At 63.9% G+C, this 225,150-nt stretch carries 194 protein-coding genes, 1 other RNA gene, 32 pseudogenes and 1 riboswitch (2 of these 228 running past the window's edge); of the genes and pseudogenes, 137 read left to right on the forward strand and 90 right to left on the reverse strand.

Translation table 11 applies throughout. The features are described 5' to 3' along the window. From ACHMW6_RS03465 to ACHMW6_RS03515, 11 genes and pseudogenes are all read right to left on the reverse strand, one after another. A protein-coding gene (locus ACHMW6_RS03465) for a type III pantothenate kinase (RefSeq protein ID WP_395405578.1) crosses the window boundary here: on the reverse strand, nt 1–163 show its beginning. The gene continues 650 nt to the left of window position 1, outside the view; only the first 163 of its 813 coding nucleotides appear in the window; its start codon is at nt 161–163; its stop codon lies off the left edge, out of view. After that, nucleotides 160–969 carry a biotin--[acetyl-CoA-carboxylase] ligase gene (locus tag ACHMW6_RS03470; RefSeq protein WP_395405580.1) on the reverse strand — a complete coding sequence of 270 codons (810 nt, stop codon included), beginning with the start codon at nt 967–969 and terminating at the stop codon, nt 160–162. The genes ACHMW6_RS03465 and ACHMW6_RS03470 overlap by 4 nt, the downstream gene beginning before the upstream one ends. Continuing rightward, nucleotides 966–1,734 (reverse strand): annotated as a pseudogene (locus ACHMW6_RS03475) (SDR family oxidoreductase). The gene ACHMW6_RS03470 and the pseudogene ACHMW6_RS03475 overlap by 4 nt, the downstream one beginning before the upstream one ends. Nucleotides 1,735–1,741: 7 nt before the next feature. After that, the gene (locus ACHMW6_RS03480; protein WP_395405582.1) at nt 1,742–2,413 is read right to left on the reverse strand and encodes a thiol:disulfide interchange protein DsbA/DsbL; all 672 of its coding nucleotides are present in this window, start codon (nt 2,411–2,413) and stop codon (nt 1,742–1,744) included. Between the two features lie 14 nt (nt 2,414–2,427). Continuing rightward, complete coding sequence (locus tag ACHMW6_RS03485; RefSeq protein ID WP_395405584.1) at nt 2,428–2,568, reverse strand: SPOR domain-containing protein; 141 nt, start codon at nt 2,566–2,568, stop codon at nt 2,428–2,430. Beyond that, nucleotides 2,549–2,905, reverse strand: coding sequence for an SPOR domain-containing protein (locus ACHMW6_RS03490; protein WP_395405586.1), 357 nt, complete (start codon nt 2,903–2,905; stop codon nt 2,549–2,551). The genes ACHMW6_RS03485 and ACHMW6_RS03490 overlap by 20 nt, the downstream gene beginning before the upstream one ends. Nucleotides 2,906–3,127: 222 nt before the next feature. Next, nucleotides 3,128–4,838, reverse strand: a pseudogene (gene argS, locus ACHMW6_RS03495) (arginine--tRNA ligase). 82 nt (nt 4,839–4,920) lie between these two features. Then, nucleotides 4,921–6,267, reverse strand: a complete 1,347-nt coding sequence (locus ACHMW6_RS03500; RefSeq protein ID WP_395405589.1) for a hypothetical protein — start codon at nt 6,265–6,267, stop codon at nt 4,921–4,923. Continuing rightward, nucleotides 6,186–6,482, reverse strand: a complete 297-nt coding sequence (locus tag ACHMW6_RS03505; RefSeq protein ID WP_395405591.1) for a hypothetical protein — start codon at nt 6,480–6,482, stop codon at nt 6,186–6,188. The genes ACHMW6_RS03500 and ACHMW6_RS03505 overlap by 82 nt, the downstream gene beginning before the upstream one ends. Beyond that, a complete protein-coding gene (locus tag ACHMW6_RS03510; protein WP_395405593.1) occupies nt 6,479–7,735 on the reverse strand; it encodes a hypothetical protein in 1,257 nt (418 codons plus the stop codon). The genes ACHMW6_RS03505 and ACHMW6_RS03510 overlap by 4 nt, the downstream gene beginning before the upstream one ends. Further along, the gene (locus ACHMW6_RS03515) at nt 7,714–7,968 is read right to left on the reverse strand and encodes a hypothetical protein (protein ID WP_395405595.1); all 255 of its coding nucleotides are present in this window, start codon (nt 7,966–7,968) and stop codon (nt 7,714–7,716) included. The genes ACHMW6_RS03510 and ACHMW6_RS03515 overlap by 22 nt, the downstream gene beginning before the upstream one ends. A 471-nt stretch (nt 7,969–8,439) precedes the next feature. Here ACHMW6_RS03515 and rsmB point away from each other — a divergent pair. The 10 genes and pseudogenes from rsmB to ACHMW6_RS03565 all read left to right on the forward strand — a co-directional run bounded on the left by rsmB (nt 8,440) and on the right by ACHMW6_RS03565 (nt 18,668). Continuing rightward, a pseudogene (rsmB, locus tag ACHMW6_RS03520) lies at nt 8,440–9,672 on the forward strand (16S rRNA (cytosine(967)-C(5))-methyltransferase RsmB). A 22-nt stretch (nt 9,673–9,694) separates the two neighbouring features. After that, the gene (locus ACHMW6_RS03525; protein WP_395405597.1) at nt 9,695–10,270 is read left to right on the forward strand and encodes a DUF4390 domain-containing protein; all 576 of its coding nucleotides are present in this window, start codon (nt 9,695–9,697) and stop codon (nt 10,268–10,270) included. After that, nucleotides 10,271–12,560 (forward strand): annotated as a pseudogene (locus tag ACHMW6_RS03530) (sensor histidine kinase). Nucleotides 12,561–12,660: 100 nt separating this feature from the next. Further along, entirely contained in the window at nt 12,661–13,383 is a 723-nt protein-coding gene (locus tag ACHMW6_RS03535; protein ID WP_395405599.1) for a response regulator, read from the forward strand. Further along, nucleotides 13,380–13,748 carry a GTPase gene (locus tag ACHMW6_RS03540; RefSeq protein WP_395405601.1) on the forward strand — a complete coding sequence of 123 codons (369 nt, stop codon included), beginning with the start codon at nt 13,380–13,382 and terminating at the stop codon, nt 13,746–13,748. Before ACHMW6_RS03535 ends, ACHMW6_RS03540 begins: the two co-directional genes overlap by 4 nt. Nucleotides 13,749–13,828: 80 nt before the next feature. Beyond that, on the forward strand, nt 13,829–14,086 hold the full coding sequence (locus tag ACHMW6_RS03545) for a DUF3567 domain-containing protein (RefSeq protein ID WP_395408519.1): 258 nt from the start codon (nt 13,829–13,831) through the stop codon (nt 14,084–14,086). Between the two features lie 140 nt (nt 14,087–14,226). Continuing rightward, nucleotides 14,227–15,021 carry a class II glutamine amidotransferase gene (locus ACHMW6_RS03550; RefSeq protein WP_395405603.1) on the forward strand — a complete coding sequence of 265 codons (795 nt, stop codon included), beginning with the start codon at nt 14,227–14,229 and terminating at the stop codon, nt 15,019–15,021. Between the two features lie 45 nt (nt 15,022–15,066). After that, entirely contained in the window at nt 15,067–16,347 is a 1,281-nt protein-coding gene (locus ACHMW6_RS03555; RefSeq protein WP_395405606.1) for an EAL and HDOD domain-containing protein, read from the forward strand. 114 nt (nt 16,348–16,461) lie between these two features. Then, nucleotides 16,462–17,352 (forward strand): ABC transporter ATP-binding protein, encoded by an 891-nt coding sequence (locus tag ACHMW6_RS03560; RefSeq protein WP_395405608.1) that lies wholly within the window; start codon nt 16,462–16,464, stop codon nt 17,350–17,352. An 8-nt stretch (nt 17,353–17,360) separates the two neighbouring features. Continuing rightward, complete coding sequence (locus ACHMW6_RS03565) at nt 17,361–18,668, forward strand: ABC transporter permease (RefSeq protein WP_395405611.1); 1,308 nt, start codon at nt 17,361–17,363, stop codon at nt 18,666–18,668. A 106-nt stretch (nt 18,669–18,774) separates the two neighbouring features. On the opposite strand, the pseudogene metH reads toward ACHMW6_RS03565, so the two are convergent. The 3 genes and pseudogenes from metH to def all read right to left on the reverse strand — a co-directional run bounded on the left by metH (nt 18,775) and on the right by def (nt 24,229). Then, nucleotides 18,775–22,474, reverse strand: a pseudogene (metH, locus tag ACHMW6_RS03570) (methionine synthase). A gap of 244 nt (nt 22,475–22,718) precedes the next feature. Beyond that, nucleotides 22,719–23,675, reverse strand: a complete 957-nt coding sequence (fmt, locus tag ACHMW6_RS03575) for a methionyl-tRNA formyltransferase (protein ID WP_395405613.1) — start codon at nt 23,673–23,675, stop codon at nt 22,719–22,721. Between the two features lie 20 nt (nt 23,676–23,695). Then, on the reverse strand, nt 23,696–24,229 hold the full coding sequence (def, locus tag ACHMW6_RS03580) for a peptide deformylase (RefSeq protein ID WP_395405615.1): 534 nt from the start codon (nt 24,227–24,229) through the stop codon (nt 23,696–23,698). 172 nt (nt 24,230–24,401) lie between these two features. Here def and ACHMW6_RS03585 point away from each other — a divergent pair, with 172 nt between their 5' ends. The 8 genes and pseudogenes from ACHMW6_RS03585 (at nt 24,402) to ACHMW6_RS03620 (ending at nt 32,256) form a co-directional block, all read left to right on the forward strand. Then, complete coding sequence (locus tag ACHMW6_RS03585) at nt 24,402–25,499, forward strand: LysM peptidoglycan-binding domain-containing protein (RefSeq protein ID WP_395405617.1); 1,098 nt, start codon at nt 24,402–24,404, stop codon at nt 25,497–25,499. Between the two features lie 5 nt (nt 25,500–25,504). Beyond that, nucleotides 25,505–26,854, forward strand: a complete 1,350-nt coding sequence (gene dprA, locus ACHMW6_RS03590; RefSeq protein WP_395405619.1) for a DNA-processing protein DprA — start codon at nt 25,505–25,507, stop codon at nt 26,852–26,854. A gap of 56 nt (nt 26,855–26,910) precedes the next feature. Then, nucleotides 26,911–27,376 (forward strand): annotated as a pseudogene (locus ACHMW6_RS03595) (DUF494 family protein). Between the two features lie 160 nt (nt 27,377–27,536). Then, a pseudogene (locus ACHMW6_RS03600) lies at nt 27,537–29,534 on the forward strand (DNA topoisomerase III). After that, nucleotides 29,503–30,198: a topoisomerase C-terminal repeat-containing protein gene (locus tag ACHMW6_RS03605; RefSeq protein ID WP_395405621.1), complete on the forward strand. Its 696-nt coding sequence runs from the start codon at nt 29,503–29,505 to the stop codon at nt 30,196–30,198. Before ACHMW6_RS03600 ends, ACHMW6_RS03605 begins: the two are co-directional and overlap by 32 nt. A gap of 199 nt (nt 30,199–30,397) precedes the next feature. Further along, nucleotides 30,398–30,838, forward strand: a complete 441-nt coding sequence (locus ACHMW6_RS03610) for a hypothetical protein (protein WP_395405623.1) — start codon at nt 30,398–30,400, stop codon at nt 30,836–30,838. A 175-nt stretch (nt 30,839–31,013) separates the two neighbouring features. Beyond that, entirely contained in the window at nt 31,014–31,664 is a 651-nt protein-coding gene (locus ACHMW6_RS03615) for a hypothetical protein (RefSeq protein WP_395405625.1), read from the forward strand. Then, the gene (locus ACHMW6_RS03620) at nt 31,552–32,256 is read left to right on the forward strand and encodes an alpha/beta hydrolase domain-containing protein (RefSeq protein WP_395408520.1); all 705 of its coding nucleotides are present in this window, start codon (nt 31,552–31,554) and stop codon (nt 32,254–32,256) included. Before ACHMW6_RS03615 ends, ACHMW6_RS03620 begins: the two co-directional genes overlap by 113 nt. Before the next feature lie 118 nt (nt 32,257–32,374). Here the strand turns inward: ACHMW6_RS03620 and ACHMW6_RS03625 are convergent, their stop codons facing one another. After that, on the reverse strand, nt 32,375–32,779 hold the full coding sequence (locus ACHMW6_RS03625) for a DUF2061 domain-containing protein (RefSeq protein WP_395405627.1): 405 nt from the start codon (nt 32,777–32,779) through the stop codon (nt 32,375–32,377). A gap of 126 nt (nt 32,780–32,905) precedes the next feature. Here ACHMW6_RS03625 and ACHMW6_RS03630 point away from each other — a divergent pair, with 126 nt between their 5' ends. Both ACHMW6_RS03630 and ACHMW6_RS03635 read left to right on the forward strand, forming a co-directional pair. Then, nucleotides 32,906–33,403: a succinylglutamate desuccinylase/aspartoacylase family protein gene (locus ACHMW6_RS03630; protein ID WP_395405629.1), complete on the forward strand. Its 498-nt coding sequence runs from the start codon at nt 32,906–32,908 to the stop codon at nt 33,401–33,403. Further along, nucleotides 33,315–34,022, forward strand: a complete 708-nt coding sequence (locus ACHMW6_RS03635; protein ID WP_395405631.1) for a succinylglutamate desuccinylase/aspartoacylase family protein — start codon at nt 33,315–33,317, stop codon at nt 34,020–34,022. The genes ACHMW6_RS03630 and ACHMW6_RS03635 overlap by 89 nt, the downstream gene beginning before the upstream one ends. 236 nt (nt 34,023–34,258) lie before the next feature. Here ACHMW6_RS03635 and ACHMW6_RS03640 read toward each other — a convergent pair whose 3' ends face one another. Continuing rightward, the gene (locus ACHMW6_RS03640; protein WP_395405633.1) at nt 34,259–34,798 is read right to left on the reverse strand and encodes a hypothetical protein; all 540 of its coding nucleotides are present in this window, start codon (nt 34,796–34,798) and stop codon (nt 34,259–34,261) included. Beyond that, nucleotides 34,795–35,484: a hypothetical protein gene (locus tag ACHMW6_RS03645; RefSeq protein ID WP_395405635.1), complete on the reverse strand. Its 690-nt coding sequence runs from the start codon at nt 35,482–35,484 to the stop codon at nt 34,795–34,797. The genes ACHMW6_RS03640 and ACHMW6_RS03645 overlap by 4 nt, the downstream gene beginning before the upstream one ends. A 124-nt stretch (nt 35,485–35,608) precedes the next feature. On the opposite strand from ACHMW6_RS03645, the gene ACHMW6_RS03650 reads away from it, so the two are divergent. Next, the gene (locus ACHMW6_RS03650; RefSeq protein WP_395405637.1) at nt 35,609–37,207 is read left to right on the forward strand and encodes a methyl-accepting chemotaxis protein; all 1,599 of its coding nucleotides are present in this window, start codon (nt 35,609–35,611) and stop codon (nt 37,205–37,207) included. Here ACHMW6_RS03650 and ACHMW6_RS03655 read toward each other — a convergent pair. The 3 genes and pseudogenes from ACHMW6_RS03655 to ACHMW6_RS03665 all read right to left on the reverse strand — a co-directional run bounded on the left by ACHMW6_RS03655 (nt 37,204) and on the right by ACHMW6_RS03665 (nt 42,181). Continuing rightward, nucleotides 37,204–37,627: pseudogene (locus ACHMW6_RS03655) on the reverse strand (DUF3597 domain-containing protein). The gene ACHMW6_RS03650 and the pseudogene ACHMW6_RS03655 sit on opposite strands and share 4 nt — an antisense overlap. A 425-nt stretch (nt 37,628–38,052) precedes the next feature. After that, nucleotides 38,053–41,208, reverse strand: a complete 3,156-nt coding sequence (locus ACHMW6_RS03660; RefSeq protein WP_395405639.1) for an ABC transporter permease — start codon at nt 41,206–41,208, stop codon at nt 38,053–38,055. A gap of 80 nt (nt 41,209–41,288) precedes the next feature. Beyond that, nucleotides 41,289–42,181: pseudogene (locus ACHMW6_RS03665) on the reverse strand (ABC transporter ATP-binding protein). Nucleotides 42,182–42,454: 273 nt separating this feature from the next. Here ACHMW6_RS03665 and ACHMW6_RS03670 point away from each other — a divergent pair. Both ACHMW6_RS03670 and coq7 read left to right on the forward strand, forming a co-directional pair. Beyond that, the gene (locus ACHMW6_RS03670; protein WP_395405641.1) at nt 42,455–42,907 is read left to right on the forward strand and encodes a hypothetical protein; all 453 of its coding nucleotides are present in this window, start codon (nt 42,455–42,457) and stop codon (nt 42,905–42,907) included. 32 nt (nt 42,908–42,939) lie between these two features. Beyond that, nucleotides 42,940–43,578, forward strand: a complete 639-nt coding sequence (gene coq7, locus ACHMW6_RS03675) for a 2-polyprenyl-3-methyl-6-methoxy-1,4-benzoquinone monooxygenase (RefSeq protein ID WP_395405643.1) — start codon at nt 42,940–42,942, stop codon at nt 43,576–43,578. Nucleotides 43,579–43,683: 105 nt separating this feature from the next. Here the strand turns inward: coq7 and ACHMW6_RS03680 are convergent, their stop codons facing one another. From ACHMW6_RS03680 to ACHMW6_RS03695, 4 genes are read right to left on the reverse strand one after another with little or no spacing between them, the layout of a single operon-like run. Further along, the gene (locus tag ACHMW6_RS03680; RefSeq protein ID WP_395405645.1) at nt 43,684–44,106 is read right to left on the reverse strand and encodes an OsmC family protein; all 423 of its coding nucleotides are present in this window, start codon (nt 44,104–44,106) and stop codon (nt 43,684–43,686) included. A gap of 29 nt (nt 44,107–44,135) precedes the next feature. After that, nucleotides 44,136–45,320, reverse strand: coding sequence for an ABC transporter permease (locus ACHMW6_RS03685; protein ID WP_395405647.1), 1,185 nt, complete (start codon nt 45,318–45,320; stop codon nt 44,136–44,138). Next, nucleotides 45,317–46,051, reverse strand: a complete 735-nt coding sequence (locus tag ACHMW6_RS03690) for an ATP-binding cassette domain-containing protein (protein WP_395405649.1) — start codon at nt 46,049–46,051, stop codon at nt 45,317–45,319. Before ACHMW6_RS03690 ends, ACHMW6_RS03685 begins: the two co-directional genes overlap by 4 nt. Continuing rightward, nucleotides 46,048–47,499 carry an alpha/beta fold hydrolase gene (locus tag ACHMW6_RS03695; protein ID WP_395405651.1) on the reverse strand — a complete coding sequence of 484 codons (1,452 nt, stop codon included), beginning with the start codon at nt 47,497–47,499 and terminating at the stop codon, nt 46,048–46,050. The genes ACHMW6_RS03690 and ACHMW6_RS03695 overlap by 4 nt, the downstream gene beginning before the upstream one ends. Nucleotides 47,500–47,732: 233 nt before the next feature. On the opposite strand from ACHMW6_RS03695, the pseudogene rplM reads away from it, so the two are divergent. From rplM to erpA, 4 genes and pseudogenes are all read left to right on the forward strand, one after another. Continuing rightward, nucleotides 47,733–48,160 (forward strand): annotated as a pseudogene (gene rplM, locus ACHMW6_RS03700) (50S ribosomal protein L13). Nucleotides 48,161–48,169: 9 nt separating this feature from the next. Continuing rightward, a complete protein-coding gene (rpsI, locus tag ACHMW6_RS03705) occupies nt 48,170–48,562 on the forward strand; it encodes a 30S ribosomal protein S9 (RefSeq protein WP_107140763.1) in 393 nt (130 codons plus the stop codon). 226 nt (nt 48,563–48,788) lie between these two features. After that, a pseudogene (argC, locus tag ACHMW6_RS03710) lies at nt 48,789–49,821 on the forward strand (N-acetyl-gamma-glutamyl-phosphate reductase). Between the two features lie 90 nt (nt 49,822–49,911). Beyond that, nucleotides 49,912–50,273, forward strand: a pseudogene (erpA, locus tag ACHMW6_RS03715) (iron-sulfur cluster insertion protein ErpA). Between the two features lie 31 nt (nt 50,274–50,304). Here erpA and ACHMW6_RS03720 read toward each other — a convergent pair. After that, nucleotides 50,305–51,395: pseudogene (locus ACHMW6_RS03720) on the reverse strand (anhydro-N-acetylmuramic acid kinase). A gap of 220 nt (nt 51,396–51,615) precedes the next feature. Then, the gene (locus ACHMW6_RS03725) at nt 51,616–52,992 is read right to left on the reverse strand and encodes a peptidoglycan DD-metalloendopeptidase family protein (RefSeq protein WP_395405654.1); all 1,377 of its coding nucleotides are present in this window, start codon (nt 52,990–52,992) and stop codon (nt 51,616–51,618) included. Between the two features lie 156 nt (nt 52,993–53,148). Here ACHMW6_RS03725 and tyrS point away from each other — a divergent pair, with 156 nt between their 5' ends. The 22 genes and pseudogenes from tyrS to ACHMW6_RS03835 all read left to right on the forward strand — a co-directional run bounded on the left by tyrS (nt 53,149) and on the right by ACHMW6_RS03835 (nt 69,490). Further along, nucleotides 53,149–54,405, forward strand: coding sequence for a tyrosine--tRNA ligase (tyrS, locus tag ACHMW6_RS03730; RefSeq protein WP_395405656.1), 1,257 nt, complete (start codon nt 53,149–53,151; stop codon nt 54,403–54,405). Then, a complete protein-coding gene (gene dtd, locus ACHMW6_RS03735; RefSeq protein ID WP_395405658.1) occupies nt 54,402–54,851 on the forward strand; it encodes a D-aminoacyl-tRNA deacylase in 450 nt (149 codons plus the stop codon). The genes tyrS and dtd overlap by 4 nt, the downstream gene beginning before the upstream one ends. Nucleotides 54,852–54,954: 103 nt before the next feature. Further along, nucleotides 54,955–55,578 (forward strand): YbhB/YbcL family Raf kinase inhibitor-like protein, encoded by a 624-nt coding sequence (locus ACHMW6_RS03740; protein ID WP_395405660.1) that lies wholly within the window; start codon nt 54,955–54,957, stop codon nt 55,576–55,578. Then, the gene (locus ACHMW6_RS03745; RefSeq protein WP_395405662.1) at nt 55,579–56,220 is read left to right on the forward strand and encodes a histidine phosphatase family protein; all 642 of its coding nucleotides are present in this window, start codon (nt 55,579–55,581) and stop codon (nt 56,218–56,220) included. A gap of 175 nt (nt 56,221–56,395) precedes the next feature. Beyond that, a complete protein-coding gene (gene dusB, locus ACHMW6_RS03750) occupies nt 56,396–57,412 on the forward strand; it encodes a tRNA dihydrouridine synthase DusB (RefSeq protein WP_395405664.1) in 1,017 nt (338 codons plus the stop codon). A gap of 43 nt (nt 57,413–57,455) precedes the next feature. Then, entirely contained in the window at nt 57,456–57,689 is a 234-nt protein-coding gene (locus ACHMW6_RS03755; protein WP_395405666.1) for a helix-turn-helix domain-containing protein, read from the forward strand. A 97-nt stretch (nt 57,690–57,786) separates the two neighbouring features. Next, nucleotides 57,787–59,361 (forward strand): bifunctional phosphoribosylaminoimidazolecarboxamide formyltransferase/IMP cyclohydrolase, encoded by a 1,575-nt coding sequence (gene purH, locus ACHMW6_RS03760; protein WP_395405668.1) that lies wholly within the window; start codon nt 57,787–57,789, stop codon nt 59,359–59,361. Between the two features lie 102 nt (nt 59,362–59,463). Further along, a complete protein-coding gene (gene ruvC / locus ACHMW6_RS03765) occupies nt 59,464–60,000 on the forward strand; it encodes a crossover junction endodeoxyribonuclease RuvC (RefSeq protein WP_395405670.1) in 537 nt (178 codons plus the stop codon). An 18-nt stretch (nt 60,001–60,018) separates the two neighbouring features. After that, a pseudogene (ruvA, locus tag ACHMW6_RS03770) lies at nt 60,019–60,601 on the forward strand (Holliday junction branch migration protein RuvA). A 527-nt stretch (nt 60,602–61,128) separates the two neighbouring features. Further along, complete coding sequence (locus ACHMW6_RS03775; RefSeq protein ID WP_395405672.1) at nt 61,129–61,566, forward strand: DUF1801 domain-containing protein; 438 nt, start codon at nt 61,129–61,131, stop codon at nt 61,564–61,566. A gap of 150 nt (nt 61,567–61,716) precedes the next feature. Further along, a complete protein-coding gene (locus tag ACHMW6_RS03780; protein WP_395405674.1) occupies nt 61,717–62,262 on the forward strand; it encodes a dihydrofolate reductase family protein in 546 nt (181 codons plus the stop codon). A gap of 190 nt (nt 62,263–62,452) precedes the next feature. Then, nucleotides 62,453–62,869, forward strand: a complete 417-nt coding sequence (gene arr, locus ACHMW6_RS03785) for an NAD(+)--rifampin ADP-ribosyltransferase (protein WP_395405676.1) — start codon at nt 62,453–62,455, stop codon at nt 62,867–62,869. A 15-nt stretch (nt 62,870–62,884) separates the two neighbouring features. After that, on the forward strand, nt 62,885–63,418 hold the full coding sequence (locus ACHMW6_RS03790) for a DUF4256 domain-containing protein (RefSeq protein ID WP_395405678.1): 534 nt from the start codon (nt 62,885–62,887) through the stop codon (nt 63,416–63,418). Nucleotides 63,419–63,549: 131 nt separating this feature from the next. Then, nucleotides 63,550–63,909, forward strand: coding sequence for a hypothetical protein (locus tag ACHMW6_RS03795; protein WP_395405680.1), 360 nt, complete (start codon nt 63,550–63,552; stop codon nt 63,907–63,909). Further along, nucleotides 63,906–64,322, forward strand: coding sequence for an MAPEG family protein (locus ACHMW6_RS03800; RefSeq protein ID WP_395405682.1), 417 nt, complete (start codon nt 63,906–63,908; stop codon nt 64,320–64,322). The genes ACHMW6_RS03795 and ACHMW6_RS03800 overlap by 4 nt, the downstream gene beginning before the upstream one ends. Continuing rightward, a complete protein-coding gene (locus tag ACHMW6_RS03805) occupies nt 64,319–64,774 on the forward strand; it encodes a hypothetical protein (protein ID WP_395405684.1) in 456 nt (151 codons plus the stop codon). The genes ACHMW6_RS03800 and ACHMW6_RS03805 overlap by 4 nt, the downstream gene beginning before the upstream one ends. 112 nt (nt 64,775–64,886) lie before the next feature. Further along, nucleotides 64,887–65,315, forward strand: a complete 429-nt coding sequence (locus ACHMW6_RS03810) for a PAS domain S-box protein (protein WP_395405686.1) — start codon at nt 64,887–64,889, stop codon at nt 65,313–65,315. Between the two features lie 45 nt (nt 65,316–65,360). Then, complete coding sequence (locus tag ACHMW6_RS03815) at nt 65,361–65,744, forward strand: VOC family protein (protein WP_395405688.1); 384 nt, start codon at nt 65,361–65,363, stop codon at nt 65,742–65,744. Between the two features lie 57 nt (nt 65,745–65,801). Further along, a complete protein-coding gene (gene ruvB / locus ACHMW6_RS03820) occupies nt 65,802–66,857 on the forward strand; it encodes a Holliday junction branch migration DNA helicase RuvB (protein WP_395405690.1) in 1,056 nt (351 codons plus the stop codon). A gap of 10 nt (nt 66,858–66,867) precedes the next feature. Further along, nucleotides 66,868–67,812 carry a LysR family transcriptional regulator gene (locus ACHMW6_RS03825; protein ID WP_395405692.1) on the forward strand — a complete coding sequence of 315 codons (945 nt, stop codon included), beginning with the start codon at nt 66,868–66,870 and terminating at the stop codon, nt 67,810–67,812. Nucleotides 67,813–67,907: 95 nt separating this feature from the next. Next, the gene (locus tag ACHMW6_RS03830) at nt 67,908–68,669 is read left to right on the forward strand and encodes an SDR family oxidoreductase (RefSeq protein WP_395405694.1); all 762 of its coding nucleotides are present in this window, start codon (nt 67,908–67,910) and stop codon (nt 68,667–68,669) included. A 44-nt stretch (nt 68,670–68,713) separates the two neighbouring features. Further along, nucleotides 68,714–69,490, forward strand: a complete 777-nt coding sequence (locus ACHMW6_RS03835) for a glutaminyl-peptide cyclotransferase (RefSeq protein ID WP_395405696.1) — start codon at nt 68,714–68,716, stop codon at nt 69,488–69,490. A gap of 89 nt (nt 69,491–69,579) precedes the next feature. Here ACHMW6_RS03835 and ACHMW6_RS03840 read toward each other — a convergent pair whose 3' ends face one another. Then, nucleotides 69,580–70,023 (reverse strand): DUF2147 domain-containing protein, encoded by a 444-nt coding sequence (locus ACHMW6_RS03840; protein ID WP_395405698.1) that lies wholly within the window; start codon nt 70,021–70,023, stop codon nt 69,580–69,582. Nucleotides 70,024–70,310: 287 nt separating this feature from the next. Between ACHMW6_RS03840 and pqqA the strand changes: the two genes are divergently transcribed. From pqqA to pqqE, 5 genes are all read left to right on the forward strand, one after another. After that, nucleotides 70,311–70,385 (forward strand): pyrroloquinoline quinone precursor peptide PqqA, encoded by a 75-nt coding sequence (gene pqqA / locus ACHMW6_RS03845; protein ID WP_395408521.1) that lies wholly within the window; start codon nt 70,311–70,313, stop codon nt 70,383–70,385. Nucleotides 70,386–70,423: 38 nt separating this feature from the next. After that, entirely contained in the window at nt 70,424–71,347 is a 924-nt protein-coding gene (gene pqqB, locus ACHMW6_RS03850) for a pyrroloquinoline quinone biosynthesis protein PqqB (RefSeq protein WP_395408522.1), read from the forward strand. A gap of 2 nt (nt 71,348–71,349) precedes the next feature. Then, on the forward strand, nt 71,350–72,060 hold the full coding sequence (pqqC, locus tag ACHMW6_RS03855) for a pyrroloquinoline-quinone synthase PqqC (RefSeq protein ID WP_395408523.1): 711 nt from the start codon (nt 71,350–71,352) through the stop codon (nt 72,058–72,060). A 148-nt stretch (nt 72,061–72,208) separates the two neighbouring features. Then, the gene (gene pqqD, locus ACHMW6_RS03860) at nt 72,209–72,469 is read left to right on the forward strand and encodes a pyrroloquinoline quinone biosynthesis peptide chaperone PqqD (RefSeq protein WP_395405700.1); all 261 of its coding nucleotides are present in this window, start codon (nt 72,209–72,211) and stop codon (nt 72,467–72,469) included. Between the two features lie 28 nt (nt 72,470–72,497). Continuing rightward, complete coding sequence (pqqE, locus tag ACHMW6_RS03865; RefSeq protein WP_395405702.1) at nt 72,498–73,634, forward strand: pyrroloquinoline quinone biosynthesis protein PqqE; 1,137 nt, start codon at nt 72,498–72,500, stop codon at nt 73,632–73,634. Here the strand turns inward: pqqE and ACHMW6_RS03870 are convergent. The 5 genes from ACHMW6_RS03870 to ACHMW6_RS03890 all read right to left on the reverse strand — a co-directional run bounded on the left by ACHMW6_RS03870 (nt 73,606) and on the right by ACHMW6_RS03890 (nt 81,182). Beyond that, on the reverse strand, nt 73,606–74,562 hold the full coding sequence (locus tag ACHMW6_RS03870) for a cation diffusion facilitator family transporter (protein WP_395405704.1): 957 nt from the start codon (nt 74,560–74,562) through the stop codon (nt 73,606–73,608). The genes pqqE and ACHMW6_RS03870 overlap by 29 nt on opposite strands. Nucleotides 74,563–74,622: 60 nt before the next feature. Further along, nucleotides 74,623–77,427: a valine--tRNA ligase gene (locus ACHMW6_RS03875; RefSeq protein ID WP_395405706.1), complete on the reverse strand. Its 2,805-nt coding sequence runs from the start codon at nt 77,425–77,427 to the stop codon at nt 74,623–74,625. Nucleotides 77,428–77,569: 142 nt separating this feature from the next. Beyond that, nucleotides 77,570–78,772: a DUF4382 domain-containing protein gene (locus tag ACHMW6_RS03880; protein ID WP_395405708.1), complete on the reverse strand. Its 1,203-nt coding sequence runs from the start codon at nt 78,770–78,772 to the stop codon at nt 77,570–77,572. Nucleotides 78,773–78,928: 156 nt separating this feature from the next. After that, nucleotides 78,929–80,464, reverse strand: a complete 1,536-nt coding sequence (locus ACHMW6_RS03885; protein ID WP_395405710.1) for a S8 family serine peptidase — start codon at nt 80,462–80,464, stop codon at nt 78,929–78,931. Nucleotides 80,465–80,564: 100 nt separating this feature from the next. Next, the gene (locus ACHMW6_RS03890) at nt 80,565–81,182 is read right to left on the reverse strand and encodes a hypothetical protein (protein WP_395405712.1); all 618 of its coding nucleotides are present in this window, start codon (nt 81,180–81,182) and stop codon (nt 80,565–80,567) included. Between the two features lie 84 nt (nt 81,183–81,266). After that, a riboswitch (TPP riboswitch) is annotated at nt 81,267–81,369 on the forward strand. A 70-nt stretch (nt 81,370–81,439) separates the two neighbouring features. Here ACHMW6_RS03890 and thiC point away from each other — a divergent pair. From thiC to ACHMW6_RS03930, 8 genes are all read left to right on the forward strand, one after another. Next, entirely contained in the window at nt 81,440–83,302 is a 1,863-nt protein-coding gene (gene thiC, locus ACHMW6_RS03895) for a phosphomethylpyrimidine synthase ThiC (protein WP_395405714.1), read from the forward strand. Beyond that, complete coding sequence (gene thiS / locus ACHMW6_RS03900) at nt 83,299–83,502, forward strand: sulfur carrier protein ThiS (RefSeq protein WP_395405716.1); 204 nt, start codon at nt 83,299–83,301, stop codon at nt 83,500–83,502. The genes thiC and thiS overlap by 4 nt, the downstream gene beginning before the upstream one ends. A gap of 96 nt (nt 83,503–83,598) precedes the next feature. Beyond that, nucleotides 83,599–84,378: a thiazole synthase gene (locus ACHMW6_RS03905; protein ID WP_395405718.1), complete on the forward strand. Its 780-nt coding sequence runs from the start codon at nt 83,599–83,601 to the stop codon at nt 84,376–84,378. Then, the gene (locus ACHMW6_RS03910; RefSeq protein WP_395405720.1) at nt 84,375–85,229 is read left to right on the forward strand and encodes a hydroxymethylpyrimidine/phosphomethylpyrimidine kinase; all 855 of its coding nucleotides are present in this window, start codon (nt 84,375–84,377) and stop codon (nt 85,227–85,229) included. Before ACHMW6_RS03905 ends, ACHMW6_RS03910 begins: the two co-directional genes overlap by 4 nt. Nucleotides 85,230–85,242: 13 nt before the next feature. Continuing rightward, complete coding sequence (gene thiE, locus ACHMW6_RS03915) at nt 85,243–85,866, forward strand: thiamine phosphate synthase (protein ID WP_395405722.1); 624 nt, start codon at nt 85,243–85,245, stop codon at nt 85,864–85,866. A gap of 34 nt (nt 85,867–85,900) precedes the next feature. Then, complete coding sequence (locus ACHMW6_RS03920) at nt 85,901–86,527, forward strand: ANTAR domain-containing response regulator (protein ID WP_395405724.1); 627 nt, start codon at nt 85,901–85,903, stop codon at nt 86,525–86,527. Between the two features lie 169 nt (nt 86,528–86,696). Beyond that, a complete protein-coding gene (locus tag ACHMW6_RS03925) occupies nt 86,697–87,095 on the forward strand; it encodes a response regulator (protein ID WP_395405726.1) in 399 nt (132 codons plus the stop codon). A gap of 56 nt (nt 87,096–87,151) precedes the next feature. Further along, the gene (locus ACHMW6_RS03930; protein ID WP_395405728.1) at nt 87,152–88,258 is read left to right on the forward strand and encodes an S-(hydroxymethyl)glutathione dehydrogenase/class III alcohol dehydrogenase; all 1,107 of its coding nucleotides are present in this window, start codon (nt 87,152–87,154) and stop codon (nt 88,256–88,258) included. Nucleotides 88,259–88,699: 441 nt separating this feature from the next. On the opposite strand, the gene ACHMW6_RS03935 is transcribed toward ACHMW6_RS03930, so the two are convergent. Beyond that, nucleotides 88,700–88,885: a hypothetical protein gene (locus tag ACHMW6_RS03935; RefSeq protein WP_395405730.1), complete on the reverse strand. Its 186-nt coding sequence runs from the start codon at nt 88,883–88,885 to the stop codon at nt 88,700–88,702. Between ACHMW6_RS03935 and ACHMW6_RS03940 the strand changes: the two genes are divergently transcribed. From ACHMW6_RS03940 to ACHMW6_RS03950, 3 genes are read left to right on the forward strand one after another with little or no spacing between them, the layout of a single operon-like run. After that, nucleotides 88,867–90,114 (forward strand): M56 family metallopeptidase, encoded by a 1,248-nt coding sequence (locus ACHMW6_RS03940; RefSeq protein ID WP_395405732.1) that lies wholly within the window; start codon nt 88,867–88,869, stop codon nt 90,112–90,114. The genes ACHMW6_RS03935 and ACHMW6_RS03940 overlap by 19 nt on opposite strands. Further along, a complete protein-coding gene (locus tag ACHMW6_RS03945) occupies nt 90,029–90,820 on the forward strand; it encodes a hypothetical protein (protein WP_395405734.1) in 792 nt (263 codons plus the stop codon). Before ACHMW6_RS03940 ends, ACHMW6_RS03945 begins: the two co-directional genes overlap by 86 nt. A gap of 49 nt (nt 90,821–90,869) precedes the next feature. Beyond that, nucleotides 90,870–91,361 (forward strand): GNAT family N-acetyltransferase, encoded by a 492-nt coding sequence (locus tag ACHMW6_RS03950; RefSeq protein WP_395405736.1) that lies wholly within the window; start codon nt 90,870–90,872, stop codon nt 91,359–91,361. On the opposite strand, the gene ACHMW6_RS03955 is transcribed toward ACHMW6_RS03950, so the two are convergent. Both ACHMW6_RS03955 and ACHMW6_RS03960 read right to left on the reverse strand, forming a co-directional pair. Continuing rightward, nucleotides 91,328–94,777, reverse strand: a complete 3,450-nt coding sequence (locus ACHMW6_RS03955; RefSeq protein ID WP_395405738.1) for an EAL domain-containing protein — start codon at nt 94,775–94,777, stop codon at nt 91,328–91,330. The two genes, ACHMW6_RS03950 and ACHMW6_RS03955, sit on opposite strands and share 34 nt — an antisense overlap. 153 nt (nt 94,778–94,930) lie before the next feature. After that, the gene (locus tag ACHMW6_RS03960; RefSeq protein ID WP_395405740.1) at nt 94,931–95,530 is read right to left on the reverse strand and encodes a hypothetical protein; all 600 of its coding nucleotides are present in this window, start codon (nt 95,528–95,530) and stop codon (nt 94,931–94,933) included. Nucleotides 95,531–95,844: 314 nt separating this feature from the next. On the opposite strand from ACHMW6_RS03960, the gene ACHMW6_RS03965 reads away from it, so the two are divergent. Beyond that, complete coding sequence (locus ACHMW6_RS03965; RefSeq protein WP_395405742.1) at nt 95,845–96,297, forward strand: hypothetical protein; 453 nt, start codon at nt 95,845–95,847, stop codon at nt 96,295–96,297. Here ACHMW6_RS03965 and ACHMW6_RS03970 read toward each other — a convergent pair. Genes ACHMW6_RS03970 through ACHMW6_RS03990 form a run of 5 tightly spaced genes read right to left on the reverse strand, consistent with a single transcriptional unit; the run spans nt 96,217 to nt 101,327 of the window. Next, entirely contained in the window at nt 96,217–96,816 is a 600-nt protein-coding gene (locus ACHMW6_RS03970; protein WP_395405744.1) for a hypothetical protein, read from the reverse strand. The two genes, ACHMW6_RS03965 and ACHMW6_RS03970, sit on opposite strands and share 81 nt — an antisense overlap. 2 nt (nt 96,817–96,818) lie before the next feature. Next, nucleotides 96,819–99,122 (reverse strand): UvrD-helicase domain-containing protein, encoded by a 2,304-nt coding sequence (locus tag ACHMW6_RS03975; protein WP_395405746.1) that lies wholly within the window; start codon nt 99,120–99,122, stop codon nt 96,819–96,821. A gap of 7 nt (nt 99,123–99,129) precedes the next feature. Then, nucleotides 99,130–99,891, reverse strand: coding sequence for a BPSS1780 family membrane protein (locus ACHMW6_RS03980; RefSeq protein ID WP_395405748.1), 762 nt, complete (start codon nt 99,889–99,891; stop codon nt 99,130–99,132). Further along, complete coding sequence (locus ACHMW6_RS03985; RefSeq protein WP_395405750.1) at nt 99,888–100,847, reverse strand: homoserine kinase; 960 nt, start codon at nt 100,845–100,847, stop codon at nt 99,888–99,890. The genes ACHMW6_RS03980 and ACHMW6_RS03985 overlap by 4 nt, the downstream gene beginning before the upstream one ends. 57 nt (nt 100,848–100,904) lie before the next feature. Further along, nucleotides 100,905–101,327, reverse strand: a complete 423-nt coding sequence (locus ACHMW6_RS03990; protein ID WP_395405752.1) for a hypothetical protein — start codon at nt 101,325–101,327, stop codon at nt 100,905–100,907. Between the two features lie 119 nt (nt 101,328–101,446). On the opposite strand from ACHMW6_RS03990, the pseudogene polA reads away from it, so the two are divergent. The 8 genes and pseudogenes from polA (at nt 101,447) to ACHMW6_RS04030 (ending at nt 110,466) form a co-directional block, all read left to right on the forward strand. Continuing rightward, nucleotides 101,447–104,216, forward strand: a pseudogene (gene polA, locus ACHMW6_RS03995) (DNA polymerase I). A 234-nt stretch (nt 104,217–104,450) separates the two neighbouring features. Beyond that, on the forward strand, nt 104,451–105,296 hold the full coding sequence (locus tag ACHMW6_RS04000; protein WP_395405754.1) for a dienelactone hydrolase family protein: 846 nt from the start codon (nt 104,451–104,453) through the stop codon (nt 105,294–105,296). A 104-nt stretch (nt 105,297–105,400) separates the two neighbouring features. Then, the gene (locus ACHMW6_RS04005) at nt 105,401–106,153 is read left to right on the forward strand and encodes a ZIP family metal transporter (RefSeq protein WP_395408524.1); all 753 of its coding nucleotides are present in this window, start codon (nt 105,401–105,403) and stop codon (nt 106,151–106,153) included. Nucleotides 106,154–106,207: 54 nt separating this feature from the next. Further along, nucleotides 106,208–106,819 (forward strand): type VI secretion system-associated FHA domain protein TagH, encoded by a 612-nt coding sequence (gene tagH / locus ACHMW6_RS04010; protein ID WP_395405756.1) that lies wholly within the window; start codon nt 106,208–106,210, stop codon nt 106,817–106,819. Next, nucleotides 106,812–107,609, forward strand: coding sequence for a PP2C family protein-serine/threonine phosphatase (locus ACHMW6_RS04015; protein ID WP_395405758.1), 798 nt, complete (start codon nt 106,812–106,814; stop codon nt 107,607–107,609). The genes tagH and ACHMW6_RS04015 overlap by 8 nt, the downstream gene beginning before the upstream one ends. Further along, nucleotides 107,606–109,135, forward strand: a complete 1,530-nt coding sequence (locus ACHMW6_RS04020; RefSeq protein ID WP_395405760.1) for a serine/threonine protein kinase — start codon at nt 107,606–107,608, stop codon at nt 109,133–109,135. Before ACHMW6_RS04015 ends, ACHMW6_RS04020 begins: the two co-directional genes overlap by 4 nt. 9 nt (nt 109,136–109,144) lie before the next feature. Continuing rightward, nucleotides 109,145–109,627, forward strand: coding sequence for a TssQ family T6SS-associated lipoprotein (locus ACHMW6_RS04025; protein ID WP_395405762.1), 483 nt, complete (start codon nt 109,145–109,147; stop codon nt 109,625–109,627). 242 nt (nt 109,628–109,869) lie between these two features. Then, on the forward strand, nt 109,870–110,466 hold the full coding sequence (locus ACHMW6_RS04030; RefSeq protein WP_395405764.1) for a hypothetical protein: 597 nt from the start codon (nt 109,870–109,872) through the stop codon (nt 110,464–110,466). Here ACHMW6_RS04030 and ACHMW6_RS04035 read toward each other — a convergent pair. From ACHMW6_RS04035 to ACHMW6_RS04050, 4 genes and pseudogenes are all read right to left on the reverse strand, one after another. After that, nucleotides 110,463–111,155: a lysostaphin resistance A-like protein gene (locus ACHMW6_RS04035; protein ID WP_395405766.1), complete on the reverse strand. Its 693-nt coding sequence runs from the start codon at nt 111,153–111,155 to the stop codon at nt 110,463–110,465. The genes ACHMW6_RS04030 and ACHMW6_RS04035 overlap by 4 nt on opposite strands. 502 nt (nt 111,156–111,657) lie before the next feature. Continuing rightward, a pseudogene (locus ACHMW6_RS04040) lies at nt 111,658–112,510 on the reverse strand (sulfurtransferase). 8 nt (nt 112,511–112,518) lie between these two features. After that, nucleotides 112,519–113,427, reverse strand: coding sequence for a DMT family transporter (locus ACHMW6_RS04045; RefSeq protein ID WP_395405768.1), 909 nt, complete (start codon nt 113,425–113,427; stop codon nt 112,519–112,521). Continuing rightward, nucleotides 113,427–114,527 (reverse strand): aromatic ring-hydroxylating dioxygenase subunit alpha, encoded by a 1,101-nt coding sequence (locus ACHMW6_RS04050; protein ID WP_395405770.1) that lies wholly within the window; start codon nt 114,525–114,527, stop codon nt 113,427–113,429. The genes ACHMW6_RS04045 and ACHMW6_RS04050 overlap by 1 nt, the downstream gene beginning before the upstream one ends. A 372-nt stretch (nt 114,528–114,899) precedes the next feature. Between ACHMW6_RS04050 and ACHMW6_RS04055 the strand changes: the two genes are divergently transcribed. The 3 genes from ACHMW6_RS04055 to dxs are packed head-to-tail and all read left to right on the forward strand — an operon-like array spanning nt 114,900 to nt 117,895. Then, the gene (locus tag ACHMW6_RS04055; RefSeq protein ID WP_395405772.1) at nt 114,900–115,139 is read left to right on the forward strand and encodes an exodeoxyribonuclease VII small subunit; all 240 of its coding nucleotides are present in this window, start codon (nt 114,900–114,902) and stop codon (nt 115,137–115,139) included. Next, nucleotides 115,136–116,026: a polyprenyl synthetase family protein gene (locus tag ACHMW6_RS04060; RefSeq protein ID WP_395405774.1), complete on the forward strand. Its 891-nt coding sequence runs from the start codon at nt 115,136–115,138 to the stop codon at nt 116,024–116,026. The genes ACHMW6_RS04055 and ACHMW6_RS04060 overlap by 4 nt, the downstream gene beginning before the upstream one ends. Further along, entirely contained in the window at nt 116,027–117,895 is a 1,869-nt protein-coding gene (gene dxs, locus ACHMW6_RS04065) for a 1-deoxy-D-xylulose-5-phosphate synthase (RefSeq protein ID WP_395405776.1), read from the forward strand. 184 nt (nt 117,896–118,079) lie between these two features. On the opposite strand, the gene ACHMW6_RS04070 is transcribed toward dxs, so the two are convergent. Next, complete coding sequence (locus ACHMW6_RS04070) at nt 118,080–118,826, reverse strand: hypothetical protein (RefSeq protein WP_395405778.1); 747 nt, start codon at nt 118,824–118,826, stop codon at nt 118,080–118,082. Nucleotides 118,827–118,914: 88 nt separating this feature from the next. Here ACHMW6_RS04070 and ACHMW6_RS04075 point away from each other — a divergent pair, with 88 nt between their 5' ends. Further along, nucleotides 118,915–119,670 carry a M48 family metalloprotease gene (locus ACHMW6_RS04075; protein ID WP_395405780.1) on the forward strand — a complete coding sequence of 252 codons (756 nt, stop codon included), beginning with the start codon at nt 118,915–118,917 and terminating at the stop codon, nt 119,668–119,670. Here the strand turns inward: ACHMW6_RS04075 and ACHMW6_RS04080 are convergent. Further along, the gene (locus tag ACHMW6_RS04080; protein WP_395405782.1) at nt 119,667–120,878 is read right to left on the reverse strand and encodes an SGNH/GDSL hydrolase family protein; all 1,212 of its coding nucleotides are present in this window, start codon (nt 120,876–120,878) and stop codon (nt 119,667–119,669) included. The two genes, ACHMW6_RS04075 and ACHMW6_RS04080, sit on opposite strands and share 4 nt — an antisense overlap. Nucleotides 120,879–120,968: 90 nt before the next feature. Between ACHMW6_RS04080 and ACHMW6_RS04085 the strand changes: the two genes are divergently transcribed. Then, nucleotides 120,969–121,880: a LysR substrate-binding domain-containing protein gene (locus ACHMW6_RS04085; RefSeq protein WP_395405784.1), complete on the forward strand. Its 912-nt coding sequence runs from the start codon at nt 120,969–120,971 to the stop codon at nt 121,878–121,880. Here ACHMW6_RS04085 and ACHMW6_RS04090 read toward each other — a convergent pair. Continuing rightward, the gene (locus tag ACHMW6_RS04090) at nt 121,877–122,431 is read right to left on the reverse strand and encodes a cob(I)yrinic acid a,c-diamide adenosyltransferase (protein WP_395405786.1); all 555 of its coding nucleotides are present in this window, start codon (nt 122,429–122,431) and stop codon (nt 121,877–121,879) included. The two genes, ACHMW6_RS04085 and ACHMW6_RS04090, sit on opposite strands and share 4 nt — an antisense overlap. A 130-nt stretch (nt 122,432–122,561) precedes the next feature. Between ACHMW6_RS04090 and ACHMW6_RS04095 the strand changes: the two are divergent. From ACHMW6_RS04095 to glcF, 3 pseudogenes are all read left to right on the forward strand, one after another. After that, nucleotides 122,562–124,054 (forward strand): annotated as a pseudogene (locus ACHMW6_RS04095) (FAD-linked oxidase C-terminal domain-containing protein). A gap of 10 nt (nt 124,055–124,064) precedes the next feature. After that, nucleotides 124,065–125,150: pseudogene (gene glcE, locus ACHMW6_RS04100) on the forward strand (glycolate oxidase subunit GlcE). A gap of 4 nt (nt 125,151–125,154) precedes the next feature. Beyond that, a pseudogene (glcF, locus tag ACHMW6_RS04105) lies at nt 125,155–126,421 on the forward strand (glycolate oxidase subunit GlcF). On the opposite strand, the gene ACHMW6_RS04110 reads toward glcF, so the two are convergent. The 6 genes and pseudogenes from ACHMW6_RS04110 to ACHMW6_RS04135 all read right to left on the reverse strand — a co-directional run bounded on the left by ACHMW6_RS04110 (nt 126,411) and on the right by ACHMW6_RS04135 (nt 136,010). After that, nucleotides 126,411–128,795 (reverse strand): putative bifunctional diguanylate cyclase/phosphodiesterase, encoded by a 2,385-nt coding sequence (locus ACHMW6_RS04110; protein WP_395405788.1) that lies wholly within the window; start codon nt 128,793–128,795, stop codon nt 126,411–126,413. The pseudogene glcF and the gene ACHMW6_RS04110 overlap by 11 nt on opposite strands. A gap of 76 nt (nt 128,796–128,871) precedes the next feature. Continuing rightward, on the reverse strand, nt 128,872–129,867 hold the full coding sequence (locus tag ACHMW6_RS04115) for an HD-GYP domain-containing protein (RefSeq protein ID WP_395405790.1): 996 nt from the start codon (nt 129,865–129,867) through the stop codon (nt 128,872–128,874). Next, entirely contained in the window at nt 129,864–133,280 is a 3,417-nt protein-coding gene (locus ACHMW6_RS04120; RefSeq protein WP_395405792.1) for an MHYT domain-containing protein, read from the reverse strand. Before ACHMW6_RS04120 ends, ACHMW6_RS04115 begins: the two co-directional genes overlap by 4 nt. 60 nt (nt 133,281–133,340) lie before the next feature. Continuing rightward, on the reverse strand, nt 133,341–133,826 hold the full coding sequence (locus ACHMW6_RS04125) for a glutathione peroxidase (RefSeq protein WP_395405794.1): 486 nt from the start codon (nt 133,824–133,826) through the stop codon (nt 133,341–133,343). Next, nucleotides 133,826–134,961: pseudogene (locus ACHMW6_RS04130) on the reverse strand (PilT/PilU family type 4a pilus ATPase). The gene ACHMW6_RS04125 and the pseudogene ACHMW6_RS04130 overlap by 1 nt, the downstream one beginning before the upstream one ends. Nucleotides 134,962–134,966: 5 nt before the next feature. After that, nucleotides 134,967–136,010, reverse strand: a complete 1,044-nt coding sequence (locus ACHMW6_RS04135) for a type IV pilus twitching motility protein PilT (RefSeq protein ID WP_395405796.1) — start codon at nt 136,008–136,010, stop codon at nt 134,967–134,969. Nucleotides 136,011–136,046: 36 nt separating this feature from the next. Between ACHMW6_RS04135 and ACHMW6_RS04140 the strand changes: the two are divergent. After that, nucleotides 136,047–136,755 (forward strand): annotated as a pseudogene (locus ACHMW6_RS04140) (YggS family pyridoxal phosphate-dependent enzyme). Nucleotides 136,756–136,761: 6 nt separating this feature from the next. After that, nucleotides 136,762–137,598 carry a pyrroline-5-carboxylate reductase gene (proC, locus tag ACHMW6_RS04145; protein ID WP_395405798.1) on the forward strand — a complete coding sequence of 279 codons (837 nt, stop codon included), beginning with the start codon at nt 136,762–136,764 and terminating at the stop codon, nt 137,596–137,598. Here proC and ACHMW6_RS04150 read toward each other — a convergent pair. Genes ACHMW6_RS04150 through ACHMW6_RS04160 form a run of 3 tightly spaced genes read right to left on the reverse strand, consistent with a single transcriptional unit; the run spans nt 137,595 to nt 139,857 of the window. Next, nucleotides 137,595–137,978 (reverse strand): YqjD family protein, encoded by a 384-nt coding sequence (locus ACHMW6_RS04150; protein ID WP_395405800.1) that lies wholly within the window; start codon nt 137,976–137,978, stop codon nt 137,595–137,597. The genes proC and ACHMW6_RS04150 overlap by 4 nt on opposite strands. Nucleotides 137,979–138,008: 30 nt before the next feature. Beyond that, nucleotides 138,009–138,884 (reverse strand): 4-hydroxybenzoate octaprenyltransferase, encoded by an 876-nt coding sequence (gene ubiA / locus ACHMW6_RS04155; protein ID WP_395405802.1) that lies wholly within the window; start codon nt 138,882–138,884, stop codon nt 138,009–138,011. A gap of 34 nt (nt 138,885–138,918) precedes the next feature. Then, complete coding sequence (locus tag ACHMW6_RS04160) at nt 138,919–139,857, reverse strand: hydrogen peroxide-inducible genes activator (RefSeq protein ID WP_395405804.1); 939 nt, start codon at nt 139,855–139,857, stop codon at nt 138,919–138,921. Nucleotides 139,858–139,955: 98 nt separating this feature from the next. Between ACHMW6_RS04160 and ACHMW6_RS04165 the strand changes: the two genes are divergently transcribed. From ACHMW6_RS04165 to ACHMW6_RS04180, 4 genes are all read left to right on the forward strand, one after another. Next, nucleotides 139,956–141,137 (forward strand): PilT/PilU family type 4a pilus ATPase, encoded by a 1,182-nt coding sequence (locus tag ACHMW6_RS04165; RefSeq protein ID WP_395405806.1) that lies wholly within the window; start codon nt 139,956–139,958, stop codon nt 141,135–141,137. A 3-nt stretch (nt 141,138–141,140) separates the two neighbouring features. After that, nucleotides 141,141–141,620 carry an adenylyltransferase/cytidyltransferase family protein gene (locus ACHMW6_RS04170; RefSeq protein ID WP_395405808.1) on the forward strand — a complete coding sequence of 160 codons (480 nt, stop codon included), beginning with the start codon at nt 141,141–141,143 and terminating at the stop codon, nt 141,618–141,620. Between the two features lie 12 nt (nt 141,621–141,632). Continuing rightward, nucleotides 141,633–141,914: a hypothetical protein gene (locus tag ACHMW6_RS04175; RefSeq protein ID WP_395405810.1), complete on the forward strand. Its 282-nt coding sequence runs from the start codon at nt 141,633–141,635 to the stop codon at nt 141,912–141,914. A 217-nt stretch (nt 141,915–142,131) separates the two neighbouring features. Beyond that, nucleotides 142,132–142,317 carry a hypothetical protein gene (locus tag ACHMW6_RS04180; protein ID WP_395405812.1) on the forward strand — a complete coding sequence of 62 codons (186 nt, stop codon included), beginning with the start codon at nt 142,132–142,134 and terminating at the stop codon, nt 142,315–142,317. A gap of 123 nt (nt 142,318–142,440) precedes the next feature. Here the strand turns inward: ACHMW6_RS04180 and ACHMW6_RS04185 are convergent, their stop codons facing one another. The 3 genes from ACHMW6_RS04185 to ACHMW6_RS04195 form a co-directional block, all read right to left on the reverse strand. Beyond that, entirely contained in the window at nt 142,441–143,313 is an 873-nt protein-coding gene (locus tag ACHMW6_RS04185; protein ID WP_395405814.1) for an REP-associated tyrosine transposase, read from the reverse strand. A gap of 104 nt (nt 143,314–143,417) precedes the next feature. Continuing rightward, complete coding sequence (gene trmL, locus ACHMW6_RS04190; RefSeq protein ID WP_395405816.1) at nt 143,418–143,888, reverse strand: tRNA (uridine(34)/cytosine(34)/5-carboxymethylaminomethyluridine(34)-2'-O)-methyltransferase TrmL; 471 nt, start codon at nt 143,886–143,888, stop codon at nt 143,418–143,420. Between the two features lies 1 nt (nt 143,889). Further along, nucleotides 143,890–144,648: a phosphoribosyltransferase family protein gene (locus tag ACHMW6_RS04195; RefSeq protein ID WP_395405818.1), complete on the reverse strand. Its 759-nt coding sequence runs from the start codon at nt 144,646–144,648 to the stop codon at nt 143,890–143,892. A gap of 26 nt (nt 144,649–144,674) precedes the next feature. Between ACHMW6_RS04195 and ACHMW6_RS04200 the strand changes: the two are divergent. The 7 genes and pseudogenes from ACHMW6_RS04200 to ACHMW6_RS04230 all read left to right on the forward strand — a co-directional run bounded on the left by ACHMW6_RS04200 (nt 144,675) and on the right by ACHMW6_RS04230 (nt 150,618). Further along, a pseudogene (locus ACHMW6_RS04200) lies at nt 144,675–145,597 on the forward strand (methyltransferase domain-containing protein). Nucleotides 145,598–145,937: 340 nt separating this feature from the next. Continuing rightward, nucleotides 145,938–147,163 (forward strand): annotated as a pseudogene (coxB, locus tag ACHMW6_RS04205) (cytochrome c oxidase subunit II). A gap of 13 nt (nt 147,164–147,176) precedes the next feature. Continuing rightward, nucleotides 147,177–148,781 carry a cytochrome c oxidase subunit I gene (gene ctaD, locus ACHMW6_RS04210; protein WP_395405820.1) on the forward strand — a complete coding sequence of 535 codons (1,605 nt, stop codon included), beginning with the start codon at nt 147,177–147,179 and terminating at the stop codon, nt 148,779–148,781. Between the two features lie 58 nt (nt 148,782–148,839). Next, nucleotides 148,840–148,956, forward strand: a complete 117-nt coding sequence (locus ACHMW6_RS04215) for a cytochrome oxidase small assembly protein (protein WP_395405822.1) — start codon at nt 148,840–148,842, stop codon at nt 148,954–148,956. A gap of 1 nt (nt 148,957) precedes the next feature. Next, nucleotides 148,958–149,521: a cytochrome c oxidase assembly protein gene (locus ACHMW6_RS04220; RefSeq protein ID WP_395405824.1), complete on the forward strand. Its 564-nt coding sequence runs from the start codon at nt 148,958–148,960 to the stop codon at nt 149,519–149,521. A gap of 9 nt (nt 149,522–149,530) precedes the next feature. Beyond that, entirely contained in the window at nt 149,531–149,716 is a 186-nt protein-coding gene (locus tag ACHMW6_RS04225) for a DUF2970 domain-containing protein (RefSeq protein ID WP_395405826.1), read from the forward strand. 38 nt (nt 149,717–149,754) lie between these two features. Next, nucleotides 149,755–150,618: pseudogene (locus ACHMW6_RS04230) on the forward strand (cytochrome c oxidase subunit 3). 181 nt (nt 150,619–150,799) lie between these two features. Here ACHMW6_RS04230 and ACHMW6_RS04235 read toward each other — a convergent pair. Beyond that, a complete protein-coding gene (locus ACHMW6_RS04235; protein ID WP_395405828.1) occupies nt 150,800–151,009 on the reverse strand; it encodes a twin transmembrane helix small protein in 210 nt (69 codons plus the stop codon). 41 nt (nt 151,010–151,050) lie between these two features. On the opposite strand from ACHMW6_RS04235, the gene ACHMW6_RS04240 reads away from it, so the two are divergent. The 5 genes and pseudogenes from ACHMW6_RS04240 (at nt 151,051) to ACHMW6_RS04260 (ending at nt 154,977) form a co-directional block, all read left to right on the forward strand. Next, a complete protein-coding gene (locus ACHMW6_RS04240; protein WP_395408809.1) occupies nt 151,051–151,263 on the forward strand; it encodes a hypothetical protein in 213 nt (70 codons plus the stop codon). Next, nucleotides 151,163–151,790 (forward strand): annotated as a pseudogene (locus ACHMW6_RS04245) (SURF1 family protein). Before ACHMW6_RS04240 ends, ACHMW6_RS04245 begins: the two are co-directional and overlap by 101 nt. Nucleotides 151,791–152,403: 613 nt before the next feature. Next, nucleotides 152,404–153,501, forward strand: a complete 1,098-nt coding sequence (locus ACHMW6_RS04250) for a heme A synthase (RefSeq protein WP_395408525.1) — start codon at nt 152,404–152,406, stop codon at nt 153,499–153,501. Next, nucleotides 153,502–154,395: a heme o synthase gene (gene cyoE, locus ACHMW6_RS04255; RefSeq protein WP_395405830.1), complete on the forward strand. Its 894-nt coding sequence runs from the start codon at nt 153,502–153,504 to the stop codon at nt 154,393–154,395. It abuts the gene before it with no gap. A gap of 6 nt (nt 154,396–154,401) precedes the next feature. Continuing rightward, the gene (locus ACHMW6_RS04260) at nt 154,402–154,977 is read left to right on the forward strand and encodes an SCO family protein (RefSeq protein ID WP_395405832.1); all 576 of its coding nucleotides are present in this window, start codon (nt 154,402–154,404) and stop codon (nt 154,975–154,977) included. Here the strand turns inward: ACHMW6_RS04260 and ACHMW6_RS04265 are convergent. Then, the gene (locus tag ACHMW6_RS04265; protein WP_395405834.1) at nt 154,946–155,842 is read right to left on the reverse strand and encodes a DMT family transporter; all 897 of its coding nucleotides are present in this window, start codon (nt 155,840–155,842) and stop codon (nt 154,946–154,948) included. The genes ACHMW6_RS04260 and ACHMW6_RS04265 overlap by 32 nt on opposite strands. Nucleotides 155,843–155,879: 37 nt before the next feature. Then, a complete protein-coding gene (locus tag ACHMW6_RS04270; RefSeq protein WP_395405836.1) occupies nt 155,880–156,668 on the reverse strand; it encodes an SDR family NAD(P)-dependent oxidoreductase in 789 nt (262 codons plus the stop codon). A 103-nt stretch (nt 156,669–156,771) separates the two neighbouring features. Between ACHMW6_RS04270 and ACHMW6_RS04275 the strand changes: the two genes are divergently transcribed. Further along, complete coding sequence (locus ACHMW6_RS04275) at nt 156,772–157,821, forward strand: AI-2E family transporter (protein WP_395405838.1); 1,050 nt, start codon at nt 156,772–156,774, stop codon at nt 157,819–157,821. A gap of 1 nt (nt 157,822) precedes the next feature. Here the strand turns inward: ACHMW6_RS04275 and ACHMW6_RS04280 are convergent, their stop codons facing one another. From ACHMW6_RS04280 to ACHMW6_RS04305, 6 genes are all read right to left on the reverse strand, one after another. Then, on the reverse strand, nt 157,823–159,160 hold the full coding sequence (locus ACHMW6_RS04280) for a hemolysin family protein (RefSeq protein WP_395405840.1): 1,338 nt from the start codon (nt 159,158–159,160) through the stop codon (nt 157,823–157,825). A 116-nt stretch (nt 159,161–159,276) separates the two neighbouring features. Then, nucleotides 159,277–160,737, reverse strand: a complete 1,461-nt coding sequence (locus ACHMW6_RS04285) for an efflux transporter outer membrane subunit (protein ID WP_395405842.1) — start codon at nt 160,735–160,737, stop codon at nt 159,277–159,279. A gap of 14 nt (nt 160,738–160,751) precedes the next feature. Beyond that, entirely contained in the window at nt 160,752–161,882 is a 1,131-nt protein-coding gene (locus tag ACHMW6_RS04290) for an ABC transporter permease (protein ID WP_395405844.1), read from the reverse strand. A 7-nt stretch (nt 161,883–161,889) separates the two neighbouring features. Continuing rightward, on the reverse strand, nt 161,890–163,047 hold the full coding sequence (locus ACHMW6_RS04295; RefSeq protein ID WP_395405846.1) for an ABC transporter permease: 1,158 nt from the start codon (nt 163,045–163,047) through the stop codon (nt 161,890–161,892). After that, complete coding sequence (locus ACHMW6_RS04300) at nt 163,044–164,798, reverse strand: ATP-binding cassette domain-containing protein (RefSeq protein WP_395405848.1); 1,755 nt, start codon at nt 164,796–164,798, stop codon at nt 163,044–163,046. Before ACHMW6_RS04300 ends, ACHMW6_RS04295 begins: the two co-directional genes overlap by 4 nt. 4 nt (nt 164,799–164,802) lie before the next feature. Then, nucleotides 164,803–165,789: an HlyD family efflux transporter periplasmic adaptor subunit gene (locus tag ACHMW6_RS04305; RefSeq protein WP_395405850.1), complete on the reverse strand. Its 987-nt coding sequence runs from the start codon at nt 165,787–165,789 to the stop codon at nt 164,803–164,805. Between the two features lie 115 nt (nt 165,790–165,904). Here ACHMW6_RS04305 and ACHMW6_RS04310 point away from each other — a divergent pair, with 115 nt between their 5' ends. After that, nucleotides 165,905–166,597 carry a CerR family C-terminal domain-containing protein gene (locus ACHMW6_RS04310; RefSeq protein ID WP_395405852.1) on the forward strand — a complete coding sequence of 231 codons (693 nt, stop codon included), beginning with the start codon at nt 165,905–165,907 and terminating at the stop codon, nt 166,595–166,597. Here the strand turns inward: ACHMW6_RS04310 and nhaR are convergent. Then, entirely contained in the window at nt 166,594–167,490 is an 897-nt protein-coding gene (gene nhaR / locus ACHMW6_RS04315; RefSeq protein ID WP_395405854.1) for a transcriptional activator NhaR, read from the reverse strand. The two genes, ACHMW6_RS04310 and nhaR, sit on opposite strands and share 4 nt — an antisense overlap. Nucleotides 167,491–167,591: 101 nt before the next feature. Here nhaR and ACHMW6_RS04320 point away from each other — a divergent pair, with 101 nt between their 5' ends. The 4 genes from ACHMW6_RS04320 (at nt 167,592) to ACHMW6_RS04335 (ending at nt 170,579) form a co-directional block, all read left to right on the forward strand. Continuing rightward, nucleotides 167,592–168,638, forward strand: a complete 1,047-nt coding sequence (locus tag ACHMW6_RS04320) for a DUF475 domain-containing protein (RefSeq protein WP_395405856.1) — start codon at nt 167,592–167,594, stop codon at nt 168,636–168,638. Between the two features lie 75 nt (nt 168,639–168,713). After that, nucleotides 168,714–169,289, forward strand: a complete 576-nt coding sequence (locus tag ACHMW6_RS04325; protein ID WP_395405858.1) for a TerD family protein — start codon at nt 168,714–168,716, stop codon at nt 169,287–169,289. 4 nt (nt 169,290–169,293) lie between these two features. Then, nucleotides 169,294–169,995 (forward strand): TIGR00266 family protein, encoded by a 702-nt coding sequence (locus ACHMW6_RS04330; RefSeq protein ID WP_395405860.1) that lies wholly within the window; start codon nt 169,294–169,296, stop codon nt 169,993–169,995. A gap of 2 nt (nt 169,996–169,997) precedes the next feature. Continuing rightward, nucleotides 169,998–170,579 carry a TerD family protein gene (locus tag ACHMW6_RS04335; RefSeq protein WP_395405862.1) on the forward strand — a complete coding sequence of 194 codons (582 nt, stop codon included), beginning with the start codon at nt 169,998–170,000 and terminating at the stop codon, nt 170,577–170,579. A 220-nt stretch (nt 170,580–170,799) separates the two neighbouring features. Here the strand turns inward: ACHMW6_RS04335 and ACHMW6_RS04340 are convergent, their stop codons facing one another. From ACHMW6_RS04340 to ACHMW6_RS04355, 4 genes are read right to left on the reverse strand one after another with little or no spacing between them, the layout of a single operon-like run. After that, the gene (locus tag ACHMW6_RS04340) at nt 170,800–173,109 is read right to left on the reverse strand and encodes a lysostaphin resistance A-like protein (protein ID WP_395405864.1); all 2,310 of its coding nucleotides are present in this window, start codon (nt 173,107–173,109) and stop codon (nt 170,800–170,802) included. After that, a complete protein-coding gene (locus ACHMW6_RS04345) occupies nt 173,109–173,837 on the reverse strand; it encodes an ABC transporter ATP-binding protein (protein ID WP_395405866.1) in 729 nt (242 codons plus the stop codon). The genes ACHMW6_RS04340 and ACHMW6_RS04345 overlap by 1 nt, the downstream gene beginning before the upstream one ends. Next, nucleotides 173,834–174,508 (reverse strand): signal peptidase I, encoded by a 675-nt coding sequence (gene lepB / locus ACHMW6_RS04350; protein ID WP_395405868.1) that lies wholly within the window; start codon nt 174,506–174,508, stop codon nt 173,834–173,836. The genes ACHMW6_RS04345 and lepB overlap by 4 nt, the downstream gene beginning before the upstream one ends. Before the next feature lie 46 nt (nt 174,509–174,554). Then, nucleotides 174,555–175,247, reverse strand: a complete 693-nt coding sequence (locus ACHMW6_RS04355; RefSeq protein WP_395405870.1) for an ArsR/SmtB family transcription factor — start codon at nt 175,245–175,247, stop codon at nt 174,555–174,557. A 73-nt stretch (nt 175,248–175,320) separates the two neighbouring features. On the opposite strand from ACHMW6_RS04355, the gene ACHMW6_RS04360 reads away from it, so the two are divergent. Together ACHMW6_RS04360 and ACHMW6_RS04365 are read left to right on the forward strand one after the other, a co-directional pair. Continuing rightward, nucleotides 175,321–176,400 (forward strand): cytochrome P450, encoded by a 1,080-nt coding sequence (locus ACHMW6_RS04360; protein WP_395405872.1) that lies wholly within the window; start codon nt 175,321–175,323, stop codon nt 176,398–176,400. Further along, on the forward strand, nt 176,397–176,774 hold the full coding sequence (locus tag ACHMW6_RS04365; protein WP_395405874.1) for an antibiotic biosynthesis monooxygenase family protein: 378 nt from the start codon (nt 176,397–176,399) through the stop codon (nt 176,772–176,774). The genes ACHMW6_RS04360 and ACHMW6_RS04365 overlap by 4 nt, the downstream gene beginning before the upstream one ends. 34 nt (nt 176,775–176,808) lie before the next feature. Here the strand turns inward: ACHMW6_RS04365 and ACHMW6_RS04370 are convergent, their stop codons facing one another. The 9 genes from ACHMW6_RS04370 to ACHMW6_RS04410 form a co-directional block, all read right to left on the reverse strand. Beyond that, nucleotides 176,809–178,929: a TonB-dependent siderophore receptor gene (locus tag ACHMW6_RS04370; protein WP_395405876.1), complete on the reverse strand. Its 2,121-nt coding sequence runs from the start codon at nt 178,927–178,929 to the stop codon at nt 176,809–176,811. Nucleotides 178,930–179,197: 268 nt separating this feature from the next. Continuing rightward, nucleotides 179,198–180,964 carry a gamma-glutamyltransferase gene (gene ggt, locus ACHMW6_RS04375; RefSeq protein ID WP_395405878.1) on the reverse strand — a complete coding sequence of 589 codons (1,767 nt, stop codon included), beginning with the start codon at nt 180,962–180,964 and terminating at the stop codon, nt 179,198–179,200. A gap of 6 nt (nt 180,965–180,970) precedes the next feature. Further along, nucleotides 180,971–181,411 (reverse strand): hypothetical protein, encoded by a 441-nt coding sequence (locus ACHMW6_RS04380; RefSeq protein WP_395405880.1) that lies wholly within the window; start codon nt 181,409–181,411, stop codon nt 180,971–180,973. Nucleotides 181,412–181,527: 116 nt separating this feature from the next. After that, nucleotides 181,528–182,061, reverse strand: coding sequence for a PEP-CTERM sorting domain-containing protein (locus ACHMW6_RS04385; RefSeq protein WP_395405882.1), 534 nt, complete (start codon nt 182,059–182,061; stop codon nt 181,528–181,530). Nucleotides 182,062–182,274: 213 nt separating this feature from the next. Further along, complete coding sequence (rpoH, locus tag ACHMW6_RS04390) at nt 182,275–183,129, reverse strand: RNA polymerase sigma factor RpoH (RefSeq protein WP_395408526.1); 855 nt, start codon at nt 183,127–183,129, stop codon at nt 182,275–182,277. A 306-nt stretch (nt 183,130–183,435) separates the two neighbouring features. Beyond that, on the reverse strand, nt 183,436–184,350 hold the full coding sequence (ftsX, locus tag ACHMW6_RS04395; RefSeq protein ID WP_395405884.1) for a permease-like cell division protein FtsX: 915 nt from the start codon (nt 184,348–184,350) through the stop codon (nt 183,436–183,438). Then, complete coding sequence (locus ACHMW6_RS04400; RefSeq protein WP_395408527.1) at nt 184,347–185,006, reverse strand: cell division ATP-binding protein FtsE; 660 nt, start codon at nt 185,004–185,006, stop codon at nt 184,347–184,349. The genes ftsX and ACHMW6_RS04400 overlap by 4 nt, the downstream gene beginning before the upstream one ends. Nucleotides 185,007–185,013: 7 nt before the next feature. Then, nucleotides 185,014–186,069, reverse strand: a complete 1,056-nt coding sequence (ftsY, locus tag ACHMW6_RS04405) for a signal recognition particle-docking protein FtsY (protein ID WP_395405886.1) — start codon at nt 186,067–186,069, stop codon at nt 185,014–185,016. 58 nt (nt 186,070–186,127) lie between these two features. Next, nucleotides 186,128–187,123, reverse strand: coding sequence for a MerR family transcriptional regulator (locus tag ACHMW6_RS04410; protein ID WP_395405888.1), 996 nt, complete (start codon nt 187,121–187,123; stop codon nt 186,128–186,130). Between the two features lie 390 nt (nt 187,124–187,513). Between ACHMW6_RS04410 and ACHMW6_RS04415 the strand changes: the two genes are divergently transcribed. The 4 genes from ACHMW6_RS04415 (at nt 187,514) to ACHMW6_RS04430 (ending at nt 189,215) form a co-directional block, all read left to right on the forward strand. After that, the gene (locus ACHMW6_RS04415) at nt 187,514–187,780 is read left to right on the forward strand and encodes a porin (protein WP_395405890.1); all 267 of its coding nucleotides are present in this window, start codon (nt 187,514–187,516) and stop codon (nt 187,778–187,780) included. 151 nt (nt 187,781–187,931) lie between these two features. Then, nucleotides 187,932–188,369, forward strand: coding sequence for a porin (locus ACHMW6_RS04420; RefSeq protein ID WP_395408528.1), 438 nt, complete (start codon nt 187,932–187,934; stop codon nt 188,367–188,369). Further along, a complete protein-coding gene (locus ACHMW6_RS04425; protein ID WP_395405892.1) occupies nt 188,366–188,584 on the forward strand; it encodes a porin in 219 nt (72 codons plus the stop codon). The genes ACHMW6_RS04420 and ACHMW6_RS04425 overlap by 4 nt, the downstream gene beginning before the upstream one ends. A gap of 106 nt (nt 188,585–188,690) precedes the next feature. Then, complete coding sequence (locus ACHMW6_RS04430; protein WP_395405894.1) at nt 188,691–189,215, forward strand: hypothetical protein; 525 nt, start codon at nt 188,691–188,693, stop codon at nt 189,213–189,215. Nucleotides 189,216–189,281: 66 nt separating this feature from the next. Here ACHMW6_RS04430 and ACHMW6_RS04435 read toward each other — a convergent pair. Continuing rightward, nucleotides 189,282–190,990 (reverse strand): annotated as a pseudogene (locus tag ACHMW6_RS04435) (thiamine pyrophosphate-binding protein). 95 nt (nt 190,991–191,085) lie between these two features. Here ACHMW6_RS04435 and rnpB point away from each other — a divergent pair. The 18 genes and pseudogenes from rnpB to ACHMW6_RS04525 all read left to right on the forward strand — a co-directional run bounded on the left by rnpB (nt 191,086) and on the right by ACHMW6_RS04525 (nt 211,140). Beyond that, nucleotides 191,086–191,399, forward strand: an RNA gene (gene rnpB, locus ACHMW6_RS04440) — RNase P RNA component class A. Nucleotides 191,400–191,406: 7 nt separating this feature from the next. Continuing rightward, nucleotides 191,407–192,896: pseudogene (gene glpK, locus ACHMW6_RS04445) on the forward strand (glycerol kinase GlpK). Between the two features lie 596 nt (nt 192,897–193,492). Next, nucleotides 193,493–193,921, forward strand: a complete 429-nt coding sequence (gene mraZ, locus ACHMW6_RS04450; protein ID WP_395405896.1) for a division/cell wall cluster transcriptional repressor MraZ — start codon at nt 193,493–193,495, stop codon at nt 193,919–193,921. 12 nt (nt 193,922–193,933) lie between these two features. Next, a complete protein-coding gene (gene rsmH / locus ACHMW6_RS04455) occupies nt 193,934–194,899 on the forward strand; it encodes a 16S rRNA (cytosine(1402)-N(4))-methyltransferase RsmH (RefSeq protein WP_395405898.1) in 966 nt (321 codons plus the stop codon). Next, the gene (gene ftsL / locus ACHMW6_RS04460) at nt 194,896–195,168 is read left to right on the forward strand and encodes a cell division protein FtsL (RefSeq protein ID WP_395405900.1); all 273 of its coding nucleotides are present in this window, start codon (nt 194,896–194,898) and stop codon (nt 195,166–195,168) included. The genes rsmH and ftsL overlap by 4 nt, the downstream gene beginning before the upstream one ends. Beyond that, nucleotides 195,165–196,950: pseudogene (locus tag ACHMW6_RS04465) on the forward strand (peptidoglycan D,D-transpeptidase FtsI family protein). The gene ftsL and the pseudogene ACHMW6_RS04465 overlap by 4 nt, the downstream one beginning before the upstream one ends. Then, nucleotides 196,950–198,491 carry a UDP-N-acetylmuramoyl-L-alanyl-D-glutamate--2,6-diaminopimelate ligase gene (locus ACHMW6_RS04470; protein ID WP_395405902.1) on the forward strand — a complete coding sequence of 514 codons (1,542 nt, stop codon included), beginning with the start codon at nt 196,950–196,952 and terminating at the stop codon, nt 198,489–198,491. Before ACHMW6_RS04465 ends, ACHMW6_RS04470 begins: the two are co-directional and overlap by 1 nt. Continuing rightward, nucleotides 198,491–199,873, forward strand: coding sequence for a UDP-N-acetylmuramoyl-tripeptide--D-alanyl-D-alanine ligase (murF, locus tag ACHMW6_RS04475; RefSeq protein ID WP_395405905.1), 1,383 nt, complete (start codon nt 198,491–198,493; stop codon nt 199,871–199,873). The genes ACHMW6_RS04470 and murF overlap by 1 nt, the downstream gene beginning before the upstream one ends. Before the next feature lie 2 nt (nt 199,874–199,875). Further along, nucleotides 199,876–201,045, forward strand: a complete 1,170-nt coding sequence (gene mraY / locus ACHMW6_RS04480) for a phospho-N-acetylmuramoyl-pentapeptide-transferase (protein ID WP_395405907.1) — start codon at nt 199,876–199,878, stop codon at nt 201,043–201,045. Then, nucleotides 201,045–202,547 carry a UDP-N-acetylmuramoyl-L-alanine--D-glutamate ligase gene (gene murD, locus ACHMW6_RS04485; protein ID WP_395405909.1) on the forward strand — a complete coding sequence of 501 codons (1,503 nt, stop codon included), beginning with the start codon at nt 201,045–201,047 and terminating at the stop codon, nt 202,545–202,547. Before mraY ends, murD begins: the two co-directional genes overlap by 1 nt. Then, nucleotides 202,547–203,758, forward strand: a complete 1,212-nt coding sequence (gene ftsW / locus ACHMW6_RS04490; protein WP_395405911.1) for a putative lipid II flippase FtsW — start codon at nt 202,547–202,549, stop codon at nt 203,756–203,758. Before murD ends, ftsW begins: the two co-directional genes overlap by 1 nt. Next, nucleotides 203,755–204,823 (forward strand): annotated as a pseudogene (gene murG, locus ACHMW6_RS04495) (undecaprenyldiphospho-muramoylpentapeptide beta-N-acetylglucosaminyltransferase). Before ftsW ends, murG begins: the two are co-directional and overlap by 4 nt. Continuing rightward, the gene (gene murC, locus ACHMW6_RS04500; RefSeq protein WP_395405913.1) at nt 204,820–206,211 is read left to right on the forward strand and encodes a UDP-N-acetylmuramate--L-alanine ligase; all 1,392 of its coding nucleotides are present in this window, start codon (nt 204,820–204,822) and stop codon (nt 206,209–206,211) included. Before murG ends, murC begins: the two are co-directional and overlap by 4 nt. A 91-nt stretch (nt 206,212–206,302) precedes the next feature. Next, nucleotides 206,303–207,176, forward strand: a pseudogene (locus tag ACHMW6_RS04505) (D-alanine--D-alanine ligase). Between the two features lie 10 nt (nt 207,177–207,186). Beyond that, nucleotides 207,187–207,951: a cell division protein FtsQ/DivIB gene (locus tag ACHMW6_RS04510; protein ID WP_395405915.1), complete on the forward strand. Its 765-nt coding sequence runs from the start codon at nt 207,187–207,189 to the stop codon at nt 207,949–207,951. 16 nt (nt 207,952–207,967) lie between these two features. After that, nucleotides 207,968–209,200: a cell division protein FtsA gene (gene ftsA / locus ACHMW6_RS04515; protein WP_154375265.1), complete on the forward strand. Its 1,233-nt coding sequence runs from the start codon at nt 207,968–207,970 to the stop codon at nt 209,198–209,200. A gap of 98 nt (nt 209,201–209,298) precedes the next feature. After that, complete coding sequence (ftsZ, locus tag ACHMW6_RS04520; protein WP_395405918.1) at nt 209,299–210,516, forward strand: cell division protein FtsZ; 1,218 nt, start codon at nt 209,299–209,301, stop codon at nt 210,514–210,516. A 120-nt stretch (nt 210,517–210,636) separates the two neighbouring features. After that, the gene (locus ACHMW6_RS04525; RefSeq protein WP_395405920.1) at nt 210,637–211,140 is read left to right on the forward strand and encodes a peroxiredoxin; all 504 of its coding nucleotides are present in this window, start codon (nt 210,637–210,639) and stop codon (nt 211,138–211,140) included. Nucleotides 211,141–211,172: 32 nt separating this feature from the next. On the opposite strand, the gene ACHMW6_RS04530 is transcribed toward ACHMW6_RS04525, so the two are convergent. Both ACHMW6_RS04530 and ACHMW6_RS04535 read right to left on the reverse strand, forming a co-directional pair. Further along, on the reverse strand, nt 211,173–211,535 hold the full coding sequence (locus tag ACHMW6_RS04530; RefSeq protein WP_395405922.1) for a DUF2628 domain-containing protein: 363 nt from the start codon (nt 211,533–211,535) through the stop codon (nt 211,173–211,175). Between the two features lie 67 nt (nt 211,536–211,602). Next, entirely contained in the window at nt 211,603–212,082 is a 480-nt protein-coding gene (locus ACHMW6_RS04535) for an SET domain-containing protein (RefSeq protein ID WP_395405924.1), read from the reverse strand. 182 nt (nt 212,083–212,264) lie between these two features. Between ACHMW6_RS04535 and ACHMW6_RS04540 the strand changes: the two genes are divergently transcribed. Both ACHMW6_RS04540 and lpxC read left to right on the forward strand, forming a co-directional pair. Continuing rightward, a complete protein-coding gene (locus ACHMW6_RS04540) occupies nt 212,265–213,107 on the forward strand; it encodes a DMT family transporter (RefSeq protein ID WP_395408529.1) in 843 nt (280 codons plus the stop codon). 125 nt (nt 213,108–213,232) lie between these two features. Continuing rightward, a complete protein-coding gene (gene lpxC / locus ACHMW6_RS04545) occupies nt 213,233–214,171 on the forward strand; it encodes a UDP-3-O-acyl-N-acetylglucosamine deacetylase (protein ID WP_395405926.1) in 939 nt (312 codons plus the stop codon). A 12-nt stretch (nt 214,172–214,183) separates the two neighbouring features. On the opposite strand, the gene ACHMW6_RS04550 is transcribed toward lpxC, so the two are convergent. Next, nucleotides 214,184–214,654, reverse strand: a complete 471-nt coding sequence (locus ACHMW6_RS04550) for a hypothetical protein (RefSeq protein WP_395405928.1) — start codon at nt 214,652–214,654, stop codon at nt 214,184–214,186. 143 nt (nt 214,655–214,797) lie between these two features. On the opposite strand from ACHMW6_RS04550, the pseudogene secA reads away from it, so the two are divergent. Beyond that, nucleotides 214,798–217,558 (forward strand): annotated as a pseudogene (gene secA, locus ACHMW6_RS04555) (preprotein translocase subunit SecA). 95 nt (nt 217,559–217,653) lie between these two features. On the opposite strand, the gene ACHMW6_RS04560 reads toward secA, so the two are convergent. Further along, nucleotides 217,654–219,642: an ATP-binding protein gene (locus ACHMW6_RS04560; RefSeq protein WP_395405930.1), complete on the reverse strand. Its 1,989-nt coding sequence runs from the start codon at nt 219,640–219,642 to the stop codon at nt 217,654–217,656. A gap of 41 nt (nt 219,643–219,683) precedes the next feature. On the opposite strand from ACHMW6_RS04560, the gene ACHMW6_RS04565 reads away from it, so the two are divergent. Further along, nucleotides 219,684–220,409: a substrate-binding periplasmic protein gene (locus tag ACHMW6_RS04565; protein ID WP_395405932.1), complete on the forward strand. Its 726-nt coding sequence runs from the start codon at nt 219,684–219,686 to the stop codon at nt 220,407–220,409. A 108-nt stretch (nt 220,410–220,517) separates the two neighbouring features. Here the strand turns inward: ACHMW6_RS04565 and ACHMW6_RS04570 are convergent, their stop codons facing one another. Continuing rightward, entirely contained in the window at nt 220,518–220,925 is a 408-nt protein-coding gene (locus ACHMW6_RS04570; RefSeq protein WP_395405934.1) for a hypothetical protein, read from the reverse strand. Nucleotides 220,926–220,935: 10 nt separating this feature from the next. After that, entirely contained in the window at nt 220,936–222,141 is a 1,206-nt protein-coding gene (locus tag ACHMW6_RS04575) for a hypothetical protein (RefSeq protein ID WP_395405936.1), read from the reverse strand. A 315-nt stretch (nt 222,142–222,456) separates the two neighbouring features. Between ACHMW6_RS04575 and argJ the strand changes: the two genes are divergently transcribed. The 3 genes and pseudogenes from argJ (at nt 222,457) to ACHMW6_RS04590 (ending at nt 224,963) form a co-directional block, all read left to right on the forward strand. Next, nucleotides 222,457–223,695, forward strand: a complete 1,239-nt coding sequence (gene argJ, locus ACHMW6_RS04580; RefSeq protein WP_395405938.1) for a bifunctional glutamate N-acetyltransferase/amino-acid acetyltransferase ArgJ — start codon at nt 222,457–222,459, stop codon at nt 223,693–223,695. Further along, nucleotides 223,695–224,567, forward strand: coding sequence for an ATP-binding protein (locus tag ACHMW6_RS04585; protein WP_395405940.1), 873 nt, complete (start codon nt 223,695–223,697; stop codon nt 224,565–224,567). The genes argJ and ACHMW6_RS04585 overlap by 1 nt, the downstream gene beginning before the upstream one ends. Continuing rightward, nucleotides 224,567–224,963: pseudogene (locus ACHMW6_RS04590) on the forward strand (NUDIX domain-containing protein). The gene ACHMW6_RS04585 and the pseudogene ACHMW6_RS04590 overlap by 1 nt, the downstream one beginning before the upstream one ends. A gap of 72 nt (nt 224,964–225,035) precedes the next feature. Here the strand turns inward: ACHMW6_RS04590 and yacG are convergent. Next, nucleotides 225,036–225,150, reverse strand: the 3' portion of a protein-coding gene (gene yacG, locus ACHMW6_RS04595; protein WP_395405942.1) for a DNA gyrase inhibitor YacG. Its footprint extends 68 nt past the window's final position; 115 of the gene's 183 nt are visible here — the last part of the coding sequence; its start codon lies beyond the right edge, outside the window; its stop codon occupies nt 225,036–225,038.

Below are 225,150 nucleotides of genomic sequence, written 5' to 3' on the forward strand. Positions count from 1 at the left end.
CAGCGAGGCGCGCCGCGGGCGCGTCCTGCGCGTCGGCGCGCAGGTCGGCGTGCATGGCGGCGCCGAAGGCGAGCCAGGCGCCGAGCGGCGTGGTTGCGGCGGCGTCGTCGATGAACGCCCATTTGATGCGGGTATTGCCCGCGTCGATCAGCAGGGCGCTCATGATGCAAGCCTCAGCGACAGGTCGCCGGACAGCACCGCCACGCGGCCGGCGGGCGTATCGAGCAGCAGGCGCCCGTGCTCGTCGACGCCGGCGGCCAGGCCCTGCTGAAGGATATTGCCGTGGTCGAGGATATTCACCTGCTCGCCGCGCCAGGCCTGCAGTGCATTCCAGCGCTCGGCGAAAGCGGCGAAGCCGACATCATCGAATTCGGCCAGCACGGCGGCCAGGCGGCTGAGCAGCTGTCCCATCAGGGCGTTGCGGTCCATGCGCGCCAGCCACGGTGCGGACGAAATATCGCTGCGGCCGATGGCGGCCTCCAGCTCGTCCGGCATCAGCAGGTTCATGCCGCAGCCGATCACCGCCCACACTGTGCCGTCGGGCGCGGACTGGGTTTCGACCAGGATGCCAGCCAGCTTGGCGCCATCCTTCAGCACATCGTTCGGCCACTTCAGCTGGACGGGCACGCCCAGCTGGCCCAGCGTCTCGGCGACTGCAACGCCGATGGCCAGCGGCAGGCCGACCATGCGCTGCAGGGGCGAGCGGAACGGCCATGCCAGTGAGAACGTCAGTGAAGCGCCGGCTGCGGACAGCCAGGGGCGCCCGGCGCGGCCGCGGCCCGCCGTCTGTTCTTCCGCGATGCGCAGCACCGGGCCACGCAAGGGGGCCGCGGCCGTGCCGCCAGGCACGCGCGCCAGCAGGTCGGCGTTGGTCGAGCCGGTGCTGGCGACAACTTCAAGGGAAACGTGGCTGGCGCTGGTCGCCAGATGCTGGCCGATGGCGTCAGCGGAGAGTGGAGTAGCGTTCATATCTTGCGCGCCTTATGCGGCGCCCTGGCAAAAGCCCGGTCGTACAAAAAATTGGGCAGCATGCGCAGCAGCTTCGCCACTACGCCCATCTGCCATGGAATCACGCGGTAACTGACGCCGCGCTCGATCGCGCGCGCGGCGGCGGCCGCAAACACGTCCGGCGCCATCAGGAAGGGCATGGCGTAGGCATTGCGCTGCGTCATCGGCGTATCGATATAGCCCGGCGCGATCGTCACCACGCGGATATTGGAACTGCGCAGCTCAACACGCAGCGATTCGCAGTAAGTGCGCACGGCCGCCTTGGACGCGCTGTAGCCGCCTCCGCCCCGGCAGCCCGCGCACACCCGCCACGCTGGCGATGCCGACCAGCCTTGCCGGCGTGCCCTGCGCGCGCATGGCTTCGATGAAGGGCGAGAAGGTCGCCACCGTCGCCGTGACATTGGTGGCGATGATGGATTCGAACACCGGCAAGTCCTCCGGGAACTCGGTGATCGTGCCGTGCGAGATGCCGGCGTTGGCGATCACAATATCGGCGCCGCCCGCATAGTCGAGGAACTCTTGCGCGGCATGGCGCACGGCCGCGTGGTCGGTCACGTCGGCCGGGTAGGCACGGTGCACGTGGGGAGAGGGAGGGGTGGCGATCAGCGCATCGAGCGCTTCGCCGCGGCGCGCCAGCAGGCCGAGCGTGGCGCCCTGCCGTGCATAGTGCCCGGCCAGTGCGGCGCCGATGCCGCTCGATGCGCCGGTGATGAAGACGCGCTTCAAGGCAGGATTACTTCTTCTCCGCCCTGGCCTTGGACACCAGGTAGTCCATAACCTGCAGCGCATTGACCTGCTGCTGGCCTTCGGTCAGGGGTACGACGGAATCCTTGTTTGCCACGTAGGGCGAAGTCAGGTACTTGCCGTCGATGGCGATCATCGGCCAGGAATCGATCTGGTAGGCTTCCATCATCGCATCGGTGCGGCGCACCTTGCCGGCGATGCCGAAACCACGGTAGGTATCGGTGAACTTGTTCCTGTCGATGCCATTTTTTTCGGCCCACTCGAACACCATCTCGTCGCGGCTCAGGCGATTGTGCTCAACATGCATCGCGCTGAACACCTTGTTGTGATACTGCTCCACCAGGCCCAGGGCTTCCAGCGTGAAGAACAGCTTCTGCTGCGGCAGCACTTCGGGGCCGCGCGAAACGTGCACGCGCTTGAAGACGATATTGTCGCCCTGCTTCTTCACCCACTCGGCCAGCTTCGGCTCCAGTGCGTAGCAGTGAGGGCAGTAGTACGCGAAGAACTCGATGACCTCGACCTTCTTGCCGGTGTCCGTCGGCTGCGGATTCTTCAGCACGATGTATTCGCCGCCCGGCTTGGGATCGGCCGGGGAAGCGGCCGCGCCCAGCGCAGCAAAGGACAGGGTGGCCAGGGCCAGGATTTTCTTCAGGACTTGCATCGTGCTTCAGCTCCTTATTTCTGTTGGCGGACCACGGCAACGTCAATGCCGTTTTCGGAGAGTTTGCCGCGCACCTTGTTCATCGCTTCGACCTGGGTGAAAGGGCCCATGCGCACGCGGTGCAGCACCACATTGTCATTGGTACGGTCGGACACAGTCGCCTCGAAAGCCCAGCAAGGCCAGCTTGGCGCGCGTGGCCTCCGCGTCGTTCACTTCGCGGAAGGCGCCAGCCTGCAGATAATAGACGTATTTGTCTTCGGCCGTTGCGGCAGGCGCCGGAGCAGCGGCCTGGGCCGGCGGCGCGGCGCTGTTGACCGGCGGCGGCATGGCCGGCTTGGCGTCGGCGGCCGGCGCCGGCTTCGGCGCAGGCCTGGCCTCGCCCTGGGACTGGATATTGTCCACCACGCGCTGCAGTTCATCGGCCGGCGGCGCCTTGGTCTCGCGTTCGAACTCGCTGTCGGCCTTGCGCGCGGACTCCTTGCTGCCGTACATCGGCTTGTTCGGATCCGGAGATCTGGCCCTCCGCCTGGTCCGTCTTGCCCGCCTTGGGCGAGCGGTCGGTAAACGGCGTCTGGCCCTTGGTGATCGTCAGGGCCACCACCACAGCGATGACCAGGCCAATGACAAGGCCGATAACAAAACCTACCAGCGTGTTGCCTTGCTGGCGCAACGAAGGGGGAGTGCGAAAAGTCATCGTGCGGTTGGTCCTTGCGATTACATCTGGTTTGGTGCGGAAACGCCGATCAGGGCCAGGCCGTTGCGCAGCACCTGGCGGGTGGCGACCATCAGGGCCACGCGGGCCAGCTTGGTCGACTCGTCTTCCACCAGCACCTTTTCGGCGAAGTAGAAGGAGTGCAGGGCGGCAGCGAGGTCGCGCAGGTAGAAGGCTACCTGGTGCGGGCCAAGTTCGGACTGGGCGCGGACCAGCATTTCAGGATACTGGGCCAGGGTGGACAGCAGGGTGGCTTCGCTTGGCGCGGTCAGCGGGGACAGGTCCACGTCCGACAGCGTCTTCTCGTCGCCGCCCCAGTTTTCCAGCATGCGGCAGATACGCGCGTGGGCGTACTGCACGTAGTAGACCGGGTTTTCGTCCGAGTTCTTCAGGGCGACGTCAACGTCGAACACGAATTCGGTATCGGCTTTACGGGAGATCAGGAAGAAGCGCACGGCATCGCGGCCCTTGGTGATGTCGCCGCCGCCGGACCATTCGATCAGGTCGCGCACGGTCACATAGGAACCGGCGCGCTTGGAGATCTTCACCTCGGCGCCATCCTTCATCACGGTAACCATCTTGTGCAGCACGTAGTCCGGGAAGCCCTGCGGGATGCCCAGGTTCACGGCCTGCAGGCCGGCGCGCACGCGGGCGATGGTGCCGTGGTGGTCGGAACCCTGCACATTGATGGCCTGGGTGAAGCCGCGCTGGAACTTGACGACGTGGTAGGCGACGTCCGGCACGAAGTAGGTGTAGCCGCCTTCGGACTTGCGCATCACGCGGTCCTTGTCGTCGCCGAAGTCGGTGGTGCGCAGCCACAGGGCGCCGCCGTCTTCGTAGGTGTGGCCGCTGGCCACCAGTTGCTCGACGGCTTTTTCTACCTTGCCGTCCGTGTACAGCGAGGATTCGAGGTAGTAGTTATCGAACTTCACGCCGAAGGCTTGCAGGTCGATGTCCTGTTCGTTGCGCAGGTAGGTCACGGCGAAGGCGCGGATGTTTTCCAGGTCTTCCACGTCGCCGCTGCCGGTGACCGGCTGGCCGTCGGAGGCGGAAACGGTCTTCTTCGCCAGGAAGTCGTTGGCGATGTCGGCGATGTAGTCGCCGTTGTAGGCCGACTCCGGCCAGGCCTGGTCGCCCGGCTTCATGCCCTTGGCGCGCGCCTGTACGGACAGCGCCAGGTTCTGGATCTGCACGCCGGCGTCGTTGTAATAGAACTCACGGGTGACTTTCGCGCCCTGCGCTTCGAACAGCGCGGACAGCGCATCGCCCAGGGCCGCCTGGCGGCCATGGCCCGACGTGCAGCGGACCGGTCGGGTTGGCGGACACGAATTCGATGATGGCGTTCTTGCCGGCCAGCGCATCGCTGGTGCCGTAGGCGGCGCCCTGCGCCAGCACGGTCTTCACGACAGACTGCTTGGAAGCTTCGGTCACGCGCAGGTTGATGAAGCCGGGACCGGCGATTTCGGCGGCGGCCACCAGCTGCTTGCCGGCCGGGTTGTCCAGCAGGGCGGTGACGATCTTCTGCGCCAGCTCGCGCGGGTTCATTTTCAGCTGCTTGGCCAGCTGCATGGCGATATTGCAGGCGACGTCGCCATGGGCGGCGTCGCGCGGACGCTCCAGCACCACATTGGCCGTGACGTCGGAACCTTCCAGAATTGGCACCAGGGCGGTCTGGAACAGGGAAATGATCTCTTGCTTTTGTTGGGCGAGCATGTCGTGAAAGCGGCTCAGGCCGCGTGATGTAAACGTCTGAAAAGACAGACATTATACTTGTTTGCAAGAAGCGGTAAATCCATCAGGAATCCGCTGAATTGCAGGGGCCGGGCGTCTGGCGCGGCGGGCGCAGGGCGTAAACGGCGCAGCCTTCGGCGCGCGGCGCCGGTCGCAGGGTTTCCAGTGCCCAGCCTTGCTCAATTAACAAGTCGCCGATTGCGGCCCAGACGCGCAAATCGTCCTGCTGGATGATGGCGTGCGTGCTGCCCGAACAATAGGCAATGCTGGAAATGGCCTGGCCGCGCAACTTCCCATTGCTCGGGTAGGTGAGCCGGCGGTGCACGCCGACGCTGGACGGGGTTTTCAGGCCGACCAGGTCGACCAGTTGCAGCTGCGTTGCCAGCGAAACGTAGCCGGCGTCGTGCACCAGCACGCGGCTCGTGGCGGGCAGGTTGGCGCCGGCCCAGCGCGCGGCGGCGTCGAATTCCTCGCGGGCGAAGGTCTTGCCGTGCCAGTAGGTGGCCAGCACCGGAGGCAGGGACAGCAGCAATAAGAGGGCCGAGCCGCGCAGCATGAAGCGGGCGGCCGCGTAACGGCTGGAGGCGGCCATCAGCAGGAACAGGGACAGCGGCCATAGCACGTGCAGGTAGCGCAGCGCGTTCTGGCTCAGCGCAATTGGCAGTTTCATGAAATAGGCGGCCAGGAAGCCGAGCAGGAACAGCTGCAGGCAGATCACCAGGCTGTCGCGCCGCGGCAGCAGGAAGCCGAGCCAGACGGGTAGGGAGATGAGGCTGGCGCAAGTGAGCAGCAGGCGCAGGCGATCGGCCGGTGGCAGGTTGGCTTCGGCAAAATAATAGGCCTTGGCGGAGACCGTAGCCGGCAGCAGCTGACCCATCGAGGCCAGGTTCCACAACAGGCAGGGGGCGGCCGCCAGCAGGGCCAGGGCCCCATCGCGCAGCAGCCAGAGTGCGATACCGCGTGCGCCATCCACGCGTCCACCCAGCCAGCCGTGACGGGCCAGCAGCAGGGCCGAGAGCAGCGCCAGTTCGGGACGCAGGAAGGGCATCAGGCCGCACAGCAACGGCAGCCGCCAAGGCTCAGGCGGACGCTGTGCCAGCAGCAGCGACCAGGTGATGGCGGCCATGGCCAGACTTGTTTCCAGCCCATTTAGCAGATGGAAGGGCGTTGCACAGGCGAGGATTCCCAGGCCGGTGGCAAGCACCGCAAGCCGCACGCTGCCGCCCAGCGCGAATGCCAGCCGCGCAAGGCCGAATCCGTAAAGCGCGGCTCCCAGCAGGCAGACCAGCAGGGAAGCCAGTGGCGGTGGCAGCAGCCACGCGGTGCCGGTCACAAGGGCCAGGTGCAGCGGACTCGTGGCGCCGTGCAGGGCGCTGGCGCCGGCAAAGTTGCGGTCGGCGCCGGACAGCAATACGTCAGCATTGTGCAGCGTGATGTAGGCATCGTCGATGGGGAAGGCCAGGCCGCCGGGAGAGCCAGCAGCAGGCCTGCCAGCACCGGCGCCAACGCAGCGATCCAGCAGGCGCGTCGTTGCATCTCGTGGCTGACGGCGCCGAACAGCGCACCGGGACGCGGCGCCGTGCAGGCCGCATCGCCGCAGGCAGCGGGGCTGGTCTCGCTGCTCATGGCTGGCAAGCCCCGGAAAATCCGGCGGACGGCGGCCGCATCGCGTAAACGAGGTAGCCGCTGCCCGAGGGGGCCGGCCGCAGCAGGGTCAGCTGCCAGCCCTGCGACTCCAGTTCGGGTGCGATTGGCGACCAGGAACGCTGCGGGTTCTGCAGGAGTACGGCGTGGGTGGCGCCTGCGCAGCCGGCGATCAGGGACAAGGCTTTGCGCCGGTCGCCGCCACTGGCCCGCGTGTACAGCCGGTGATAGCTGACGCTGGACGGCGTTTTCAGGCCGACCAGGTCCGTCATATTGCGATGTCCGGCGTAGGCGAGATAGCCGGCATCGTGGATCAGCAGGCGGGCATCGTCAGGCAACTCCTGGTCCAGCCAGTGGGACAGGGCCGCCAGCTCACGGATGGACGCCGTTTTCTGCTGCACATAGGCGACGGCCACGAAAGGCGCTGTGCACAGCGCGAACGCGGCCACGGCCAGCAGCAGGTATCGGCCGAATCTGCCACGCGCCGCCGCTGTCATCAGCATGAAGGTGGACAGGGGCAGCAGAAGCATGGGATAACGGTTCCCGTTCATGTCCAGCGCCGCCGGCAGGATCCAGGCATAGCAGACAAGGAAGGCCAGGGCAAAGACGCTGGCGCAGGCGGCCAGCGAATCGCGCGGCAATAAGAGAAAGCCCAGGAGGCAGGTGAACAGCAGGCTGCCGGACAGGGCATTGCCGGCCATCTGGAGTTTTGCCGCCAGCGGCGCCTGAATCTGGGCATAGAAATAAGCCTTGGCCATGATGGTGGACGGCAGCAGGTGGCCGGTATTCCACCAGGTCCACAGCAGGAAGGGCAGGCCGGCGAGGACCATGGGTGCCAGCCACACGCGCAGCGGCGGCAGGCGGCGCAGCCAGGCTTCGCGCGCCATTAATAGCAGCGACAGCAAGCCCAGTTCCGGTCGCAGAAAGGGCAACAGGCCGCACAGCGCGGGCAGGGCCCAGGGGCGCGGTGGCCGGATGGCGAACACCAGGGCCCACGCTACGCCGGCCATGGCCAGCCCTGTTTCCAGGCCGTTCAGCAAATTGAACGGGGCGAAGCCGCTCAGCGCTCCGACAAGCGCACCCGCCACCGACAGCCACGGGCGCAGGCCAAGTACCAGGCCCAGGCGCAGCAGGCCAAGCACATACATCACCGCGCCGGCGCACAGCAGGGCCAGAACAGCATTCGGCAGGGGGATCAGGTATCCCAGCAAAGTCACCAGCGCCAGGTGCAGCACGCTGGTGGCGCCGGCCAGCGCCGGGGTGCCGGAAAACTGGCATCGGCGCCGCCGGCTTGAAGCACAGCGGCGTTGTGCATGGTGATATAGCTGTCGTCGAGAGGGAAGCCTGAACCGCCCTGCAAGCCAAGCAGCAAGACCAGTGCGCCGGACAGCAGTCCCGCTGCGCCATACCAGAGGGGGGGCGGCCAGGCCGGATAGGCGTCCTGCGACAAGCCTTGTGCGGTTTGCATGGCGCTGTTCCTTGCTGGGAGTGGTGGGGCCAGCTTAGCGGCTACTGGTCAACTTGGCAATGTCGGACGGAGGGCGGTAAAGGGTACAATCTTTCTTTTCACCGCAATTCGCGCCCCATGAGGCGCAAAAAACCTTATGAACAAGCCGCGCGCCACCCTGACCCTGAAGCCCAAAGCCAAAACTGCGGGGGCTCCAGCCCGCGGCAAGGGGGGAGCGGCCGCCCGACGGGTCCCGCACGGGGCCCGGCGCCGGAGCGCGAGCGCGCGCCTGCAGCAGCGTCGCCGGCACGTTCGCCAGCCCGCGCCCCCGCACCGTCGCCGTCCTCGGCCGCGCCCCAGCGCGCGAAGCCGGTCGTGCGCGAAAGCCACCACCGCGACCTGAAACCGCGCCTGCAAACGGACTTCAAGGCTGACCTGAAGTCCGACTCGCTGGCTTTCGCCCTGCTGGGCGCCGCCACGGCCACCGTCCAGGTGAAGGAGGGCATGGCCCTGCCGCAGGCGCTGGCTGGTGTTTGCCAACGCCAACGCCAGCCCGCAGGCCCGTGGCGCCATCCAGGACATCGCCTACCGCGCGATGCGCCAGCTTGGCCGCAGCGAGGCGCTGGTGGCCCTGATGGCGCCGAAAGCGCCGGATCCGCTGGTGCTGGCGCTGCTGTCCGCCGCGCTGCCGCTGATGAGCGCGACGGAAGCCGGCCCGGCCCCGTACGAAGCCTTCACCGTGGTCGACCAGGCCGTAACCGCCGCCGCCGCGCATCCGGACACCGCCCGCGCCAAGGGCATGGTCAACGCCCTGCTGCGCCGCTTCCTGCGCGAGCGCGAGCAGCTGCTGGAAGAAGTGCTGCGCGACCCGCAGGCGCAATGGAATTACCCGCAATGGTGGATCGACAACACCATCACCGCCTATCCGGCCAAGTGGCAGCAGATCCTGGCCGCCGGCAATGAAGCGCCGCCGCTGACCCTGCGCGTGAACACCCGCCGCAACAGCGTGGAAGACTATCTGGCGCGCCTGGAACAAGAAGGCATCGCGGCCGAAAGATCGGTCCCCAGGCCGTGCGCCTGGCCAGGCCGATGGGCGTGCACCTGATTCCCGGTTTCGAGGAAGGGCTGGTTTCGGTGCAGGATGCCGGCGCCCAGCTGGCGGCCCCGCTGCTGGACGTCCAGCCCGGGATGCGCGTGCTGGACGCCTGCGCCGCGCCGGGCGGCAAGACCTGCCACATCCTGGAGCTGGCCGATGTCAATTTGACAGCGCTGGACGCCGATGCGAAGCGCCTGCAGCGCGTCCAGGAAAACCTCGACCGCCTGCACCTGGACGCCGCCCTGCAGCCGGCCGAAGCCCAGGCGGAAGACTGGTGGGACGGCAAACCCTTCGACCGCATCCTGGCCGACGTGCCTTGCACCGCCTCCGGCATCGTGCGCCGCCACCCGGATATCCGCTGGCTGCGCCGCAAGGGCGACGCCAGACAACTTGCAACACTTTCGTCGCAAATTCTCGACAATCTTTGGCGAATGCTTGCCCCCAATGGTAAATTGCTGTTCGTGACATGTTCGTTGTGGCCGCAGGAGTCCGAGGCGCAGGCGGCCGCTTTCGCGGCGCGTCATCGCGCCACGAGACTCGAAGCGCCCGGCCAATTGCTGCCCGAAGGGGGCGCCGAGCAGGATCACGACGGTTTGTTTTACGCCTTGTTCCAAAAGAGCGATGCGTAACCCTTTGAAGAGCACCTCGCAAGTGATCCAACGATTTTTTCGACTCCTCTGCTGGCAGTTGCTGATCTCGCTTGCCTGCGCATTGCCGCAGGCCGCGCATGCCGCCGAAGGCACGGTGGAGATCACGCGCGCCTATATCGAGGCGGCCGAAGAGGGCTATCGCCTGTCGGCGGGGTATTCCTTCGAACTGAATCATGGCCTGGAAGACGCGCTGCAAAGCGGCGTGCAGCTGTATTTCACCACCGAGATCGAATTCACGCGGCCGCGCTGGTACTGGTTCGATGAAAAAGCCATCGCCGCCAAGCGCACCTACCGCATCCACTACGACGTGCTGCTGCGCCAGTACCGCGTGACCATCATCGGCAGCGTGCAGCAGACTTTCTCGAATCTCGAAGACGCGCTGTTCTTCATCCGCCGGCCCACGCGCTGGGTGGTGGCGCCGCGCGGCGCCCTGAAGGTGGGCGAAGTCTATAACGTGACCCTGCGCATGGGCATGGATCGCGACTACCTGCCCAAGCCCATGCAGGTGAACGCCTTCAATAACAGTGACTGGCGCCTCGCGTCCAACAAGAAGACCTTCCAGTACAGGGCCGAGTAAGTGACTTCTGCACTACGGTACCTGTTTGTCGTTGCCGGCGCGGTCTGCAGCATCCTGCTGTTCCTGCTCGCTTCCGCTTCCGATAATTCCGGCTTCTTCGACCGCTATTTCTCCTGGCTGCTCGGCCTGAATGCCGCGGTGGCGGTGTCGCTGCTGCTGCTGGTCGGCGTGTCGCTGTTCCGCCTTTATTCGCGCTACAAGGCCGGCAAGTTCGGCGCCAAGCTGATGACGCGGCTGGTGCTGCTGTTTGCCGCCATCGGCGTGCTGCCCGGCCTCGTGATCTTCCTCGTTTCGGTGCAGTTCGTGTCGCACTCCATCGATTCCTGGTTCAATGTGCGCATCGAGGAAGCGCTGGACGCGGGCCTGGACCTGGGCCGCACCGCGCTCGATGAATCGCTGGCCGAACTGGATGGACAGGTGCGTCTTGCCGTGCGCCAGCTGGCCGAGGAGCCTTTCTATGCGGCGCCCGCCACCCTGTCGCGCTTCGTGCGGCGCCATCCGGGCACGCAAAGCGCCATCATCGTCGATGCGGACGGCGGCCTGATCGTGTCCGCCATGGGCGAGCGCCGCGTGCACCTGAGCGCCGATCTGCCCACCTCGATCATGCTGGCCAAGGCCAAGGACGAACCTTCGTACGCCGCGCCGGAAGGCGGCGGCGAGCCGCGCGACGACCGCGTGGGCGCACCGCCGCCCGCGCCGCCGGACCCGAACAATGTGCTGCGCCTGCGCGTGCTGATGGCCATCCCCGATCCGGTGCAGCCGAACGGCACCCATCTCGCGCCGCGCTACCTGCAGGTGATCCAGGCCGTGCCGCAAAGGCTGGCCAATAACGGCGATCTGCTGCGCACCGCCTACTCGGAATACAAGGAACGCTTCGTGGCCCGCGTGGGCTTGCGCAAGATGTACCTCGTCACGCTGACACTGACCCTGCTGCTGGCGGTCTTCGGCGCCATCGCCGCCGCCTTCCTGATCGCGAACGACCTGGCGCAGCCGCTGCTGCTACTGGCCGAGGGCACGCGCGCCGTGGCCGAGGGCGACCTCTCGCCAAGGCCGATCGTGGCCAGTTCGGATGAACTGGGCACGCTGACGCAAAGCTTCAACACGATGACCCGCCAGCTCTCCGAAGCGCGCAGCGCCGTGGAGCGCAACCGCATCGCGCTGCAGAATGCGAAGGCGCACCTGGAATCGGTGCTGGCCAACATGTCCGCCGGCGTGATGGTGCTCGATTCCGGAATTCCGCATCGTCACCTGCAATGATTCGGTGGAGCGCATCCTGCAGCAGGCCGGCGTGACGCTGATCGGCCAGCCGCTGGCCCAGGTGGAAGGCATGCAGGAATTCGCCACTGCCGTCATCAACGCCTTCTCGGCGCAGAGCGCGCAGTCGGCCGCCGGCCGCAATGTGCAACGTCTGCACTGGCAGCGCCAGATCGAGCTGCCGCGCCCGACCGGCAGCGCCGACGAAAATGAACTGATCCTGCTGGCGCGCGGCTCGCGCCTGCCGCTGGAAACGGCCAGCGGCTACATCGTGGTGTTCGACGACATCACCGACGTGATCTCGGCCCAGCGTTCGATCGCCTGGGGCGAAGTGGCGCGCCGCCTCGCGCACGAAATCAAGAACCCGCTGACGCCTATCCAGCTGTCGGCGGAACGCCTGCAAATGAAGCTTGAACCCAAGCTGGCGCCAGGCGATGTGGAGCTGCTGAACCGCAGCGCCACCACCATCGTCAACCAGGTCGCGGCCATGAAGCGCATGGTCGACGATTTCCGCGATTACGCCCGCACCCCGCCCGCCGTGCTGCAGCCGCTCGACCTGAATGCCCTGGTCGATGAAATCCTGCACCTGTACGTCGGCGCCGAGGAAGGCGAAGACATCATCCACGCCCAGCTGGCGCCCTTCCTGCCCATGATCATGGGCGACGAGACTCAGCTGCGCCAGGTCATCCACAATTTGCTGCAAAATGCACAGGACGCCCTGTCCGAGCACCCGCCCGCCGGCCGCGCGCCGCGCATCGACGTGGTCACGGAAGCGATCCATTACCAGAGCGCCGATGGCGGCACGCGCATCGCGGTGCGCCTTGGCATCACGGACAATGGCCCCGGTTTCGCGCCCAAGATCCTGGCGCGCGCCTTCGAGCCCTACGTGACCTCCAAGGCGCGCGGTACCGGTCTGGGCCTGGCGATGGTGAAGAAAATTATCGACGAACATGGGGGCCGGATCGATATCCAGAACCATGCGGAAGGTAGTGGTGCATCGGTACTGATTTTGCTGTTAAAGTTGGCGCCGGTGTAGTTGGCATAATATTGTTGGACTAATAAAATCATTGTCGCGCCGACAGGTATAGAATGCCTGCGTGACGACGACGAAAATGAATGGGAAGGGGCAGGGATAGATGGCAAACATTCTCGTAGTTGATGATGAAATGGGCATCCGGGAGTTACTCTCGGAAATCTTGGGCGACGAGGGACATGCGGTCACGCTGGCGGAAAACGCGCAGCAGGCCCGCCAGGCCCGCGCCGCCGGCGCGCCCGACCTGGTCCTGCTCGACATCTGGATGCCGGACACGGACGGCGTGACGCTGCTGAAGGAATGGCAGCGCGACGGCTTGTTGACCATGCCGGTGATCATGATGTCCGGTCACGCCACCATCGATACCGCGGTGGAGGCAACCCGCATCGGCGCATTGAATTTCTTGGAAAAGCCGATTGCGATGCAAAAGCTGCTGAAGGCAGTGCAGGCCGGCCTGTCGCGTGCGCAGGAGCAGGTGCGGGCGCCGGTGCTGGCGCCGCGTCCCGCGGTGTCGGCGCCGGTGGACGATCACGCGCCTACGCCGGGCAGCTTCGGCGCGCCGCCGGTGCCGCCGGCAGCCGCGCACGGTGTGGCGGTGGCGCGGCCGAACGGTGAGAACCATATGTTCAACCTGTCGTTCGACCTGCCGTTACGCGAGGCGCGCGATGCGTTCGAACGCATGTACTTCGAGCACCACCTGGGCCGGGAAGGCGGCAGCATGACGCGCGTTGCCGAGAAAACGGGCCTGGAGCGCACCCACCTGTACCGCAAGCTGAAGCAACTGGGTGTGGAACCGGGCAAGCTGTCGAAAAAAGGCCAGGTTTGACCCATACCACCCTGGTCACGGGGACCAGGGCCGCCGATCGCGAAGCCGCGATCGCGGCTGCGCTTGTCCCCGGCCAGTCCACCGCCGTCATCCTTGAAGGCTTGGCCGACGGAAATTCCCCTCTGGTGTATGATGAAAGTGACGGCGCCGCCTGGCGCCCGGACGTGCACCGCATCGCCCCGGGCTGTCTATGTTGCGCCGGTAATCTCGTTTTGCGTGTTACATTGAATCGTCTCTTGCGCCGTCCCCCGGCGCAGCTCTTTATCAGCCTGGCGGACGCCACCCATGTCGACCGCCTGCGCGCCATGCTGACAGCGGCACCCTACGACGCGCTCCTGCGCCTGGGTCCCGACCTGGCTGCTTGAAAACAGCCAGTACAGCCCCATCTCGAGATGGAACGCGGAACTCCATCCCTATAGTTCCGCCCCGGAGTGAAGGAACCATGATGAATCTCATCTACAACAGCGAGCAGTACAGCGTCGTCGAATTCGGCCCGGACCGCGACCTGGAGGCACTGCGGTTCGGGGGCTATGAAATCGTCGACAAGGGCGGCAAGCGCGAAATCTTCATTGCGGGCGTGCTCGCGCAAAATTTCCGGCGCGATGTCAACAAGCTGATTGCCAATGAACCGACGATGGAGGAAATTGACGAATTTTTGGGCAGTTATGATGTGCTCATGAGTCAACCAGTGTTGTTGCATTAAAAGCCGCGTGGGTGGATCAGCGGCGGGGCTGGGCGCCCCCATATGATCCGCCCTACGCACCTCGATGAATCGATCGGGCCCGAAGGGCTGTAGGGCGGATCATTGATCCGCCGAACGTGTGCACATGGTAAAGTTCGACTATGTGCCAACTCCTCGGAATGAACTGCAATGTCCCGACCGACATTGTGTTCAGCTTTACCGGCTTCGCCCTGCGCGGCGGCCAGACCGATACCCACCACGATGGCTGGGGTATCGCCTTTTTCGAAGGCGCCGGCGTGCGCCATTTCGTTGATCACCAGGCGGCGATCAACTCCCCGATCGCCGAACTCATCAAGCGTTACCCGATCAAGTCGAAGAACGTGATCGCGCATATCCGCAAGGCGACGCAAGGCGTGGTCATGCTGGAGAATTGCCATCCCTTCGTGCGCGAACTGTGGGGCCGCTACTGGGTATTCGCCCACAACGGCGACCTGAAGGAATTCCATCCCGTGCTGGACGGCGCCTTCCGCCCCGTCGGCACCACGGACAGCGAGCAAGCCTTCTGCCTGATCATGCAGGAGTTGCGCGCCCGTTTCGGCGACACGCGTCCGCCGCTGTCGCTGCTGCGCGCCTGCCTGGAAAAAGTGGTGCGCGAGATTGCGGGCCATGGCACGTTCAATATGATGCTGTCCGACGGCACCAGCCTGTTCGCCCACTGTTCCACCCATCTGCACTACATCGTGCGCCAATATCCCTTCGACACGGCGCGCCTGTCCGACGAAGATGTGAGCGTGGACTTTTCCCAGGTCACCACGCCCAACGACCGCGTGGCGGTCATCGTCACTCAGCCGTTGACTACCAATGAACAATGGACGGCCTTCCAGCCGGGCGAGATGAAATGCTTTGTGGACGGCCTGCCTCAAAAGCGGGATTTCGAGCAATATCAGGAGACATAGGCAAGGATTGATGTCAAAATAGCAGGACATTTCAGGAATTTTCCCATGATCGACCTTTCCAGCGACGATGCCGCCAAGAGCTTGCGGGTACGCGAGTTCTACCTGGGACGGCAGCCGATTTTGGACCGCAATCAGGCCCTTTTCGGTTACGAGTTGTTATTTCGCAACGCTCCCGTTGGGCCGGCGGTCATCGAAACTCCCGGTTTGAATGCTACTGCCGCCGTGCTGGCCCATGCCGCCCAGCTGGGCGTGGAGCGCACCGTGGGCGACGCCATCGGCTTCGTCAACGTCGATGCGGACGCCATCATGAGCGATATCTTCGGCTTCCTGCCGCGCGAGAAAATCGTGCTGGAAGTGGTGGAAACGATGGAGCCGACGCCCGAGGTGCTGGCCCGCATGTCCGAGCTGGTGAGCCAGGGCTTCCGTTTCTCGCTGGACGATGTGAAGGCCGATACACCGCACGTGGAATCCATGCTGCAGATGGTCGAATACGTGAAGCTGAGCATGCGCGACATGCCGGTCGACCGCCTGATGCGCCTGGCGCCCCGCTTCAAGCAGGAAGGCAAGAAGCTGGTGGCGGAGAAGGTCGAGAACCGCGACGAATTCAAGACGTGCCTGGACCTGGGCTTCGACTACTTCCAGGGCTATTACTTCGCCAAGCCGGTGATCATGAGCGGCAAGAAGCTGTCGCCGTCCCAGCTGGCGGTGATGGAACTGATGTCCCTCGTCACCTCCGATGCGGACAATATCGATATCGAACGCGCCATCAAGAAGGATGTGTCGCTGGCGCTGAACCTGCTGCGCCTGGTGAACACGCCGGCCGTGGGCGCCCGCCAGCGCATCGATTCGCTGAGCCAGGCCGTGACCATCCTCGGCCGCCGCCAGCTGCAGCGCTGGCTGCAGATCATGCTGTACGCCGAACCGTCCAAGCGCGGCCACTCGATGACGCCGCTGCTCATGCTGGCCACCACGCGCGGCCGCCTGCTGGAACTGCTGGCGCACAAGCTGCGCCCCAGCCAGCACCATGTGGCCGATATCGCTTTCACGGTCGGCATCATGTCCCTGATGGATACGCTGTTCGGCATTCCGATGGCGGAAATCCTGACCCAGATTCCGGTGGTGGATGAAGTGTCCGAAGCGCTGATGTGGCGCGGCGGCTTCTTTGGCGATTTGCTGAAGCTGGCCGAGTGCATCGAGCGCATCGAAGACATGGAGCACTACATCGTACCGACGCTGCGCGACCTGGCCATGTCCACCGACGAACTGGTTGAACTGGAGATGGCGGCATTCGAGTGGAGTGACAACGTCGTCCGCTACGCGCTGTAAAACCGATTTTTCCAACGCGGCGCCGCCCATAAGGTGGCGCCGTTTTATTTCGAGAAGGGGTTTGCTTTGCTGAGTGTCAGTAATCTATGCAAGACCTACGGCGACAGGCGCGCCGTGGATGGAGTCTCCTTCAATGTGCAGCGCGGCCAGACCGTCGGCCTGCTCGGACCGAATGGCGCGGGCAAGTCCACCACCGTGGGCATGATCTGCGGCTTGATCAGCGCCGACAGCGGCGCCGTCACGCTGGACGGCGAGCCGGTAGGGCAGGGCTATAACGAGGCCAAGCGCAAGATCGGCCTGGTGCCGCAGGACTTGGCGCTGTACGACGATCTCTCCGCCATCGAAAACCTGAAGCTGTTCGGCGCGCTGTATGGCCTGAAGGGCGAGGCGCTGAAGCAGCGCTGCGCCGCCGTGCTGGAGCTGGTGCGCCTCGCCGACCGCGCGAACGACAAGCCGTCCACCTTCTCGGGCGGCATGAAGCGCCGCCTGAATATCGCTGCCGCGCTGCTGCACGATCCACAGTTGCTGATCCTGGACGAACCGACTGTCGGTGTCGATCCGCAAAGCCGCAATGCCATCTTCGATACGCTGGAAGCGCTGAAGGCGCAGGGCCGCTCGCTGATCTACACCAGCCATTACATGGAAGAAGTCGAGCGCCTGGCCGACCATATCGTCATCATCGACCACGGCAAGGTGCTGGCGGACGAGAGCCCGTCCGCGCTGTACCAGCGCCTGCCGGCGCAGGCCGCGTTGCGCGCCGAGCTGGCCGATGCGACTGCCGCCGCGCCTGGCGGCTTGACCGACGCGGTGTCCCGCCTGCCCGGCGTCACCAGCGCGACGCTGCAAGGCGCGGTGCTCGATGTGGGCCTGGCCGATACTTCGCATGCAGCCTCGGTATTGTGCTGGCTGGCGGAGCAGGGCCACAAGCTGGCCCACTTCGCCACCGCCCGCACCAATCTCGAAGACATCTTCCTGTCCCTCACGGGACGCAGCCTGCGCGACTGAGGACCCATATGACCGCTTTATTAGCACTGGTCCGCAAGGACCTGATCGTGTACGTGAACGACAAGCGCGCGCTGATGCTCAACCTGTTGATGCCCATCGTGCTGGCGGCCTTCTTCGGCTCCCTGTTCGGCGGCAGTGGCGAAAGCAAGACCGGCAAGATCGATATCGCCGTCGTGCAGCAGGACCAATCCGCCGTGGGCAAGAAGATCGCCGACGGCCTGAAGGCGGACGCCAACCTGCGCGTGCATGAACTGAGCCTGGCCGAGGCGCAGGCGCAGGTCCGCAACGGCAAGCTGCCGGTGGCCGTGGTGATCCCGGAAGGCTTTGGCGACAAGGCCGGCAGCGCGCTGTTCAGCGCTTCCGGCAAGCCGGAGCTGCCCATCTTCTACGATCCGTCGCAATCGACCGTGCTGGGCATGGTGAAGGGCCTGCTCACGCAGCAGGTGATGCAGAACGTGAGCGCCGAGATGTTCAACGGCGCCGGCGGCCGCAAGTTCACCGACGAGAGCCTGCAGACGCTGGAAAAGGAAGTGGCCAATGATCCGGGCAAGTCGGATCTGCGCGACTTCCTCGGCAGCCTGAAGAAGTTCCAGGCGGCGGAGGATGCGAAGAGCGCAGCCTCCGGTGGCGGCGCGAAAGCTGGTGGCGGCATCGCGGGGGGCGGCGGACTGTCCATGCCGTTTGAGACGAAGGATGAAGCGCTCAGCTCCGGTCCGAAGTACAACGGCTATGCCCACTCCTTCGCAGGCATGGGCGTGCAGTTCATCCTGTTCATGGGCATCGACATGGGCATCGGCATCCTGCTGGCGCGCCGCATAGGCATCTGGAACCGCCTGCTGGCGGCGCCGGTGACGATCACCCAGGTGCTGCTGTCGCGCGCCGTCTCGGCGGCGCTGATCGCGCTGGGCCTGCTGGTGGCAATCTTCGGCTGCGCCATCATCATCTTCCACGTGCAGATTGCCAATCCCGTCGGCTTCCTGATGGTGGCGGTGAGCTTTGCACTGATGACGGCGAGCTTCGGCTTGCTGATCGCGGCGTTTGGCCGCACGCCTGAAGCGGCGCGCGGGATGGCGGTGTTTGCGACGCTGATCCTGGTGATGCTGGGCGGGGCGTGGGTGCCGTCCTTCGTGTTCCCGGAGTGGATGCAGAAGCTGACGGTTGTCGTGCCGACGCGCTGGGCGGTGGATGGACTGGATGCGATGACCTGGCGTGGTCTCGGCATGGATGCGGCGCTGGCGAGCAGCGGCGTGCAGCTCGGGTTTGCGGCGGCGTTTGTGCTGCTGGCGATCTGGCGCTTCCGCGCGCAGGCGCGCTAAAACCCAGGACGAAGGCTAGTGTCTGCCACGACGTGGCAGACACTTGGCACGCGGCGCTGGCCTAGTGTCAGGCACATCGTGCCTGACACCAGGGTTTGCCGTGGGTTTAAAGGTTCGGCGCCAGCCAGCGCTCCAGCTGTTCGCGCGGCACTTCGCGGCGAGCGGCCATATCGTTCAGCTGGTCCTCGTTGATCTTGCCCACCGTGAAGTACTTCGAGTCCGGATGCGCAAAGTAGAAGCCCGAAACCGCCGCTCCCGGGAACATCGCAAACGACTCCGTCAGCTCCATGCCCACTTCCTCGGCATTCAGCACACGGAACACATCCGCCTTCACGGTATGTTCCGGGCAGGCCGGATAACCCGGCGCCGGACGAATGCCGCGATACTCTTCCTTGATCAGCGCTTCATTGGAAAGCGCCTCGTCCGCAGCATAGCCCCACAGGTCCTTGCGTACGCGCTCGTGCATGTACTCGGCAAAGGCTTCCGCCAGGCGGTCGGCCAGCGCCTTCAGCATGATGGACGAGTAATCGTCGTGCGCGTCCTCGAAGCGCTTCTCATACTTCTCGATGCCCAGGCCCGCGGTCACCGCGAACATGCCGATGTAATCCTGCTTGCCCGAGGCCTTGGGTGCGATGAAGTCCGCCAGGCACTGGTTCGGACGCTGCACGCCATCGATCACCGGCTTCAGGCCCTGCTGGCGCAGCCCGTAGTAGGTGAAGGCCACTTCCGAGCGCGTATCGTCGGTATAGACTTCGATATCGTCATCGTTGACGGTGTTAGCCGGCAGCAGGGCGATCACGCCGCTTGCGGTCAGCCAGCGGCCATCGATGATCTTCTTTAGCAGTTGCTGGCCTTCCTCGAATACCTTGCTGGCAGCCTCGCCGACGACGGAGTCGGTCAGGATGGCAGGGTAGGGGCCGGCCAGGTCCCAGGTCTGGAAGAAGGGGCCCCAGTCGATGTACTGCGCGATGGTCGCCAGGTCGACATTGCGGAACACGCGGCGGCCGACGAACTTCGGCTTCACCGGATCGAATTCCAGCTTCATCCTGTTGGCGCGCGCCGCTTCCAGCGAAACGGTCGGCAGTGCCTTCTTGTTGGCGTGCTGCTCGCGGATGCGGGCGTAATCGTGGTCCAGTTCCTCGATGAACTTGCTGCGCTGTTCGTCGGTCAGCAGCGATTGCGCGACCGACACGGAGCGCGATGCGTCCGGCACGTACACCACCGGGCCTTCATAGTTGTGGGCGATCTTCACGGCGGTGTGCGCGCGGCTGGTGGTCGCACCGCCGATCAGCAGCGGGATCTTCATCATGCGGAAGTGCTCGTCGCGCTGCATTTCCTTCGCCACGTGAGCCATTTCCTCCAGCGATGGCGTGATCAGGCCGGAGAGGCCGATGATGTCCGCATTCTCCACCTTGGCGCGCGCCAGGATTTCGGAGGCCGGCACCATCACACCCATGTTCACCACTTCGAAGTTATTGCACTGCAGGACCACGGACACGATGTTCTTGCCGATGTCGTGCACGTCGCCTTTCACGGTCGCGATCACGATCTTGCCCTTCGGCTTGGCGACGATGCCGGTGCGCGCTTCCTCGGCCTTCTTCTCTTCCTCGATGAACGGGATCAAGTGGGCCACAGCCTGCTTCATCACGCGCGCCGATTTCACCACCTGCGGCAGGAACATCTTGCCCTGGCCGAACAGGTCGCCGACGATATTCATGCCGTCCATCAGCGGGCCTTCGATCACATTGATCGGACGGCCGCCGGAGGCAAAGACCTGCTGGCGCATTTCTTCCGTGTCTTCAGTGATGAACTGGGTGATGCCGTGCACCAGCGCATGCGCCAGGCGCTTCTCGACCGGCGCATCGCGCCATTCGAGATTGGCCGCTTCCTGCTTTGCGCCGCCCTTCAGGGAGGCGGCGAATTCGATCATGCGCTCGGTGGCGTCTTCGCGGCGGTTCAGCACCACGTCTTCCACGCGCTCGCGCAGTTCGGCCGGCAAGTCGTCGTACACGCCGACCATGCCGGCGTTGACGATGCCCATCGTCATGCCGGCCTTGATGGCGTGGTAGAGGAAGACGGTGTGGATCGCCTCACGCGCCGGGTCGTTGCCGCGGAAGGAGAAGGACACGTTGGAAACGCCGCCCGAAATCTTCGCGTGCGGCAGGTTGTCCTTGATCCAGCGCGTGGCGTTGATGAAGTCCACCGCGTAGTTGTTGTGTTCTTCGATGCCGGTGGCGATGGCGAAGATGTTCGGGTCGAAGATGATGTCTTCCGGCGGGAAGCCCACGACTTCGGTCAGCACCTTGTAGGCCCGGGCGCAGATCTCGGTCTTGCGCTCGAAGGTGTCGGCCTGGCCCTTTTCATCGAAGGCCATCACGATCACGGCGGCGCCGTAGCGGGCGGCACAGTTTCGCCTGGCGCACGAATTCCTCCTCGCCTTCCTTCAGCGAGATCGAGTTCACGATGGATTTGCCCTGCACGCACTTCAGGCCCGCTTCGATCACCGACCACTTGGAGGAGTCGATCATGATCGGCACGCGCGAGATATCCGGTTCGGAGGCGATCAGGTTCAGGAAACGGGTCATCGCGGCCAGCGAATCCAGCATCGCCTCGTCCATATTGATGTCGATGACCTGGGCGCCGTTTTCCACCTGCTGGCGCGCGACGGAAAGCGCTTCGTCGTACTGCTCGTTCAGGATCATGCGCGCGAAGGCTTTCGAGCCTGTCACGTTGGTGCGCTCGCCGACGTTGACGAACAGCGAGTCGTCATCGATGGTGAAGGGCTCGAGGCCGGACAGGCGCTGTGCCACCGGCACGTGAGGAATGTCGCGCGGCTTGGCTTCCGCCAGCAGCTTGCCGATGGCGGCGATGTGGTCGGGCGTAGTGCCGCAGCAGCCGCCGGCCACGTTGATGAAGCCCGCGTCGGCGAATTCGCGCAGCAGGCGCGAAGTATCTTCCGGCAGTTCATCGAAGCCGGTGTCGCTCATCGGATTGGGCAGGCCGGCGTTCGGGTAAATGCAGACGAAGGTATCGGCAATCTGCGACAGTTCTTCGGCATAAGGACGCATCAGGGCCGCGCCCAGCGCACAGTTCAGGCCAATGGTCAGCGGTTTCGCGTGGCGCACCGAGTTCCAGAAGGCCGGCACGGTCTGGCCGGACAGGATGCGGCCGGAAGCGTCGGTCACGGTGCCGGAGATCATCAGCGGCAGGCGTTCCTGTTCCGGATGCTCGTCGAAATACTGGTCGATCGCAAACAGCGCGGCCTTGCAGTTCAGGGTGTCGAAGATGGTTTCCACCAGCAGCACATCGGCGCCGCCGTCGACCAGGCCACGCGTTTGCTCGTAGTAGGAGGCCACCAGCTGGTCGAAGGTGATGTTGCGGGCGGCGGGGTCGTTCACGTCCGGCGAGATGGACGCGGTCTTCGGCGTCGGACCCAGCGCGCCACAGACGAAGCGCGGCTTGTCCGGCGTGCTGTACTTCGCCGTGGCGGCCTTCGCCAGCCTGGCCGCTGCCACGTTCATTTCATAGGCCAAGTGGCCCATGTAGTAATCGTCCTGCGCGATGAAAGTCGCGCCAAAGGTATTCGTCTCGATCAGGTCCGCGCCGGCCGCCAGGTAGCGCTCGTGGATTTCCTGGATCACGTGCGGCTGGGTCAGCGTCAGCAGCTCGTTATTGCCCTTCACGAACAGCTCGCGCGCGCCGCTGTCGGCGGGCGGTGCGAAGTCCGCGAAGCGTTCGCCCCGGTAAGCCGTCTCGTCCAGCTTGTACTGCTGGATGATCGTTCCCATCGCGCCATCAAGGAACATGATGCGCCGCGCAAGAATTTCACGCAGCTGTGCTTCGGTTTTGGAGGCGGGACGGGTCGGCTTAGTCATTTGATACCTTATCAGATCGGAACTATGGCGGGTCTGAAATTATACGGCAAAGCTGACTTTTAAACCCAATGCAAGAGCTGGTGGCAGGCACGATGCGCCAGCCACCTGTTCGGAGTCCGCGGCAATAAACAGGTGGCTGGCGCATCGTGCCAGCCACCAGGGTCTGCTTTGGGTTTTAGCGGAAGCGCTGCCCGTCCAGCGGGAAGCCTTTGATGAACTCGGAGGCAGGCAAGCGCTTGCCGCCCGGCTTCTGCAGTTCGGTCAGGCGCAGGGAGCCGGTGCCGCAGGCGACGACGATGCCGTGCTGCGCGTCGGACGCCAGCACCTGGCCTGGCTCGGCATTGCTGCCGCCGTCCAGCACTTCGGCGCCCCACAGCTTGACGGTGGTGCCATTGACGTCCGCGTGGGCGCCGGGGAAGGGATTGAAGGCGCGGATCTTGCGGCTGATTTCGCGTGCCGAGCAGGTGAAATCCAGCACTGCTTCTTCCTTCGCAATCTTGGCCGCGTAAGTGACACCGTGCTCAGGCTGCGGCACGGCTTCGATGATGCCCTGTTCCATTTTGTGCAGCACTTTCACGCACATCTGTGCGCCCATGGCCGCCAGGCGGTCGTGCAGGATGGCCGTGGTGTCATTCGGACCGATCGGGGTGCGCTCGATCAGCAGCATGGGGCCGGTGTCCAGGCCTTCTTCCATCTGCATGATGGTCACGCCGGTTTCGGCATCGCCCGCTTCGATTGCGCGATGGATGGGCGCGGCGCCGCGCCAGCGCGGCAGCACGGAACCGTGGATATTGATGCAAGGCTTGATATCGAGCGTGCTGCGCGGCAGGATCAGTCCATAAGCCGCCACCACCATCACGTCGTAGTCGGTGGCCAGCAGGCGCTCGTGCGCTTCCTTCGCTTCGGCGGCGCGCTGCGGATCCTTGGCATCCATGCGCAGCGACAGCGGCTGGGCTACCGGCAGGCCATGCTTGATAGCATATTGCTTGACGGCGGAAGGCTGCAGTTGCAGGCCTCGTCCCGCGGGACGGTCCGGCTGGGTCAGCACCAGGGGAATTTCGAAACCTGCCTCATGCAGGGCCTGCAGTGCAACGGCTGCAAATTCAGGCGTACCCGCGAAGATGACTTTCATATTGTGCCCCCAGAAGGAAATTAACGGCGGCCGCCGGCGCGCTGCGCACCGCGTGCTTCGCGCTCTTCCTTCTGCAGTTTGGTCTTGATACGGTTACGTTTCAAGGGCGACAGGTATTCAACGAAAACTTTACCCATCAGGTGGTCCATCTCATGCTGGACGCACACGGCCAGCAGACCGTCGGCGTCGACTTCGAAAGGCTCGCCTTTCACGTTGTAAGCGCGGACCTTGACGCGCGCAGGGCGCTCCACGCCATCATAAATGCCGGGCACGGACAGGCAGCCTTCGTCATAGACCTGCTTCTCTTCGCTGGACCAGAGGATCTCGGGATTGATGAAAACGGTCAGTCCCGATTTATCTTCCGATACGTCGATCACGATCACGCGCTCATGCACATCCACCTGGGTCGCTGCCAGGCCGATACCCGGCGCTTCGTACATGGTTTCAGCCATATCCTGCGCCAGTTTGGCGATGCGCTCGTCAAACACGGCGACGGGTTTGGCCACCTTGTGCAGGCGGGGATCAGGGTAGCGAAGGATGTTCAGTTTCGACATTAGACTTGACGACTCGATAATAAAGGGCTGAAAGAACGGGGCAAAAAGCAACACGCACAACGGTCTGCGCAATGTAGTTTCTCTTGCTAGTTCAGGGTAATAAGGGCAGAATTTGATGCACTTCGGCAAGCCTTCCCAGGCTGTCCGTCATGCCGACTTAACGGACATATTCATGAAAAATTTTAGCACAGACCGCGTTCGCCTGTTGACGGCAGCCCTGATTTACGGTGTGACGGCCATTACGGCCCAGGCGAAAACCATTCAATGCGAATTCAAAGCAAACGCTCCAGACAGCCATACCGTCGTTAAAGGCGACACGCTGTGGGACATTTCCGGCACCTTCCTCGAAAAGCCCTGGTGCTGGCCGCAGGTGTGGGGCATGAACAAGGAAGAGATCGCCAATCCGCACTGGATTTATCCGGGCCAGGTGATCTGGTTCGACCGCGCCGCAGGGCGCCTGCGCCTCGGCAACAAGATCGACGCCAATGGCGGCGCCGGCGATTACAAGCTGTCGCCGCAACTGCGCATGCAGGGGCTGGGCAAGGATGCCGTGCAGTCGATTCCGTCCGGCGCCATCGAGCCTTTCCTCAGCCAGCCCCTGATCATCGAAGAAGATGAATTGAAGAACGCGCCGCGCATTATCGCAACGCGCGAGAACCGTGTCTTCCTTGGCAAGGATGACAAGGCTTATGTGCGTGGCGAGCTGAAAGGCGGTACGTCCTTCCAGGTCTTCCGTCCAGGCAAACCGCTGACGGATCCGATCACGAAGAAAGTCGTGGGCCAGGAAGCCTTCTATCTCGGCACCCTCAAGCTGTCGCAGGAAGCCGACAAGGGTTCCGATGTGCACACCTTCACCGTCGCCAGCGCGAAGGAAGAAATGGGCAAGGGTGACTTGCTGATGGCAACGCCGCCGATGCCGATGCAGAATTACGTGCCGCATCCACCCGAAGTCGATGTGAATGCACACGTGCTGGCCATCTACGGCGGCGTAACCCACGCCGGCCAGAACCAGGTAGTGAGCATTAATCGCGGAAAGCTTGACGGACTCGATATCGGATCTGTGCTGCAGCTGTACCATCGTGGCAAGGAGGTCTCCGATCCGGGCGGCGATAAAGGCTGGTTCGGCATGCGGGACCCCAAGGTCAAGCTGCCGGATGAACAAGTGGGCAGCTTGTTTATCTTCCGCGTGTTCAAGCACATTTCGTATGGCTTGATCATGCAGGTGACGGAACCTGTTGAGGTGGGCGACGTCGCCAAATCGCCGGAGTAAATCCCATGGCCGTGCAGGACACGGTTTCTTCTCCCTCCAGCCGTCAGGACTTCTCCAGCCTGGCGGACTGGCTGCGCCTGGCACGCACGCCGGGCATCACGCGCCTTACCGCGAATCTTCTTCTCGCCGAATACGGCAGCCCTGAGGCGGTGCTTGCTGCCGCGCGGCAGGTGCTCGAATCCTCTCTCCCTTGCGCGTCTCCTGCTGCCGACGCCGGCTCGCCAGCCTTACCCCGCGCGCCCAGCGAGTCCGTTGCCGCCAGCCCAGCCCCTGAGCGCTTCAGCGCAGCTGCGGACGCGGCTGCTGACGACGCTGCGGGCCGCGCGAGCGATCCCGGCGCCGCGCAGCATGCGGAGCGCGCTGACGGCGCGCCACGGCGCAAGCGGATCATTGTGCGTGAAGGCGACAAGGTGCAGATGAACCTCGCGGCAGCGAAGCTGTTGTGCGTGCCGCTGGCGGCCGACATTAATCGCGAGCTGGAAGCCGCGCAAGAGTGGCAGCACGGCGAGGGCAACGCAATCGTCACGCAAGCGGATCGGGGATACCCGCCGCTGCTGCGCCACATCCCCGACCCGCCACTGGTGCTCTACGTAAAGGGCAACATACAACTGCTGCAAAATGACGCGCTGGCGATCGTGGGCAGTCGCAATGCCACGCACCAGGGCAGGGCGCATGCCGAAGACATCGCGCGGGCGGTCAGCAGCGAAGGCATCACCGTCGTATCCGGCCTCGCGCTGGGCATCGACGCTGCCGCACACACAGGAGGGCTGCAGGCGCAAGGCAGCACCATCGCCGTTGTCGGTACGGGCATCGACCGCATCTACCCCGCGCGCAACGCCGAACTCGCGCGCCAGATCGCGCGCGAAGGATGCCTGATCAGCGAATTCGCACTAGGCGCTCCCGCCAGGCCACACAATTTCCCGATCAGAAATCGCATCATTGCCGGCATCGCGCGCGCCACGCTGGTAGTGGAAGCGACGGCGCGTTCCGGCTCGCGCATCACGGCCCACCAGGCCATGCACTTCGGACGTGAAGTGCTTGTCATGCCGGGCTCCGTGCAAAGTCCGTTCAGCCAGGGCAGCCATGCCTTGATACGCGAAGGCGCGCGCCTTGCGGGCAGCGCGCAACACGTGCTGGAGGACCTTGGCCTGCGCGCACCGGAGACCATTTCCTTCATGTTGACAGGAACAGCAAGCGAGTTGCTGGAGCAACTAAGTTTCGATCCCACCAGTGCCGATGAATTAGCAACAAGGTTGCATCTTGACCCAGCTCAAACACAGGCGAGTTTGTTGGCATTAGAGCTAGCCGGTGTGGTGGAAAGGCTGCCTGGCGGTGCATTCCAGCGTGCGAAATGATGAGCATTGCCGTGCAGGGCTTGTGCCGTTCCGAATTCAAATGCTAGAGTAGCGCCATGTTTGACATCCTAGTTTATCTGTACGAGACCTACTACCGCCCTGATGCCTGCCCTGAACCAGCAGCATTGGCAAAGAAGCTCTCCGCCGTCGGATTCGACGACGTGGAGATTTCCGAGGCGCTGGTCTCGGCTGAACGACCTGACCGAAATGGCAGGCGTGGAGCACTCGCTGACGTCCGCCTCGCGCGGCACGCGCTTCTACGTGCGGCAGGAGCAGGATTTCCTCGGCTCGCAGGCGATCGGCTTTATCCAGTTCCTGGAGAGCGCCGGCGTGCTTTCGCCCCTGCAGCGCGAGATCGTCATCGAGCGCGCGCTGGCGCTGGAAGAGGCCCCCGTTTCGCTGGGCAAGCTGAAAATCATCGTGCTGATGTTGTTGTGGAGCCAAGGCAAGGAACCGGACGCGCTGATGTTCGACGACCTTTTCGGCGCCGAAGAGGACCAGGCCCCGCGCCTGTTGCATTGATTGCATCTCCTGGCTGCGATTGACCTCTCGCACGCCGTTTCCGTAATATATTTGAAGCATTGTGCCGCCGACATCGTGTCCGGCGGAATGCGTTCACTTGCGAATGTTGTATCATGCGCCCTGCCGCATACAACCCAAAGCATTTTCGAGAACCATAAATATGAGTAAAACCCTCATCATCGCCGAGAAACCCTCCGTCGCGAACGATATCGCGAAGGCGCTTGGCGGCTTCAGCAAGCACGATGAGTATTTCGAGTCCGACGAGTACGTGCTGTCCTCGGCGGTCGGTCACCTGCTGGAAATCGCCGTGCCGGAAGAGCACGACGTCAAGCGCGGGAAGTGGACGTTCACCCATCTGCCGGTGATTCCCCCTTACTTCGCACTGAATCCGATCGCCAAGACCGAATCGCGCCTCAAAGTGCTGAATAAACTGATCAAGCGTAAGGACGTCACCAGCTTGATCAATGCATGTGACGCGGGCCGCGAAGGTGAACTGATCTTCCGCCTGATCGCGCAGAATGCGAAAGCCAAGCAGCCGATCAAGCGCCTGTGGCTGCAGTCGATGACTCCAAATGCCATCCGCGACGGCTTCGCCCACCTGCGTACCGACGACGAAATGCTCCCGCTGGCCGATGCCGCCCGTTGCCGATCCGAAGCCGACTGGCTGATCGGCATCAACGGCACGCGCGCCATGACCGCCTTCAATTCGAAAGAAGGCGGCTTCTACCTGACCACCGTGGGCCGCGTGCAGACACCGACCCTGTCCATCGTGGTCGAGCGTGAAGAGAAGATCAAGAAGTTCGTGTCGCGCGACTACTGGGAGGTGCGCGCCGAATTCGTGTGCGCCGCCGGCGTGTACGAAGGCCGCTGGCTGGACACGAGCTTCAAGAAAGACGAAACCGATCCCGAGAGGCGCGCCGAGCGCCTGTGGAGCAAGGCTGCCGCCGATTCGATCGCGCTGGCCTGCAAGGGCAAGCCGGGCAATGTGACCGAGGGAATCCGAAGCCGACGACGTCCATGTCGCCGGGCCTGTTCGACCTGACCTCGCTGCAGCGTGAAGCCAACTCGCGTTTTCGGCTTCTCCGCCAAGAACACCCTGGGCCTGGCGCAGGCGCTGTACGAGAAGCACAAGGTGCTGACTTATCCTCGTACCGATTCGCGTCATCTGCCGGAAGACTACCTGCCGACCGTGAAGTCCACGCTGGAAGTCATCAAGGAAAGCCACAACTACAACCAGTTCGCCAAGCAGATCCTGGACAAGGGCTGGGTCAAGCCGAACAAGCGCATCTTCGACAACACGAAGATCAGCGACCACTTCGCGATCATCCCGACCGGCATCCAGCCAAAGAACCTGTCCGAACCGGAGCAGAAACTGTATGACCTGGTCACGCGCCGCTTCATGGCCGTGTTCTTCCCGGCCGCGGAATTCCAGGTGACCACGCGCTTCACCGAAGTGGCAGGCCACCAGTTCAAGACCGAAGGCAAGGTGATGACCAATCCGGGCTGGTTGGCCATCTATGGCAAGGATGCCGCGAGCGACGAAGACAAGGAAAGCGGCAACCTGGTGCCGGTGGCGAAGGGCGAGAAGGTCCACACCGAAAAGGTTACGCCGAACGGCCTGGTCACCAAGCCGCCTGCACGCTATACGGAAGCGACGCTGCTGTCCGCGATGGAAACCGCCGGCAAGCTGGTGGACTCGGACGAACTGCGCGATGCGATGGCCGGCAAGGGCCTGGGCACGCCGGCAACGCGTGCCGCCATCATCGAGGGCCTGCTGACCGAGAAATACCTGCTGCGCGAAGGCCGCGAACTGATGCCGACGGCGAAAGCCTTCCAGCTCATGACGTTGCTGCGCGGCCTGGGCGTGAACGAACTGACCGCGCCGGAACTGACCGGCGAGTGGGAATACAAGCTGTCGCAGATGGAGCGCGGCCGCATTTCGCGTGAAGAGTTCAGTGCGCGAGATTGCGCAGATGACCCAGATTATCGTCAAGCGCGCCAAGGAATAAACGACGAACGACACGATCCCTGGCGACTACGCCACGATGAAGCAGCCGTGCCCGAACTGCGGCGGCGTGGTAAAGGAAAGCTCTCGCCGCTTCGCCTGCACCAAGTGCGAGTTCTCGATGTCCAAGAACGCCGGCGGCCGCCAGTTTGAAATCGAGGAAGTGGAAGAGCTGCTGCGCGAGCGCACCATCGGCCCGCTGCAAGGCTTCCGCTCCAAGATGGGCCGCCCGTTTGCGGCCATCCTGCGCATCGTGCGTGATGAAGAGATCAAGAACTTCAAGCTGGAGTTTGATTTCGGCCAGAACGACGAGGACGGCGAAGAGGGCGAAGGCGTCGACTTCACCGGCCAGACTCCGCTCGGCCCGTGCCCGAAGTGCAATGCGGGCGTGTACGAAATGGGCCTGGCTTATGTTTGCGAGAACCAGGTTGCCAAGCCAAAGACTTGCGACTTCCGCAGCGGCCGCATCATCCTGCAACAGGAGATCCTGCCGGAGCAGATGGCCAAGCTGCTCGACGACGGCAAGACCGACCTGCTGCCGGGCTTCATCTCGCAGCGTACGCGCCGTCCGTTCAAGGCCTTCCTCGTGAGGGGCAAGGACGGCAAGATCAGCTTCGAGTTCGAAGAGCGCAAGGCCAAGCCGGCCGCCAAGGGCAAGGCTGCTGCGAAGGAGGACGAAGGCGCAGCCGCGCCGGCGGCCGACGAAGCGGCGGCACCGGCGGCGAAGAAGCCTGCTGCGAAAAAGGCTGCGACGAAGACCGCTGCGAAGAAAGCTCCAGCCAAGAAAGCCGCTGCCAAGAAGACGGCGGCTGCTTGAAACCCAAGGCCAAAATCAGGTGGCTGCCACATCGTGGCAGCCACCAGGTCTTGGGTTGGGTTCTAACGGGTGCGGCGGCGCTTTTGGGGCGCGCTGCCCGCCCGCGCGGCAGTCGAGCGCATTGAAATTATCGAGCGCGTGCCGTTCGCGCCGGGCGTCACGTTCGGCGAGTCCGGCGCCTACGGAAAAGATCCGGGGCGTGGCGCATTACGCGCTCGACCCGAAAGCCGCAGCCAATGCGCGCATCGCCGACCTGGCGCGCGCGCCACGCGATAAACGCGGCCGCGTCACCTTCTCCAGCGAATTCCTGATGCTGCGTCCCGTCAGCGCGCCGCCCGGTACGCTGCTGTACGACGTCAACAACCGCGGCGGCATCGCCATCATGGGCCAGGTCAACGGCAAGAGCCCCGCCAACAACGATCCCACCACCGCCGCCGATGCGGGCGACGGCTTCCTGATGCGCCACGGCTTTACGCTGCTGTTCTCTGCCTGGACCTGGGACGTGGCGCCGCAGGCGCCGGGCATCGTCCCGCTGGTGTTCAAGCCGCCGGTGGCCAAGGCTTGCGCGGTTTCGTGGCCAATGAATTTACCGTCAACGCTGCCGCGCCGGTGGCGACTTACGCGGGCATGCGCGGGCTGACCTACGAGCCCGCAATACCGAACGATCCGAAGGCCGAACTGACTCAACGCGCACGGCCCGATGCCGCGCGTCAGCCGGTGCCGCGTTCGCGCTGGCGTTTCGTGGCGCCGAACTGCCGGGCGGTCCGGGCCGCATCGAACTCGATGGCGGCTTCCAGCCGGACACGATCTATGAAGTGCGCTATGCGGTGAAGGACCCGCGCGTCACGGGTGCAGGCCTGGCGGGCATCCGCGACCTGCTGTCCTATTTCCGCGATCATCCTTTCGAAGGCGCACCGGCACCCAGGAATACGCTGATCTTCGGCATCAGCCAGTCCGGCCGCCTGATCGGCCGCATGATGCACGATGGCCTGAACGTGGACGAGCAGGGCAGGCTGGTGTTCGATGGCGCTTTCATGCAAGTGCCGGGCGCCGGCGGTTCGGCAGGCTTCAACAGCCGCTTCGTGCAGCCTACTCGCCACCCGTCGTTGATGGAAGAACACGATTATCCGGCGGACGCTTTCCCTTTTACCAGTGCGCCCTCGCGCGATCCGGTCAGCGGCGCTACCGCGTCAACGATGGACCGCGCGCGAGACAAGGCTAGCAAGCTGCCGAAGCTCATTATCGCCAACACGTCCACGGAATACTGGAATCGCGGCGCTTCGCTGGTGCACACCTCTCCTGACGGCGCAAGCGATGTGGCGCCTGCGCCAGAACGTGCGCGTGTATGGTTTCATGGGCGCCCAGCATTACGTGGGCCGCTCGCGCACGAAGGCACCGTTCACGGCCTGCGTGTCGACCAGCGATCATTACGTGCCGATGCGCGCGCTGATTATCGCGCTGGATAACTGGACATCACGCGGCGCCGAGCCGCCATCCAGCGCTTATCCGCGCCTGGCGGACGGCTCACTGACCACGGTCGATCAATACCGCGCCGCTTTCCCTGCCGGTATTGGTCTCCACCGCCGCAGCAGAACCTGCGCGAGCCGCGCCTCGTCGGCGACGGCGTTCCGCCGCGCGCATGGGCCGGATTACGAAACGCGCGTGCCCGCTCCGGATGCGGACGGCAATGACCGCGGCGGCGTGCGCCTGGTTGAACTGCAGGCGCCACTCGGTACGTACACGGGCTGGAACCTGCGCGCGCCGGAGACGGGCTTTGCGTGGGCCACTTCGCGCTTCGACGGCAGCTTCGTGCCATTCGCCCGCACCGAGGCCGAGCGCCTCGCCGGCAACGACCCGCGCCCCAGCCTGGAGTCGCGCTATCCCACACGCGATGATTTTGTGGCCGCCGTGCGCGCGGCAGCGGAACGCCAGATGGCGGCGGGACTGCTGCTGCCTGAAGACCTGGAGCGCACGATGCAGCGAAACGTCGGCCTCTACGACCGCATCCAGCAGCGCGATCCTTCCGACGCCGGCTGCGCTTACCTTTTCGCTCCGTAAAGCGTCAGCGGTACGCCACGGCGGATCAATGATCCGCCCTACGCCTCTCGATAACGCGATATGCCGGAAGCGTGTAGGGCGGATCATTGATCCGCCGTGCGTGCGGGCCGGCGGCGCATCAAGCGGCCAGCGCCGGCGCCTCAACCCGCGCCTTCAACCGATCCCACCACCCATCATGAATCGGCAGCACCACCACATTGATGATGGGCTCCAGCACCGCCGCCACGCCGCCGAAGGCCAGCGAACCGGTGGCGAAATACATCACGCCAAACGCCACCGCCATGTGCATCAGCGTCTGGCTGAACTTCTCGGCCGTCAGCGACGCCAGCCGCGCATGGGCGTAGCGCTTGTGCATGCCGTGCCAGAAGCGTTCGTGCACGGGTAGCAGCACCACGTTGATAATCGGTTCCAGCATCGCTGCCAGGCCGCCGAAGGCGGGGGAGCCGGTCAGGGAATACATCAGCGAGAAGGCAATCCCCATGTGGGTAGCAACCTGGCTGACCGTTTTCGCTGCTTTGACCATTTCCTGCTCCTTTTGTGGCGTTGTTGAGGCAAATGGTAATGGTTCTCATTTGATTGGTAAAATTGATTGTTTCAACTGTTCTGATAGCATTTGCCAATAGAGCGCGGTCCCGCCATAATCGGCCGTATGCAAACTGACAAGCATCCGATCTCCGCTGCCCACGGCAGCCTCCATGTGGAACTCACCAGTTACCGCTTTGGCAAACCGGGCGGGAAGAAAGCCTATATCCAGGCGGCGCTTCATGCGGACGAGGTGCCGGCCATGCTGTGCGCCACGAAGCTGCGGTCGCGGCTGGAGGCGCTGGATGCCGAGGGCAAGGTGACGGGGGAGGTGATCCTCGTTCCTGCCGCCAATCCGATCGGACTGGCCCAGGTGATCAATGAGCGTCCCTTCGGGCGCTTCGACCTCAGCACGGGCATCAATTTCAATCGCGGTTATCCGCATTATTTCGAGCGGCTGAAGACGGCGCTGGAAGGCCAGCTGGGGCCGGACGCTGCGTCGAATGTGCGTGCGATACGGCGCCTGCTGCGCGAGTATGTGGCGGAATGGCGAGCCGCACTCGGATACGGTCACGCTGAAGAAAGCCCTGTTCCAGTTGGCGATCGATGCGGACGTGGTGCTTGACCTGCATTGCGAGAACGAGGGTGCGCTGCATCTGTATGCGGGCACGCCGCTGTGCAATGCGGTGCAGCCGCTGGCGGATCTGATGCAGGCGTCTGCCTTGCTGTACACACTGGGCGCCGGCGGCGAGCCTTTCGATGAGGCTTGCAGCCGCTTGTGGTGGGACCTGGGCTGCGCACTTCGGCGGACGCTATCCGATTCCGCCCGCTTGCATCGCTGTGACGGTGGAGCTGCGCGGGAAGTGTCGGTCAGCCATGAGATGGCGGAGCGGGATGCGGACGCTATCCTGCGCTATCTGGCGGTGCAGGATATCCTCGATCTGGGCGCCGTGGCGCTGCCGCCTCCGGCGTGCGCGGCTACACCGCTGGAGGGGACGCAGCGGGTGGATGCGCCGCATTCGGGCTTGCTCGTTTATTGTCGCCAGGTGGGCGAGCGCGTGGCTGCCGGGGATTTGGTGGCGGAGCTGGTGGATCCGGTTAGCGGGGAGCTTACTCCGCTCAGGGCTGGCGTGGACGGGGTGCTGTTTACGCGTCTGGCGCACCGGTACGTGATTCGCGGGATGAATGTGGCGAAGATTGCCGGGGCGAAGGCGTTTCGGACGGGGAGTTTGTTAAGCCTCTGAAGCGTAGGGCGGGTCATTCGACCCGCCGTGCATGCGTTTCGACGGCGCATCGACGGCGGATCAATGATCCGCCCTACGCGGCAATGGCGGCCCATACACCACGGTGTGGACGCGGCGGATCATGCGTCGTGGCGCGATCGTGGCGGATCATACGCCGCGGTGCGGACGTGGCGGATCATGCGTTGTGGCGCGATCGTGGCGGACCGGACGCCGCGGCGCGGGCGTGGGGCAGCGGGCTACGGCGTGGGGACGATGACGTTTTCGCGGGCGGGGATGGTGGAGGCGACGATGCGCCAGGCGCCGGCGGTGGTGCGGTGGGAGATGGTGATTTCGGCGGGCTTGGTCGGGTGTCCCGTGGCCATGGCGTGCCATTCCTCGCACTGGATCACATAGGTGATCTTGCCGGTGTCGCGGTCCACGCTGCGGCGGCTTTGCATCGGGCCGGTGGGTACGCGGTACCAGTCTTCTTCATAGCTCTCATCGACGCCGGTTTCGTGCAGCGCGTCGTGGCTGTCCATGCGCAGCCAGCCGGCGTCCGGTTCGGGGCTGACGAAGGGATAGGCGATTTCGGGCTGCCATTCGCAGCGCTGGCCTTCGACCACGGTGGTGCCGGCGAAGCCCGTCATCTGGCTGCGCTGCGCAGGGATGCGCAGGTCGATGTGGTAGCGCGCGGCCTGGAACCACCAGACCGGCGTGATCAGGTCGCTTTCACCATTCTTGCGCCAGATGCCCTTGCGGCGCCAGAGACCTTCCAGCTGGGACGGAACACCCTTCATTTCAGATCCTCCGTGTAATAGTAAATCGTGCCGCCGACAGCACCGGACGGTGCACCCAGAGCCTGTGCCAGCGCGGTGGCGGGAGTTTCCTCAAGTGAGCGCTTGCTAACACTGACCGGCGCTGAAGGCGCGCCAGGCGCGGCACGGTAGGCCAGGATATGGTCGAAGTCCGGACGCGCATCGATTTCCTTGACCAGGAAGCGCTGGGCTCCGCTGCCCAGCTGCAGGTAGCGCGCGCTGGCCTGGTTGCGCGGCGTGGCATCCAGTTGGCGGAACAGCAGCACCTTGTCGACCACCACGGTGGCGCCCGTGTATTGTGCCGTGCCGCCCTGTTCGAAGTGGCCGAGCACCAGGTCGGCCTTGAACTGCTTCAGCGGCTGAGCGGCCGCGGGCGCCAGGCGGTTCAGCTCGAATTTTTCCGGAGCGATGGTCCACAGCGTTGTCTTTCCGTCCAGACGCTGGCGCAATGCGGCGTCAATTTGCGGATCGGCGATGTGAACCTGCAACAGCACCTGGTAGTCATGCGGAGCGTGGAACATTGGCAAATGGGACGCATAAATGCCGTCCTTGCCACCGAAGAGGGCCATTCCATGTTCGCCCCAGGTAAGGGGCGCTGCACCGGCCAGGCCGGCCAGGGTAAGGCCGGCTGCCGCGAGAAAAGCGCGGCGATTGATGAGTGTAGTCATCCTTGCATCTTATTACCCGGGAGCTGTGCTGTACAGGTTTTTGCTCAAAGATTCAGCAGTAGAAGGTTTTATGTGATAAACTTATTGTTCCTCACGGCAACAATGCCAAATCTTTCCCCTAATCATGAAAAACTTGAATATAGGCACTCGCCTGGCCGCAGGCTTTGCTCTCGTTTTGTCTTTAACGATTCTGATGACCATTCTTGGCATCACCCAGCTGCAGACTGTTGCGGATTCCACCCGCGAAATGATGCAACTGCCGCTCGCCAAAGAGCGCATGATCAGCGACTGGTATCGCCTGATTCACACCAGCGTGCGCCGCACGTCCGCCGTCTCGAAGAGCAGCGATACCTCGTTGGGCGCCTACTTTGCGGAAGAAACCGCCAACTCGACGAAAGAAGTCTCGGCCCTGCAGAAAAAGGTCGAAGAGCTGATGGAGAGCGACGACGAAAAGAAGCTGTTCGCCGAGCTGGGCGAAGCGCGCAAGCGCTATGTGGCGGCGCGCGACAAGATCATCGCGCTGAAGAAGGAAGAAAAATTTGAGGAGGCCGAGCAGGTGCTGCAGGGCGCGTTCAAGGCAGGCGCAGCGGACTACCTGGGCGGCTTGAGCAAGCTGCTGGAATTCCAGCGCAAGATCATCGACACCCAGGCGCAGGAAATCGAGGCAGTGTATGAGCGCAACCGCAGCTTCCAGATCGGCTTCGGCCTGCTGGTCGTGGTGCTGGGCGCCCTGTGTGCATGGCGCCTGACGCGCGGCATCACCGTGCCGCTGCAGCGCGCTGTGGCGGTGGCCGATGCCGTGGCCGACAACGACTTGCGCAGCGAGATCATGGTGGATTCACGCGATGAAACAGGCCACCTGCTGGCCGCGCTGAAGAAGATGAATGCCGGCCTGGCGGGCGTGGTGCATGAGGTGCGCCATAGCGCGGCCAGCATTGCCAGTGCTTCCGGCGAGATCGCGGCGGGCAACCTGGACCTGTCCTCGCGCACCGAGCAGCAGGCGGCGGCACTGGAAGAGACGGCATCGTCGATGGACGAGCTGACATCGACCGTGAAGCAGAATGCGGAGCACGCGCAGCAGGCCAACCGGCTGGCGCTGGCCGCCTCCGATGTGGCGGCGCGCGGTGGCGATGTGGTGGGGCAGGTGGTTGATACGATGGGCAATATCGATGCTTCTGCACGACGCATCGTGGACATCATCGCCGTCATCGACGGCATCGCTTTCCAGACCAATATCCTGGCGCTGAACGCCGCCGTGGAAGCGGCGCGCGCCGGTGAGCAGGGCCGCGGTTTTGCCGTGGTCGCGACCGAGGTGCGCAGCCTGGCGCAGCGCAGCGCGGCGGCGGCCAAGGAGATCAAGGACCTGATCAACGATTCCGTGTTCCAGGTAGAGACGGGCAGCAAGCTGGTGGAGCAGGCCGGCTTCACGATGAGCGAAGTGGTGGACAGCATCCAGCGCGTGACCGCCATCATGGGCGAAATCAGCACCGCCAGCGCAGAGCAGAGCTCGGGCATCGAACAGGTGAACCGCGCCATCTCCGAAATGGATGGCGTGACGCAACAGAACGCTGCCCTCGTCGAAGAGGCGAGCGCCGCTGCCGTTTCGCTGCAGCAGCAGGCGGACGCACTGACCACGGCGGTCAGCGTGTTCAAGCTGGGCAACGGCCCGGCGCCAGGCGCCGCAACGGCGCCGCGCCGTACCGCGCTGCGCCTGGCCGCTTAATGGCGTAGTTCTTCCGGCACGGTGCCGCCGTGTTCGGCCAGTTTGAACATCACCTGCTTGTGCAGCCAGATGTTCATCTTGGCCGAATCATTGGTATCGCCGGTGTAATGCAGCTCGCTGGCGAGCTCCTTGCGCGCGGCAAGGCTGCTGTCCAGGTCGAGCAATTTCAACAGGTCAACAATCGACTCGCGCCAGTTCAACTGCTGGCCGGCGTGTTTCGCCTTCTCATTGAGAATGGCCTCGACGTCGACTGGTTCCTGCGTCTTCAGCGCAGGCGCGATAGGCGCTGCGGGAGCAGGGGGCGGCGGGAGCTGCTGGTGCAGCGCCGGCTGGAGCGGGCGCACCGGTGGTCGGCTGTTCGGCAACCGCCGGGTGCGATGACGGGAAAATCTTGTGGAAAATATTGCTCAGGATGCCCATGTGCGGCCTCGCTTTCTTGAACTGTCCTGCAGTTTAGCGCTTGCCCAGCGAGGCATCTGTTAGCGAGCGCACCCTACTGCGCGGCCATTTCCACTGTCACCATATTGTCATCCGGCTTGCGGTCGATCAGTTTGTTGTCCGGATCGATGCCCGCCTTGCCGGGGCGGGCGGACACGATCAGCTTGAACACATTCTCGCGCCGGTCGATCAGCCTGCGTTCGCGGACCAGGGCATTGCCATCCTTGTCGTCCACACCGATGTCGATCAGGTCGTGCACCGGCACTTCCTTTTCCGCCCCCAGTTCATCGGCGCGCATCTTGGCGGAATGCACGGTCAGCGTGACTTCGTACTTCCCGTCAGCCTGCTTGCGCGCCACGGCAGACAAGGCGCGGTTGTCGTGCAGCGTGATGGTCTCGAACAGATCCTCAATCAGGTAAGCCTGCTGCGGCGGCACCAGTTTGCGCAGCCCATCCACCAGCACCGACACGCTCGGATACGGCGCGGCGTGGAAGGCATATTGCTGCAGCAGGGAAGCCAGCAAGGTATTGATGCGGTCTTCGCCGACGATGTCCGCCAGCTGGTACATGGCCAGGCTGCCCTTGTGGTAGTGGATGTAGCCCTGGTTTTTCGTTGTCGGCCAGTGGCAGTTCCTTCTTGTTCTCCAGCGCGCGGCCCCACAGGTAGCTGTTCAGGTCATAGCGCAGGAAGCGGCGCATGCGGGCCGCGCCGAAATTCTTCTTCATCACCATCAGCGCCGAATACTCGGCCAGGGTTTCGCTCAGCACCGTGGCGCCGCGGGTATTGCCGCCGATGAGCTGGTGCGCCCACCACTGGTGGGCCACTTCGTGGGCGGTGACATAGAAGGGGTAGTCGATGTCCTTCGGGTTCTTGTCGTCCACCTTCGCGATAAAGCCCATGCTCTCCGAATACGGGATGGTGTTCGGGAAGGATTGCGCGAACTTTTCGTAGCGCGGGAATTCCACGATGCGCACGATCTTGTGCTGGTAAGGGCTGAAGTTGCGGGTGTAGTACTCCAGCGATTCCTTGACGCCCTTGACCATGCGGTCCAGGTTGTATTCGTGGCCCGGCTGGTAGTAGATCTCGATGCCGACGTCCTGCCACCAGTCATGCTTGACGGCGTAGCGCGCGGACTGGAAGGCGTAGAAGTTCAGGATGGGGCGGTCCATCTTGTAGTGGAAGTAGTGGCGGCCTTTGGCGCGCCAGTCCCTTACCAGCTTGCCCGGCGCGATCGCGGTCTGGTCCGGCGCGGTGCTGACGACGGCGTCGAAATTGACCCAGTCGGCATCGCTGCTGGCATAGTTGTCGGCCAGGCCTTTCGGATCGTCGCGCGGCAGCGAACGTTCCTGCGCCGGCAGGCCGTGCTTCTTGCGGTCGCGCGGATCGGTCAGCTCGGCGTGGCGCTGGTAGCCGATGTGGGGCAGCATGGTGCTCTGGAAGAAGGTGCCGTTGCCGAGGACGGGCGTGTCCTTGCCCAGGCCGAGAATGCCGTGCGGCGCGTAAGCGACATTGAATTCCATGGCGAGGCGCTCGCCCGGCGCCAGCGGCTTGTCGAGGCGGTAGCTGTAGAAACCCAGCTCCTTGTCGTTCAGCACGCGGTGCGCGGTGCGGCTGAAGCGCAGCGGGGCGAAGTCCGCTTCCGCGTTCTGCTGCACGTAAACCGTGGAGATGGGCGCGGCAGTCTTGTTCTCCAGCGTGTAATAGCCCTTGACGGCCAGCGCACGCTTCTCGGGCACGATGTCCACTTGCAGGTTCACATCCGTGATGCGGGGCTGGGGCACATCCAGCACCTGCTTGTACTTGCGCTCATAGGCGGCGCGGTCGGCATCCCGATGGAAGGCGGTCTTGAAGTCGTTGGCGCAGTGCAGGTTGTAGTAGAGGACGCCGCCCGTGCCGAGGAAGATCAGCAGGCCGATACCAAAGCTGGCCAGTACCGGCACCGTCAGTGCATGGCGTGCCAGCTGTACGCGCTGCTTCCATTCCGTGTTCGAACCGCGCGACCAGAAGATCACGCACAGCACGACCATCATTAGCGCAGCGCCGGCCCAGTACAGCTCATACCAACGCTCGCGCATCAGGAAATGGCCATAGCCGTTCATGTCCGAGTAGCGCAGGCCCGGCGTCACGCCGTACAGAACCATTGGATGGTCGAGGCCAAGCGTGGCGAAGGTGATGGTCGCGACGTAGTAGACGATCATCGCGAAATAGGCCACATACTTCTGGTTGATCATGACCTGCGCCGCAATGGACAGCACTGCGATCAGCATATAGCCCGGCAGCGCGACCAGGAACAGGCCCTGGAACCACAGGCCGGGCTGCAGGTTGAAATAGCCCTTGGACAGCTGGATCAGCATACCGCAGACCATGACGATCAGCAGCAGCACGGCTTGCACGCCGAACAGGCCAAACAGCTTGCCCAGCAGGGGCAGCCAGTTCGGCACGGGCATCGCGTCCAGCATCTGGGCCATGCGGTGCTCGCGCTCGCGCCACACCATTTCGCCGGCGTAGAAGGTGGTCACCACCAGCATGAAGAGGGAGAAGGTTTCCGACACCAGCTCGATGATCTGGTACGTCACCGGATAAGTGGCGGTGCCGTACATCGGGTCCGGATGGACCGCGCTGGCAAACATGGTCAGTACGCCAGCCAGCACGATGACGAAGAAATACACGTTCTTCACCGTCTCGCGCAAATTCAGCCAGGCGGAGCGCAACAGCAGCAGGCCCAGGCTGCGGCGGTCGAAGTCGGGCTTCTGCCGCGTGTCGACAGCGGTGGCGCTCAGGTGCAGCGGCATTTCGCCTTCGCCGCGCTTGCTGCCGTTATCGGTGGTGCTGACGAAGTGGAAACGCCAGTAGCCGAGCAATAGCGCTACCAGCGCTGCACCGGACCAGATCAGGCGGTTCAGCAGGTAGACGCCCTCCAGCATCACCAGGCGCGCGTTGCGTTCGGCGATCGGCCAATATTCGGTGAGGCGGATCACGGCCGTGGTGCCGAAGGGATCGATCAGCGCGGCCAGCGTCTTGTAATCGAGGTCGCGCGCCAGGCCGGGCGCCACGATATAGCCGACCAGCATGACCACGCTGGACACATACACTGGCAGCATGCGGCGCGTGAGCGCGGCCAACACGAAGAAGATGGCGCCGAAGATGAACAGGTTGGGCAGCAGGGCGGCGAAGTAGGGGATCAGGTAAGCCTGCAGATTGAAGGGCCCGAGGCGTTCCGGATCGATGCCCGGCACGTGCGTGCCAAGCCAGGCGCCCAGCGGGATGCTGGCGAAGACCACGGCCAGCACGGCGAGGGCGCCGAAGAAGCGGCCGAACATGTATTGGTACTTGCGGATCGGCGCGCTGAAGAAGAAGTGATGGGTTTCGTATTCGAAGTCCTGCTGCACCGAGCGGCCCATCATGGCCGCGATCACGATCACGCCGAGGCAGCCGAGGAAGGAAGCCGTGAACATGATGGAGCGCGGCGCGTTGATGAAGACGCGGCCGCCGAAGGTAACGATGGCTTCCTTGAATACGCCGCCCGCGGCAGCCATCCACAGCACGGCCAGCAGGGTGAACATGCTGAAGTAAAACCCAGGTCGAGAGCAGCTTCAGGCGCTGTCTCGCTTCGAACAAGGCGATGTGGAACATTGGGCGGCCCTTAGTCGCAGTTATGGGCGACGTCGTGGCGGCCGAGGATGGTCGCGAAGTACAAGTCTTCCAGGTCGCCCAGCGCTTCCTCGAAGCCATCGCCCGGATCGTTGTCGTTGTAGACGTGGATCAGGGTGCGGCCGGACATCAGGCGGGTCGAGATCACGGCATGGCGCTGCTGGAAGTCCGGCAGGTCGCGCTTGTCGATGAAGCGCGCCCAGATCTTGCAGCTCACATCGTCGATCAGCTGCTGGGTGGGGCCGGTGACCAGCAGCTTGCCCTTGTTGATGATGGCCATGTTCGAGCACAGGTCGGCCACGTCGCTGACGATGTGGGTGGACAGCAGCACCGTGCGGTCTTCGCCGATATCGGACAGCAGGTTGTGGAAGCGCACGCGCTCCTGCGGATCGAGGCCGGCGGTCGGCTCGTCCACGATGATCAGCCTGGGATCGCCCAGCAGGGCCTGCGCGATGCCGAAGCGCTGGCGCATGCCGCCGGAAAAGGTGCCCAGGCGCTGGTGGCGCACATCGAACAGATTGGTCTGCTGCAGCAGGCCGTCCACCACTTCGCGGCGGCGCGCGCGGTGGGACAGGCCTTTCAATACGGCGAAGTGATCCAGCATTTCGTAGGCGGTCACTTTGGGTAGACGCCAAAGTCCTGCGGCAGGTAGCCGAGCAGGCGTCGGATTTCATCCTTTTCATCCAGCACATCGAGCTCGCCGAAGAACACGGAGCCGGAATCGCATTCCTGCAGGGTTGCCAGGGTCCGCATCAGCGTCGATTTGCCTGCGCCGTTCGGGCCCAGCAGGCCGAACATGCCTGCCGGGATGGTGAGCGAGACATTGTCCAGCGCGACTACCCCATTGGCATAGGTTTTAGACAAATTGCGGATGCGTAATTCCATTCTTACTCCTGATTCATTGCTGGTGCAGCGCAGCATGGCGCGCTGCTCGGCGTACCATCTGTGCTTTTTTCACATGATGGCATTGTATTGAATCTACGACATACCGGTTGCCCCATTGCGACAGCCCGCAATTTCGGGCGAACCAGATTGCGCTTTCAGGGGAACGGATCGTGGCATCGAGTGGATGGTTTATCACTAAAGTTTCAAGAGTAGCAAGTCCGATACCCAGACGCAAGGCACAAAAGTATCTGGCTTGAGATATATTCCTTGGCTATGGCTAATCCCCCTCTGAAACTCGATGCTGCGCTGCAGGAAAAAATCCTGACAGTCACCCGTTGCGGGCTAACTGTGGACGAGTCCACGGGCTTTTTCCGCACTGCACTGGGACTGTGCTACCTGGCCAGCCTGATGACCAAGGAAACGCTGGATTTCCAGGCGCTGGACAAGGAATTCAACCGTTTCATCTACCATTCCATCGGCCCGGGCCACAGCATTACATCCATCCTGCAGTTCATGAGCGGCAGCAAGGTCGTCAAGGTGCTCGATTCACCGCGTTTCGTGCGCGCGATGGCGTCCTACTGCACCGATATACCGGTCGAATCGATTCCGTTCCTGCTTGGGCTGAACCTGGGCGTGGCGAAGGACCTCTCGAAAATCGACGTGCGCGGCCCGGTGGCGGACTGGATAGAGAAGCAGCGCCTCCTCCGGGAGGAAGGCGGCCTATAATGTGGTTTTCCGTACAAGCTGGACAAACTATCATGAACCGTCATCACACTCCACTCGACCAATTCATCTGCAGCGCGGACAAGGCATTGCGCGTGCTGGCTGGCGTGGCTTCTGCCTCGCGCCCCACGCCGGCGGCGCATGCGGCCGATGCGGAGATGACGGAGAAGGAACACAAGCACAGCGCGGGCCTGATGCGCGTGAACCATGTGGGCGAGGTGATGGCGCAGGCGCTGTACAACTCGCAGGCGCGCTTTGCCAAGAGCGAGAACATGCGCCAGGCGTTCCAGCACGCCAGCCGCGAGGAAGAGGACCACCTGGCGTGGACGGCGCAGCGCTTGTCCGAGCTGGGCTCGCAGCCCAGTGTGCTGAACCCGCTGTTCTATGCGGGGGCTTATGCTTTGGGGACCGCGGCGGCGCTGGTGGGGGATAAGCAGTCGCTGGGGTTTGTGGTTGAGACCGAGGCACAGGTGGAGGCGCATCTGGCCAGCCACCTGGACCGGCTGCCGCCACAGGATGCAAAGTCGCGCGCGATCGTGGAGCAGATGCGCGTGGATGAGATTGCGCATGGGAAGGCGGCGCAGGATATGGGCGCCACCTCGACGCCATTGCCGATCAAGCTGGCGATGAAGGGGATGAGCAAGCTGATGACGTCGACGGCGTATTACATCTAAAACCGGAAAAGCTGGTGGCTGCCACGATGTGGCAGCCACCTTGGTCAGCGGCGCGTGATAGGTGGCTGCCACGAAGTGGCTGCCACCAGGGTTCGCCGTGGGTTTTCAAGCCTCAACAATTTCGAACGAGTGGGTGATCTCGGCAGTCTTGCCCAGCATAACGCTCGCCGAGCAATACTTATCGTGCGACAGCGCAATCGCGCGTTCCACGGTTGCCTGCTTCAGGTTCTTGCCCGTCACCACGAAGTGGAAGTTAATCTTGGTGAACACTTTCGGATCGGTATCCGCGCGCTCCGCCTGCAGGGTCACATCGCAGCCGCGCACGTCTTCACGGCCGCGCTTCAGGATCAGCACCACGTCATAAGCGGTACAACCGCCGGTGCCCAGCAGCACCATTTCCATCGGACGCGGCGCCAGGTTGTGGCCGCCGCCCTCGGGTGCGCCGTCCATCGACACCATGTGGCCGGAACCGGTCTGGGCGCGGAAACTCATGCCCGACGGGCCATTCCAGCTGACTTTCACTTCCATTACTGTTCTCCGTTAATTGCGTTCGTGCATTATACGGTCATCATGTAGCGTTCGCTCTTCATGCGCCGCTCCGTGTACCAGACGCAGAGCATGGCCAGCAGCAGGCTGCTGAAGAAAGTTTGCGCGAAAGGCAACAGGCCGATGCTCTGCCCCTTGGCCAACTCGCGCAGCAGGGTCTGGTTGGACAGCACGGGCACCATATACATCCATCCCGCCGTGCTGATATTCATCATCGGCACCACGATCACCGGCACGATCGGCACGATCATCGTAATGCTGACCAGGGTCTGCGCTTCCTTGAAGGTGCGGGCATTGATGGCCAGGGCGATTTCCAGCGCCGCCGCGAACATGGACAGCGTGGCCGAGGCCAGGCAGACCAGCATCAGGTCGCTCCACGCCAGGCGCCAGGACAAGCCGATTTCCTCCAGCGGCAGCCACTTGAGGATGCCGTGCGCAATCGCCAGCTCCACCGTGATGCCGACAATCGAGAGGAGCGCCGCCGCCATCCACTTGCCGACGATCAGATCCGACGGCCGCGCGGGCTGGGCCAACAGCACTTCCAGCGAGCGCCGTTCGCGCTCGCCGGCCGTGCTGTCGACAGCAGTGGACATGCAGAACATAAAGGCCGGAATGAAGAAGATGCCCAGCATGGTGCTGATGGTATTGGCCGAGCGCGAGGCGCTGGTGCCGGTGTCGTACTTCTGCACCAGCACCGGGTTCAGGTTGGCCGGCGACACGCCATGCGCCAGCAGGCGCGCACCGGCGATCTGGCGGCCATAATCGCGCAGCACGAAGTCCACCTCGTCCAGCTTGCGTACGCTGTCGGATGCGGAATCGAACCACAGCTCCACGCGCGCCGGCCGCATGGCGTGATAGCTGGCCCTGAACTCCGGCGACAGGCGCAGCACGGCGGTCACCGTCTGCTTGCGCAGCAGGGCATTGATCGCCGGTTCGTCCATCGCTTCCAGTTCGGTGATATTGATATTGCGCTGCTTGAGCTGGTTCATCAGCGTGGGCGCCTGCTTGCCGCCGATGACAGCGATTTCCACGCCCTCGCGCTCGGGCCGCGTGGCGCGCTCGATCTGCTTCTGCAGCACGAAGCCGACCAGCAGCGGATACATCAGCACGAAGATCACGAGCAGGCCCAGGGCGCGGCGGTCGCGCAGGGTTTCGCGGATTTCCTTGCGCAACACGATCAGGAATTTTGTCCTCATAGTTCGATCCCTTCCTCGGTGCCGACCAGCTTGACGAAGGCGTCTTCCAGACTGTCCAGGCCAGCCAGCTCGCACAGCTGCTGCGGCGTGCCCTGGGTGACGGTGCTGCCGCGCGCGATGACGATCACATCGTCGCAGGAGTGGATCACTTCCTGCATCACGTGGGTGGCCATGATCACGCAGCAGCCATCCGCCTTCAGCATGGCGAGGGCGCGGCGCAGGGCGCGGGTGCTCATCACATCGAGGCCGCGGCTGGGTTCATCGAGCAGCAGGTGGCGCGGGCGGTGCAGCAGCGTGCGCGCGAGCGCGACCTTGATGCGCTGGCCCTGCGAGAAGCCCTTGGCGCGGCGGTCGATGATGTCGTGCAGGGACAGCAGCTCCGTCACTTCCTCGGTGCGGCGGATAATCTCGGCGGGCGGCATATCGTTCAGCTCACCGAAGTAAGCGAGGTATTCGCGGGTGGACAGGCGGTCGTAGAGGCCGAACTGGTCGGTCAGCAGGCCAACATTGCGGCGCACGGCCATCGGATCGACGGCCGGGTCCACGCCATCGATGGCGATCGTGCCGTGATCGCGCTGGAGCAGGCCGACCAGCGTGCGCAGCAAGGTGGTCTTGCCGGCGCCATTGGGGCCGAGGAGGGCGGTGATCTTGCCGTCTTCGGCGCGGAAGCTGGCGCCGGACAAGGCCTGCACCTTGCCGAATTGCTTGCGGAGGTCGCGGACTTCGATCATGGTTGTGGCCCCGCGCTGTTCAGTTGGAAGGTTGGCGCAGGGATCTCCTTCAGGCATTCGCCGGCCACTTTGCTCCCCGGCTGGTCGAGGAACTCGCGCAGCAGGCGCGGCGCGCAGCCCAGCGGCGTGACGATGTGGCCTGCGTTGTCGATGATGAGGTGCTGGGCATGCGTCATATACTTCGCGGCCGCTTCGGCGCGGCGCGGCGGCGTGACCGGATCCAGCGCGCCGGACAGCATCAGCACAGGCGCTTCGATCTTCGCCGGCGTGGACCAGGGCACGGCCGGCACCTGCATGCTTTCGCACAGCGTGCCGATGCGGTCGATCTGCGGCTTGCCGAGGAAGGAATCGCGCGTATCCTCGACCAGCAGGGCGGGCGTGAGGCGCGGGAAGTCTTCGGCGCAGACCACCGCCAGATGCAGCGGCGTAGCCGGGCCGCCGTCGGTGGCGAAGTCGCGCGCTATATTGCTGCGGGCGATGAAGGGCTGCCAGCGGTTCTGGTAGGCGCTGTGGATCAGGAAAGGCAGGCGGCGGCTGTCCTGCTGCGAATACAGGATGTTATGCACGGTGCCGAGGAAGCGGTTGCTGGTCATGCGCACCTGGCGCAGTTCGGCGGTGCGCGGATCGGGCAGTTCCAGCGTCTGCGCGCCCTTGTTCAGCTTGGCGACGATGGCGTTGAATTCCTGTCGCAGGGCGGGGAAGGTCGCCGCGCAGGGCTGGTCCTCGGCGCACTGCTGGAACAGCTTGTCCAGCGCGGCCTGGGCGTCGCGGCCGCCGGCGGGCACGATCTGGTCCGGCGCCGCCACGCCGTCCAGCACCATGGCGCGCACGCGTTGCGGGAACAGGCGGGCGTAGGCCTGGCCCAGGCGGGTGCCGTAGGAGCCGCCCCAGATATTCACCTGGTGGTAGCCGAGGCTTTGCCGCACGCGGTCGATGTCGCGCGCCGCCGCTTCCGTGGTGTAGCGCGCGTAGGGCTTGTTCAGCTTTGTGATGCAGGCGCGCGCTTCGGCCACCTGTTCTTCCTCGCTGGCTGTTTCCTCGTTCTTGTCGTCCGCCTCGCAATCAAGCTTGCCCGAGAGGCCGGTGCCGCGCTGGTCGATCAGCACCACGTCGCGCGTGGCGCGCACCTTGCGGAAGGCGGCGTTCAGCAGCGGGACCAGGTCGCTGCCTGCTTCGCCCGGTCCGCCGGCCAGAACGAACAGGGGATCCCGGCGCGCCGATTCGCGCAGGGCGGGAGCGACGGTGACGTGCAGGCTGAGGGTGGCGCCGGGCTTGTCGTAATCCAGCGGCACATCGAGCCGCACGCAGCGCAGGGCTTCCTCGATGCCGGGCAGGTGGCAATCCTTGCCGGGCAGGGGCGCGGCGGCGGCATTGGCCAGCGCGGGCAGCAGGGACAGGACCAGGGCTGCAGCAGTGGCGGCGGTCCGGCGGGGCGGTAAGTGGAGCATGTTCGGCCCTCGAATGGTTGGGCTTCCATGGTAGCCCCTGCAATATCTTCTTGGCAACGAATCATGCATTGACGGACGCCACAGTGCGGCTTGACCGGTTTGCGCCAGCCGGGCTATAATCGTCAGCTTTCCGTTCGCTCAGGAAAAGTACAGCAAGAAGGCTGCGTCCGCTGCTACACCGGGGCGGAACCACCATATGAGCGTTTTTAAAATCTTTCACAGAAAGTCAAAACATGAAAACTTTTTCCGCTAAGGGCCATGAAGTCCAGCGCGATTGGTTCGTGATTGACGCGACGGACAAAGTCCTCGGCCGTGTTGCCAGCGAAGTGGCACGCCGACTGCGCGGCAAGCATAAGCCAGAATTCACCCCTCACGTTGACACCGGCGACTTCATCGTTGTCGTGAACGCAGGCAAACTGCGCGTGACCGGCACCAAGGCAACCGGAAGACCTACTACCGTCACTCCGGCTACCCGGGCGGCATCTACGAGACCAACTTCCTGAAGATGCAACAGCGCTTCCCGGGCCGCGCCCTGGAAAAGGCTGTCAAAGGCATGCTGCCGAAGGGTCCTCTGGGCTACGCCATGATCAAGAAGCTGAAAGTGTACGCTGAGGGTTCCCACCCGCACGCTGCCCAGCAACCTAAAGCACTCGAATTCTAAGGAACTGACATGATCGGTAACTACAACTACGGCACCGGCCGTCGCAAGAGTGCAGTTGCTCGTGTGTTCATCAAGGTTGGCACTGGCCAAATCATCGTGAACGGCAAGCCTGCTTCGGAATACTTCTCCCGCGAAACCGGCCTGATGGTGATCCGTCAGCCGCTGGAACTGACCGGCAACGTCGAGCGTTTCGACATCAAGGTAAACGTGCATGGCGGCGGTGAGTCCGGCCAGGCAGGTGCAGTGCGCCACGGCATCACCCGCGCCCTGATCGACTACGATGCAGGCCTGAAGGGCGATCTGGCCCGCGCCGGCTTCGTCACCCGCGACGCTCGTGAAGTTGAGCGTAAAAAAGTGGGTCTGCGCAAAGCACGCCGCGCAAAGCAGTTCTCGAAGCGTTAATTCGTTTCCTACAGCGTTTATCGCTGTGCAAAAAGGCCGCTGGTTCGCTCCAGCGGCTTTTTTTCATCTGGCGCGCTATTTTGGCAGTGCTGATAAATGGGCGTCCCGTGGGCAGGTTGACGCTGGAATGAACGTTGGCGCGTAGGGCGGATCATTGATCCGCCGTGCCTGCGGGCCCGCGGCCTCGACAATTTTTCAACAAACGAACAAAGGTGAAGGAAAAAACATGATCAAAGTTGGCATCGTCGGCGGCACCGGATACACCGGGGTGGAATTGCTGCGACTGTTGGCCGTTCATCCGCAAGTGCAGCTGACGGCGATTACGTCGCGCAAGGAAGATGGCGTGCCAGTTGCCGATATGTATCCTTCCCTGCGCGGCCGCGTGAACCTGGCGTTTTCGGCGCCGGACAAGGCCGACCTGACCCAGTGCGACGTGGTGTTCTTCGCCACCCCGCACGGTGTAGCCATGGCGCAAGCGCCCGAGCTGCTGGCCAAAGGCGTCAAGGTCATCGACCTGGCGGCGGACTTCCGCATCAAGGACCCGCGCCGTGTTCGAAAAGACCTACAAGATCGATCACACCGCGCCTGAGCTGCTGGAACAGGCCGTGTACGGCCTGCCGGAGCTGAACCGCGAAGACATCAAGGCTGCCAAGCTGATCGCCAACCCGGGCTGCTACCCGACCACCATGCAGCTGGGCTTCGTACCGCTGCTGAAGGCCGGCCTGATCGACGCCGGCCACCTGATCGCCGACTGCAAATCCGGCGTGTCCGGTGCAGGCCGCAAGGCCGAGATCGGCATCCTGTTCTCGGAATCGTCCGACAACTTTAAAGCCTACGGCGTGGGCGGCCACCGCCACACCCCGGAAACCACGGCCCAGCTGCAGCGCTTTACCAGCGACAAGGTCAACCTGATCTTCACGCCGCACCTGGTGCCGATGATCCGCGGCATGCACTCGACCCTGTACGGCCGCCTGACCAGGGAAGTTTCCAACGAAGAACTGCAAAAGCTGTTCGAAGACGCCTACAAGGACCAGCCTTTCGTGGACGTGATGCCGTTCGGCTCGCATCCTGAAACCCGCTCGACCCGCGGCGCGAACATCCTGCGCCTGGCGCTGCACCGCCATGGCGATACTGTCATCGTGCTGGTGGTGCAGGACAACCTGGTCAAGGGCGCGTCCGGCCAGGCGGTGCAATGCATGAACCTGATGTTCGGCCTGCCGGAAGGCATGGGCCTTGAGAACATCGCCCTGATGCCATAACTGACCCAGGTAGCGTGGCTGGACCGGCCCCAAGCGGCCAGCCACGGCATGGTCTATAATGGTTCAACTGAATTTAGCTAGGAGTAACACATGACTGCAGTAGCCGAAGCGCAAGACGTGATCCCGGCGCCGATCGTATTCACCGACGCGGCCGCTGAAAAGGTAGCGCAACTGATCGAAGAAGAGGGCAACCCGGACCTGAACTGCGCGTATTCGTGCAGGGTGGCGGCTGCTCCGGCTTCCAGTACGGTTTCACCTTCGACGAAATCGTCAACGAAGATGACACCACGATGATGAAGAACGGCGTCCAACTGCTGATCGACTCGATGAGCTACCAGTACCTGGTGGGCGCCGAGATCGACTACAAGGACGACCTCGAAGGCGCCCAGTTCGTGATCAAGAACCCGCAAGCCACCTCGACCTGCGGCTGCGGTTCCTCCTTCAGCGTGTAACGCACCTCGCCGGCGCCGCCTGGCGCCCGGCTCAGCGTGGGTAGAGCGCGCCGAGAATGCGCTCGCCCCGCGCGCCCGTCACGGCCGGCAGATTGCCCGGCTGACGTTCCCCAAACCTGAATGCCAGCCACGCAAAGGCCAGCGCCTCCACGCGATTGGGCGGCACGCCCAGCGCATCCGTAGTCTTCACCGACACGTTCGCTCCCAGCTCCGCCTGCAGTTCGCGGATCAGCGTTGCGTTATACGCTCCGCCTCCGCAAAGGAAGACGGCTTCCGTCTGGTATTCCTTGATGGCGTTGGCCAGGCTGATTGCCGTGAGACGGGTCAGCGTGAACATCACATCCTCGGGCGCCGCGTTGGTGAACGGAGCCAGGCGGGCATCGAGCCAGTCCGCATGGAACAGGTCGCGGCCAGTAGACTTCGGCGCCGGCAGGGAGAAGTAGGGCTCCGCCAGAAGCGCCGCCAGCAGGCCCGGCACTTCCTTGCCGGAAGCGGCCCAGGCGCCATCCTCATCGTATTCCTTGCCCAAGTGGCGTCCGATCCACGCATCCATCAGCACATTGCCCGGGCCGGATCGAATCCGGCCACGTGGCCGTCCGCATGCAGCACCGAGATATTGCCGATGCCGCCGATATTGGCGAGCACGCGCGTGCGGCCCGGTTCACCGAACATCGCGTGGTGGAAGGCGGGTACCAGCGGCGCGCCCTGGCCGCCGGCGGCGATGTCGCGGCTGCGGAAGTCGGCAATCACGTCGATGCCGCACAGCTCGGCGAGCAGGGCAGGGTTATTGGTCTGGCGGGTGAAGCCGAGTTCAGGACGGTGGCGGATGGTCTGGCCATGCACGCCGACTGCGCGCACATCGGCGGCTTTCATGCCGGCCTTTACCAGCAGGCCGGCGACGCACTCGGCATAGATCGCGGCCAGCTGGTTCGCGGCCAAAGCTTCGCGCTCGAGTTCGTTGGGGGAGGCGGCTTGCAGGGCCATCAGCTCGGCCCGCAGCGCGGGAGGAAAGGCGACGTAGGCGGCGGACATGGTGCGCGCGGCGCCTGCCCAGAAATCGACCAGCACGCCGTCGACACCGTCCAGGCTAGTGCCGGACATCAATCCGATATATAAACTCATGCAGTTCTCCCCGACAATTTGCACGTATTGTGCACTATGTGGGGGGCGCTGCAAATGGAAGAACCCACGGCGTGAACCAAGTGTCTGCCACGATGTGGCAGACACTAGATTTGGGCCTTGGGTTCTTGCGTGTGTGGGTGGCGCTTCAGTTGAAAGAACCCACGGCGTGAACCAAGTGTCTGCCACGATGTGGCAGACACTAGTTTTGAGCCTTGGGTTTTTACTTGGCCGCGAGCGTGCTGGTGGAGCCAGCCGGGCGCAGCAGCGCGAAGCGGTGGATCATGTCGCCGGCCACAGTCTTGAAGCGGGACATTTCAGCAGCGGTCAGCGGGGCCTGGGCTTCGACGTTCAGCTTGCCCGGGTCCTTCGCTTCGCCGCCCACGCGGAATTCGTAGTGCAGGTGAGCGCCGGTCGACCAACCGGTGGTGCCCACATAGCCGATCACATCGCCCTGCGACACTTTCTGGCCCTTCTTCATGCCGGAAGCGAAGCGGCTCATGTGCGCGTAAGCGGTGGTGTAATTATTCCAGTGCTTCAGCACGACCACATTGCCGTAGCCGCCTTGCTGGCCGGCGAAATCGACGGTGCCGTCGCCCGCAGCGCGGATCGGCGTGCCGGTTGCAGCGGCAAAGTCGATGCCCTTGTGCTGTTTCCAGTTGCCCGAGATCGGGTGCACGCGCATCGAGAAGCCGGAAGAAATACGCGAGAACTCCAGCGGCGACTTCAGGAAAGCCTTCTTCAGTGCCTTGCCGTCGAAGCTGTAATAGCCGCCCTGTTTGGTCGATGGATCTTCGAACCACACGGACTGGTAGGTCACGCCCTTGTTGGTGAACTCGCCAGCCAGGATGCGGCCTGCGCGCACGAACTCGCCGTCCTGCCAGAAGGTTTCGTAGACGACGTTGAATTTGTCGCCGCGCTTCAGGTCGGAGCGGAAGTCGATATTGGTCGAGAACATTTCCACGATCTGCGCGACCACGGAATCCGGCAGGCGGCTGCCGTCTGCGCTCGAGTCCGTTGCAGCGAACAGCGTGGTGGTGATGTCGCGGGCATGGATTTCGACACGGCGTTCCAGTTGTGCGGGAACTTCTTCAGCCGTGAAGGCGTCTCCCTTGCGGGTGACGGAGATATTCTTGACAGGGTTATCCTTGCCATCGACCACGGTGGCGCGCAGCCACAGCAGGTTGCCGTCTTCATCGGTCTGGGCCTGCACGCGTTTGCCGGTGCGCAGCTGCATCACGCCTTTCGCGACCTTGTCCTTCTTGATGAAGGTTTCGGCGGCGTCATCTTCCACACCGAGGCGCGTCATCAGGGTGGCGAGGGTGTCGCCGGCGCGGATCTTCTCTTCGTGGATGTAGGTCTGGGAGCTTTCTTGCTGCTGCAGGGCCGCGATCTGGGTAGACAGGTCGGGCAGCTGGATATCCTGGGCAATGGTCTTGACGGGCAAGTCACTCGCGTCGGGCGCAAGTGGGGCAACACCGGCGGCACCGAAGGCGCAAACTGCCAGGAACAGGGCAGAGGCGCTGACGATCCGCGCCTTGCGCGTCGAACCTAGCAGATTGTACAAGCCGGAGCTCGTGAACTTGTTTATAGGGTTCATGCAATCAGTTAAAATTTGCCGCTTGAACTTTTAGAATCTTGTTATTTCGATCTAAGTTATTGATTTGTCTCGTTTTCGTCTGGCGGTATGGATGGGATCGCGCATTATAACCTAGTCCGAAGCCGTGCCAACAATTTGAGAGAATTTCGTTTAAACATGGATACCAACACCGCTTCGCCACAAAAGGCGACCGCAACCATCCTGCCGTTGTCGGACAACGTACAGGAAGCCCTCGCCATCACCAAGCGCGGCGTCGATGAACTGATCATCGAAAGCGAGTTTGCCCAAAAGCTGGCGCGCTCCGAACAAAGCGGCGTGCCGCTGCGCATCAAGCTGGGCCTGGATCCAACCGCGCCCGACCTGCACCTCGGCCACACCGTGGTGCTGAATAAAATGCGCCAGCTGCAGAACCTGGGCCACCAGGTGATCTTCCTGATCGGCGACTTCACGTCGATGATTGGCGATCCTTCCGGCCGCAACGTCACGCGTCCTCCGCTGACGCGCGAGCAGATCGAGCTGAACGCGCAGACTTACTTCAAGCAGGCATCGCTGGTGCTCGACGCTTCGAAGACCGAGATCCGCTACAACTCCGAATGGTGCGATCCGCTGGGTGCGCGCGGCATGATCCAGCTCGCGTCGCGCTACACCGTGGCGCGCATGATGGAGCGCGACGACTTCGCCAAGCGCTTCAAGAACGGCACGCCGATCTCCGTGCATGAATTCCTCTACCCGCTGATGCAGGGCTATGACTCCGTCGCCCTGAAGGCCGACCTGGAGCTGGGCGGCACCGACCAGAAGTTCAACCTGCTGGTGGGCCGCGAGTTGCAGAAGGACTACGGGCAGGAGCAGCAGTCGGTGCTGACCATGCCGCTGCTGGAAGGCCTGGACGGCGTGGATAAGATGTCCAAGTCGAAGAACAATTACATCGGCATTACGGAACCGGCAAACACCATGTTCGCCAAAGTGATGTCCATTTCCGATGTGATGATGTGGCGCTACTACGAACTGCTGTCGTGGAAGTCGATCGACGAAGTGACTGGCCTGAAGAAGGCGATCGAAGGCGGCGCCAATCCGCGCGACGCGAAAGTGGCGCTGGCGCAGGAAATCGTGGAGCGCTTCCACTCGCGCCAGGCGGCCGAGGATGCGCTGGCAGACTTCGTCAACCGTTCGAAGGGCGGTATTCCGGAAGATGTGCCGGAAGTTGCCGTGTCCGGTGCGCCTCTTGGTATCGGCCAGCTGCTGAAACAGACCAATCTGTGCGCCTCCACTTCGGAAGCGCTGCGCATGATCGACCAGGGCGGCGTGCGCATCGATGGCGCCGTGGTCAGCGACAAGGCGCTCAAGGTCGAGGCCGGCACCTTCGTGCTGCAAGTCGGCAAGCGCAAGTTCGCGAAAGTGACCCTGTCCGCATGATCGGCCTGCTGCAACGCGTATCGTCCGCCAAGGTTGTCGTAGATGGCGCTACCATTGGCGCCATCGACAGCGGATTGATGGTGCTGGTGTGCGCCGAGAAAGGCGATACGGAACGCGAGGCGGACCAGTTACTTGCAAAGCTTTTGTCGTATCGCGTGTTTTCTGATGACGCTGGTAAGATGAACAGGTCCGTCACCGATGTGGCGGGCGGCCTGTTGCTGGTGCCGCAGTTCACGCTGGCGGCGGATACGAACTCGGGCACTCGCCCTTCGTTCTCGCCCGCTGCTGCACCGGCCGACGGGCAGCGCCTGTTCGAATACTTCGTGCGCCAGGCGCGCGCGAAGCATGCAGTGGTGGAAACCGGCATGTTTGGGGCGGATATGAAAGTGTCGCTGACCAATGATGGACCGGTTACTTTCTGGTTGCAGGTGGGGCCTAAACCGTAAGAGCTAGTGTCTGCCACGATGTGGCAGACACTTGGTTCGGGGCCGCGGCCTAAAAACAGGTGTCTGCCACATCGTGGCTGACACCAGACTTTCGGGTTCATATATGAAGCTCTGGAGCGATACTTTCAAAGACGGCGCGGCCATCCCCGGCGCGAACGCCTTCGCAGTCAAGGACCCGGCCACGCACGTGCGCCTGTCCTCCAACCGCAATCCCCACCTGGCGTGGAGCGAAGTGCCGGCCGGCACCGAATCGCTGGTGCTGGTGTGCATCGATGGCGATGTGCCGACCATCGGCGATGATGTGAACCAGGAAGGCAAGACCCTGCCGGAATCCATGCCGCGCGCGGACTTCTTCCACTGGTCGCTGATCGACATCCCGCTCAAGCGCACGTCCATCGCGGAAGGGGAGTTCTCGTCCGCCGTGACGCCGCGCGGCAAGCCGGGGCCGTCGGTTGAGGGCAGCAGGGAAGCGCTGCGCCATGGCGTGAACGATTACACGGGCTGGTTCGCCGGCGACAAGGAAATGTCCGGCGACTATTACGGCTATGATGGCCCGTGCCCGCCATGGAACGACGAGCGCGTGCACCACTATATATTCAGGCTGTACGCGCTGGATATCGCGCGCCTGCCGCTGGAAGGCCGCTTCACGGGCCCGGATGTCTGCAAGGCCATCCACGGCCACATTCTCGACGAAGCCCAGATCATCGGCACTTATACCCTGCGCTAAATGAAGACCAGTATCATCCTGATCCGTCACGGAGAGACGGAATGGAACGCCGTGCGCCGTCTGCAGGGCCATATCGACATTCCCCTCAGCGAGGTCGGCCGACGCCAGGCGCTCGCGCTGGGACGCGCCCTGGCCGGCGAGCAGATCGACGCCATCATATCCAGCGACCTGGGGCGCGCACGCCAGACGGCGGAAGCGGTCGTGGCCCACCATGGCCTGCCGCTGCAGATGGACCCGGCCTTGCGCGAGCGCGCCTATGGCGTGTTCGAAGGCTTGCTGTATACGGAAATCGCCGAGCGCTACCCGATCGAATTTGCCGAGTGGCAGGCGCGCGACGTCGATTCCATCATGCCGCATGGCAATCGCTTGGCTGAAAGTTTCCGACAGTTCTATGAGCGCTGTACCGGCGCCATCGCCGGCTGGGCTGCCCAGTGGCCAGGGAAAACGATTGCCCTTGTCGCCCACGGCGGCGTGCTGGAGTGTGCTTACCGCGCCGCCAACCAGATGGCGCTGGACAGCCCGCGCGACTTCCAGGTGAAGAACGCAAGCATCAACCGTTTCACAATGGAAGCAACAAAACTCGCCCTGGAGCAATGGGGTGATGTAGCACATTTACAAACCGCCACCATCGACGATTTGTAGGACGGATCGCTCTGTTGCGTCTGCGCACGTCCGTACACTATTTTTCCTCACGAAAACACTGTTTCATAACGTCCAAGCTGCACACTTGCCGTTTAAATAAAAAATAGTGCTTATATTTTGTGCAGAGCTTCGGTTAGAATAATCGGTTTCTTCGCTCAGTTCTTGGAAGTCGCTAGTGAAAATCGGCCCGCATTTACTCCGAAATAACGTTTTCGTTGCCCCCATGGCAGGCGTGACGGATCGCCCGTTCCGCCAGCTGTGCAAGGAGCTGGGCGCGGGATATGCGGTTTCCGAAATGGCCGCGTCCAATCCGCGGCTGTGGGCCAGCGAGAAGAGTTCGCGCCGCATCGACCATGCGGGCGAGATGGAGCCGAAAGCCGTGCAGATCGCCGGCGCCGATCCGGGCGAGCTGGCCGAATGCGCCAAATTCAACGTCGACAAGGGCGCCCAGATCATCGACATCAATATGGGCTGCCCGGTCAAGAAGGTCTGCAACAACTGGTGCGGCTCCGCACTGCTGCAGTTCGAGGACCTGGTCGAACGCATCCTGAACACCGTGGTCCCGGCGGTGGATGTGCCGGTGACCCTGAAGTTCCGCACCGGCTGGAACCGCGAAAACAAGAATGCCCTGAACATCGCCCGCATCGCCGAACAGGCCGGCATCCAGATGCTGACCCTGCACGGCCGTACCCGCGCCGACGGCTACACGGGCGATGCCGAATATGAAACGATCGCCGCTGTGAAAGCCGCCGTGAAGATCCCGGTGGTGGCCAACGGCGATATCACCACCCCGGACAAGGCCCGCTATGTGCTGGACAAGACCGGGGCAGATGCCGTGATGATCGGCCGCGCCGCCCAGGGCCGCCCCTGGATCTTCCGCGAAATCGACCATTTCCTGCGCACCGGCGAATACCTGCCGGCGCCGCTGGTGGCCGAAGTGCGCAAGCTGATGCACGAACACCTGTGCGCCCATTACGCCTTCTATGGCGAATACCTGGGCGTGCGTACCGCGCGCAAGCATATCGGCTGGTATGTGCGCGACCTCCCAGGCGGGGAGGCATTCCGTCAGGAAATGAACCGCCTCGAATCGACCGAAGAACAACTCCGCGCGGTCGACAGCTTCTTTGAATCCCAATGGAAGTATGGTGAGCGGTTACAATACCGCCTCGCCGAAGAACAGCTGGCTGCCTGACCGGCGCCCGCTATGGCAAAAAATTTAGCAGAATGACAACAACATGAGCAAAGAAAGTATCCAGGAAGTCGTCCAGAAAAGCCTAGAAGACTACTTCAATGACCTGGGTGAGCAGCAGGCATCGAATATCTATGACATGGTCGTGATGACGGTCGAACGTCCCATCCTCGAAGTGGTGATGACGCGCGCCGATGGCAACCAGTCGCATGCCGCCCAGATGCTCGGCATCAACCGCAATACCTTGCGCAAGAAGTTACAGGAACACGGCCTGCTGTAAGGCTCGCTCTACCGTCCGGCTCCCAATGTGGCTGTGACCGGCCTGTGGGGCCGTGGGTTTGTTCAACCAGAATATTCACCAACCTCCCTCCACAGCCATGATCAAACAAGCTCTCATCTCCGTTTCCGACAAGACCGGCGTCCTGGAATTCGCCAAGTCTCTGTCGGCAATGGGCGTCAACATCCTGTCCACCGGCGGCACTGCCAAGCTGCTCGCCGATAACGGCGTTCCGGTCACGGAAGTCGCTGACTACACCGGTTTCCCGGAAATGCTGGATGGCCGTGTGAAGACCCTGCACCCGAAAGTCCATGGCGGCATCCTCGCACGCCGCGACCTGCCGGAGCATATGAGCAAGCTGGTCGAGCACGATATGCCGACCATCGACATGGTGGTGGTCAACCTGTACCCGTTCCAGGCCACGGTTGCCAAGGACAGCTGCACCCTGGACGACGCGATTGAGAACATCGACATCGGCGGCCCGACCATGCTGCGTTCCGCTGCCAAGAACCACAAGGACGTGGTGGTGATCTGCGATCCGTCCGACTACGGCGCGGTGCTGGCCGAGATGAAGACCACGGACAACGCGCCGGGCTACGTCAGCTACGAGACCCGCTTCATGCTGGCCAAGAAGGTATTCGCCCACACTGCCCAGTACGACGGCGCCATCACCAACTACCTGAGCAGCCTGGGTCCGGACCGTTCGCACGCCAACCGCAACGCCTATCCGAAGACCCTGAACGTGCACTTCGAAAAAGTGCAGGACATGCGCTACGGTGAGAACCCGCACCAGTCGGCCGCTTTCTACCGCGACCTGACGCCGGTGGCCGGCGCACTGGCGAACTACCGCCAGCTGCAGGGCAAGGAACTGTCCTTCAATAATATCGCTGACGCGGACGCGGCCTGGGAATGCGTGAAGTCGATGGGCAGCACCGCCTGCGTCATCATCAAGCACGCCAATCCTTGCGGCGTGGCCCTGGGCGCAACCGCACTGGAAGCCTACCAGAGCGCACTGAAGACCGACCCGACTTCGGCCTTCGGCGGCATCATCGCCTTCAACGTGCCGGTCGACGGCGCAGCGGCCACCGAACTGGCCAAGCTGTTCGTGGAAGTGCTGATCGCACCTGCGTTCACCGCGGAAGCGCTGCAGATCATGTCCGCCAAGCAGAACGTGCGCCTGCTGGAAATCCCGCTGGGCGAGGGCGTGAACGCGATGGACTTCAAGCGCGTGGGCGGCGGCCTGCTGGTGCAGTCGGCCGATGCCAAGAATGTCCACATCAATGACCTGAAGGTCGTCACCAAGCTGCAGCCTACCCAGCAGCAGCTGCAGGACCTGATGTTCGCATGGCGCGTGGCCAAGTACGTGAAGTCGAACGCCATCGTCTTCTGCGGCAATAACATGACGCTGGGCGTGGGCGCGGGCCAGATGTCCCGCATCGACTCGGCACGCATCGCTTCCATCAAGGCGCAGAATGCTGGTTTGTCGCTGGGCGGTTCCGTGGTCGCTTCCGATGCGTTCTTCCCGTTCCGCGACGGCCTGGATGTGGTGGTTGATGCAGGCGCCACCTGCGTGATCCAGCCGGGCGGCTCCATGCGCGACCAGGAAGTGATCGACGCCGCCAACGAGCGCGGCGTGGTCATGCTGTACACCGGCGTGCGCCACTTCCGCCATTAAAACCCGAGTCGTAACCCTGGTGTCTGCCACGCCGTGGCAGACACCTGTTTTACGCCGTGGGTTTTATTTGACCCGCCGGGCCCGCCTACATACAATCAACCAATGATAATTCTAGGCATCGACCCCGGCTTGCGCACGACCGGCTTTGGCGTCATTCAAAAGCAGGGCACCAAGCTGCGCTACATCGCCTCCGGCACGATCAAGAGTGGCGAAGGCGAACTGCCCGAGCGGCTAAAGGTCATCCTGGATGGCGTCAGCGAAATCGCCGCCACCTACAAGCCCGATTGCGCAGCGATCGAAAAAGTCTTTGTCAACGTCAATCCCCAATCGACTTTGCTGCTGGGCCAGGCCCGCGGCGCCGCCATCTGCGCGCTGGTGACCAATGCCTTGACCGTCGCAGAATACTCGCCGACGCAGCTGAAACAAGCCGTAGTCGGCACCGGCCGCGCTACCAAGGCCCAGGTGCAGGACATGGTCTCGCGCCTGCTCGCGCTGCCCGGCCTGCCCGGTACCGATGCCGCCGACGCGCTCGGCGTCGCCATCTGCCATGCTCACTCGCACGCCACGCTGTCCGTGGTGCAGACCGGCCATCCCGCCCTGTCCGGACTGCGCATGAAACGCGGCCGCCTGGTCGGCTAATACTTATTAAGGAACCCCATGATCGGACGTCTCTCCGGCATCCTGCTCGAAAAAAATCCGCCGCAACTGCTGGTTGACGTGCAAGGCGTCGGCTACGAAGTCGATGTCCCCATGAGCACCTTCTACAACCTGCCGCACACCGGCGAGCGCGTGACGCTGTTCACCCACCTGACCGTGCGCGAAGACGCGCACCTGCTGTTCGGCTTCGGCAACGCCGAGGAACGCGCCGTCTTCCGCCAGCTGATCAAGATCTCCGGCGTCGGCGCGCGCACCGCGCTGTCCATTTCTCTCCGGGCTTTCGATCGCGGACCTGGCGCAAGCGGTCACACTGCAGGAAGCGGGACGCCTGGTCAAAATTCCTGGCATCGGCAAGAAAACCGCCGAGCGCCTGCTGCTCGAACTGAAGGGCAAACTCGGGGCGGAACTTGGCGCCGGCGGCGGCACCCACCCTGTCCACGATTCCCAGTCCGACATCCTCAACGCTCTGCTGGCACTGGGCTATTCCGACAAGGAAGCCGTGCTCGCCCTGAAGACCGTTCCCGCCGGCGCCACTGTCTCGGACGGCATCAAGCAGGCGCTCAAGGCGCTTTCCAAAGGCTGAGCGCCGCCAGCGTGAGCCCCGGGGTTTTTCTGGAGAACCGGTCTAATTCGGTCGAAAAGCGGCTCAACGGGTCTAAACAGATCCAAAAGTCTCGCCTCGTTGTATAAAACGATCTAGAAAATCGGGCCGAATGTCTAATCCGGTCCGTTTTTTGGGGATGAAAGTCTAAAAGGGTCCCCAAATCACTTCCTGCCAGCAAGCTCTAGACTAGTTTCGCGCCAAGGCCGCGAACCGATGAGCTAGCTTCTCACGACGCCGAGCCCAACCGCTGACAATCTGGTTGACGAACTAGCAAGCTGTCCAACCGGGTCTAAAAAGATCATCAGGGCAACGGAACATAGATGGTTTTAGACTTTGGCTCGATAAAAATAGACCGAATTGGATTTACAATCCGATTTTCCAGACCGTTCTAGATTGACGGGCGCAATTTTTATACACGTTTAGGTCGTTCCAGAGCGATTTAGATCGGATTAGACTCAGCGACGATCTGAGATACCCTTCCCCCAACGGCGGTTGGCCCGGAATCCATGAAGAACGCTAAAAAGACCCAGCTCATGCGCTTCCCCAATGCGACGGTACGAGATCCCCGCATCGAGTCCTGGATGCTTGATCATCGCGGTAACCTGGGCGCAATTGCACAACACTGGTTTGCATTCATGCGCAATCGCGGTGATGACGTGCGCGAGGTGCTGCACGATGGCCACCCAACCGCCTGCGTCGGCGACGCGGCATTCGCCTACGTCAACGCTTTCAGGGATCACGTGAACGTGGGCTTCTTCCGAGGCGCCCAAATCGCCGATCCCGCGGGGCTACTGGAAGGCACCGGAAAATTCATGCGGCACGTGAAACTGAGACCAGGCTCGCCTATTGATGCATCAGCTTTGGAAGCACTCGTTGAAGCCGCACACAAGGACATGCTGGCTCGAGTGGAAGCTGAATCTGAGACGATAGCAACGAACTTGTAAGGAGCGCTGATGGAATGCGCATGCGTTTGCCGTCTTGGTAGCGCTCGATTCAATGGTATGGTTAAGCAACTCTCTGACAATCGAGACCTGGACTTGAAATGAATGCTTTAAGCCGAAACCAGAGGCTCATGACCGACACACGCTAACGCCATGCGACCACTTCGATACTCAATCAACGTCACGTTAGACGGCTGCTGCGATCACCGTGTAGGCATCGCTGACGAAGAACTGCATCGTCACGCAGTCGATAACCTGAATCGCGCCGATGCGCTCCTGTTTGGCCGGGTAATTTATGAAATGATGGAAGTCGCGTTTCGGTCGCCACGTTCCGTGCCTATGCCCGATTGGATGGAACCCTTCGCACGGACCATCGATGCGGCAAAGAAGTACGTCGTCTCGAGTACCCTGGCGCAGGTCGATTGGAATGCAGAGCTTTTGCGCGGCGATCTGGTGGACGCCGTTCAGAAGCTCAAACAGCATCCTGGCAAGGGCCTGTTCCTGGGCGGAGTAAAGCTGCCCCTTGCGTTGGCAGAGGCAGGCCTGATCGACGAGTACGAGTTCGTCATTCATCCAAGGCTGGTGGGCCATGGCCCGACGGTGTTCGCCGGGCTATCGAAGTACGTCGATTTGAAGCTCGTCGAACGGCTGGAGTTCCGCTCCGGTGCGGTCGCGATGCGGTATGAACCGCGAAGGTAGCCTTGCCAGCTGCGGCTTGGGCTGATGTGAATTGGCGTCGGAGGAAATCGGTGCCCGATTCGCTGGAAGTTGAAACGTTGGCCGGGGACTTCGAATCAAAGTATGGAATACAGCTAGACAGCATTTGGCACGAAGAAGTCAAGACCGAGTGACCTGGCCTGAAAGGCTTACTTTAGGAAGGGAGCATCGATTGGTTACGTTCGATCGTCATAACTCGGAAGCGCTCTATCACGGCACAAAGGCCGACCTGAAAATGGGGGACCTGATCCAGCCAGGCTTTTCCTCAAACTATGGCACGCGAAAGGAAGCCAGGTTCGTGTACCTCACCGCTACGTTGGACGCGGCAACTTGGGGCGCCGAACTGGCCGTTGGGGAAGGGCGCGGGCGGATATACATCGTGGAGCCCACCGGGCCCTACGAAGACGATCCGAACCTGACGAACAAACGCTTCCCGGGCAATCCGACCAGGTCCTATCGGACACGCGATCCTTTGCGCGTCATTGGCGAGGTGGCCGATTGGACGGGCCATTCGCCCGAAAGGCTCAAGGAAATGCGCGATCATCTGGAGAGCCTCAAGGAGCGTGGCATAGAGGCCATCGAAGAATAACGCCAGGGAGGACGCATGAAGGCCGAACTGCTATCGATCCTGCAGGCCCGCTTCGAGAAGAACATGCAGCGGCACAAAGGCACCGCGTGGCCGGACGTGCAAGCCCGGCTCGAAGCCCATCCCGCTGCATTGAAGTCGTTGCAGGCAATGGAAGACACTGGCGGCGAGCCTGACGTCATCGGCTACGACGAGGCCACGGGGCGCTATGCGTTCTGCGACTGCTCCGCCGAAAGTCCGAGCGGACGCCGCAGCCTGTGCTTCGACCGCGAAGCGCTCGAGTCGCGCAAGGAAAACAGGCCTGAGGGCAGTGCGATAGATGCCGCCGCCGCAATGGGCGTCGAACTGCTCACGGACGAACAGTACCGCGCGCTGCAGCAGCTCGGCGAGTTCGATTCGAAGACTTCCAGCTGGATCAGGACACCGGATGATGTCAGGTCCCTGGGCGGCGCGCTGTTCTGCGACAGGCGCTATGGCCGCGTGTTCGTCTACCATAACGGCGCGCAATCCTATTACGCCGCGCGCGGCTTCCGTGGAACGCTGGTGGTCTGATGGGCGTCGATTGCGCAATCGAGGCAACCCGACTGGTTTCTCGCGCCTGTTCGCACCGTTCATGGCCGCGGCCATCCGTCGCGCAAACAACAAGGACCTGGCCCGCCTCAAGAAACTAATGGAGTCCGCACATGCCCGTTGACCCAAACCTATTGTCATCACTCGCGAGCGACTATGCGAAGGACATAAGCAGCATCCGCGGACGGCGCGTGCAGCGGCTCGTGAAGCGCGAGTTTGCCGGGGCGGAACGTGTGATGATCGTGAATGGCGGCGACAGCGCGCCCGGTGTCCTGGGCGTTTCGTCCAGTGGAGCGGCATTTTGTGCGACCAATGGCAAGGGACCTTCTGCGTCGCTTATCAAATGGCTGCATGGGGCGGCGGACGCGCTGGAAGTCCGCTTCGATTTGCTGAAGGATTCCTTGCCCGTTCTGAGCTCCCGGTCCGTGCCGGTTGTGGCATCCATGGCGCTTGAGGCGCAGTCGCGAAAATGAGCGAACAGTCGATTCTTTATCCGGTCTTCGCGCTCGCATTCTGGACCAGTCTTGTGCTGCTGCTTATCCCTATCGTCCGCGCACGCGCCGTCAAGCGCCGCGAGATCGTTGTGGACGATTTCAAATATGGCGAGTCCCCGGCGGTGCCTTGCCACGTGAGCTTGCCGAACCGGAATTACATGAATTTGCTGCAGGCGCCGATGCTGTTTTATGTCGCCTGCATTGTGGCCTATGTTGCACATGCCGCCTCGCCGCTGGCGCTCGGACTTGCGTGGGCGTATGTAGCTTTGCGCGTGGTGCACAGTGTGATCCATCTTAGCTATAACAATGTCATTCACCGGCTTACAGCGTTTGGGTTGAGTAATGTGGTGCTGGCTTTGTTGTGGATCATGGTCTGGCAAGCACTCGCGTGATCAACCACTCCATTGCGGACCTGCCTAAGCCCGGACCCAAGTCGGCGCAGATGCTGATCGCTTGCGGGATTACTTCTGTCGAACAGGTGCGCCAACTGGGCGCTGGAAGGGGCGATCACGGGAGTGCGTTGGCAGGAAGCCGCGCGTGGCCAGGCGCTGTCGGCGCTGCCGTTCGAGGTTTCGCCGATGTCGCGGCCACGCAGTGCGGCTTCCTGCATCTGCCGGCGGGATGGTTCGGCGAGCTGCATCCGTCGCCCATTCCGACGTGGATCTTCGTTTTGCGCGGCGAGATGGAGTTCGAGGCGACCGATGGAGGAACGCGCCGAATCACGCCAGGCAGTGCAGTTCTGCTGGAAGATACGACAGGGCGGGGTCATGTCAGCCGCGTGCTGGGTGATGAAGATGCCATGCTGGCGGTGGTGCGTCTGCCAGGCAACGCCGACGCGGGTTGACGCTCGCCATTTATGCAAAAAGCTTCATATTGCATCCGTGTTTAGACGATGCTAGCCTTGGCAGCATGGCAGGAGCCGCGAGATCGCCGTACTTATATTGGGGGAGACAACGATGCAACTGGCAGACTACAAACAATTGGTAGAAGTGATCGGCGATGCGGTGGTGGTGTGCGACGCGGCCGGTGCAATCACCGTATGGAACGATGCGGCGGTGCGCATGTTCGGCTTCACGCGCGAGGATGCGATGGGCAAGTCGCTGGATATCATCATTCCGGAACGCCAGCGTACCCGTCATTGGGACGGCTATCACAAGACCATGAGCACCGGCCAGACCCGCTACGGCAGCGACCTTCTGCGCGTGCCGGCGCTGCACAAGGATGGACACACTCTGTCGATCGCATTCACAGTCGCCATCTTGCACGATGAGGAACGCAACGTGGCAGCAATTGTCGCCGTCATCCGCGACGAAACCGTGCGCTGGGGCGAGGAGCGCAAGCTGAAGGCGCGCGTGGCCCAGTTGGAGGCTGAGGCCGCGGCCTGACGCCAGCCCGATTGCCTCTTCGGCGTTGCAAAGGCGGCGGATTCAATGGCGGTTATCGATCATCTGATCCTCAAGGTCAACGATCTTGCGTCGAGCGTCAGGTTCTACACCGAGATCCTTGGCTTTGCCCTCGAAGGCGTTGACGGGCCGTTCACCGTGATCCGTGTCGGGCCGGAATGCCAGCTCCAGCTTGCGCCCTGGGGGACGGCGGGCATGGAACATTACGCCTTCGCGGTATCGGGAACGGAATTCGACGCGATACGGGCGCGGCTCGAGGCGGCGGGCATCGGCTATGGCCCGACTTTCGACTCTGTCGGCTCGAACAAGGGTATAGGCGAAGAAACCGGCGCGCGCGGCCCGGCGCCCACGCTCTACTTCAATGACCCGAACAACCATTTGTTGGAAATCAGAACTTACGAGCGCAAATGAGCGCCGCGCACCGAGCCTTGATAGAATCATGCCCTGAACATTTATACAGTGCCCGGCATGAGTATCCAAACCGACAACTTCACTGAACAGCGGATTATCGACGCTGCCCCGTCCTCGCCCAACGAGGAGGCGATCGAGCGTGCGTTGCGTCCGAAGCTGCTCGATGAGTATGTCGGGCAGACGAAAATCCGGGATCAGCTGGAAATCTTCATCGCGGCGGCGCGCAAGCGCAGCGAGGCGCTGGACCATACGCTGCTGTTCGGCCCACCGGGCCTGGGCAAGACCACGCTGGCGAACATCATCGCGCGCGAGATGGGCGTGAACCTGCGCCAGACTTCGGGGCCCGTGCTGGAGCGCCCGGGCGACCTGGCGGCGATCCTGACCAACCTGGAAGCGAACGATGTGCTGTTCATCGACGAAATCCACCGCCTGTCGCCCGTGGTCGAGGAAATCCTTTACCCGGCGCTGGAGGATTATCAGATCGACATCATGATCGGCGAAGGCCCGGCCGCGCGCAGCGTGAAGCTGGACCTGCAGCCCTTCACCCTCGTCGGCGCCACCACGCGCGCCGGCATGCTGACCAACCCGCTGCGCGACCGCTTCGGCATCGTCGCGCGATTGGAGTTCTACACCACGGAAGAACTGGCGAAGATCGTCGCCCGCAGCGCCACGCTGCTGAAGGCGAACATCGACGACGGCGGCGCACTGGAAATCGCCCGTCGCGCGCGCGGTACGCCGCGCATCGCCAACCGCCTGTTGCGCCGCGTGCGCGACTATGCGGAAGTGAAGTCGAATGGCGACATCACCAAGGAACTGGCCGATGCCGCCCTGCGCATGCTGGACGTCGACCACGTCGGCTTCGATGTGATGGACCGCAAGCTGCTGGAAGCGGTGCTGTACAAGTTTGGCGGCGGCCCGGTAGGTATCGGCAACCTGGCCGCCGCCATCGGCGAAGCTGCAGACACGATCGAAGACGTGCTGGAACCCTACCTGATCCAGCAAGGCTTCCTGCAGCGAACCCCGCGCGGACGCGTGGCTACGGCGGCCGCCTACCAGCACTTCGGCGTCACCCCGCCGCGCAGCAGCCTCACCGGCGACCTGTGGGACCAGTAAGCGCGGGCTGATGGACGAACTGCGCGCCATATCGACCTTCGTCCTCGCCGCCGAATCGGGCAGCTTCAACAAGGCTGCGGAAGCGCAGAACACCACGCCGCAAGCCGTCAGCAAGACCATCCGCCAACTGGAGCAGCACCTTGGCGTGCGCCTGTTCCACCGTACCACGCGGCGCAGCACGCTCACCGAGGAGGGCGAGCGTCTGCTGGAATCCGTGAAGCCAAGCCTCGACGGGCTGGTTGGCGCCTTGAGCAAGGCGCGCAGCGCGGCGCAGGAAGACGAAGGCGTGGTGCGCATCGCCGCCGCCGGGGCGGTAGGACGCAAGGTGCTGATGCCCTTGCTGGCCGAATTCCAGCAACGATATCCAAAGATCAGTGTGGAGCTGGTATTGTCCGATGGCTTCAGCGATATCGTCGGCGAGCGTATCGATGTTGGCTTTCGCGCGGGCAGCGCACCGGACCTGCAGGTCGTCGGCCGCAGGCTGTTCCCGATCCAGCTCATCGTCTGCGCCACGCCGGCCTACTTGGCGCAGCATGGCCGTCCGCGCAAGGTGGATGACCTTCTGGCCCACCGCTGCATCGGCTATCGCCGTCCCGGGACGGGACGCCCGGTACCGTGGGAGTTTGAGGTGGACAACGAAGTCGTCCAGCAGCATATGAACGTGGCGCTTTGCTGCAGCGATTCGGAAACGGAAGCGCAAGCCGCGCTGGCGGGCATCGGCATCGGCCAGATCGATAGCATCAACGCTGCCCCGGCGCTGCGCAACGGTGAACTGGTACCGCTGCTGGTGCAGACGGTCAGCGAACGCATGGGTCTCTACCTTTATTACGCCCAGCGGCGCGACATGCCGGGCCGCGTGCGGCGTTTCATCGATTTCGCCGTCGAACGGCTGAACGGCAGCCAGGAGTTCTCGCTGACGCGCAAGGAATTGCAGCGATTATCAACCAATAGGTGATACTGAAACCGTGTGCCAGGACTACTTCGGTTGTCCTTAAATTTCTATAGTTCTCCCAACGCCGCACAACGCGGCCTCACTCAAGGGAGAACGACATGGAAAACCAACTCAATGGCCGCGTGGCCGTCATCACCGGCGCTTCCAGCGGCATCGGCCTGCACACCGCAAGGCTGCTGGCGGGGCAGGGCGCAAAGGTAGCCCTGCTGGCGCGCCGCAAGGAGACGCTGGAGCGCGAAGTGGCTGACATTGAACGCGCCGGCGGCATCGCAATGGCGCTCGCAGTCGATGTCACCGATCAGGCTTCGGTCGATGCTGCTGCGGCGACAGTGCTGCAAACCTGGGGGCCGGCCAGCCTGGTGTTCAACAACGCCGGCGTAATGCTGCCGGGCGCGATCGAGGAGGACAAGCGCGGCGAGTCCACCAGGCAGATCGACCTGAATGTGCAGGGCGTGATGCACGTAACTCACGCCTTCGTTCCGCAACTGCTGCAGGCGGCGGCGAACGGCGTGCAGGCGGACCTGATCAACACTTCGTCCATCGCCGGGCAGTACATCTACCCGTACTTCTCCGTCTACAGCGCAACCAAGGCTTTCGTCAGCCACCTGACACGCCATATGCGCGCCGAACTGGGTGCGAAAAATGTACGCGTTTCGGTGATCGAGCCGGGCATCACGTCGACCGAGCTGCAAGGCCACGTCACCAGCCAGGGTGTAAAGGATTGGCTGGCCGATGCGGCGCAGAAGTATGAGTTCCTGAAGCCGGAGGACGTGGCCGAAGTGGTGCGCTTCCTGGCCGTGCAGCCCCCGCGCGTGAACCTGATGCAGGTGGTTGTGATGCCGACCGGGCAGGCGACTTAAGGCAGGGTTATACTGCATGGCTCATGAATAACTCAGGAATGACCATGCAGAAATCCTTGTTGCGACGCGCCGCCCTTAGCCTGGCCTTTGGTACGTCGGTGGCGGCGCAGGCGGCGGTGCCCGTGCAGGGCTATGTGGTGAAACAGTCTTTCCCGCACGATGAGCAGGCCTTCACGCAAGGCCTGTTTTTCATGGACGGTTACCTGTATGAGAGCACGGGCCAGTACGGCGCGTCGTCGGTGCGCAAGGTCGACCTGAAAACGGGCAAGGTGCTGCAGAAGCGCGACCTGCCGGCACAGGTGTTCGGCGAGGGCATTGCGCCCGTTGGCGGCAATATCGCGGCGCTGACCTGGATGAACCAGGGCGGCTTCATTCTGGATGGCGCCACCTTCGCGCAGAAGGCGGTCTTCGAATACAAGGGCGAGGGCTGGGGCCTGACCAGCAATGGCGAGAGCGTGTACATGAGCGATGGCACGTCCTATATCCGTGTGCTGAATTCGGCCACGATGCAGGAGACGCGCCGCATCCACGTCACGGCCGAGGGCTTGCCGGTCACGCGCATCAACGAGCTGGAATGGGTCGATGGCCTGATCTACGCGAATGTGTGGCAGACGGACCGCATTGCGCGCATCGATCCGATGTCCGGCAAGGTGATAGGCTGGATCGACCTGAGCGGCCTTTCCGCGACGGCCGGCGCGGCGCATGACGCGGACAATGTTTTGAATGGCATCGCCTATGATGCCAAGTCGAAGCGCCTGTTCGTCACCGGCAAGCGCTGGCCGAAGCTGTTTGAGATTGAACTCAAGCCGGCGAAGAAATAACTCCCGCGGGCCGGCGGCGCCTTAGAAAACCCAAGGCGTGAAGCTGGTGTCTGCCACATCGTGGCAGACACCAGGTTTATGCCGTGGGTTTATTGCTCGCGCACCCAGGTCTGCGAGCGGCCCAAGAGCGGCATGCCGATATAGCCGCGTACCTCCAGCTTCTTGCCGCCGTCGGCCACTTTCAGCTTGCTGCGATAGACCTTGCCGTTGTTCGGGTCCAGGATTTCGCCGCCGGTATATTCGGCGCCATCTTTTTTCAGGCCGGTCAGCATCGTCATGCCGATGATGGGCTGGTTCTTGCGCGCGTCGGAGCACTTGTCGCAGACGGGGTTCTGCTCCTCGTCCGCGCCGCGGAACAGTTTCTCGATCTTGCCTTCCAGTACGCCGTTGGTCTCCGTGATGCGGATCAGGGCTTTCGGCTTGCCGCTCACATCGTCGATGTTCTTCCACAGGCCTACCGGGGTGTCCTGGGCAAAGGCCGGCAGGGTGGCCATGGCGGCAATGGCCAGAATGGTGTGCAGCGGTGCGCGCATTCAAAGTCTCCTTATTGGTTTGGGGTGTCAGCCAGTGTAGCAAAGGAGGCCGTGCCGCCAAGGCCAATTCAGTGACTTTGGAGTGCCAACTCTAAAACGGGACAGTGCAACAGGCGGGTTGCTCCATTCTGGAACACCCAAGGCCAAAAACAAGTGCCTGCCACGATGTGGCAGGCACTAGGTTTAAGGTGCTGGTTTGAAAGCCTCCTGCGTGGCACAAAGGTTGCGTATTCAGGTAGTGAAAGTCCTCGGACCTTCGCCACCAAACCTACATCAAGGAGACTGTCATGCAATGGAGCAAGCCTGAAGCCATCGATTTCCGCTTTGGCTTTGAAATCACGCTGTATATCTTCAACCGCTAAGGGGCGCGCGGCCGCTGCGTGAGTGGCGGCCGCCATGCATCATGAAGATCATCGTACTCGGCTCGGCAGCCGGCGGCGGCTACCCGCAGTGGAACTGCAACTGCCATAACTGCGACGGCCTGCGCCGCGGCGCTATTCGCAGCCGTCCACGCACCCAATCCTCGATCGCGATTTCCGCCAATGGCCAGGACTGGCTGCTGGTGAACGCCTCGCCCGACATCCTGACCCAGATCCGCGCCACGCCGGCGCTGCAGCCGGCCCGCACTGCACGTGACAGCGGCATCGCCGCCGTGCTGCTGATGGACGCGCAGGTGGATCACGTCACCGGCCTGATGATGCTGCGCGAAGGGAAGCGCATTCACCTCTACTGCAGCGCAGCGGTGTGGGAGGACCTGAACGCCGGTTTGCCCTTAGCCCGCGTGCTGTCCCACTACTGCGGCGTGGAATGGCACGAGCTGCCGGTGGCGCAGGGCGATCGCTGCAGTTTCAGCGTGCCTCAGCTGGAAGGCTTGCGCTTTACCGCCGTGCCGCTGGACAGCAAGGCGCCGCCTTATTCGCCGCATCGCGATGCGCCCGTCGCCGGGGACAACATCGGTCTGCTGGTGCAGGACCTCGCCACCGGCAGCAAGCTTTTTTACGCGCCGGGACTGGGCAGCATCTCGCCGACAACGGCAGCGGCCATGCGCGAAGCGGACTGCCTGATGGTGGACGGCACGTTCTGGACCGAGGACGAAATGATCACGCTGCGCTTCTCAAGCAAGCCTGCGGCGGCGATGGGCCACCTGCCGCAGTCCGGTCCCGGCGGCATGATCGAGGTGCTGGACGGGCTGCCTGCCAGCCGCAAGGTCCTCATCCACATCAACAACACCAATCCCATCCTCGATGAAGAGGCGCCGCAACATGTGCTGCTGCGCCGTCATGGAATCGAGGTCGCCTTTGACGGAATGGAGCTCGAATTATGAACATGATGTCCCGACAGGAGATCGGTTTCCAGCCGCGCTGGGACAAAGCCACCTTCGCCGCGCAGCTGATGGCCAAGGAAGTGCACTATCACATCCACCATCCTTTCAATGTGCGCATGCAGGAGGGCAGTCTGACGCCGGACCAGATCCGCGGCTGGGTCGCCAACCGCTTTTATTACCAGATCAAGATTCCGCAGAAGGATGCGGCGATCCTGGCGAATTGTCCGGACCGCGAAACGCGCCGGCGCTGGCTGGTGCGCATCCAGGACCACGATGGGGGCGACGGGAATCCGGGCGGTATCGAGGCGTGGACGCGGCTGGGCGAGGCGGTCGGCATTCCGCGCAATGAGCTTTGGTCGCTGCGCCATGTGCTGCCGGGGGTGCGCTTTGCGGTGGATTCTTACGTGAACTTCGCGCGGCAAGCTTCGTGGCAGGAGGGGGTGTGCTCGTCGCTGACGGAGATGTTTGCGCCGAAGATCCATAAGGACAGGCTGGCGAGCTGGCCGCGGAATTATCCGTGGATCGAGCCGGAGGGGTTGCAGTATTTCCGCAGCCGGGTTTCGTTGGCCGAACGGGATGTGGAGCATGGACTGGCCGTTACGCTGGCTTATTTCCAGACGCGCGAGCAGCAGGAGCGGGCGCTGGAGATCCTGCAGTTCAAGCTGGATGTGCTGTGGTCGATGATGGATGCGATTGAGTTGGCTTACGCTTGATTGTGGTGGTGCGCAGGCACGGCGGATCAATGATCCGCCCTACGCTGTGCCGGAACGCATCCGGTGATTGCCGGCACGGGGCGCTATTGGCCCGACAGGGCTGTAGGGCGGATCATTGATCCGCCGTGAATGGACGGGGGAGACAAATATGGATGCGATCGAACAACCCAAACTGTCGCGGATGTTCCGGCTGCAGTGGGAAGAAGCGCAGAACGCTTATGTGCTGCTGTACCCGGAGGGACTGGTGCGGTTGAACACCAGCGCGGCGGAGATCCTGAAGCGCTGCGACGGCCGCAGCGCGCTGGCGGATATCGTGGCGCAGCTGGAGCAGGCTTTTAACGCCAGCAACCTGGCGCAAGACGTGCAGGCCTTCGTGGCCGATGCGCGGCAGCGAGGCTGGCTTGTGTAGCGCGCCCGCACGGCAGGCAGCAGCGCCCATGGCGCCGCCCATGTGGCTGCTGGCCGAGCTGACTTACCGCTGTCCGCTGCACTGCGTGTTCTGCTCGAACCCGGTGGACTACGCGACCCGCCGCGAGGAGCTGAGCACGGAGGAGTGGGTCGACGTGCTGCGCCAGGGCCGCAAGCTGGGGGCAGCGCAGCTGGGCTTCTCCGGCGGGGAACCGCTGCTGCGCGACGACCTGGAGGAGCTGGTGGCCGAGGGCCGCCGACTCGGCTACTACACGAACCTGATTACCTCCGGCATCGGCCTGACGGAAGCGCGCCTGCGCCGCCTGACCGAAGCGGGGCTGGACCACATCCAGCTCTCCTTCCAGGATTCGACCCGCGAAATGAACGACTTCCTGAGCAGCACCCGCACGTTCGAGCTGAAGTCGCGCGTGGCGGCGCTGATCAAGCAGTTCGATTACCCGATGGTGCTGAACGTGGTCCTACATCGCTATAACCTGGACCACGTCGCGCGCATCATCGAGATGGCGCTGGCAATGGGCGTGGAATATCTGGAGCTGGCCAACACGCAGTACTATGGCTGGGGCTTGGTCAACCGCGCGCAGCTGATGCCGACGCAAGAGCAATTGCGCAAGGCCGAAGCGGTCGTGAACGAATACCGCGAGCGCATCGGCAACCGGCTGCGCATCCTGTTCGTGGTGCCGGACTATTTCGAATCGCGACCCAAGGCGTGCATGAACGGCTGGGGGGCGGTGTTCCTTGGCGTGTCGGCGGACGGCGCAGCCTTGCCCTGTCACGCTGCGCGCAGCATCCCCGGCATGCAGTTTCCGGACGTGCGCAAGGAAAGCCTGCGCGACATCTGGTATGACAGCGCGGCCTTCAACCGCTTCCGCGGCGATTCGTGGATGAAGGAGCCGTGCCGGACCTGCGACGACAGGCACAAGGACTTTGGCGGCTGCCGCTGCCAGGCGCTGGCGCTGACGGGCGATGCCGAGAATGCGGACCCGGTCTGCGGCAAATCGTCACATCACGGGGAGCTGAAACAGATCGTCGTGCATGCGCATCGCGCACAGGAGGAAGGGGAGTTGAAGCCGCTGGTGTTCCGCAGCGATTCGAATTCGCGCGCGCTCAGCCAGCCTCTTACTCAGCCCACTCCGGATCGGTCGTGAAGACGATGGTCAGCCAGCGGTCGGTGCTTTCTTCGCCGAGCGCTTCGCCGACCTCGTTGCGGATGGCATCCCATTCTTCCAGGCGCTTGGCCGGCCATTGTGTCGGCACGATGAAGAACAGCTCGATCTGGCGGCCGCGACCCACGCGCGCGACATAGGCGCGATAGGAATCGAAGCCGTGGCGCTGCACGGTGTCGGCGGCCACCGTATCGACGTGCTGCTTGAGGTCGGACGGCGTGACCAGGAGGATGTCCGCCAGCGCGCGGCGGATCACGCCGAGCGGCATGGGAATTACGGCAACGCAGACGAGGATCAGCACGAGCGGGTCGATGTAGGGCGTTACCCAGTCGAGACGCGTGCCGCGCACGGCCCAGCCGAAGATGAAGGCGGCAAGCAGGGCGCAGGCCATCGCCACCGTGATCCACCACGCTTTGGCGTCCAGCGCCACGAGGGCGGAGCCGATCCTGCGGTTGGCGATGGTGGCGTAGGTGCCCATCGCGGCAGCGGCCACCAGAGATATCAGGGCGTAGACGATGGCGTAGTCCAGCGCAATCATGTGGCCGCCTTCCATCAGGCTTTTTGCGGAGTTGATCAGGGCGTAGATCGCGGCGCCGACGAGCAGGGTGGCGTTCAGGCCAAGCACCATCGGTTCCAGGTGCCAGAAGCCCATCGTGAAGCGTTCGACCAGCTTGCGATTGTGCTCCCCGCGTTCGGCGGAAGCGGCGATCAGCTTCGCGATCAGCAGCGCGAGCATGGTCATCGTGGCGTCGACCAAGCCGTAGAAGCCGTCGAAGATGATGGATTCCGAACCGGCCAGCAGGCCGAAGGCAATGCCCAGCGCGGCCTGGAAGACCGCGGCAATGATGGAGAGACGGAGGAGGGATTGTTCGGTTGGCATGGCCGGCCCGAAGGGTGTAGGGCGGATCATTGATCCGCCGTGCATCCCGTCCCGCGGCCCGAAACGGCGGCCGCGGGTGGGAAAAATGGCTTACGCCACCGGCAACTTCGCCAACTGCTCTTCCATTTTGGCCAGCGTCGCGCTGAAGCTGGCCACGCGCTCCTTCTCCTGCGCCACAACAGCCGCAGGAGCACGCGCAACGAAGCTCTCGGACGACAGCTTGCCCGAGGCCTTGGCAATCTCGCCCTGCAGGCGGGCGACTTCCTTTGACAGGCGCTCGCGTTCGGCCTTGACGTCGATCTCCACCGTCAGCATCAGCTTCGTGGTGCCGACCACGGACACCGCGGCCGGCGATTCCGGCAGCACGTCCACGATCTGCACTTCGGACAGCTTGCCCAGCAGCTGGATATACGGGGCGAAGCCGGCCATGCGCTCCTTGTCGGCGCCGGACGCTTCCACCACCAGCGGCACGCGCAGCGACGGCGCCAGCTTCATTTCGCCGCGCAGGTTGCGGGTTGCGTCGGTCAGCGCCTTCAGCTCGTCCATCCAGGCCTCGGCGGCCGGATCGATGCATGCGTCGTTGGCGATCGGGTAAGGCTGGGTCATGATGGACTGGCTGCGGTCGGATGCGCCCTTGCCGGCCAGCGGCGCCACGGCCTGCCACAGTTCCTCGGTCACGAACGGGATCACCGGGTGCGCCATGCGCAGCACCACTTCCAGCACGCGCAGCAGGGTGTGGCGGGTGGCGCGCTGCTGGCCTTCGGTGCCTTGCTGCACCTGAACCTTGGCCACTTCCAGGTACCAGTCGCAGTACTCGTCCCACACGAACTTGTAGATGGTGGAAGCGATATTGTCGAAGCGGTAGTCGTGGAAGCCTTTTGCCACATCCTGCTCTGCCTTCTGCAGCAGGGAGATGATCCACTTGTCGGCCATGGACAGGTCAGCGTCATTGGCGCTGCAATCCTTGCCTTCGGTGTTCATCATCACGAAGCGGGTCGCGTTCCACAGCTTGTTGCAGAAGTTGCGGTAGCCTTCGGCGCGGCCCAGGTCGAAGTTGATGTTGCGGCCCAGGGATGCATAGGAAGCCATGGTGAAGCGCACGGCGTCCGTGCCGTAGGCCGGGATACCCTCCGGGAATTCCTTGCGGGTGGCTTTCTCGATCTTCTCCGCCTGCTTCGGATTCATCAGGCCCGTGGTGCGCTTGGCAACCAGGCCATCGATGCCGATGCCGTCGATCAGGTCGATCGGGTCCAGGGTATTGCCCTTGGACTTGGACATCTTCTGGCCCTGCGAGTCGCGCACCAGGCCGTGCACGTACACGGTCTCGAACGGCACCTTGCCGGTGAAGTGCGCAGTCATCATGACCATGCGCGCCACCCAGAAGAAGATGATGTCGAAACCGGTCACCAGCACGGAGGACGGCAGGAAGGCGTTCAGTTCAGGCGTTTCGGCCGGCCAGCCCAGGGTGGAGAAAGGCACCAGGGCGGAGGAGAACCAGGTATCCAGCACATCGTTGTCGCGGGTCAGCGCGCCGGTTGCGCCCTGGGCCTTCTGCTGCGCCAGGGCGTCTTCCTCGCTGCGGGCGACATAGATATTGCCCTGTTCGTCGTACCAGGCCGGGATCTGATGGCCCCACCACAGCTGGCGCGAGATGCACCAGTCCTGGATGTTGTTCAGCCACTGGTTGTAGGTGGTGGTCCAGTTCTCCGGCACGAACTTGATCTCGCCCGAGGACACTTTTTCCAGCGCCACTTCAGCGATCGACTTGCCCGGATTGAACGTGCCTTCCGGCGCCGGCTTGCTCATGGCGACGAACCACTGGTCGGTCAGCATCGGCTCGATGACGACGCCGGTGCGGTCGCCGCGCGGCACCATCAGCTTGTGCGGCTTGACGGATTCGAGCAGGCCCTGGGCTTCCAGGTCGGCCACGATCTGCTTGCGGGCGGCGAAACGGTCCAGGCCGCGGTAGGCTTCCGGCGCGTTTTCGTTGATCTTCGCGTCCAGCGTGAAGATGGACGGCATGTCCAGCTTGTGGCGCTGGCCGACGGCGTAGTCGTTGAAGTCGTGGGCCGGGGTGATTTTCACGCAGCCGGTGCCGAAGGCCTTGTCCACATAGGTGTCGGCAATGATCGGGATTTCACGGCCGGTCAGCGGCAGCTTCACCAGCTTGCCGACCAGGGCGATGTAGCGCTCGTCGGTCGGGTCCACTGCCACGGCGACGTCGCCCAGCATGGTTTCCGGACGGGTGGTGGCCACGGTGATCGTGCCGCTGCCGTCGGCCAGCGGATACTTGATATGCCACATCGAGCCGTCTTCTTCTTCCGACACCACTTCCAGGTCGGAGACCGCGGTGCCCAGCACCGGGTCCCAGTTCACCAGGCGCTTGCCGCGGTAGATCAGGCCCTGTTCGTACAGGCGCACGAAGACTTCGGACACCACTTTCGAGCGTTCCTCGTCCATGGTGGAATATTCGCGCTTCCAGTCAGGCGAGGCGCCCAGGCGACGCATCTGGCCGGTGATGGTGGAACCGGATTGCTCCTTCCACTCCCACACTTTTTCGATGAATTTTTCGCGGCCCAGGTCGTGACGCGAGATCTTTTGCGCGTCCAGCTGGCGCTCCACCACGATCTGGGTCGCGATGCCGGCGTGGTCGGTGCCGGGGATCCAGGCGGTGTTATGGCCCAGCATGCGGTGGTAGCGGGTCAGGCCATCCATGATGGTCTGATTGAACGCGTGGCCCATGTGCAGCGTGCCGGTCACATTCGGCGGCGGCAGCTGGATGCTGAAGGACGGCTTGGACAGGTCGAGCGAAGCTGCGTAGTAACCGCGCTTTTCCCACTCGCTGCGCCAGAACTGTTCAATGTCGGCGGGCTCGAAAGACTTGGCTAATTCCATGATGTGGCTGAAAAAATGGGCAAAACAGCCATTATACGGCCATTCTGCCCATGTGCCTTGCCACAAACCGGAAACCCTAGTGGCTGCCACGATGTGGCAGCCACTAGGTTTGCGCCGCTGGTTCTGTTGAAGCCGGCGGCGCTCAGGGAGTCAGGCTGAAGTTGACGTTGGCCTGGTCGGCCACGCTGACGTCAACGGCGGGCGTGGACTTGGTGGCGTAGCCGGTGGCGCTGGCGTCCACGCGGTAGATGCCGGCGGCCGGCGTGGTGGTGGCGGTCACGAAGCCCAGCGGCAGGGTGCTGCTGTAGGTCACGTAGCGCGGAGCGGCCCCCGGCAGGCCGGTGATGCTGTAGGCGCCGCCACCCACGGGAGTCGCCGAGTACTTGATGGTTACCAGCGGTCCGTTGGTGATGCTTTGCATCGCCGACACGAAGGCCGGTTCCGTGGCGCTGACCGGGGTTTGTGTCACGTTGCCGCCGATATTGCGGCCGATCGAGACTGCCGGAGCGATCGGCGCCGCCACGGTGCTGAGCTGGGTCATGGCACTGGCCGTGACCGGCACGGCGCCGACCACGCTGGCGGCCATGCCGTCGCCGGTGATGACTACATCGTAATTACCGGCCGGCAGGCGGGTCAGCGCGAACTCGCCGCTGCTCGGATTCGGGGTGGTGGCGGCGACGATCACGCCATTCTGCTGCGCCGTCACGGCCACGTGGCTGGCCAGGGCGGCGGTGGCGATGAAGCCGTTGATGCCGTTCAGGGCGGTCGGCACCACCTTGACCACCGGCTTCAGCGAGTAGCCGCTATTGCCCTTGCTGACGACGGACTTGCAGGCGTCGAAGTCCAGCACGAGGTCGACGCGCTGGCCGGCGGCCACGTCGAACTGGTTGACCAGCTTGATGCCGCTTTGCAGTGCGCTTGGCGTGTCGAGCGGCGTTTCTGTGGTGCTGCCCGTCTTGACGACGGTGTTGGCGCCGGTGGTGCCTTCCAGCACCAGGCGCAGCTGGCTGTAGCTGCCGGCCGACAGCGAAGCCTGGCCCAGTGCTTCGAGGGCGCCATTGGTCAGGTTCAGCAGGTTGATCTTGCGGGCGGGCGAGAGGGTGATGTCGGTCCAGCCGCTATCGGTATCGCTGGCGCTGGAACTCTGGTGGATACGGACTTTCGATACCGTTACGTTGACGGCGTCGAAGCCGCAGGCGGGGGCGTCGGTCAGCGAGACTGCCACCGTGCCCAGTTGGACAGGGGGCGGGTTGCTGGCGCCGCTACCGCCGCCGCCACCGCCGCCACAGGCGGTGACGAGTGCCGCAGTTGCGGCCAGGGAGAGTAGAGAGAGTGACGTCTTCATGGTGGCCTCTTTTATGGTTGTTGTATGAGGCTATTATCCGTTCCACTTGGCAAATATTTATGTGCCCTGGCGCACATAGTAACGGTTCGTTACACAAACGCGGCAGTAGCGTTGTACTGCCGCGTCTGTTGCAGCTTATTTGCCGCCTATTGCCGCTTACTTGCCGCAGCCCATGCTGTTGATGCGGTCGTGCGCGGCCTTGGCCTGTACCAGGCCGAAGCCAAATTTCGCATCGCGGCCCGCCGTGCCCAGGTCCATTGCACTATTGTCAAGGGAGACGCGCAGCTGCGCTGCCGTGCAGTTGGTGTGCAGGCTCCACACCAGGGCGGCCACGGCGGACACATGCGGCGTTGCCATCGAGGTGCCGTCCCACGACGCGTAGTTGGCGGGCGCCACGCTGACGGTGGCGGTCTGTCCCAGCTGGCCCAGCATGGCCTGGCCGTCCGCCTGGCTGGCCGTGACGGAAGGAATGGCGGTCACGGTCGTGCCCAGGGTGCCCCCGAAGCCGCCGGCCACATTGTTGTAGACCACCGCGCCTTTGCCGCCGCTGGCCTGGCAGTTGCTCACCTTGGTCGCGAAGTCCACCGTGCCGCGCTGGATCAGGCAAATCTTGCCGCTCACGCTGCCGTCCACCTTGTCGCCCAGGCCGAAGTTGGCCAGTGGCGCGCTGGCGCTGGCCTTGGGCGAGCCCTCCATTTCGCTCACGGTGTACGCGGCATTGCCGACGGTGAGCGACGGCGCCGCACCGGTGCCCATCGGCACGGTGGACAGCACGCTCACGCCCGGCGCGGACAGTTCCACTTTGCTGTTGTACTGGGAGAACGACGCCCATTCCTTGTTCGCATCGAGCGCACCGACCGACACCACCGAAGCATAGCCGGCAGGGTAGGAGACGGCCGTGGTGCCGTCGTTGCCGGCTGCCGCGATCGACAGCACGTTTTTCGCCGCCAGCGTGCTGAACGCTTTTTCCTCGGTCTTCATCGGCCTTCCACCGCCCAGCGACATGCTGATCACGTTGGCGCCCGCCGCGCCGCACTTGTTGACGGCGGTGGTCAGCGAGGAGGAGTAAGCCCAGCCGTCCGCACCGAACACTTTCACGATGTGCAGCTGGATATTCTTGTTAGGGTTCACGCCGACCACGCCCAGCGCGTTGTTGACGGCGGCGATGGTGCCGGCCACGTGGCTGCCGTGGTGATTTTCGTCGGTGTACCACCAGCCCGTGCCGCGGTCCCATTCGCCCGTCAGACGATTGCCGACCAGGTCTTCGTGGTTGGCATCGATGCCGGAGTCGACGATACACACCTTGCGGTTACCGGCCGACGCGTCGGACAGCTGGTCAGCCTGGACCATGCTGATGCCATAGGGCACGCTCTGCCCGCCCGTTGCGCCTTGTTTCGACAAGGCCAGCGCATAGCGCTTCTCATCCTCTTCGACATACAGCACGTTCGGATTGTTCTGCAAGCCTTTCAGCGCCTGGGTCGGCACTTCGAGCGCCATGGCGTCCATGCCGAAGATTTCGTGCACGACGGCGCCGTGCGCAGCGGCGGCTGCCTTGTGGATTTCGGCGGCCTTGCCGGGCTGGAAGGATACGACGACGCGCACCTTGTCGGGGGCGGCGGCGGAAGCGGGCAAGGTGTTGGCGGAAAGGGCGGCCAGAATGGCCAGCGACAGGATTTTATTGCCGTGCTTCATGGTTCATCTCTCCCAAGACAGTGTGTGAAACACTAACGAGAGTAGGACACATGCTCAGCCGGTGGCAACCGAATTCGTAGTCGGGTTGTGTAAACACAAATTACTGACGGCAATATACATTCCAGGCGGTAAGGTCGGCGCGGGTTTTTCGTACCGAAATGCGGGCTGTTCCGCCAATATCGTTGTCGAAGACAAGCAGGGGCAGGCGGTCGGGCGCCTGCTCCAGGGCGGAGAGGTGGAAGTTGCGCGAGCGCATGGGCGCGCAGCTGGTGTTGCCGGCCATCAGCAGGCGCGCCGACTTCAGGATTTCCGCCTGCTGCTGCAGCAGGCGCAGGATGTCGAGCTCCGGCAGTTCGGTGCGCAGCTCGACCGGCGCGGGGGGCGGCGCGCCGCATTGCGGCGTGTGGTGGATCCAGGTGAGCAGAAGCTTGCGTTCGAGCTCCTGCCACGTCTTGTCTTCGCGCTCGAACAGGGTGCGCGTCATGCGGCACAGGGGCAGTACGGCGCGCTGCGGCGGCGCGTCCATGCTGGCGCTCAGCCGCCAGGCCACGCCGCCCCGCTTGCGATGCGCCTGCACCTGCGGCACGGGGCCGGACGGATAGTGCGCGCGATAAAACGCTTCAAACGCCTTCTGTTCGGCCGGCGTCGCCTCGCGCAACTGCTCCTGCGCCATCGCCGCCGCAGGCAGCATCAGCGCCGCCCATATTGCTCTTCGCATTGTGTCCCTCCCGCCGCGAATTATAGCGGCGGGGGCTATGCGGCGCGCAAAGGACGCGGTATGATGCCTTCGCTGCCGCAAGGCGGCACACGCTAGGGGTCCTGTGCGGCGCGAGCTGCGCGGGTGAGAAATACCCTCCGAACCTGATCTGGATAATGCCAGCGAAGGGAAGCTTCAGGATGTCCGCATGCACCGCTTAGCCGGGTGTGCGTGTGCAACCTAACCTCCTTTGCTGGCTCCTGCCGCAAAGGAGCCAAATGAACGCCAATCCGAAATTCCTCGCCGTCGAGGCCGAGGTGGACAGCGCAGCGATCGCACCGCTGCCCAATTCCCGCAAAATCTACGTCAACGGCAGCTGCCCGGATATTCGCGTGCCGATGCGCGAAATCAGCCTGTCGGGCAACAACCCGCCCGTCACCGTGTACGACACGTCCGGTCCGTACACCGATCCGGAAGCGCAGATCGATATCCGCAAGGGCCTGGGCACGCCGCGCTCCGCCTGGATCGCGCAGCGCGGCGATACCGTGCAGCTGAACGGCCCCACGTCCGACTATGGCCGCCAGCGCCTGGCCGACCAGGAACTGGACGCGCTGCGCTTCGAGTTGCACCGCCAGCCGCGCCGCGCGGCGCCTGGCCGCAACGTGAGCCAGATGCACTACGCGCGCCAGGGCATCATCACGCCGGAAATGGAATACATCGCCATCCGCGAAAACCTGCGCCGCAAGGAATACCTGGAGAGCCTGCGCGCCTCCGGTCCGGACGGCGAAAAGATGGCGCGCCTGCTGGGCCGCCAGCACCGCGGCGAAAGCTTCGGCGCCTCCATCCCGCAGGAGATCACGCCGGAATTCGTGCGCGACGAAGTGGCGCGCGGCCGCGCGGTCATCCCCGCCAACATCAATCACCCGGAGTGCGAGCCGATGATCATCGGCCGCAACTTCCTGGTGAAGATCAACGCCAATATCGGCAATTCGGCGGTCACCTCGTCGATCGGCGAGGAAGTGGAGAAGATGACCTGGGCCATCCGCTGGGGCGGCGACACGGTGATGGACCTCTCCACCGGCAAGCATATCCACGAAACGCGCGAATGGATCATCCGCAACAGCCCGGTGCCGATCGGCACGGTGCCGATCTACCAGGCGCTGGAAAAAGTGAACGGCAAGGCCGAGGACCTGACCTGGGAAATCTTCCGCGACACGCTGATTGAACAGGCGGAGCAGGGCGTCGACTACTTCACCATCCATGCCGGCGTGCTGCTGCGCTATGTGCCGCTGACGGCGGAACGCATGACGGGCATCGTCTCGCGCGGCGGCTCCATCATGGCCAAATGGTGCCTGGCCCACCACAAGGAAAACTTCCTGTACACGCACTTCGAAGAGATCTGCGAAATCATGAAGGCGTATGACGTGACCTTCAGCCTGGGCGACGGCCTGCGTCCAGGCTCGGTCTACGACGCCAACGATGACGCCCAGCTGGGCGAGCTGCGCACCCTGGGCGAGCTGACGCAGATCGCGTGGAAGCACGATGTGCAGGTGATGATCGAAGGCCCGGGCCACGTGCCGATGCAGCTGATCAAGGAGAACATGGACCTGCAGCTGGAGCAGTGCGGCGAGGCGCCGTTCTACACGCTGGGCCCCTTGACGACGGACATCGCGCCGGGCTACGACCACATCACCTCCGGCATCGGCGCCGCGCAGATCGGCTGGTACGGCACGGCCATGCTGTGCTACGTGACGCCGAAGGAGCACCTCGGCCTGCCGGACAAGGATGATGTGAAAGAGGGCATCATCACCTACAAGATCGCGGCCCACGCGGCGGACCTGGCGAAAGGCCATCCGGGCGCGCAGATCCGCGACAACGCCCTGTCCAAGGCGCGCTTCGAGTTCCGCTGGGAAGACCAGTTCAACCTCGGCCTCGACCCGGACAAGGCGCGCGCCTTCCACGACGAGACCCTGCCCAAGGATTCGGCCAAGGTGGCGCATTTCTGCTCCATGTGCGGCCCGCATTTCTGCTCGATGAAGATCACGCAGGAAGTGCGCGAGTTCGCCGAGCGCGGCATGCAGGAGAAGTCGATCGAGTTCGTGCGCAACGGCGCGCAGATCTACCGCGGGGAACAGGCGTGATCGAGATCGAGCTGAACGGGGCGCTGCACCGCGTGCCGGCGCAGCAGACCTTGCACGAGCTGATCGAGGCGCTGCAGCTGGGCGGACAGGCGCTGGCGCTGGCCGTCAACCGCAGCGTGGTGCCGCGCCAGCGCTGGGCGGGGCATACGCTGGCAGCGCATGACAAGGTGGACATCGTGCGCGCCATCGGCGGCGGTTAGAACCCACACCATGAAACAGGTGTCTGCCACGATGTGGCAGACACCAGCTTTGCGCCGCGGGTTTTGCGCGGCGCCGGCAAGGAAAAGGAAAAAACCATGAACGACCTGCTCACAATCGCAGGAAAGCAGTACAAGAGCCGTCTGCTGGTCGGCAGCGGCAAATACAAGGACCTGCAGCAAACCCGCGAAGCGACCGACGCCGCCGAGGCGGAAATCATCACCGTGGCGATCCGCCGCGTGAACATCGGCCAGGACCCGAAGGCGCCAAGCCTGCTGGATGTCCTGCCGCCGTCCGACTACACCATCCTGCCCAACACGGCCGGCTGCTACACCGCGAAAGACGCCGTCTATACCCTGCAAATGGCGCGCGAACTGCTGAACGGCCACAAGCTGGTCAAGCTGGAAGTGCTGGGCGATGAAAAGACGCTGTTCCCCAACATGCCCGAAACGCTGGTCGCCGCCAAGGAACTGGTGAAAGACGGCTTCGACGTGATGGTCTACTGCAGCGACGATCCGATCCAGGCGCGCATGCTGGAAGACATCGGCTGCGTGGCCGTGATGCCGCTGGCGTCGCTGATCGGCTCGGGCATGGGCATCCTGAATCCGTGGAACCTGTCCTTGATCATCGAGCAGTCCCAGGTGCCGGTTCTGGTCGATGCCGGCGTGGGCACGGCGTCCGACGCGGCGATTGCGATGGAGCTGGGCTGCGACGGTGTGCTGATGAACACCGCGATTGCCGCCGCGGGCGACCCGGTGCGCATGGCGAACGCCATGAAGCTGGGCGTGCGGGCGGGCCGCGAGGCTTATCTGGCGGGACGCATGCCAAGGCGCTTTGCCGCCTCGCCATCCTCGCCGATGGCCGGGAGGCTGGCTTGAACGAGCGGCCGTGCGTGCTGGTGTTCGCGGGCGCTGACCCGTCCGGGGGCGCCGGCATCGCAGCCGATATCCAGGCCATCACGGCGCTTGGCGCCCATCCGCTGCCGGTGCTGACCGCGCTGACGGTGCAGGATAATAACCACGTGCACGGCGTGCTGCCAGTGGCGGCCGACGTCGTGCTGCAACAGGCGCGGGCGCTGCTGGCGGCGGTGCCCGTCAGCGCGGTCAAGATCGGCATCCCCGGCAGCGCCGAGAATGCCGCGGCCATTGCGCAACTGATCGTTGAACTGCGCGCCACGCACCGTGCGGCGGCCGGTGCGGCGCCCGGCTGGGCCTCGCGCCTGTACAGCGAGCCGCCGGTGGTGCTCGACCCGGTGCTACGCAGCGGCAACGGCGATGCGCTCGGACAGGGCGACGCCGTGCGCGCGCTGGCGCCGCTGCTGCCCCTCGCCACCGTCCTCACGCCCAACGGCCCCGAGGCCGCCGCTCTCGCCGGCGCCGCTCGCGCGGCCGACCCTTCCGCCGCGTCCAGCCCTGCGCTGGCGCACGCACGTACGCTGCGCGCCCTCGGCTGCCAGCACGTGCTGGTCACCGGCGGCCATGACGAGGGCGAGCAAGTGGTTAACCGCTGGCTGGGGCCGACGCAGCAGCAGAACTGGAGCTGGCCGCGGCTGAAGGGCAGTTATCACGGCAGCGGCTGCACGCTGGCGGCCGCGATCGCGGCCCTGCTGGCGCAGGGCATCAGCATGGCGCAGGCGCTGGCAAAGGCGCAGAGCTATACGCATCGGACGCTGTCGGCGTCGTACGCGATCGCCCCCGGCCAGCGCATCCCGCAGCGCTGGACCCTCTGAAAAAGGAAAGATCATGCAAGGACTCTATCTCGTCACGCCCGACTGGGACGACACCGCCCGCCTGCTGGACGCGACCGAACAGGCGCTGTCCGCCGGCATCGGCCTGCTGCAGTACCGCCACAAGACGGCCGGCGAAGCGCAGCGCTACGAGCAGGCCGGCAAGCTGCTCGAGCTGTGCCGCCGCCACCACGTGCCGTTCATCGTCAACGACCACATCGCCATCTGCCGCGAGCTGAATGCGGATGGCATCCACGTCGGCGGCACGGACGCCGGCGTGGCCGAAGCCCGCGCCGCCGTGGGGCCGGAGAAGATCGTCGGCGCCTCCTGCTACGGCGAACTGCAGCGCGCGCACGACGCCGCCGCGGCGGGCGCCAGCTACGTAGCCTTCGGCGGCTTCTATCCCTCGCGCGTGAAGAAATACGCCGTTACCACGCCGCCGCAGATCGTGGCCGAAGCGCGTAGCGCATTGCCGCGAACGCCGGTGGTCGTCATCGGCGGCATGACGCCGGAAAATGCCGCGCCGCTGGTCGGGCAGGGCGCCCACATGGTGGCGGCCATCAGCAGCGTGTACCAGGCCGGCGATGTCGCCGCCGCCGTGCGCGCCTTCCGTGCCTTGTTCGGGGAAACCGCCTTATAATCGGCGCATTGCCATCCGTCCAAGGTTGCCGACCATGAATGCTCCCGCGCCCAAGCGCCTGATCCTGATCGTTGACGACGACAAGCTTCTGACTGAATACCTGGGCGAGTTGCTGCGCGGCGCGGGCTATGACACGATGGCCGCCCACTCCTCCGACCAGGCCTTGCAGCTGATCGGCGAGCGCGAGCCGGACCTGGCGCTGCTGGACATCCATATGCCGGGCATGAGCGGCCTGGAACTGGCCAAGCAGCTTAATCGCAATACCTCGGTGCCTTTCATGTTTCTCTCCGGCCGCGGCGACGCCGATGCGTCGAAACAGGCGGCCGCCTATGGCGCCGTCGGTTTCGTCGTGAAACCGGTGGACGAGCACCACCTGATGCCCGCCTTCCAGGCCGGCCTGGCGCGCGCCGATGAAATCCGCCAGCTGCGGCGCACGGAAGTGAACCTGAATGCGGCGCTGGCCGCCGGCCGCGAAACCAGCCTGGCGGTCGGGCTATTAATGTGCAAGTACCAGACCGACCGCAACACGGCCTTCGAAGTGCTGCGCGATCACGCCCGCTCCAGCCGGCGCAAGATCAATGAAGTGGCTGACCAACTGTTACAGGCCGAGGAAATGCTCAACAGCCTGCACGCGGCATTTAACTCACGCCTGAAGAAATAAAACTTGGGTTTCGCGCGCCTGATCGGCTAAACTGATGGTCACGCGCGTGAGCCCTACCTGCCCGCGCCGCCCATCCCCCGGCCGCCTGTTCCCCGCCGCCGCAGTAATCCCTCGGCCCAGCTCCGCCGACCACCAGTTTGCGCTGGCTTTGCCGCGCGCGGAGAAACCCATGAATATGTCTTCCCTTGACCAGCACGTGCTGCCGCGCGTGCTGCATATCGATCCCGATACCGATGCCGCCGTGGTGCTGGCCACCCTGCTGGTGCCGGACACGGAAGTGGTGCACGCACCCACGCTGGCGGCGGCGCGCCGGCAGCTCGACAGCGGCGCCTTTTCCCTCGTCGTGCTCGATCCCGACCTGCCCGACGGCGACGGCCACGTGCTGGTGCGCAGCCTGCGCGAACACAGCCATGTGCCGGTGCTGCTGTACACGGCCAGCCAGCCGGCGCTGCATCACCAGGCGCACGCCTTCCTGCCTAAACCCTGGACCTCGCCGCGCCAGTTGTGGCACACGGTGGCCCACCTGCTCGACATCGATCCGCAGGTGCCGTCCGCCTTACAACCCTGAGCGCGGTAATGCGTGACTTGCTATGATGTCGCTTTGCTCACAGATGGAGAAGCGATATGAAAACCAGGGCAGCAGTGGCATGGAAGGCGGGCGCGCCGCTGACGATTGAAGAAGTGGACCTGCAGGGCCCGCGCGAAGGCGAGGTGCTGGTCGAGATCAAGGCCACCGGCATTTGCCACACCGACCAGTACACGCTGTCCGGCGCCGACCCGGAAGGCATTTTCCCGGCCATCCTCGGCCACGAGGGCGCCGGCGTGGTGCTGGAATGCGGACCCGGCGTGAAATCGCTGAAGGCGGGCGACCATGTGATCCCGCTCTACACGCCGGAATGCCGCCAGTGCAAATTCTGCCTGTCGCAAAAGACCAATCTGTGCCAGGCCATCCGCGCCACGCAGGGCAAGGGCCTGATGCCCGATGGCACCAGCCGCTTCTCGCTGGACGGCAAGCCCCTGTTCCACTACATGGGCACGTCCACCTTCTCGAATTACATCGTGGTGCCGGAAATCGCGCTGGCCCGCATCCGCGAGGACGCGCCGTTCGACAAGGTGTGCTACATCGGCTGCGGCGTGACCACCGGCGTGGGCGCGGTCCTGTTCACCGCCAAGGTGGAGGCGGGCGCCAATGTGGTGGTGTTCGGCCTGGGCGGCATCGGCCTGAACGTGATCCAGGGCGCGAAGATGGTGGGCGCCAACAAGATCATCGGCATTGACATCAACCCGGCGCGCGAGAAGATGGCGCGCGAGTTCGGCATGACCCATTTCATCAATCCGAAGGACGTGGAGAACGTGGTCGATGCCATCATCCAGCTGACCGATGGCGGCGCGGATTACTCCTTCGAGTGCGTCGGCAACACGACCCTGATGCGGCAGGCGCTGGAGTGCTGCCACAAGGGCTGGGGCAAGTCGATCGTGATCGGCGTGGCGGCGGCGGGACAGGAGATTTCCACCCGTCCTTTCCAGCTGGTGACCGGACGCCATTGGCTCGGCTCGGCCTTCGGCGGCGCCCGCGGCCGCACCGATGTGCCCAAGATTGTGGACTGGTATATGGACGGCAAGCTGCGCATCGATGAGCTGATTACCCATACCATGCCGCTGGAGAAGATCAACGACGGCTTCGCGCTGATGGAGCGCGGGGAGTCGATTCGTTCTGTGGTCATCTTCTAAACCCACCCCAAGGGCTGGTGTCTGCCACGATGTGGCAGCCACCTGTTCCAGGCCGCGGGCGAGGATCGAAGCCGGCGGCGCATACAGGTGTCTGCCACATCGTGACTGACACCAGCTTCACGCCCTGGGTTTTTGCATCCTGTCCCCGGCTTCCTGCCGTCCATCGCAATCCGCCCCCGCCGGCCGCCCGGCCGTCCTACATTACATCCCAACAAGCTGCGCCCGCATCTAGACAAAAACTTCTAGACACGAATATCTAGATCATTTATTCTAGATACAACAATTAACAAGGTAGGAGCCCTGTCCCATGAGCAATCTGCTGAACGCGCTGGTTCCCGCCATCGGCTGGTCGCTGCTGCATTTTGTGTGGCAGGGCTTGCTCATCGGCTGGGCCGCCAGCCTGGCTTTCCAGCTGCTGCGCAATGCGCGTCCGCAAGTGCGCTATGCGCTCGCTTGCGGCGCGCTGCTGCTGTGCGCGGCGTTGCCGCTGATCGGCGTCGCCACGCGCCTGGCGCAGGACACGCCGGTGCTGGGCGCCAGCCTGCTGCCGCCGCCCGATGCACTGGCCGCGCGCGCGGCCGCCGCGCCGGCTACCACCGACGCCGCGCTTGCCGCCGTCGACCCCATCCACCGCTGCCGCTCAGCGCTCGGCCAACGCTCCCGGCGCCGCCGCCATCCGCGCCGCCTTATCCGCCGTGCTGAGCGAGGACCAGCTGATCGCCCTCGACTACACCTTGCGCCGCCAGCTGCCCTGGCTGGTGCTGCTGTGGGCCGGCGGCGCCGCGCTGATGACCCTGCGCCTGTCGCTCGGCCTGCAATGGGTGAAGGCGCGCACCTTGCCCGGCCACTACCATGCCGATCCGCAATGGCAGGCGCGCCTGAACGTGCTGGCGCAACGCTTCGGCCTGCGCCGCAAGGTGCGCCTGGGCGTGTCCGACGATGAGCTGGACGGCCCGATGACGGCCGGCGTGCTGAAGCCCATCGTGCTGCTGCCGGCGTCCCTGCTGAGCGGCCTGCCGCCGGACCTGATCGAGGCGCTGCTGGCGCACGAACTGGCGCACATCAAGCGCCACGATTACCTGGTCAATCTGGCGCAGAGCGCGATCGAGATTGTGCTGTTCTACCACCCGGTGGTGTGGATGCTGTCCAAACACATCCGCATCGAGCGGGAAGAAATTGCTGATGATTTGGCCGCAAGCACGCTCGGCGAACCGCGGCGCCTGGCCCTTGCACTTTCCGAGCTGGACAAGTTCCAGTTCTCAACCTCGCACTTTGCTGCCCCCGCGGCACACGGAGGAGATCTCATGTCCCGTATCAAACGCCTGCTGCGCCCTGACGCCGAACCGCTCAGCTGGAAGCTGGCCGCCCCCTTGCTCGGCCTGTGCACGGCCTGCGTGGTGCTGTACGCCCACGCCACCCCCGCGCCCCGACGCCGACGGCCCTCGGGCCGACAACTACGCCGAACCCCAGGCCGCCGCCAGCGGCTGGAACGCCCCGCCCGATGCGCCGGATGCCGCGCCTGCTGCCGCAGCCGCCGACGCCGCCCCGGCCGCCGCGCCCGAAGCTCGCCCCAGCTATGCCGCCCGCAGCAGCTACGGCGTGCCGCCGGTTCCCCCGGCCCCGCCCGCGCCGCCGGCGCCTCCCGCACCTCCCGCACCACCGGCCGCGCGTGCGCTGTATGCCCAGGCCGCCGTGCCGGCCGCCCCCGCCGCGCCAGCGCTGCCAGCCCCGCCAGCGGTTCCTGCGCCGCCGGCACCGCCGCCTGCGCCGATGCCGTCCGACCTGGACGGCGACTGGGGCCACCATATCCACATCGGCAACGACAGCCGCCGCCTGTCCTACGTCGTCGTCCGTGACGGCAGGAACATCGCGATGACCGGCCGCCGCAGCGACTGGGAAGCAGCGAACAAGCTGCGTGGCGATATCAAGGGCGACTACCTGTGGGTGCGCAAGGATGGCAAGAGCTACCTGATCCAGGACCCGGCCACGCTGGCGAAGATCAACGAAGCGTGGAAGCCGGTGGAAGCCATGGGCGCGAAGCTGGAAGCCGAAGGCAAGAGCATGGAAGTGCACAGCAAGGAAATGGAAAAGCTGGGCGCGCAAATCGAGAAGGCGGTGGAAGAGGCAATGGGCAGCCGCGAACAGCGCGCCGCCAACCGCGCCGCCGAGCGCAAGCTGGAAGCGATCGGACGCCAGCAGGAGCGCATCGGCCGCGACATGGAACGCGTCGGCCGCCGCATGGAAGGCGCCGGCGATGCCCAGCGCAAGCAGCTGGACGAGGAAATGCGCACGCTGCAGGCGAAGCTGGAACCGCTGACGGCGGAAATGGCGCAAGCCTCGAAGCAGCTGGCCGAGGTGCATACGAAGCTGGCGCTGGACCGCGAACCGATGAACAAGCTGCACCAGCAGATGGCCGAGGCCAGCAAGCCGATGCAGGACCTGGGCCGCAAGATGGGCGAGATGGGCCGCGAACAGGGCCGCCTCTCGCGCGAGGCCGACAAGACGGTGCGCAGCCTGATCGACGACGCCATCACCTCCGGCCGCGCCAAACCGGTGCTGTGAACGGCGCCGCCCGGTCGCGCCAGGCGCGCGGCCGGGTTAGAATCGTCCCATGCATATACGACGCCTCCTGCCTTCCGACGCCGCCGCTTTCCAGGCCCTGCGCCTGCAGGGCCTGCGCGAAGCCGCATCCGCCTTCAGCTCCAGTTACGAAGAGGAGTGCGCCACGCCGCTCGGCGAGATCGAGCTGCGCCTCGCCGCGCGCAATTTCTTCGGCGCCTTTGCCGGCGCCGAGCTGGCCGGCATGGTCGCGGTGGGGCGCGAGACGGCGCTCAAGCTGCGCCACAAGGCCTGGATCCGCGCCATGTACGTCGCGCCCGCCCACCGCCGCGGCGGCACGGGACGCAAGCTGATGGAGCACGCGATCGCCTTCGCCGCCGCCCTGGACGGCGTGCAGAAAATCGACCTCGCCCTCACGGCCGGCAACGATGCCGCACTGCGCCTGTACGAATCGCTCGGCTTCCAGGCCTTTGGCCGCGAGCCGAACGCGCTGATTGTCGATGGCGTCAGCTACGACGAAGTGACGATGTCGCGCGCGCTCTGAGCGCGGGCCGGCGCCGGCGGCGTGAGCGCCGCTTCGAACTGGGCGGCGGGCAGCGGCCTGCCGAACAGGTAGCCCTGGAAGGCGCGGCAGCCCTGGCTGGCCAGGTAGCGCTGCTGCTCCAGCGTCTCGACGCCTTCGGCAATGGCGGACAGGCCCATGCTGTCGGCCAGGGTCAGGATGGTCTTGGTGATGGCGGCATCGTTGGCGTTGCTGGTGATGTCGCGCACGAAGGAACGGTCGATCTTCAGCTGGCACAGGGGCAGGCGCTTCAGGTAGGCCAGCGAGGAGTAACCGGTGCCGAAATCGTCCAGCGCAATGCCGACGCCGGCCGCCTGCAGCCGCGCCATCTTGTCGCTCGACGCCTGCACATCGTCCAGCAGCAGGCTTTCCGTCAATTCCAGCTTCAGGCGCTGCGCCGACGCGCCGCTGGCAGCCAGCGCGCCCAGGACCTGTTCGACAAAGTCCGGCTGGTGGAACTGGCGCGCGCTGACATTGACCGACAGGCTCAGTTCCGCCGTGGCGGCGCGCCCGGCCCACGCCAGCAGCCGCGCGCACGCCGCCTGCAGTACCCAGGCGCCGAGCGGCAGGATCAGGCCGGACGATTCGGCCGCGGGAATGAATTCGGCCGGCGACACCAGCCCGCGCTGCGGATGGCGCCAGCGCAGCAGCGCCTCGGCGCCCGTCACGCGGCCCGCGCCGTCGACCTGCGGCTGGTAATACAGCTCGAACTGCTGCTGCGCCAGTCCCTGGCGCAAGTCCGCGTCCAGCGCGGCGCGTGCGCTGACCGCCGTCTGCATGGCCGGATCGAAGAAACACATCGTATTGCGTCCGCTGGCCTTGGCCTGGTACATCGCCATGTCGGTGTGCTTCAAGAGTTCTTCCACGCTTTCGCGCTCGCCGCGGAAGACGGTGACGCCCACGCTGGAGGTGCAGCTGTGGCGGTGCTGGCCCATCGTGTAAGCCTCGTTCTGCTTGGCCAGCAGCTTGGCGCCGATGCTGCGTGCCTGTTCGGCCGCCAGCCGCGGGTCCTCGGCCAGGTTCTCCAGCAGGATCACGAATTCGTCGCCGCCCAGGCGCGCCACCGTGTCGCTTTCCCGCACGCAGGACACGAAGCGGCGCGCCGCCTGTTGCAGCAGCTGGTCGCCCACGTTGTGGCCCAGGGTGTCGTTCAAGTCCTTGAAGTTGTCGAGGTCGATGAACAGCAGGGCGCCGCACTGGCCGGTGCGCGCGCTGCCCGCCAGCGCATGCTGCAGGCGGTCCATCAGGCAGCGCCGGTTCGGCAGCTGGGTCAGGAAATCGAACAGCGCCAGGTTGCGGATTTCCTGTTCGGCCGCCTTGCGCTCGGTGATGTCGCTCAGCGCGCACACGTGGTGGGTGACGTCGCCGGCCGCGTTGCGCACGGCCGTGATCACCAGCCAGCACGGCACGCGCGTGCCATCCTTGCGGCGCTGCCATACCTCGCCCTGCCAGGCGCCGCCGGACGCCATCGTATCCCAGATGCGCTGCAGGAAATCCTCGTCGTGGCTGGCGGCATCGCACACGCGCAATTCCTGGTCCAGCACATCGCGTTCGCTGAAGCCGGTGATGTCGGTATAGGTGCGGTTGACGCGCAGGATCACGTGGGCTGCGTCCGTGATCGCCATGCCTTCCTGTGATTCGAAGGCGGTGGCGGCCACGCGCAGGTCGGCATCGGCCTTCTGCTTCTCGCGCAGGTAGAGGGCGGTGGCGGTGGCGGCCGCCACCAGGATGCCGCCGGCCAGCTCGATCACCAGGAACAGCCAGAAGCGGCGCAGGCCCTGGTGCAGCAGGCCGGGAATGGGACGCAGGATGTGCACGCTCATCGACTTGTCCGGCAGCGCGTGCGTGGCCAGCAGCGTGGGCACCTCGCTGGCGCCGATGCGATAGACGGCCGGCATCCCCGCGCCGTCCCAGGGCTCCATGCGCACCGTGCCGATGCGCTCGCGCCCGTAGCGCTGGCGCAGCTGCGCGGCGCCCAGCGTGGCAGCCGGCGCCGCGCCCAGCGCCTGGTGGCGCAACTCGGCATCGGTGGCGTGGATGATCACGCCGTTCGCGTCCGTGATCCAGGCGCTGCCCTGGCTGACCATCGAGGCCAGCGCCGCCGCGTCCACCTTGATCGCGGCCACGCCAAGGAAGCGGCCCTCGTCGGCGATGGCCTGAGCGTAATACAGGCCGCCGGCCTGGCCGTCGCGGCTCACGCCATACTGCTGCCCCCGCAGGCCGTCGCGCGCCTGGCTGAAGTAATCGCGGTCGGCGAAATTGCGGCCGATGAAGCGCGACGCCTCGGCCAGGTTGCTGGTGGCGACGCAGTCGCCGCGCGCATCGAGCACGAACATGGCTTCCAGCTTCAGCGCGGCGGCCACCGGCGCCAGGCGCTGGTTCAGCGTGGCGGCGTCGCGCGACTGCAGCACGCGCCGCACTTCCGCGTCGCGCGCCAGCATCAGCGCAAAGCCGAGCAGGCGCGCCTGGCTTTCCTCGATATTGCCGGCGACGGCCGCCGCCTGCTCGCGCGCCAGCTGCAGCTCGTGCTGGTACAGTTCATCGACCATGCGCTGCTGGAAGTAGCTGGCGCCCAGCCAGGCGACGGCCGTCCAGGCCACGATCAGCACGCCGATCAGGCGGAACGAGCGTTCGAAGGAGAACAGGCGGCGCTTGCCCACATAGGTGGCAATGATGGTGACGACGATCAGCAGGCAGGTAAACACCAGCACGGCCGCGGCCAGCACGCTGGGGCTGACGTGCGCGGCGCCGTTGCCGGCACGCTCGTCACGCACGAAATACGCGGCCGCCATCGCGGTGTAGTGCATGCCGGCGACGGCCAGTCCCATCACCACGGAACTCCAGAGCGGCGTGCGCGCCATCCGGAATTTCAGCCACAGCGCCAGCGTGGCCAGGCCTGCCGCCACGCCGATGGACAGCAGGAACAGCCGCAAATCGTACTGGATCATGCCGCTGAACTGCATGGCCGCCATGCCGGTGTAGTGCATGGCGCCGATGCCCGCGCCCAGCAGCGTGCCGGCGCTCCACAGGCGCAGCTTGCTGGGCGGCCCCTGGCTGATCACTTGCAGCGCGAGCGCGCTGGCCAGCATGCCGGGGATGGTGGAGAGGAAGGTGAGCCAGGCGTCATAGCTGCTGGCGCAGGGCAGGGTAAAGGCGAGCATGCCGACAAAGTGCATGGCCCAGATGCCCAGGCCGAGGCACAACCCGCCCGCGGCCAGCCAGACCCTGCGCCGTGCCGGGCCCTGCGCAATGGTCAGTTGCTGCGACACGAGCAGCGCGGCGTAGGATGCGAAGATGGCGACGGCAATGGACAGGCTGACCAGGAGCGGATCGTAGTGTCCGAGATACAGCAGGCTGCTTTCGGGTTCGCCGAGTACGAGATGTAAATAGTCGAACATTGCAACCCTTCTTGTGGAGTCCGTAAGTTCTACAGCTGGTAGCGGGCGATCTCGCTACACCCGGTTACATTTGGTCGATCTTGCAGAAGAAATTTCGCTGTGTCAATTATCGTTAGGCCGCGGCTAGTGCATTGCTAGCCGCTGCGCTGACATTCAATCCGCAAGCCAGTCGCTTTCCAATTGGTCCTCGCGCCGCCGCTGCTTCGGCACGCGGCGGTCCACCTGCTGCTCGGCGCGCAGCCCGCTCTGGTCGACCAGCAGCAGGGCGCTTTGCAGCGTTTCGCTCATGCTCTTTGCGGCGGCCTGGATCGCCTCGGTAGGCGAGGGCGGTTTGTCGCCGGCGTGTGCGAGCGCGGCGCGGCGCAGCTTGTCCGCCTGCGTCCAGTCGCGCTCATGGGGGCGGCGTATCCACAAGTCGCGCCAGGCGTTGTGACCTGCGCCGTCAATCGCGACCGTCATTTGCCGCGGCGATGTTGGACGCCCGCGGAACACCAGGTCTTCATCGATAACGTCGGCGTAATAACACTCGCCCAGGAAGTGCATGCGCAGGCGCGTGCCGGAGGGCAGAAACAGGCATTTCCATTGATAGCCGCGCAGTGGCGCAGCCGCTTCCTGCTGCGTGGCGATCCAGAACTTCACCGCGCGCGTGACCGCTTCGGACAGGCAAAGCGTGCTGCCGGACGTGCGCAGAAAAATCGCCAGCTCCGAAACGATGGCGTGAGAAAGCAATTCATCCCGATGGTGTTCGTCCATGATCAATCCCTCCCTGATGCTTGGACGGTGGCCTCAACGGAAGGTTCCATGTATGGGGTCATATTCGCTTCCGAGTCAGTCACTCATTCCGTCTCGTTTGCCCTTCTCATCCTGTCTCGTTCTGTCTCATTCCGTCTCGTTTTGCCTAGGACTGAAAACGAGACAGAATGAGGAGGAACGAGACGGAATGAGGACCCCAAACGAGACAGAATGAGTGACTGACTCTGGCGAGACTACGACACCCTGAATGGCCGGGCGCGCGGCTGAGGCTGTGCTGGCATAATGTGGGACGAACCACGAGACCACACCGGACGATGAAACAGCACATCACCGCCATCGCGCTCAGCCTGCTTGCACAAGGCGCGCTGGCCTGCAAGATCCCGCCGCAAGCGTATGACATGCGCGCCTACCTGCGCGATGCGGACATGCCGAAGGTCGTGGTGAAAGCGAAAGTGGAAGAAGTCACCGAGCTGCTGCGGCAGGGCGGGGTAGTGGAACAGCGCGCCGAACTCGCAACGACTTCCTGGTGGCGCGGAGAAGCCACGCCGAATATCACGATGATAGCCAACTCCGGCGGCATGGGCGGCACCAGCTGCGAAGGCGTGTGGGACTTCTCGGTCAAGGTTGGCGAAGAATGGCTGATCGTTGGCGTGATGAATGACGGCGTCGTGCATCCGCTGCCGCGATTAAGCACCCGAATCATCGATGGCCGCGTCCCGCCGCAACTCCGCAAATTGCTCGGCCGAAGCCGCAGCGCCAATAGCTGACAGGGCCAGCAAGCCAGGATAGGCATCTTTCAGTGGGTACTGCCGCCGGTAGTATTGGTTCCAATAGCTGATCGCGCGCCGCCTGGTTGTCGCCATGAAAGCCGGGTTCTGGTTGGCGAAGGCCGCATAGGTGCTCAGCGGCGCGCCTGCCAGCGCGATTTCGATTTTCTGTACTATCTCCACGACATATTCGCCCAGCAGGGCCACCACGAAAGGTGTGGTCCACGGCGTGGGATGGCGCAGCAGGTACTCCGCGCATGGCTCGCGCACGAAGCCATCATGCAGGCGGCTGCCGAGGCAGGCAGCGATCAGCGCATCGGTGCCCTCGCGAGGCGCGAGCACCGCTCCGGACTGGTAATAGAGACGATAAGGCATGCAGAGCGCTTCGTCCTGCACCCAGACGGTATGCCCGTTGGCGCTGGGCGGGAGCAGGGAGCCGGGCGTGAGCTCGGCGGCTACCCGCTGGACCGCGCCAGCCAGTTCCAGGGGAAAGGCGCGCAGTTCAGCGGAGCAGTCCACGGTCAGAGGCGTTCCAGCTTGGCGACGGAGAGGTCGAGCACCTTCATGCCGACCGCACCGAAGTTGATCTGGGCGCGGCAGTTTGAACCGCTGCCCTCGATGTTGACGATCACGCCCTCGCCGAACTTGGCGTGAGCCACCGACTCGCCGATGCGCCAGCCGCCGCTGGCGCCGGACTTCTGGTTCATGCGTGCGGCCAGGCGGTTGTCGACCGAGGGCACGGACGGCATTTCATCCCAGGCCGACTTGCGCGAGCCGCCGAACCAGCTTGGCTGCACGCGCGGCGACAGCCACTTGAGCGATTCCTCCGGCAATTCATCGAAGAAGCGCGACTTCATGTTGTAGCGCGTCTGGCCGTGCAGCATGCGCGTCTGGCAGAAGGACATGTACAGGCGCTTGCGCGCGCGCGTGATCGCCACGTACATCAGGCGGCGTTCCTCCTCCAGGCCGCCTTCCTCCTTCGAGCTGCTCTCGTGCGGGAACAGGCCTTCTTCCAGGCCGGTGATGAAGACATTGTCGAACTCCAGGCCCTTGGCCGAGTGCACGGTCATCAGCTGCATCGCATCCTGTCCTGCCTGCGCCTGGTTGTCGCCCGCTTCCAGCGAAGCGTGAGCCAGGAACGCGGACAGCGGCGACATCACGGTCGCCAGCGGCGCATCCGCGTCGAGGATTTCCACGCCATCGGCCACGACGACCTGTGCGCCGGCCGCAGCCTGCGCGGGCGGGCCCAGATGGGCGGGCGCGCCCTGGCCGAAGCCTTCCTCGGACACGAACTGCGTCGCCGCCGACACCATCTGCTCCAGGTTCTCGATGCGGTCCGCGCCTTCCTTCTCGTTCTGGTAATGCTGCAGCAGTCCGGACGACTCCAGCGTGATGCGCACCAGTTCCGGCAGCGCCATCTGCTGCGTCTCGAAGCGCACGCTCTCGACCAGCTTGACGAAAGCGCCCAGCGAGCTGCCCGCCTTGCCGACCATATAGGGCACGGCCGCGTACAGCGAGATGTTGTAGGTTTCGGCCGCGTTCTGCAGCTGCTCGATGGTGCGCGCGCCGATGCCGCGCGCCGGGAAGTTCACCACGCGCAGGAAGGCCGAATCATTGTGCGGATTGTCCATCAGCTGCAGGTAGGCGATGGCGTGCTTGACCTCGGCGCGCTGGAAGTAGCGCAGGCCGCCGTACACATGGTAGGGCAGGCCGGCCGAGAACAATGCATGTTCGATTACGCGCGACTGCGCGTTGGAGCGGTACAGGATCGCGACCTCGGAACGCGACGCGCCTTCGGCGATCAGGCTCTTGGTTTCCTCGATGATCCACTGCGCTTCCTGCAGGTCCGAGGAGGCCTCGTACACGCGCACCTGCTCGCCGTGGCCCGCGTCCGTGCGCAGGTTCTTGCCCAGGCGGCGGCTGTTGTTGGCGATCAGGATGTTGGCCGCATCCAGGATGTGGCCGTGCGAGCGGTAGTTCTGTTCCAGCTTGATCAGGTTCTTCACCTGGAACTCGCTCTCGAAGGCTTGCATATTGCCCACGTTGGCGCCGCGGAAGGCATAGATGCTCTGGTCATCGTCGCCCACGGCAAACAGCGCGCCGCCAAACTGCGAGTTGTGGCCGGCGATCAGCTTCAGCCAGGCGTACTGCAGGTTATCGGTATCCTGGAACTCGTCGACCAGGATGTGGCGGAAGCGCTGCTGGTAGTGCTCACGCAGCGGCTGGTTGCGCGACAGCAGCTCATAGGTGCGCAGCAGCAGCTCGGCAAAATCGACCACGCCCTCGCGCTGGCACTGGTCATCGTACAGCTGGTACAGCTCCACCAGCTTGCGCTCCATCGCGTCATAGGCCTCGACCTGCGAGGCGCGCAGGCCCTGGTCCTTGTTATTGTTGATGAAGTACATCACCGTCTTCGGCGGAAACTTCTCATCGTCGATATTGTTCGCCTTCAGCAGGCGCTTGATCATCGACAGCTGGTCCTGCGTGTCGAGGATCTGGAAAGTCTGGGGCAGGGCCGCGTCGCGGTAGTGGGTGCGCAGCAGGCGGTTGCACAGGCCGTGGAAGGTGCCGATCCACATGCCGCGTGTATTGATTGGCAACATCGCCGACAGGCGGCTCAGCATTTCCTTGGCCGCCTTGTTGGTGAATGTAACTGCCAGTATCCCTGACGGCGATACCTGGCCGGTCTGGATCAGCCACGCGATGCGGGTGGTCAGCACGCGCGTCTTGCCCGATCCGGCGCCGGCCAGGATCAGGGCGTTTTGTGACGGCAGGGTAACGGCTTGCAGCTGTTCGGGATTGAGGTTGTGGAGAAGATTTTGCATCCCGCCATTATACCGGCGGCGGCTCCGCGGGCGCGCCGAAGATCTGGCGGTAGCTGGCGTACAGCGAGCACTGCACGATGATGGTCAGCACCATCCAGACCGGCGTCAGCAGCGACATGCCGGCGCCGCTGCGGCCGAAGACCAGGAACACCAGCTGGGTGCACAAGAGGGCGATGCCGAACCAGCTGAACAGGAAGAGCAGGAAGGCGCGCAGCGCGCGCAGCACGGCAAAGAAGCTGTAGAACATGGCCTTGAACAGGCCCATGCGCTGCCACGCGATCAGCGGCGCGGCAAACCAGAAGGCCATCATGGCCGGCAGGTAGAGCAGCATGGCCAGCAGCATGGCGCTGCCGGCGTTCGATTCCAGCACTTCCTTGGCGTCCGGCTGCAGGCGGCCGGTGACCAGTTTCATGAACACGCCGTCGTCGGCCAGGGTGGAGGCGCCCAGCGCCAGGGCCGCCACCACGATGTAGAGCACGCCCAGGCCCACCAGGGTGGGCACCTTCGGATGGCGGAAGCCCTCGGCCAGCAGCAGCGGCGTGATGCGCTTCTGCTGGTCGATCTGGGCGCAGGCTTGCATGAAGACGATGGTAAACACCGGCATCAGCGCCACCGGCAGGAACTGTCCCAGCACGGGAATCAGGCCGAGCAGGATAATCATCAGCATGTAGCCGAGGAAGAGCATGAACAGGCCGCCGGGCTGCTTGCGGAACAGCGCGAAACCTTGCCGGATCCAGTCCCAGCCGGCGCTGGCGGGCAGCTTGTTCATCGGATCAGGGCGGGCGCGGCCACGGCGATGCGTTCGCGCAGGATGCGTTCGAAATGGCCCGGATCGTGCGGCGTCAGCATTTCCGCCTCACGCGGCAGGTGCAGGTCGTACAGGCGCGACAGCCAGAAGCGCAGCGCGCCGGCGCGCAGGCAGGCTTGCCAGCCTTGCTGCTCTTCCGCCGTGAACGGACGCACGGCGTGGTAGGCGTCCAGCATGGCGCACACGCGCGCTTCGTCCAGCACGCCCGTCTGCAAGTCGATGCACCAGTCGTTGACGGTGACGGCCACGTCGAACAGCCAGGTATCGCAGCCGGCAAAGTAAAAGTCGAAGAAGCCGGTCAGGCGCTCGCCGTCGAACATCACATTGTTGCGGAACAGGTCGGCGTGCACCGGCCCTTGCGCCAGCGCCGCGTAGCCCGGCGAGGCGTGGAACGCGTCCTGGAACGCCATTTCGGCGCGCAGCAGGTCCGCTTCAGGCGGCGACAGGAAGGGCAGCACGGCCGGCACGGCCTCATGCCACCAGTCGATGCCGCGCAGGTTGGGCTGCTGCAGCGGGAAGTCGCGCCCCGCCAGGTGCATCTTCGCCAGCATGGCGCCGACGGCGGCGCAGTGCACCGGTTGCGGGTCCAGCTGCGAGCTGCCTTCCAGCTTCGAGACGATGGCGGCCGGCTTGCCGTGCAGCGGCACGCACAGGGCGCCGTCCGCATTGGGCACGGGCGCCGGCACCAGCACGCCGTGCTCGGCCAGGTGGCGCATCAGCTGCAGGTAGAAGGGGAGCTGTTCAAAACTGAGGTTTTCGAAGATGGTGAGCACGTACTCGCCAGCGTCGGTGGTCAGAAAGAAGTTGCTGTTTTCGATGCCGGAAGCGATGCCTTTGAGCGCTACGGCTTTGCCAAGAGGGAACTGCGCAATCCACTGGCGGATGTCATCCAGAGTGACCGGGGTAAATACTGCCATGAGAAACCAGTTAAATTGATCGGGGGGCCTAAACGTGCGGTGGGCCGCGCCGCTTGCTCAGCGCGCGTTGGCGGCGGGCTGGGGCGGCGGCGGTGCCTCGGCCGCTTCTTCCGCGGCGGCGGCGCCTTCCGCACTGCGTTTTTTCTTCTTGGCGGCGATGTCGAACTCCATCACCGTCCAGGCCGGGCCGCGGATGGCCTGGCCCATGGTATCGCCCTGCAGGGCGCTACCGGCAGGCGGTGCTTGCTTGACCGTGTAGGTGCTCTTGCCGCTCTTCACCTTGGTTTCGGTGATGCGGCCGCCTTCGCGCTTGTCTTCCACCTTCTTGTCCGGCGCCGGCTTGGTGGTCACCGTGATCGGATTGTCCACTTCCTCGATTTTTTCGAGTTGCGGCGGGGCCTTGCTGGGCGCCTGTTGGGCGGCAGCGGCGGTAGCCAGCAGGGACAGGGCCAGGGCAGGCCAGAGGGCGGAGGCGCGCATGATGGGTATGTTCGCGGTGGTTTGTTATAGAGTTCATTGTAACAAACTGACCAAAAGCTGCCAGCCAAAACTCTGCGATAATGGAATATTGAGTTTTCCGCCACAGATATTTCCGTAATATGCAAACCACTCTGCTGCTTGTCGACGGTTCCAGCTACCTTTACCGTGCCTTCCATGCGCTGCCCGACCTGCGCAGCCCCGAAGGCTATCCTACCGGCGCCATGCACGGCATGGTCAATATGCTGCGCCGCCTGCGCGCCGACTACCCGGCCGCCTACATCGCCTGCGTGTTCGACGCCAAGGGCAAGACTTTCCGCGACGATATGTACCCCGAGTACAAGGCCACCCGCGCCTCGATGCCGGACGACCTGCGCCTGCAGATCGAGCCGATCCACGAAGCGGTGCGCGCCATGGGCTGGCCCATCCTGATGGTGGACGGCGTCGAGGCCGACGACGTGATCGGCACCCTGTCCGTCACCGCCGAGCAAAACGGCATGGACGTGATCATCTCTACCGGCGACAAGGACCTGGCCCAGCTGGTCACACCCAAGGTCACCCTGATCAACACCATGACCAACGAGAAGCTGGACGAAGCCGGCGTGCTGGCCAAGTTCGGCGTGCCGCCCAACCGCATCATCGATTACCTGACCCTGATCGGCGACACCGTCGACAACGTGCCCGGCGTGGCCAAGTGCGGCCCCAAGACGGCGCTGAAATGGCTGCAGGAGTACGACAGCCTGGACGGCATCATGGGCAACGCCGACAAGATCGGCGGCGTGGTCGGCGGCAACCTGCGCGCCGCGCTGGAATGGCTGCCGCAGGGCCGCCAGCTGATCACGGTCAAGACCGATTGCGACCTGACCCAGCACATGATGTCGATTTCCGAATCACTGGTGGCGAAAAGCGAAGACCGCGAGCTGCTGCTGGCCTTCTTCAGCAAATACGGTTTCAAGACTCTGTTGCGCGAACTGGGCGGCATGACGCCCGCCGCCCCGACCGGCGCCGCTGCTCCCGCCGGCGCCGCCGCGCCCGCGCCGGCCGCACCGGGCGCGACCCCAGGACCTGTTTGCCGCGCCGCCGGCCACCGTCAGCTATGAAACCGTGCTCACCGACGCCCAGCTGGACGCCTGGATTGAGCGCATCGGCAAGGCCGAACTGACCGCCATCGATACCGAAACCACCTCGCTGGAGCCGATGGTGGCCGAGATGGTCGGCATCTCGCTGGCCACCGAGCCGGGCATGGCCTGCTACATCCCGCTGGCCCACCGCTACCCGGGCGCGCCCGAGCAGCTGCAGCGCGACCATGTGCTGGCCAAGCTCAAGCCCTGGCTGGAAGACACCAGCAAGCCGAAACTGGGCCAGAACCTGAAGTACGACGCCCACATCTTCGCCAACCACGGCGTGGCCCTGCGCGGCATCGTGCACGACACGCTGCTGCAATCCTATGTGTTCGAGTCGCACCGCTCGCACGATATGGACAGCCTGGCCATGCGCCACCTGAACCACAAGACCATCGCCTACGAGGAAGTGTGCGGCAAGGGCGCCAGCCAGATCTGCTTCGACCAGGTCGAGGTGCAGCGCGCCACCGAATACGCGGCCGAAGATGCCGACATCACCCTGCGCCTGCACCTGGCCATGCACGGCCACGTCGCCGCGCACGAAGGCCTGACCACGGTCTACAACACGATCGAACTGCCGACCGCCGTCGTGCTGCAGAAGATCGAGCGCAACGGCGTGCTGATCGACGCCGGCTTGCTGGCCACGCAGTCGAGCGAACTGGCGCAGCGCATCCTGGAACTGGAAGAGAAGGCGTATGAGCTGGCCGAAGGCAAGTTCAATCTCGGCTCGCCGAAACAGATCGGTGAAATCTTCTTCACCAGGCTGAAGCTGCCCGTCATCAAGAAGACGCCGAGCGGCGCCCCGTCCACCGACGAGGAAGTGCTGCAAAAGCTGGCCGAGGATTACCCGCTGCCCAAAGTGCTGCTGGAATACCGCGGCATGGCCAAGCTGAAGTCGACCTACACCGACAAGCTGCCGAAGATGATCAATGCGCTCACCGGCCGCGTGCACACCAATTACGCGCAGGCGGTGGCGATCACGGGCCGCCTGGCGTCCAACGATCCGAACCTGCAGAACATCCCGGTGCGCACCGCCGAGGGGCGCCGCATCCGCGAAGCCTTCATTGCGCCGCCGGGCGCGCACATCGTTTCCGCCGACTATTCGCAGATCGAGCTGCGCATCATGGCCCACATCTCGGGCGACGAAAACATGCTGCGCGCCTTCGCCGAAGGCGAGGACATCCACCGCGCCACCGCCGCCGAAATCTTCGGCGTGCCGCCGGCCGAGGTGCAGTCCGAGCAGCGCCGCTACGCCAAGGTGATCAACTTCGGCCTGATCTACGGCATGAGCGCTTTCGGCCTGGCCGCCAACCTGGGCGTGGACCGCGCCGCCGCGCAAAGCTATATCGACCGCTATTTCGCCCGCTTCGCCGGCGTCAAGCGCTATATGGACGAAACGCGCGCCGAAGCGAAGGCGCAGGGCTATGTGCAGACCGTGTTCGGCCGTCGCCTGTGGCTGCCCGAGATCAATTCGCCCAACGGCCCGCGGCGCCAGGCCGCCGAACGCGCGGCGATCAACGCGCCGATGCAGGGCACGGCCGCCGACCTGATCAAGCTGGCCATGATCGCGGTGCAGGACTGGCTGGAATCGTCCGGCTTGAAGAGCAAGATGATCATGCAGGTGCACGACGAACTGGTGCTCGAAGTGCCCGACGAAGAGTTGGCCCTGGTGCGCGACAAGCTGCCGCAGCTGATGGCCGGCGTGGCCAAGCTGCGCGTGCCCCTGGTCGCCGAGGTCGGCGTGGGACGGAACTGGGAGGAAGCTCACTGAGCTTCCGCGCACTAAAACCCAAGGCAAAATCTGGTGTCTGCCACGACGTGGCAGACACCTGGCCGGCGGCGCGTACCAAGTGTCTGCCACATCGTGGCAGACACTAGCCTTTCCGGTTATTGGCGAAAATTGTCATCCCACCCTGACAAAATTCGTCACACAAGCGACAATTTACGGCACATTCTGGACAGACTGCTAAAATAGCCAGCTTGCTAACATTTTAGGAGTCCTCCCATGAAAGACCCGCTGGCGCATGGCATCGACCGTCGAGACTTCCTGAAAGCCGCGCTGGGCACCGGCTTCGCCGCCGCCGTCCTGCCGGTAAGCGCCGAGACCATCAAGACCGACACGGCCGGCCTCACGGCCAGCACCATCCAGATCACGGTCAACGGCCAGACCATCCCGGTCTACCGCGCCCACCCCGAAGGCAAGACCAACCTGCCGGTAATCCTGGTCGTATCCGAAATCTTCGGCGTACACGAGCACATTGCCGACGTGGCGCGGCGCTTCGCCCGGCAGGGCTATCTGGCGCTGGCGCCGGACCTGTTCGTGCGCCAGGGCGACGCCACCAAAGAGCAGAACGTCAACGACCTGATCAGGAACATCGTCGCCAAAACGCCGGACGCCGAAGTGGTGGCCGACCTGGACGCGACCGTCGCCTGGGCCAAGGCCAATGGCGGCAACGTGGACAAGCTGGGCGTCACCGGCTTCTGCTGGGGTGGCCGCATCACCTGGCTGTACGCCGCCCACAACCCGCAGGTGAAGGCAGGCGTGGCCTGGTACGGCCGCGTGGTGGGCGAGACCAGCAGCATCACCCCGCGCCACCCGATCGATATCGCGCCGACGCTGCAAGCGCCCGTGCTGGGCCTGTACGGGGCCAGGGACCAGGGCATTCCGCTGGAATCCGTCGACAGGATGAAGGCCGCGCTGGCCCAGGGCAAGAGCCAGTCCACTTTCGTCATCTTCCCCAATTCCGGCCACGCTTTCCACGCCGACTACCGCCCCAGCTACAACGAAGCGGACGCCAGGGACGGCTGGAACCGTGCGCTGGCCTGGTTCAAGTCCTACGGCGTAGCCTGAGCGTAATACTTTCGGCAAAAATCCGTGCCGGACGGTAAAATGTCCGGTTTCCGCGGATTTTCGCGGCCGAGGTAAGCAAAATCGATCCCGTTCTCATCTCCATCCTGCTGGCCACCACGATTGCCGGCGTTGCCAGCATATCGGCAGCGGCGGTGTTTTCGTTCGCCTTGTTGTCCAAGGTGGTCGAGCGCATGGTCAGCCTCTCGGTCGGGATCATGCTGTCCACCTCGCTGCTGCACGCGCTGCCGGAAGCCTTCGAGTCCGGCGCCGATCCGCGCACCCTGTTCGCCACGCTGCTTGGCGGCCTGCTGGCCTTCTTCATGCTGGAAAAGCTGGCCATCCTGCGCCACTCCCACCACCACGAGCACGACGGCCACCACCACGCCCACGGCCACGACAAGCGCGAGGCGGGCAAGGCCGGCTGGATGATCCTGGTCGGCGACGGCATGCACAATTTCACCGACGGCATCCTGATCGCCGCCGCCTTCCTCGCCAATCCGCAGCTGGGCATCGTGACGGGCGTGGCCATCATCGCCCACGAAATCCCGCAGGAAATCGGCGACTTCATCGTGCTGCTGAACGCCGGCTTCTCGCGCACCCGGGCCTACGTCTACAACCTGCTGTGCAGCCTGCTCTCCGTGGCCGGCGGCCTGCTGGGCTACTTCACCCTGGACCGCGCCAGCAACCTGATCCCCTATGTGCTGGTGTTCGCCTCGTCCGGCTTCATCTATATCGCCGTCAGCGACCTGATGCCGCAAATGCAACGCCGCGCCACCTGGCGCGAGACCGTGCCGCAGGTGCTGCTGATCGCCCTCGGCGTCGCCATCGTCCTGTTCCTGACAGCGGGACAACATTAATATCACTGGCATGAAACTTGCTGCGTAGAAACCATCCTTTCGATGGGCGCACGCATGAGTGAGCATACTGACAATACCGATGGCCTGATGGCCGCCTTCCTGAAAGGCGCCGGCCTGCCCGCCGCCTCGCTGAACCAGGCGCTGACGCCGGAATTCATGGAGCTGCTGGGCGGCCTGCTGGCGCGCTCCATCGGCGGTACCTTCGACCTGCTGGATGCGCGCGCCCACCTGAAGCGCGACATCCACGCCGACGCCACGATGGTCGTCGTGCGCAACAACAATCCCCTCAAATTCCTGCCCGACAGCCAGACCGTGCTGGCCCAGATGCTGCGCAAGAAGATGCCCGGCTTCATGGGGCCGCTGGAAGCGCTGGACGATGCCTATGCCGACCTGAAGGCGCACCAGGATTGTGTGCTGGCCGGCATGCAGGGCGCCGTCGGCGAAACCCTGCGCCGCCTTGATCCGGAGGCGGTTCCCGCGCCGCGCGGCCTGGGCGCCGCCCTGCCGTGGAGCGGCAAGGCGCAGCAGTTCGAGCGCTACAGCGCCACCCACGCGCAGCTGTCGCAAGAGGTGGCGGACAATTTCCACGCCGTGCTGGGCACGGCTTTCCTGCAGGCTTACGAGCGCCACCTGGAGCGCTTGATGGACGAGGCATACGATGGCTGATCCGACTCTTTCCACGCGCGGCGTCGCGCTCGATATCGCCGAAGTGTCCCGCATTGGCGGGCGTTCTTCCAACCAGGATGCCTGCGCACGCAGCGACAATGGGGCACTGGTCTGCCTGGTCGTCGCCGACGGCGCGGGCGGCCACGAGGGCGGCGAGATCGCGTCCGCGCTGGCGGTGCAGGCCGTGATCGGCGCCTTCGAGCGCTCGCCCGGCTGCACCCAAGCCCTGCTGCGCGCGCTGATCGCCCGCGCCACGCTGGATGTGCAGCAGCAGAAGATCGGCCGTCCGCAACTGGCGGCCATGAGCGCCACCGTCGCCACCGTGCTGCTGGACCGCGCGCAGGGCCAGGCCGCCTGGGCCCACCTGGGCGATACGCGCATCTACCTGTTCCGCAATGGCCGCGTGCTCCATGCCACGCGCGACCACAGCCTGGTGCAGCAGCTGATCGACGGCGGCCTGGCCGTGGGCGCCGACCCGCGCACGCACAAGCGGCGCAATGTGCTGTACGCGGCGATCGGCGCCGAGAGCGATGTGCCGCCGTCCCTGCAGCCGCCGCTGGCGCTGCTGCCCGGCGATGCGATCCTGATTTGCAGCGACGGCCTGTGGGAGTGGGTCACCGAGGATGTGATGGAAGCCTGCCTGGCCGTGGCCGGCGGCGCCGGCGCCGCCACCGCCACCGCCCAGGCCTGGCTCGATGCGCTGTGCGCGGCGGCGGACCAGGCCAGCGCGGCGTCGGCCGACACGCGCGACAACTACACGGCGCAGGCCGTGATCGTGGGGGCGCCATGAGCGCCTCGCAGAATTGCCTGGCGATCGGCACCCGCCTCGCCGAGTTCGAGATACAGAGCGTGATCGGGGAGGGCGGCTTCGGCATCGTCTATCTCGCTTTCGACCACTCGCTGCAGCGCACGGTGGCGGTGAAGGAATACATGCCGGCTTCGCTGGCGGCGCGCGGCGATGACCACAGCGTGTCCGTGCGCTCCAAGCGCAATGGCGAAGCCTTCGAGGCGGGCCTGCGCAGCTTCATCAACGAGGCGCGCCTGCTGGCGCAGTTCGATCATCCGGCGCTGGTGAAGGTGTACCGCTTCTGGGAGCAGAACAGCACGGCCTATATGGCGATGCGCTATTACGAGGGGCAGACCTTCAAGACCCTGGTGCGCAACGAGCCCGCCGTGGTCGACGAAGCCTGGCTGCGCCGCATCCTGAAGTCCATCCTGGAAGCGCTCGATGCGCTGTACAAGACCAATATCCTGCACCGCGATATCTCCCCCGAGAACATCATGATCCAGCCGGGCGGCGATGCCGTGCTGCTCGACTTCGGCGCGGCGCGCCAGATCGTCACCGGCATGTCGCAGTCGCTGACCGTGATCCTGAAGCCGGGCTACGCGCCGGTGGAGCAGTATGCCGACGACGAGAGCATGCGGCAGGGGGCGTGGACGGATATCTATTCGCTGTCCGCCGTCGTGTATTCGGCGATTGCCCAGAAGGCGCCGCCGGCGGCCGTGGCGCGCATGCTGAAGGACCCGATCACGCCGCTGGCCTCCGAACCGCGCGCCGGCTACAGCGCGCCGTTCCTGGCGGCGATCGACCGCGGCATGTGCGTGCGGCCGGAAGAACGTCCGCAGACGATTGCCGAATTTGCGCTCCTGCTTGGCATCGAGCTGGCCGAGCATACGGCTACGCAGCCGGGGCCTGCACGTTCCCTGGCGCCCGCGCTGGCGCCTGCTGCGCCGGGCATGCGCACCACAGCGCGCGCTGGCGCTGGCGCAACCGCAGACTCTCCGGCCGTTGCTGCACCGGTTGAGGAGCCATCGCGTCCCGCCCCGTCTCCCGTGCCGCCGGCCCGCTCACGCCGTCCCGCGCTGATCGGCGGTGTGGCCGGCGCGCTGGCGCTGCTGGTCGCTGCCGGCTTGTACGCGGCCGGCGGCGATACGCCTGTCGCCACCGCGCAGCCGGTGGCCGCTGTCGCGCCGCCCGCCAGCCAGGCGCCTGTTGCGCCGACCGAGCCTGCAGCACCGGAGGCGCCGGCGGTGGCAGCCGCAGCGCCTGCACCGGCCGCCGTCGAGGCAACGCCGCAGCAGCCCGTCAAGCCTGCGGTAACTACCGGCACTGTCACGCTGAATATCCAGCCCTGGGCGAACGTGAGCGTTGACGGCGTGGCAAAAGGACCGACACCACCGTTGAAGAAGTTGTCGCTGCCGGAAGGCCTGCATCAGATCAAGATCGACAATCCCAATTTTCCTGAGCACGTTATCACCGTCACGGTGGCCGCGAACAAGAGCGCAACGGTAAAATACGACTTCTCGGCCCACTAGTAAGAGACCATGAAGACCTACGCCAGCCTGTTCTGCCTTGTACTGCTTACCGCCTGCAACGCCACCGCTCCGGTGGCGCCGGAGACCGGCGCCGCAAGCCCTGCTGCCACTGCGGGCGCAACGCGCGCCGGCGCTGTCGCGAAGCCTGGTGCACCAGCGGCGCCGGCGCCCGAACAGGTCTCGGAACTGCCGGCCGGCCGCAAGGAACTGAACTCGGCCATCGCCCTCTACCAGTCCGGCGACTACAACGGCGCGCTCAAGGTGCTGAACAACGCCAACGACATCTGGAAGAACGGCGACAAGGACCTGAAGCTGGATGCGTTCAAGTACACGGCCTTCAGCTACTGCCTGACCAATCGCGCAACCTTGTGCCGCCAGCAATTCCAGAAGGCGTTCAAGCTGGACAGGAACTTCGCACTGGCGCCCGGCGAAAAAGGCCATCCCCTCTGGACGCCAGCATACGAGCGTGCACGGAAAGAGACAGTCAAGTGAATGTCATTGAACTGTCATAAACGCCGTCTATGCTGAAACCAGAACAAGAACTACGGGAGAGAAAGGTGTATCAGAAGTGGCAAGCATGGCGGGCGCAACGCATTCTGAAGCGCTCGCAATACAGGAAAGAACTGCATGAACTGCCGACCAATTTGTATGATTATTGGAAAAGCAGCGCAAAAAATGAATTCAACGGCATCCCAGGAGATGCCGTTTTTTTTGCCCGCGCGGCCGAGGGACTGATGGTCTTCTTCGACTGCGTCGCTACCAGCGGCAAGCCGTGCGCCTTGCCCTCGCTGGCGGTGGACTCCGTGTGGCACGCCTGGCAGCGCCTGGCGCCGCTCAAGCTCGACGCCTTCTGCCTCAAGCACTTCGGCCGTGTGATCCCTCACCTTGAACGGGCCGTGATGCCGGGACGGATGGAAGATGCGATCGCCGCCTCGCTGGTGCGCGCGCGCGAGCTGGAAGGCTTGCGCCCCGAAGGCCCGCGCCTGCCCTCGCTGTTCCTGCTGGATCGCAAGCTGCGCATGCCTAACGGCTTCGGCTACACCGTGCTGCGTGGGCGTCCCGGCTACGGCGAACTCGATGCGCGCGGGCGGCTCGATCCGCTCGTCTCCTGCCCGCCGGCGCTGGAAGCCGCAGGGCTGCTGGCCGCAGGTCTGATCACCAACGAAGTCTACGCCGCCTACATGGAACGCGCCGCCCGCCGCCCCGAAGGCAGCTCCTGCGGCTCCGGCTGCGGCAGCTCCGTCAGCTGCGACGCCGGCAGCAGCAGCTGCGACGGCGGCAGCAGCTGCGGTTCCAGTTGCGGCAGCGGCTGCGGCGGTGGCGGCGACTAAGCTTTCACCGGTGAGCGCCTGGCCAGAGCTCGTACACCCAGCATGCATAAGAGCGCGGTCACAAAGGAGAAGAATGTCATCGCTGCCGTCGCGTGCATAAGCAGCCTGCTATTCAGCTCCGCTGGCGCCGCGTCCATAAACAGCGAGGCATTGCCGAAAAAGTTATGCAGTGCGTGGATTACGACGGCCGCGTGGAAGCTCTGTAATTGATAGGTCACCAGGCAGTAGCATAAACCGCCAAGGAACAGCGACGGCATCATGGATCCGTGGCACAGCATGAACGCGATCGAAGAAACGACGATGGCTTTATTCAAGGTCATGAACCGTTGAAGTTGGCGCACCAGATGGCGCCGAAAAATGACTTCTTCATATAACGCGCTACCAAGGCAGAAAGCAGCCGTATTAACGCCAAACGCCGCATAGTAAGCCGTGGCCTCTTTCATGAAAACAGTGTTGTGCTGTGCAGCGAGGTGGACAAATATGGCGAGCAAAGCGCAGTAGGCGGCGATCACGCCGGCAGTTTCAACTATCCGGATCTGCCTCCATTCAAACCGAAGGTCGAGTGCCAGATAAAGCGCGGCAGCGCTGCATAAGAGTATCGAGCCTGCGAACGGCATCTGGGTTATTCCTGGCCCGAACACGCAGTATCCGAAAACGAATATGTAGCAAGCTTGATGGAGGTAGATCATGTCCTGCTCCAAGGCGCTGGCCTGAGCCAGCGCGAACAAACCACATTATCGTTAGCGCCAGCCAACCGGATACGGATTCGGATTGCTCTTGACTGGGATACCGGACGCCTTCACGTAAATCCAGCTTCCGCCTTGGCGAACCGCTTCGACGCAAAGTGTGGAAGCTATCGCTGCGTTGGTGTAAGTGGCGTTGCCGCTTGTCCGCGACACTGCCGCTGCGCATGCCATTGCGGAAGTTGCAGCCGCAAGCCCGTTCGATCCTCCCTCTTTTTTCTTTTCAGGCGGACGCTCTTCTGGTTAATTTGAGCCGCCGGATACGTGGTTCAGCTCTGTCATATTTAGGGTTCTCATTTCACCTCTCCTTTCAAGAAAATTGATCGGTGAATTGATATTAAGGCAATGAATTGAGGGCGCCTTGAGAAGGAGCAAATTGAGGCGCTTTGGGCGGGGAGGGGAGAAACGAGGGCCGCGGCGCAGGAGGTGCTGGCCGCGGCGGAGGATGCTAGGCGCCGGTGGCGACCGGGCGGGCGGGGTCGGCGCACCATTCGGACCAGGAGCCCGGATACAGTGCGGCGCCGGGCAGGCCGGCGATTTCCATGGCGAGCAGGTTGTGGCAGGCGGTCACGCCGGAGCCGCATTGCATCACGGCGTCCGTAGCGGAGCCGAACAGCGGCGTGAACGCCGCTTGCAGCGACGCTGCATCCTTGAAGCGGCCGTCCGCAGCCAGGTTATCCTTGAAGAAGCGGTTCTTCGCGCCCGGGATATGGCCGCCGACAGGATCGATGGTCTCGTTCTCGCCGCGGAAGCGGTCGTTGGCGCGGGCGTCGACCACCTGGTAGCGCGCGCTGGACAAATTCTCCACCAGCTCCGCCGCCGAAACGGTACGTGTCAGGGAAGTGCGCTCGCTGAGATCTGCCCCGAGGGCGTGGCGCCACCGGTGTCACCAGCGGATGGCCGGCCGCAGTCCACGCAGCCAGGCCGCCGTCCAGCACCGCCACAGCTTCATGGCCGATCCAGCGCAACAGCCACCAGGCGCGCGCTGCGTACATGCCGCCCTGCGCATCGCAGGCCACCACTTGCGTATCGTCGTTGATGCCGAAGCCGCGCAGGGTTTCGATCAGCGCCGCGCGGTCCGGCAGCGGATGGCGGCCGCGGAAGGTCGGGCCGCTGCCCACCTTGGGGCCGGATAAGTCATCGTCAATGCTGGCAAACTGCGCGTTCTGGATATGGCCCTCGGCAAAGGCATTGCGGCCGTAGGCGGCGTTGAGCAGGTCGTGGCGGCAGTCCAGGATGACCCAGTTCGGGTCCGTCACATGCTGGGCCAGGGTTGCGGCATCAATCAGGGTGCTGTACATGGCTTTCCTCATTCGCTGGCAATCGGGTCGGTGCTGGCAATGGCCTTGCCGCGCTCCGTACTGCGCGTATTGTAGAACGTTGCGGCGATGCCGGAGGCGAGAATGACGGCGATGCCCAGCCAGCTGTGCCAGTCGAAGGAATCGCTGAACACGATCACGCCCCAGATGCTGGAGAAGACGATGCCGGTGTACTGCAGGTTCGCCACCACCAGCGTCTTGCCGAGGCGGTAGGCGCGCGTCATCGCGATCTGCGCGCCCATGCCCAGCAGGCCAAGACCCAGCAGCAGCCAGATATTGTGACTGTCCGGCTTATGGAAGTTCAGGCCCGCTTCGACCATGTGGCCGCCGGCGCCGGCCAGCAGGTTCATGACCGAGAAGAAGAACACCACCCGGTATTCCGGCTCGCCGGCGAGGCCGAGCTTGCGCACCTGCAGGTAAGCCATGGCCGACAGCACCGAGGAAATCAGCGCCACCATGGCCGGCCCAAGCAGGTTGGACGCGAAAGCAGGGCGCAGCAGCAAGGCCACGCCGACAAAGCTCATGCCCACGGCCAGGATCAGCGGCCACTCGACATGGTTCTTGCGGTGCCACCAGCCATGCGTGAACAGCCACACGGCGATCCAGATCGGCGCCATGTAATTGAGCGTCATGGCCGTGGCCAGGGGGAGGTTGGCGATGGCGTAGAACCAAAGCCAGAGGGAGACGACGCCGACCACGCCGCGCCACAAGTGGGCCAGCGGCATGGTGGTCCTGAGGGTGCCGCCCTGGATTCGGATCATGCAGAACAGGAAGAACGTTCCCACAATCCCGCGGTACATCACGATTTCAGAGGTGCTGAATTCGGCGGATGCCAGCTTCACGCACACGCCCATGGCGGCGAACATGAAGCTGGCAACGAGCATCCAGAGCGATTGCATCAGACGGTGACCTTACTTCGGTACCATTCGTGGAAGTGCTGCATGCCGTCTTCCATTGGCGACTGGTAAGGGCCGGCATCCGTTTCGCCGCGATCGAGCAGGATCTTGCGGCCGGCATCCATGCGCAGGCCGATTTCGTCGTCCTCCACGCAGGTTTCCATATAGGCCGCGCGCTCCGCTTCGATGAATTCGCGCTCGAACAGCACGATTTCTTCGGGGTAGTAGAACTCCACGACGTTGCGCGTCTTTTGCGGACCCAGGGGCCACAGCGTGGACACCACCAGCACGTGCGGATACCACTCCACCATGATGTTCGGGTAGAGCGTCAGCCAGATCGCGCCATACTTCGGCGGCTCGCCATTGCGGAACTTGAGCACCTGCTCGTGCCACTTCTGGTAAGTGTCCGAACCGGACTTCTTCAGGCCGCGGTTCACGCCCACGGTCTGCACGCTGTAGTCCGCGCCGAATTCCCAGCGCAGGTCGTCGCAGGTGACGAAGCTGCCCAGGCCCGGGTGGAAGGGCTCGACGTGATAATCCTCCAGGTAGACCTCGATGAAGGTCTTCCAGTTGTAGTCGCAGTCGTGCACTTCCACGTGGTCCAGCATATAGCCGCTGAAGTCCAGGTCCCTGGTGACGGACAGGTTCTTCAGCTTGTCCATCACGCTGTAGCCGTTTTGCTCGAACAGCAGACCGTTCCAGCTTTGCAGCTTTGCCTTGGGCAGGTTCAGGCAGGGCGTCTCCGCAAAGTGCGGGGCGCCAATCAGTTCGCCTTTCAGGTCATAGGTCCAGCGGTGCAGCGGGCACACAATCGTGTTGGTGTTGCCACGGCCATTGAACATCAGCGCCTGGCGGTGGCGGCATACGTTGGACAGCAATTCCACGCCGCCGGCATTTCGCACCAGCATGCGTCCTTCATTTTCGGCTGCCAGGGTGGCAAAGTCGCCAACATTCGGCACCATCAGCTCGTGCCCGACGTAACGCGGGCCTTTCTTGTACAGTTCCTGCATTTCACGCTGCAGCAGCGTTTCGTCAAAATAGACGCTAACCGGAAGTTGCGCGTTCGAACGCGCCAGCTTGGCGTGGCTACCCAGATCGGACATCCAGACCCCCCTTAATTAAATATCAAACCAAGAAGAGAAAGATCCGCAAAGACCTGAATTTAAAGAATTAAAACGGTATTTCGGACAGAACCGGAGATTATACCGTCAAAAGGGGGGTGTTCGCTTAACTTTTTACGGAAGGCTAGATGAGCATCCGTCTGGTAATATTTGCAACGTTCGTGGCGGTTCAGGCACGGCGGATCAAAACGATCCGCCCTACGCCGCCCGGTCCGGTTGACGCGGTCGGACGACGATCGGGGAGCGTAGGGCGGATCATTGATCCGCCGCAGAATGCAACGCGGCCTCGGCTAACCGCCATCCCCCTGGCACTTTGTTCTAAAATAGCGCCCTATACACGTAATCAGTAGCTTTATGTCCAAAAAAATGACTGCTCCCGCGACATTCGAGGAAGCGATGGCCGAGCTGGCGCAGCTCGTGACCCAGATGGAGGCCGGCCAGCTGCCGCTGGAGGCATCGGTGGCCGCATACGCGCGCGGTTCCGAGCTGGTGAAATTCTGCGCCAGCCAACTGGAGAAAGTGGAAGCGCAGGTGAAAGTACTGGAAGGGGAAATGCTCAAGCCTTTCGCCGAGAATGGCGAGGCCGAACAATGACGGCAACTTTCCAGGACTGGATGAAATCCATCCAGGCGGACGTCGAACGTGACCTTTCCGCCTACCTGCCCGCTGCCGATGCGATTCCCGCCAAGCTGCACGATGCGATGCGCTATGCGGTGCTGGACGGCGGCAAGCGTGTGCGTCCGCTGCTGGTGCATGCGGCCGGCGTCCTGTTCGGCGCCGATGCGCAAGCCCTGAGCCGTGCCGGCGCTGCCGTCGAAATGATCCACGCCTACTCGCTGGTGCACGACGACATGCCCTGCATGGACGACGATGAACTGCGCCGCGGCAAGCCGACCGTGCATAAGGCGTATGATGAAGCGACTGCGCTGCTGGTCGGCGATGCGCTGCAGTCGCAGGCGTTCACCGTGCTGGCCGAATGCGATACGGTTCCGGGGCAACGCCAGGTGGCGATGCTGAAATTGCTGGCGTTCGCGTCAGGTTCGCTGGGCATGTGCGGCGGCCAGGCGATCGACCTCGATAGCGTGGGGCTGAGCCTGACGCTGGAGCAGCTGGAACAGATGCACCGCCTGAAGACGGGGGCGCTGCTGCGCGCTTCGGTAGTACTGGGCGCACTGGCCGGCAAGGATCTGTCGGAAACTGAATTGAAGGCGCTGGACGATTACTCCCGCGCCATCGGCCTGGCCTTCCAGGTGGTCGACGATATCCTCGACGCCACCGAAGACTCGGCTACCCTGGGCAAGACCGCAGGCAAGGATGCAGCGGACAACAAACCGACCTATGTGTCGATCCTCGGCCTCGAGCCCTCGGTCGCACTGGCTGAAAAACTGCGGCAGGACGCGCACGCCGCGCTCGCGCCGTTCGGAGAACAAGCTCTGCGCCTGCGCGAAATCGCAGACCTGATCGTGCGGAGGAAGGCATAAATGAACCTGCTCGAAACCATCCACAACCCCGCCGACCTGCGCAAGCTGTCGCGCAGCCAGCTGATTCCGCTGGCTGATGAACTGCGTGCATTCCTGCTCGATTCCGTGTCCAAGACCGGCGGTCACCTGTCGTCCAACCTGGGCACGGTGGAGCTGACCGTAGCGCTGCACTATGTGTTCAACACGCCGCACGACCGCATCGTGTGGGACGTGGGCCACCAGACCTATTCGCACAAGATCCTGACCGGCCGCCGCGAGCAGTTCCATACGCTGCGCCAGCGGAACGGCATCTCGGGCTTCCCGCGCCGCGTGGAATCCGAGTACGACACTTTCGGCACCGCCCACTCGTCCACCTCGATCTCGGCTGCACTGGGCATGGCCCAGGGCGCGAAGATCAAGGGCGAGCAGCGTCATGCCATCGCCGTGATCGGCGACGGCTCCATGACCGCGGGCATGGCCTTTGAAGCGCTGAACAACGCCGGCGTGGAAAAGGACTGCAACCTGCTGGTGATCCTGAACGACAACGATATGTCGATCTCGCCGCCGGTGGGGGCGCTGAACCGCTACCTGGCGCGCCTGATGTCCGGCCAGTTCTACGCCGCCGCGAAAAATGTCGCCAAGTCGGCGCTGCCCGGCCCCGTGCTGGAGCTGGCGAAACGCCTGGAAGGCCATGCGAAAGGCATGGTGGTGCCGGCCACGATGTTCGAGGAACTGGGCTTCAACTATATCGGCCCGATCGACGGCCATGATCTCGATTCGCTGATCCCGACGCTGGAAAACATCCGCCAGCTGAAAGGTCCGCAATTCCTGCACGTGGTGACCAAGAAGGGCCAGGGCTACAAGCTGGCCGAGGCGGAACCGATCCTGTATCACGGCACCGGCAAATTCAACCCGGCCGAGGGTATCAAGCCGGCGCTGGCGCCGTCCAAGAAAACCTACACCGAAGTGTTCGGCGACTGGCTGTGCGATATGGCCAAGGCGGACAAGCGTCTGGTCGGCATCACGCCAGCCATGCGCGAAGGCTCCGGCATGGTGCGATTCGAGCAGGAGCATCCTGACCGCTACTTCGACGTGGGCATCGCCGAGCAGCACTCGGTGACCTTTGGCGCGGGCCTGGCCTGCGAAGGCCTGAAGCCTGTCGTTGCGATTTATTCGACCTTCCTGCAGCGCGCCTACGACCAGCTGATTCATGACGTGGCGCTGCAGAACCTGGACGTGACCTTTGCACTGGACCGCGCCGGCATCGTCGGCGCTGACGGTGCAACCCACGCGGGTAACTACGACCTGGCTTACCTGCGCTGCATCCCGAATATGGTGGTGATGGCGCCGTCCGACGAGAACGAGTCGCGCCAGATGCTGACCACGGCTTTCCATTATCCGGGTCCGGCAGCGGTGCGCTATCCGCGCGGTGCGGGCGTGGGCGCGACGATTGCGCAGGAATTGACCTCGCTGCCGATCGGCAAGGGCGAGATTCGCCGCAAGGGCGCGAAGATTGCCATCATGGCGTTTGGCTCGATGGTTACTCCTGCACTGGGCGCCGGCGAGTCGCTGAAAGCCACCGTGGCGAATATGCGCTTCGTGAAGCCGCTGGATGTGGAACTGGTCAAGCAGCTCGCCGCCGAACACGATTTCCTCGTGACGGTGGAAGAGGGCTGTGTGATGGGCGGCGCAGGTGCGGCCGTTGCCGAGGCGCTGGCCGCCGAAGGCATCTCCAAGCCGCTGCTCATCCTCGGCCTGCCGGACAAGTTCATCGACCACGGCGACCCGGCCAAGCTGCTCGCCAGCGTCGGCCTCGACGCGGTCGGCATCGCAGCCTCCATCAAGGCCCGTTTCGGCGACGAACCGCGACTGGTCGTCAACAACGGCTGATCACGCACGGCGGATCAAACGATCCGCCCTACGCCCCGCGGCGGATCATGCAATTACCCCGCGGTACGGTGCACAAATCGACCGGACACACACGGCGGATCAAACGATCCGCACGCCGCTCGGCGGATCAAACGGTTCCCCCCGGCGACACTCGACACAAAACCACCGAGGTGCGTAGGGCGGATCATTGATCCGCCGCTGTCTCCGTCGCCCGCGGCGCGAAACTCAACTCGATCAAGGCCTCGTTCGACCACGAATCATCCCCGACCGGCGGCAAAAACGACCACTTCTGCACCTTCACCTCGCCCTCGCGTCCATTCTCGCGAATCACGGCCGACTGCAGCGGACGTGAAGCGCTGAACCAGAACTGCGCCTTCTTCTGTCCGCACCAGTTCCCGCTGAACATCACGGTGCTGATCGCAGCGCGCAGCATGAAGCCGATCTCGCGCTTGCCGATCGCAGTCAGGACCTGGCACTCCAGCCGTACATCACCCAGGCGGCGCACATTGTCCGGCAAGCCGGGCGTGCGTACCTGCGGCATTCCATCCACCAGCCCCTTCCTGCGATTCAGGATCATGTCCGCGTTCTCGTCCAGCGCGGACTGCAAACGCTGGACAGAGAACGTATCATCGGCCGCCACGGACAGCACGACGGGATCGCCATTGCCCACAATGCGTACCGACAGCGGTTCGCCCCTTTCCAGCGGCGGTTGTCCGCGCTTGGGCCGCAGGCGAAAGCGCAGTTCAGGCGCATTCGGCGCGAGAGCATGGTGCTCCTCGAAAGCGTCCAGCCCCGCCACGATATTGCGGTAGGAGCGCAGTTCGGGATTGCGAACGCCGCTGACTTCCACTGCAGGCGGATCATCCTGCGCCAGCCCCACGCCCGGCGCCGCGAGCAGCAAAGTGATGAGGTAATGTTGGTATTTATGCATCGCCGCAGTGTAACAGGATTGAACATCCTTGCAACAGCCTTCCCTGCTGCCTATATTGGTATAAACAGTTTATACCGGAGGCGGTGTCGTGCGCCTTCTGCCCGTATTGCTATCCATGATGCTAGCCGCCGCGCAAGCCTGCGCGCAGGAGATCGCACCGGTCCCCGACACCGGCCGCTGGCAGGAGCTGCACTACAGCGCTGCCGAAGTGGCCGCGCGCGGCGAAGACCGCTACATTGCGCAAGTGGTCGACCTGGCCGCAGCCGGCAAGCTCGATCGCGACCGCGCCTTGCTGGCGCGCCTGCAGTCCATCAGCGCAGGCCTGGTGGGCGCCGCCGTGACCTTGAAACCCGAGGCGGCGGACTGGCAATGGGAACTGCACCTCAGCAGCGACCCGTCCATCGACGCCACCTGTCTCGCGGGAGGCAAGCTGCTGGTGGGCATCCCCTTCATCAAGCGCCTGCATTTCGACGACGGCGAACTGGCCACGCTGCTGGCCCATGAAATCGCCCACGCCATTGCCGAACACCAGCGCGAGTATTTCTCCGAAGCCCTGCTGGCCACCCGCCGCCCCGAATTGCCGCTGGACGTGCTGCAGGAGCGTCTCGACACCGACCTGCCGCTGCAGATGCGCCTTGCCCGCCTGTCGGCCATCCAGGAGCGCGAGGCCGACCAGCTGGGAATGGTCATCGCCCACCGCGCCGGCTGGCCGCCATCGGCCATGCTGCGCTTCTACCGCAAGCTCGCTACTGACAGCGTGAGCGCGCCGCTGATCGCATCCCACCCCGATGCCGAGGCGCGCATCAGCATGGCCAAGGGCATGCTGCGCCTGTTCGGCAATTAGCTCCCATCGCGCAGCCGCAGGCCGCTCACTACATCGGCCATGGCCTCGTAGCCGGCGTCGCTGGGATGCAGGTGATCGCCGCAGTCGTAGCGCGGCAGCAGGCGCGACGGGTGAGCCGGATCGCGCAGGGCGGCATCGAAGTCGGCGACAGCGTCAAAGGCGCCGCTGTTGCGTATCCACTCGTTCACCTGGCGGCGCACGGCGTCCTTGGCAGGCGTGTAGTGTCCTTCGAACGGCGTGCCGTGCAGCGAGCCCTCGTAAGGCAGCAGCGTGCCGCCGATCACGCGCACGCCTTTCGCATGGGCTCGGGCGATCAGCTGGCGGTAGACCGCAATCAGCTGCTCGGCGGTGGCCGGAGCGTCCTGCGGCGCAAATGCGCTGCCGGGCCAGCCGATGTCGTTGATGCCCATCAGGACCACCACGGCGCTTACGCCCGGCTGATCGAGCACGTCATGCTGGAAGCGGTCGAGCGCTTTTACGCCCATGCGGTCGGACAGCAGGCGCGCGCCGGAAATGCCCGCGTTCGCGACGCCCACGCCTTGCGGCGCCAGCTTGTCGGCCAGGTAGTCGGGCCAGCGGCGGTTGCTGTCGGGTGTGGAGCCGTTGCCGTCCGTGATTGAGTCGCCGAACGCCACGATCGTTCCGCCATCAGTGCCGCCCTCTACTTCGACAGCGCTAAGGAAGGCGCGGCCTTGCAGCGTGGACGCGCCCTCGAAGTGCTCGGCCGCCGTCGCGTTGCCAGCGGCGAAAAGGCCCGTCTGCTGCGCGCCCCAATGGAAAGTCGTCAGCGGCGCGCGTTGCGGCAGCCAGGCCGATATGCTCAGGCGCTGCAGCGGCGGCAGGGCGAAATCGACGGCGTCGCTGGTCGCGGTCGCCCCTGGCGCGACCACAACTTCGCGCCTGCCGCCGAACGTCAGCACGCGGCCGCTCCCGACGCCCGCGACGCGCGCTTCGCCGATGGTCAGCGGCGCGCTGCCGTAGCGGTTGGAGAAGGACACGCGCAGGCGCGTCCCGCCCACGCTGGTGCGCACGACTTCGCGCACGGTCTGCCCGTCCAGCGACGCCGGCACATTGGTCGGCAGCGCAAAATCTGCGCCCCAGGTGGGCTGCGGCGCGGCGTACCACGTGGTCTGCCAGGTGTCCGCGGCGGCTGGCGCTGCAGCGGCGGCGACGGCGGCAAGGGCCGCAGTGGCGATGAGGTGTTTCATGACGGTCTCCCGAAAAAGAAACCCCATGCTCGCCCATTCGATTTATGATGAGTAGACGGCAAATCTGACTACAGCTCATTCCAGAATAGAATGGACACCATCCGCTCCCTTCACTACTTCGTGCGCGCCATCGAGTTGGGCAGCCTGTCCGCCGTCGCGCGTGAGCAGGGCACCACGCAGCCGACGGTCAGCAAGATCGTGGCCGCGCTGGAAGAAGACCTGGGCGTGCGTCTGCTCGAACGCAGCACCGCCAGCCTGGCGCCGACCGTGCAAGGACGTAGATTCTACGAGCGCGCCAAAGGCATCCTGGAAGAATACGAAGAAGCCGTCGCCGACGTGAAAGGCGATACGGCCGGCGCCACAGGCCTGCTGCGCGTGAACGCCCCGGTGGCGCTGGGCCAGTTCCGCCTGAATCCCATCGTCCAGGAATTCCTGAGCCAATACCCCGGGATGGAAATCGAACTTGTGCTGAACGACCGCATGGCCGACCTGGTGGAAGAGGGCGTGGATGTGGCCCTGCGCCTCGGCAGCGAGTTGCCGCCCAACGTTATCGCACGCCGCGTGGCCGTTTCGCCGCGCTACCTGGTGGCGGCGCCGGCATACCTGCATGCCCACGGCACGCCGAAACAGCCGGAAGACCTCGCGCAGCACGAATACATCCGCTTCGCCTGGCTGAGCACCGGCGACGACGTCACGCTGCATGACCGGGAGCGCACAGTCACGGTGCGCACGCACGGCCGCTTCCGCGTCAACAACGCACTGGCGATCCGCGACACCCTGGCCGCCGGCGCAGGCATCGGCCTGTGCCCGGCGTGGCTGGTGGACGACCTGCTCAAGGCGCGCAAGCTGCGCCACGTGCTGCGCCCATGGCAGGGCGAAGGGCAGGAAGTGCACCTGCTGTATCCGACGCGCCGCTACCAGCCCTTGCGCGCCAGATTATTCATGGACTTCGTCCAGCAGCGCCTGGCCGCGCTGCCGGGTTTTGAACAGCCGGAAATTTAACCGCGCTTGCGGTCGTGGCGCCACAGCACGTCGCTGCCGCCGGCGAAGCGGTTCAGCACACGCGCCAGCACGAACATCAGGTCGGACAGGCGGTTCACGTACTGGCGTGGATGCTCGTGGATGGTCTCGGCCTTGCCCAGCGTGACGATGGCGCGTTCCGCGCGGCGGCACACGGTGCGGCATACGTGGGCAACGGACGCCGCGCGCGAGCCGGCCGGCAGGATGAACTCCGTCAGCGCCGGCAGCGTGGCGTTGTACTTCTCCAGCATCGCATCCAGGCGCTCCACGTGTTCGTCCTTGATCATCTGGTAGCCGGGGATGCACAGCTCCCCGCCCAGGTCGAACAGGTCGTGCTGGATCATCACCAGCTCTTCGCGCATCTCGTCCGGCATGTCCTCGCACAGCAGCAGGCCGATTTGCGAATTCAGCTCATCCACGTCGCCCATGGCGTGCACGCGCACGCTGTCCTTGTCCACGCGGCTGCCGTCGCCCAGGCCGGTGGTACCCTTGTCGCCGGTGCGGGTGGCGATTTTCGAAAGTCGATTACCCATGGTAAAAATCCTCTGGTCAGATGACAGCGAGGATACGACAAATTACCAGTGGTTGGGCGGGGATTTCGCCGGTGCGGCGTGGTTTGGTCATACAATCTGCTCTGAACAAGGCTCCAGATCAAGAATTACCATGACATCAGCTTCCATCGAGCCTGCTTTCAGCGCTGAACGCCAGCGCTCCGTGGCCGCCGCCCTGAACGCGGCGCTGCCCGCCGGCTGCGTGCTGTCCGCGCTGGAGGACACCCGGCCTTACGAATGCGACGGCCTGTCCGCTTACCGCCAGCCGCCCATGGTGGTCGTGCTGCCGCAGGACGAAGCGCAGGTCCTCGCCGTCCTGAAAGTCTGCCGCGAGATGCAGGTGCCCATCGTGCCGCGCGGCGCGGGCACCGGCCTTTCCGGCGGCGCCACTGCCCATCGCCGACGGCGTGGTGCTCTCCACCGCGCGCATGAACCGCATCGTGCGGCTGGACGCGGCCTCGCGCACCGCCGTCGTGCAGCCGGGCGTGCGCAACCTCGCCATTTCCGAGGCCGCCGCTGCGGACGGGCTGTATTACGCGCCCGATCCCTCGTCCCAGATTGCCTGCACCATCGGCGGCAATGTCGCCGAAAACTCGGGCGGCGTGCACTGCCTGAAGTACGGCCTGACCGTCCACAATGTGCTGCGCGTGCGCATGGCGACGATCGAAGGCGATATCGTGGAACTGGGCAGCGAGGCGCTGGATGCGCCGGGCCTGGACCTGCTGGCGGCCTTCATCGGTTCCGAGGGCATGCTGGGCATCGTCACCGAAGTCACAGTAAAGCTGGTGCCCAAGCCTGCCGTGGCGCGCGTGATCATGGCGTCCTTCGATGACGTGGTTACGGGCGGCAATGCGGTCGCGGCGGTGATCGCGGCCGGCATCATCCCGGCGGGGCTGGAAATGATGGACCAGACTTCCTCGCGCATGGTCGAGCCTTTCGTGAAGGCGGGCTACGACACGGACGCCGCGGCCATCCTGTTGTGCGAGGCGGACGGCACGCCCGAGGAGGTGGAAGAGGAGATTGCACGCATGTCCGCCGTGCTGGCGGAAGCCGGCGCGAGCAAGATCCAGGTGTCCACCTCCGAGGCGGAGCGCCTGAAATTCTGGTCCGGCCGCAAGAATGCCTTCCCGGCGGCGGGCCGCATCTCGCCCGACTACTACTGCATGGACGGCACCATCCCGCGCAAGCACCTGGCGCGTGTGCTGATCGGCATTGCGGAAATGGAGCGCAAGCACGGCCTGCGCTGCGCCAACGTGTTCCATGCGGGCGACGGCAACCTGCATCCGCTGATCCTGTTCGATGCCAACCAGCCGGACGAGTTGCAGCGCGCGGGAAGCCTTTGGCGCCGAGATCCTGTCGCTGTGCGTGGAAGTGGGCGGCACGATCACGGGTGAGCATGGCGTGGGCATCGAGAAGATCGATTCGATGTGCGTGCAATTCGCGCCGTCCGAGCTGGAAGCTTTCTTCAGCGTGAAGCGTGCCTTTGATCCGCCCGGGCTGCTGAATCCCAACAAGGCAATTCCAACGCTGAACCGCTGCGCGGAATTCGGCAAGATGCACGTGAGCGCCGGCCGCCTGCCGCATGCGGGTTTGCCGCGATTCTGATGGATATCTGATGCAAGAGATTGTTGAACAATTCCGCGAGCAGGTGAGGGCGGCGTCCGCGGCGCGCGCGCCGCTGCGCATTCGCGGCGGCGGCACCAAGGACTGGTATGGCCAGGCGCTGCACGGTTCCGTGATTTGACACGCGTGCGTACGCGGGCGTGGTCGATTATGAGCCGACGGAGCTGGTGATTACGGTGCGCTGCGGGACCTTGCTGTCCGAGGTCGAGGCGCTGCTGGCACAGCACCGGCAGATGCTGGCGTTTGAGCCGCCGCGCTTTGGCGCTTCCTCGACTATCGGAGGCGTGGTGGCTTCCGGTTTGTCCGGTCCGCGCCGCGCCAGCGCTGGGGCGGTGCGCGATTTCGTGCTGGGCGCGCAGTTGATGGATGGCCGCGGCGAGCTGCTGAATTTTGGCGGCCAGGTCATGAAGAATGTCGCCGGCTATGACGTTTCGCGCCTGTTGTGCGGCTCGCTCGGCACTTTGGGGCTGATCACCGAGGTGTCGCTCAAGGTGCTGCCGGTGCCGTTCCGCGAGGAGACGATCCGCTTCGAGATGGACGAGATTACGGCCCTGTCGCGCATGAATGCGTGGGCGGGGCAGCCCTTGCCTGTTTCGGCCACTTGCTGGGGGGATGGGGTGCTGACCGTGCGCTTGTCGGGCGCGGATGCTGCGGTTCGCGCGGCCTTGCTGAAGCTGGGCGGCGAGCAGATGGGCGATGGCGCGCGCTTCTGGGCGGCCTTGCGCGACCAGACGGACTCGTTCTTCGGCGGCCACGCGGCGGGTGCGCTGTGGCGGCTGTCCGTGCCGTCGACGGCGAGCGCGATCATCCTGCGCGGCGAGCAACTGATCGAGTGGGGCGGCGCCCAGCGCTGGCTGCACACGCCCGCCAGCGCTGACGCCAATGCGGACGCTGCAACCATCCGCCGCACCGTCGCAGCAGCCGGCGGCCATGCCACGCTGTACCGTCGCGTGGCTGGCTCGACGCCGGGCGGCGTGGCGGTATCCACCCGCTGGCGCCGGCGGTGGCGCGCATCAATGAGCGGCTGAAGGCGGGTTTCGACCCGTCCGGAATTTTCAACACTGGCCGCATGTACTAAGGCTATGCAAACCAATCTGGCTGATTTCATCAAGAACACGCGCGAGGGCGACGAGGCGGAAGCGATTCTGCGCGCCTGCGTGCATTGCGGCTTCTGCACCGCCACCTGTCCGACGTACCAGTTGCTGGGCGACGAACTGGATGGCCCGCGCGGACGTATTTACCTGATCAAGCAAGTGCTGGAAGGCGCGCCGGTCACGCAGAAAACCCAGCTGCACCTGGACCGCTGCCTGACCTGCCGCAATTGCGAATCGACCTGTCCATCGGGCGTGCAGTACGGCCGCCTGGCCGACATCGGCCGCAAGGTGGTGGAAGAGCGCGTGCAGCGCCCGTTGGCAGACCGCGTCAAGCGCTACGTGCTGAAGGAAGCGCTGCCGCGCAAATGGCTGTTCACGCCCGCCCTGCGCGTAGGACAGGTATTCAAGCCGCTGCTGTCCAGGGATCTGCAGGACAAGCTGCCGCCGATGCGCAGCGCCGGCGAGTGGCCGACGCGCCAACACGCGCGCAAGATGCTGGTGCTGGACGGCTGCGTGCAGCCTGCGATGGCGCCTAATATCAATGCCTCCACCGCGCGTGTGCTCGACGCGCTGGGCGTGCAGCTGCTCGTGGCGCCGAAAGCCGGCTGCTGCGGCGCGCTGCGCTTCCACATGAACGACCAGGACGGCGGCCTGGATGATATGCGCCGCAATATCGATGCATGGTGGCCCTACGTGAGCGGCGAGGGCGCAACGCCGCCGGTCGAAGCGATCGTCATGACCGCTTCAGGCTGCGGCGTCACGGTCAAGGAATACGGCCACCTGCTGGCGCACGACCCCTCATATGCGGAAAAGGCGGCGCGCATCTCGGCCCTCACGCGCGACCTGAGTGAAGTGCTGCCCGAGTTCACCGACGAAATCGCGCGGCGCGCGGAGGGGGCGGCGCGCGGAGGGGCGGCGCGATGCGGCGCAGGAGCCCGTGGCATGGCACCCGCCCTGCACCCTGCAGCACGGCCAGCAGATCCGCGGCAAGGTCGAAGGACTGCTGCGCGCGATCGGCGTGGAGGTAAAGCTGTGCGCCGATTCACACCTGTGCTGTGGGTCGGCCGGTACCTACTCGATGCTGCAGCCCGAGCTCTCGCGCCAGCTGCGCGACCGCAAGCTGGAAAACCTGAAGGCGACGGGCGCCAGCCGCATCGTGTCGGCCAATATCGGCTGCCTGACGCATCTGCAATCCGGCACCGACACGCCGGTGGAACACTGGATCGAGCTGGTCGAGCGCGCGCTCACGCCGTAGCGGCGGCATCGCGCCACGCAGCGGGCGCCGCGTAGGACGCGGCCCAGGCGGCAACATCCTCCGGCGGCATGGGGCGGGCGATGCCATAGCCCTGTGCGTAGCGGCAGCCCAGCTGCAGCAGCGCCACGCCATGCTCCACGGTTTCCACGCCCTCGGCGATGGCCGTGCGGCCGAAGGCCTGGGCCAGGCTGACGACCGCGCACACGAGGTGGCGGTCGTCGGCATCGGACAACATATTGCGCACGAAGCTCTGGTCTATCTTCAGCGTCTCGGCCGGCAGGCGCTTCAGGTAGGACATGGACGCGTAGCCCGTGCCGAAATCGTCCAGCGCAAAGCGGATGCCCAAAGCCTGGCAGTCGCGCATGATGGCGCGCACATGCTCCACGTCGTGCAGGGCCGAAGATTCAAGTACTTCCAGCTCGAGCAGCTGCGGCGGCGCATCCGGGAATTCAGCCAGGATGGCCTGCAGCCGCGCCGTGAAATCCGGACGCTGGAAATGGCGCGCCGCGATATTCACGCTGACACTCCATGTGTGGCCGGCGGCGCGCCAGGCGGACAGCTGGCGCAGCGCTTCGCGCAGCACCCACTCGCCGATGTCCGCAATCAGGTCCGTGTGCTCCACATAGGGCAGGAATTCCAGCGGCGGCACGATGCCGCGCTGCGGATGGCGCCAGCGCAGCAACGCCTCCATGCCGGTCACCCGGCCCGCGCGCATGTCCACCTTCGGCTGGTAATGCAGGCACAGCTCGTTCTTCTGCAAGGCGGCGCGTACTTCGGCGCGGCGATTGTGGTGGGTGCGCACCTGCTCATCGTGGCCGGCGTCGAAGAAGTGCACCTTGCCCTGGCCCTGCAGCTTGGCCTGGTACAGCGCCTGGTCGGCGCGGCGCAGCAGGCCGTCCGCGCTGATGTCGCCGCCCGCAAAGAGCGCCACGCCGGCGCAGGCGGATAACTCCACGGTCTTTCCGCCGCACTGGCAGGGCCGCTGCAGCGCCGCCAGCACCCCGCGCAGGGCTTCTTCCGCCGCGCGCTGGTCCTGCAACTCCGGCAGCAGCATCACGAATTCATCACCGCCCAGCCGCGCCACGTAGTGACGCTGACCGCTATAGTCGTGCAGCCGGCTCGCGGCCTGCTTCAGCACCTCGTCGCCCAGCGCCTGCCCACCCTGCGCATTGATGCGGCCGAAGTCATCGAGGTCGAACAGGCACACAGCCAGCAGCGCGCCGCTGCTGCGCGCCGCCGAGATTTCATGCTCGAAGCGCGCCGCCAGCGCCGTGCGGTTGGGCAGGCCGGTCAGCACATCGTGCTGGCTTTGCCATGAAATGCGCTGCATCAGGTGCAGGTTCTCGCTCACGTCGCGGAACACCAGCACGGCGCCGCGCACCTCGCCATCCTCGCGGATCGGCGCCGCCGTGTATTCGACGTCGCGCAGGTCGCCGTCGCGCCGGCGCAGCGTCTGCCCGCCCATCTTGCGCACATGGCCGCCGTGGCAGGCCGCCTTCACTGCGCGCTGCAGCAACTGCGGGCCGAAGTTGTTGGACATCTCGAACACCGCATGCAGCGGCTGGCCGCGCGCTTCCTCCTCGCTCAGCCCCGCCAGGCGTTCGGCGGCCGGGTTCATGGATTCGATGCATCCGGATGGCCCCGTGGTGGCGACCGCGTCGCCGATCGAAGCCAGTGTGACGGCAATGCGCTCCTTCTGGCCTTTCAGGGTAATGAGCAGCTGCTGCACGCGGGCCGCCATGCCGTTGAAGGTGCGCGCCATCGCCCGCGCTTCCATGCTGCCGCGCACCGGCAGGCGCACATCCAGCTGGCCGTCCTGGAAGGCATTGGTGGCCGCGCCCAGGCGGCGCAGCATGCGGTGGTTGGCCCAGATCAGCAGGCCTAGCAGCAGGTAGATCAGGGAGACGTTCATGGCCGTCAGCGCGGCCTGCTGGCGCAGCGCGTGCCACACGTGGTTGAGCGGCAGGTCGGGGCGGAACCAGAGCAGCAGGGTGCTGCTGCCGCCTGCCTCATGACGCAGGGCGAAGGGTTCGATGCCGGCCAGGCGGCGCAGCCATTCCGGATAATCCTTGGCGGGCGCCGTGTTCGATGCCTGGGCCAGCACGTGCCCGGCCGCGTCGGTCCACTGTGCGTATTCCAGGTCTTCGTTCATGTGCAGGGATTGCGCCAGCAGGCGCCCGGCGGCGGCGCGGTCGCCGCGGGCGGCAATCGGTTCGATCAGCACGGCCAGCGCGGCCGCCGTTTGCCGCGCATCCTGCTCGAAGCTGGCGCGCGCATTGTCCGACTCGGCGCCCAGCATCAGCGAATAGCGCACGCACACCACCACTGCGATCAGCAGGAAGATGGGTATGAAGAGGCGCGAATACGTCCCCATTCGCAGCCAGTTTGTGAGCAGTCGTCGGAGCACAAGAATTTAGACAGGTTGCAATTCTTGTTGACGATAACACAAGTCAGCGTTCCGCCCAACGTTCCATGATTTCTTTTATCGCGGGCAGGCGTTCCAGGAACAGGTCGACCAGCTCCGGCTGGAAGTGCAGGCCGCGCTGGGCGCGCAGCCAGTCGCAGGCTTCTTCCAGCGGCCAGGCCGGTTTGTAGGGGCGCACCGAAGTCAGGGCGTCGAAAACGTCAGCCACCGCGACGATGCGGCCGGCCAGCGGAATTTCTTTGCCCTTCAGGCCGCGCGGGTAGCCGCTGCCGTCCCACTTCTCGTGATGGCACAGCGCCACCTCGCAAGCCACCTTGAGCATGCCGCTTTCATGCTCGCCGATGATGCTGGCGCCGATGGTGGGGTGGGTGCGCATCACGTCCCATTCCTCGGGCTCCAGGCGCGCGGGCTTTTGCAGGATGCGGTCGGGGATGCCGATCTTGCCGATATCGTGCATGGGCGCGGCCACGAACAGGTCGTCGGCGGCCTGCTCGTCCAGGCCATAGGCCTCGCCCAGCAGGCGGGCGTAGTGGCTCATGCGGATCACGTGCAGGCCGGTCTCATTGTCCTTGTACTCGGCGGCCAGGCCCAGGCGCTGCACGATCTGCAGGCGCGTGGCGCGCAATTCTTCCATGCGCACCAGCGACAGGTGCAGCTTCAGGCGCGCCTTGACCACGGCCGGGTTCAGGGGCTTGGTGATGAAATCGACCGCGCCTGCTTCAAAGGCATCGACTTCGTCGCCCGGGTCGGTGAGGGCGGTGACGAAGATGATCGGAATGCCGGCCGTTTCCGGATCGGCTTTCAGCTGCTGGCACACCTCGTAGCCCGTCATGTCCGGCATCATTACATCGAGCAGAATCAGGTCCGGCTTTTCCTTGCGCGCCAGTTCCAGCGCGCGCGGCCCGTCTTTCGCAAACATCAGGCGGTAGCGGTCCTGCAGGATCTGGCGCAGCAGATGCAGGTTGGTGCTTTCGTCATCCACGGCCAGCACGCAGGGCTGGCGCGGCGGTGGGGGACTCATGGCTGGCCTCCTTCGCGTGGCAGGTGCTCGGCGAGCAGGGATTCCAGTTGCGCCTTGGCGGCGGTAAAGTCGAAATCGTCGATGGCGCGCTGCAGGTCGGCCAGGCGGCCGGGTGCCGCATTGCTGCGCAACGCTTCCGTCAGCGCGTTCATCGCATCCTGGTCGAAGCTGCCGCTGTCGATGGAGCGCATCAGCTTTACGCCGAGGACGCGCAGCAGGGCGGCATCAGGCAATACGGCCGTACCATCGGCGCGGGCCAGCGCCGCGCCAGCCGCGCTGCCGCTGTCCAGGCGATCGGCCACGGCGGAAGCATTGCGCGCCGCGGACAGCGCATCGGCCAGGCGCTGCGCAGCCAGCTCCAGCAGGCCTGGCAGGGCCGCGCTGTCTACCGTGCGCAAAGCGTTTTCAAGACGGCCCAGCGCCTCGGCCAGCTGCTCCAGCCCAAGGTTGGCGGCCGCGCCGCGGATCTGGTGGGCCCGCTGGCGGCCTGCCGCGTGGCGGCCCGAGGCGGCGGCCGCAGCCAGGTCGGCGGCGGCATCCGCATTGTCGGCGGCAAAATTGCGCAAGGCGCGCAGATAAGACTTCTCCTCGCCGGCCCACAGGTGCAGGCCCTGCACTGCATTCAGCACCTGCGCCTGGGATTCGGGCGCGCCGCTTTCCGGCCGGGCGGGGCGCGCGACACGCAGCGCACTGGCGGGGACTGCGGCGCGGGCGATCTCGCGCAGGCGGAAGCCGAGCACGTGTGCGATTTCCTGCGTCAGCGCCACCTCGTCCACCGGCTTGGTGGTGAAACCGTCCATGCCGGCGGCCGCCGTGGCTTCTCGGTCGCGTTCCAGCACGCTGGCCGTCATCGCGATCACGGGCGTGCGCCGCCGGCCCGTGCGCTGTTCGGCCTCGCGCAGTTGGCGCGTGGCTTCCAATCCATCCATGCCTGGCATTTGTACATCCATCAGCACCAAGTCGAAATGCGCTTCGGAGGCCAAGTGTAGCGCGATGCCGCCGTCGCTGGCGCCCGTCACGTTGTGCCCCAGGCGGGACAGCAGCAGCATCAGCACTTCCAGGTTTTGCGGCACGTCGTCGGCAGCCAGGATGCGCAGCGGCGGCAGCATCACGGGCACGCCGGGCCGGCGCGGCGCCTCGCTGCGCGCTGTCAGCAACGGCAGCTGCACGTGGAAGGTGCTGCCTTGGCCGGGCAGGCTTTCAGCCCAGATACGGCCGCCCATCAGTTCCGTCAATTGCTTGCTGATGGTGGTGCCCAGGCCGGTGCCGCCATAGCGCCGGCTCATGGAGGCATCGGCCTGGGTGAAGGGCTCGAAGATGGCATCGATACGGTCGGCCGGAATGCCGATGCCGGTATCGCTGACGGCGAAATGCACCAGGTCGCGCTCATCCTCGCGTTCGCGCGTCACGCGCAGCGATACGCTGCCTTTGGCGGTGAACTTGATGGCATTGCCCAGCAGGTTGTTCAACACCTGGCGCACACGCAGTTCGTCGCCGTGCATCATGGCCGGCAGGGCGGAATCGTAATGCACGGTCATCGAGAGCTGCTTGTCCGCGGCATTGCTGCCCATGGTGGAGGACAGCTCATCGACCAGCGTCAGCAGGCTGTAGTCGTGCAGCTCCAGTTCCACGGCGCCCTTGTCCAGCTTGGCCGTGTCCAGCACTTCGTTCAGGAGGCGTAGCAGGGAACGGCCCGCATTGCGCACCGTATCGAGGTGGCGGCGCTGGGAGGCGCTCAGGTCGCCCTGCAGCAGCACATCGGTGAAGCCGAGGATGGAATTCATCGGCGTGCGGATTTCGTGGCTCATATTGGCCAGGAAGGCGGAACGCGCGGCCGCGGCCTGTTCGGCCTTCTCCTTGGCCTGGCGCAGGTCTTCCTCCATGCGGCGGCGTCCGCTGATATCGAGGATCACGCCATCCAGGCAAGCCACCTTGCCCCGTTCATCCAGCACCACGCTGCCGTGCTCCCACATCCAGCGCGTGCTGCCGTCGCGGTGCTCCAGGCGGTATTCCAGCGTGAAAGACGTCTTCTGTTCGATGGCGCGGCGCAAGCCTTCGGCCACCTGGCCGTGGTCGTCCGGATTTATCAGGTCGCTGTAGCAGCGCAGCGGCGGATCGCCAGTGTAGTCGGCAGGCGGATAGCCGGTCAGCGCTTCGATCGCATCGCTCACATACACCATCGGCCAGCCGGGCCGCATCAGGGAACGATAGGAAATGCCAGGGATGTTGCCAATCAGGGAACGGAACTGCTGCTCGCTTTCGCGCAGCTGCTGTTCCATCTTCTTCTGCTGCGAGATGTCGGTGACGAAGCAGACGTAAAGCTGCTGGTCGTCCAGCAGCGCGTTGCCATAGGCGGTGCGGATCGGCACATGGCCGCCATCCTTGCGCAAGCCCAGCGCCGAGGCGCTGCTGTGCATCAGCGGGGCATCCGGCTGCAGGGGATTGGCGATCAGCAGGCGCACATTGCGGCCGATGACTTCCTCGCGTTTCCAGCCGAAGATGCGTTCGCCCGCCGCATTGAAATCGCGAATGGTGCCGTCTTCCTGCATCGTGATCACGCCGTCGACGGCCGTTTCCAGCAGGGTGCGCAGCCACGATTCGTTCTTGCTCAGCTCACGGAACAGGGCGCGGTAGCGCAGCAGCCAGTTAAAGGACAGTACCAGCGCCGCGAACAGGGCCGTGGTGAGCGTGATGGCCAGCGCCAGGAAGCCGGCATTGGCGATGCCGCTGGCCGGATCGTTGGGCACGCGGCCCACGAAGCGCGCCGCCGCCATGCCGGTGTAATGCATGCCCGCGATGGCGCAGCCCATGATCAGCCCCGCGATCGCAGTCAGCATGCGTTCGCCCAGGCGCGAACCGAGCCCGCGCAAACCATAGCGTACCCACAGCGAGAGTGAAGCCAGGGCCACGGCCACGATGATGGAGAGTCCGAAAATCCAGGGATCGTAGCGCAGCGCCAGCGCACTGCGCATGGCCGCCATGCCGCTGTAGTGCATGGCGCCGATGCCGGCGCCTACCAGCAGGCCGCCGACCAGCAGCGGGCGCCAGCCCATGTGCTGCCTTCCCAGCAGCGACAGCGCGACCCAGGACGCCGCCATGCTGGGGCCCATCGACAGCAGGGTAATCAGGGGATCGTAGGAAACCGGCGTGCACAGGTTGAAGGCCAGCATGCCGATGAAGTGCATGGCCCACACGCCGCTGCCCAGCGCCAGGCTGCCTGTCAGCAGGGCGGCGTTGCGCAGGGTGGCGCTGACGGCGCGCGCGCTCTGGCCGGCCATCTGCAAACCCATCCAGGAGGAAAAGCTGGCCACGACGACGGACAGCGCCACCAGCCAGGGTTCGTAAATGCCGTAAGTGAGCAGGGCCGGATCGGCCGGAGGGGCAAAGAGCTGGGACAGGGTTGTCATGTCCATCAATACTGTCCTGCGGGGATGGCGCCGCCCCGGTTCGGCTGCCCGTCGCGGGCACCAGGCTTATACGGCCAGCAGCTTTTCGATGTCGGACGCCAGTTCTTCCGGCTTGGTAGTCGGAGCATAGCGTTCATGGACGCTGCCGTCTTTGCCGATCAGGAACTTGGTGAAGTTCCACTTGATGCCCTGGGTGCCCAGCAGGCCGGGGGCGGCCTGCTTCAGGTATTTATACAAGGGATGGGCGTTGTCGCCATTGACATCGATCTTGGAAAACATCGGGAAGCTCACGCCGTAGTTGCGTTCGCAGAAGGCGCTGATGTCCGACGCATTGCCCGGCTCCTGCTGGCCGAACTGGTTGCAGGGGAAGCCCAGCACTTCGAAGCCGCGCGCGGCGAACTGCTTGTGCAGCTCCTCCAGGCCCTTGTATTGCGGGGTGAAACCGCACTGGCTGGCCGTATTCACGATCAGCAGCACCTTGCCCTGGTATTTCGCCAGGTCGACCGGATTGCCGGACAGGCTGTCCGCCTGGAAGTCGTAGATTCCCGTCATCAGATGATCCCCAAATGTTCAGTGCCGGCGGTCAGGTCGCGCGTTTTGGCGGCCTTGCCTTCCAGCTTGATTGCCAGGCGCAGGTCGTTCACGGAGTCCGCATTGCGCAGCGCATCTTCGTAGCTGATCTTGTCCGCTTCGTACAGGTCGAACAGCGACTGGTCGAAGGTCTGCATGCCCAGTTCGCGCGACTTCTTCATCAATTCCTTGATCTCGTGCACCTGGCCCTTGAAGATCAGGTCCGAGATCAGCGGAGAGTTCAGCATAATCTCAATTGCCACGGCGCGGCCCTTGGCATCCTTGAGCGGGATCAAGCGCTGCGAAATCATCCCTTTCAGGTTCAGCGACAAGTCCATCAGCAGCTGCTGGCGGCGCTCCTCGGGGAAGAAGTTGATGATGCGGTCCAGCGCCTGGTTGGCGGAGTTGGCGTGCAGCGTGGCCAGGCACAGGTGGCCCGTCTCCGCGAAGGCAATCGCGTGGTCCATGGTCTGGCGGTCGCGGATTTCGCCGATCTGGATCACATCCGGCGCCTGGCGCAGGGTGTTTTTCAGCGCCACTTCCCAGTCGTCGGTATCGACGCCCACTTCGCGCTGGGTGACGATGCAGTTATTGTGGGGGTGGACGAATTCCACCGGGTCCTCGATGGTAATAATGTGGCCGTAGCTGTTGGCGTTGCGGTAGCCCACCATCGCCGCCAGCGTGGTCGACTTGCCGGAGCCGGTGGCGCCCACCATGATCACCAGGCCGCGCTTGGACATCACCACATCCTTCAGCACTTCCGGCAGGCCGAGGTCTTCCAGCTTCGGAATCGCCGAATTAATCGTACGCAGCACCATGCCCACGGCGCTCATCTGCACGAAGGCCGACACACGGAAGCGCCCCAGGTCGCCCGGGCTGATCGCGAAGTTCGCTTCCTTGGTCTGTTCGAACATCGCGGTCTGCTTGTCGTTCATGATCGAACGCGCCAGGTCGGCCGTGTGGGCGGCCGTCAGCGGCTGGGCCGACACGGGCGTCATCTTGCCGTCGATCTTGATGGCGGGCGGGAAGCCGGCGGTGATGAAAAGGTCCGAGCCTTTTTGCTGACCATCAGGCGCAGCAGGTCGAACATGAATTTTGAAGCCTGGTCGCGTTCCATGGAAATCAGCCTGGGAAGTTTTCGGGGATCTTGGCAGCCGAACGCGCAGCTGCGGCGGAGATGACATTGCGGCGCAAGAGATCGGTCAGGTTCTGGTCCAGCGTCTGCATGCCGACATTGCTGCCGGTCTGGATCGCCGAATACATCTGCGCGATTTTCGCTTCGCGGATCAGGTTACGGATGGCGGGCGTGCCGACCATGATTTCGTGGGCGGCTACGCGGCCGGAACCGTCCTTGGTTTTCAGCAGCGTCTGCGAGATCACGGCCTGCAGCGATTCGGACAGCATGGCGCGCACCATCTCTTTTTCCTCGGCCGGGAACACGTCGATGATACGGTCGATGGTCTTGGCGGCGGAGGACGTGTGCAGGGTGCCGAACACCAGGTGGCCCGTTTCTGCGGCGGACAACGCCAGGCGGATGGTCTCCAGGTCGCGCAATTCGCCGACCAGGATCGCGTCCGGGTCTTCCCGCAGCGCGGAGCGCAGCGCATTGTTGAAGGACAGCGTGTGCGGGCCCACTTCGCGCTGGTTGATCAGGCACTTCTTCGATTCGTGCACGAATTCGATCGGGTCCTCGATGGTCAGGATGTGGCCGTACTCGTTTTCGTTTAAATGGTTAATCATTGCGGCCAGCGTGGTCGATTTGCCGGAGCCGGTGGGGCCGGTCACCAGCACCAGGCCGCGCGGCCTGAGCGCGAATTCGGCGAAGATCTTCGGCGCATTCAGTTCTTCCAGCGACAGGATCTTGGACGGGATGGTACGCAGCACGGCCGATGCGCCGCGCTCCTGGTTGTAGGCGTTGACGCGGAAGCGCGCCAGGCCGGGAATGGCAAACGAAAAGTCGCACTCCAGCATCTCTTCATACGCCTTGCGCTGGCCGTCGTTCATGATGTCATAAATCATGCCGTGCACGTCCTTGTGTTCGAGCGGGGGCAGATTGATGCGGCGGACATCGCCGTGAACGCGGATCATCGGCGGCAGGCCGGCGGAGAGGTGCAAGTCGGAAGCTTTGTTCTTGACGGAGAATGCGAGAAGTTCGGAAATGTCCATTTATAATCCCTGAGCCCTAGGAAAACCCATCTGATTATGTCCACAATCGTCCAGAACTTGCAAGTTGTCGCTAATACAATCGCGGAGGCCGCCAGACAGGCAGGAAGGCCCGTGGATACTGTGCATCTGCTGGCCGTATCGAAGACTTTCGGACCCGAAGCCGTGCTCGAAGCTGTGCTTGCGGGACAACGCGCATTCGGCGAAAACTATGTGCAGGAGGGCGTCGACAAGATCCACGCCGTGGCGCAGGCGCGCGGCTGCACGCCGCTCGAGTGGCACTTCATCGGTCCCATTCAAAGCAATAAGACAAGACTTATCGCTGAAAACTTCGATTGGGTGCACACGATTGAGCGCGAGAAGATTGCGGCGCGGCTCAACGAACAGCGCCCGGCGCAGCTGCATCCGATGCAGGTCTGCCTGCAGGTGAATACCAGCGGTGAAGCCAGCAAGAGCGGCGTCACGCCGGACGAAGTGGCGTCGCTGGCGCGCGCGGTGGCGGGCATGCCGCGCCTGAAGCTGCGCGGGCTGATGTCCATCCCGGAACCGGAAGAAGATTTTCGACAGGCAGCGCGCGGCCTTCCGCGTGCTGCGTGAACTGTACGACACGCTGCGCGCGGACGGCCTGGAACTCGACACGCTGTCGATGGGCATGTCGGCCGATATGCAGGCAGCAATCATGGAAGGCGCGACCATTGTTCGCGTTGGCAGCGCCATCTTCGGCGCGCGGCAGTACAACAAAGGATAAGCACAAATGAAGATCGCATTTATCGGCGGCGGCAATATGGCTGCTGCTCTGATCGCTGGCCTGGCTGGCAAGCTGGTCCCCGGCGCGAACATCCACGTGGTGGACCCGAACGCGGCTGCGCTGGAAAAGCTGTCGCGCGAACATGGCGTGACCGTGGCCGGCGCTACCGGCGCCGAAGTGGCGCAGGCGGAAGTGATCGTACTGGCGGTGAAGCCGCAATCGATGCGCGAAGTGCTGCACCAGCTGCTGCCGCAGCTGCAGGCGGCGCAGAACGCGGGCCGCACGCCGCTGGTGCTGTCGATCGCGGCGGGCATCCGCGCCGCAGACTTGTCGCGCTGGCTGGGCGGCTACGGCGCCATCGTGCGCACGATGCCGAACACGCCGGCGCTGATCGGCATGGGCGTGACGGGCATGGTGGCGTCGGCGGGCGTGAGCGCGCAGCAGCGCGAGGCGGCGGACCAGATCATGAAAGCCGTGGGCGGCACGGTGTGGCTGGACAACGAATCCCTGATCGATCCGGTAACGGCCGTCTCCGGCAGCGGCCCGGCCTATGTGTTCTATTTCATCGAAGCGATGCAGCAGGCCGCGCTGGAAATGGGCCTGACGGCGGAGCAGGGCACGCAGCTGGCGATTGCCACCTTTACCGGCGCGGCACAACTGGCGGCGCAATCGACGGAGCCGGTCTCGGTACTGCGCGAGCGCGTCACGTCCAAGGGCGGCACGACCTATGCGGCGCTGACCAGCATGGAAGAAAGCGGCGTGAAAGCGGCAATCGTCAAGGCGCTGCACGCTGCAGCTGCCCGCGGCAAGGAACTGGGCGAGCAGCTGGGCGCAGCCGATTAATTATTGCGGGTGATGAGCACACCCAGGGCGATGCCGACCGCCGCACCGAGGGCGACGGATTTCCATGGGTTGTCGTGCACGTAGACATTGGTCGCTTCGGCGGCTATCTTGCCGCGCGCCATCATGCTGTCTTCCAGGCGGTGCAGGTCGCGCTTGGCGGTGCGCAGCGTGTCCTCGAACTTGGCCTTGACCATGGTCAGGTCGTCGCTGCCGGCCGATGCGGCGCCGCGCAGCCATTGTTCGGCATCCTGGATGGCGTGTTTCAGGTCCTGCATCAGGCGCTCGCGCGCTTCCGCGTTTTCAGCGCTGTAGCTGTGAGTGCTGCCGTTGGCGACGCCGCCGCCATTGGGCTTCGGGGTATTTGGGGAAGTCTGGTCCATGATCGCCTCTTCTGTAGTTGAACAGTGTCATCAACGCAGCGCGTAATCCAGCGCAATGCCGGCAAACACCGCCGCGCCCAGGTAGTTATTGTGGCGGAACGCGGTAAAGCAAGGCGCACGCTCGCGTCCGCGGATCAGGAAATAATGATACACCGCGCAGCCGGCTGCGACCGCTACGCCCGCGTAATAAGCCGGGCCCAGGTCGAAATGTTGTCCCGCCGCGATCCAGATGATGAATTGCGCCGCGTAGCACAGCATGATGGCGGCTACGTCGAACCGGCCGAAAGTGATGGCGGACGTCTTGATGCCGATCTTCAGATCGTCGTCGCGGTCCACCATGGCATAGGCCGTGTCATAGGCGATGGCCCAGAACACATTGCCCAGCAGAAGAATCCATGCCCACAGCGGCACGTCGTTTTGAACGGCGGCAAAAGACATCGGAATGCCGAAGCCGAACGCGATGCCGAGGTAAGCCTGGGGAATGGCGAAGAAGCGCTTGAAATAGGGATAGGTGCCGGCCAGCACCAGGGCCGCCACGGACAATTGTTTAACCAGTGCATTCAGCGGCTGGATCAGCAGGAAAGCGATCAGCGACAGGCCGGCCGCAATCGCCAGCGCTTCCTTGCCGCTGATGCGGCCCGAGGTGATGGGGCGCTCGGCAGTGCGCTTCACATGACGGTCGAAGTCCTGGTCCGCGTAATCGTTGACGGCGCAGCCGGCCGAGCGCATCAGGAAGGTACCGAGCGTGAAGATCAGCAGCAGTTTCAGGTCGGGCACGCCGCCGGAGGCCAGCCACAGGGCGCCCAGCGTCGGCCACAGCAGCAGCACGGTGCCGATGGGCTTGTCCAGGCGGACGAGGCGGAAATAAAGCTGGAGGCGGCTGAGGGGCTGGGCGGTGGCTTGCACGGGAATCTCGGCTTGATGACGACAGCCCCGTATTTTACCCGGCGTAGCCGTTGAGCGTGGTAACGCCCGGGAGGCGGCACTGGGCCACGGCTTCGATGATGGCGTCGATGGCCGCCTTGCGGGTGAAGCTTTTGCGCCACACGATGACCACGCGGCGCGAAGGTTCGGGGTCTTCGAAGTAGCGGAAGGCCAGCATGCCGTCGCGGCCTTCCATATCCGGCACGGACGCGCGCGGCAGCACGGTCAGGCCGATGCCGCTGGCCACCATGTGGCGGATCGTCTCCAGCGACGAGCCTTCGAAGGTGCGCTGCATGCCATTGCCCGGCGTGGCGAAGCGCGCCATTTCGGGGCAGACTTCCAGCACCTGGTCGCGGAAGCAATGTCCATTGCCCAGCAAGAGCATGGTTTCCTGTTTCAAGTCTTCCGATGGAATGCGCTCGCGCACCGCCCACGGGTGCTGGCGTGGCATGGCGACCACAAATGGTTCGTCATACAGGGGCTGGCTGGCCATGCCGTGCTCGGGAAGGGGGAGGGCCATGATGGCCGCGTCCAGTTCGCCCTGGCGCAGCAATTCCAGCAGCTTGACGGTGAAATTCTCCTGCAGGATCAGCGGCATCTGCGGCGTTTTCTCGATCATCGCCTTGACCAGCGGCGGCAGCAGGTAGGGGCCGATGGTATAAATGACGCCGAGGCGCAGGGGGCCGGCCAGCGGGTCTTTATTCTGCTTGGCCAGTTCCTTGATGGCGGCCGTCTGTTCCAGCACGCGCTCGGCCTGGGCCACGATCTGGGCGCCCAGCGGGGTGACGGAAATCTCGGCGCCGCCCCGCTCGAACAAGACCACCCCGAGCTCGTCTTCGAGCTTCTTGATCGCCACAGACAAGGTCGGCTGGGCGACAAAACAGGCTTCGGCGGCATGGCCGAAGTGTTTCGCGCGCGCAACAGCGACTATGTATTTGAGTTCGGTCAGGGTCATAGACTCATTTGAACACACGAAATGCCCGTATGCAATGCTCCGTTTGAGTGATAGGGTCTGGCTATAATGAGCCACAACCGTACTAGCGAGGTGCACGCATGTCATCCACACTTGGGCACGAAGAAGCCCAGTCCTATATCCACAAGCTGCTGAAGGCCATGCACCAGGTCGGCGGCTCCGACCTGTTCATTTCAGCCGATTTCCCGCCCAGTATCAAGTCGCAAGGCTCCATGCGGCCGCTCAGCCAGCAGCGCCTGACGGCGGATGTGACCCGCGCGCTGGCCTACGCCATCATGAACGACAAGCAGCGGCGCGAGTTCGAAACCGAACTCGAATGCAACTTCGCCATCTCGCTGCCGGACGTGTGCCGTTTCCGCGTCAACGTCTTTGTGCAGCAGCAGGCGGTGGGCATGGTGATCCGTACCATCGCCTCCGAAATCCCGAATTTCGAGAAGCTGGACTTGCCGGAAGTGCTGAAGGAAGTGGTGATGACCAAGCGCGGGTTGGTGCTGGTGGTGGGCGGCACGGGTTCCGGCAAATCGACCACGCTGGCGGCGATGATCGATTATCGAAATGCCAACTCGGCGGGCCACATCATCACCGTGGAAGACCCGGTGGAATACGTCCACAAGAACAAGGGCTGCCTGATCACGCACCGCGAAGTGGGCGTGGACACCCTAAGCTGGCACCATGCGCTGAAAAACACGCTGCGCCAGGCGCCGGACGTGATCCTGATCGGCGAAATCCGCGATACGGAAACCATGGAGCACGCGATCGCGTTTGCCGAAACGGGCCACCTGTGCCTGGGCACCCTGCACGCGAACAACGCCAACCAGACCATGGACCGCATCATCAACTTCTTCCCGGAAGAGCGGCGCAACCAGCTGCTGATGGATTTGTCGTCCAACCTGCGCGCCATCGTGTCGCAGCGCCTGATCCGCACCGAAGACGGCAAGGGTCGCAAGGCGGCGATCGAGATCCTGCTGAATACCCCGACCATTTCCGAAATGATCTTCAAGGGGAACTTCCACGCCATCAAGGAAATCATGCACAAGTCGCGCGAGCTGGGCATGTGCACCTTCGACCAGGCGCTGTACGAACTCTATAATAAAGGCTATATCGCCTATGAAGAGGCGCTGCGCAATGCCGACTCGGCCAACCAGTTGCGCCTGCAGATCAAGCTGAGCGGCACGCGCAAGAGCCCCGATGACGGTGGCGGCGGCGGGCACGGTCCCGGCGAATTGAGCATGCAGGTGGATGAAGAAGAGGAAGAAGAATAAGCAATGCCGAAGTTTGAAGACAAGATTTGCACGCGCGCCGAGCTGGCTGCGCGGGTGGCCGCCCTGCCCAAGCCGGTGGTGCTGACCAATGGCGTGTTCGACATCCTGCACCGCGGCCACGTGACCTACCTGGCGCAGGCGCGCGAGCTGGGCGCGTCGCTGGTGGTGGCGGCGAATACCGATGCCTCGGTGAAGCGCCTGGGCAAGGGCGACGACCGTCCGCTGAATGCCTGCGAGGACCGGCTGGCGGTGCTGGCGGCGCTGGAAGCGGTGTCGCTGGTGGTGCCGTTCGAGGAAGACACGGCGCTGGAAGTGGTGCTGGAAGCGCGCCCCGAGATATACGCGAAGGGCGGCGACTACGATATGACGGCCATCCCGGAAGGGAAGGCGGTGCTGACTTACGGCGGCAAGGCTGTCGCCATCGATTTCGAACATGACCGTTCGACCACCAAGCTGCTGGCGAAGGTGCGCATGTTCACCTGACCTGGAGGACATATGGCAAGCGCGCGAATTTTCGGCATCCTGCTGACGGAAGAGGGCATGGCGGAGCTGGAGTTGCCCCTGAAGGAGTACTGGAGCGACGGGCCCGCGGGCAAATACCTGTACTGCAAGGAGGCCACGCCGGACCGCGCCTTCTTCCACGCAGTGATCGAATGCAGGAACAAGGAAGACGGATCGGCGTTCGAAGCCGAATTCTATATACCGAACCGCTTCGTGAAGGTGGTGATGTCCGGCCTGGAGCGCAAGCACATTGGCTTCGTCTGGCCGAAGGACTAGTTCTGCTGGATGGTGATCTTGCCGTCCGCCTCGAGGAAGGCGTACTTCATTTTCTCGAGCGGGCAGTCGTTTTCCCCTCAGCGCCTGTTCCACGTCGCCCTTGGCCACGTGGGACTTGCGCACCACGTCCTCGAAGATGCGGCCATCGCGGCCGAGCAGCACCGGCGTGCCCTCGATCAGCCTGGCGGCCTTGCCGCTGTAGGCGGTGATGACGGCGATGACGACGTTCAGCACGATCAGGGTTCCCGCCCGTATCAGCGCGCCCGAGATGGACTCGTCGCCGCCGGACAGCGACGGCGACACCGCCTCGCTGAGCAGCATGACCACGAGCAGGTCGAAAGGCGTGAACTGGCCGACGGTGCGCTTGCCCGTGAGGCGCACCATGATCAGCAGCGCGCCGTAGATAATCGCCGCGCGCAGCATGAACTCCCACCACGGCAAATCCATGTCGAACATGAGCCAGCCTCCCTGCCGTATTTGTACGACTTTTCCCTCCCCCCTGCCAACACAATTGCCCACCCTGGGGTCAGATCCGACATTCGGACACGAGCCCGGCCTTACCTGCCGCTAAAGCCTCCCATTCACGCACGGCGCGGCTTACCGTCTTCTCTGAAACGTCGAAAAATTCGCCTATTTCTCGCATGGAATAAACAGTCGTGAAGTAGGCCAGTGCCATTGCTTCATTGCGTTCAGGATACTTGGCCGCGTATTCGGACAACGAAGCCGCCAGCGTGCGGCGTGCGCGTTTGGATGTGCCCTGCAGACATGAATCTGATGCGGCAAGCGCGAGGTCGTCCGGCGTGCGACCCAGGACGACTTCCGACCGCGCCGTGGCAAGAGGATCGGGGCGGCCATGTCCTTGCTCAACAAAGCGGATATAGGCGGCAAGTGCTTTTGCCGCTTTGCTGCCAAACTGGCTGAGGAGCCATTGGGACGTCAGCCATGTTGGCGCGGGCAAGCGTCCGAGCAGGTAAGGATGGCTACTCCATTTCCATTCCGCTTCGTGGCGCACGAGCCTTGCCCGGACAGGGTTCAGTACCACGTAGCGCGCCACTTCGAGCAGTTGCGACTGATGTTCGATCAGCACCGAGTGATACCTGCCCTGCAGCACCGGTCCGCAACTGCGATAGCGGTAATTGAACCGCTGTGCGTAGCGACTATTCAGATGCCGCATTCCCTGCGCGAGATTGCCGTCCGCCGTTTCGACCAGCATGTGGAAGTGATTCGGCATCTGGCAGAAGGCGTGGATGCCGAAGTTGTAGCGCGCTGCGGTCTCGCCCAAGAGATCCTGCCAGATGTGGTAATCGCGATCCTCCCGATAGATGGCAGCCCGGCGGGTGCCGCGCGACGTGACGTGATATATGGCGCCGGGATATTGGATGCGAAGTGGCCTTGTCATTGCCACAGCTTAAGCACGCCGGGCTTAAATACCTTGATTTAGCGCTAGGAATGGATGGGGCCGTGTCCGAATGTCGGATCTGACCCCAGGGTTTACCCCAGGGTTTAGGCGCCGCCGGGGTAGCCGTGCTGGCGCCAGGCTTCGTAGACGACGACGGCGACCGTGTTCGAGAGGTTGAGGCTGCGGTTGCCGGGCTGCATGGGGAGGCGGATGCGCTGGGCGGTGGGGAAGCTTTCGCGGAACTCGGGGGCAAGGCCGCGCGTTTCGCTGCCGAAGACGAAGACGTCACCCGGCTGGAAGGCGAGCTCGGCAAAGGGGCGGGAGCCGTGCGTGGTCATGGCGAACATGCGCTCCGCCGCGGGCTGCACGTCCGCCAGGAAGGCGGCCCAGTCCTTGTGCACTTTCATGCGCGCATACTCGTGGTAGTCCAGGCCGGCGCGTTTGAGCTTGGCGTCGTCGAGCTCGAAGCCGAGCGGTTCGATCAGGTGCAGCTGGGCGCCCGTGTTGGCACACAGGCGGATCACGTTGCCGGTGTTCGGCGGAATTTCTGGATTGACCAGTACGACATGAAACAAGTTAATTCTCCTGATAACTATGCGGCGGTGTGCGCGCGAACACGTAATTGCTGACCCGCGCGGCGCCATGCCGCTTCAGCGTAGCGGCCACTTCCTCCAGCGTTTCGCCGCTGCTCATCACATCGTCAACCACGCCGATATGGCGTCCTTCCACCAGTGCCCGGTCGGGCACGGCGAAGGCGTGCTTTATATCGGCACGCCGCGTGCCGGGGGCCAGGCGGCTTTGCGCGCTGGTATCGTGCACCCGGCTCAGCAAGCGCGGCGCGACCGCAATCCCCAGCAAACGCCCCAGCGGACGGGCAATTTCCAGCGCCTGGTTGTAGCCCCGCTCGGCGAGCCGGGCTGAACCGAGCGGCACCGGACAGAGCTGGGCGGGCCGGGCAAGCCCGGAACGCGCAACAGAAGCCGCCAGCAATTCCCCGAACAGCCGCCCATGCGCCAGCCGGGCGCCGAATTTTAGCTGAAGCACGAGCCGGTCGAGCGGCATATCGTAGGACCCGGCCGCCAGCGTGGCGTCATACGAGGGCGGCGCGGACAGGCACCGGGCACAGGGCAGCCCCGCGGGACAGCCCGCCGGCAAGGGATTGGCGCATACCGGACAGCGTGCCACACCCGCGGCCGGACCGAAGAATTGCAGGCGGCAGGCGGTGCACAGCAGCTCCGTACCACGCGCCGTGCACAGCGCGCAATCACATGGCAGCAATAGGGACATCAAACCGCCGGCCATCGCGTTTTTCCCCGAGCAGGTAAACTGGCACATTATCCCATTCCGCACCAATAATAAATATGCAAGTCCCCGCCAATCCGCCGAAGCTGAGCGCGCCTATTGACCTGGATCGTGTCCGCACCCTGTTTGCCGACCCCGCCCGCAGCGCCGGCGCCGATTTCTGCGCCGCGAAATCGCTTCCCGCATGCACGAGCGCCTGGAACTGGTCAAACTGAATCCCCAGCGCGTGCTGGACGCCGGCTGCGGCACCGGCCAGGACCTGCCAGTCTTGCAAAAATCCTATGCCGCCGCCCAGATCCTGGGTCTGGACGCATCAGCCGCCATGCTGCAGGTGGCGCAGGGGCAGGGCGGCAAGTCGGCCCTGAACCAGCTGATCGCGCGCATCCTGCCGGCCAGGTCCGGCATCGACCTGGTATGCGGCGACCTGGCCGAGCTGCCGCTGGGCCAGAACTCGCTGGACCTGGTTTGGTCCAACCTCGCATTGCACTGGCATCCGCAACCGGACCGCGTGTTCGCCGAGTGGCGCCGCGTGCTGCGCGTGAATGGCCTGCTGATGTTTTCCTGCTTCGGCCCGGACACCATGCAGGAAGTGCGCACCGCCTTCGCCGAGATCGACCTGGCGCAGCACACCCTGCCGTTCGTCGACATGCACGACTTCGGCGACCAGCTGGTGGAGGCCGGCTTTGCCACGCCGGTGATGGATATGGAAAAGATAACGGTGACTTACGAGACGCCGCAGAAGCTGCTGGCCGATGTGCGCGCCCTGGGCGGCAATCCGCTGGGCACGCGGCGCCGGGGTCTGCTGGGCCGGGCGGCGCACACGCGCCTGCTGCAGGCTTTCGAACGCCAGCGCCGTGCCGATGGCAAGCTGGCGCTGACTTTTGAAGTGATATATGGCCATGCCTTCCGGCCGCAGGCGCGCATGACAAAGGATGGGGAGGCGATCATTCGTTTCGACCTGCCGCGCAAGCCTAAAAATTAGGCAGACAGAGGGAAAACGCAGGCGGCATACCACGTGTCAAGGGCATTTTCCCTTGATGAAAGATAGGGTTGCTGATTATAATCCTTGACTAATTTTGCCATTACTTCATCCTGCCGAACGAAAGAAGCAGGCAAAGACAGGCAGAAAAGCAGAAAAACGCAGCGCCAACGGTGATGTTGGGTCACTTGCGGCGATGTCAAGGTTCCAGCACGGTTCTCCCTCAAATTAAATTTTGACGGGGTGCCGGCATGGGGCCTTTAGCTGTTTAGCGCACGGCGGACCTGGAGACCGGCCCGCGCAGTGATGAAAATTTCTTTATTTTTGGGTGGTTGGGGAAAACATGAAACTTGCGAAGCGACTTCAATCGTTGATGCTCGGACTGGCCGCTGTATCCGCCGGAATGCCGGCGTGGGCGGCAGACGCAGCACCAGCGGCTGCTGGTACGTATCAGGCGGCCACCGGTGGCACCGGCGGTCCGATGGTGAACCAGTTGAACCTGCAGGCACCGGCAACGCACATCGCCTCTGAGATCTACAGCCTGCACACTCTGATGATGATCATCTGCCTGTGCATCTTCGTAGCCGTCTTCGGCGTGATGTTCTACTCCATCTTCAAGCACCGCAAATCGGTTGGCCACAAGGCTGCCACCTTCCACGAATCGACCGCCGTCGAAATCGCCTGGACCGTTGTGCCTTTCCTGATCGTTATCGGCATGGCCCTGCCGGCGACCCGCACCGTGGTGGCCATGAAGGACACCTCCAACGCCGACGTGACCATCAAGGCTACCGGCATGCAGTGGAAGTGGGGCTATGACTACCTGAAGGGCGAAGGCGAGGGCATCTCCTTCATCTCCAACCTGGCCACCCCGCGCTCGCAAGTGGGCGCGCCCGGCGTTGCTCCGACCGAGAAGCGCAGCGACACCTACCTGATCGAAGTCGACAACGAAGTGGTTGTCCCGGTCAACAAGAAGGTCCGTATCGTGACCACCGCGAACGACGTGATCCACGCCTGGATGATCCCGGCCTTCGGCGTGAAGCAGGATGCAATCCCTGGTTTCGTGCGCGACACCTGGTTCAAGTCCGAGCACACCGGCACCTTCCGCGGCAACTGCGCTGAACTGTGCGGCAAGGAGCACGCCTTCATGCCGATCGTGGTGCGCGTTGTGACCGCCGAAGAGTACACCGCCTGGGTCGACAAGAAGAAAAAGGAAATGGCTGCCCTGGCGGACGATCCTAACAAGACCTGGACCATCGACGAACTGAAAACCAAGGGCGAAAAAGTCTACACCGCCAACTGCGCTGTCTGCCACCAGGCAAACGGCAAGGGTGTGCCGGGCGCCTTCGCTGCCCTGGATGGCTCTGAAGTCGTGAACGGCCCGAAAGCCGGCCAGATCGACGTCCTGCTGCATGGCAAGAAGTCGGCAAGTTCCCGTCCGAAATGCCGGCATGGAAGCAACTGTCGGATACCGATATTGCGGCTGTGATCACCTTCACCCGCAACTCCTGGTCGAACAAGCCAGCGGAAAACATCGTTCAACCAGCCGAAGTTGTGGCTGCGCGCAAGTAATTAGGAGCATTACATGAGCACGACTATCGATCACGCACACGATCACGCCCACCACGGCGACCACGATCACGCACACGATCATCCGGAAGGCTTCCGCCGCTGGCTGTTCGCCACCAACCACAAGGACATCGGTACCCTGTACATGTGGTTCTCGTTCATCATGCTGCTGTCCGGCGGCGTGCTGGCGCTGATGATCCGCACCGAGCTGTTCAAGCCGGGCCTGCAGTTCTTCCAGCCTGAGTTCTTCAACCAGCTGACCACCATGCACGGCCTGGTGATGGTGTTCGGCGCCATCATGCCGGCCTTCGTGGGCTTCGCGAACTGGATGATCCCGCTGCAGATCGGCGCATCGGACATGGCCTTCGCCCGCATGAACAACTTCTCGTTCTGGCTGCTGCCTCCTGCAGCCATCCTGCTGGCCGCGTCCTTCTTCGTGCCGGGCGGCGCCACCGCCGCCGGCTGGACCCTGTACGCTCCGCTGTCGACCCAGATGGGCGTCGGCATGGACATGGGTATCTTCGCCATGCACATCATGGGCGCTTCGTCCATCATGGGTTCCATCAACATCATCGTCACCATCCTGAACATGCGCGCTCCCGGCATGACCCTGATGAAGATGCCGATGTTCTGCTGGACCTGGCTGATTACCGCCTACCTGCTGATCGCCGTGATGCCAGTGCTGGCCGGCGCGATCACCATGACCCTGACCGACCGTCACTTCGGCACCTCCTTCTTCAACGCTGCCGGCGGCGGTGACCCGGTGATGTACCAGCACATCTTCTGGTTCTTCGGCCACCCCGAGGTGTACATCATGATTCTGCCGGCGTTCGGCATCGTGTCGCAGATCGTTCCAGCCTTCGCTCGCAAGCCGCTGTTCGGCTACGCGTCGATGGTGTACGCAACCGCTTCCATCGCGATCCTGTCCTTCATCGTCTGGGCGCACCACATGTTCACCACCGGCATGCCGGTGACCTCGCCGCTGTTCTTCATGTACGCCACCATGCTGATCTCCGTGCCGACCGGCGTGAAGGTCTTCAACTGGATCGCGACCATGTGGAAAGGCTCGATGACCTTTGAAACCCCGATGCTGTTCTCGGTCGGCTTCATCTTCGTGTTCACCATGGGCGGCTTCACCGGCCTGATCCTGGCAGTGACCCCGATCGACATCCAGCTGCAGGATACCTACTACGTGGTGGCGCACTTCCACTACGTGCTGGTGGCAGGCTCCCTGTTCGCCCTGTTCGCCGGCTTCTACTATTGGTCGCCGAAGTGGACCGGCCATATGTACAACGAAACGATGGGCAAGGCGCACTTCTGGCTGTCGATCATCACTTTCAACATCACTTTCTTCCCGATGCACTTCCTGGGCCTGGCAGGCATGCCGCGCCGCTACGCCGACTATCCGGCGCAGTTCACGGACTTCAACACGATCGCCTCCATCGGCGCCTTCGGTTTCGGTCTGTCGCAGGTGTTCTTCCTGTTCGTCGTCGTGCTGCCGACCATCCGTGGCGGCAAGCCGGCTGCGGACAAGCCTTGGGATGGCGCTGAAGGCCTGGAGTGGACCGTGCCGTCGCCGGCGCCGTTCCACACCTTCGAAGTACCGCCGACCGTGAAGTAATCGAGTAACACCTTTGGGGCGGTACGGCTTGCCGTTGCCGCTCCTGATTGGAAGCACCATGTCTGACCCGAAGAAGCCGAACAACAATCTGCGCCTGGCGCTGATCCTGCTGTCGATTGCGCTAGTGTTCTTTGTTTCCGTGATCGGCAAGCAGTACATCCTGGGACATCATTGAAATGAGCGGCGATCGCAGCAAGGATGTTAGCAACAACGTCAGGATGCTCGGCAAACTGCTGGTCGTCGCGGTGATGATGTTCGGCTTCGGTTATGCGCTGATTCCAGTCTATAAGCATTTGTGCGAAGTCCTCGGTCTGAACCTGATCGATGGCAAGCCAGGCAGCGTCGACCCGGTGAAGAATACCCAGGTCGACAAGAGCCGCAGTATCACGGTGGAGCTGACGAGCAATGTGCAGGGCAATGTGCGCTTCCGTCCCACCACCAACAGCGTGACCGTGCATCCCGGCGAACTGACGACGGTGGTGTACGAAGTAGTAAACAGCGTGCCGCGCACGGTGAAGGCCCAGGCCATCCCGAGCTACACGCCGATGGAGGTAACGCCGCATTTCAAAAAGGTCGAGTGCTTCTGCTTCAAGGAGCAGGTACTGAAGGCGAATGAGGCGAAACAGATGCCCGTGGTGTTCTATATCGATCCGGCGGTGCCGAAGAGCGTGAACACCATCACCCTGTCGTACACCTTTATTGAAGCAGCCGGTCTGGATAACAAGACGGCCGCCAACTAAGGAGGACAGATGGGATCGTTCTTGTATTCGATGAAGGCAGTAATCTGGTCGTTCTTCGGCCTGCGTCGCAAAGGCGATTTTGACAAGGATGCGGAAAAGCTGAACCCCATCCACGTGATCGTCGCTGCCCTGATAGGCGTTGCGATCTTCATTGGCTTGCTGATTTCGGTCGTCAAGTTTGTCGTATTAAAGTAATTTGTGCAGTTCACGGATACAGTTTCTAGGAGATGAAAATGAGTTCGAATAACGCCGCGGCACCGGTACTACTTCGTGCCTGGTCCCTCCAAGTGGCCGATGCTGGGAGGTATCTCCCTGCTGGTGACCATGATCGGCGCCTCCGCCTGGGTGAATGACGCATCCTGGGGTATGGCCGTCAACCTGATCGGCATCGCAATGACGCTGGTGGTGCTGTATTTCTGGTTCGGCGACGCGATCGCCGAGTCCGAAGGCGGCATGTACAGCAAGCGCATCGATATCTCCTATCGCTGGTCGATGGGCTGGTTCATCTTCTCCGAAGTCATGTTCTTCGGCGCCTTCTTTGGCGCGCTGCTCTATGCCCGCACCATCACCATGCCGTGGCTGGGCGACCTGGATCACAAGCTGATCTGGCCTGACTTCGCAGCCCTGTGGGGCGGCGTGGGTCCTGCCGGCACCGTGGAAAGCTTCACCACCATGGGCCCGTTCCCGATCCCGACCATCAACACTGCGCTGCTGCTGACCTCCGGCCTGACGCTGACGATCTCGCACCACGCCCTGCAAGCGGGCAAGCGCGGCAAGACCGCCTTCTGGCTGGCCGCCACCGTGCTGCTGGGTGCAATCTTCATGGGCTTCCAGGCGTATGAGTACATCCACGCTTACCATGAACTGAACCTGAAGCTGACCTCCGGCATCTACGGCTCGACCTTCTTCATGCTGACCGGCTTCCCACGGCTTCCACGTGACCATGGGCGCGATCATGCTGGCCGTCGTGCTGTACCGCGTGATGAAGGGTCAACTTCACCCCGGAACACCACTTCGCCTTCGAAGGCGCCGCCTGGTACTGGCACTTCGTGGACGTGGTCTGGCTGGGCCTGTACGTGGTCGTGTACTGGATGTAATACGAGGGTATAATGCGCGGCTGACACAGTCGTGCATGCCCAACAAAAAGCCGCAGCACACGCTGCGGCTTTTTTTGCGTTATTGGCGGAACTGCGGCGGATCAATGATCCGCCTACAGCCCTTTGGGCCCGGTGAAGCCAACACAGCGTACGGGCGGATCATTGATCCGCCGTGCCTGCATCACCCGTAACGCCTGATCCCGGTCGGTTGAATATAACCCAGCTTCCACATCACCAGAATGATAACGAAGAGCAGGATGGAAAACCCCACGCGCATCGCGAGCGCGCGCACCATGCGCGGGTCGCCGCCCTTGCCGCGCAAGAGGAAGACCACTGCGCTGGCCAGGCTGCCGATGATCAGGATAAACGCGACGGCAACAAAGTATTTCATATTATTCAGCCAGGATCAGGTATTAAGAGGTTCCCATTGTAATGCGTAGCTTCCGCTTCAAGCTCGTTCCTTTCATCGCCATGCTGCTGCTGGTCGCCGTCGGCGTCGCGGCAGGCCGTTGGCAGACGGGCCGCGCGCATGAAAAAGGAAGCCTTGTCGGCCAAACTGGCGGCCGGCGCCGCCGCCGCGCCGCTGGAGCTGGCCGCCGTCCCCGCGCGCGCCGGCGAGCTGGAATTCCGCCCGCCTGCGCCTGACCGGCGAATGGGTCGCCAGCTGGCCGCTGTACCTGGACAACCGCCCCTACCAGGGACGCGCCGGTTCTACCTGCTGATGCCCTTCAGGTTGGCGGGCAGCGATATGCACGTGCTGGTGGCGCGCGGCTGGCTGCCGCGCGACATGGCCGACCGCAGCAAGCTGCCGCACGTGGACACGCCGTCCGGGTCCCGTGAGCATCGAAGGCACGGCCCGCCTGAACGCGGGCCACGTGATGCAGCTGGGCGAAGTGAAGCTGGCGCCCGGCGCCATCGTGCAGAACGCCGACGCAGCCGCCATGGCCGCCGCCAGCGGCCTGGTATTCCAGCCCGTCATGCTCGAACAGACCTCGCAGGACGCACCGGCCGCCGCCGCGCCGCAGGCCAGCGCCGCGCTCGTGCGCGACTGGCCCGCGCCCTCGCTGGGCATCGACAAACACCGCGGCTACGCCTTCCAGTGGTATGCACTGGCGGCGATGGCCTTCCTCTTCTATGTTTTCACTGGATTCAAGAAACGTGGACAGCAATAACCAAGACTCCCGCCAGCGCTCCGGGCGCTTCAAGATGTTTGCCGTACTGGCCGTATGCGCCGCGCCGATCGCCGCCTCCTATTTCACCTATTTCGTGATCAAGCCCGAGGGCCGCAACGACTACGGCGCCCTGATCGACCCGCGCCAGTATCCGATCCCGGCGATGGCCAGCAAGCAGCTGGACGGCACGCCCGCGCGCCTGGAAGACTACAAAGGCAAGTGGATCATGCTGAAGGTGGGCGGCTCCGACTGCCAGCAGGAGTGCCTGGACATGCTGTTCGCCATGCGCCAGCTGCGCACCATGCAGGGCAAGGAGATGGAGCGCATTGAGCGCGTCTGGCTGATCACCGACGAGCAGCCGCTGGAAACCATGCTGCTGCGCGTAAACGACGGCACCCATATGCTGCGTGCGCCGGCGGATGCCGTCGCCAAATGGCTGCCGGTGGAAGAGGGCGCGAAGCTGGACGAGCATATCTACCTGATCGACCCGCTGGGCAACCTGATGATGCGCTTCCCCAAGAACGCCGACCCGCAGAAAGTGAAGAAGGATATGGCCAAGCTGCTCAAGGCTTCGGCGATCGGATCAGCCATGCAACACGTTTCCCTGGCCCAGATGGCCGTTACCGCGTTGCTGATTGCGCTGCTGCCGCTGTCGATGGTTTGGATCTCGAAGGATGTCAGCAAATACCGCAAGCTGGTATGGGTCGGCGTCTTCCTGACCTTTGACCTGATCGTGTTCGGCGCCTTCACGCGCCTGACCGACTCCGGCCTCGGTTGCCCGGACTGGCCCGGCTGCTACGGCCTGGCCAACCCCTTCCTGGCGCACGAGGAAATCAAGGCTGCTGAAACGCTGATGCCGACCGGCCCCGTGACGATGGTCAAGGCCTGGATCGAAATGATCCACCGCTACCTGGCGATGACGATCGGCATCCTGATTGTGGCCATGGCGGGCGTGTCGTGGTGGCAGTGGCGCAAGCGCAATCCCTTCAGGCGCATCGTGTCGCCCGGCTATCCGACCCTGCTGGTGTTCTTCGTCTGCCTGCAGGGCGCATTCGGCGCCTGGACGGTGACGATGAAGCTGCAGCCGATCATCGTGACCGGCCACCTGCTGCTGGGCATGGGCCTGCTGGCCATGCTGGCCTGGTTCGGCGGCCGCCAGGACCAGGCGCTGCAACCGCTGCGCCAGTCCGGCGCGCCGATCAATGTGCTGCCGCACATCCGCTGGATGGCCTTCCTCTCCGGCCTGGTGCTGGTGACCCAGCTTGCGCTGGGCGCCTGGGTCAGCACCAATTACGCCACGCTGGCCTGCACCGAGTTCCCGCTGTGCGGCGGCAAGCTGGTGCCGGACATGGACTTCGAACACGGCTTCCACCTGTGGCGTGAACTGGGCAAGACGGCCGCCGGCCATTACCTGCCGTTTTCAGCGCTGACGGCCATCCATTGGGTGCACCGCAATTTTGCCTTTGTGGTAATCCTCGTGCTGGGCTATACGGCCTACCGGGCCTGGCGCGTGACGGGCCTGCGCACGGTGTCGACCTGGATCTTTGCCTTGCTGGCTTTGCAATTCGCCAGCGGCCTGGCCACCATTTACCTGAACTTCCCCCTGGCGATTGCCGTGGTCCACAACGCCGGAGCGGCCGGACTCGTGCTGTTACTGACCATGTTAAACTATCGGGCTAAGTTTCTTGCAGCACCCACACGCACCTATTAAATGACGACCCGTACTGCCACCCTGAAATCGAACAGCCGCATTGCCCAGTACATGGCGCTGACCAAGCCGCGCGTGACGCAGCTGGCCGTGTTCTGCGCCGTGATCGGCATGTTCCTCGCCACGGACGGCATGCCCGACTGGCGTGTTGTCATTGCGGCCACGATCGGCATCTGGCTGCTGGCCGGCGCCGCCTTTGCCGTCAACTGCCTGGCCGAGCGCGAGATCGACGCCCGCATGGCGCGCACCGCGCGTCGCCCGATGGCGCTGGGCGATATCACGGTGAAGCAGACCGTCGTGTTCGCGGCCGTCATCGGCGGCATCGGCATGTACATCCTGCACGAGATGGTCAATCCGCTGACCATGTGGCTGACCTTTGTCACCTTTGTCGGCTATGCGGTCATCTACACGATGCTGCTGAAACCGGCCACGCCGCAGAATATCGTGATCGGCGGCCTGTCCGGCGCCATGCCGCCGGCGCTGGGCTGGGCGGCCGTCGCCAACGACGTGCCGATGCAGGCATGGCTGCTGGTGCTGATCATCTTCGTCTGGACCCCGCCGCACTTCTGGGCGCTGGCCATGTACCGCCGCGACGATTACGCCAAGTCCGGCCTCCCCATGCTGCCTGTGACGCACGGCCTGGGCTTCACCGCCTTCCACATCTGGCTGTACTCGATCGCGCTGGCGGCGACCACGCTGCTGCCCTTCGCCGTGAAAATGAGCGGGCTGATTTACCTCGTCAGCGCGATTGGCCTGAACGCGGTATTCTTGTACTACGGCTGGCAGATCTACCGCCACTATTCGGACATCGTGGCACGCAAGGCCTTCACCTGGTCCATCATCTATTTGTCGCTGCTGTTTGCTGCGCTGCTGGTCGACCACTACTTCAAGTTCTGATTCGTTATGAAAAAACTGTTCGCGGCACTGTTGATGCTGGCGGCCCTGGTCGGCTGCGGCGAGAAGCAGCTCAAGTTTGAAAACACCGACCTCACCGGCCTCGATTACGCCAAGGGCTTCGCGCTGAACGACCACACCGGCAAGCCGGTCACGCTGGACAGCTACAAAGGCAAGGTCGTAGTGCTGTTCTTCGGCTTCACCCAGTGCCCGGACGTATGCCCGACCACGATGGCTGAAATGGCCGGCGTGATGAAGGAGCTCGGCCCGCAGGCCGACCAGGTGCAGGTGCTGTTCGCCACCCTGGACCCCGAGCGCGACACCAAGGAGCTGCTGGCCCAGTACGTGCCGAGCTTCGACAAGCGCTTCGTCGGCCTGTACGGCACTCCCGAGCAGATCGCCGCGACCGCGAAAGAGTTCAAGGTCTTTTACCAGAAAGTGCCGGGCAAGACTCCCGACAGCTATACCATCGACCACACGGCCGGCAGCTATGTCTTCGACAAGCAGGGCAAGATCCGCCTCTTCCTGCGTCACGGCCAGGGCTCGGCGCCCATCACTCACGACCTGAAGCTGCTTCTGTCCTGAGAGACGGCAGCGGTTCCTGTTTGCCGCGTGCGGACAGGATGATGGCGAGGATGATCAGCGCCGCGCCGGCCAGCATGCGCAGTGACGGCCTCTCGCCGAACAGCCACCAGGCGCAGGCGATCGCGTAGACCGGTTCGAGCGCGATGATCATGCCCGCACTGCGGGCGCTCAAGCCGTCCAGGCTCTTCACGAACAGGTATTGCGCCAGCCCGGTGCAGAACACGCCGAGCAAGCCCAGATAGAACCAGTCGACCGGCGCGGGCGCGCCGAGCTTCCCCGCTGCAAAAGGGGAGAGGACCAGCGCGACCACCACGTTCTGCCAGAACGCCACCTGCATCGCGTCCGTGCCCCGCGTGGCGCGGCGGTTGGTCATCGCCAGCAGCGCAAACGTCAGGCCCGAAGCGAGGCCCCAGATCAGGCCGACGGTGCCCCGGTCACCGAAGTCAAAGGAGGGCGTGACCAGCACCAGTCCGGCCGAGACAAAGGCCAGCAGCAATCCCTCGGAGGCGCCGATGCGCTCGCGGAAGACGGCCACGTCCAGCAGGGCGATGAAGGCGGGGAAGCTAGCAAAGCCCAGCGTCGCCACCGCGACTCCGCCCACTTTCACGGCGATGAAGAAAGTGACCCAGTGCGCGGCCAGCAGCACTCCCGTTGCCGCGAGCACGCCGGCCTGTCGTACGCCCAGACGCAGCAGGGGGCGCTTGCGCAGCCCAGCAACCATCGCCAGCGCGCCCACGGCATAAGCGGCGCGGCCGAAGGTGATCACGGTGGCGTCGGCGCGGATCAGCGCACCGAAAACACCGGTGAGGCCGAACAGGACCGCTGCGATATGCGCCAGGGTAAGCGCGCTTCGATGAGTCGTCATGACCGGAAGTATAGACCGGCGCAGCAGGGCGACTTCGTCAGCCGTAACGCGCGGCCGGGCGGGCGTTGCCGAATTGGGTTGCGAGCGCGCGGCGTGCGGCTTCGTGGGCGTTCCATTGCTCAACGTCGTGCAGGCCGGGGATGGTGACGACTTCACCCTGGTCCAGGCCTGCCAGCGAGGCATCGACCAGATCTCCCACGCTCATGATGATTTGCGCCGGCAGATTGCTGAGCGGGTGGCCCAGCGTGTCCCAGAACGGCGTGGCGGTAACGCCCGGCAGGACAGCCTGCACGCGGATACCGCTTTGCGCCAGCTCATGCTGCAGCGACTGGGTGAATGCGAGCACATAGGATTTGCTGGCGCCATAAACGCCATTCATCATCTCGGTGGCAATCGCCACAATGGACGACACATTGATCACCGTGCCCGCGCCGCGCGCCGCCATTTGCGGGACCACGGCATAAGTCAGCCTGGTCAGCGCGGTCACGTTGAGCGCGATCATGCGTTCCATATCGTCCACGTTGGCGTTCAGCAGCGGCGCCACGGAGCCTACGCCGGCGTTGTTGACCAGGACCGCAATGTCGCTGCGTGCGCGCAGCATTTCTTTCAGTCGCAGCAGGTGGGCGCTGTCGGTCAGGTCCACTGCCGCGATCTCGACGCGGCGGCCGGTTGTTGCTCGCAGGTCGGCGGCAAGTGCCTCCAGCTCGCCGGCACTGCGAGCTACCAGCAGGAGGTCGTGTCCACGCCGTGCCAGGCGCTGTGCGAAGACTGCGCCCATGCCCTTCGAGGCGCCGGTAACTACTGCAAATCCATTTGCGTTGCTCATGATGTCCTTTCGTAAATTTGACGGGAGAAGTGTAGCGCCGTGCTCATAAACATGCAAGTAAAATGCATGTTTAATCCTATGCTTTCCTGATAAGCTTGCGCATATGGAAAAACGCTTCGAACCCTATTCGCGCCTGGCGGCCATCGTTGGATTAACGGTTGGCTGCCTGTATGTGCTCCGGCCATTTTTCGGCGGCATGCTGTTTGCCGCCTGTATTGCGATCTCCAGCTGGCCGCTGTACCTGAAGCTGCTGGGCAAGATGAAGCAGCGCCGGACGCTGGCGGCGGCGGTGATGACGACATCGCTGATCTTTGTGATCCTGCTGCCGCTGGCACTCGTAACCTGGAACATCGCCGACAATGCGGGCGAGTACTACCACGCGATCAAAGAGTCGCTGGAGGCAGGCACGATCGAACCGCCTGCGTGGCTGAAGCAGATTCCCATGGTGGGCGAATCCGTGGATGCCTATGTGAACCGCATTCTGCACAGCCGCGAGGAGCTGGTGGCGCTGGCCAAGCGCTATATCGATCCCGCGCGAACCTTCCTGCTGAACAGCGGTATTGTGCTGGGCAGCGGACTGGCCCAGGTCAGCCTGGCCGCCTTCGTAGCCTTCTTCCTCTATCGTGACGGCGCGTCCATCGTGGCGGCGCTGAACGTTGGCATGGGCAAGATCATGGGCGAGCATGCGGCCGAAGTGGGCGAAACGGTGAGCCGCACCGTCAGCGGCGTGATGTACGGCCTGCTCGGCACGGCGCTGGCGCAGGCGGCGGTGGCAGCTGTCGGCTTCCTGATTGCGGGCGTGCCGGGTGTGGCGCTGCTGGCCGTGGCCACCTTCCTGTTTTCGCTGGTCCCCGTCGGTCCGCCGCTGATCTGGGGCGGCGCGGCAATCTGGCTGTTCAACCAGGGCAGCACGGGCTGGGGCATCTTCATGATCATCTACGGCCTGGTGGCGATCAGCGGCGTCGACAACGTGGTCAAGCCCATGCTGATCAGCCGCGGTTCCAGCCTGCCATTCCTGCTGGTGCTGCTGGGCGTGATGGGCGGCGTGCTGGCCTTCGGCTTCGTGGGCTTGTTCATCGGCCCGACGCTGCTGGCCGTCGCGCTTGGCCTGCTGCGCAACTGGACCAATGTGAATCCAGTCACGCCGCGCTGATTCAGTCCAGTTCGTCGGCCGCGGGCACGACCTGGCGCGGAATGACTTTGACCAGCAGGATGCGGGGGCCGTTCATCTTCTTGACCACCACGTCGAAGTACTTGAAGTCGACGCGCTGGCCCTGTTTCGGGATGTCGCCCAGCTTCAGCATCACGAGGCCGCCCACCGATTCGACTTCCTCCAGGCCCAGTTCCTCATTCTCGATATCGATGCCCAGCGTGCGCTCCAGCGAGAAGATGGGCAGGCTGGCCTTGCCGACCAGGGAGCCGTCTTCCTGCTTCAGCCAATCGTTTTCGTTGAGGCGGAATTCGTCGTGGATTTCGCCGACCATGGCGCCCAGCAGATTGTCCAGCGTGAGGAAGCCCACGGGGCGCTTGCCCTTTTCGCCGATCAGGGCAAAGTGCGGCGCGCCGTCTTTGAAGCGGCGGAACAGTTCCAGCGCCAGGGTGCGCGCGGAGTAGGTGTCCACCGGCCGCAGGAATGGTGTAAACGATTTAATCGGTTTGCCGGACTGCTGGGCAAAGAACAGGTCCTTCAGGTGCACCACGCCCAGCACGTTGTTGCCCGATTCGTCGAAATAGGGATAGCGGCTGAAGCGGTTGCGCACGACGGTCTGCAGGTTTTCCTCCACCGATTGCGAGGCATACAGCGCGATCACTTCATTCACGGGGCGCATCAGGTCGGACACGCGCAGCTGCGAGAAGTCCAGCGAGTTCGCCAGCACGTTGCGCTCGTCCTTGTCGAAGGTTTCGCCCGGCTGGCTGGTGCGCAGGATCAGTTTCAGTTCTTCCGTCGAGTAGTGCGATTCGTGGCCACCGGCGGAGCTCAGGCCGGCCAGGCGCAGCACAAAATTGGCGCTCTCGTTCAGCACCCAGATGGCGGGATACATCATCCAATAGAAGGCGTACAGCGGAACGGCGGTCCACAGCGCCACCGATTCAGGAATACGGATGGCCAGCGACTTCGGCGCCAGTTCGCCCACCACGATGTGCAGGAAGGAGATCGTGACGAAGGCGAAAACGAAGGAAATACCGTGGATGACTTCCTGCGATACGATGCCGATAAAGCCCAGCAGCGGTTCGAGCAGGCCGGCGAAGGCCGGTTCACCGATCCAGCCAAGGCCGAGGGAGGCCAGCGTGATGCCCAACTGGCAGGCGGAGAGGTATGCGTCCAGTTGCGAGTGGACCTTGGACAGGATGCGGCCGCGCAATCCGTAGGTCTTGGCGATGGCGCGCACGCGGGTGCGGCGCAGGGTGACGATGCCGAATTCGGCCGCCACATAGAATCCGTTGAGGGCTACGAGGAAAAGGGCAAACAGGACAAGCAATAGGTTGTGCATGACGCGCGCTGAGGCGGGTAGTTAAAAACGACATCATAGCCGACCGCGCCCGGCGTTGTCTTTTTTCGCACTTTTCCTCCCTGCAACCAAAGTTCGGGGTCAGACCCCGACCTTTTTTACGACTGCGGCGTCAGCCCCGCAACTTTGCAGATCGCCAGCAGCCGCAGGGTCAGCGTCGCCTCGCCCTGGATACGCTCACGCTGCGCGGCCAGCAGATTGCGCTGGGCGTCCAGCACAGGCAGGGCGTCGCTCAACCCCTGTTTGTAGCGCGTGGTGGACAGCTGCAACGCGCTGCGGCTGCTGTCCTCGCGCGCCTTGAGCTGCAGCTGGCGCTGGCGTTCGGCCGTGTAGGCGTTGAGCGCATCATCCACTTCATGCCAGGCGCGCAGCACGGTCTTCTGGTAGTTGACGGCCGCTTCCTGCTGTTCCAGTTCGCGCAGCTCCACGGTGGCGCGGCGGCGGCCATTGTCGAACAGCGGAAGGCTCAGGCTCGGTCCCACCGACCACTGGCGGCTGCCCCAGTCGCCGAATTTGCCGCCCGAAAGCGATTCGAGGCCGAAGGACATGCCCAGCGTGATGCGCGGGTAAAGGTCGGCCTTGGCCACGCCGATCCGGGCCGTGGCTGCGTGCAGGCGGGATTCGGCGGACTGGATGTCCGGACGGCGGGCAACGACCTCGCTGGCGATGCCCAGCGCGAGGTCGGGCGTGTGGCCGAAGGGCGCGTCCAGCGCTGTTGCGCCGCCCGCAAGCTCGGGCTGCAGCGCGCCAGGCGCGGCGCCGACCAGCAGCGTGAGGCGGTTGATGGCTTGCGCCTCCTGCTCCAGCGCCCCCGGCAGGCGTCCGCGCAGCTCGGCCAGCAGGCCGTTCTGGCGTTCGACGTCGAGATCCGTCGCCATGCCGGCGCGGCTGCGGATCTGCACGAGTTCCAGCAGTTCGCCGGCGGCGGCGATGTCCGCACGCAGCAAGGCTTGCTGGCGCTGGGCGGCGCGCGTTTCATAGTAATTGCGCGCCACCTCGACCGCCACGGCCAATTGCACGTCATGCAGCACGGCGCTGGCTTCGGCCATGTGGGCGTCGGCCGCTTCGACGCTGCGGCGCACGCGGCCCCACAGGTCCAGTTCCCAGCTGGCGTCGAAGCCGGCCGAGTAGACGCTGAAAGGATCGCTCAGCGTATCGATCAGCATGTCGCGGTTGTTGGGCGCGATCACATTGATCAGCCGCGTGGCCGTGCCTTTCTCGCTGGTGCGCTGGCGCGTGGCGCCGGCGCGTGCGCCCAGTTGCGGACCCTGCTCGCTGGCGCTCATATTGCGCTGCATGCGGCTTTGCGCGAAGTGCAGGGCGGCGCTGCGGATATCGTGGTTCGCTTCCATGGCGCGCACCTGCAGCGAGTGCAGGAGCGTATCGTCAAACAGCGCATAGGCTTGCGGCCCGCCATTGCGCAGTGCCGGATCGAGCAGTTCAGCCGAACCGGCATGCCAGTCGGACAGCGTGGCCGGCGCCACCGGCACAGGTTCATGATAGTCGGGGCCAACGGCGGCGCAGCCGGTCAGGGCCAGGCAGATGAGGAGCTTTTTCATGATGCGTATCCAGTTCAGACAAGACGGTTGCGGAACAGCCAGGTGGCCAGGGGCAGCGTGACGGCCGCGATGATCAGCAGGGGAATGAGGTTGTGCCAGACGGTGAGCAGTCCGACGCCTTCCAGGTAGACGCGCTGCACCAGCTCAATCGCAAAACGCAGCGGGTTGGCCATGGTCACGATCTGCAGGATCTCGGGCATATTGCGCACCGGCGTGGTCAGGCCCGAGAGCAGCATCATCGGCATCAGCAGCACGAAGGTGTAGAGCATGGCTTGCTGCATATTGGCCGACAGTGCGGAAATCGACAGCCCGATGCCCACGCTGGCGATGGTGAACATCAGCAGGCCGGCGTAGATGGTCACGAGCGATCCCGCCATCGGAATCTGGAACCACAGGCGCGTGACGAGCAGGATCAGCGTCGATTGCGTGAGGCCGATCAGGATGGGCGGAATGGCCTTGCCGATCATGATGTCGGTGGGCGTCAGCGGCGTGACGAGCAGCTGGTCGAAAGTGCCTTGTTCGCGTTCGCGCGCCACCGAGAGGGCCGTCAGCAGCAGGGTTTGCAGCATGCTGAGGGCCGCAATCATGCCGGGCATCAGGTTCCAGCGCGTTTCCAGGTTGGGGTTGTACCAGGCGCGCGATTCCACCCGCAGCGGCGGTTCGCGGCCGCCGTGCCTTGTGCGCCATTCGCTGTTGAAGTTCGCGACCACGCTGCCGACGAAGGCGGCGGCGGAACCGGCGGTATCGGAATTGCGGCCATCCAGCACCACGCCAATGGGCGACTGCTCGCCCGCATACAGGCGGCGTTCGAAATCGGACGGTATCTGGACCACCAGCAGCGCCTTTTGCGTGTCGATCACGCTGCGCAATTCCTGCGGCGTTTCGACGACGGCAGCGCGTTTCAGGATGCCGCTCGCTTCCAGCTTGGCCAGCAGGCGCGCCGATTCGGCGCTGCGGCTCATATCCTGCACCGCGTAGGGCACGTGGGTCAGGTCGTAGGTGGCCGCGTAGCCGAACAGCATGCTTTGCACGATGGCGGGCACCACCAGGATGGCCTTGCTCTTCGGGTCCTTGATCACGGCCAGGAACTCCTTGCGGCACAGGTTGACGATGCGCCGGACGAATGCGATGAATGATGCGTGCATGGCAGCCTCAGTCGAGTTGTTTGCGGGTGACGGCGCGCGCTACGCTGAGCAGCAGCACGGCGTAGCCGGCGAGGATGGCGCAGTTGCGCAGGATGAGCGGCCACACGTCGCCGGCCAGGAAGAGTGTCTTGATCAGCTCCATGAAGTAGGTGGCGGGCAGGATCTTGCCGATGATCTGGATTACGACCGGCACATTGCGCAGGTCGAACAGGAAGCCGGACAGCATCAGCGAAGGCATGAAGCTCGATAGTAGCGCTACCTGGCTGGCGAGGAACTGGTTCTTCGTCGCGGACGAAATCACCAGGCCCATGCCGACCGCCACGAACAGGTAGAGCATGGAGGCGAACACGATCACCAGCAGCGAGCCCTCCATCGGCACGGCAAACAGGAAGCGCGCCGCCAGCAGGCAAAGCGTGAGGCCCAGCATGCCGACGCAGAAATAGGGAATGATCTTGGCCAGCAGGATTTCGACCGGATGCACGGGCGTGACGAAGAGGGCTTCCAGCGTGCCGCGCTCCCATTCGCGCGCCATGACCAGGGCGGTCAGGAAGGCGCCGACCAGGGTCATGATCAGCACGATCAGGCCGGGGACGAGGTACCAGGTGCTGGTGTTGGCGGCGTTGAACCACATGCGTTGTTCGACCGTGACCGCGCCCGAGGCGGGCGTCGTCTCGTGCGCGCCGCCGTTGCGGGCGGCGGTGGCGCCGGCCCGTTCGGCCTGGCGCGCGCCCCACTGCGAGAGCGCGGTAGAGGCGTAGTTCATGATGATGGTGGCGCGGCTCGCGTCCGCGCCGTGTACCAGCACCTGCACTTTCGCGCCGCCTGCATTCAGGCTGCGCGTGAAGTCGGCGGGAATGCGCACGATCCCGTCCACCTTACGCTCGAGCATCAGCTGCTGGGCGTCGTGCATGGACTGCACGACGATGGGCTTGAAGGCGGTGGACAGGTGCAGGCCGGCCACCGCATCGTTGGCGGTCGGCGATGCGTCTTCCATCACGATGGCGACCGGCGCATCCTTCACGTCCAGCGACAGGCCGTAGCCGAAGATCAGGATCAGCACGATGGGCAGCAGGATGCCGATGGCGAGGTTGGATGCGTCCCGCAGCAGCTGGCGGAATTCCTTGCGAGTGAGCGCCACAAGGCGGCGCGCGAAGCCGGAGTTCATTGCCGTGCTCCTTTGCGGTTCTGTTCAACGATGGAGATGAAGGCTTGCTCCATATCCGGTGCGCCGCCGGCCTGCTCGCGCACTTCGCGCGGCGTGCCGAGGGCCAGCAGCTTGCCGGCATCCTGGATCACGATGCGGTCGCAGTATTCCGCTTCTTCCATGAAGTGGGTGGTGACGACAATCGTCACGCCGGCTTCGGAGAGTGCGGTAATGCGGCGCCAGAATTCGCGCCGCGCCAGCGGGTCGGCGCCGCTGGTCGGTTCGTCCAGGAAAAGGATTCCCGGCTCGTGCAGCAGGCCGGCGGCCATCGCCAGGCGCTGTTTGAAGCCGCCCGGCAACTGGCCGCTGGGCATGTCCTCCTGTCCCTTCAGCTGGAACTGCTGCAGCACGGCGCTGGTGCGCTGCTTCAGCCGCTCGCCATACAGGCCGTAGGCGCCGCCGAAGAAGTCCAGGTTTTCGGCGACGGTGAGGTTGCCGTACAGGGCAAACTTCTGCGACACGTAGCCGATCTTTTGCCGCGCCTGGGCGCGCGCATGGCGCAGGTTCACGCCGGCCACCTGCAGGAAGCCGCTGCTGGCGGGCAGCAGGCCGCACAGCATGCGGAAGGTGGTGGTCTTGCCGGCGCCGTTGGGGCCAAGCAGGCCGAAGATCTCGCCGCGACGCACGCTGAAGCTGGTGCTGGCGACGGCGGTGAAGTCGCCAAATTTGCGCACCAGGTCCTTCACCTCGATCACAGGACCTTCGCCATTCGAGGCGTCGACACGCGTCAGCGGCGCGGCGGCGTGATCGGCGGACTTTGCCGGCTCACCGCGCAGCACCATCATGAAGCCGTCTTCCAGGCGCGCTGGCGCCGGTTGCGGCGCCGCGTTGCCGAGCAGGGTGGAGATGGTGGCGTCCGGCGCGTCGGCGCGGCGGATGAAGCGTACATGGCCGCCTTCCGGCACGGCGTCGATGATGTGGGCATGGTCGTCGATCAGGCGCGCCTGCAGGGTGCGGGCGGTCATGGGCGCGGGCGGCGCGGCCACATAGCACAAGCCATCGGCGCGCTGGCGGATTTCCGCGGGCGAGCCGGAAGCCAGCACGCGGCCATCGTGCATCACGAAGACCTGGGCGCAGCGCTCCGCTTCGTCCATATAGGAAGTCGAGACGATCACGCTCAGCTTTTCCTCATTCACCAGCTGCTGCACAATGTCCCACAGTTCGCGGCGCGACAGCGGGTCCACGCCAACGGTGGGTTCGTCCAGCAGCAGCAGTTGCGGCGAGCGCACCAGCGTGCAGGCCAGGCCCAGCTTCTGCTTCATGCCGCCGGAGAGCTTGCCCGCGGGACGGTCCGTGAAGCGCCCCAGGTCGGTCATATGCAGCAAGCGTTCGAAGCGCTTTGCGCGCTCGGCTTTCGGCACGCCGTGCAGGTCCGCATACAGGTCCATGTTCTCCTGCACGCTCAGGTCCTCGTACAGGCCGAAGCGCTGCGGCATATAGCTGATGCGGTCCTGCACCGCCTGCGGATTGGCGGCCACGTCGAAGCCCAGCACGGTGAGCTGGCCTTCGCTGGGTTTCAGCAAGCCCGCCACCATGCGCAGCAGCGTGGTCTTGCCCGCGCCGTCCGGACCCACGAGGGCGGTCAGCGCGCCGGTGGGCACCGTCAGCGTTACGCCGCTGAGGGCCGTGATTTCCTGCTTCGATTCCTTGACGATGAATCGCTTGCTCAGGCCTTGCCCCTGCAGGGCGAAGCCGGTGTCTGGCGCGGCCATGATGTCACTGCACGATGCGGACGGTGGCGGGCATGCCCATGCGCAGGCGGTCGGCCTTGTCGTCGGCCAGCACGCGCACTTCGTAGACGAGGGCCGTGCGCAGGTCCTCGGTCTGCACGGTCTTGGGCGTGAATTCCGCCACCGAGGAGATGTAGCCGATCTTGCCGGCGATGGGTTCCTGCTGGCTGTCGATGCGGATGGAGGCGGCCATGCCCGGCTTGATGCGGCCCAGGTCCGTTTCCTTCACATAGGTGCGCACCCATTTCGGATTGGCGATGGCCAGGGTGTAGACGGGGCGCTGGGGCGCGGCCATGTCGCCCGGCTCCATCAGGCGGGCGCGCACCACGGCGTTGACGGGCGCTTTCAGCTGGGCCTCGGAGAGCTGGTGTTCGAGTACGGCGATGTCGGCGCGGGCGGCGTCGAGCTGGGCCTGGGCCTGGGCGATGTCCTCGCGGCGCGGGCCGTTGTGCACCAGTTCCTGGGATTTGCGGGCCGCATCCAATTGGGCGAGGGCGGCTTTCAGCTTGCCCTGGGCGTTGTCGATATCCTGCTGGCTGACGGCGCGGCCATTGCTCTCCCTGGACACGGACTGGACGCGTTCGAGCTGCTGGCGGGCCAGGTCGGCATCCGCCTGCATCTGGGTGGTGCGCGCCTTGGCCTGGGCCAGTTCCTCGGGGCGGCTGCCGGCTTTCAGTCGGGCCAGCACCTGTTCCTGGGCGGCGGCCTGGGCGCGCGACTGCGCCAGGCGCAGGGTCAGGGTCTTGGTGTCCAGTTCGCCGAGCACGTCGCCGGCGTTCACGTGCTGTCCTTCTTCCACATTCAGCTTTGCGATGCGTTCGCTGCCATTGAAGGCGAGTGAAACTTGTCTCAGATCAACGTTGCCATACAGGACAAGATCTTTGCCGTTGTCGGCGGGGCGGGTGAGGTACCAGGCGAGGGCAGCGCAGGCGGAGACGGCGATTACAGCGAGGACGGCGACTTTCTTGTTCATGATGAAACCTCATGTGCGGCGGGAATGCCACTTTATTGTACGTTCAAATTCAAATTTTAATTAGAATTATTTGCGTCGCGTGCTATCTTTTACTGTAGGACCTACAATGCGTGCCATGGCGACTTCCATTCGAAAATCAGAAGCTGTCCCAACGCGGGGAACGCGCCAGGACGGCGATGCAACAAAACAGCATCTGCTCGATGTTGCGGGGCAAGTATTTGCCGAGCGGGGCTTTGCCGACGCCACCAGCAAGGAAATCTGTACCCGTGCCGGCGCCAATATGGCGGCGGTCAATTACCACTTCGGCGGCCGCGGCCAGCTTTACGAGGCCGTGCTGGTGGAGGCCCACCACTACCTGCTGAAACTGGAAGACATGCAGGCCATCACGTCCCAGGATATTCCGGCTGAGGACAAGCTGGCCATGATACTGGGTGGTATTGTGCGCCGGGCCGTGGGCAAGCACGCGCACTGGGGCGCAAAAGTTGTGCTGCGTGAGCTGATGTCGCCGACCGTTCATGCGCCGGCGCTGGTGCACCAGGCAATCGCGCCAAAGGCGATGGTGATGCTGGGGCTGGTGTCCGAAATCATCGGCCTGCCCATTGGCAGCCCGGGACTGCAGCGCGGGCTGTTCTTCCTGATGTCGCCCTGCCTGGGCCTGTTGATGGCGCCGCAGGCCATGCGCGAAAAACTCTTCCCGGCCATCAGCGACGAACCTGACGCGGTGGCGGCGGACATGGTCCGTTATGCGCTGGCCGGGCTGGGCGCGCTGGGCGCCCATCACAAGTCGCAGGCGCAGAAAATCGCTTAAGTGAGCTGGTGCGCCGCCGCCAGGATGGCTTCCACGGCCGGATGGCGGATGCGGCGCTCGCTTGAGATTGCGTAGAACTGCTCGCGCAGCTCGGGCACGGCGCCAACCTCCACCGCGCCGTACTGGTCTTCCACATCCTCGGCCAGGGCGGCAGGCGCGAAGAACAGGCCCATGCCGTTGCGGCCGAAGGTGCTCAGCATCGCGTTATCCTCGAACTCTCCCACGATATCCGGCCGCACGCCATGCTGCAGCAGCCAGGCGTCGATGCGGCCACGCAGGGCGTTATTGCGGGTGGGCAGCAGCAGCGGAGCGCCCTGCAGGCTGTGCGGGAAGTTTTTGCTGTACTTGCGCGCCAGCTTGCCGGTGCCGAACAGCTTCATTTCGCTTTCAGCCAGCAAGTGACTGAAGACGCGCAGGCTGGCAGTGGCCCGCACCGAGCGGTCGGTCAGCACCACGTCCAGCTTGTGCAGGGCGAGGTCCGCCAGCAGGGAATCGAATTCATCTTCCATGCAGACCAGCTTGACCTGCTTGTCCAGCACCTGGGTGGCCTGCAGCAGGCGGAAGGCGATCAGCTTGGGCAGGGAATCCGAAATGCCCACCGTCAATCTCATCTTCCCCGCATCCACATCTTCCAGCGCTTCCTGCATGCGGTCGCCCAGTTCGAAGATCTCTTCCGCATACGTCAGCGCCACGCGGCCCGCTTCCGTCGGCACCAGGCGGCGTCCCTGCTGGGTCAGCAGCGACTTCCCTATCGATTGCTCCAGCGCCTGGATCTGGGTGCTGACGGTCTGGATGGCCAGGCCGAGGCGCTCGGCGGCGCGCGTCACGCTGCCCTCGGCGGCCACCACGCGGAAGAAGTAAAGGTGGCGGAAATTCAGGCCGGTAGTTTTCATGGTTCGGTTTTTACGAAGTAATCGTCCAATTATCTTCCATTTTTCTATTCCATGGTTTTCTTTACACTCGCCCCTGTACATCAACAAGAAGGGGTTTCACGATGAAGCATTTCAGGATTTCATTCCTGGTGACCCTGGTCTGTCTTGTCGCGGCAGGCTGGTGGGGTTACCAACACACGGGCATTACGGGCGCGCTTTCCGCGCTCTGGATCGCCCTCATTCTGGGCGTGATGGAAGTTTCGCTGTCCTTCGACAATGCGGTGGTCAACGCCTCCGTGCTGAAGACCTGGGACGCGTTCTGGCAAAAGCTGTTTCTGGGCCTGGGCATCATCATCGCGGTGTTCGGCATGCGCCTGGTATTCCCGCTGGTGATCGTGGCGGTGGCGGCTGACCTGAGCATTCCCGATGTCTGGAACCTGGCGCTGAACGACCCGAAAGGCTTCTCGACGCACCTGACCAACCACCACGCCGAGGTGGCGGCATTCGGCGGCATGTTCCTGCTGATGGTGTTCCTGAACTTCATCCTGGACCACGAGAAGGAACTGCACTGGCTGGGCCATTTCGAGCGCAAGCTCGGCGCGCTGGGCAAGGTGTCCTCGATCGCCGTGATGATCGCGCTGGGCGTGCTGCTGGGCAGCCTGTCCATCGTCGATGAAGCGCAGAAGATGGTTGTGCTGATCTCGGGTATCTGGGGCGTACTGATTTATGTGGGCGTGGATGCGCTGTCCAGCTTCCTGGAGAAGGAAGAGGAGACCGGCGGCAACGTGGGCGATATGGTCAAGCGTGGCGGTATCGGCGGCTTCCTCTACCTGGAAGTGCTGGATGCATCGTTCAGCTTTGACGGCGTGATCGGCGCGTTCGCCATCACCAGCGACGTCGTGATCATCATGCTGGGCCTGGCCATTGGCGCGATGTTCGTGCGTTCGATGACGGTCTACCTGGTGCACAAAGGCACGCTGGATCAATACGTCTACCTGGAGCACGGCGCGCACTATGCGATCGGCATCCTGGCAGTGATCATGCTGGCGAGTATGAAGTTCCACATCCCTGAAGTAGTGACCGGCCTGATTGGCGTGGCCTTCATCGTGGGGTCGCTGTGGTCCTCGATCCAGTACAAGCGAAAGCATCAGCTGGCGTTGGGCCAGTAAGGAAAACGCGGCGTGCTCATTGGACACCGGCCCGCCGCGCATGCAAGGTGTCTTACTCAATAGGAGAAGCAAATCATGGCAATCAGTCTGCAAAAAGGCGGTAACGTCAACCTGAGCAAAGAAGCCCCGGGCCTGTCGAAACTGACGGTGGGACTGGGCTGGGATGTGCGCGCCACCGATGGCGCAGCCTTCGACATCGACAGCTCCGCCTTCCTGCTGAAAGTGGACGGCAAGGTGCGCAGCGACCTGGACTTCATCTTCTACAACAACCTGAAGTCGGCCGATGGTTCGATCGCCCACAGCGGCGACAACCGCACCGGCGCCGGCGAGGGCGACGACGAAACCGTCAACTTTGACCTGAGCCGCGTGCCACAGGATGTGGAGCGTATCGCGATCTGCGTGACCATCCACGAAGCGGATGCACGCCGCCAGAACTTCGGCCAGGTGCAGCGCGCTTTCGTACGCTGCGTGAATGCCGCCAACAACAGCGAGATCGCCCGCTACGACCTGTCCGAAGACAGCTCGACGGAAACCGCGATGGTGTTCGGTGAAGTCTATCGCAACGGCACCGACTGGAAGTTCAAGGCCGTTGGCCAGGGCTACAAGGGCGGCCTGGGCGCCCTGGCTTCTTCGTTCGGAGTCAGCGTCTAAAACCATGACCACTTTTACCGTAACCGGGGACGTTGATCCCTTCCTGCATGTGTCGATGAAGCAGGGCGAGAAGATTTACTGCGAATCGAACGCCATGGTCATGATGGAATCGGCGCTGGAGCTGAAGGGCAAGATGACCGGTGGCCTGGGCGGCGCCCTGATGCGCACCTTTGCCAACGGCGAGTCCTTCTTCCAGCAGCACATCGAGGCTGTGCGCGGCAACGGCGACTGCCTGCTGTCGCCAACCCTGCCGGGTGCGATGCAGGTGGTCGACGTGGGTGCGCGCCAGTACATGATCAGCGATGGCGCCTTCGTGGCGGCCACCGGCGGCGTGGACCTGAAAGTGCGTACCCAGAGCCTGGGCAATGCGCTGTTCGGCCAGAGCGGCGGCTTCTTCATCACCGAGACGGCTGGCCAGGGCCAGCTGGTGGTGAGCGGCTTCGGTTCCATGTCGCAGCTGGATGTGGAACCGGGCAAGGAGATCGTCATCGACAACGCGCACGTGGTGGCCTGGGACTCGGGCCTGCGCTATGAGCTGTCGGTGGCCACCCGTTCGGGCGGCGGCCTGCTGGGCAGCCTGGTGAACAGCGTGACCAGTGGCGAAGGCGTGGTGCTGCGCTTCTCCGGCCAAGGGAAGGTGTTGATTTGTTCGCGCAACCGCGATGCTTTCGTAAGCTGGCTGCTGCGCAATCGTACAGGAGGTTAAGAATGGGTGTGAATTTACAGAAGGGCCAGAAAATCTCGCTCGACAAGGAAGCGGGCGTCCGGCTCAATCGCGTGGCCATGGGCCTGGGTTGGGATGTAGCCAAGACCAAGGGCTTCTTCGGCTTTGGTTCGAAGAGCGCGGAAATCGACCTGGACGCATCGTGCGTGCTGTTCGATGAAGGCCACCGTCCGCTGGACGTGGTGTTCTTCCGCCAGTTGAAGAGCAAGGATGGCAGCATCGTCCACAGCGGCGACAACCGCACGGGCGCCGGCGACGGCGATGACGAGGTGATTTCCGTGTCGCTGGACCAGGTACCGTCCAATGTGCACAGCATCGTGTTCACCGTGAACAGCTTCACCGGCCAGAGCTTCGAGCAAGTGCAGAACGCCTACTGCCGCCTGCTCAACGCCGAGGACGGCCGCGAAGTGGCGCGCTTTAATTTGTCGGTGCAGGGCTCGCATTCGGCACAAATCATGGCAAAGCTGTACCGCCATGAGGGGCAATGGAAAATGCACGCGATCGGCGAGAACGGTACCGGACGGACTTTCGATCAACTGCTGCCGCAGATAGCGGCCCACCTCTAAAGTAAAGAGTTCATAGGCGCTATCCCATGGCGTCTTCCTTTGCGGCGGTCCTGGCAACGGGCCGCCGTTTTTTTTTCGCCCAATTCGGGGTCAGCTCTGTCATTCGGACACGCACGCACTTCCTTTGATCTGGATCAATACGCAAAAACGGCCGAAATCGCGTATTGATGTAGCTCAAATGGTAGCGCTGACTGTCCGAATGACAGAGCTGACCCCGACTTTAGTATTGCAAGGCGAGCATGGCGGCGTTGTAGAGGGCGTGGGTGAGCATGGGGGAGAGCAGGGATTTCGTGCGCTCGTAGGCCCAGGCGGTGCACAGGCCGAGGATGAAGACGGGCAGCATGGAGGTGGGCGGGTGGACGACGGCGAAGATGGCGGCGCTGGCGGCCATGGCGGCGGCCAGCGGCATGGAGCGGCGCAGGCCGCCGAAGATGAGGCCGCGGAAGATGAATTCTTCGAACAGCGGCGCGGCGAGGATCGCCAGCGGCAGGATCCACGTCAGCGTGCGCGGCAGGCCGGGCAGGGTGATGCCGAGGCGGCGCAAGGCGTAGAGGTAGAGCGCCGAAGTTGCGATGGCGACAGCGGCCATGATGACCGAGGTGGTGAGGGCGACGGCGTAGTTGGCGGGAAGGATGCGCGGCACGCCGGTGGCGCGGGTGCGCCAGTAGATCAGCCGCGCGAGCAGCCATGTGATGCCGCCGCTGATGGCGAAGGCGATCGAGATTTCGGCCAGGCCGGGCGGATGGCCGGGGCTCTGCATGATGAAGAGCACGAGGATTTGCAGCGCGAAGAAGAGCAGCGTGGCGATCATGCCGTCCGCTGCGGACACGCGGGGCGGCGGCGAGGCGGTGACGTCCAGCAGGTAGGGCAGGGCGTCGCAGGCTTTTTGCCACAGCGACAGCGCGAGCGCCGTCATGAGAACGATGACGGCCAGCTTCAGGTACCACGTTTCCGTGTACAGCGCGAAGGAGTAGAAGGAGCACAGGACAAAGTAGGCGTAGGCGAAGGTTGGACGCACGCGGTGGCTCGCTTCTTCGGCCAGCGGGTCGCTGGCCCAGACGCCCAACGAGACGGCAATGACGGTGAAAATGGGGATGCTGGCGAGGACGAGGATGATCTGGCTGACCAGGTGGACATCCAGCCTGGCGGCGAAGGCCAGGCCGATGCCGAAGATGAGCAGAGGATAGGCGGTGGCCAGCACGGCCCAGAGCTGGGCTTTTTCTTTCAGCACGCTTTCCAGCGAGCGGGGGAAGGTGTAGAGCAGCCACAGGGCCTGACCTTCGCGGTTGAGCGTCTGGAAGGCGGAGAGCAGCAGGACATAGCTGCCGATGGCGAAGGCCAGTACGGACAGCATGCGCGGATCGGCGCCGAGATCGGAGGCTTTGTCGATCGTGCCGTTGAAGATCAGCTGGGTGCCGACAATGATGACCGGCAGGAGCAGGCTTTGGACGAGGAAGTTGCGGTCGCGGCTTAGCAGGCGGAGTTCGCGGCGTTGCAGGGGCGTGCCGAAGACGCGGCGGGCGGCGCCCGGCGTGGCGGCGGGGGCGGGGCGGCGTCCGGTCTCGCGGGAACCGGTGGCGACCACGCCGTTGGCGAGCATGCGGTGCAGGGCCTGCATGCAGAGCAGGACGATCAGTGCGCTCTGGGCGAGGCAAAGGAAGGTGAAAGCGGTGGCGGCAAGCGCGGAGCGGGCGTTGAGGGCCTGGACGATAAGACCGGGCGGTGTCCACATCAGCCACGCGGGCGCGTGGGCCGCCCAGCCCATGGTCAGCGCGGCATTGGGCATGCTGAGTGACATAACGAAGTACATCAGCGGCAGCGACGCCACCGAGGCAAGCGCCTGCAGGTTACGCAGCTGTGATGGGGCGAGACGCAGGCGCAGGCCGGTGTCCGCCACGGTGCGGATGGCCGACGCGATCAGCAGCAGCGGCAACGTGGCGAGGAGCGCGAGCAGGGGCGAGGACCAGCGGTAGCCGGAATGCCAGGCGACCATCAGGGTCAGGGGCCAGACGGTGAGCCAGCCGGCGGGTGTGGCGACGGTGCGCTCTGCCACGCGTGACCACAGCAAGGTGGCGCGCCGCATGGGCAGCGTGACCAGCCATTCCAGGTCCCAGTCGGCGTTGGCGAGTTCCTTGCTGCCGAGGGGGAGCATCACGGCGACCAGCAGCAGGACGAGCAATTCGAGTGAAACGGCGTTGGCAAGCGCCGTGCTGAAAGGGACGGCAGCCAGTTCGGCGGCGCTTGCATGCTGGCCGGGCGCTAGTGCGGCGCAATTGCGGGTGGTGTCGAGGTGGCAGTGCAGGTTGATGAGCGTGCCGCTGGCCATGCTGACGAAGGCCGTCATCATGAAGCCGGCCAGCATGAGCAATATCAGCGTGCGCACGCCATGTCTGCCGGCCGTGGCGGGACGGCTCCGGCCCGCCGAGCGGCGGCGCCGGAATGAGGAGCCGCCCATGTTCACCAGGCGCCGCATGCGCAGGCGCAGCAGCAGCCAGAAGGCGCGGCCGGCGGAGGACAGGGGCGTGTCCATCAGGCGCCCGTTTCGCTGGTAACTTTCAGGAAGACTTCTTCCAGCGTGCTGTTGCTGCTGGTGGCGCCGCGCAGCTCGTCGAGCGAGCCGGTGGCGACCAGCACGCCGCGGTTGATGATGCCGACGCGGTCGCACATTCGCTCGGCCATGTCCAGCAGGTGGGTGGAGACGAAGATGGTCTTGCCGCGCGCGGCGCTGGCGACGAGGCGTTCCTGCACCTCGCGCGCGGCGCGCGGATCGAGGCCGTTGATCGGTTCATCGAGAATCAGCACGGCCGGGTCGTGCACAAGGGCGCAGGCCAGGCCGAGCTTTTTCTTCATGCCCATCGAGTAGTTGACGGCGTATTCCTCGCTCACTTCATCGAGGCCGAATTCGTCCAGCAATTGGACGGCGCGCGCGGCGGCATCGGCGCGGGTGGCGCCATGCATCTCGGCGACGAATTGCAGGATTTCGCGGCCGCGCAGGTAGTCGTAGAAGATGGGATTGTCCGGCAGGTAGCCGACGTGGCGTTTCACTTCGGCCGCCTGCGCTTGGCAGTCGAGGCCATCGATCAGCACCCGTCCTGCGCTGGGTACCAGGATGCCCATCATCATGCGGATCGTGGTGGTCTTGCCGGCGCCGTTGGGACCGAGGAAGCCGAAGACTTCCCCGCGCCCCACGGTCAGCGAAAGAGGATGGACAGCCTGGTAGCTGCCGTACTGTTTGGAGAGGGCCTCGAAGGCGATCATTCGCTGCGCAGGCTCATGCCGATGCGCTCGGTGCGCGGCATCCAGTTGCCCTGGATGTCGGCCGATACGAGGATGCGTTCGGCGCGGCCGATCAACAGCTTGCGCGGCACGAAGCCGATCACGCGCGAATCGGCGCTGTTGTCGCGGTTATCGCCCAGCATCAGGTAACTGTCCGCCGGCACGGTGACCGGACCGAAGTCGCGGTGGGCGACTATTTGCGGCAGCAGCTGGATGCTGTAACTGGCCTTGCCGTTACTCTCGTTAAGCGTGAGCGCCTGCAGGTCGCCGACGCTGGCGATGGTTTCGGTTGCGTTGCCGATGACCGCGTATTCAGCGGGCGTGCCATTGATGACCAGGCGTTCGCCGCGCATTTCCACTTTGTCGCCGGGCAGGGCGGCGATGCGCTTGATCAGGCGAGTGCCGTCCTTCGGGGAGCTGAAGGTGACGATGTCGCCGCGCTGCGGTTCGCCGAGGCGGGTGATGGAGACGTCGGTCAGCGGCACCTTGAGGTCGTAGGCCACGCGGTTGACGAAGACAACGTCGCCTTCCAGCAGGTTGGGGTGCATGGACGCGGAGGGAATCGGGTTCCAGTCCGCAAAGGCGGTACGGAAGATGCCGAGCAAAACGAGGAAGACGATGAATCCTTTGTTCTCGCGTATCAGTGCTTTCATTTTTATTGTCTCCTATCAGGGGAGCTTTAATCTTCTTATGTTTTTCTTAAGCCGTACTTAGTCCGAAGGCGGCCAGCATCTGGCGCTGTCCTTTCGGCGGCACGCTGAGGGCGCGGCTGTCCAGATCCTGTTCGACCCAGCCGCGCTTGAGCGCCAGCTGCAGCAGGGCCGCCCCCAGTGCGCCACCCAGGTGTGGGCGGCGTTCGCTCCAGTCCAGGCAAGGACAGGCGAAGCGGCGACGCAGCTTGCGCATGGCTTGCACATCGAGACCGAGCCTGGCGAATTGCTGTTCGCCTGTCGCGGACAGGGCGTATTCCTTGTCGTCGGCGGGTTGCAGCCAGCCTTGTTGCGTGAAGTGGTCGTGCAATTGCACGGCGACCGTGCCGGCCATGTGATCGTAGCAGGTGCGCGCATGGCGCAGGCGGTCGGGCGTGTTCGGCTTGAACTGCTGGCGCGGCAGGCCGGCAACCACGAGCAGGGCTTCGAGAGCTGCGGCGACATCCGGGTCGGTAAGCTGGTAGTAGCGGTGCTTGCCTTGCGCGAGCTGGATGACCAGCTTGTCGTCCTTCAGGCGCGCGAGGTGGGCGCTGGCGGTGGATGCGCTGACTTCGGCGACCACCGAGAGCTCGGTGGCGGTGCGCGCGTGACCGTCCAGCAGGGAACACAGCATGCGCGCGCGGGCCGGTTCGCCGATGGCGCCGGCGACGCGGGCGAGGTGATGGTCGGCGTGTGCATCCATAGTTCGTCTGGCATCGAAACGTTGCTGTCGGTTTTTCAGGATACTGCACTCATCGCGTTTTTGGGAGGTTTTTATGCTTGATCCGATTGAGGCGGTTAGCTCTGCCGATCCGTATCCTTATTATGCCGCGCTGGCCGGCGAGCATGCGCTGGTCTGGCAGAAGGAGATGTGGGTGGCGGGGAGTCCTGCGCTGGTTGCGGAGGTTTTGACGCATCCTTTGTGCCGCGTGCGGCCGGCTGGCGAGCCGGTGCCTGCGGCCATTGCCGGCGGGAGCGCGGGCGAGGTGTTCGGGGCGCTGGTGCGCATGAATGATGGGACAGCGCGACATGATGTGCCGAAGCTGGTCTTGCAGCGCGCATTGGGGGAGTTGAGCGTGGACGAGGTGCGCGCTTCGGCGGCGCGGATTGCACGGGAAACGTTTGGCGCGGACGCGGGCGGCGGTGCGGCGGAGTTGTCGCGGTGGATGGCGGAAGTGCCAGTGCGGACGGTGGCGAGTTTGCTGGGATTTGCGGACCAGCGACTGGCGCAAGTGCCGGCGTGGATGGGGAAATTTGTGGCGTGCCTGTCGCCGCTGAGCAGCGGGGAGCAGATCGCGTCGGCACACGGGGCGAGCCTGGAGCTGCTGGCGGCGTTGCGTGAGTTGATGGCGGCTCCGGGCGGGTTGAGAGAGGGCTGTCTGATGCAGTCGGTCTGGTGCGAGGCGGCGGACGCAGGCTGGCGTGAGGAGCGTGCGATACTGGCGAACGTGGTCGGGCTGATGTCGCAGACGTATGAAGCGACGGCGGGGCTGATCGGCAATACGCTGGTGGCGTTGCAGCGCGGCGCGCCGTGGCCCTCCGATGCAGCGGCGGCATTGAAGCTGGTGCGCGAGGTGGTGGTGACTGATCCCCCCGTGCAGAACACGCGCCGCTTCGTGGCTGAGGATGCGCACATTGGCGGTGTGGATGTGAAGCAGGGGCAGGTGATTCTGGTGGTGCTGGCTGCGGCCGGCAAGGGCTTTGGACACGGGCTGCATGCCTGTCCCGGCCAGGCGATTGCGGAAACGATTGCGGCGGCGGCGATTGCGAGCTTGCCGGAAGCGCCTGGGCCGATGCGCTGGCGCTATCGCCCGTCGGTGAACGCGCGGATTCCTGAATTTGTGGAGGCTTTATGATCGCGGTGATTTTTGAAGTGCTGCCTCATGCCGAAGGCAAGCAGCGGTATCTGGATATTGCTGCGTCCCTGCGGCCCTTGCTGGAGCAGGTGGACGGGTTTGTTTCGATCGAGCGGTTCCAGAGCTTGAGCAATCCGGACAAGTTGCTGTCGCTGTCGTTCTTTCGCGATGAGGAAGCAGTGGCGCAGTGGCGGCAACTGGAGGCGCATCGCGCGGCGCAGTCGGCGGGGCGCAACGCCTTGTTCCAGGATTACCGCTTGCGCATTGCACATGTGGTGCGCGATTACGGCATGCACGAGCGGGAGCAAGCACCGGCCGACAGCCAGGCCGTTCACGTAGCGTCAGAGAGAGTGTCGGCCCCGAAGGGGCTGTAGGGCGGATCATTGATCCGCCGTGTGTGAGCCGCCGTCAGTACTTCCAGCTTAAGGTAACAGACGCGTTTCGCGGCGCCGCGTAATACGACTGGCTCCAGTACAACGATGTAAGATACTTGCGATCAGTAACATTATTCACATTGGCTGACACGCTGAAGTTCCGGTCAATGTCATACCGCGCCATCAGCCCCACGAGCGCATAGCTGCCCTGGCGAATAGTCACGCCATCCGCCTCATCGCGCCAGGTATGGTCCTGCCAGTTCGCCGTGGCTCCGACCTTCATCTGCGGCAGCGAGGGCAACTGGTAGGTCAGCGAAGTGCGCAGCAGGCGGCGCGGGATGAAGGTGCGTGCGGCCTTGCCGTCCGCGCCTTCGACCGACATCACGGTGAAGCCGGCCGTGGCCTGCAGCCCGCGCGCCAGTTCGCCGGACAAGTCCAGCTCCATGCCTTTTGATTCCGCGTTCACGCCGCGGTAATACGCCTTCACGCCCACATAGCCTGCCTGTTCGGCCGTATTGTCCTGCTTCGTCTTGAACAGCGCAGCGGACGCGTTCAGCTTGCGGTCGAACCATTCGCCTTTCAGGCCCAGCTCCGTGGTGCGGCCTTCGATCGGCGCCAGCGTGTTGCCGCTGGCGTCGGTTTCGCTTTGCGGATTGAAAATGCCGGTGTAGCTGGCGTAAGCGGAGAGGTGAGAGTTCAGGTCATACACCAGGCCCACATAGGGCGTGGTCTTGCTGGCCGAGCGGAACTTGCTCACGCCGTAGGACAGGCCAGAGCTGTCCGCCTTGGCTGCAGTGAGGCCGGTGAGCAGCTTGGTGTTGTCGGCCAGGTCCCAGCGCGCGGCGACGAAGGCGGCCTTGCGCTTGTCCTCGTAGTAGCTGCCATCGAAGGCGGCATCGAACAGCGGCTCGGGGAAGGCGCCGTTCCAGGTCGCGAGCGAGGGCAGCGGGTCGCCGATGCCGCGGCCATACAGTGACTGGTCGCCCAGCGTGGATTTGGACCACGAACCGCCGAAGCTCAGGTCATGCGTGCGGCCGAAGAGCTGGAACTGGCCGGTGGCGGAGGCGTCGAGCAGGGTTTGCCTATTGTCGGAGTCGTAGCGCGAAGGGTAGGCGAAGAGGCCGAGGCCAGTGGCCTTGTCCGGTGTGCCATAGACGTAGAACAGTTTGCCGTGCGATTCGGTGGTGGCGCGCGAGACGGTGGCTTGCGCGCGCCAGCCGTTGTCGAAGCGGTGCGCGAATTCGATGAAGCTGCGTTTGTTCCCGACCTTGTTGCGGGCCCAGTCGGCGGCGGTGCTGGTGCTGTCGTCGAAGTTAGTCGGGCTGCCGTCGGTGTAGTAGAGGGGCAGGGCGCCCCACAGGCCGCCGCGCGTTTTCACGTCCTGGCTGGTGAAGCCGCCGGTGAGGGTGGTGTCGCGCGCCAGCTTCGCTTCCAGGACTGCGTAGAAGACCTTGCGGTCGTTGGAGAAGCGGTCCAGGTAGGAATCGCCCTTCTGGTAGGCGGCGACGACGCGGCCGTTCAGCGTGCCGGCTTCGTTGAGGGCGGTGGAGATGTCGCCCTGCACGCGGTGCTGGTCCCAGCTGCCAAAGGTGGCGCTGGCGGAGGCCTGGAAGTTCGCGGTCGGGCGCTTGCGGATGAAATTGACCGTGGCCGACGGATTGCCGGTGGCGGACATCAGGCCGTTGGCGCCGCGGACGATGTCCACCCGCTCGTACAGCGCGGTATCGAGGTCGCCGTAGACGTTGCCGAAGACGAAGGGGAGGCCGACTCCGTCGTACTGAAAGTTGATGATGTCGAAGCCGCGGGCGGTGTAGTAGGTGCGGTCGGTTTCCACGCGCTCGACGGTGACGCCGGTGGTGGTGGCGAGCATGTCGTTGACGGAGTCGAGGCGGAAGTCTTCGATCTGGGCGCGCGTGACCACGGACACGGATTGCGGGGTTTCGCGCAGGCTCAGGTCAAGGCGGGCGGAGGAGGCGGTGCGGCGGGTGGTGTAGCTGTCCGTGCTGTCGGCCTCGCCTTTGACGACTACGGTGGGCATGGCGGCGGGCTCGTTGGCGTCCACCTCCTCGGCAGGCGTCGCCCAGGCGCCCTCGGCAGCGAGGGCGGCAGCAAGGGCAAGCGGACGGAGGCGGGCAGCGGGGACAGGCAGCGGCATTTTCTTCCTTTTCTTATGAATGCAAATGATAATGATTCGCATTCTATTGTGCGCCGCCCAAATTGTCCACACCATGGGGTCAGATCCGACATTCGGACACGAACTCAGCGCTGAAGACTCTTTAGAGTGAACGGAGCCTTGTCCCGGATTTGTTGAGTTTGCTGGAAATTGGCAGGATTTGCCCTTTTCTGCGTCGGCCGAACGCATTTAGGGCATGTCGAAGCGTTACAGCCGAGCACGTGTCCGAATGTCGGATCTGACCCCAGGGTTAGTGGGCGGGGGATTGGGTGAGGGCGGAGCCGGTGCCGTGGCGGTGGGCTTCGCTGACGGCGGTGATGGTGCCGTCGGGGTTGAAGACGATGGCGTTGGCGGCGCCGATTTCTTCGTTTTCGTCACGCCAGGCGTGACCGAGTTGTTCGAGGGCGCGGGCTTGGGGAGAACCGGTGAAGCCGGGCTCGACCTGGGTGGCGGTGCTGTTGCGCTGGGAGAGGCGGGGCGCATTCAGTGCGTCGTACATGGACATGCCAAGGTCAACGTGGTTGAAGATAGTTTGCAGCACCGTGGTGATGATGGTCGAGCCGCCGGGGCTGCCGACTGTGAAGGCGGGCTTGCCGTTGCGGAAGGCGATTGTGGGCGACATGCTGGAGCGCGGCCGCTTGCCGGCCTCCGGCACGTTCGGGTGCGGGCCCGTGAAGTCGAAGTCGGTCATCTCGTTGTTGAGGATGAAGCCGTAGCCCGGCACGGTGATGCCGCTGCCGCCCCAGGATTCGATGGTGAAGGTGTAGGCGACGATATTGCCTTCCTTGTCGGACACGGCCAAGTGCGTGGTGTGGGCGCTTTCCGGCAGCAGCCTGGCCGGGGTGGGTGCCGGACGCAGCGGAATGCTGGGGTCATTCTGGAAGGCGTAGGGATCGCCGGCGGCGGCGAGCGGCATGGCGCGTTGCGGGTCGATCAGGGCGCGGCGGCGGGCGGCGTAGTCCTTGCTCAGCAGACCGGCGACGGGTGCTTCGGTGAATTCCGGATCGGCCAGGTAGGCGTTGCGGTCGGCAAAGGCCAGGCGCGAGGCTTCGAGGTAGAGGTGTTCGGCCTGCTCGCGCGGCATGGATTTCAGGTCGTAGCCTTCGAGGATGTTGAGCGCTTCGGCAATCGCGATGCCGCCGCTGCCGGGCAGGGGCATGCCGTACAGCTCGTAGCCGCGGTAGCTGCTGCGGATGGGCTGGCGCAGGCGCGCTTCGTAGTTCGACAGGTCGGCCAGGCTCATATTGCCGGGGCGAACTTTCACGCCGGACGCAACGGGCGGCATGTTGACCGCGTCGACAATGGCGCGGGCCAGCTTGCCCTGGTAGAAGGCTTTCACGCCGCCGGAGGACAGCAGCCGGTAGGTCTTCGCCAGGTCCGGATTGCGCAACAGGGTGCCGGCGGGGATGGCTTTGCCGTCGCGCAGGTAGAGGGCGGCAGTGGCGGGGAAGAGCCTGAATTTCTGTTCGTTGCCGGCCGCCAGCTGGCTGAAGTTGGCGTTGACGCGGAAGCCGTCTGTTGCGACCTTGATGGCGGGGGAAAGTACCTGCCTGAAGGACATCGTGCCGTAGCGGTCCAGCGCTTCATGCCATCCGCGCACGGTGCCGGGCACCCCGACCGCCATGCCGCTGGCAACGGCCGTGTCGAAATCGATGGGCTGGCCGTTGTCGGTGAAAACGGTGGGCTGGAAGGACGCGGGCGCCATTTCGCGGTGATCGATAGTGATCACGCGCTTTTCCTTCGCCAAGTAGATGACCATGAAGCCGCCGCCGCCGATGCCGCAGCTGAACGGGTCGGTCACGCCCAGCGTGGCGGCCGCGGCCACGGCAGCGTCAATCGCATTGCCGCCCTTATTCAGGATGGCCAGCGCGGCCTGCGAGGCCGGTTCGCTGATAGTCGCGACAGCGCCGCCGGTGCCGCTCGCGAGCGGACTGCCGGCATATGCGGCCTGGGCGGCGAGCGCCAGCGGAAGAATGATGGAAAGGATCAGGGGCTGGGCGCGGCGTCGCTGGGTCATGGGCAGTTATATCGGTTGGGCAATATTTACCCGCAAGCTTACCCGATAATCCGGCGCCGGCGCCTTCAGCGGTGGCGGTTCGGCCGGGTCCACCCCCTGCAGTGTGAAGACCAGCCCGTTTTTAGTGACCGATTTGGCGGCGCCAGGCATGTCTTCTGCCAGCACGAAGCTGGACTCGCCCTGCTTGTCGGTCAGCACGAAGCGGTAGCTGATGTGGCCGGCCCAGACGCAGACGGCGCCCGCCTTGCAGCGGCTGTCGTTGATGCGTTCGAGCTTGAGGGTGGTGGCTGGCGCGAGGGTAACGGTCTGGCCCTGCGTCAGTACGTAGTTTTCGCTGGTGCGTGGCGCGGGACGTGACGCTTCGCGTGGCGGCGGGGCACTGCAGGCCGCGGCGATAATCAGGGATAGTCCCGCAAAGCAAAAGCTCATGACTCTGGGTTTCATCATGTCCTCCCTGAAGGCATGAAACCATATTATCAAATCGCTACCTACTGCGGCGCACTGCTGAGCTAGAAAAAAAAGCGCCCTCTGAGGGGCGCTTAATTACTGTCGTTTTATTGTTGTTATTCCTTGCGGCGGCGCATTGCGCCCAGGCCCAGCAGGCCCAGGCCCAGCAGGGCCAGCGAGCCCGGTTCCGGCACTTCCTGGCTCGGGGCGCCCGGACCTTGCGGCTGGACCTGCGACACCAGGTCGGAGTCGATGGTGAAGTTGCCGCCGTTCTTGTTCGGGGTGGTCACTTTCAGCGACAGCGTGTGCACGCCGGAGCTGAACACGACATCGTCATACCACTTGGTGTAACCGCTTGGTGCAGCCTGGGCCGACTGGGTCAGCAGGTTGCCGTCCAGGTAGAAGTAGTACGTGGTTGGGTCCTGGTTGCCGCCGACGAGCGGGAAGAAGAAATCGAAGGTGGCGCCGAGGCCAGCATCGACTTGCAGTGCAGACAAACCGTTCAGGTCGGCAGGACGCATCGCGGGATTGGCGTTGTCGTTATTCCAATGGACTGCAATCGCGAGGTTATCGACCAGGGTGATTGGGGCAGCTGACGCGAGGCCGGTGGCGGCGGCGAGGGCCAGGGCGAGGGCGGTTTGTTTGAACATCTTTCTCTCCTTTGGGCGGTGACGCTAGGTTACATGCAAGTGCTATGCCAGAAAAGAAAGTCGTGTTGCATCAAGGACTTAAAAATTTCGTCAAAACATGGTGTAAAGAATATCGACACTTAGCAGTCAGAAAAAGTAACCGACATACAATGTTGAGAGGAAATAAAAAAGGCGCCGGGCCTTGCGGCGCGGCGCCTTTCGGGACAAGGGAACTCAGATGTAGGCGGCGAGTGCAGTCTTCATCTTTTTCAGTGCGGCAGCCTCGATCTGGCGGATGCGTTCAGCCGACACGCCGAACTCTTCTGCCAGCGTGTGCAGGGTGGCGCCCGAGCCGTCGTCGTTGGCCAGCCAGCGCGCTTCAACGATGCGGCGCGAGCGCGGGTCCAGCTTGGACAGGGCCGTTTCCAGGCCTTCGGACTGCAGGCGGGTCACCTGTTCGGCTTCCAGCACCTTGGTCGGCTCCATCGAGTCGGAAGACAGGTAGGCGATCGGCGAGAACTTGTCGTCTTCGTCGTCGCTCGGCGCTTCCAGCGCGATATCGCGGCCGCTAAGGCGGGTTTCCATCTCGATCACGTCTTCACGCTTCACGTCCAGGGACTTTGCCAGCTGGTCGATCTGGTCAGGCGACATCGCGTCCAGGCCCTGCTTATGGCTGCGCAGGTTGAAGAACAACTTGCGCTGGGCCTTGGTGGTTGCCACTTTGACCAGGCGCCAGTTCTTCAGGATGTATTCGTGCATCTCAGCCTTGATCCAGTGCATGGCGTAGGACACGAGGCGCACACCCTGGTCCGGATCGAAGCGCTTGACGGCTTTCATCAGCCCGATATTGCCTTCCTGGATCAGGTCGGCGTGCGGCAGGCCGTAGCCCAGGTAACCGCGCGCAATCGACACCACCAGGCGCAGGTGGGACATAACCAGCTTCTCAGCCGCCTTCAGGTCATTCTTGTCCTTCAGGTCGCGGCCCAGTTGTACTTCTTCCTCGTGCGAGAGCATCGGCATACGGTTTACCGCCGAAATATATGCGTCCAAGTTGCCCAGTGGAACCAGTGCGTTTTGTACGGACATCATAGTCATGTTTCTATCCTCGCTTCGAAGGGAATCTTTCATGTTTACCAGCATGCACTATGGAACTTAACCGGTTCTTAATGCTGACTTGCTCATCTTGCCGTCTTGCTGGTTGAACATATATTAGCACTCTCCTTCGATGAGTGCCAATTGGTGGAAATCTATGGCTGCGATAGCAATAATGCTATGGGGAAAAGCGCTTCCATAAAGGGGATGAGGTCAGGATAGTGCGGGCGAGGGTCGTGCTCTGTGCGAGAACGCACGTGCGTACCGCCGGCCCGGGAGCCAGGGCGGCGGCGCGCTCGGGGTTTAATTCAGGAGGGAAAGATGGCGCTGGACGGAGAGCACGGCGCCCACCAGGCCCAGCATGGCGGACAGGGCCAGCAAGGCTGTCATCGACAGCGGGTCCAGCGGGGCCAGCTGGAATTCGCTGGCGTACAGCCTTGCAAATTCGGCAATGGCGGTATTCAGCGGACGCAGCGCCAGGGCCACGGCGCCCAGTGCCACGGCGCCGGCGCACAGGCCAAGCATGGCGCCCGTGTAATAGAAGGGGCGGTGAATGAAGCTGTCCGTGGCGCCAATCAGCTTGGAGACCAGGATTTCCTCACGCTGGGTCAGCACCTGCAGGCGGATGGTATTGAAGACCACGGCAATCACCACCGTACCCAGGGTCGCGGCCAGCAGCAGCAGGGCCAGGCGCAGGATGCCCAGCAGGGCGGCCAGGCGCTTGACCCAGGCGGAGTCGACCTGCACGGACTCGACATTGGGCAGGGCGCGCATTTTGTCCGCAACTTCGTCGATCCTGGCGCTTTCGGCTGCGCTGCGGAAGGCATTCAGCTTGATCACGTAGCTGTCCGGCAGGGGATTCTCGCCCAGCGTATTCAGCACATCGGACAGGCCGCTCTTGGCATTCAGCTGTTCCAGCGCCTTTTCGCGCGGCACGAAGATGATCTTGGCGTCCGGCGCGATCGCGCGCAGGTTGCCGGCGATGGCGGAAGTCTGTTCGCGCGGCGCATCCTGCTTCATGAAGACGCTGAGCTCGGGCTCGACCGCCATCTGTTCGGACATGGGCCGCACGTTTTCCAGCAAGGTTACGCCCATGAAGGGCAGGGCCAGGGCGATGGCCACCACGAGGATATTGAAGAGGAAGGAGCCGGGCGCACGGCGCAGGTGGACCAGGGCGCCGCCCAGGGCAAAGGCGTGCTGGCGGAAGAAGGTGCTCATGCGGCCTCCTTCATCAGTTCGCCCCGCTGCAGGTGGATCACGCGCGCGGCATTGTCCAGCACCTGCTCATCGTGGGTGGAAATCAGGCAAGTCACGCCGACCGAATGGAAGGCATGCAGAGCGTCCAGCACCTTGCTCGCGCTGGCACGGTCGAGGTTGGCGGTCGGCTCGTCGGCCAGGATGATCTGGGGACGGTTGACGATGGCGCGCGCGATCGACACGCGCTGCTGTTCGCCGCCGGACAGGGCCAGCGGCAGGGCGTTGGCGCGCTCGCCCAGGCCGACCTTGTCGAGGGCGGCGCGGGCGCGCTGCTCGGCCGCGGCCTTGGGCGAACCGGTCACGATCAGCGGCATCATCACATTGGACAGCACCGAGCGGTCATTCAGCAGGCGCTGCTCCTGGAAGATCAGGCCGAGGTTGCGGCGCAGGAAGGGAACGCCGGCGGATTTCAGCTTGCCGATGTCCTGGCCATTGACCACCACCTTGCCGGCCGTCGGACGCTCCATGGCGGCAATCATTTTCAGCAGCGTGGACTTGCCTGCGCCGGACGGGCCGGCCAGGTAGACCAGCTCGCCCTTGGCAATGGTCAGGCTGATGTCGCGCAGGGCGACGGCATCGGAGGAATATTGCTTGGAGACGTGCTGGAATTCGATCATGAGGGCCTTATGCAAGCAGTGCTTCAACAAACTCAGCCGCATCAAAGGGCTGCAGGTCTTCAATCTTTTCGCCGATGCCGATGAAATAGACCGGCACCGGGCGCACACGGGCGATGGCGGCGATGATACCGCCCTTGGCGGTGCCGTCCAGCTTGGTGATGATCAGGCCGGTCAGTTGCAGCGCATCGTCGAAGGCTTTCACCTGGGCCAGGGCGTTCTGGCCCGTATTGCCGTCGATGACGAGCAGGGTTTCGTGCGGCGCGCCTTCCTGGCCCTTGCCGATCACGCGCTTGACCTTCTTCAGCTCTTCCATCAGGTGCAGCTGGGTCGGCAGGCGGCCGGCGGTGTCGATCATGACGACATCGGTGCCGCGCGCCTTGCCGGACTGGACCGCGTCGAAGGACACGGCCGCCGGGTCGCCCGACTCCTGGGAAATCACGGTCACATTGTTGCGCTGGCCCCAGACCATCAGCTGCTCGCGGGCGGCGGCGCGGAACGTGTCGCCGGCGGCCAGCAGCACGGACTGGCCGTGCGCCTGCATATGCTTGGCCAGCTTGCCGATGGTGGTGGTCTTGCCGGCGCCGTTGACGCCGGAAATCATCATCACCAGCGGCTGGTGGCGGCCCAGCTCGAAAGGCTTCTGCAGCGGTTCCAGCAACTCGATCAGCAATTCCTTCAGGGCCTGCTTGACGGCGGCGGCGTCCAGCAGCTTTTCATCCTTGACCTTGCGCCTCAGCGCGTCCAGCAGGTATTGGGTGGCGTCGATGCCGGCGTCGGACATCAGCAGGGCCGCTTCCAGTTCCTCGTACAGGTCTTCATCGATCTTGGCGCCGACGAAGAGCACGGAAAGATTGGCCGACGTCTTCGACAGGCCGGCCTTCAGGCGGCTCATCCAGGATTGCTTCTCCGGGCGCGCGGCAGTCTCTACCTCGAAAGCAAGGGGGCCGACAGCGTCGCTGGCCACTTCGGCGGTGGCCGTGGGCACGGGCGGCGGCGCTTCCGGCGCAACGGCAGGCGCAGGCGTTTCGGGAACGACTGGTTTTTTCTTGAAGAAACTGAACATGGATGTGCGGTAGAGGGCCCTTCGAGCCGCGTATTCTACCAGAGTGGCCCTGGGAAAATCAGGCGGAAGGCTGGCCGGCCGCACGCTGGCGCTGGCGCCAGGCGGCGATGCCGGGGCTGATTTCCTGCAGTTCGCGCACGCGCACGAAATCCGGTGCGCGCTTGCGCAGCGCGGCATTGGCGCCGCCGGCCCAGATCTCCACCGTTTCCGGCAGGCGCGAACGCAGCTCGCGCAGGCTGTCGAGCACGTGGCGCGGGTTCATTGTGGTCGAGAAGGAGAGGGCGACGATGTCGGCCTGCTTTACACGTGCCGCTTCCACGATTTCCGGCAGCGGCGTCTGCACGCCCAGCGAGATGCAGTGGGCCCCTTCGGCGGCGGACAGCGCTTCGGCCATCAGCAGGCCCAGGGCGTGGCGCTCCTGCGGCAGGGTGGTCATCAGGATGCGCGGACGCGGGCCGCTATTCCCATGGTTCACTTGCGGCACCGAGAAAATCGCGCTACGCAGCACGATCTGTACCGATTCACTGAATAAATGCTCTTCAAATATGGCGAACTGCCCGCTGGCCCAGGACTCGCCCACGGTGGTAATCAGCGGCGCCACCAGGTCGATGACGAAGTTTTTCATGCCCATCACCAGCATGGCCTGCATCAGATTGCGGCGGAAGGCTTCCATCTGGTGGCTTTTGCACAAGTCCAGATAGGATTGCAGCTCAGGATGGCTGCTGCCCGCCTGGGGGCGAGCCTCGCCGGCCGCCTTCAGGGCCAGGGCCTGCAATTCGTCCGTGCTGAACTGGATCACCTTGCCGGGACGGTAGCCCAGGTCGATCAGGCGCTTGACCAGGCGCAGCTTGTTTACCTGGTCGGAAGTGTAGACGCGCTCGCCAAACGGGTCGCGCTGCGGCTGCGGGAAATCATAGCGCCGTTCCCATACACGCAGAGTCTCCTTGGCCACGCCAGTGTCACGTTCGACATCACTGATGGTCGATGTAACTGTAAAAGATCGGGCACTTTTATTCATTCGGCGAGGGCACTCCCGGTTGGCGGAGTTCTGCATTCTAACCGCGTTTTTCAGAGCGATTTGAATCTATTTTCCTCCAATTTTCCCTATGGAGACGGCTGGTACGCCCTTGTCCAAGACACTCGCTTCACATTTGAAAGATTTACACCATTTATTTCATCAATATCTATTTTGTCCTGGACGAAAAAAGTGACAATTCGTTGCTTTTATGTTCGATACCCACTGTGGAAATCCCGTAGTGTTCTGCAGAACTTTTAATGTTCAGCTAAAATTTCCGCCTGCGCAAAAGGTTGTAAGCCTTTTACGCACTTTGACACTTGCTGGAATACCAATCCCTCAGTATAGTGCCGCCTCCCCTTAGGCCATGAGCCTTGGGGCCGAAGCAGGTAAGTGAATAATCCCTGATAGCTTATAAGAAGGAAAGCAATGAAAAAGACTCTGATCTCCCTCGCAGTTCTCGCAGCAGCTAGCAGCGCAGCGCATGCCCAGTCCAACGTGACCATCTACGGTATCGTTGATGCTGGTATCGCCTACGAGCAAGGTGGCAAGAACGGTAACGTCACCAAAGTCAGCAGCGGCATCGGCAGCGCTTCCCGTATCGGTTTCAAGGGTACTGAAGACCTGGGCGGCGGCCTGTCCGCAGTGTTCGTGCTGGAAGGCGGCGTGAAGGCCGACACCGGCGAACAGACGTAGCCGGCTCGATCTTCCAGCGCCAGGCTTTCGTGGGCCTGTCCTCCAAAGAGGCTGGTACCCTGACCCTGGGCCGTCAATACACCCGTGGTACAACGCCCTGGCACAAGTTGGTGACCCATTCCAGGCTGGCCTGGCTGGTTCCGCCAAGAACCTGTTCCCGGCATCGGGCAACAACCAGCGTTTCAGCAACTCGGTGATCTATAAGACCCCTGAGTTCAACGGCGTGAGCGCCGACGTGGCCTACGGCTTCGGCGAGCAGAACGGTTCCTCCACCGGCCGTCAACTGAGCGCATCCCTGATGTACTCGAACGGTCCGCTGAACGCCCGTCTGGCATACCTGAACCACAACAACGACACCAGCACCGGTTCCGTGATCACCGAGCGCGGCATCGGCCACAACACCCTGCTGGCCGTGAACTATGACTTCCAGGTTGCCAAGGCTTACTTCATGTTCGGCCAGAACAAGGGCCTGAACAGCAGCCCGCTGCCTAGCGCCACCGCCTACACCACCGCTGCTGTTGCCGCTTCGACCGACAACCGCAACTACCTGGTTGGCGCAAGCGTGCTGTCAGCGCTGCCGGCAACGTGATCGCTTCCTGGTCCAAGGTTGACGACAAGGAATTCAGCCGCGACGCTGACCAGTGGGCAATCGGCTACACCCACAACCTGTCCAAGCGCACCCAGACCTACATCGCTTACGCGAAGATCAAGAACAAGAACGGCGCTTCCTACACCGTGGGTAACAACGCTGAAGCCGGTACCGGTGACAAGGCGTTCAACATCGGCATGAAGCACTCCTTCTAATCGGATCTTTTCCGACGCCAGAACGGCTGCCTGCGGGCAGCCGTTTTTTTTTTTGCCTGATACAATGCCAGGCATGAGAAAACTCTACCGAACAGCAACTTTTGTTGTGCTAGCGTCCGTAGCGCTGACGGCGGCGGTGGCGGGGCCGAAGGCGCCGCGCAAGGGACATGGGCCCGCTGCGCAGGCGGAGCGCCCGGGCGTGCCGCGCTATGGCATGGCCGTGTATTCGGACTTGTGCGTGAACCAGGAAAGCGGCGAGTACGGCGGGCAGCGCGTAACGCTGCAGCGCTTCGCGGAAGTCGATACGGTCGTCTATGAGTTCACGGCCGGTGGTCTGAGCTGGCCGCTGGTGGCGGTGGATGTGAACGTGGACCCGCGCGGGAAGATGATTTACTTTACCGTGCAGCCGCCGGACGAAGATGAGCGCACGATCAGCGGCGAGTTCTCGCCGGACGGTGAGACGTTGACGCTCGATGGCGGCTACTGCCAGGACCAGTCGCAGCCGATGGTGCTGGCGAAGGTGAAGGACTTTGGCGCGAAGGCGAAATCGTGCAAGGCGTGTCCGCAGCCGAAGGCGGAGCCGGTGAAGCCGGATTACAAGCACGAGGCGGTGGCGCCGGCGCAGGGCTGAAAAAACCCAAGGCGTAAAACAGGTGTCTGCCACGATGTGGCAGACACCTGGGTCATGCCTTGGGTTTTAATCTCGACCGCGGCCCGCGGATTGGGCGTTCTTGCGGATAGTTTCGAGCGTGGCCCCGGGGGTGATCAGGTTGCCGTCGTAGCGCAGCTCGATCAGGGCGGGCAGGCTTTGCTCGCGGGAGAAGGCGAGGGCGCGCTGCAGGGCTGGAGCAAAGTCCTCGGTCTTTTCGACGATCTCGCCCTGGCCGCCATAGGCGCGGCACAGCGCGGCGAAGTCCGGATTCTGCAGCGTGGTGCCGGAGACGCGGCCCGGATACTCGCGCTCCTGGTGCATGCGGATCGTGCCGAACATATGGTTATTGAACACCACCACGACCACGCCGGCCTTGTACTGCACGGCCGTCGCCAGCTCCTGCCCATTCATCAGGAATTCTCCATCACCCGCGAAAGTGATGACGGTGCGTGACGGATCGATGATCTTGGCTGCCACGCCAGACGGCACGGAATAGCCCATCGCGCCGCTGGTCGGCGCCAGCTGCGTGCGCATCGCACCGTAAGGCCAGTAGCGGTGCGCCCAGGTCGCGTAATTGCCGGCGCCATTGGTGATGATGGTGTCGGCCGGGGCGTGGGTGCGCATGTCCTGCACCACTTGCCACAGGTTCAGCGGCGCGCCGGTTTCCTTGAAGATCGGTGGCTGCACCTGCCACCCAAGATATTCGGTGCGGGCCTGAGAGACGCTGTCGCGCCATGCGCCGGAATCGACAGGCTCCATCGCCGCCAGCATGGCAGCGGCTTGCGGCATGCCCGATGCGATCATCAGCTCGCCCTGGTACACGCTGCCCAGTTCATCGGTGCTGGCGTGGATGTGCACCAGGCGCTGCGCCGGCACCGGTGCAGCGATGATGGAATAGCCGCTGGTGGTCATTTCGCCGAGACGCGGGCCGATGGCGATCAGCACGTCCGCCTCTTTCACGCGCGCGGCCAGCTTGGGATTGATGCCGATGCCGACGTCGCCCACGTAGTTCGGATGCGCATTATCGAGCAGGTCCTGGAAGCGGAAGGCGCAGGCGGTCGGCAGCGCGTTGGCTTCGGCAAAGCGCTGGATGTCCGCGCAGGCCTGCTCGGTCCAGCCGCCGCCGCCCAGCAGCAGCAAGGGGCGCTTGGCTTCGGCCAGCATCGTGCGCAGCTGCGCGATCTGTGCGGCGGAAGGGGAGGCCTGGGTGGGCACATAAGGAGCGCGTGTCAGCGACTGCAGCCTGCGAGACCAGCATGTTCTTCCGGCAGTGCCAGCACGACAGGGCCCGGACGGCCGCTGGTCGCCACCTGGAAGGCGCGTGCGAGGTATTCGGGGATGCGGTCGGCGCGGTCGATCTGGGTCACCCATTTGGCCATCTGGCCGAACATGCGGGCGGTAGTCCACTTCCTGGAAGGCTTCGCGGTCCATGAAGTCGCTGCCACCTGGCCGATGAAGAGGATCATCGGCGTGGAATCCTGGAAGGCAGTGTGCACGCCGATCGACGCATTGGTCGCACCGGGACCGCGCGTGACGAAGCAGATGCCTGGCTTGCCCGTCATCTTGCCGTAGGCGTCGGCCATGAACGCGGCGCCGCCTTCCTGGCGGTTGATGATGAAGCGGATGCCGGATTCGTGCAGGGCGTCCAGCACGTCCAGGTAGCTTTCGCCGGGGACGCCGAAGGCGGTATCCACGCCGTGGACTTTCAGGGCATCGACCAGGATCTGGCCGCCGGAACGGGAGTTGTGCGTCATGTTCTTGCCTCTTTTATAGGTGATGCGGCATTCTATGCCCCGCCACGGAGCAAGGCTTTCCGATTTGCGACACCGGATTTGGTAAAATAGCGCCCGAAGCAAGCCAGACAGCCGCTGGCCAAGGCAGCAATGCCGAGGCGGGAGGAAGGTCCGGACTCCATAGAGCAGGGTGACGGTTAACGGCCGTCCGCCGTGAGGCGAGGAATAGGGCCACAGAGACGAGCGTATTAAGTTACGGTGAAACGCGGTAACCTCCACCTGGTGCAATTTCAAATAGGCACGCGATGATGTTGCTCGCGGAGCGTGCGGGTAGAAAGCTTGAGCGGCGGAGTAATCCGTCGCCTAGAGGAATGGCTGTCATAGCGCGAAAGCGCCGTAACAAAATCCGGCCTATCGGCTTGCTTCACTGAATTCACATGACCAACTACATCCTGGCCCTCGATCAGGGTACGACCAGTTCCCGCGCCATCCTGTTCGATCACCGCGGGCGCATCGCCGGTTGCGCGGCGCAGGAGTATCCCCAGCACTTCCCCCAGCCCGGCTGGGTCGAGCACGACCCGCGCGATATCTGGAACAGCCAGCTGGCCGTGGCGCGCCAGGTATTGGCGGACAATCACGTGCCGGCGCGCGATGTGCGCGCCATCGGCATCGCCAACCAGCGTGAAACCACCGTGGTCTGGGACCGCAGGACGGGCGAGCCGATCGCCAACGCCATCGTCTGGCAGGACCGCCGCACCGCCGACTACTGCGAGCAGCTGCGCAGCGAAGGCAAGGCCAGACTGATTTGCGAAACCACGGGCCTGGAGCTGGACGCCTACTTTTCCGCCACCAAGCTGAAATGGCTGCTCGACCACGTGCCCGGCGCCCGCGAACGCGCGCGCAAGGGCGAACTGTGCTTCGGCACCGTCGATGCGTGGCTGGCGTGGCAGCTGTGCGGCGTGCACGTGACGGATGTGAGCAATGCTTCGCGCACGATGCTCTTCAATATCCACCTGATGCGCTGGGACGCCGACCTGCTCAAGCTGTTCGACATCCCGGAAGAGGTGCTGCCGCAGGTAGTTTCGTCCAGCGAGGAAGTGGGCACGACCCGCGCCGAGCTGTTTGGCGCACCCATCGCAGTGGCGGGCATCGCCGGCGACCAGCAGGCCGCCACCTTCGGCCAGGCCTGCCATCAGCCGGGCATGGTCAAGAATACTTACGGCACCGGATGCTTCATGCTGATGCACGCCGGGCGCCACCCGCGCGTGTCGCACAACCGCCTGCTGTCCACCGTCGGCTGGCGGGTCGACGGCAATACCGACTACATGCTGGAAGGTTCGGTCTTCATGGGCGGCGCCACCGTGCAGTGGCTGCGCGATGGCCTGGGCATCATCCAGCAATCGGGCGACGTGGAAGCGCTGGCTTCCAGCGTGCCGGATAGCGGCGGCGTGTTCCTGGTGCCGGCCTTCGTCGGCCTGGGCGCGCCGCACTGGGACCCGTATGCGCGCGGCACCATCGTCGGCCTGACGCGCGGCAGCAGCAAGGCCCATATCGCGCGGGCTGCCGTGGAAGCGATCGCTTACCGATCGGCCGAACTGCTGGCCGCGATGCAGAAGGATGCGGCCATTCCCGTGGCTGAAGTGCGGGCCGACGGCGGCGCCGCGCGCAACGATATGCTGATGCAGTTCCAGTCCGACTTGCTGGGCGTGCCTGTCGTGCGTCCGCGCGTGACGGAGACCACCGCGCTGGGCGCGGCCTATCTCGCAGGCCTGGCGACGGGCTTCTGGCATTCGCAGGAAGAGATCGCGTCGCAATGGAGTGCGAGCGCCGTTTCACGCCTGCGATGGGCGCCGATCAACGTGCCGAATTGCTATCACTTTGGGCGCGCGCCACGGAAAGGGCGAAGGCCTGGGCGAGCCCACTATAATAAGAGCCCGAAACCAGCGGCGTAAAGCTGGTGTCACCCACGATGCGGCTGACACCTGGGGTTGGCTTGGGTTTATATTTGTCTATACAACTTTATTGCAATTTGGAATTTGTTGTTATTTTGGGAAGCAGCTTCGACCGGCAAGATTTCATCCTCCTCCACCGCGCGCAAGGCGCACCAGACCGTCGATCTGCGAGAAAAACCCGCGTTTTCCCCGAACTGAGCCGGCGGTAATCCGGCGTTGTGACTGCGCGACGCGGTCGTTGTCTCGTGGCAACTGAATAGAATTGTTTCAATTTATTTTTTGGTCATATTTTCCCTCCTTGCCAGCCTGGACAGATGAAGTAGCACTTTCACTATCTTTCATAAGTATTTAATTTCTCGACAGATTTTAATCAGGCCATTCTTCAAGGAACAGCGCTAAGTCCTTAATTTCATTAATAAATTCCGAGTTTTCGCTTCCGGAAATCGCTTGACCGGCTTGTTTGCTTACTCTAAAGTGGGCGACAGTGTGAAAAAGTGTAGTTTTGTGGGATTTTTTGGCGGAGTTTGAGCCGCAACAGATGAACGAAATCAGAGGCCAGAGTAGGTAAATCGTGTTCCAAGGCGCGTCCGCAATCACTCTCGATGCGAAAGGCAGGATGTCTATCCCCGCCAAGCATCGTGACGCACTGATGATCCAGTGCGAAGGACGCCTCACGCTTACCAAACACCCGGACGGCTGCCTGCTGATGTATCCACGCCAGATGTGGGAAGCTAAGCGCGACCAGATCGCCCAGTGGCCGATGTCGGCCCGCGGCTGGCAGCGCATCCTGCTGGGCAATGCCGTCGACGTCGAGATGGACTCGGCCGGCCGCATCCTGGTTGCCCCTGAATTGCGCGACGCCGTCGGCCTGGGCCGCGACGTCGTCCTGTCCGGCATGCTGACCCACTTCGAGATCTGGGATCCAGTCAAGCGCGCCGCCAACGAGGCTGCCACCATCGAGATGGGCATGCCCGAATCCCTTTCCGATTTCTCTTTCTAAGGCCCGCGCGCAATGAACCCTACAGCGGTGCCAGAGTTCCAGCATCGGACGGTGCTATTAGATGAAGCGGTCGACGTGCTCGACCTGGCCGGCGCGCGCGCCGGCGGCATCTATATAGACGGCACCTTCGGCCGCGGCGGGCATTCGCGCCTGATCCTGTCGCGCCTGGGCGAGGGGGGGCGCCTGATCGCCTTCGACAAGGACCCGCAAGCCATCGCCACCGCCGAACAGGTGGGCGATCCCCGCTTCACCATCGTGCACGACAGCTTTGCCACCATGGCCGAAGCCCTGGCCGAACGCGGCGTCGACGCCGTGGACGGCATTTTGCTCGACCTCGGCATTTCGTCGCCGCAGGTGGATGACCCGGAACGCGGCTTCAGCTTCCGTAACGACGGTCCGCTCGACATGCGCATGGACACCACGCGCGGCATGTCGGCAGCCGAGTGGCTCGCCACAGAATCCGAACAGACACTGGAAAAGGTGATAAAAGAATATGGGGAAGAACGGTTTGCTTTTCAGATTGCAAAGGCGATTGTTGCTCGCCGGGCAGTCGAGCCAATTTCAAGCACACGGCAGCTTGCCGGTATCGTGGCAGGCGCGGTCAAGACTCGCGAAAAGGGCAAGGATCCGGCAACCCGCACTTTTCAGGCTATCCGGATTTACATCAATAAAGAGCTTGAGGACCTCGAATCGGCCCTGAACCAGGCCTTCAACGCCCTCAAGCCCGGCGGTATCCTGGCCATCATCAGCTTCCATTCGCTGGAAGACCGCATGGTCAAGCAATTCTTCGCGTCCAAAGCCAAGGTGGAGCAGCCGGACCGCCGCCTGCCGATCAAGGCCGCCGACCTGCCGCAGCCCGAACTGAAGCTGCTGGCCCGCATCAAGCCGTCCGACCGTGAGGTGGACGAGAATCCGCGCGCCCGCTCCGCCGTGATGCGCGTGGCCATGCGCCTGCCTGTTCCGGGAGGCGCACAATGAGCAACAAGATCAATATGGTGCTGACGGTGCTGCTGGTGGGCTGCGGCCTGTCGCTCGTTAACGCCCAGTACCGGGCGCGCCACCTGTTCATCGACCTGGAGCGCGCCCAGGCCAGCGCCAGGCAGCTCGATATCGAATGGGCCCAGCTGCAGCTGGACCAGTCCACGCTGGGCAAGCACGCCCGCATCGAGGAAATCGCGCGCCGCGACCTCGGCATGACGCCGCTGACCCCGAACCGCACCCAGTACCTGACGGAGGGCGAGCAATGATGCGCTCATCCAGCAGCGGCAACAGCGCGCGCGTGGCGCGCTCCAAGGGGGTCTCGTTCAGCAAGAGCCCCGTGCTGGCCGTGCGCCTGCCGACCTGGCGTTCGCGCGTGGTGCTGGTGGTGCTGTTCCTGGCCTTTGCCGCGCTGGCAATCCGCGCCATCTGGCTGCAGGGCGTGTCCACCCAGTTCCTGCAGAAGCAGGGCGAAATCCGCTATGCGCGCACGCTGGAACTGCCGGCCACGCGCGGCAAGATCACCGACCGCAACGGCCAGGTGCTGGCTTCGTCCATTCCCGTGAAAGCCATCTGGGCGATTCCGGACGATGTGCTGCAGGCGCCGCCGGAGAAGCTGCGCGCCCTGGCCGGCCTGCTGGAAATGCCCGAGTCCGAGGTTCGCAAGAAGCTCGATTCGGACCGCAACTTCGTCTACCTGAAACGCCAGGTCGAGCAGGACGTGGCCGACAAGATCGCCAAGCTCGATATCGAAGGCATCGACACCCGCAAGGAATACAAGCGCTTCTACCCGCAGGGCGAAGTGACGACCCACGTGGTGGGTTTCACCAATGTGGAAGACGTGGGCCAGGAATCGATGGAACTGGCGCAGCAGAAGTCCCTCGTCGGCACGCCCGGCACGCGCCGCGTGATCAAGGACCGCCTGGGCCACATCGTGGAAGACATCGGCGCCAAGCACGAGCCGCACGACGGCAAGGACCTGACCCTGTCCATCGACAGCAAGATCCAGTACATCGCCTTCACCCAGCTCAAGGGTGCGGTGGAGAAATTCAAGGCCAAGGCCGGCGCCGCCGTCGTGCTGGACGTGCACACGGGCGAAGTGCTGGCGCTGGCCAACTACCCGAGCTACGACCCGAACGACCGCCGCGCGCTGACCGGCGCGCAGTTGCGCAACCGCGTGATGACGGACTCCTTCGAGCCGGGCTCCACGCTGAAGCCCATTACCGTGGCGCTGGCGCTGGATTCGGGCCGCGTCAAGCCGAGCACCTATATCGACACCGGCGGCGGCAAGTTCACCATCCTGGACCGCACCATCAGCGATACCAAGGCGCACGGCGTGATCAATGTGCAGCAGATCATCGAGATGTCGTCCAATATCGGCACCTCGAAAATCGCCCTGAGCATGCCGGCCCAGGAGATGTGGGAAATGTTCACCAAGGTCGGTTTTCGGCCAGCAGCCGAAGTGGGGCTTCCCCGGCGCGGTGGCGGGCCGCGTGCGTCCTTACAAATCCTGGCGCCCCGTCGAACAGGCCACCATGAGCTACGGTAACGGCATTTCCGTGTCGCTGATCCAGCTGGCGCGCTCCTACATGATGTTCGCGCGCGATGGCGACACGATTCCGCTGTCCTTCGAAAAAGTGACCGAGCCGCCGCGCGGCCAGCAGATCATCAAGCCGGAAACGGCGCGCGAAATGCGCTCGATGCTGGAGAACGTGGTCTCGGGCAAGGACGGCACGGCCAAGCAGGCCCAGATCCCGGGCTACCGCGCAGGCGGCAAGACCGGCACCGCCTACAAGGTGGAGAACGGCCGCTACGCCATGCCGCGCAAATACATCGGCTCCTTCGTCGGCATGGTGCCGATGTCGTCGCCGCGCTTCATCATTGCCGTCATGATCGACGAACCGACCCAGGGCGGCCACTTCGGCGGCCAGGTCGCCGCGCCGACTTTCGCCGCCGTCGCCATCAACGCGCTGCGCGCCGTGAACGTGCCTCCGGATTCCTCCGTCACTGAAATCGTGATTCCGAAGGATAGCGGACCGGAGGCCATGTAATGACGACGATGAACATCAAAGAGATTTCCGACTGGATCAAAGCCGCAGCGCCAAGTGCGCAGCTGGCATCCGACTCGCGCCGCATCAAGCCGGGCGATGTATTCTTTGCCTATCCCGGCGATGCCGGCGACGGCCGCACGTATATCGGCGCCGCCATCGAGGCCGGCGCCGCCGCCATTGTGTATGACGGCGAAGGCTTCAGCTGGGACAGCGCGCAGCAGGTGCCGCACCTGGCCGTCGATGCGCTCAAGCGCCAGGCCGGCCCGATCGCCCACGCCTACTACGGCGCGCCGGATGGTTCCATGTTCACGGTTGCCGTCACCGGCACCAACGGCAAGACTTCCTGCGCCGTGTGGACCGGGCAGGCGCTCGCCAAGCTGGGCGAAACGGCCGCCGTCATCGGCACGCTGGGCGTGGGCATGTTCCGCGCGCGCGGCGATGTGGATTACGACGTGACGGGCTACACGACGCCGGACGCCGTGCTGCTGGCACGCAAGCTGAACGAATTGCGCACCGACGGCGCAGTGGCGCTGGCGATCGAAGCCTCGTCCATCGGCCTGGACCAGGGCCGTACCGAAGGCATGCACTTCGACGTGGCGATCTTCACCAATCTCACGCGCGACCACCTGGACTACCACGGCACCATGGAAGCCTACGAGGCGGCCAAGGTGAAGCTGTTTGACTGGCCGGGCCTGAAGACGGCCGTCATCAATCTGGATGACGCGATGGGGCCGCGCCTGATCAAGCATATCCAGTCCCGCAAGGGACCGAAGCCGCACATCATCGCCTACACGCTGCGCGATGCGGCCACGCAGCCGAATATTCCGGGCATCCAGATGATGCGCGCCAGCGCGCTGCGTTCGCGCGGGCAGGGCACGGAATTCAACCTGGACTCCTCCTTCGGCCATGCGCATGTGCGCACCCAGCTGGTGGGGCCGTTCAATGTGTCGAACGCGCTGGCCGTGATGGCGGCCCTGCTGAGCAAGGGCGCGGCCTTCCGCGCCGCGGTGGACGCGATCGAGTCCCTGCAGCCGGCCCCTGGCCGCATGCAGCAGCTGGGCGGCCAGGATGCGCCGCTGGTGGTGATCGACTACGCCCATACGCCGGACGCGCTGGAAAAAACGCTGGAAGCGCTGCGCTCCGTGGCCAATGACCGCGGCGGCCACCTGTGGTGCGTGTTCGGCTGCGGCGGCGACCGCGATCCGGGCAAGCGTCCGCAAATGGGCCGCATCGCCCAGGCGGCGGAACATGTGCTGGTCACCAGCGACAATCCGCGCAGCGAAGATGCGGCCGAGATCATCCGCCAGATCGTGGCCGGCATGGATCCGCAGCATCCGCATTCGGAATTCATGACGGTGGAGGACCGCGCCGCGGCCATCCTCTCCGCCGTGCGCCACGCGGGCAAGACGGACGTGATCCTGCTGGCAGGGAAGGGCCATGAGCCCTACCAGGAAATCAAGGGGCGCAAGATGCCGTTCTCGGATGCCGAGCACGCGCAGCTGGCGCTGTCCGCGCGGCTCACCATGATGAGGCAACACTGATGCGCTGGACTCTCGACCAGATCCTCTCGGCCCTGCCTGGCGCGCGCTTCGTCGCGGCCGATGCGGCTGCCCGTGAGCTGGTGATCACCAATATCTCCACCGACAGCCGCGCCGTCGGCCCGGGCGAAGTCTTTGTCGCGCTGCGCGGCGAGGTGCACGATGCGCACACCTTCCTGGCGCAGGTGGCCGGGCGCGGCGCGTCCGCCGTGGTGGTCGATACGCTGCCGGAGGGCTTCCCGCTGCCCGCTATCGTCGTGCCCAATACGCTGACGGCGCTGGGCCGCATCGCCAATGCCTGGCGCGATCACTTCAAGCTGCCCCTGATCGGCGTCACCGGCAGCAACGGCAAGACCACCGTGAAGGAAATGATCGCCGCCATCCTCGCTGCTGCACACGGCGAGGAGGGCAGGCTGGCCACGCGCGGCAACCTGAATAACGAGATCGGCGTGCCGCTCACGCTGTTCCGCCTCAGCGGCCAGCATCGCTCGGCCGTCGTGGAACTGGGCATGAACCATCCCGGCGAGATCGGCCGCCTGAGCGCCATCGCCGCGCCGACCGTCGGCCTGGTCAACAACGCCCAGCGCGAACACCAGGAATTCATGCACACCGTGGAAGCGGTGGCGCGCGAGAATGGCAGCGTGCTGTCGTCCCTGCCGGAAAACGGCGTGGCCGTGTTCCCGCACAGCGACGAATACACCCATATCTGGCAAGGCCTGGCCGCCGGCAGCCGCGTGCTGACCTTCGGCCTGTCGCCGGAGGCATCGGTCTCCGCCACCGCCAAGCCGGCGCCGCACGGCAGCCTGCTGTGCGTGAAGATTCCGGGCGAAGACAAGTTCGCCGTGCGCCTGCAAGCCTTCGGCGACCACAATGTGTTGAATGCGCTGGCGGCGATCGCCTGCGCCCACGCCGCCGGCATCACGGCCGACGAGATCAAGACCGGCCTGGAGGCTTTCGCTCCGGTCAGCGGCCGGCTGCAGAAAAAACAGGCCGCCAACGGCGCCACCATCATCGACGATACCTACAACGCCAACCCTGATTCCGTGCGCGCCGCCATCGATGTGCTGGCGCAGGCGCCGGCGCCGCGCGTACTGGTCCTGGGCGACATGGGCGAAGTGGGTACGCAAGGAAAGGAGTTCCACGAAGAAGTGGCCGCCTACGCGGCTTCGCGCGGCATCGATACCGTCCTGGCGACGGGCGAACTGGCCGCGCACATGGCGCCTCATGCGCGCCACCATAAAGAATTCGACGCGCTGCTGCAAGCCGTGCAGGCTGCGGCAACGCCGGATGCAACCGTATTGATCAAGGGCTCCCGCTTCATGAAAATGGAACGGGTCGTGCAGCATTTGATTGGATCGCAACACGCTACAAAGGAAACACACTAATCATGCTGCTCTGGCTTGCACAACTCCTGCAGGACGAAATTGGCGCATTCCGCGTCTTTAACTACATCACCTTCCGCGCGGTGATGTCGACGATTACCGCGCTGGTGATCGGCCTTGTCGCGGGTCCCGCTGTTATCCGTAAGCTGACCGTCATGAAGTACGGCCAGGCCGTGCGTACCGATGGTCCGCAAACCCACCTGAAAAAGCACGGCACCCCGACCATGGGCGGCGTGCTGCTGCTGATTGCCGTCGCTACCGCCACCATTTTGTGGGTGGACTGGAGCAACCGCCTGATCTGGCCGGTAATGGTCGTGACCATGGGCTTCGGCGCCGTGGGCTGGGTGGATGACTACCGCAAGGTCGTGCGCCAGGACCCGGAAGGGATGCGCTCGGCCGAGAAATACTTCTGGCAGTCGCTGGTCGGCATCGCCGCCGCACTGTACCTGGCGTTCTCCGTGTCCGCGCCAACGCCGGCCAAGGTGTTCGAACTGTTCTTCGCCTGGGTGCAGTCCGGCTTCTCGATGGACCTGCCGCCCAAGGCCGACCTGATCGTTCCCTTCTTCAAGACCATCAGCTATCCGCTGGGCGTGTGGGGCTTCATTGCGCTGACCTATTGCGTGATCGTCGGTACTTCGAACGCCGTGAACTTCACCGACGGCCTGGACGGCTTGGCCATCATGCCGACCGTGATGGTCGGTTCCGCCCTCGGCCTGTTCGCCTACCTGACCGGTTCCGCCACCTACTCGAAATACCTGTTCATCCCGCACATCCCGGGCGCCGGTGAACTGATCATCTTCTGCGGTGCGATGGCGGGCGCGGGCCTGGCCTTCCTCTGGTATAACACCCACCCCGCACAAGTCTTCATGGGCGACGTCGGCGCACTGGCGCTGGGCGGCGCGCTGGGCACGATCGCCGTGATCGTGCGCCAGGAGATCGTTCTGTTCATCATGGGCGGCATCTTCGTTGCCGAAACGCTGTCCGTGATCATCCAGGTAGGCTGGTTCAAATTCACCAAGAAGCGCTACGGCGTCGGCCGCCGCGTCTTCCTGATGGCGCCTCTGCACCACCACTTTGAACAGAAAGGCTGGAAAGAGACCCAGGTCGTCGTGCGCTTCTGGATCATCACGATGATGCTGGTACTGGTCGGACTCTCTACCCTGAAGCTGCGCTGATGATCTATAACGGCAAAATCGCACTGGTACTCGGGCTCGGCGAATCGGGCCTGGCGATGGCACAGTGGCTGGCCCGCTGTGGCGCGCTGCTGCGCGTTGCAGATACGCGCCCGGTGCCGGACCGCCTGCCCATGCTGCGCGAGCAGCTGCCGGGCACGCAGTTCATTTCCGGTCCGTTCAATGCGGCCCTGCTGGATGGCGTGGACTTCGTCTGCGCCAGCCCCGGCCTGGCGCCGAACCGCGAACTGGCCGAAATCATCCCGGCGGCGGCCGAAAAGAATATCCCAGTGTGGGGCGAAATCGAAATCTTCGCCCAGGCCCTGAAGTGGCTGAAGGACGACCGCGCCTACGCGCCGAAAGTCATCGCCATCACCGGCACCAACGGCAAGACCACTGTCACCAGCCTGACCGGCCAGCTGTGCGAGCGCGCCGGCCTGTCGGTCAAGGTGGCCGGCAATATCAGTCCCGCCGCGCTGGACGTGCTGCGCGAAGTGATGGATACGGACAGCCTGCCGCAAGCCTGGGTGCTCGAGCTCTCCAGCTTCCAGCTGCACACGACCTATAGCCTGGAGGCCGACGCCGCCACGGTACTGAACGTGACCCAGGACCACCTGGACTGGCACGGCAGCATGCAAGCCTATGCCGACGACAAGAAGCGCATCTTCGGCGCCGACACCGTGCGCGTGCTGAACCGCGATGATGCGTGGACCATGGCCATGGCCAATCCGACCGGCGAAAACGTCACCTTCGGCACCGATGAACCCAGCACGCCGCACAGCTTCGGCCTGGTCAACGAGCGCGGCGTGTACTGGCTGGCGACCGCCGAGCCGACCGAGGAAGTCGAGCAGAAGAAGCGCAAGAAGAATGATCCGCCTCCGCCGCCGGTGGAGTGCTACACGAAAAAGCTGATGCCGGCGGATGCGCTGCAGATCCGCGGCACGCATAACGCGTCCAATGCGCTGGCGGCGCTGGCCCTGTGCCGCGCCATCGGCCTACCGTTCGCGCCGCTGCTGCACGGCCTGCGCGAATACAAGGGCCAGCCGCACCGCGTGGAACTGGTCGCAAATATCCAAGGCGTCGATTATTACGACGACAGCAAGGGCACCAATGTGGGCGCCACCGTGGCCGCGCTGAATGGCCTGGGCACGGCCTTCGCGGGCAGCGAGCAGCGCCTGGTGCTGATCGCCGGCGGCGACGGCAAGGGCCAGGAATTCGATCCGCTGGCCGCGCCGGTGCAGCGCTATGTGCGCGCCGTGCTGCTGATCGGCCGCGATGCGCCGGCCATCCGCACCGCGCTGGCGCCGGCCGGCGTGAAGCTGGAAGATTGCGCCACGCTGGAAGAGGCGACCAAACGCGCCGCCGCGCTGGCGCATGCCGGCGACGCCGTGCTGCTGTCCCCTGCCTGCGCCAGCCTGGACATGTTCAAGAATTACGCGCATCGCGCCCAGGTGTTCATCGACACCGTGCGTGACATCGCGCTGGATGCGGGACAGGAGATCTGATGGCCTTCCAGCTTCCATTCCGCTTCTCCGGCTCCGAGGCTCCCGCACCGCTGGACAGCCGCGCGCGCCATTCGAAGATGATGGAATACGATCAGCCGCTGGTCTGGTGCGTGGCGCTGCTCATGCTGTTCGGCATGGTGATGGTGTATTCGGCCTCGATCTCGCTGCCCGATTCGCCCAAGTTCGCCGCCTACAAGAACCATTACTTCCTGCAGCGCCAGGCGATCTTCATCGCCATCTCGATGGCCGCCGCCGCCGTGGTGTTCCGCGTGCGGATCCAGGACTGGCAAAAGGCCGCGCCTTACCTGTTCATCGGTACGCTGGTGCTGCTCACGCTCGTGCTGATCCCGCACGTGGGCGTGGTCGTCAACGGCGGGCGCCGCTGGCTGTCGCTGAAGATCTTCAATTTCCAGCCATCGGAGCTGATGAAGCTCTTTATCGTGCTGTACGCGGCCGACTACACGGTGCGCAAGCAGGAATACATGCACCGACTGTCCAAGGGCTTTGCGCCGATGGCGCTGGCCGTGGCTTTCGTCGGTTTGTTGCTGCTGCTGGAGCCGGACCTGGGCGCCTTCGGCGTGATCGTCTGCATCGCCATGGGCATCCTCTTCCTGGGCGGCGTGAACGCCGTCTGGTTCGGCGGCATTGCCGGCATGCTGGTGACGATTTTCGTGGCCATCATCGCGCTCTCCAAATTCCGCCGCGACCGTTTCTTCGCTTACCTGAATCCCTGGGAAGAAGAGAATGCGCTGAACAAGGCTTACCAGCTGACGCACTCGCTGATCGCCTTCGGCCGGGGCGAGATCACCGGCGTGGGCCTGGGCGGCAGCCTGGAAAAGCTGCACTACCTGCCCGAAGCGCACACCGACTTCCTGCTGGCCGTGATCGGCGAGGAACTGGGACTGGTCGGCGTGGTCGTCACCATCGGCATGTTCTACTGGATCGTCAAGCGCGCGTTCGAGATCGGCCGCCAGGCCATCGCCATCGACCAGACCTTCGCCGGCCTGACGGCGAAAGGCATCGGCATCTGGATCGGCGTGCAGACCTTCATCAATATGGGCGTGAACCTCGGCCTGCTGCCGACCAAGGGCCTGACGCTGCCGCTGATGTCCTATGGCGGATCGGGTGTTCTGATCAACTGTGTCGGACTCGCCATCTTGCTGCGCATCGACTATGAAAACCGTGTACTGATGCGAGGTGGCCGCATATGAAACGCCTGATGATCATGGCAGCCGGCACCGGCGGCCACATTTTCCCCGGCCTCGCGATTGCGCAGACCATGCGCGCCCGCGGCTGGGAAGTCAGCTGGCTGGGCACGTCGCACGGCATGGAAACGGAACTGGTGCCGAAGAATGGCGTCGAGATGGATACCATCAACTTCAGCGGCATGCGCGGCAAGGGGCTGGCCCACACCATCGGTGGCGGCTTCAAGATGATCGGCGCTTTCCTGAGCAGCTTCAGCTACATCGGCAAGCGCCGGCCGGACGTGGTGCTGGGCATGGGCGGTTACGTCTGCGTGCCGGGCGGCTTCATGGCGCGCCTGCGCCGCAAGCCGCTGGTGCTGGTCAATGCCGACGCGGCCCTGCTGCTGTCGAACAAGACGCTGGCGCCGATGGCCGACAAGGTCTGTTTTCGGCTTCCCCGCCGACTTCGGCGCGGCCGCCGGCAAGGCTGTGGTGACCGGCAATCCGGTGCGCAAGGAAATCCTGGCCGTGCCGTCGCCGGCGCAGCGCTTTGCCGGGCGCGAGGGCGTGCTGCGCATCCTGGTGGTGGGCGGCAGCCTGGGCGCCAAGGCGCTCAACGATGCGCTGCCCGCCGCGCTGGCCATGCTGGCGCCGGAACAGCGTCCGCTGGTGACCCACCAGTCGGGCAAGAAGAATATCGATGCACTGCGCGCGGCGTACGCGCAGGCGCAAGTGGATGCGGACGTGGTCGATTTCATCGACGACATGGCAAGCGCCTACGCGCAGGCGGACATCGTGATCTGCCGTGCCGGCGCGATTACCGTGTCCGAGCTGACGGCGGCCGGCGTGGCGAGCGTGCTGGTTCCGCTCGTGGCCTCGACCACCAGCCACCAGCGCGACAACGCGCAGTGGATGGCGAAGCAGGGCGCTTCCATCCACATGCCGCAGTCGGAACTGAACCCGCAAAGCCTGGCAGCGCTGCTGCAGACGCTGTCCCGCGGCACCTGCCTCAAGATGGCCGAGGCGGCGCATGCGGCAGGCAAACGCGACGCCAACGACGCCATCGCACAAGTATTGGAAGCATTAGCATGAAGCACAAGGTCAAAAATATTCACTTCGTCGGCATCGGCGGCAGCGGCATGAGCGGCATCGCCGAGGTGCTGGTCACGCTCGGCTACAACGTCACCGGGTCCGACCTGGGCGCCAACGCCGTGACCCAGCGCCTGATCAACATGGGCGCCACGGTCTACCAGGGCCACGCCGCCGAAAACATCGGCAATGCGGACGCCGTCGTGACTTCTACCGCCGTCAAGAACGACAACCCGGAAGTGGTCGCCGCGCGCGCCCGCAAGATTCCCATCGTGCCGCGCGCCGTGATGCTCGGTGAACTGATGCGCCTGAAGCGCGGCATCGCCATTGCCGGCACCCACGGCAAGACCACCACCACCAGCCTGGTGGCGTCCGTGCTGGCGCAGGGCGGCCTGGACCCGACCTTCGTCATCGGCGGCCGCCTCACGGCAGCCGGCGCCAACGCCAAGCTGGGCTCGGGCGAATACCTGGTGGCCGAGGCGGACGAATCGGACGCCTCCTTCCTGAACCTGGCGCCGATGATCGAAGTGATCACGAACATCGATGCCGACCACATGGAAACCTACGAGCACGATTTCGAGAAGCTGAAGCAGGCCTTCGTCCACTTCACGCACCGCCTGCCGTTCTACGGCCGCGCCATGTTGTGCATCGACGACCCGCACGTGCGCGCCATCATCCCGCAGGTGACCAAGCCGGTGACGACTTACGGCTTTGCGGAGGACGCCGAAGTGCGCGCCGTGAACGCCCGCGCCGTCGGCACCGAGATGCATTTCACCGTGCTGCAGGAAGGCTTCGCGGACCTGGATATCGTGCTGAACCAGCCCGGCATGCATAACGTGCAGAACGCCTGCTCCGCGGTGGCGATCGCGCGCGAAATCGGCGTGCCCGATGCGGCAACGCAGGCCGGCCTGGCAGGCTTCGCCGGCGTCGGCCGCCGCTTCACCAAGCATGGCGAGGTGGCGGCGCCGGCCGGCGGCCACTTTACCCTGGTGGACGACTTCGGCCACCACCCGATTGAAATGGAAGTGACCATTGCCGCTGCGCGCGCCGCCTATCCGGGCCGCCGCATCCTGCTGGCCTTCCAGCCGCACCGCTACAGCCGCACGCGCGACCTGTTCGAAGACTTTGCAAAAGTATTGAGCACCGTGGATGTGCTGGTGCTGTCCGACGTGTACGCAGCGGGAGAGGCGCCTATCGTGGCTGCCGACGGCCGCTCCCTGGCGCACGCAATCCGCGCGCGCGGCAGAACCGAACCGGTATTCGTCGAAAACATCGCCGACATGCCGGAAACGATCATGAATGTGGTGCGCGACGGCGACGTCGTGCTCACGATGGGCGCAGGCTCGATCAGCGGCGTCCCGGCAAAACTGACTACGTACCAAAAGGTCTGATGTGAAGAAATTGACTCAACAAGAAGCGCAGTCATTCGGCAAGGTGGGCGTGCTGTTCGGCGGCCGTTCCGCCGAGCGCGACGTCTCCCTGATGTCCGGCGAGGGTGTGCTGAAGGCGCTGCAAAGCCAGGGCGTCGACGCGCACGCCTTCGACCCCGGGTCAGCGTACCCTGGCCGAACTGGCCGATGAAAAATTCGACCGCGTGTTCATCGCGCTGCACGGCCGCTACGGCGAAGACGGCAGCCTGCAGGGCGCGCTGGAACTGCTCGGCATTCCCTACACCGGCAGCGGCGTGATGGCCAGCTCGGTGGGCATGGACAAGATCACCACCAAGATCCTGTGGCTGCGCGAAGGCTTGCCGACGCCGGAATACGCCGTGCCGGGTCCGGACTCGGACCTGGACGCCGTGGCCGCCAAGCTTGGCCTGCCGCTGATCATGAAGCCGCCGCATGAAGGCTCGACCATCGGCATCACCAAGGTGACGGACAAGGCGCAGCTGAAAGCCGCCTATGACGCCGCCGCCGCGCTGGACGATTCCGTGCTGGCCGAGGAATTCGTGGAAGGCCGCGAATTCACCGTGGCCGTGCTGGGCACCGGCAAGGATGCGCGCGCACTGCCGATCGTGGAGATCGTGGCGCCGCAGGGCAATTACGACTACCAGAACAAGTACTTCACCGACGATACGCAGTATTTCTGCCCGCCGCAGCTGGACCAGGCGATCCAGGATGAAATGCAGCGCATCGCCGTGGACGCCTATCGCGCCGTGGGCTGCGAGGGCTGGGGCCGCGTGGACGTGCTGCTGCGCGCGCGCGACAACAAGCTTTTCCTGCTCGAAGTGAACACGTCGCCGGGCATGACCAGCCATTCGCTGGTGCCGATGGCGGCGCGCGCGACGGGCGTGAGCTATGAAGAACTGTGCGTGGAAATCCTGCGCACGGCGCGTTTGAAGCTGGCGAAGAACTGAGGAAGACCGGATGTGGCATGACGCAAAAGCCCTGAACGCAACCGCTGGCGGCTTGTTCGCGCTGTCGTTGCTGGCTTGCGCGGCCGGCGGCGTGTGGTGGCTGGCGCAGCGTCCTGTATTCGATTTGCGCATGATCCGCGTTGAGACCATGGACAACTCGGAGCTGCGCCATGTGAATGAGCTGACGCTGCGGAACGGCGCGCTGGGCCGCATCAAGGGCAACTTCTTCACGACCAACCTGGATAACGTGCGCCAGGTGTTTGAAGCAGTGCCCTGGGTGCGCCGCGCGAGCGTGCGGCGCGAATGGCCGGACCAGCTGATCGTGGCGCTGGAAGAGCATGAAGCGCTGGGCACCTGGGGCGAGGATGGACGCCTGCTGTCGACCAAGGGCGATGTGTTTACCGCCAACCTGGCCGAGGCGGAAGAAGACCATGCGCTGCCGGAGTTCGAAGGACCGGACGGCAGCGAGAAGGAAGTGCTGGCGCGCTTCGGCGAACTGCGCAAGTGGTTTGCGCCGATCAAGCTGGCGCCGGAAGGATTATCGCTGTCCAGCCGCTATGCGTGGACGGTGAAGCTGGACAACGGCATGAGTGTGGCCCTGGGCCGCGAGCAGACGCACGACACGCTGAGGCAGCGCGTGGACCGTCTGGTGCGCATCTGGCCTCAGCTGGCGGCACGTGTGCCGGATATTGAAACGATAGACATGCGCTACCAGAACGGACTGGCCCTGAGCGCGACGGGACTGAAGATTCCGGCAGAAACAAAGAAACGTTGATAAAGCAGGCAGAGAGATGACAAAAGACGCGAAAAACCTGATCGTCGGCCTCGACATCGGCACCTCCAAAGTGGTGGCCGTGGTGGCCGAAGTGATGGGCGATGGACGCCACGAAGTGATAGGCCTGGGCCAGCACGAGTCCAAGGGCCTGAAGAAGGGCGTGGTCGTCAACATCGAAGCGACCGTCGAATCGATCCAGCGCGCGCTGGAAGAGGCGGAGCTGATGGCCGACTGCAAGATCCGCAATGTGTATGCGGGCATTGCGGGCAGCCATATCCGCTCCTTCAATTCCAGCGGCATGGTGGCGATCAAGGACAAGGAAGTCACGGCGACGGACGTGGCGCGCGTCATCGAAACGGCCAAGGCGGTTAACATCCCGACCGACCAGCAGTTGCTGCACACGGTGCCGCAGGAGTTCATCGTCGACAGCCAGGAGGATGTGCGCGAGCCGATCGGCATGAGCGGCATCCGCCTGGAAGTGAAGGTGCACATCGTGACCGGTGCCGTGAGCGCGGTGCAGAACATCGTCAAGTGCGTGCGCCGCTGCGGCCTGGAAGTATCAGACCTGATCCTGCAGCCGATGGCTTCGGCCGACGCGGTGCTGACGCCCGACGAGAAGGAACTGGGCGTGGTGCTGATCGATATCGGCGGCGGCACGACCGACGTGGCCGTGTTCTCCGATGGCGCGATCCGCCACACGGCCGTGATCCCGATCGCCGGCGACCAGATCACCAACGATATCGCGATGGCGCTGCGCACGCCGACCTCGGAGGCGGAAGAAATCAAGATCCGCTACGGCGTGGCCAAGCAGGTGCTGGCCGATCCGGGCGAGCACCTGGAAGTGCCGGGCCTGGGCGACCGGGGTCCGCGCAACCTGTCGCGCCAGGCGCTGGCGGCGGTGATCGAGCCGCGCGTGGAGGAGCTGTTTGCGATGGTGCACCAGGTGGTGCGCGAATCAGGCTACGAGGGCGTGCTGTCCTCGGGCATCGTGCTGACGGGCGGCACCTCGATCATGCCGGGCATGGTCGAAATGGCGGAAGACATCTTCCTCAAGCCCGCGCGACTGGGTACGCCGGACTACCGCGGCCAGCTGGCCGACGTGGTGCGCAGCCCGCGCTATGCAACGGTTCTGGGTCTGTTGTTGGAAGCGAAGAAGCAGTACCTGCGCGGGCATATCGTGACCCGCCAGGATGGTTCTGTGAAGGCAGTCTGGCAGCGCATGAAGGAATGGTTTTTAGGTAATTTTTAAAGCGTATTTTTTGAAAACAACGCAGTTTTCAATCCCCAGTTCTCCTAAAGATATGAGCACTGGCGCTTGAAAACCGCATTCTAGACAGGAGTACTATCATGGAGTTTGATATGGTCGATAACGCAACGCTGGGTACGGTCATCAAGGTCGTCGGCGTCGGTGGCGCCGGCGGCAACGCCGTGCAGCACATGATCAACAAGGGCATGGGCGGCGTTGAGTTCATCGCCGCCAACACTGACGCACAGGCGCTGGCTACGTCCAAGGCCAACAACATCATCCAGATCGGCGAGACCGGCCTGGGCGCCGGCATGAAGCCTGAAGTTGGCCGCAAGCTGGCCGAGGAATCCCGCGCGCGTATCGAAGACGCACTGCGCGGTGCGCACATGGTCTTCATCGCAGCCGGCATGGGCGGCGGCACCGGCACCGGCGCTGCCCCGATCGTGGCTGAAGTGGCGAAGTCCCAGGGCGCGCTGACCGTGGCCGTCGTCTCCAAGCCGTTCTCGCACGAAGGCCAGCGTTGCATGGACATCGCCGACGAAGGCCTGGAGCAGCTGGCGCAGAACGTCGACTCCCTGATCGTGATCCTGAACGAGAAGCTGGAAGAGATCTACGAAGACGAATCCCTGATCGAATGGCTGCAGCACGCCGACGACGTCCTGAACAACGCCGTGGCCGGTATCGCCGAGATCATCAACGTGCCGGGCCACATCAACGTCGACTTCAACGACGTGAAGACCATCATGGGCGAGCAGGGCAAGGCCATGATGGGTACCGCCACCGCTTCCGGCGTGGACCGCGCCCGCGTGGCTGCCGAGCAGGCCGTCGCTTCCCCGCTGCTGGATGGCGTGGACCTGTCCGGCGCGCGCGGCGTGCTGGTGAACGTGACCGCTTCGCGTGGCCTGAAGGGTAAGGAAATCAAGGAAGTCATGGCCGCCGTGCGCGCCTTCGCCGCTCCGGATGCATCGATCGCACAGGGCATCGCCTACGACGATTCCATGGGCGACGCAATCCGCGTGACCGTGGTGGCAACCGGCCTGGGCAAGCAGAAGAAGCATGTGCAGCTGGTGCCGCAGCAAATGCTGCGTACCGGTACCCACAACTCGCCGCTGACCCCGTCGGCCGCGCTGGGTGGCGGCACCGTGACCTCGTCCGTGTCCATGGGCGCCGCCGGCGGCCTGCATGGCTCCAGCCACGACATCCAGAAACAGCCGGCCGTATGGCGCCGCGAGTCCGCCTCCGAACAGGTGCGCGCACTGGCCAACACCGGCATGGAAACCTACGATATCCCAGCCTTCCTGCGCAAGCAGGCTGACTGATTGGGCTGATCGCGGGTCAGCCGCGCCGCCGGACCTGTGCGTCCGGCGGCGTGGTCATTTATACTTAGGAAAACGCTGACCGCGCTGAGCGGTTTTTTTTTATCCTAAAGGAGAACCCGAATGACCATCAAGATCGGCGACAAACTGCCGGAAGGCACCCTGTCCGAATTCATCGAAGTGGAAACCGAAGGCTGCGCACTGGGCCCCAACACTTTCAACGTGCAGGACCTGGTGAAGGGCAAGAAGATCGCCATCTTCGGCCTGCCGGGCGCCTACACCCCGACCTGCTCGGCCAAGCACGTGCCGGGTTATGTCGCTCACGCCAATGAGCTGAAAGCCAAGGGCGTGGACGAAATCTGGTGCATCTCCGTGAACGACGCCTTCGTGATGGGCGCCTGGGGCCGCGACCAGAAAGCCACCGGCATCGTGCGCATGATGGCCGACGGCAACGCCGCCTTCAGCAAGGCCCTGGGCCTGGATGCCGACTTCTCCAAGTTCGGCATGGGCACCCGTTCCCAGCGCTACTCCATGCTGGTGGACGACGGCGTGGTCAAGCAGCTCAACATCGAGCAGGGCGGCAAGTTCGAAGTGTCGAATGCCGAGACCATGCTCGGCCAGCTGTAATTCTTCCCCTCCGCGGCGCCTTCCCGGCGCCGCTACCACCAGCCGTTTTCCTGCAGCACCATGCGCTTGTAGTAGTCGATATTGGCGCGCAGGCAGAAGATCGCCGGCCCGCAGTATTTGCCGATCCGTGTCAGTGCTTCCTCGTCCATGCCCATCAGCGGCGCCATCACCGCGAGCGAAAAGATTGCGAACAGGATCAGCGCGCTCAGCGTGATCGCCTTGCGCCACATGCCCTTGCAGATGTAATAGATCGGCCCGAACAGCAGGGCCAGGAAATTGAACCAGAGCCTGAACGTCTGCCCGGCACTGAGAGTCTGGATCGTCGATAACTCAGGCCCGCCTGCCTGCTTGATCAGCGTGAACCGCCGCTGCCAGGATGCCGATAGCTCCGCCATGGACGCCTCCCATGCGTGAAAGGAGTCTCATCGTAGCAATGGCTATGGCGCGTGGCGTTGCGCTTTCTCAGCTTTTGCGCTTGCGCTTCTTGGGGGCGAGCATGACGCCGGTGCAGGAGGGGGCGCCGCAGTAGCAGGCGAACTGCTTTTTCACGGCCTTGGTGTGGCGCTCGTCGTAGATCAGGCCGTAGTTGTAGTTCAGCTCCTCGCCGGGCTCGATGTCGCGCAGGGAGCAGATGAACACGCGCGAGTCGTCGTCTTCTTCCGCTTCGCAGTTCGGCTCGCAGGAGTGGTTGATGAAGCGCGACTCATTGCCGCCGGTGCCGCCGTCGATCAGCAGGCCGTTGTTCAGGCTGAAGAAGAAGGTATGTCCGATCGGGCCGGCTTTCTCGGCGGTGCGGCGGCAGCATTCGTCCCAGTCGACGATCTCGCCGGTGTACTCGATGATGCGCGTCCCCGCTTCGATCTTGCGGTGCGCGAACACACCGCGTCCGTGGACGGGCGATTCTTGGACTTCGTACAGGGGAGCGGTGTCGGATTTTTTCATGGCTTCAGCGTTCATCCTGCCATCATAACCCGTCCGCGCACGCTTGTCTGGCAGCGGATCTGCCGTGCAGCGCATGAGCCGCTGCGGACGGCGCTTTCTTTCAGTACAATGGCCGGTCCGGCACGAGAAAATGGACTGAAATGACTCCCAGCGCGAAAGAAAATCTGCAGAGTATCAATGCGATGGTGCTTGCCGTCGCGATGTTCGCTTTCATGGACGCGTCCATGAAGGTGCTGGCCGCGCATTATCCGGCCGTGCAGGTGACCGCGCTGCGATGCATGTCGTCCATGCCCCTGGTGTGCGCCTTCCTCGCATGGCGAGGCAAGTTCCGCGGCATGTTCCGCATCCGCTGGCCGCTGCATCTGCTGCGCGGTGTGATTGGTATCGGCATGCTGTCCCTGTTCGCCTATGCGCTGAAGCATCTGCCGCTGGCGGAGACTTACTCGATCTTCTTCATTGCGCCGGCCCTGGTGACGGCGCTGGCAGTCTTCTTCCTGCGCGAGAAGGTAGGGCTGGGGCAGTGGGTGGCAATTTTTGTTGGCTTGGGCGGCGTGCTGGTGGTGCTGCGTCCGGACGGCAGCAGTTTCATTTCGATGGCGGGGCTGGCCGTGTTGGGATCGGCCGTGTGCTATGCCGTTTCTGCCATCGCCAGCCGCATCCTGGCGCGCACCGATGAGCCGGAACACATCATGTTCTGGGTGCTGGCCATGATGGGCATCGGCGTGGCGCCGCTGGCCTGGCAGCAGTGGGTGCCGGTGCAGATGGACGATTGGCTGCCCTTGCTGGCGCTGGCCGTGAGCGGCTTCCTCGGACAACTGGCGCTCACCAAGGCATTCAGTATCGGCAAGGCGTCGATCGTGGCGCCGTTCGAGTACACGGCCCTGGCCTGGGGCGTGGGCATCGACTGGGCGCTCTGGCAGACCTTGCCCGATATGTACACGCTGCTTGGTGCCGCCATCATCATCGCCTCCGGCATTTACCTGGTGCGGCGCGAATCGGACCATCCGGAGGCGGAGCATCCTTAGGACACGACGGCGCTAAGACGGCGGATCAATGATCCGCCAATGCGTCGCCCGGGACGCCACCAGGGGCCAGCGGCCGGCCTGCTGTGCCGCCGACCTGCCGAACGGAATCCCGATATAATCAACGGATGCTGAAACAACGAACTATCAAAGAACTGGTCCGCACCACGGGCGTGGGACTGCACTCCGGCACCAAGGTCGAGCTGACCTTGCGTCCTGCCGAGCCGGATACGGGCATCGTGTTCCGCCGCGTCGATATGGACCCGCCTGTTGTCTTCCCGGCAAGCGCCAGCATTGTCGGCGATACGCGCATGGCCACCGTGCTGATGAAGGACGGCGGCCGCGTCTCGACCGTGGAGCACCTGATGTCCGCCTGCGCCGGGCTGGGCATCGACAACCTCTACGTGGACGTGACCGCGGAAGAAATTCCGATCATGGATGGTTCGGCATCTTCGTTCGTGTACCTGCTGCAGCAGGGCGGCGTGGAAGAGCAGAACGCCCCGAAAAAATTCATCCGTATCAAGAAAACGGTTGAGGTGCGCGAAGGCAAGGGCAATAACGAAAAGTGGGCACGCCTGGTGCCGCATGACGGCTTCAAGCTCGACTTCTTCATCGAATTCAACCACCCGGCCGTGGACGGCACCGCCCAGCGCGCCAATGTGGACTTCGGCGATGTGTCCTATGTGCAGGCCATCGCGCGCGCCCGCACCTTCGGCTTCATGCAGGACGTGGAAATGCTGCGCGGCATCGGCCTGGCGCGCGGCGGGTCGCTGGAAAACGCCATCGTGATGGACGAGTACCGCATCCTCAACTCCGACGGCCTGCGCTACGACGACGAATTCGTGCGCCACAAGATCCTGGACGCGATCGGCGACCTCTACATGGTCGGCCACCCCATGGTCGCCAGCTACGAGGCCCACAAATCCGGCCACGCGCTGAACAACCAGCTGCTGCGCGCCATGCTGGACGACCCCTCGTCCTACGAAATCGTCACCTACGAATCCTCCGACCAGGCCCCGCCATCCTACGCCCGCCAGTTGGCGGAAGAATGGTCGTTCAACTATTGATCGGGCCGGCCGTCAGGGCCGGCGTTTCGCCACCATAGCCTTCAGCGCCGCGATCAGCGGCGCGTTTTCCTTGGTGGCTTCGAGTTGGTCGCTGAGCTCGGAGAAAGCGTCGACGGCCGTGGTCGGCAGCTCGAGGTTAGGTTGCGGGCGGACGGCGCGCACGGCGGCCGGCGTCATCTGCACTTTCAAGCGGATGTTGTTAATCTGCCACCCTTTCCGGACCAGCGATTCTTGTAGCTTAGGCAACTGTTGTTTAAGCTTGGCAGCAACTGCGGCATTGGGCGTCGAAAGCGTCAGGTCCGTCCCATTGAAAGCCAGGATTTCGCAGAACTTGAACGAGGTTGGCAGGGCTTCAGCGCAATCGCGCTGCAAATCGGCCATACGCTGGGCAGCCGGCAGCAGCGCAGCCAAACGGTCGTTGCGGCGAAGAAAGTCCGTGGCGCCGACGGCTTCGCGGATCATATTGGTGTAACGGGAACGCATACCGCCATTGTATCGTGACGGCCTCGGCGGGTAAATTTTTCACTCTGGCTATTGTTATATAGCTGAACATCCCAACCTTGCCCAACGCGCATGATAAAATCACGCACTTTTGCCATTGGCGGACCCGAGGAAGAATTCAAGAAATGTCCTTACTGACCCAGATTTTCGGCAGCCGCAACCAGCGACTGCTTAAGCAATACCAAAAAACGGTCAAGGCGATCAATGCCCTGGAACCGGAGTTTGAAAAGCTGTCGGATGCCGAACTGCAAGCGAAAACGCCTGCCTTCAAGGAGCGCGTGGCCAATGGCGAAGCGCTGGACGATCTGCTGGCGGAGGCGTTCGCCGTCTGCCGCGAAGCCTCCAAGCGCGTATTCAAGATGCGTCACTTCGACGTGCAGCTGATCGGCGGCATGGTTCTGCACTATGGCAAGATCGCTGAAATGGGCACCGGTGAAGGCAAGACCCTGACGGCAACCCTGCCGGCCTACCTGAACGCACTGTCCGGCAAGGGCGTGCACATCGTGACCGTCAACGATTACCTGGCCCAGCGCGACGCCGAGACCATGGGCAAGCTGTACCGCTGGCTGGGTCTGACCTGCGGCGTGAACCTGTCCCAGATGGAGCACAGCGCCAAGCAGCTGGCCTACGGTTCGGACATCACCTACGGCACCAACAATGAATTCGGCTTCGACTACCTGCGCGACAATATGGTGTTCGAATCACGCGACCGCGTGCAGCGCGGCCTGAATTTCGGCATCGTCGACGAAGTTGACTCGATCCTCATCGACGAAGCCCGTACCCCGCTGATCATTTCCGGCCAGGCCGAAAACCACACGGACCTGTACCACAAGATCAACCTGGTGCCGCCCCAGCTGACCCTGCAGGTTGGCGAAGAAACGCCGGACGGCAAGGGCAACATCGAAGTCCCGGGCGACTATACCAAGGACGAGAAAGCGCACCAGGTGCTGCTGACCGAAGCCGGCCACGAGAAGGCTGAAGGCATCCTGACCCGCATGGGCCTGCTGCCGGAAGGCGCGTCGCTGTACGACTCCGCCAATATCACCCTGGTGCACCACCTGTACGCGGCGCTGCGCGCGCACGCCCTGTACTTCAAGGACCAGCACTATGTGGTGCAGAACAATGAAGTCGTCATCGTCGACGAATTCACCGGCCGCCTGATGACGGGCCGCCGCTGGTCCGACGGCCTGCACCAGGCTGTGGAAGCCAAGGAAGGCGTAAAGATCCAGAACGAGAACCAGACCCTGGCCTCGATCACCTTCCAGAACTATTTCCGTATGTACGCCAAGCTGGCCGGCATGACCGGTACGGCCGATACCGAAGCCTACGAATTCCAGGAAATCTATGGCCTGGAAACCGTGGTGATTCCGCCGAACCGTCCTTCCCAGCGCAAGGACCGCCAGGACCAGGTGTACAAGTCCAACGAGGAAAAGTACAACGCCATGCTGATCGACATCCGCGACTGCTACGAGCGCGGACAGCCGGTACTGGTGGGTACCACCTCGATTGAAAACTCCGAGCTGCTGTCGGGCATCCTGAGCAAGGCCAAGCTGCCGCACAACGTGCTGAACGCAAAACAGCACGCCCGCGAAGCGGAAATCATCGCCCAGGCAGGCTCGCCGAAAGCGATCACCATCGCCACCAATATGGCGGGCCGCGGTACCGACATCGTGTTGGGCGGTAATGTCGAAAAACAGATCCAGTTCGTCGAAGCCAATCCGGAACTGAGCGATGCCGACAAGGCATCCCAGGCGGAAGCGCTGCGCGACGGCTGGCAGAACCTGCACAACCAGGTTGTCTCGGCCGGCGGCCTGCACATCGTGGGGTACCGAGCGTCACGAATCCCGCCGCGTGGACAACCAGCTGCGCGGCCGTTCCGGCCGCCAGGGCGACCCGGGCTCGTCCCGCTTCTACCTGTCGCTGGACGACCCGCTCCTGCGCATCTTCGCGGGCGACCGCGTACGCGCCATCATGGACCGCCTGAAGATGCCGGAAGGCGAACCGATCGAAGCGGGCATTGTGACCCGCTCCATCGAATCCGCGCAGCGCAAGGTCGAGGCCCGCAACTTCGACATCCGTAAGCAGCTGCTCGAATACGATGACGTCGCCAACGACCAGCGCAAGGTGATCTACCAGCAGCGTAACGAGCTGCTGGAAGCGAACGAGATCGGCGACATGATCCTCAACCTGCGCCACGGCGTGTTCACCGACGTGGTGCGCCAGTATGTGCCGGAAGAGTCGGTGGAAGAGCAGTGGGATATCCCGGCGCTGCAAGCCACGCTGGCTGCCGAATGGCAGATCGACCTGCCGCTGGTGCAGATGATGGAAAAAGAATCGTCCATCAGCGACGAGGACATCCTGGAGCGCGTGATTGCCGCAGCTGACCAGCAGTACCAGGCCAAGATCGACATCGTGGGCAAGGAAGCCTTCGGCGGCTTCGAGCGCAACGTGATGCTGCAGTCGGTGGACAGCCACTGGCGCGAGCACCTGGCGGCGCTGGACCACCTGCGCCAGGGTATCCACCTGCGCGGCTATGCGCAGAAGAACCCGAAGCAGGAGTACAAGCGTGAAGCCTTCGAACTGTTCGGCCAGATGCTGGACATGATCAAGAACGAAGTGACCCGCATGGTGATGACGGTCCGCATCCAGTCGCGCGAAGAGATCGACGCGGCGGAAGCGGCGCTGGCCCAGTCCCACGTGGAGAACGTGCACTACCAGCACGCGGACTTCAACCCAAACGCGGCGCCGGAAGAACTGCTGGCGCCAACCGCGATGCCGGAACAGATCGAGGCGACGGTGCAGGTGGGCGTCAAGGTCGGCCGCAACGATCCTTGCCCTTGCGGCAGCGGGAAGAAGTACAAGGCTTGCCACGGCAAGCTGGCTTAAAAAGAAACCGGGGCTTGCCCCGGTTTTTTTTGAACCCACGGCAGATGCTGGGGTCTGCCACATCGTGGCAGACACCTGGTTTGGGCCTTGGGTTTTTATTCTTTTTGCGGCGAGTTGACGGGGATCGTCATGCGGATGGCGGTGCCCTGGCCGGGGGTGGACTCGATGGCGATCCGGCCGCCCATCACGCCGGTGACGATGTTGTAGACGATATTCATGCCCAGCCCCGTGCCGCCGCTGCCCATCTTGGTAGTAAAGAAGGGATCGAACACGCGGCGCTGTACTTCCTCGCTCATGCCGATGCCGTCGTCGCGGAAGACGATGTCGATGTAGCCCATCTGGCCTGCGCGCGCCGTGATGGAGATGTGGCCCTTGTCGCGGCCTTCGAAGCCGTGGGCCAGGGCGTTGTTGATCAGGTTATTGAACACCTGGTAGAGCGAGCCCGGATAGGAGTCGAGCTCCAGTTCCGGCGGCACGTCCACGCTGGCGGCGCAATTGGAGCGGCGCAGGCGCGGAGTATAGGTCGCGGTGGTGTCCAGCACCACGGTCTGTAGCCTGAAGCGGCGGCGCTGGTCGTTGGTCTGGTCCACGGCGATCTGCTTGAAGGAGGAGATCAGGTCCGCGGCCTTCTGCAGCGAATTCGAAATCAGCCCGCAGGCCATGTGGACTTCTTCCAGGTGGTGGTTCAGCGAAGAGCGCCTGAGCGCACCTTCCGCCACCACGCCCTGGAAATCCTTCACGCGGTCAGCCAGCGCCGTGGAGGCCAGCAGGCTGTTGCCGATCGGCGTATTGAGCTCGTGCGCAATGCCCGCCACCAGCGATCCGAGGGACGCCATCTTCTCCGATGCAATCAGGTCGTGCTGCGTGCGCTTCAACGTTTCCAGCGCGTTGGAGAGGTCCGCCGAGCGCTCGGCCACGCGGCTCTCCAGCGAAATATTCAGTTCCTTCAGCGCTTCCTTGGCGTTCATTTCCTCGGTCAGGTCGAGCAGGGCCCAAATCACGGCGCGCTGGCCGTCCAGCACCAGGGACGACGACCAGATGGCCACATAGCCCGCGCTGCCATCCGGCAGGCGCACGTCGGCTACCTCGCCCTGCACCGAACCGCGCTCGCGGTAGATGGACCAGATGCGCCGCGGCTCATCGGGCGAGAACCAGAAATCGATTTCGTCCGAGCGGCGGCCGATCAGCTGCATCGGCCGCAATTCAAAGGTGCGCAGCAAGGCCTGGTTGGCGGCGATCACGCAGCCTTCCTGGTCGGTCACGGTCAACGGCAGCGGCGTCATGTCGAACAGGGTGCGGAAGCGTTCCTCGGATTCGCGCAGGAGACGCTGCGACTCCTCCAGCTGGTCGACGCGCTCGCGCAGTGCGGCGCTCATGCTGTTCAGCGAATTCGTGACGACCTCCAGTTCATCGCCGCCGTGAGCCGGCAGTTGCTGGCCGTACTGGCCATGCGCCAGTTTCTCGGACTGCGCTGTCAGCGCGCGCAGGCGCAGGCCGACGCCGCGCGTGAAGGCGAAGAACAGCAGCAGGGCAATGGCAAAGCCCAGCGCGGCGATGATCCCGCCCTGCATCAGCACTTCTTCGCGGGCACGCGCCAGGTCGCGCGTGGACAGGCCGAAATTCAGTGTGCCGACCTTGTTGTCCTTCAGCAGCAGGGGCGCGCGGGCATGCAGGGTTTGTCCTTCGAGCGCGGTGCGCACGCCCTTCTTGCTGTCGAAAGGATCGGCGCGCAGCGCAGCGGGCAGGGCGAAAGGACGCTCGCCGGCTTCCAGGATCGTCTTGCCGCTGGCATCGAGGATGACGATGTAGCGCAGGAAGCTGTCCGATGGATCGGAGAGCATCTCCGACCAGTAGGAACGCAGATCGCCCAGTCTGCCGCTGCTGGCATATGGACTGAGCGTAAGATTGAGATTGACGGCGTATTCGTGGGCCACGCGATCCGCATTGTTGCTGACAGCGTTGTTCATCAGCCGCAGGCTGTTCCCGATCAGCAGGGCGACCACGAGGGCCTGCACCAGGGCGCTAAGGATCAGGAATTTCGCACGCAGCGACAGGTTCAACGCATTCTCCGGAAAGGTTAGCAATCCGGATTGTATCTCCTATGCTGAGTTAAAAGGAGACTGAGATGAAGGCATCGCTTGCCCTGGCTGCGCTGGCGCTGGCTGCCGCCACAAACATCGCCTGCGCCGCGCCCGCGCTTGAAGCGTGGAGCATCAATATCGAACCCTGGGGCTTCGAGCATACGGGCGAGGGGATCGCGCCCGCCTTCCTGAGCTTTATCGCCGATAGTGCGGACGTGCCTCTGGAAGTGTCGGTGCGGCCCTACCTGCGCGCGGTGGAAGGCTTGCGCAGCGGGCAGAATGCGCTGTCCATGCTGATTCCCACACCGGACCGTGACGCGATTGCCTTCGTGCTGTGCCAGCCGGCCACGGTGCGCCTGTCCATCCTGTACCGGCGCGATATCGTCGGTGCGGCCAGTCTGCCGTCCGATTTGGTGGGGCGCACCATCGGCATGCTGCGCGGCAGCCAGGTGCTGGCGACCTACGCGGCCACCGTGCCTTTCCATGCTTCGCTGGTCAATACGCAGGAGCAGGGCATGCGCATGATGCGCGCGGGTCGATTGGACGGCACTGTGTGTTCTTATCCCGGCTGCCGTGCCGCCATGCGGTCTGTGGGGCTGGATATGGCGGATTTCGGAGAGGTGTCACTGGGTTCGCATCCGCTGGCGGTGCTGGTGTCGCGCACCAGTCCACTGGCGGAGGATAAGGCCGCATTGGCGCGCCTGCGCGCGGCGTGCGAGTCGAAGGAGGGGCAGCGGCTGATGGCGGCGCTGCTGGCGCGCTGGGACTGAGAACCCAAGGCAACAGCTGGAGGCAGGCACGTTGTGTCAGCCTCCTTTGCACGCGGCGCGGAACAGGTGTCTGCCACATCGTGGCAGACACCAGGGTCTGCCTTGGGTTCAAGGCAAAGTCAGAATCACCTTAACCGTATCATCCACCGCCGACTTATCGATATACCCGATCGCCTTCGGATCATCCGCCACCGCCTTCTTCACTTCAGCGTTCGACTTCAGCTCCTTCGGCGGCGTCGCCTTGCCGGTGAAGACCAGCTTGGACCAGATAGCTTTCACCTGTGCCGGGTCCTTGTCCGCGATCTTCTGATAGAAGTCGGTGCGGATCTTGGAGCCTTCGCCCTGGTCGATGGGCGTGAACATGGCCGATTTACCGAGGAAGAATTGCGATGCCTGTTCGGAGAACATGCGCGAGGCGGGATTCTCCTTGTTGACGATCACGACGATTTCAGCCGATGCGGGCAGCATGGCGCCGCCCAGTGCAGCCGCGAGGAGGATGCTCAGGATTTTTTTCATGACCGTCTCCTCAGAACACGAAATCGACGCCGGCGGCGATCACGTTGACCTTCCTGGTGTAAACGGCCGGGCCGTACACCAGGGTGCCGCTCTTGGCGGTCGGCTTCACGCGGTCATACTGCACTTTCAGCGCGAGCGACTTGGCGAAGTCCCAGCGCAGGCCGACCAGGTCGGTGCTCTGGGCCGGGGCCGTGAGGAACTGCGCGACGGGCACAGCCAGTGCGGCCGGCAGCGCCGGCGCCTTGATCTTCTGCTCGGCGCCATTGGTGTGCGCGTGGGCATAGTAGGGCAGCACTTTGCCGAAGCGGTAGCCGGCCATCGCGTACCAGGAATTCGATTGCGGGATGTAGGTAGCGTCCTGGGCGCGGCGCTGGGCGTATTCGGCCTGCGCGACGATGTTTTGCCAGTCCAGGGTCATGCCGACCGAGGTGAAGCTCATGTGCTTGCCGCCCTTGGTGGTCATGTCCTTGGCCAGCTGGCTGAAGCCGAATTTGGTCAGGGTATCGGTCAGGTTGTTCAGCAGGGTGAAGTCGTTGACTTCGATCTTGGCGCGCATGTGGGCGGCGCGCACAGTGATCGGGCCATGCTCGGCGGAGACGGCCACGCCCCAGGCCGGCGCGTCATAGTGGGTCACGTTGCCGCCGCCGGCAGCGACGAACAGCTTGCCGCTGCTCTTGCCGACGAAGGCTTGTGCCGTCACATTGGTGTCGCCGAAGGCGTGCTGCCAGTTGATGTCGGCGCCATCCACGTTTTCCAGCGGTTCCTGGCCGTACAGCTCGACCGGCGGACGCATCATCGTGTTGGCATAGCCCACGTTCTGGTAGTCGGAGATCAGGAAGGCGGGGATGATGGTGCGGCCGACGCGCACGCTGGTTTCATCGTTCAGCTTGTACTTCAGGAAGCCCCAGGTCAGCTCGGTAGTGAACTGCTCGCTGGTGGTCTTGCGGGTCAGCACTTGCACGGTGGCCGACAACTGCGGCGTCATCGTGTAGGTCGCTTGCAGGCCGAGATTGGTATCCAGGCCCAGGCGCGGCGAATCGCCCACGCCCGACTGCTGGTTGTAGCGGACGAATTTCACTTCATCGGTATTGGTCTTGGCGGCGCCAAGCGTGCCAAAACCGCTGATGCTGAGGTTGCCGTCGCCTAAAGTACCCGCCTGAGCCGGCAGCCAGGCGGCCGCCGACAGGACGGATGCGACGATAAGTTTCTTCTTCATAAGTGGTGTTCCCGATTTGATAGTTTTAATATTTTCAGCCGTTGCAGCACGATCGTGCTATTTATTGGTGCACTGCGAGAGGCCAAAAGTGCCGTGTGCGCGGCAGTTGCCCACGATAGATGAAAATAGTTGAACTCAGGAACCAATTTCAGCCAACTAGTAGGGTTTTACTAATTTTTGTAGGCAAATTGGAGACATCCATTGTGATAGTTGCACTGTTGCAGTGCATGAGTTATTGCCGGATTGCGGCGGCGCATTTGGCGGTGCAGGGATTACAATAACGGCTTTATTTCCCTTCTTTGCAAGAGAGCATTCATGGCCGTCAATTCCCCCATCCCTGTCGCCTCCGATCTGAAACCCGTTGCCGGTATCGACATCGGCTACGCCGAAGCGGGCATCAAGAAACCGAACCGCAAGGACGTGCTGGTCATGAAACTGGCGGAAGGCGCCACGGTATCGGGCGTATTTACGCTGAACCGTTTCTGCGCCGCGCCGGTGCAAATCTCGAAGGAAAACCTGGCGGCTGTGAAAGCAGGCGGCAAGCCTATCCGCGCCCTGATGGTCAACACCGGCAATGCCAATGCCGGCACGGGCGAAGCGGGCATGGCCAATGCGCGCGCCACTTGCCAGGCCCTGGCTGCCGAACTGGGCTGCGACGCGCAGCAAGTGCTGCCGTTCTCCACCGGCGTGATCCTGGAGCCGCTGCCGGTCGAGAAGATCAAGGCCGGCTTGCCGAAAGCCGTGCAGAACCTGAAATCCGACAACTGGTTTAACGCCGCTGAAGCCATCATGACCACGGATACCCAGCCGAAAGCCGGCTCGCGCACCGTGCAGATCGCCGGCCACAGCGTGACCATGACCGGCATCTCAAAGGGCGCCGGCATGATCAAGCCGAATATGGCGACCATGCTGGGCTACCTGGCTTTCGACGCCAAAGTGGCGCAGCCGGTGCTGGACGTGCTGGTCAAGGAAGCGGCCGACCAGAGCTTCAACTGCATCACCATTGATGGCGACACCTCGACCAACGATTCCTTCATGCTGATCGCCACCGGCGCCGGCACGCTGGAAGTGAACTCGGTCGATTCGCCGGAATACAAGGCGCTGGCCGCCGCGGTGACCGAGCTGTCCGTCTTTCTGGCGCAAGCCATCGTGCGCGATGGCGAAGGTGCGACGAAATTCATGACGATCACGGTGGAAGACGGCAAGAACATGGAAGAATGCCGCAAGATCGCTTACTCCATCGGCCACTCGCCGCTGGTCAAGACCGCTTTCTTCGCTTCCGATCCGAACCTGGGCCGCATCCTGGCCGCCATCGGCTACGCCGGCGTGGACGACCTGGACGTGAGCAAGATCAATCTCTACCTGGATGACGTGTGGGTGGCCAAGGATGGCGGCCGCAACCCGGACTACAAAGAGGAAGATGGCCAGCGCGTGATGAAGCAGAGCGAAATCACCGTGCGCGTGAAACTGGCGCGCGGCGCGGCCAAGGCCACCGTCTACACCTGCGACCTGTCGCACGATTACGTGTCGATCAACGCTGACTACCGCTCCTGATGGCAACCCCGCTCGAACAATTCCTCAAGCGCGCCGAGGCGGTGCTGGCGCGCGTCGAAGCCATCCTGCCGCCGGCCCCGCCGGCGCCGGACTGGTCCGCCGCGACTGCCTTCCGCTGGCGCAAGCGCAAGGGCCTGGCCGAAGGCGGCTGGCTGCAGCCGGTGCGCCATCCGGCCGCCATCGCGCTGGACGATTTGCAGCATGTCGGCAACCAGAAGGTCCAGATCGAGCAGAATACGAGGCAGTTCGTGTCGGGAAAGCCGGCCAATAATGTGCTGTTGACTGGCGCGCGCGGCACCGGCAAGTCTTCGCTGATCAAGGCTTGCCTGAACCAGTTCGCGGCCGATGGCCTGCGCCTGATCGAGGTGGACAAGGCCGACCTGTCCGACCTGCCCGATATCGTGGACCTGGTCGCCGGCCGTCCCGAACGCTTCGTGGTGTTCTGCGATGACCTGTCCTTCGAGGAAGGCGAGGGCGGCTACAAGGCGCTGAAGGTGGCGCTGGACGGTTCCATTGCCGGCCATGCCGACAACCTCCTGATCTACGCCACCTCCAACCGCCGCCACCTGTTGCCGGAGCGCTTCAGCGACAACGCCGGCACGACCCACGATGACGATGGCGACCTGCATCCGGGCGAGACGGTGGAGGAGAAGATTTCCCTGTCCGAGCGCTTCGGGCTGTGGCTGTCCTTCTATCCCTTCAAGCAGGACGATTACCTCGGCATCGTGGCGCACTGGCTGGCGTCCTTCGGCTGCACGGCCGAACAGATCGCCGATGCCCGCGGCGACGCGCTGCGCTGGGCGCTGCAGCGCGGCTCGCGTTCCGGCCGCGTGGCCTGGCAGTTCGCGCGCGATTACGCGGGGAAGCACTGATGGCGGAGGTGGCACGACCAATCGACGTGGCGGTTGGCATCCTGATGAAAGCCAATGGCGATGTGCTGCTGGGGCAGCGGCCAGAGGGCAAGCCTTATGCGGGGGTATTGGGAATTCCCGGGCGGGAAGGTCGATCCGGGGGAGACTATCCTTGAGGCGCTCAAGCGGGAGTTCATGGAGGAACTGGGCGTGAGCGTGCTCAGCGCCGAAGAGTGGTGCGGCGTGGAGCATGTGTACGAACATGCGCACGTGCGGCTGCATTTCTTCATCAGCCGCGAGTGGACGGGCGAGCCGCAGAGCCTGGAGGGACAGGCGTTTGCCTGGCAGGGGGAGGTGAGTGTGGAGCCCTTGCTGCCGGCGACGATTCCGCTCCTGCAGTGGCTCGAACGTTCTTAGAACCCACGGCCTAAACCTGGTGTCTGCCACATCGTGGCAGACACCTGTTTCACGCCTTGGGTTTTAAAAGGGTTACTGGCCCGCGGGCGTTTCATCCTCGGGATCGGGCTCGGAACCTGGCACGCGGTACTTCTCCTCGGCCCAGGCGCCTAAATCGATCTGTTTGCAGCGCTCGGAGCAGAAGGGA

Source organism: Pseudoduganella sp. UC29_106, from assembly GCF_044055365.1.
GTDB lineage: Bacteria > Pseudomonadota > Gammaproteobacteria > Burkholderiales > Burkholderiaceae_D > Rugamonas.

Excerpts from the sequence above, each read along its gene's own strand:
- ACHMW6_RS03470 (WP_395405580.1), bottom strand. The coding sequence starts at position 969 with ATGAACGCTACTCCACTCTCCGCTGACGCCATCGGCCAGCATCTGGCG.
- ACHMW6_RS03480 (WP_395405582.1), bottom strand. The coding sequence starts at position 2,413 with ATGCAAGTCCTGAAGAAAATCCTGGCCCTGGCCACCCTGTCCTTTGCT.
- ACHMW6_RS03490 (WP_395405586.1), bottom strand. The coding sequence starts at position 2,905 with ATGTACGGCAGCAAGGAGTCCGCGCGCAAGGCCGACAGCGAGTTCGAA.
- ACHMW6_RS03505 (WP_395405591.1), bottom strand. The coding sequence starts at position 6,482 with ATGAGCAGCGAGACCAGCCCCGCTGCCTGCGGCGATGCGGCCTGCACG.
- ACHMW6_RS03515 (WP_395405595.1), bottom strand. The coding sequence starts at position 7,968 with ATGCAAACCGCACAAGGCTTGTCGCAGGACGCCTATCCGGCCTGGCCG.
- ACHMW6_RS03535 (WP_395405599.1), top strand. The coding sequence starts at position 12,661 with ATGGCAAACATTCTCGTAGTTGATGATGAAATGGGCATCCGGGAGTTA.
- ACHMW6_RS03545 (WP_395408519.1), top strand. The coding sequence starts at position 13,829 with ATGAATCTCATCTACAACAGCGAGCAGTACAGCGTCGTCGAATTCGGC.
- ACHMW6_RS03550 (WP_395405603.1), top strand. The coding sequence starts at position 14,227 with ATGTGCCAACTCCTCGGAATGAACTGCAATGTCCCGACCGACATTGTG.
- ACHMW6_RS03555 (WP_395405606.1), top strand. The coding sequence starts at position 15,067 with ATGATCGACCTTTCCAGCGACGATGCCGCCAAGAGCTTGCGGGTACGC.
- ACHMW6_RS03565 (WP_395405611.1), top strand. The coding sequence starts at position 17,361 with ATGACCGCTTTATTAGCACTGGTCCGCAAGGACCTGATCGTGTACGTG.
- fmt (WP_395405613.1), bottom strand. The coding sequence starts at position 23,675 with ATGAAAGTCATCTTCGCGGGTACGCCTGAATTTGCAGCCGTTGCACTG.
- def (WP_395405615.1), bottom strand. The coding sequence starts at position 24,229 with ATGTCGAAACTGAACATCCTTCGCTACCCTGATCCCCGCCTGCACAAG.
- ACHMW6_RS03585 (WP_395405617.1), top strand. The coding sequence starts at position 24,402 with ATGAAAAATTTTAGCACAGACCGCGTTCGCCTGTTGACGGCAGCCCTG.
- dprA (WP_395405619.1), top strand. The coding sequence starts at position 25,505 with ATGGCCGTGCAGGACACGGTTTCTTCTCCCTCCAGCCGTCAGGACTTC.
- ACHMW6_RS03605 (WP_395405621.1), top strand. The coding sequence starts at position 29,503 with ATGTCCAAGAACGCCGGCGGCCGCCAGTTTGAAATCGAGGAAGTGGAA.
- ACHMW6_RS03620 (WP_395408520.1), top strand. The coding sequence starts at position 31,552 with ATGGGCGCCCAGCATTACGTGGGCCGCTCGCGCACGAAGGCACCGTTC.
- ACHMW6_RS03625 (WP_395405627.1), bottom strand. The coding sequence starts at position 32,779 with ATGGTCAAAGCAGCGAAAACGGTCAGCCAGGTTGCTACCCACATGGGG.
- ACHMW6_RS03630 (WP_395405629.1), top strand. The coding sequence starts at position 32,906 with ATGCAAACTGACAAGCATCCGATCTCCGCTGCCCACGGCAGCCTCCAT.
- ACHMW6_RS03635 (WP_395405631.1), top strand. The coding sequence starts at position 33,315 with ATGTGGCGGAATGGCGAGCCGCACTCGGATACGGTCACGCTGAAGAAA.
- ACHMW6_RS03640 (WP_395405633.1), bottom strand. The coding sequence starts at position 34,798 with ATGAAGGGTGTTCCGTCCCAGCTGGAAGGTCTCTGGCGCCGCAAGGGC.
- ACHMW6_RS03645 (WP_395405635.1), bottom strand. The coding sequence starts at position 35,484 with ATGACTACACTCATCAATCGCCGCGCTTTTCTCGCGGCAGCCGGCCTT.
- ACHMW6_RS03650 (WP_395405637.1), top strand. The coding sequence starts at position 35,609 with ATGAAAAACTTGAATATAGGCACTCGCCTGGCCGCAGGCTTTGCTCTC.
- ACHMW6_RS03660 (WP_395405639.1), bottom strand. The coding sequence starts at position 41,208 with ATGTTCACCCTGCTGGCCGTGCTGTGGATGGCTGCCGCGGGCGGCGTA.
- ACHMW6_RS03670 (WP_395405641.1), top strand. The coding sequence starts at position 42,455 with ATGGCTAATCCCCCTCTGAAACTCGATGCTGCGCTGCAGGAAAAAATC.
- coq7 (WP_395405643.1), top strand. The coding sequence starts at position 42,940 with ATGAACCGTCATCACACTCCACTCGACCAATTCATCTGCAGCGCGGAC.
- ACHMW6_RS03680 (WP_395405645.1), bottom strand. The coding sequence starts at position 44,106 with ATGGAAGTGAAAGTCAGCTGGAATGGCCCGTCGGGCATGAGTTTCCGC.
- ACHMW6_RS03685 (WP_395405647.1), bottom strand. The coding sequence starts at position 45,320 with ATGAGGACAAAATTCCTGATCGTGTTGCGCAAGGAAATCCGCGAAACC.
- ACHMW6_RS03690 (WP_395405649.1), bottom strand. The coding sequence starts at position 46,051 with ATGATCGAAGTCCGCGACCTCCGCAAGCAATTCGGCAAGGTGCAGGCC.
- ACHMW6_RS03695 (WP_395405651.1), bottom strand. The coding sequence starts at position 47,499 with ATGCTCCACTTACCGCCCCGCCGGACCGCCGCCACTGCTGCAGCCCTG.
- rpsI (WP_107140763.1), top strand. The coding sequence starts at position 48,170 with ATGATCGGTAACTACAACTACGGCACCGGCCGTCGCAAGAGTGCAGTT.
- ACHMW6_RS03725 (WP_395405654.1), bottom strand. The coding sequence starts at position 52,992 with ATGAACCCTATAAACAAGTTCACGAGCTCCGGCTTGTACAATCTGCTA.
- tyrS (WP_395405656.1), top strand. The coding sequence starts at position 53,149 with ATGGATACCAACACCGCTTCGCCACAAAAGGCGACCGCAACCATCCTG.
- dtd (WP_395405658.1), top strand. The coding sequence starts at position 54,402 with ATGATCGGCCTGCTGCAACGCGTATCGTCCGCCAAGGTTGTCGTAGAT.
- ACHMW6_RS03740 (WP_395405660.1), top strand. The coding sequence starts at position 54,955 with ATGAAGCTCTGGAGCGATACTTTCAAAGACGGCGCGGCCATCCCCGGC.
- ACHMW6_RS03745 (WP_395405662.1), top strand. The coding sequence starts at position 55,579 with ATGAAGACCAGTATCATCCTGATCCGTCACGGAGAGACGGAATGGAAC.
- ACHMW6_RS03755 (WP_395405666.1), top strand. The coding sequence starts at position 57,456 with ATGAGCAAAGAAAGTATCCAGGAAGTCGTCCAGAAAAGCCTAGAAGAC.
- purH (WP_395405668.1), top strand. The coding sequence starts at position 57,787 with ATGATCAAACAAGCTCTCATCTCCGTTTCCGACAAGACCGGCGTCCTG.
- ruvC (WP_395405670.1), top strand. The coding sequence starts at position 59,464 with ATGATAATTCTAGGCATCGACCCCGGCTTGCGCACGACCGGCTTTGGC.
- ACHMW6_RS03775 (WP_395405672.1), top strand. The coding sequence starts at position 61,129 with ATGAAGAACGCTAAAAAGACCCAGCTCATGCGCTTCCCCAATGCGACG.
- ACHMW6_RS03780 (WP_395405674.1), top strand. The coding sequence starts at position 61,717 with ATGCGACCACTTCGATACTCAATCAACGTCACGTTAGACGGCTGCTGC.
- ACHMW6_RS03790 (WP_395405678.1), top strand. The coding sequence starts at position 62,885 with ATGAAGGCCGAACTGCTATCGATCCTGCAGGCCCGCTTCGAGAAGAAC.
- ACHMW6_RS03795 (WP_395405680.1), top strand. The coding sequence starts at position 63,550 with ATGCCCGTTGACCCAAACCTATTGTCATCACTCGCGAGCGACTATGCG.
- ACHMW6_RS03800 (WP_395405682.1), top strand. The coding sequence starts at position 63,906 with ATGAGCGAACAGTCGATTCTTTATCCGGTCTTCGCGCTCGCATTCTGG.
- ACHMW6_RS03810 (WP_395405686.1), top strand. The coding sequence starts at position 64,887 with ATGCAACTGGCAGACTACAAACAATTGGTAGAAGTGATCGGCGATGCG.
- ACHMW6_RS03815 (WP_395405688.1), top strand. The coding sequence starts at position 65,361 with ATGGCGGTTATCGATCATCTGATCCTCAAGGTCAACGATCTTGCGTCG.
- ruvB (WP_395405690.1), top strand. The coding sequence starts at position 65,802 with ATGAGTATCCAAACCGACAACTTCACTGAACAGCGGATTATCGACGCT.
- ACHMW6_RS03825 (WP_395405692.1), top strand. The coding sequence starts at position 66,868 with ATGGACGAACTGCGCGCCATATCGACCTTCGTCCTCGCCGCCGAATCG.
- ACHMW6_RS03830 (WP_395405694.1), top strand. The coding sequence starts at position 67,908 with ATGGAAAACCAACTCAATGGCCGCGTGGCCGTCATCACCGGCGCTTCC.
- ACHMW6_RS03835 (WP_395405696.1), top strand. The coding sequence starts at position 68,714 with ATGCAGAAATCCTTGTTGCGACGCGCCGCCCTTAGCCTGGCCTTTGGT.
- ACHMW6_RS03840 (WP_395405698.1), bottom strand. The coding sequence starts at position 70,023 with ATGCGCGCACCGCTGCACACCATTCTGGCCATTGCCGCCATGGCCACC.
- pqqC (WP_395408523.1), top strand. The coding sequence starts at position 71,350 with ATGATGTCCCGACAGGAGATCGGTTTCCAGCCGCGCTGGGACAAAGCC.
- pqqD (WP_395405700.1), top strand. The coding sequence starts at position 72,209 with ATGGATGCGATCGAACAACCCAAACTGTCGCGGATGTTCCGGCTGCAG.
- pqqE (WP_395405702.1), top strand. The coding sequence starts at position 72,498 with ATGGCGCCGCCCATGTGGCTGCTGGCCGAGCTGACTTACCGCTGTCCG.
- ACHMW6_RS03870 (WP_395405704.1), bottom strand. The coding sequence starts at position 74,562 with ATGATCCGCCCTACACCCTTCGGGCCGGCCATGCCAACCGAACAATCC.
- ACHMW6_RS03875 (WP_395405706.1), bottom strand. The coding sequence starts at position 77,427 with ATGGAATTAGCCAAGTCTTTCGAGCCCGCCGACATTGAACAGTTCTGG.
- ACHMW6_RS03880 (WP_395405708.1), bottom strand. The coding sequence starts at position 78,772 with ATGAAGACGTCACTCTCTCTACTCTCCCTGGCCGCAACTGCGGCACTC.
- ACHMW6_RS03885 (WP_395405710.1), bottom strand. The coding sequence starts at position 80,464 with ATGAAGCACGGCAATAAAATCCTGTCGCTGGCCATTCTGGCCGCCCTT.
- ACHMW6_RS03890 (WP_395405712.1), bottom strand. The coding sequence starts at position 81,182 with ATGCGAAGAGCAATATGGGCGGCGCTGATGCTGCCTGCGGCGGCGATG.
- thiC (WP_395405714.1), top strand. The coding sequence starts at position 81,440 with ATGAACGCCAATCCGAAATTCCTCGCCGTCGAGGCCGAGGTGGACAGC.
- ACHMW6_RS03905 (WP_395405718.1), top strand. The coding sequence starts at position 83,599 with ATGAACGACCTGCTCACAATCGCAGGAAAGCAGTACAAGAGCCGTCTG.
- thiE (WP_395405722.1), top strand. The coding sequence starts at position 85,243 with ATGCAAGGACTCTATCTCGTCACGCCCGACTGGGACGACACCGCCCGC.
- ACHMW6_RS03920 (WP_395405724.1), top strand. The coding sequence starts at position 85,901 with ATGAATGCTCCCGCGCCCAAGCGCCTGATCCTGATCGTTGACGACGAC.
- ACHMW6_RS03925 (WP_395405726.1), top strand. The coding sequence starts at position 86,697 with ATGAATATGTCTTCCCTTGACCAGCACGTGCTGCCGCGCGTGCTGCAT.
- ACHMW6_RS03930 (WP_395405728.1), top strand. The coding sequence starts at position 87,152 with ATGAAAACCAGGGCAGCAGTGGCATGGAAGGCGGGCGCGCCGCTGACG.
- ACHMW6_RS03935 (WP_395405730.1), bottom strand. The coding sequence starts at position 88,885 with ATGGGGTCGACGGCGGCAAGCGCGGCGTCGGTGGTAGCCGGCGCGGCG.
- ACHMW6_RS03945 (WP_395405734.1), top strand. The coding sequence starts at position 90,029 with ATGCCGTCCGACCTGGACGGCGACTGGGGCCACCATATCCACATCGGC.
- ACHMW6_RS03950 (WP_395405736.1), top strand. The coding sequence starts at position 90,870 with ATGCATATACGACGCCTCCTGCCTTCCGACGCCGCCGCTTTCCAGGCC.
- ACHMW6_RS03955 (WP_395405738.1), bottom strand. The coding sequence starts at position 94,777 with ATGTTCGACTATTTACATCTCGTACTCGGCGAACCCGAAAGCAGCCTG.
- ACHMW6_RS03960 (WP_395405740.1), bottom strand. The coding sequence starts at position 95,530 with ATGGACGAACACCATCGGGATGAATTGCTTTCTCACGCCATCGTTTCG.
- ACHMW6_RS03965 (WP_395405742.1), top strand. The coding sequence starts at position 95,845 with ATGAAACAGCACATCACCGCCATCGCGCTCAGCCTGCTTGCACAAGGC.
- ACHMW6_RS03975 (WP_395405746.1), bottom strand. The coding sequence starts at position 99,122 with ATGCAAAATCTTCTCCACAACCTCAATCCCGAACAGCTGCAAGCCGTT.
- ACHMW6_RS03980 (WP_395405748.1), bottom strand. The coding sequence starts at position 99,891 with ATGAACAAGCTGCCCGCCAGCGCCGGCTGGGACTGGATCCGGCAAGGT.
- ACHMW6_RS03985 (WP_395405750.1), bottom strand. The coding sequence starts at position 100,847 with ATGGCAGTATTTACCCCGGTCACTCTGGATGACATCCGCCAGTGGATT.
- ACHMW6_RS03990 (WP_395405752.1), bottom strand. The coding sequence starts at position 101,327 with ATGCGCGCCTCCGCCCTCTGGCCTGCCCTGGCCCTGTCCCTGCTGGCT.
- ACHMW6_RS04000 (WP_395405754.1), top strand. The coding sequence starts at position 104,451 with ATGAAAGACCCGCTGGCGCATGGCATCGACCGTCGAGACTTCCTGAAA.
- tagH (WP_395405756.1), top strand. The coding sequence starts at position 106,208 with ATGAGTGAGCATACTGACAATACCGATGGCCTGATGGCCGCCTTCCTG.
- ACHMW6_RS04015 (WP_395405758.1), top strand. The coding sequence starts at position 106,812 with ATGGCTGATCCGACTCTTTCCACGCGCGGCGTCGCGCTCGATATCGCC.
- ACHMW6_RS04020 (WP_395405760.1), top strand. The coding sequence starts at position 107,606 with ATGAGCGCCTCGCAGAATTGCCTGGCGATCGGCACCCGCCTCGCCGAG.
- ACHMW6_RS04025 (WP_395405762.1), top strand. The coding sequence starts at position 109,145 with ATGAAGACCTACGCCAGCCTGTTCTGCCTTGTACTGCTTACCGCCTGC.
- ACHMW6_RS04030 (WP_395405764.1), top strand. The coding sequence starts at position 109,870 with ATGGTCTTCTTCGACTGCGTCGCTACCAGCGGCAAGCCGTGCGCCTTG.
- ACHMW6_RS04035 (WP_395405766.1), bottom strand. The coding sequence starts at position 111,155 with ATGATCTACCTCCATCAAGCTTGCTACATATTCGTTTTCGGATACTGC.
- ACHMW6_RS04045 (WP_395405768.1), bottom strand. The coding sequence starts at position 113,427 with ATGCAATCGCTCTGGATGCTCGTTGCCAGCTTCATGTTCGCCGCCATG.
- ACHMW6_RS04050 (WP_395405770.1), bottom strand. The coding sequence starts at position 114,527 with ATGTCCGATCTGGGTAGCCACGCCAAGCTGGCGCGTTCGAACGCGCAA.
- ACHMW6_RS04055 (WP_395405772.1), top strand. The coding sequence starts at position 114,900 with ATGTCCAAAAAAATGACTGCTCCCGCGACATTCGAGGAAGCGATGGCC.
- ACHMW6_RS04060 (WP_395405774.1), top strand. The coding sequence starts at position 115,136 with ATGACGGCAACTTTCCAGGACTGGATGAAATCCATCCAGGCGGACGTC.
- dxs (WP_395405776.1), top strand. The coding sequence starts at position 116,027 with ATGAACCTGCTCGAAACCATCCACAACCCCGCCGACCTGCGCAAGCTG.
- ACHMW6_RS04070 (WP_395405778.1), bottom strand. The coding sequence starts at position 118,826 with ATGCATAAATACCAACATTACCTCATCACTTTGCTGCTCGCGGCGCCG.
- ACHMW6_RS04080 (WP_395405782.1), bottom strand. The coding sequence starts at position 120,878 with ATGAAACACCTCATCGCCACTGCGGCCCTTGCCGCCGTCGCCGCCGCT.
- ACHMW6_RS04085 (WP_395405784.1), top strand. The coding sequence starts at position 120,969 with ATGGACACCATCCGCTCCCTTCACTACTTCGTGCGCGCCATCGAGTTG.
- ACHMW6_RS04090 (WP_395405786.1), bottom strand. The coding sequence starts at position 122,431 with ATGGGTAATCGACTTTCGAAAATCGCCACCCGCACCGGCGACAAGGGT.
- ACHMW6_RS04110 (WP_395405788.1), bottom strand. The coding sequence starts at position 128,795 with ATGGGGACGTATTCGCGCCTCTTCATACCCATCTTCCTGCTGATCGCA.
- ACHMW6_RS04115 (WP_395405790.1), bottom strand. The coding sequence starts at position 129,867 with ATGAGTCCCCCACCGCCGCGCCAGCCCTGCGTGCTGGCCGTGGATGAC.
- ACHMW6_RS04120 (WP_395405792.1), bottom strand. The coding sequence starts at position 133,280 with ATGGACATGACAACCCTGTCCCAGCTCTTTGCCCCTCCGGCCGATCCG.
- ACHMW6_RS04125 (WP_395405794.1), bottom strand. The coding sequence starts at position 133,826 with ATGACGGGAATCTACGACTTCCAGGCGGACAGCCTGTCCGGCAATCCG.
- ACHMW6_RS04135 (WP_395405796.1), bottom strand. The coding sequence starts at position 136,010 with ATGGACATTTCCGAACTTCTCGCATTCTCCGTCAAGAACAAAGCTTCC.
- proC (WP_395405798.1), top strand. The coding sequence starts at position 136,762 with ATGAAGATCGCATTTATCGGCGGCGGCAATATGGCTGCTGCTCTGATC.
- ACHMW6_RS04150 (WP_395405800.1), bottom strand. The coding sequence starts at position 137,978 with ATGGACCAGACTTCCCCAAATACCCCGAAGCCCAATGGCGGCGGCGTC.
- ACHMW6_RS04160 (WP_395405804.1), bottom strand. The coding sequence starts at position 139,857 with ATGACCCTGACCGAACTCAAATACATAGTCGCTGTTGCGCGCGCGAAA.
- ACHMW6_RS04165 (WP_395405806.1), top strand. The coding sequence starts at position 139,956 with ATGTCATCCACACTTGGGCACGAAGAAGCCCAGTCCTATATCCACAAG.
- ACHMW6_RS04170 (WP_395405808.1), top strand. The coding sequence starts at position 141,141 with ATGCCGAAGTTTGAAGACAAGATTTGCACGCGCGCCGAGCTGGCTGCG.
- ACHMW6_RS04175 (WP_395405810.1), top strand. The coding sequence starts at position 141,633 with ATGGCAAGCGCGCGAATTTTCGGCATCCTGCTGACGGAAGAGGGCATG.
- ACHMW6_RS04180 (WP_395405812.1), top strand. The coding sequence starts at position 142,132 with ATGACGACGTTCAGCACGATCAGGGTTCCCGCCCGTATCAGCGCGCCC.
- ACHMW6_RS04185 (WP_395405814.1), bottom strand. The coding sequence starts at position 143,313 with ATGACAAGGCCACTTCGCATCCAATATCCCGGCGCCATATATCACGTC.
- ACHMW6_RS04195 (WP_395405818.1), bottom strand. The coding sequence starts at position 144,648 with ATGTGCCAGTTTACCTGCTCGGGGAAAAACGCGATGGCCGGCGGTTTG.
- ctaD (WP_395405820.1), top strand. The coding sequence starts at position 147,177 with ATGAGCACGACTATCGATCACGCACACGATCACGCCCACCACGGCGAC.
- ACHMW6_RS04215 (WP_395405822.1), top strand. The coding sequence starts at position 148,840 with ATGTCTGACCCGAAGAAGCCGAACAACAATCTGCGCCTGGCGCTGATC.
- ACHMW6_RS04220 (WP_395405824.1), top strand. The coding sequence starts at position 148,958 with ATGAGCGGCGATCGCAGCAAGGATGTTAGCAACAACGTCAGGATGCTC.
- ACHMW6_RS04225 (WP_395405826.1), top strand. The coding sequence starts at position 149,531 with ATGGGATCGTTCTTGTATTCGATGAAGGCAGTAATCTGGTCGTTCTTC.
- ACHMW6_RS04235 (WP_395405828.1), bottom strand. The coding sequence starts at position 151,009 with ATGAAATACTTTGTTGCCGTCGCGTTTATCCTGATCATCGGCAGCCTG.
- ACHMW6_RS04240 (WP_395408809.1), top strand. The coding sequence starts at position 151,051 with ATGCGTAGCTTCCGCTTCAAGCTCGTTCCTTTCATCGCCATGCTGCTG.
- ACHMW6_RS04250 (WP_395408525.1), top strand. The coding sequence starts at position 152,404 with ATGGCCGTTACCGCGTTGCTGATTGCGCTGCTGCCGCTGTCGATGGTT.
- cyoE (WP_395405830.1), top strand. The coding sequence starts at position 153,502 with ATGACGACCCGTACTGCCACCCTGAAATCGAACAGCCGCATTGCCCAG.
- ACHMW6_RS04260 (WP_395405832.1), top strand. The coding sequence starts at position 154,402 with ATGAAAAAACTGTTCGCGGCACTGTTGATGCTGGCGGCCCTGGTCGGC.
- ACHMW6_RS04265 (WP_395405834.1), bottom strand. The coding sequence starts at position 155,842 with ATGACGACTCATCGAAGCGCGCTTACCCTGGCGCATATCGCAGCGGTC.
- ACHMW6_RS04270 (WP_395405836.1), bottom strand. The coding sequence starts at position 156,668 with ATGAGCAACGCAAATGGATTTGCAGTAGTTACCGGCGCCTCGAAGGGC.
- ACHMW6_RS04275 (WP_395405838.1), top strand. The coding sequence starts at position 156,772 with ATGGAAAAACGCTTCGAACCCTATTCGCGCCTGGCGGCCATCGTTGGA.
- ACHMW6_RS04280 (WP_395405840.1), bottom strand. The coding sequence starts at position 159,160 with ATGCACAACCTATTGCTTGTCCTGTTTGCCCTTTTCCTCGTAGCCCTC.
- ACHMW6_RS04285 (WP_395405842.1), bottom strand. The coding sequence starts at position 160,737 with ATGAAAAAGCTCCTCATCTGCCTGGCCCTGACCGGCTGCGCCGCCGTT.
- ACHMW6_RS04290 (WP_395405844.1), bottom strand. The coding sequence starts at position 161,882 with ATGCACGCATCATTCATCGCATTCGTCCGGCGCATCGTCAACCTGTGC.
- ACHMW6_RS04295 (WP_395405846.1), bottom strand. The coding sequence starts at position 163,047 with ATGAACTCCGGCTTCGCGCGCCGCCTTGTGGCGCTCACTCGCAAGGAA.
- ACHMW6_RS04300 (WP_395405848.1), bottom strand. The coding sequence starts at position 164,798 with ATGGCCGCGCCAGACACCGGCTTCGCCCTGCAGGGGCAAGGCCTGAGC.
- ACHMW6_RS04305 (WP_395405850.1), bottom strand. The coding sequence starts at position 165,789 with ATGAACAAGAAAGTCGCCGTCCTCGCTGTAATCGCCGTCTCCGCCTGC.
- ACHMW6_RS04310 (WP_395405852.1), top strand. The coding sequence starts at position 165,905 with ATGGCGACTTCCATTCGAAAATCAGAAGCTGTCCCAACGCGGGGAACG.
- nhaR (WP_395405854.1), bottom strand. The coding sequence starts at position 167,490 with ATGAAAACTACCGGCCTGAATTTCCGCCACCTTTACTTCTTCCGCGTG.
- ACHMW6_RS04320 (WP_395405856.1), top strand. The coding sequence starts at position 167,592 with ATGAAGCATTTCAGGATTTCATTCCTGGTGACCCTGGTCTGTCTTGTC.
- ACHMW6_RS04325 (WP_395405858.1), top strand. The coding sequence starts at position 168,714 with ATGGCAATCAGTCTGCAAAAAGGCGGTAACGTCAACCTGAGCAAAGAA.
- ACHMW6_RS04330 (WP_395405860.1), top strand. The coding sequence starts at position 169,294 with ATGACCACTTTTACCGTAACCGGGGACGTTGATCCCTTCCTGCATGTG.
- ACHMW6_RS04335 (WP_395405862.1), top strand. The coding sequence starts at position 169,998 with ATGGGTGTGAATTTACAGAAGGGCCAGAAAATCTCGCTCGACAAGGAA.
- ACHMW6_RS04340 (WP_395405864.1), bottom strand. The coding sequence starts at position 173,109 with ATGGACACGCCCCTGTCCTCCGCCGGCCGCGCCTTCTGGCTGCTGCTG.
- ACHMW6_RS04345 (WP_395405866.1), bottom strand. The coding sequence starts at position 173,837 with ATGATCGCCTTCGAGGCCCTCTCCAAACAGTACGGCAGCTACCAGGCT.
- lepB (WP_395405868.1), bottom strand. The coding sequence starts at position 174,508 with ATGAAAGCACTGATACGCGAGAACAAAGGATTCATCGTCTTCCTCGTT.
- ACHMW6_RS04355 (WP_395405870.1), bottom strand. The coding sequence starts at position 175,247 with ATGGATGCACACGCCGACCATCACCTCGCCCGCGTCGCCGGCGCCATC.
- ACHMW6_RS04360 (WP_395405872.1), top strand. The coding sequence starts at position 175,321 with ATGCTTGATCCGATTGAGGCGGTTAGCTCTGCCGATCCGTATCCTTAT.
- ACHMW6_RS04365 (WP_395405874.1), top strand. The coding sequence starts at position 176,397 with ATGATCGCGGTGATTTTTGAAGTGCTGCCTCATGCCGAAGGCAAGCAG.
- ACHMW6_RS04370 (WP_395405876.1), bottom strand. The coding sequence starts at position 178,929 with ATGCCGCTGCCTGTCCCCGCTGCCCGCCTCCGTCCGCTTGCCCTTGCT.
- ggt (WP_395405878.1), bottom strand. The coding sequence starts at position 180,964 with ATGACCCAGCGACGCCGCGCCCAGCCCCTGATCCTTTCCATCATTCTT.
- ACHMW6_RS04380 (WP_395405880.1), bottom strand. The coding sequence starts at position 181,411 with ATGATGAAACCCAGAGTCATGAGCTTTTGCTTTGCGGGACTATCCCTG.
- ACHMW6_RS04385 (WP_395405882.1), bottom strand. The coding sequence starts at position 182,061 with ATGTTCAAACAAACCGCCCTCGCCCTGGCCCTCGCCGCCGCCACCGGC.
- rpoH (WP_395408526.1), bottom strand. The coding sequence starts at position 183,129 with ATGATGTCCGTACAAAACGCACTGGTTCCACTGGGCAACTTGGACGCA.
- ftsX (WP_395405884.1), bottom strand. The coding sequence starts at position 184,350 with ATGAGCACCTTCTTCCGCCAGCACGCCTTTGCCCTGGGCGGCGCCCTG.
- ACHMW6_RS04400 (WP_395408527.1), bottom strand. The coding sequence starts at position 185,006 with ATGATCGAATTCCAGCACGTCTCCAAGCAATATTCCTCCGATGCCGTC.
- ftsY (WP_395405886.1), bottom strand. The coding sequence starts at position 186,069 with ATGTTCAGTTTCTTCAAGAAAAAACCAGTCGTTCCCGAAACGCCTGCG.
- ACHMW6_RS04410 (WP_395405888.1), bottom strand. The coding sequence starts at position 187,123 with ATGCAGAACTCCGCCAACCGGGAGTGCCCTCGCCGAATGAATAAAAGT.
- ACHMW6_RS04415 (WP_395405890.1), top strand. The coding sequence starts at position 187,514 with ATGAAAAAGACTCTGATCTCCCTCGCAGTTCTCGCAGCAGCTAGCAGC.
- rsmH (WP_395405898.1), top strand. The coding sequence starts at position 193,934 with ATGAACCCTACAGCGGTGCCAGAGTTCCAGCATCGGACGGTGCTATTA.
- ftsL (WP_395405900.1), top strand. The coding sequence starts at position 194,896 with ATGAGCAACAAGATCAATATGGTGCTGACGGTGCTGCTGGTGGGCTGC.
- ACHMW6_RS04470 (WP_395405902.1), top strand. The coding sequence starts at position 196,950 with ATGACGACGATGAACATCAAAGAGATTTCCGACTGGATCAAAGCCGCA.
- murF (WP_395405905.1), top strand. The coding sequence starts at position 198,491 with ATGCGCTGGACTCTCGACCAGATCCTCTCGGCCCTGCCTGGCGCGCGC.
- mraY (WP_395405907.1), top strand. The coding sequence starts at position 199,876 with ATGCTGCTCTGGCTTGCACAACTCCTGCAGGACGAAATTGGCGCATTC.
- murD (WP_395405909.1), top strand. The coding sequence starts at position 201,045 with ATGATCTATAACGGCAAAATCGCACTGGTACTCGGGCTCGGCGAATCG.
- ftsW (WP_395405911.1), top strand. The coding sequence starts at position 202,547 with ATGGCCTTCCAGCTTCCATTCCGCTTCTCCGGCTCCGAGGCTCCCGCA.
- murC (WP_395405913.1), top strand. The coding sequence starts at position 204,820 with ATGAAGCACAAGGTCAAAAATATTCACTTCGTCGGCATCGGCGGCAGC.
- ACHMW6_RS04510 (WP_395405915.1), top strand. The coding sequence starts at position 207,187 with ATGTGGCATGACGCAAAAGCCCTGAACGCAACCGCTGGCGGCTTGTTC.
- ftsA (WP_154375265.1), top strand. The coding sequence starts at position 207,968 with ATGACAAAAGACGCGAAAAACCTGATCGTCGGCCTCGACATCGGCACC.
- ftsZ (WP_395405918.1), top strand. The coding sequence starts at position 209,299 with ATGGAGTTTGATATGGTCGATAACGCAACGCTGGGTACGGTCATCAAG.
- ACHMW6_RS04525 (WP_395405920.1), top strand. The coding sequence starts at position 210,637 with ATGACCATCAAGATCGGCGACAAACTGCCGGAAGGCACCCTGTCCGAA.
- ACHMW6_RS04530 (WP_395405922.1), bottom strand. The coding sequence starts at position 211,535 with ATGGCGGAGCTATCGGCATCCTGGCAGCGGCGGTTCACGCTGATCAAG.
- ACHMW6_RS04535 (WP_395405924.1), bottom strand. The coding sequence starts at position 212,082 with ATGAAAAAATCCGACACCGCTCCCCTGTACGAAGTCCAAGAATCGCCC.
- ACHMW6_RS04540 (WP_395408529.1), top strand. The coding sequence starts at position 212,265 with ATGGTGCTTGCCGTCGCGATGTTCGCTTTCATGGACGCGTCCATGAAG.
- lpxC (WP_395405926.1), top strand. The coding sequence starts at position 213,233 with ATGCTGAAACAACGAACTATCAAAGAACTGGTCCGCACCACGGGCGTG.
- ACHMW6_RS04550 (WP_395405928.1), bottom strand. The coding sequence starts at position 214,654 with ATGCGTTCCCGTTACACCAATATGATCCGCGAAGCCGTCGGCGCCACG.
- ACHMW6_RS04565 (WP_395405932.1), top strand. The coding sequence starts at position 219,684 with ATGAAGGCATCGCTTGCCCTGGCTGCGCTGGCGCTGGCTGCCGCCACA.
- ACHMW6_RS04570 (WP_395405934.1), bottom strand. The coding sequence starts at position 220,925 with ATGAAAAAAATCCTGAGCATCCTCCTCGCGGCTGCACTGGGCGGCGCC.
- ACHMW6_RS04575 (WP_395405936.1), bottom strand. The coding sequence starts at position 222,141 with ATGAAGAAGAAACTTATCGTCGCATCCGTCCTGTCGGCGGCCGCCTGG.
- argJ (WP_395405938.1), top strand. The coding sequence starts at position 222,457 with ATGGCCGTCAATTCCCCCATCCCTGTCGCCTCCGATCTGAAACCCGTT.
- ACHMW6_RS04585 (WP_395405940.1), top strand. The coding sequence starts at position 223,695 with ATGGCAACCCCGCTCGAACAATTCCTCAAGCGCGCCGAGGCGGTGCTG.